Raw genomic sequence first — 220,832 nt, forward strand, 5'->3', positions numbered from 1 at the left:
GGTCGCGGCCACCCACATCATCACCAGGGCGAAGGACACGGCGATCAACACCCGGGGCCAGCGGCGGCCGTGGCCCGAGGCGCGCCGGTCCCAGCTGGCCGGCAGGGAGCGCAGGCCGAGCACGAGGGTGACGAGGACGATCGTCTCCACGAGCACCTGGGTGATGGCGAGGTCCGGGGCGCCGCGGAAGGCGAAGATGGCGGCGGCGCCGTAGCCGGTGATGGCCACCAGCAGCGCGGCCATGAAGCGCCGGTGCGCTTTCACCGCGGCCACGGTGCCGACCACGATGGCCAGGACGACGAAGGCCTGCGCCGCGTCCTCGGCCACGACGATCTCCGCCTGCCTCCAGAGGGTCGCCAGAGGCCTCTCATGGCCGCCCGCGGGGAAGACCATGAAGTACAGCGGCAGCCCCAGGGCCACGGTGAGGATGATGCCCAGGTAGGTGCTCAGCGAGCCGGTCTGCGTGCGGCCGGTGACCCACACGGCGAGCGCGTCCAGCTGGTAGATGATCCGCTGGTAGACCTTGGACGCGTCCCAGGGGAACTGGACATGCTCCTGGGCCTGCTCCACGCGGGTGCGCTGCCACGCCAGCAGCAGGCCGAGCCCGATGATCGCGGCGGACAGCGCGAGGATCGGCGTCAGTCCGTGCCAGAGGGCGAGGTGGGCCGGTTCCTCGGCGCCGTCGAGCGGGTCCAGGGCACCGGTGTGGGCGGTGATGACCTTCTCGATCGGCCCCGGAACGAACGCCATCGCCACGCAGAGTGCGGTGAGCACCATGGACGGGCTGATCTCCAGGGCGGTGACCGAGGTGCGGAACGCGGTGGCAGGCACGGGGCGGAGCGTGCCGGCGTCGTCCTTCTCGTGCTTGGTGGCGAAGGCACCCCAGAGGAAGCGGCAGGTGTAGGCCACGGTGAGCACGGAGCCGAGCGAGAGGACCACGAGGGACACCCAGGCCCACACGGTCCCGTGGTGCTCGGCGGTGTGCTGGGCCGCTTCCAGCACGGACTCCTTGGCCACGAAGCCGAACAGCGGGGGCAGACCGGCCATGGAGGCGGCGGCCACGGCGCTCATGCCGGCCAGCACCGGGTGGCCGCGGCCGATCCCGGAGAGCGTCCGGACGTCACGGGTGCCGGTCTCATGGTCGATGATGCCGACCACCATGAACAGCGGCGCCTTGAACAGGGCGTGGGCGATCAGCATCGCCAGGCCGGCCATGGCGGCGTCCCTGGTGCCGAAGCCGTTGGCGACCATCAGGAAGCCGAGCTGGGAGACGGTGCCGTAGGCCAGGACGAGCTTGATGTCCGTCTGACGCAGGGCCCGGTAGCCGCCGACCAGCAGGGTGGCCAGGCCGACGCCGGTCACGAGCACCTGCCAGCTCATCAGACCGGCGTACGCCGGCGCGAGGCGCGCGACGAGGAAGACGCCGGCCTTCACCATCGCCGCGGCGTGCAGGTAGGCGGAGACCGGGGTGGGCGCGGCCATCGCCGCCGGCAGCCAGAAGTGGAACGGGATCTGCGCGGACTTGGTCAGCGCGCCGATGAGCACGAGCGCCACCGCCCATTCGGCGTAGCCGCGCAGGGCCGGGTCCGCCAGAAGCTCCGGGGCCGCGGCGAGCACACCGGAGACCTTCCAGGAGCCGGCCTGGACGCCGAGCATCAGCAGGCCGACGAGCATGGCCAGGCCGCCGAAGGTGGTGACGATCAGCGCCTGGATGGCGGAGCGACGGGCGAAGATGCGCTGCCCTGCGTAGCCGATGAGCAGGAAGGACAGGACCGAGGTGATCTCCCAGAAGGTGTAGAGCACCATCAGGTCGTCCGTGGTGACCAGGCCGAACATCGCTCCGGCGAAGGCCAGCAGCTGGCCGCCGAACACGGCGTCCTTCGCCTCGTGCTCCCGGAAGTAGCGGGCGCAGTAGGCCAGTACGAGCGCGCCGACGCCCAGCACGATCAGGGACATGAAGGCGGAGAGCGCGTCCATGCGGAAGCTGAGGGAGATGTCCAGGAACGGAACCCAGGGAATCTCCCGGACGAGGCCGTCCGCCTGCGCCGGGACGTCCGCTCCCGCGTCGATCGCCGACTGGAGCGCGAAGACGTCCGGCATGCGCGTCAGCAGCCAGACGAAACCGGCGGCCGGGACGGCGGCGAGGACATAGAACCCCTCACGTCCGGTGAAGCGGAAGATCCAGGGCGCCACCATGGCGACCGCAAACAGGGCGATCAGGGTGACGAGCATGGGGTCCCTTCGGCATCAGCGGGCGAGGGTACCGTCCATACTACCGGCGCGGTTCCACCTCTTTGACCGGACGGCGGGGGGTGTTCACACTGAGCAACAAGACTCCGCCGGCCAGGATGACCAGCACGATGGTCGGGATGATCCAGCGCTGGTCGCCGGTGATCGCCAGGGCCACAGAGGACAGAGCCGGGGTGATGAAGCCGACCGCACGGCCGGTGGTGGCGTAGAGGCCGAACAGCTCGCCCGCGGTCTGCGGGGTGGTGAGCCGGCCGAGGAACGCGCGGGAGGCCGACTGCACCGGCCCCACGAACAGGCAGAGGATCAGACCTCCGATCCAGAACGCGCGCGGCCCCTCGGAGAAGAACAGGCCCACGGCCGTGGCGCACATGGCGACGATCGAGCCGAGGATCACTGCGCGCGGACCGAACCGGTCATCCAGCCAGCCGCCGGCGAAGGCGCCCGCGGCGGCCACCACGTTCGCCACGATCGCGAAGACGATCACGTCGCCGTCGGCGATCCCGAAGACCGTGGTGCCGAGGGCCCCGCCGTAGAGGAAGACCGCGCCGACGCCGTCGCGGAAGACGGCGGAGGCGATGAGGAACTTCAGGGTGTTGCGGTCTTCCCGCCACAGGCGGCACAGTCGCTCCCAGAGCGCCCGGTAGGAGCCCAGCACGGTCTCGGCGGGCGCGCCGGCGCCCTCCTGTTGGGCCGCCGTCGGGCTGGGCACGGCGAACAGGACCGGGAGGGAGAAGACCAGGAACCAGACGGCGGCCACCACGGCCACGGCGCGGATGTTGAGGGACTGCTCGTGCGGGATGCCGAACCAGGCGGCGTCGCCGGAGACGAAGCCGACGTAGACGATGAGCAGCAGCACGATGCCGCCCAGGTAGCCGGCTCCCCAGCCGATGCCGGAGATCCTTCCGACGGTCTGCCGGGTGGAGATCTGCACGAGGATCGCGTTGATCTGCACCTCGGCGAACTCGAAGAAGACGGTGCCGATGCTCAGCAGCACCACACCGAGCAGCAGATGCTGCTCGTGCGGGGCCACGAAGAAGCTCAGGCCCGTCACCGCGATCACCACCGCCGTGTTCAGTGCCAGCCACAGCTTGCGGCGCCCGCCCTGGTCCGCGCGGCGGCCCAGCACCGGCGCGGTGAGCGCCACGATGACGCCCGCCACCGCCATGCCGCGGGAGAGCCACTCGGTGCCGCGGGCGTCCGCCCCGAAGGCCTCGGAGGACAGGTAGGTGCCGAAGACGAAGGTGACCATCACCGCGTTGAACGAGGCCGAGCCCCAGTCCCACGCGGCCCAGGCGGCCACCTGGCGCTTGCTCACCGCGGCCACGGTCTCAGCCCTCGATGACCGTGCGGTGGAAGTTCAGGTGCGCGCGCGAGGCCGTCGGGCCGCGCTGGCCCTGGTAGCGGTTGAGGTACGGGCCGGAGCCGTACGGGTGCTCGGCCGCCGAGGAGAGCCGGAAGAAGCAGAGCTGGCCGACCTTCATGCCCGGCCACAGCTTGATCGGCAGCGTCGCGGTGTTGGACAGCTCCAGGGTGACGTGGCCGGAGAAGCCCGGGTCGATGAAGCCGGCGGTCGAATGCGTCAGCAGGCCGAGCCGGCCGAGGGAGGACTTGCCCTCCAGGCGTGCGGCGATGTCGTCCGGGAGGGTGACCTTCTCGTAGGTGGCGCCGAGGACGAACTCGCCTGGGTGCAGCACGAAGGCCTCCTCCGGGTCCACCTCCACGAGGCGGGTCAGCTCCGGCTGCTCCACCGAGGGGTCGATGTGTGCGTACCGGTGGTTGTCGAAGAGCCGGAAGAAGCGGTCCAGGCGCACGTCGATGGACGCAGGCTGGACGAACGCCGGGTCGTAGGGCTCGAGGGCCACGCGGCCGGCGTCGATCTCGGCACGGAAGTCACGGTCGGAGAGCAGCACGGGTTCACCGTAGCGCAGGAACAGCGCGGATGTGATCCCCATCATGAGACGTGCCCGGGCAGAGGCGCGCCGGCCGACCGGCCGCGCGGTGTACAGTGGGGTGGCGTCTGCGGGCGTAGCTCAATGGTAGAGCGCTTGCTTCCCAAGCAAGATACGCGGGTTCGATTCCCGTCGCCCGCTCTCCGAACCGTTCGGCCCCGGAACCCCACGTGGGTCCGGGGCCGAACGCATGTCTGCCCCTGACGTCGAGGAGGTCCCCATGGCCGAGGTGCTCTCCGGATTCACCGTCATCTGGGTGATCATCGGCGTCGGATTCCTCACCGGCCGCACCGGCGTGCTGGGCACCGAGGGACGGACGGTGCTGTCCCGCACCTCGTTCTTCATCGGCTCCCCCGCCCTGCTGTTCACGACCCTTTCCCAGGCGGACGTGACCGCGGTGCTGGGGCCGCAGCTGTGGGTGGCCGCCGCCTCGGCGCTGGTGTGTGCCGCGGTGTTCATGCTCGTGGCGCGGTTCGTGCTGCCGTCCCGGACGGGCTCGGAGCGGGTGATCGCCGGCCTGGGCTCGTCCATGGTGAACTCGGCGAACCTGGGCCTGCCGATCGCCGCCTACGTCCTGGGGGACGCCGCCCTGGCCGCCCCGGTGATCCTCTTCCAGCTGGCGATCTACACGCCGCTGTACATCACCGTCCTGGAGGCCGCGCTGGCCGCGGAGTCCCGCCGTTCAGCGCTTGCCGATGACGGCCGCTCACCGTCCGCACGCCGCTCCCCCTCCACCTACGGCCGGTTCCGCCGAGTGGTGAGCCAGCTGGGGCAGACCGCGCGCAACCCGATGATCATCGGCTCGGCCCTCGGCCTGCTCTTCTCCGCCACCGGCTGGTCCCTGCCGGCACCGCTGTGGGACTCGGTGGAACTGATCGGCGGGTTGTCCATCCCCGCGATGCTCATCGCGTTCGGCATGTCCCTGGCCGACTCCCGGCCGCTGCGGAAGGCGGACGGCCGCATCGGGGACGCCGTGCTGGCCTCGGCCATGAAGCTGGTGGCGCATCCGGTGATCGCGTGGCTGATCGGCGCGTTCGCGGTGGGCCTGGGCAGCCGGGAGCTGATGATCGCGGTGGTGCTGGCGTCCCTGCCCACCGCCCAGAACGTGTTCGTGGCGGCCGTGCGCTACGAGACCGGCGTGGTGGTCGCGAAGGACACCGTCCTGGTGACCACGGTGCTGGCGATCCCGGCCATGATGGTCGTCGCCCTGCTCTTCGCCTGAGGCCGGCCCCGGTGGGCATGCTGCACCGCGCCCCACACCGCGTGCTGAACCGCGGCTTGGGGGCAGGACACGGGGTTCAGATGCGATCTCAACACCGTGTCTGCCCCTCACTTTCCTGGGGCGGCCGCGTAGAACGCCCTCGGCGCCTCACGCGAGCCGGCTACGGTCAGCGGGCCCCGTGCTGGACCAGTGCGGAGGCGTGGGCCTCGATGGCGTTCCAGTCGCGGAAGTCGCCGTACTCGCCCTTGGCCAGCTTGATCTTCAGCTTGTCCAGGAAGCCGAGGCGCTCCTCGGTGACCGCGCCGCGGAAGTACTCCACCGACCGCGGGCGGTAGGCCTCCAGCTGGATACGCAGCGCGTCGTCCAGCTGGGGAGATCCGCCGGAGACGACGATGTTCAACGGCTTGTCGGCCAACTCCGCGCGGCGCGAGTCCAGGAAGCGCTTGGCGTCGGCGGCCAGCTTGCCGGCATACACCGGGGCGCAGACCACGACGGCGTATGCGGTGTCCAGCCACGCCGCGGCGCCGGCGACGTCCTCGACGACGGTCTCCACGGCCTGCTTGGTGCGCAGGACCTGAGCCATGCGCTCGGCGATCTCCCGGGTGGACCCGTGCGAGGACGAGGTGACGAAGAGAGTGGTCATGGGTTCAGGAAGCCTTCGGTGTCAGGGGGCGTTTCTCCGGCGGCCCTGCGCGCAGGACACGGCCTTCCCGCTCAGTGTATCCCGCGCAGGTCCAGGTCCAGGCGGGTTTCCGCCCCCTCCGGCGCGGCCTCGGCCGCATGGACGGTCACCGGAATGCCCCAGTCCTGCTGATACAGGTGGCAGGCGGCATGGTCCGGGATCGGCTGCCCCTTCTCCCCGTCGCAGGCGGCGGCGCGGGCCGTGATGTGCAGGACGCCCTCGGCCACGTCCGGGTTCAGGCGCAGCGTGCGGGTCAGACCGGTGGAGGTGCCGGCGCCGTCCAGCAGCAGCTCCTCCGGAGAGGAGGACACCTTCAGCTGAGTCGGATCGCCCCAGCGATCGTCGAGCTTCTGCCCGGACGGGGCCTCGAAGCCGACGGCCAGGCCGAACTCGCCGGCCACCACGGGGGTGCGCGGGCGCTGGGTCTGGCGGGCGCCCTCGTCCACGGTGAGGTACTCGTCCGGCACGGCGATCCGCTCCAGGCGGTGGGCGTTGGTCTCCACCACCACGATCGACGCCGCCTTGCCCTCGGCGTCCACCTCCACGAGCACATCGGAGGGCTCGGCCAGGCCGCGGGCCACGGTGGACAGCGCCGCCTGGGTCTCGCGCCCGGCGGCGTCCGTGCCGGCCGGGGTGAAGCGTCGGACGGCGCCGTTGTAGGTGTCCGCGACCAGCACGGAGCCGTCCGGCAGCGCGGTCACGCCGAGCGGGTGCTGCAGGCGCGCCTGCTCCGCCGGGCCGTCCACGTAGCCGAAGTCGAACAGGCCGGTGCCCACCGCCGTGGACACGGTCCGCTCCCCCGTCCCGCCGGTGACCGTGCGCAGCGCTGAGGTCTCGGAGTCGGCCGCCCAGAGGGTGCCGGCGGCGTCCACGGCCAGGCCGGAGGTCTGGGCGAACCAGGAGCGCTCGGCCGGGCCGTCGGTCAGTCCCTCCAGGCCGGTGCCGGCGAACAGGGACAGCTCGTCGGCCACCGGGTCGTAGGCGTGCAGCTGATGGGTGCCCGCCATCGCGATCACCACGTGGCCGGCCGCCTCGTCCCACACCACGTCCCACGGGGAGGAGAGGGACACCCCGGTCGGCTTGCCCTCCAGCGGGCCCAGCACGACGACGGCACCCTCCTCGTCCGCGGGCACCGCACCCTGCTGCTGGGCCGGGTCGGCCGCCTCGGCGGCCTTCGCCGCCGCGGCGACGCGCTCGCCGTCGATGAGGGCCTGCACGCCGTTGCCGGCGAGCGTCCGGACCTCGCCGGTGGCCAGGCTGAGGCCGCGGAGGCGGTGGTTCACGGTGTCGGCCACGACCACGTCGTAGCCGACCTGCGCGGCCACCTCGGCCGGCAGCAGGGCCAGGCCGTTGGGCTCGTTGAACAGTGCCTGCTCCGGGCCGCCGTCGGTGTGGCCGCGGGTGGCAGGGGTCGGGAAGGCCAGGTGCGCGGCCTCGTCGGGGGCGTCGGCGGGGTCGCCGCCGCCGATGGCGCGGATCGGGGTGCTGAGGTCCGCGTCCAGCTCGACGAGGCGGTGGTGGCCGGTGTCCGCCACGAGGAAGGTGCCGGGGCGGGAGCCGCGGTCGGCCAGGGAGATCGCCTTGCCCGGGAAGCGCAGGTCGCGGGCGACCGGCTCCGGGGCGACATAGGGGCCGTCCCCACGGTGCAGGGTGCCCTTGGCCTCGTGCTCGGCGACGAGCTCGGCCACCAGGGAGCGCAGGCCGGCCACGTGGCCCTCGCCGGAGAGGTGGGCGGCGATGTAGCCCTCCGGGTCGACCACCACGAGGGTCGGCCAGGCGCGGGCCGAGTAGGCCTGCCAGGTGGTCAGCTCCGGGTCGTCCAGCACCGGGTGGGCGATCTCGTAGCGCTCCACGGCGGCGGCCAGGGCGTCCGGGTCGGCCTCGTGCTCGAACTTCGGGGAGTGCACGCCGACCGTCACGAGGACGTCGTGGTAGTCCTCCTCCAGCGGGCGCAGCTCGTCCAGCACGTGCAGGCAGTTGATGCAGCAGAACGTCCAGAAGTCGAGGATCGTGATCTTGCCGCGCAGGTCCTCGAGCGTGAGCTCCTTGCCGCCGGTGTTCAGCCAGCCGCGGCCGACGAGCTCGGAGGCGCGGACGCGGGGGCCGGGACGAGAGATGCCAGTCATGCCCCCATTGTCCCGCGCGCTCGGGCCCGAGCCGCAAGTTCGCGGACACATTCGGACGGCCGGGCCCCCGCCACAGCACGGCGGGAGCCGACGGGACGCCGGTCCGCCCCTCGGTCCGCCGGCTCAGCCCGCGCGCTCGGCGGCGGCCACGATCTCCTCGGCCATGATGGTGAACTCCTTGTCTCCGGCGGCCTGCTGGCCCACGAAGGACACCATGACCACCGAGTCGGCGGTGGTGGCGGTGAGCACCTGCGCGGTGAGCGTGTTCTCCTCGTCGCTCGCGGGGTGACGGGTCCAGGTGATCGCGGACTGCGCCGGGGTGCCGTCGGACAGGTCGGGCTTCTCGGTGGTCAGCACGTAGTCCACGGTGCTGTCCCCCTCGGTGACCGTCATGGTCATCTCGGAGCAGTCGGTCAGCAGGGTGTTCACGGTCTGCAGGTGCTTCTCCACACGCTGGCGGGCGGGGCCGTCCAGCCTCGCCACCTCCACGGTGCCGGTGCCGGTGAACGAACCGGCGCCCACGTCCACGCGGGAGACCTCCTCCTGGTCCAGCAGGATCGGCGAGAAGTCCAGAGCGTTCAGCGGTGCCTTGCACTCGCTCGGCTCCACGGTGGTGCGGGAGGCGTCGCGCAGGCGCGCGGCGTTGTCCTCGCGGGTCGTGGAGATCTCCTCGTCCGTGGCGGCACGCTGGCGGACGAAGCCGAAGGATGCGGCGCGCTCGGCCGCCGCGGCGGCCATCCGCTGGTCCTGGCGGTCGCCCAGGTCCAGCTGGTCCACCACGTCCGCGGCCTCCTGCTCGGAGGCCGGCTCCGGCTTCGCGTCGTCTGCCGAGGCGTCCCCGTCCTGGCCGGCCGAGGCGGAGGCGCCGTCCGGGGCGGAGGTGCCGGCGCCGTCGTCGTCCCCTGCGGCGCAGCCGGTGAGGGCGAGCAGCGCCGCCAGGGCCAGGCCGGCGCAGCGGCGGGCGGGCAGGCGGTCGGCGGTGTCAGCGGCGGCCATGGCGGTCCTCCTGGTCGGCGAGGTTCGAGTACATCTGGTTCCAGGCGGCGAGCTCGGCGTCTCCGTCGCGTTCGGCCTTGCGGTCGTACCGCTCGGCGACCTTGCGGTCGTCGAGCGCCCACAGGACGGCCACGGTCACGGCCATCGCCACGGTCGGGAACTCGCCGATGCCCCACATCACCGCACCGCCGATCTGCTGGTCGGCCAGCGCGTCCGGACCCCAGGGACGGCCCATGTTGCCGAACCAGTCGGCCTGCATCAGTCCCGTGGAGGAGGTCATGGCCACGCCGATGAACGCGTGGAACACCATGGTGGCCAGCAGCACGACCAGGCGGATCGGATACGGCGGGCGGTTCGGCAGCGGATCCGCGCCCACCATCACCAGCGCGAACACGAAGCCCGTGAGCAGGAAGTGCACGTTCATGAACTCGTGGCCCACGTGGTATTCCAGCGCGAACCGGAAGAAGTCCGTGTAGTAGAAGACCAGGATCGAGCCGGCGAAGTTGGCGCCCGCCACGATCGGGTGGGTGATGAACGCCCCCCACCGGGAGTGCACGACCCACAGGATCCATTCGCGCGGGCCGCGCGTGTCGTCCGTGCGCACCGGCAACGAGCGCAGGGCCAGCGTGATCGGTGCGCCGAGAGCCAGGAACAGCGGCGCGATCATCGTCAACGTCATGTGCCCGACCATGTGGGCGGAGAACAGCACACGGCCGTAGACGGCCGGGGCGCCGGAGGTGGCCCAGGTCAGCACCACGAGCCCGAGGATCCAGCAGATCGTGCGCAGCACGGGCCAGGAGTCCCCGCGGCGGTGCAGCTGCACCGTGGACCGCACGTACCAGATCGCCAGGAACACGCACACGGCCACCCACAGCCAGTCCCAGCGCCACAGGTCGAACCAGCGGGCGCCGGTGAGCTCCGGGGGCAGCTCGTAGCCGGTGAGGATGCGGGCCGGGCTGGCGCCGTCCGGCAGCTCCTCCGGCTTCGGCGGCGCAGTGCGGCTGAGGACGGCGGAGACGCCCATGACGGCGGACATCACCACGGCCTCCACGGCGATCAGCTGCCACAGCAGACGGCGGGCCGGACGCGGGGCCTCGGCCGCGGCGTCCTCGCCGGCGCCGCCACGCAGCTGCGGAATGATCCAACGGCGGTGGGCCAGGCCGATCAGGCCCAGGAGCACCACCGCCAGGAACTTCACGGCCACCAGGCCTCCGTACGGGGTGAGAAGCTGGTGCAGGTGCTCCACCCGCAGGGCGGCGTTGACCACGCCGGACAGGGCCACGGTGAACAGGCCGAGTCCGGCGAGCACCGAGTAGCGGGACAGCACGGTGTGCACGAGCGGGGCGGATCCCTGACGGCGGTAGGTGGTGCGGCCGGTGCCGCCGTCCGGGCCGACCAGCGTGGGGGCGATCAGGGCGAGCACCAGCAGGCCGCCGACCCACACCACTACGCCGAGCAGGTGCAGACCGATGGAGTTCACGGCCGCCATGTGGTCGTCGCCGCCGGCGGCGTGGCCGATCAGTGCGAGCGGCACGAGGGCGATCATCGCGAGGATGCCCACCCAGAACAGGCCGCTGTGGGAGCGCACGGCCACCGCCAGTGAGGTCACCACGGCGGCGATGACGGCCACCCAGAACCAGGCCTGCCCCACCGAGATGGACACGAAGTAGGCGACGAGCCCGTCCGAGAAGGCAGCGCCGGCGCCGAGCGGGATGCCGGCCAGGTCCGAGTAGGACAGGATGCCCACGGCCAGCGCGCACAGGGTCCACACCCCGGCGGCCACGGAGGCCACCAGCATGGTCCGGGTGAACGCGGGGTGCTCCGGCAGGCGCTCGGCCGGCGGGTCGTCCTTGCGGCGGCGCGGGGCACGGCCGCCGGTGTGCGGCGGCAGGATGGCGGCGGCGAAGATCAGGGCGCCGATGGTCACGGACATCGCCATGTTGGAGCCGTACTCGACGATCGGCACGCCCCAGCGGGTCAGGGCACCGGGGTCGGACAGCTCGCGGGCGGCGGAGACGCCGGTGAACCAGGCGGCCAACACCAGGGCCAGGGCACCGGCGGCGGCCACCGCCGGCCAGGTCCAGACCGGGAGGGCGCGCTCGGCGCCGCCGGGGACGGTGGTGTTCCCGGCGGGCCGGGAGCCGTCGCGGGCGGCGCGGTCCCCGTGGCGGGGTGCGGTCTCGGTGGAGGGCATGGGTCCTGTCTTCTCGCGGTGGTGGTCGATCGGTGGCCGGGCCGGCGGCGCCGCACGGAGCGGCGGCCGACCCGGCGTGTGGGGCCGGCGGTCAGGAGAACAGCACGTCTCCCACGAATCCGCCCTCGGCGCAGCCGGGAGGCACGGCGAACACGGCGGAGCCCACGGGGGTGGTCCACATGTTCAGGTGGTCGGACTCGGCCAGGCTCTGCTGGACGGGGACGAACTGCCGTTCCAGGTCGGTCTGGAACGCCACGAAGATCAGCCCGGACTCGCCGTCCGCGCCGTCATAGTTGTAGCCGCGGCGGAGCATGCCGTGCTCGGGCCCGTCGCCGATCCGGGCGCGGCGCACATGGGCGGTGTCGGAGATGACGGGGAAGCCGGCGGGTCCGGTGGCCTCGAAGTCGATCGGGTCGTTCTCCTGCTCACCGGTGAGCGGGGCGCCGGTGCCGAGGCGACGGCCGATCACGTCCTCCTTGGCGGGGCGGTCCAGCTCGTCCCAGGTGTCCAGCTCCATGCGGATGCGGCGGATGACCATGGTGGTGCCGTGCTCGATCCACGGCTGCAGGTCGGCGCCGAGCCCGTCGTCCACACCCCACACGAGGCGCTCGATCGCCGGGGAGCCGGTCTGCGGGTTGGCCGTGCCGTCCACCTGGCCGAAGAGGTTGCGCATGGTGGTGCCGGTCGGATGGGAGCCGCGGGCCTCGCGGAAGCCGATCTGAGTCCAGCGCGGCGTGGCGAACGCCCGGGTCCCCTTGGTGAGCATGCGGCGGGCGTGGGCCACGGACATCTGGTCGTCGCCGCAGATCTGCAGCAGCAGGTCGCCGTCGGAATACTCCTCGGACAGCTCGCCGTCGATCTGCTCGAAGCGCGGCAGCGGGCCGAGCCACTCCGGGACCGCGTCCGGGTCGATCCGGTCCACGAGCCCGCGGCCGAAGCCGAAGGTCACCGTCAGGCGGGCCGGCGCCGCGGCCAGCTCGGGCTCGGTGTCCGCGAGGGTCGCCCTGCCCTGGGTGAGGCGGGCGGCGTCCTGGCTGAGGATGCGGAGCATACGGCGGACGCCGTCCCGGTCCAGGTCCTCGTCCAGGTCGAACGCGAGGAACACGGCGTGCGTCTGGCTGGGGGTGTCCACACCGGCCTGGCGGTCACCGTGGAAGGGCACGGCGTCCGTGCCGATCGGCGAGCTCACCGCCACCCGGGAGGCCTCGCCGCCGGGCTCGGCCCAGCCGGAGGTGCCGATCTCGCCGGAGGCGGACATCGCCCCGCTTCCCGACGACGGCCCCGCCCCCTGGCCTGCCCCCGCGCCGCCGGTGCCGGCAGACGGGGCGGCCGTGGCCGAGTGGCCTGCCGCGTAGCCGACGGCCGTGCCCAGCAGGCCGCCGCCGAGCACGCCGGCGCCCAGCAGGAGGCCACGGCGCGAGGCGGAGGGGCCGGCACCGGACCGGTGTGCCGGGCCGGTGTGGTCCTCGGGGCGAGGATCAGTGGTCATGGCCCTCGTGGTCCCCGTGGTCGTCGCCCTCGTGGTCCCCGTGGTCGTCGCCCTCGTGGTCCCCGTGGTCATGGCCGTCGTGGTCCATGTCCGCGTCCTCGGAGCCGGAGGCCTCGCCGCCGTGGTAGCTCTCGTTGGCGCCGGCGAAGTCGCGGACCTCGCCGGCGACGGGCACCTCGGTGCCGTCCTCGAGCTCCAGCACGTAGTCCACGGTGTCGCCCGGCAGGAGCGGCTCCTGCAGGTCCATGAACATCACGTGGTCACCGCCGGGGGCGAGCTCGTGGGTCTCGCCGGCCTTGACGGTGAAGCCGTCCGGGGCCTCCTGCATGACCATCTGACCGGAGCCGTCGTCCACCATCGTGTGCAGCTCCACCACGGCGCTCAGCTCCGAGTGCACACCGGTGATGTGCACGTCCTCGTCCGTGGTGTTCTCGAGGGTGGCGAAGGAGCCGGTCATGCCGGACTCGGTGGCCTTGGTCCAGGCGTCGACGACCGTCAGCGGGCCCTCGCCCGCGGACTCGTCCTCGCCCTGAGCATCGTCCTGGCCGTCTCCGGTCTCCTCGGCGTCCGTGCCCTGCTCCGTCTGGCCGGCCTCCTCGGAGGCGGCCGCCGGCGACGCCGAGTCGTCCTGCTCGGCCGGGGCGTCCTGGCCGCCGCCGCAGGCGGTGAGCAGCAGCAGGGCGGCGGAGAGGGCGCCCAGGGAGGCTGTGGTGCGGGTGGTCTTCTTCTTCATGTTCGTGTCCTTCTTCTCCGGTGTCCCCGCGGCATCGTCCTCGACGCCGCGGTCACCGGTCCTCAGGGGTGTCGGTGTGGCCGAGCGCGGAGGCCTTGCGGAACATCAGCACGGCGGCGAGGCCGATCACGGCCACGCCGCCGAGGCCGAGCCCCCAGACCCAGCCGGGCAGTCCCGGTTCCTGGGCCTGGTCGTCCTGCGCCTCGGTGGTGGCCGCGGGGTCGCCCGAGGCCTGGGCGGCCTGGCCGTTCTCCTCCGCGGCCTGGGACGCGTCGGTCGCCTCCTCCGCGGCGGACCCGCCGGCGGACTCTGCGGCCACGCCGCAGTCCTCCGGGACGGTGCCGGCCTCGGGGGCGCCCTCGGCGTCCAGGGTGAAGTCGAGTCGTCGCTCCTCGGAGTGTCCGTCGGAGTAGACCACGCGGTACGCCAGCTCGTAGTCGCCGTTCGGCAGGTCCGGGCAGACCGCGGCGGAGAAGGTGTCCCCCTCCACGGTGCCGGAGTCCGCCTGCCACTGGTTGCCGTCCGCGTCCCGGACCCGGATGAGGTTCTGGATCCCCTGGCCGTCGATCAGGTTTCCGGAGAAGGTCAGGGAGACCTCGTCAGGCGCCTCGGTCAGGGTCTGGCCGGCCTCCGGGGTGGAGGACAGCAGCTCGTCGTGGGCCTGGGCCGGTGCGGCCAGGGCGACCCCCGCCACGGGGGCCGCGGCCAGGGCCAGGGCCGCCGTCAGGGCAGCGGTGCGCCGGCGGCGCGGGATGACGTCCTCACGGACGCGCTCGGTGCAGGGGTGTATCGCGTTCAGGTGCATGGCACGGTGCCTTTCGCCTCCGATGCCTCATCTCCGGCCCGCCGGGTGTGGCAGCCGGGGCATCGGCTGGTCTGTCTCGTCAGGGAACGGTGGGCCCTGTGACGTCCTCGCCGACGACGGCGGTGAGAGCAGGGCCCGGGCCCGTCCGGCGCGCACGCGGACACGGTGCCGCGCGGTCTGCCGATCAGGCCGCGACGAGGGCGGCGGGCGGCCCGCGCAGACCGGTGGAGCCGACGAGCTCGCGGCCGGCGGGGACCAGGGGCGCGGAGGTGCCCCAGACCAGACGCACCCGGCCGACGGCCGGGCGCAGGGCGGGAACGCGGCGGCGCAGCACGGCGCCCACCACGAGTCCGGCGGCACGGACGAGCAGCCGCTCGCCGTGGCGGATGAGCAGGACGGTCAGCAGGGCCGCCACCACGTGGGCGGCCAGCATCCCGAGACCGAGGTGGTCATGGCCGCCGACTCCCCCATGCGCGGCAGTGTGCGCGGAGGAGTACGCCGCGGCGAAGGAGGCGAGCTCCCCGGAGGCCGGGACGGCGTGGCCGAGGTGACCGGCCGTCGTCGGGAAGGCGGCGGAGGCTCCGGGGGCCGGGGAGGCCAGGCTGTAGAGGCCGTGGAGGATGGCCTGGCTGCCGAGCACGGCCGCGAGCACGCGCGGCAGGGACAGGCGGCGGCCGGCGAGCACGGTGCAGACCGGGGCGGCCAGGGCGACCGCGAGCAGCAGCACCATCGGGTGCGGGGCGTGCGCGGCGCCGAGGACGGTGTGGGAGGCGGCGGCGAGGACGACGGCCAGCACGGCCCCGGCCCACCCGCGGGCCAGGCGGGCGCCGCCGTGTACCGGCAGCGCAGGGGCGGGCACAGGCGCGGCGGGGCGTGCGGGCATCAGGTACTGCATGCCGGTCCCCTTCGCGTCGTCGCCTCGGGCAGTGTGCTGGGCACACGCCCCGGACGCCCCATTCTACGCCCGGGCCGGGGACGATGCCCCTCGACTGCGTCACAGCTCAGGACCGGCGGCAGGACCCTCACGCACAGTCCTGACCTACGACAGGGCGCCCCACCGCGACGGTGGGGCGCCCTGTGTGCGCTGTGCAGATCATGCCCTCATCGGCAGATCCGCTCGGCGGCTCACTCGGAGGCGGCGGCCTTGAGCTTGGAGCCGGCGGTCACCTTCACGGAGTAGCCGGCCGGGATGGTGATCTCCTCGCCGGTGCGCGGGTTGCGACCGGTGCGCTCCTTGCGCTCGGTGCGCTCCACGGCCATCCAGCCCGGGATGGAGACCTTCTCGCCCTTCTTCACCTGAGCGGTGAAGACCTCGAAGACGGCGTCCAGCACATCGCTGACGGCGGCCTGGGTGTTGCCGGAGCGCTCGGCGACGGCGGCGACGAGCTCCTTGCGGTTCATAGCCATTGGGAAGTCCTCCTGAGTGTTGGGACATCGTAGGGGTGATCCCGGGACGTTCCCCGGGCTTCCACTGCCGAACGTACCATCGACGGCACCGCCGCGCCCGCCTCCAGCGGCCTGATTCTGCCATTTTCAGGCGATTCCAAGGCTCCCGGGGAGCCGTGCGGGCCCGCCAGGGCGCTGTCCCGGGGCCGTCTCCGCCCCTGGTCAGGTCCTGATCCGGCGGCGTCTGCGGCGCCGCTGCCCTGCCTTCGGGTGCCGTTCGTGCGGTTCCGCAGGAATCCGCTGCTCCGGGCCGGGGACGAGGACGGGGCGGCCCACCGTGGAGGTGGACCGCCCCGGACAGGTCGAGGACCTGCAGGTCGGTGGCCGTCGTCAGGGACGGCGCGTCCGGCCGGACCGCTCCGGTCAGGCCGTGGACGAGGTCACCAGGACGACTTGGTCACGCCCGGCAGCTCGCCGCGGTGCGCCATCTCGCGGAAGCGCACGCGGGAGATGCCGAAGCGCTGGAAGGTGCCGCGCGGGCGGCCGTCGATGGCGTCGCGGTTGCGCACGCGGACCGGGGAGGCGTCGCGCGGGAGCTTCTGCAGGCCCACGCGGGCGGCCTCGCGGGCCTCGTCCGAGGCGTTCGGGTCGACCAGGGTCTTGCGCAGCTCGAGGCGCTTCTCGGCATTGCGGGCCACGATGGCCTTGCGCTGCTCGTTCTTGGCGATCTTGGACTTCTTGGCCATGCCTCAGCGCTCCTCTCGGAAGTCGACGTGCTTGCGGACCACCGGGTCGTACTTCTTCAGGGTGATGCGGTCCGGGGTGTTGCGGCGGTTCTTGCGGGTCACGTAGGTGAACCCGGTGCCGGCGGTGCTCTTCAGCTTGATGATCGGACGGACGTCCTTCTCCTTCGCCATGTCAGAGCTTCACTCCCTTCGCGATCAGGTCGGCGACCACGGCGTCGATGCCGCGGACGTCGATGGTCTTGATGCCCTTGGCGGACAGCGTCAGGGTGACGTTGCGACGCAGGGACGGGACCCAGTAGGTCTTCTTCTGGATGTTCGGGTCGAACCGGCGCTTGGTGCGACGGTGCGAGTGGGAGATGCTGTGGCCGAAACCCGGCCCAGCCCCGGTTACCTGGCAGTGAGCTGCCATGATCACTCCTCGTGCAAGTTGTAGTAAAAGGACGGGCGGAACCCGCATGCCGGAGCCCTTCCGACGCACGAGGCGCCGTCAGACTCCTTGAGAGTCCCGCTCGGGTGTGGACACCGCACTCTTACTGCGACTCATCTGAAGGTGAACCAGGCTGGGTGAGAGCCAACCGAAGTCGCCTTGGATCGCTGGTGTGAACGGCGAGTCCCGGCCTGCCCCACAGGGGCGTTCCGGGAGTCCAGTCCGCGGGATCACGCTGCTTTTCCGACCCCTTCCGGGCATGCCCGGGAAGGAGAACAGCGCGGCTTGCGCCGTCCCATCTTACGGGAGCACCCGCGCCGGCTTCAACCGAGGGGCGGGAGAACCGACTCACACCCACCGCTTGCCTGATTGTTGAACAAGACTTAGGCTCCTTCCATCGAGTCGTTCTGTGACCACGGTCACGCGCCCCCTGTCCCGCACCCTCCGGAGGAGCCCATGGCCCACACCCCCACCGACCCGCACCGCCAGGACGCGGCCGCGCACGCCCAGCGGGCCGGCGCCACCGCCGCGCCCGCCCCGGACGCCGCCCGGCACCGCCGTACGGCCTTGCTTGGCGCGATGTTCCTGATGGCGACCAGTGCCATCGGACCGGGCTTCATCACCCAGACCTCCACCTTCACGGTGCAGATCGGCGCGGCCTTCGCGTTCGCCATCCTGGTCTCGATCGTCATCGACATCGCCGTGCAGATGAACGTGTGGCGCGTCATCGGTGTCTCCGGTCTGCGCGCCCAGGAGCTCGCCAACCGGGTCCTGCCCGGCCTCGGCTGGCTGCTCTCCGCCCTCGTGTTCATCGGTGGCATGGTCTTCAACATCGGCAACATCGCCGGCACCGGCCTCGGAGCCGACGCGATGCTCGGGGTGGACCCGCTGATCGGCGGCGGCATCTCCGCCGTGATCGCGATCTGCATCTTCCTGTCCAAGCGTGCCGGCCTGGCCCTGGACCGCATCGTGGTGGGCCTCGGCGTCGTCATGATCGCCCTGATGGCCTACGTCGCGATCGCCTCCGGCCCGCCCGTGGGCGATGCCCTGCGCCAGTCCGTCCTGCCGGACACCGTGGACATGCTGGTCGTCGTCACCCTGGTCGGCGGCACCGTGGGCGGCTACATCACCTACGCCGGCGCCCACCGCATGATCGACTCCGGCGTCTCCGGAGTGGGCGACGTCACGTCCATCACCCGCTCGTCGGTCCTCTCGATCATCGTCACCGGCGTGATGCGCGTGCTGCTGTTCCTGGCCATCCTCGGCGTGGTGGTCGGCGGCGCGACCCTGGATCCGGACAACCTGGCCGCCTCGGCCTTCCAGCATGCCGCCGGCGACGTCGGCATGCGCGTCTTCGGCGTGATCCTGTGGGCCGCCGCCATCACCTCGGTGATCGGCGCCTCCTACACCTCGGTCTCCTTCATCACGAAGTCCACCACCTCGGCACGCACCCGCAACCTGCTGACGGTCGCGTTCATCGTGGTCTGTGCCGCCCTCTACCTGACCCTGCGCCAGGCCCCGCAGACCCTGCTGGTCTTCGCCGGCGCCTTCAACGGCATGATCCTGCCGGTCGGCTTCGCCGTGTTGCTGTTCGTGGCCTGGCGTCGCCGAGACCTGATGCACGGCTACCGCTACCCGGCGTGGCTCTTGGTGGTCGGTGTGCTGGCCTGGCTGGTCTCCGTGTACATCGCGGTCAACGCCTTCACGCCGATGGTGGCCCTGTTCTCCGGAGCCTGATCCGATCCCCGGGTGCACGACGACGGCCGCCCACCCCGTGAGGCGGGCGTCCGTCGTCGTGGTGTCTGTGAAGCGCCCCTGAGGCCGATGCACGCCGTGCGGGAGGGCTCAGACGTCCTGCCGCTCGGAGAGATGGTCGAGGACGAACTGCTCGGCCTGGTCCAGGTAGGAGGCCATCGTCTCCTGCAGGTCCTCGGGGCGACGGTCCAGGAGCGTCTGCGCGATCTGCAGGTTGCGCTCGGCGAAGAGCGGGTGCAGGGCGGTCTCGCGGTCCATGGGCTGGAAGGCCAGGCGCACGCGGGCCATCGCCTCGCGGAGGGTGCGCTGCAGGTCCGAGGCTCCGGTCATGGCGGCGATGGCGCCGTGGAGGCGCTGGTTGGCGTCGCCCATCAGGCGTGGGTCCACGGCGCTCGGATCCGGGGAGAGCACGGCCACCACCTGGCGCAGCTCGACCTCGACCTCCGGGGTGACCTCGCCGAACCGCAGGGCGCCGAGCTCGATGATGCGGCGGGTGCGGTAGATCTCCCGGACCTGCGGCACGTCCGGGGACGCCACGACGACGCCGCGGTGGGGGCGGCGGACCAGCAGCCGCTCGGCGGCGAGCTCGGCGAACGCCTCGCGGAGGCTGTTGCGGCTCACGTCCAGCTCGGCGGCGAGCGCGACCTCGCCCAGACGGGTGCCGGGGGCCAGCTCGGCGTTCTCGATGCGGCGGCGCAGCTCCTCCGCGGCACCGCCGACGGCACCGCGGCGCTGGGCTTCCGACCGGCGGGGACGACGGCTCTGAACCATGTGGGGGCGTCTCCTTCTGCCGGTGGTCGTTCCGCGCCGCTGCCACGCGGGCGGGCGCACATCCCCTCTCCGGCGGGCGGGGTGCCGGTGTTCAGTCCGTGATCGTGGCGAGGACCTGGCCGCGCTGCACCGTGGCCCCCTCGTCGATCTGCTGTCGGGTGATCGTACCGGAGCGGTGCGCCCGCACCACGGTCTCCATCTTCATGGCCTCCAGGACGGCCACCGGCTCGCCCTTGCCGACGACGACGCCCTCCTCCGCCTTCCAGGCCACCAGGGTGCCGGCCACGGAGGCGGTGACGGCGTCCTCGCCCGGGCCCTCGGGCTCACCGGCCGCCGCGGCGCCCGCCGCCCCGCCGCCGTGCATCAGCGCAGCGTAGAGGGCGTCCGGCAGGCCGAGGCGGACGGCGCGGCCGTCCAGGTCCACGGTGATCTGGGTGCGGGAGCCGGCGGGGCCGGCCGCGGCCAGGTGCTCGGAGGCCTCGAACTCGGCGGCGAACTCGGACTCGATCCAGGTGGTGTACACCCCGAGGCCGTCCTCGGAGGTGAAGGCGTCCTGCTCGAGCACGGCCCGGTGGAAGGGCACCACGGTGGGCACGCCCTCGATGCGCAGCTCGGCCAGCGCGTCCTGGGCCCGGCGCAGGGCCTGCGGGCGGTCCTCGCCCCAGACGATGAGCTTGGCCATAAGCGAGTCGTACTCGCCGGGCACCACGGAGCCGGAGCGGACGCCGGCGTCCATGCGGAGGCCGGGGCCGGTGGGGGCTTCGAAGTGCTCCACCGGACCGGGCGAGGGCAGGAAGCCGACGGCCGGGTCCTCGGCGTTGAGCCGGAACTCAAAGGCATGGCCGTGCGGGGCCGGGTCCTCGGCGAGGCTCATCGGCTCACCGGCGGCGATGCGGAACTGCTCGCGCACCAGGTCCACACCGGTGGTCTCCTCGGTGACCGGGTGCTCCACCTGCAGGCGGGTGTTGACCTCGAGGAAGCTGATCAGCCCGTCCGGGGCCACCAGGTACTCCACCGTGCCGGCGCCGGTGTACCCGGCCTCCGCGCAGATGGCACGGGCGGAGTCGTGGATGCGGGTGCGCTGCTCGTCCGTGAGGAACGGGGCGGGGGCCTCCTCCACGAGCTTCTGGTTGCGGCGCTGCAGGGAGCAGTCGCGGGTGCCGACCACCACCACGGTGCCGTGTCCGTCCGCCAGGACCTGGGCCTCCACATGGCGGGGGCGGTCCAGGAAGCGCTCCACGAAGCACTCGCCGCGGCCGAAGGCGGCCACGGCCTCGCGGGTCGCGGAGGCGAAGGCGTCCTCGACCTCCTCGAGGTCCCGGACCACCTTGATGCCGCGCCCGCCGCCGCCGAACGCCGCCTTGACGGCGATCGGCAGACCGTGCTCCTCGGCGAAGGCGCGGGCCTCGGCCGGGGAGGCCACCGGGCCGTCCGAGCCGGGGACCAGCGGGGCGCCGGCGCGTTGGGCGATCGAGCGGGCGGTGATCTTGTCCCCGAGGTCCCGGATGACCTGCGGGGCGGGGCCGATCCAGGTCAGGCCGGCGTCGATGACCCGCTGCGCGAAGTCCGCGTTCTCGGAGAGGAAGCCGTAGCCGGGGTGCACGGCGTCCGCGCCGGAGCGCTCGGCCACGGACAGCAGGGCGTCCATGTCCAGATAGGTGTCGCCGGAGGCGGAGCCGGGCAGGTGGTAGGCCTCGTCCGCCACGGCCACGTGCATCGCATCCGCGTCCGGGTCCGCGTAGACGGCCACGGAGCCGATGCCGTGGTCACGGCAGGCGCGGGCCACACGGACGGCGATCTCGCCGCGGTTGGCGATCAGGACCTTGGTCAGGGGGCGTGCGGTCACGGGATCAGTCCTCGGTGGTCTGGGCGGCGGCAGCCGCGGGGGCGGGGTCGTGGCAGGCGGTTGCGGCCGGCGTCGTCGGCGCCACGAGGGGCAGGGCGGATGTGGTGGGTTCCGGGGCGTCCGCGTCCAGCGGCTCGAGTGTCTCCGGGTCCACGGGGATCAGGCGGAGCCGGGCGCCGGGCGGCAGCTGGGCGGCGGCGCCGAGGTCCTCGCGGACCACCACGGCGATCACCGGGTAGCCGCCGGTGACGGGGTGGTCGGCCAGGAAGAGCACGGGCAGCCCGGACGGCGGGACCTGCAGGGCCCCGGAGACCACGCCCTCGGAGGCCAGCTCTCCCTCGCGGACACGGGTGAGGGCCTTCCCCTCCTTCGGGGCGGCCAGGCGGACGCCGATGCGGTTGGACTCGGCGGTCACTTCCCACTCCTGGGAGGTGAGCAGGTCGACGCCGTCCCGGTCGAACCAGTCGTCCCTGGGGCCGAGGGTGATGCGCAGGACGGCGGTGTGCCCGGCACGCGGGGTGCGGCGCAGCGGTGGCTCGGCGTCCCCGACGAGCCGGTTCCCCGGATCCTCGCGGCGGACGAGCTCGTCCCCGGCGGCCAGCGGGGCCGGGCCGATCCCGGACATCACGTCCGTGGAGCGGCTGCCCAGGTCCGCTCGGGCGTGGATGCCGCCGCGCAGGGCGAGATACGTGCGCAGTCCGGCGGGCGGCTCCTCGACGGTCAGGGTCTCGCCGTCCCGCAGGGCGAACGGGGCGCGCGGCACGGGTCGGCGCAGCACCGTGCCGGCGGCGTCCGTGACCACGGCGCGGGCCTCGGCCCCGGTCAGGGCGAGCACCTGCAGGCCGTGGGCGGTGACGGACAGGCCTGACAGGAGCGTCTCCACCACGGCCTCGTCCGGCGCGTTGCCCACGAGCCGATTGGCCTGGCGGGCGGCGTCCTTGTCCGCGGCGCCGGAGAAGGCGACGCCGAGGTCGCCGTGACCGGCCCGGCCCAAATCCTGCAGCAGGGACTGCATCCCGGGGTCGACGACGGACAGCCCCGGCCGTGCCGTCGGCTCGCCTGCGGCGGTGGCCGGCTCGGAGGAGCCTGTGGTCGGCGCGGAGTGCTCGGAGCCCTCCCCCGGCGACGCCGCACCGGAGGAGGGCTGCGAGGCGGAGGCGCGGGCGTCGTCGTCGGGAAGGGGGCCTGCGGAGACGGAGGCGAGGGCGCGCACCGGGCGGTAGCGGACGCGGTCGCCGGGGCGGATGAGCGCGGGGCGCTCGCGGTCCAGGTCCCAGAGGACGGCGTCGGTGCGGCCGAGCAGCTGCCAGCCGCCGGGCGAGGTGCGCGGGTAGACGGCGGAGAAGGTGCCGGCCACGGCCACGGAGCCGGCCGGCACGGCGGTGCGCGGGCTCTCGCGGCGGGGCACGTCGAAGGGGGCGGCGGAGGCATCCGCGGCCGTGCAGTAGGTGAAGCCTGGGGCGAAGCCGCCGAAGGCGCCCACCCAGAGCGTGTCCGCGTGGGCGGCCACCACGGCCTCCTCGGACAGGCCGGTCAGCTCGGCGACGGCGGCGAGGTCCTCGCCGTCGTAGACGACGTCCACCTCCACCGTGCGGGCGTCCTGGCCCGCGTCCCCGGCGGCCACGAGGCTCGGGGCGAGTTCGGCGGCCGCCACCGCCTCGGCGCGGGTGCGGAAGGCGAGCATGAGGGTCTCGGCGGCGGCGAGCGCCTCGGTCTGGCCCGGCAGCGGCTCGGCGGTGAGGCGGGCGTGCAGGGCGACGACGTCCGCGAGACTCGGGCACTCGAGCAGGAAGGCGCGGGTGCCGGCCCAGCGCAGGGGGCGGGGCGTCGGCGAGCCGGCGGCGCAGCGGTCTGCGGCCGAGGCGCCGGGGACCGGCCCGGGGGCGTGCGATCCGCTCATGCGAAGGAGACGATCTCGACGCCCGCGTCCTCGAGGGCGGCACGGACGGAGGCGGCCATGGACACCGAACCCGGGGTGTCCCCGTGCACGCAGATGCTGGCGGCCTCGATGCGGATGTCCGAGCCGTCCACGGCGGTGAGCACACCCTCGGTGGCCAGGCGGACCATGCGGGCGGAGACCTCGGCCGGGTCGTGGAGGACGGCGCCCGGGTCCCGGCGGGAGACGAGCGTGCCCTCCGGGGTGTAGCCGCGATCCGCGAAGGCCTCGGCCACGCCGCGCAGGCCGGCCCTCTCCGCCTTCTCCAGGGCGATGGAGCCCGGCAGCAGCAGCAGCGGAAGATCGCCGCCGAAGGCCTTGACGGCGTCCACCACGGCCTGGGCGTGCTCCTCGTGGTGGACGATCGTGTTGTAGAGGGCGCCATGCGGCTTCACGTAGCGCACGTCCGTGCCGGCGGCGCGGGCCAGGGCCTGCAGGGCGCCGATCTGGTAGAGCACGTCGTCCGCCAGCTCGGTGGCCGTGCAGTTGAGGAAGCGGCGTCCGAAGCCGGCCAGGTCCCGGTAGCCCACGTGGGCGCCGACGGTCACCCCCGCGGCCACGGCGTCCCGGCAGGTCTGCGCGATGCCGGAGGGATCGCCGGCGTGGAACCCGCAGGCCACGTTGGCGGAGGAGACGGAGCGGAAGATCGCGGCGTCGTCGCCCATCGTCCAGCTGCCGAAGGACTCCCCGACGTCGCTGTTCATGTCGATGCGCATGGCTCTCCCCCTGGGTCGTTCGGTGTGCCGCACATCACGCGGCACATTCCATGATGGGCCATGGCGACCAATTGTTCAACAAGTGCCGGGGAATGTGACCTCACCTGGGGGTTCTGTGAACACAGAGGCGGGGAATCCGCCCCGGCGGCGGGCCGGAGGGCTCACCCCTGCAGCCAGGGCGCGCGCACCGAGTCCGGGGTGAGGTCCTTCGTGGTGGCGGCGCCCATGAGCGTCATCGCCACCGTCACCTCCTGGGCGAGCAGCTCGATCACGCGGGCCACGCCCTCCTGGCCGCCGGCCATGAGGCCGTAGAGGTACGCGCGGCCGATCAGGGTGAAGTCGGCGCCGAGGGCCAGGGCCGCCACGATGTCCTCGCCGGTGGTGATGCCGGAGTCCAGGATGATCGGCACGTCCGGGCCGGCCTCGGCGCGCACACCCGGCAGCGCCTGCAGGGACACCGGCGCGCGATCGAGCTGGCGGCCGCCGTGGTTGGAGACCACCAGTCCGTCCGCGCCGGTGTCCAGCGCGCGGCGGGTGTCCTCTGCGGTGAGGATGCCCTTGACGAACAGCTGCCCCTTCCACGCCAAGCGGATCCACTCCAGGTCCTTCAGGGACAGGGTGGGGTCGAACATGCCGTTGATGATGGACGGCAGGTCCCCGGCGGAGTCGGAGAGCGAGGCGAAGGTCAGCGGGTCCGTGGTGAGGAAGTTGAACCACCACTCCGGGCGCCAGGCGGCGTCCACCACGGTCTTCGGCGTCAGCTGCGGCGGGATGGTCATGCCGTTGCGCACGTCCCGCAGACGCTGGCCGGCCACCGGGGTGTCCACCGTGACCACGAGCGCCCCGTAGCCGGAGGCGGCCGCTCGCTCGATCAGGTCCCGGGCGCGGTCCCGGTCCCGCCACAGGTACAGCTGGAACCAGCGGTCGCCGTCCCCGGAGGACGCGGCAGTCTCCTCGATGGAGCGGGTGCCCATGGTGGACAGGGTGAACGGGATGCCCGCGGCCGCCGCGGCGGCGGCGCCGGCGTTCTCGCCCTCGGCGTGCATGAAGCGGGTGAAGCCGGTGGGCGCGATGCCGAAGGGCAGCGCCGAGTGGGCCCCGGCGATGTCCACGGACAGGTCCGGCTCCGCGATCCCGTGCAGGATCCGCGGCAGCAGCTCCACCGAGTCGAACACCTCGCGGGCCCGGGTGTGGGTGAGCTCGCGCTTGGCGGCGCCGTCCACGTAGTCGAACGCCGGGGTGGGCGTGCGGCGCTTCGCGATGCGGCGCAGGTCCGCCACGTCCGCGGCCTTGGACAGGCGGGCGGCACGGCGGTCCGCCCGCGGGGCACCGAAGCGCATCAGCGAGGCCAGCTCCTTCACGTCCGGGAGACGGCGGACCAGCGGGGTGAGTCGGGTCGGGAGCACTGCCATGCCCCGATCATGCTCCCGGCCCGCCGCGCGGGGCCAGCCGGGTCCGCAGTGTGACGCCGGCGGCAGACGGACGAGGAGCGGCACCGTCCGGGACGGCGCGGCCCCCCCATCCAGGCGAGCGGCCGTCGTCGGGACGCGGGCCCTGCAGCTCCGGAGGCGGCCCGGCTACGGCTCAGCGCAGCGGCGTGTGCGCCGGGTCCACCCTCTCGCCCTCGCGCACGGGCCCGGGCGGGGTGCCGTCCCCGAACGGCCGGCCGCCGAGCTCCTCCCGCCGGTGGGCGCTCATCCACCCGGACAGGTCCGGGCCCTGCGGGATGATGCCGGTGGGGTTGATGTCCTCGTGCACCACGTAGTAGTGCGCCTTGATCTGCGCGAAGTCCACGGTGTCCCCGAAGCCGGGGGTCTGGAACAGGTCCCGCGCATACGCCCACAGCGCAGGCATCTCGACGAGCCGGTTCCGGTTGCACTTGAAGTGGCCGTGGTAGACGGGGTCGAAGCGCACCAGCGTGGTGAACAGGCGCACGTCCGCCTCCGTGATGCGCTCCCCCATCAGGTAGCGACGGCCGCTCAGGCGTTCCTCCAGCCAGTCCATGGCGGTCCAGAGGCGGGCGTAGGCGGAGTCGTAGGCCTCCTGGCTGCCGGCGAACCCGCACCGGTAGACGCCGTTGTTGACCTCGGTGAAGATCCGTTCGATGACCTCGAACATCTCGTCCCGCTCCGGGCCGGCGTCCGGGATCAGCTCCGGGGCGCCCTCGCGGTGGAAGGCGGTCCACTCGGTGGAGAGGTCCAGGGTCAGCTGCGGGTAGTCGTTGGTGACCACGCCGCCGCTGGGCACGTCCACCATGGCCGGGACGGTGATGCCGCGCGGGTAGTCCGGGAACCGGGCGAGGTAGTTCTCCTGCAGCCGCTGCGTGCCGAGCACCGGGTCCCGGCCGTCCGGGTCCAGGTCGAAGGTCCAGGAGCGGGCGTCGTGCGTGGGCCCGGGCAGGCCGAGGGAGACGGCGTCCTCCAGGCCCAGCAGCCGGCGCACGATGATCGCCCGGTTCGCCCACGGGCACGCCCGCGCGGCCACCAGCCGGTAGCGTCCGGGCTCCACGGGCCAGGCCTGCGCGCCCTCCCGCAGCCCGGCGCCGATCTGCCCCACCTTCGTGGGCGGCAGCGCCGGGGCGCGGCGGGCGGCGTCCACGTCCGCCACGATCCTGTCCTCGATGTACTGCGTGTCCCGGGTGAACTCCCGGCCGCCGGTCACGTACGCGCCACGGGTGCTGTGTTCCATAGAATCCACCCTATGCCTGCACGCCACACCGTCCCCGGACCGAACCCGGCCCCCTTCGTCCAGTGCGTCACCGCGGACAACCCGTCGGACATGACCCTGTCCGGCACGAACACCTACCTGATCGGCGCCCCGTGCTCCGAGACGGTCGTGGTGGTGGACCCGGGCCCGGCCTTCACCGCCGAGGAGCACGTGCGCAACGTCCTCGAGGCCGCGGACGGCCGCCGGGTGGAGCTGATCCTCGCCACCCATCGGCACGAGGACCACACCGGCGCGATCGACGTGTTCCACGAGGTCACCGGAGCGCCGGTGCGCGCGCATCTGGAGGAGCACTGCCGCGGCGGCGGGCACCCGCTCGAGGACGGGGACCGGATCGTCAAGGCGGACACCGTGATCGAGGCGATGCACACGCCGGGCCACACCTCCGACTCCTTCTGCTTCATGGTCCCCTCCGCCGGCCCGGACGGTTCGGTCCTCACCGGGGACACCATCCTCGGCGTCGGCACCACCATGCTCGACTTCCCGGACGGCACCCTCGCCGACTATCTGGCCTCCCTGGAGCGCCTCCGCGAGCTCGGCGACACCTCCGTCCTGCCCGCCCACGGCCCGGTCCTGCCGTCCGTGGCGCAGATCGCCCAGGAGTACACGGACCACCGCATGGAGCGTGTGGCGCAGGTCCGCGAGGCCCTCGCACAGCTGCCCGAGGACCAGGCCGCGCAGGCCACCCCGGAGCAGCTCGCCGACCGCATCTACCCCGGCCTGGACGGGAAGGTGAAGCAGGTGGCCGCGCTGGTCACGGCCGCCACCCTGGACTACGTCCGCGCCACCGCCTGAGCGCACGGTCCCGGGCCTCCGGCTCGCCCTAGACTGGAGGCATGGCCTCCTCTTCCCCACGCCGTCGCCGTGCGCCGGGGCGCGCCGCGGACCTTCCCGACGGCGGCTCCCTCACCTCCTCCTCCCCCTCGCCCACGCCTGGTCTCGCCGAGGGCGGGGACCCCGGGGACGCCACGGACCTGACGCCTGAGGAGCAGGCGTCCAAGAAGGCCGCTGAGAAGCAGGCACGCCGCGAGTCCCGGGCCGCCCTGAAGCAGGACGCCAAGGACGCCCGCCTGGCCAAGCGCACCGCCAAGGCCGAACGCAGGCTGGCGCGCGCACAGAAGAAACAGGCCCAGCGCGTCGCCCGCCGCGTCCGACCGATCGGCGAGGTGCCGACGGAGGACTCCCCTGTGACGGACCTGCCCGGCGGCGTTCCGACCATGCGGTACCTCGTCACCGGAGCCACCTCCGGCATCGGTGAGGAGATCGCCCGCCAGCTGGCGGCGCAGGGTCACCGGCTCGTGGTGGTGGGCAGGGACGCAGACCGCCTGGAACGGACCGCCCGGTCCCTGCGCGCCGCCTACCGCGTGCCTGTGGAGGCCCTGCAGGCCGACCTGCTCACCGAGGCCGGCCTGGACGCCGTCGCCCAACGCCTGGAGTCCCCGGCCGAGCCCATCACCGGACTGGTGCACTCTGCCGGGACCGGCGTGGGCCCGGAGGTCCACGAGACCACCCGCCGTCAGGAGTTCGACCAGGCCTTCCTCCACGTCCAGGCCCCGCTGGCCCTGTCCCAGGCGGCGCTGCGCGCGTTCCTGGCGCGCGGCGGCGGACGCATCCTGCTGGTGGCCTCGGTGGCCGGCCTCATCCCGGACGGCACCTACGGGGCCGCGAAGTCCTGGGCCGTGGCCTTCGCCCGCTGGGCGAACATCCGCTACCGCTCCGAGGGTGTGCACGTCACCGCCCTCTGCCCCGGACCGGTGTACACCGGCTTCCACGAGCGCGCCGGCATCGACGCCGCCTCCTACCCGTCCTGGGCCTGGATGCCCGTGGACGAGGTCGCCCGCGAGGGTCTGGCCGCCCTGGCCCAGGGGCAGTCCACCTGCGTGCCGTCCCGCCGCTTCCGTTCCCTGATCCAGGCGGCGAAGATGGCCCCGGACACGCTGGTCGAGCGTTTCTCCCGCCACCGGGTGGCCGCGGAGGTCTCCGCAGTCACCGGCTCCACCCGCAACACCGACCCCGACCCCGACCCCGACTCCGACTCCGACTCCGAGAGGACCGAAGCATGACCATCCTGGTGGGCTATGCCCCGCGCGCGGAGTCCCGCGCCGCACTGAACAAGGCGATCGACATCGCCCGCACGACCGGCGAGCGCGTTGTGGTCGTCAACGCCGGCCCCGGCGGCGAGCATCGCTCGTCGAACCTGCTCAACGAGGCCCAGCAGCGTGATCTGCAGCAGGTCCTGGACGGCTGCGGCGTGGACGCCGAGTTCCGCCAGTACGCCCGCGGCCGCTCCACCGCTGCGGAGATGAAGGAGGTCGCCGCCGAGCTCGAGCCGTCGATCGTGGTGATCGGCCTGCGCCGCCGCGGCGCCGTGGGCCGGTTCATGATGGGCTCGGTCTCGGACGAGCTGCTCCGCGAGCTGGACCAGCCGGTGCTGTGCGTGAAGCAGTACGCGGACCACACGCCGGACGCCGTCTCCTCCAAGGCGGACACCGTCCCGGTCTCCGGCTCTCGCCGCGCCCGGGCCGTGGAGCAGCACCCTGTGGAGCGCGAGGACGCTGCCGGGCACCAGGACGCCGTCGGGCAGGACATGGCTGAGCCGCCTCACGCCCTCGGGTCCGAGCCGGTGGCCGAGCCCGAGCCGGTGGCCGAGGAGCTCCCCCGCCCCGAGGACCGCTGAGGCACACCTCCCCCTACCGTTTCGGGGATACAACACGGTGTTGAGATCGCGAAATGTGACCGTGTCTTATCCCCAAGACGCGTGGGGGCACGGGGCAGGGCGGGTGTTGGTCGGGGTGATGCGTCGGCGCGTCCGGCCTGCGCTCAGTCGTCGGCCTCGGGCTTGGCGCGCTGCACGCCCTCGTCGTCCGGTCCGGCCTCCTCACGCCCGGCACTGCGGCGCTCCTCCTTACGTCCGGCCTCCTCACGCCCGGCACTGCGGCGCTCCTCCTCACGCTCGGCGCGGACCTTGGCCTTGCGCTCGGCGTAGGCGTCCTCGCCGGGGCCGGCGAACTCGCGGTTGCGCTCCACCGCGGTGATGGAGCCGGTGTACATGGAGGTGTCCTCGCCCACGCGGGCCAGCGGTGCGGTCGGCTGCGCGCCGGTCTGCGGGCGCCTGTCCCCGTCCACGCGCGGCAGGCGCGCCGTCGGCGGGTGGGACCCCTCACGGTCGGCCGGTGCCGCCGCGTCGTCGCCTCCGGCGTCCTTCGCACCGGCCTTCCTCTGCCCGGCGCCCCTCTCAACCGCACCGGCCTCCTCTGCGCCGGTGCCAGCCCTGCCTGCACCGGCCCTGCCTGCGCCTCCCCGCCCCTCGGAAGCAGGCAAGCCGCCCTCCGGAGTCGCTCCGGACGAGGCCGGAGCCGACCCCGCACACGAGGGGAGGCCCGAGGCGGAGGCGGTGCCGCCGTCGTCGGGCAGACCGCCCGGGCGGAGCGGGGTCTCGAGCACACTGAGGCGCTGGGCGTGGATGGCCTCCGGGTGGTCGTGGCGGATGAAGTTCACCAGGTCCTCGCGGACCAGGCAGCGCAGGTCCCAGAGGTCGCCGGAGGTGCGGGCGGAGACCACGGCGCGGATGCGGACCATGCCGCCGAGGGCATCCGTGACCTGCATGGAGGCCTCGCGGCCGTCCCAGAGGTCGGTGGAGGCGAGCAGCTCCTTGAGGCGCTCGCGCAGGTCATCCATGGGCACCCGCCAGTCCACGTCCATCTCCACGGTGCCGGAGACGGCCGAGCCCACGCGGGTCCAGTTCTCGAACGGCTGGGTGGTGAACTGGCTGGAGGGATAGACCATGCGTCGGCCGTCCCAGAGCTTGAGGACCACGTTGGACAGGGTGATGTCCTCCACGGTGCCGAAGGTGGTGTCCATGGTGACCACGTCCCCCACGCGGACCGAGTCGGTGAAGGCCAGCTGCACGCCGGCGAACACGTTCGTCAGGGTGGACTGCACCGCCAGGGCTGCGATCACGGAGATGAGGCCGGCCGAGGCCAGCAGGCCGGCACCGAGCGAGCGGACCGCCGGGATGGTCAGCAGGACGACGGCCACGGCCACCACCACGATCACCGCCTGCAGGATGCGCCGGATCAGCACGGTCTGGGTGCGGACCTTGCGCTCGCGGCGGTCGTTGACGCCGGCCTCGCGGTAGCGGTCCAGGACCTGCTCCTCCACCACGTTCACCGCGCGGACGGCGGCCCAGGCCAGGCAGCCGACGAAGGCGGCGAGCAGCAGGAAGGACACGAAGGGGAACCACGCCGCCTCCCGTGCCGGGGCCTTCGCCATGGTCACCAGGGCCACGCGGGACATGCTGAAGCCGAGCGCCAGCCCCAGCGGGTGTCGCAGCCGGCGCAGACGCCCGGCCAGTGCCCGCCTCTTGAACAGCACGGCCTGGACCACCAGGAAGCCGAGGAAGACGAGCGCCCAGCCGAGCACGAAGGCCCCGCACACACCGAGCAGCGTGGCCAGCTCCAGCCCGAGGACGCGGACGGTGGCGTCGGCACCCTGCTGCACCTCCTCCGGCACGCCGTCCTGCTGTGTCGCGGAGAACAGGCCGGAGAGGAACAGGGGCATCGGCGCGGCGGCTACAGGCATGTCACCAGTCTGACACCTGGCCCCGGACGGTTCACGGGAGAGCGCAGAATGGAGGCTGGACACCGGTGGCCGGCACCGCGGGGAGCGAGGGCTTCCAGCCGATCGGCCGGCCGGACGAGACAGACCAGCCTGGAGGTTCACCGATGCTCTCCGTCACCGACCTGCGCGACGCCGCCGCAGACACTGATCTGGACGCCGTGGTGCCCCGCGCCGAGGTGGACGTGTCCTCGACCGTCTCCGCGGTCCTGCCGATCATCGAGCAGGTCCGCACCGGCGGAGCCTCGGCCGTGCTGGAGCTCGGCGAGCGCTTCGACGGCGTGCGTGCCCCAGCCCTGCGCGTGCCGGCCGAGGCGATCGAGCAGGCCCTCCAGACCCTGGCCCCGGAGGTCCGCGCCGCTCTGGAGGAGTCCATCCGCCGCGCCCGGAAGGTCCACGCCGCGCAGGTGCCCTCCGGCACGGAGGTCGAGCTGGCCGACGGCGCGATCGTGGAGAACCGCTGGGTGCCGGTGGACCGCGTGGGGCTCTACGTGCCCGGAGGCCGGGCCGTCTACCCGTCGTCGGTGGTGATGAACGTGGTGCCGGCCCAGGCCGCCGGTGTGCAGGGCCTGGCCGTGGCCTCCCCGCCGCAGCGCGAGCACGGCGGCATGCCGCACCCCACCGTCCTGGCCGCCTGCGCCCTGCTGGGCGTGGACGAGGTCTACGCCGCCGGCGGGGCCCAGGCCGTCGCGATGCTCGCCCTGGGTGTGAAGGACGACGACGGCACGCAGGTCTGCGCGCCCGTCGCCATGGTCACGGGGCCGGGCAACGTCTATGTGGCCGCGGCCAAGCGTGCGCTGCTGGGCAGGATCGGCGTGGATGCCGAGGCCGGCCCGTCCGAGATCGCGGTGATCGCCGACGGCACGGCGCAGGCCGCCTGGGTGGCCGCGGACCTGATCAGCCAGTCCGAGCATGACCCGCTGGCCGCCTCGGTGCTCATCACGGACTCCGAGGAGCTCGTCCGGGACGTGCTGGCGGAGGTGGAGCGTCAGGCCCCGCGGCTGCCGCTGGCCGAGCAGATCCGCACCGCCCTGACCGGCCCGCAGTCCGGCGTCCTGCTGGTGCGGGACATGGACCATGCGGTGCAGGTGGCGGACGCCTACGCCTCCGAGCACCTGGAGGTGCACACCCGCAACCCGGAGCAGGTGGCCCGCCGGGTCACCCATGCCGGCGCGATCTTCGTGGGCCCGCACGCCCCGGTGCCGCTGGGCGACTACTCCGCCGGGTCCAACCACGTGCTGCCGACCTCCGGCACCGCTCGTTTCTCCTCCGGCCTGAACACCGTGACGTTCCTGCGTCTGCAGCAGCTCATCCGCTACGACGCGCAGGGCCTAGAGGAGCTGATCGACGGTGTCAGCGCCCTGGCCCATGACGAGGGCCTGGAGGGCCACGGCGCCGCCATGCGGATCCGCCGGAGCTGACCGGTGAGCGCCGTCCGTCTGGACGCCTGGCTGTGGGCGGTCCGCATGTACAAGACCCGCTCGGCCGCCACCGCGGCGGTGCGGGGCGGACACGTGCGCGTCAACGGGGAGCCCGTCAAGGCGGCGCACACCCTGGCGGTCGGGGACACGGTGCGCCTGCGCAAGGACCACCGCGAGCGCATCCTGCAGGTCACCGGGCTGATCTCCAAGCGCGTGGGCGCTCCGGTGGCGCAGCGGCAGTACATCGACCACTCGCCACCGCCGATCCCCCGCGAGCTGCTCGCCGTGCCCGTGCGCGAGCGCGGCGCCGGGCGGCCCACCAAGAAGGAGCGCCGCGAGATCGACCGGCTGCGGGGCCGGCGCTGAGGGCGAGTCAGTCCTCACCGACCCGGACGGCCCGGTCCACCGTAGCGTGGACGAGCGGGTCGTGGCTGGCCACGAGGATCGCGGACCCAGCCTGCGCGTGCTCGCGCAGCAGGGCGATGACCTCGCGGGCCGTGGTGGCGTCGAGGTGCCCGGTGGGTTCATCGGCCACGACCAGGTGCGGGTGCTTGGCCAGTGCCCGAACGATCGCCACCCGCTGGGCTTCGCCGCCGGAGAGCCGGGAGGCGGGTGCGCCGAGCCGGTGCCCCAGGCCAAGGCGTTCCAGCTGGGTCCGGACCGTGTCCAGTGCGTCCCGGGGCGAGCCGGCGACAGGCCCGCCGTGGACCCAGATGGCCGCGTTGTCCAGCGCGGACAACTCCCCGATCAGCTCGCAGGACTGGTCCACGTACCCCAGGTGTTCACGCCGGTACCGTGCCAGGGCCTCCGCGGCGAACCCGCCGAGGTCCCCGTCCAGCCCGCCGTCGGGACTGCGGTAGCGGATCCGGCCCGCCAACGGGATCGTCAGCCCGGCAAGATGGCGGATGAGGGAGGACTTCCCGGTGCCCGAACGCCCCCACAGCCCCACGATCTCCCCGGGGTGGAGCGAGAGATCCAACCCCTCGATGAGCACGCGGGTGCCGCCGTCCGGACTGCGGTACCCGACCTGCACGCGGTCGAGGGTGAGAACGGGCGCGATCGCGGTCATGCGGGCTGCCCCTTCCAGGCACGGGCGAGCTGGGCTCGCCGGGTGAACAGGGTGATCAGGAGGGTGAGGAGCAGTCCGAGACCGGCCGCTCCCACCACCGGAGGCAGGTCCACCGCCGGGGTGAGCAGAACCAGCACGAGCCCTGCCACCAGGCCTGCCACGGCCGCCTCGACGGCCAGAGTGGGCAGGTGCCTGACCATCAGCTTGGCCCGGGACCAGCCCGCCAGCAGCAGCACGATAGCCTCAGCACGGACGGTGTCCCCCTCCACGCGATGCAGCTGCACCAGCAGGATCATCCCCACGACGGCGGCCAGCGCCCCCAACGCCAGCCGGAACGGCAGGTCCTGCGCCACGGCGGCCCCGGCCAGCAGGGAGGTGCCAGCCTCGCGGCGGGCCTGCAGGACGACGGCGACCAGCAGCCCCGCCCCCACCGCGACGGCCGCCCGGTAGGCGGCGCCGGTGAGCAGGCGCGGCCATGTGCGGGCTGTCCACCGGGTCAGCAGCGCGGCTGCCGTGCGGGCCGGCCGGGCCGGACCCGTCGACCGGGTGGCGTGCTCCCGGGTGTCGGCGGTCGTGGGACGGGCGGCGGTCACCGCCGTGGTCACGATGGCGGCGGCGAGCACCGCCGTCGCCCCGAGGCCCACGGCCACCAGCGGGGGTTCGACCCCGATGCGTGCGGTCGTGGCCCCGGCCGCGGTGAGCGCGGCGAGGGTGAGGGCGAGCACCATGAGCGTAGGAGCATCCTCCTTCAGGTGGCGTCTCACCGTGGCCCCGCGCGTCCAGCCCTGGAGAGCCAGCACACCGGCCCGACGGCGTCGCGGCCGGGCCGCCGCCAGGATGCACAGGCCTGCCAGGCCGGTCAGCAGCGCGGTCACCGTCATGGCCTGCGCGGTCCCCGCGGACCCGACCGCCGCCGAGACCCGCTGGGAGGCGGCCAGCTCCGGGCCGAGCTGGCGCACGGTGCCCAGCGGGCCGGTGTGGGCTTCGCCGTCGGTGGAGTCGAACCGGTAGGACACCACCTGGAATTGCCGGGGCGAGAGGCTGGAGGCGGCCACGGTGGTCACCGCGAATCCGGCGTCCTTCAGCTGCTGGGCCACTGCGTCGATCGTGGCGAGGTTCTCCGGTGTGAGGTCCTCCCCCACATCGGCCACCCGGACCCGCACGGTGCTGAAGGGCCGTTCCAGCCCGAGGGTGGCGGCCGAGGCCGCGTCGACATAGGCGGCGGGCATCTGGTTGGCCAGGCCGAAGCCGGTGGAGGCAGGCTGCAGACGCACCTCGCGCGGGGTGCCGTCCGGGTCCGCGACGAGGGTCGTGGGCAGCTCCACATCCGTGAGCAGCGGGGCGATCCCCGCCAGGTCCGTGTCCGGTTCGGGGACGAGGGTGCCCACGCTGACCAGCAGCGGGGCGTCGCCCGTGCCGAAGCGACGCCCGTCGTCGGTGGCCGCGTAGTAGGCGGACTCGCGGGACGTGGACGCCGGCAGGGCCCGAGCGACGGCGACCTCGGGCCGGCCGGGGAGCGTCCCAGAGGCGGTCTCCACGCCGGCGGCCTCGGCCAGGTTCCCGTCCGCCGTCGTCGGCCGGGTGAGGGTGCGCGTCTCCTGTACCAGAGACAGACGAGGTGAGTCATAGCTCAGGACCGGGTCCTGGCCCGTGGTCAGCCCGGGCACGGGGATGACGGTGACCCCGAGGCCGAGGCCGCCGAACCGCCCCGAGACGTCGGAGGTGGAGACGTCCTCCTGCGTCGCCAGACCGCCCGTGGGCAGCTCCCAGGTGGGCAGGCCGAGCATGCCGCGCGGACCGGTGGGGTCCCGTGGGTCCACCGGAGCCTGCTCGATGCGCAGGCGGGTGGCCGGTTCGCGGTAGGGCTTGGCGCGCACCTCCAGGGACAAGGGCGCCGAGCCGACGCTCGTGGCGAGCACGGGGACCGCGCTCAGGGACTCCGCGGAGCGACCGGTGGTGTCCGCGAGGATCTGCAGGTGGGCGGGGAGCCGGTCCTTCGCCTCGACGAGCGCACGTGCCTCCTCGGTTGCTGCGCCCGAGAGACGGTCGACCACTGCGGAGAGCGACCCGGCAGGCGAGGACTGGGCGAGCACACGGAACGCGTCCGCGGCGGCCGTGTTGCCGCCGAGGTCCAGCAACGTCGCCTCCGCCGCGGCGTCCACCACCACCATCCGGTTGCCCTGCGGGTCGGGTTCCGCCCACGGGGCGGCCCAGTAGGTGCCGGCGGGGACCTCACGCTGCGCAGGCTCGGGTGTGCGTCCGCGGGGTCCGAGGGCGAGCGTGGGGAGTTCGACGTCCGTGCAGGGGCCGGGCTCAGGAGGAGCTGGATCGCAGACAGCCTGGTCCTCCAGCAGCGGCCGGGCGTCCTCGATCGGGCCATCGTCGGAGAAATAACCGATGAGCGTGGTGTCCATACCGAGCACGGGACGGCGGCCGAGGCCGTCGTCGGTGTGGACACGGGCCTCCAGGTCGAACGCGCGGGGACCCTCCACGCTGCCGTCCGCCGGGTACCCGATCATCACGGCATCCTGGTTGGCCACGCTGCGCACGCCGAGGTCGCCGAGCGGGGCGGCGACCTCGACGCCGGACACCGCGCGGATGCGGTCGAGGTCGGCGGTGCTGAGGCGGTCGGCCGAGCTCGTCCACGCGGCCGTGTCCAGCGGAGCGGAGAGCGCTTCAGAGCTCGGGGCGGCACCGGGGGCGGAGACGACGAGGTCGTAGGTACCGCGCCAGCTGCGATCGACAAGGTCCCGGAGCCGCTGTGTGGCCTGCGCCTGGACGGTGAGGCCCACGACAAGTGTCAGGGCAAGGGCACCGGCCACCAGCCGGAGCATGCGAACGCTCGGCAGAGCCGGCCAGGCGGGAGCGGTGCGGCGAGACGCTTCTCCCGGGGATTCACGTCCCGCCGCGCCCCTTCTCCGAGGCTGCGTCATTCGGAGAGTGCAGTCAGGACGACCCGGAACGGGGAATCGTTGTCCACCGTGACCGTGAAGGTCATGGGTCCGGCCTCTGGCACGGGAGCCGTCGCCGCAGACCAGTCACCGCACGCACCCTCCGAGCCGGCCATCCACGTCTTCTCGTCCTCGCCTTCCCGAGAGGTGTGAATATCCGTCTTACCCGTCGCGTCCGAGGGGCAGAGCAGGATGACCCGCAGAACCGCACCCTTCTGTGCATCCACGGTGATCTCCTGCGAACCGGTCCCGACCGCTTCCTCGAGCACAGACTCCGTCGCCGGGTCGAGGTAGCCGGCATCCGGATGCTGGCGTGAGTACTCGACCAACGTCATCCCGTCCTTCTCGAAGAGAGCGGCCGGAAGCGCCTCCTCAGCGTCCGAGCCTGACGAGCCCGCGCCGGAAGCGGCCGTGGACTCCGCAGAAGATGCGGACGCGTGTGCCGGGTCACTCGATGACGCTGCAACACTGGATTCCCCCGAACTGGACGTCTTGTTGTCCGAGGCGGAGGAGCATCCTGTCATGGCTGTACCGAAGAGAATCGCCGCGACGATAACCGAGGCGCAACGAGTAGATCGCAGGAGGGGGAAGGAGGACATGATTGACCTTCTTGTCATGAGTGAACGAAACGGGAGTGCTCTGGCGCCGAACCTTTCGAGTTCGACGCCGGAGCACTTCCCCTGGGTCAGAGACGGTAGTGCTGAAAGTGGAACTGCTGCCATGGAGTGGTGAACGACCCGCTACGCACGGTCACTACCTTGCAGTTCCTGGTCAGCATCTGGCGCTTCCAAGTTCCCTTAGCCCGCTTGGCACCAATCACGAGCTTGCCACCGTTCTTATAGCTAGCCGGCACCTTCCACGCTCCACTGATCGTATTGGTGGAGGAATAGGTGACACCCACTCGGGTGCCTACCTTGGCCGAAACACCCGCGAGGATTGCACGAACATCACCTGACACCTCGCCCGTAATGTCCCCGCTGACGGCAAACGTTCGTCCAGTCGCGATGGAGAGGGTCACGCCGGGCGCCCCAGACACAGAGGAATAAGCCGAATGGGACTTCTTGAAGGTATTCGAGGTCACATTGACAGTCGTCCAACTCTCCTCTGCACAGTCGGCGTTCGGCGAGATGACACCCCCCTCCGGGGATGAGGTCACCGCCCCCGCTCCCGGGGCTGCCGTCAGCGCAGCTGCCACAACGACCCCTGCCGATACCGCCGACAGCTTCTTCTTGATGTCCATCCACATGATCCGACCCCTTTCAGGTGAACCGGCCGTGGGGCCGCGGGTTGCGGTCTCGAGCTCCCCCCTCTCTCGAGTAGCGTCATCCTGACCCAGCCGCCCTAGATGTGTCAAGCATCACATTCTGGCAGTGCTCCGCCGAGACTACGGCGCAGGAAAACCGTCGTTTCGCCGCTGCTCGGCACGGCGACGGCATCGGTGTGACCTCGCGTGTCGTTCACAGGGTCGACACCTTTGACGCCCCGGCGTGCCCGCTCCTACCGTGGAGCCCAGAATCACGAGTTCCCGCCATTCACGGCCCTGGCCGGCGGGACGGCAACCCTCTCAACGCTGCAGTGGGGTGCTCCAGGTGAGGATTCGGCCCTCCGGCACCCCGGTTGGGCAAGTACAGCGTCTCTGCGGACACGTCGGTCCGCCCGCCTGCACCGCAGGGCCGCGTCCGTTCCGAAGGGATCCGACGCATGACCACCACCGCACTGCTCTCCCCCGCCACCGCCGCGCATCCGCGCTGGGACGAGGACATCACACCCCTGAACCTGCGCCGAGGACTCGGCGCGTTCCCCACCGGCGCGGTGGCCGTCACCGGCCGGTCGGGCGGTGTGGACGAGGTGATGGTGTCCTCCTCCTTCGCCGTGGGGATCTCCTGGGAGCCGGCGCTGGTGTCCTTCTCCGTGCAGAAGTCCTCCCGCACGTGGGCCCGTCTGCGAAACGCGGACACCCTCGGCGTCTCCCTGCTCGCCGAGGAGCAGCACCACTTGTGCCGTCAGCTGGCCTCCCGCACCGGAGACCGCCTCGCCGGGCTGGAGCTGCACCGCACCGGCCGGGGCACCCCGTTGCTCGAGGGCTCCTCGCTGTGGTTGGAGACCCGCCTGCACGCCGAGGTGGACGCCGGCGACCACACGGTGTTCCTGCTGGAGGTCCTGGGCTTCGCCGACCACACGGACGTCCACGCCCCGGCAGCCCTGCACCACAACGCCTTCACCGGGTTGCGCCCGCTCGCCTGATCCGCCCGGATCGCCTCCGCCCGCCGGCGGCGGGAGGCACGACGACGGCCGCCCCGCGTCATCCGCCCGTCCCCCTCCCTGCGACAGGGCCGGGAGGACAGCGGCCGGTGTACCGCCGTCGTCGGGAAACGTGAGACGATGGGCAAGAAGCAGTTCTCCCTGTTTACCCGTCTTCTTGCAGTACCCGGGCCTGACGGCCAGGGGGCGTTGGTCTTCGCGGTGCAGTGTCACCGCTTCACCCGTGCCGCGAGCCCGCTGCACGGCACCGACGCCGACAGCCTGCGCACCGCAGGCGGGCACAGCGAAAGGACACCCCCATGACCGTGGGCACCGTCAAGTGGTTCAACACCGAGAAGGGCTTCGGCTTCATCGCTCCGGAGGACGGCTCCGCCGACGTCTTCGTGCACTACTCCGCCATCCAGGCACAGGGCTTCAAGGAGCTCCAGGAGAACGACCGCGTGGAGTTCGAGACCGTCCAGGGCGACAAGGGCCTGCAGGCCGCCAACGTCACCCGCCTCTGAGTCCGTGACACCCCGCCCGGCGGGGCGCTGACCTGGGCATGAGACCACGCCCAGGGCATGGACACAGGAGTGTCACAAGGGCCGGTGAGCCGCTAGAATCGTCTTTGCAGGCGTTCGACATGCGGCCGACCGGCCCTCGTGCATCCAGACCTGACTGCACCCGGCACCGGCCATTAGCCCGGAGGGGACCCACTGATGACCGCACGCAGCACCACCGGCTCCGCACACGCGCGCGCCCTCGGCGTGACCGGCGTGCTGCTCTCTGCCGCCGTGCTCGCCGGCCCGGCCCACGCTGTGGAGACCGCCGAGCCGAGCACCGCGCCGTCGTCGAGTGCGGAGACCACCACCCCGGAGCCGACCGAGGAGCCGACCGAGGAGCCGACCGCTTCCCCCACGGAGGACCCCACCAAGGAGCCGACGCCGTCCGAGGATCCGTCGCAGAGCCCGTCGGGTGACCCGGCCGAGCCCGCTGAGGACCCCACCGAGGATCCGTCGCCGAGCCCGTCCGACGACCCGTCCGAGGAACCCACGCCGTCACAGGAGCCGTATGCCTCGCCGTCGGGCACCCCGACCGAGCCCACTGAGGACCCCACCCCCTCCGAGGACCCGACGCCGTCCGAGGACCCCACCGAAGACCCCTCCCCGTCACGCGAGCCCTCCCCCTCGCCGTCTGACGACCCCACTGAGGACCCCTCCCCCTCCGAGGACCCCTCGCCGAGCCCGTCGGACGACCCCACCGAAGGCCCCTCCCCGTCACGCGAGCCGTCCCCCTCGCCCTCCGACGACCCGACTCCGAGCCCGTCGGACGACCCGACCGAGGACCCCACCCCGTCCGAGGAACCGACGCCGAGCCCGACCGAGGACCCGACGCCCAGCCCGTCCGACGACCCGACCAAGGACCCGACGCCCAGCCCGTCCGACACCCCGAGGTCGCCCAGCCCGTCCGACACCCCGCGGTCGCCGAGTCCGACCCCGCCGCTGTCCACCCCGTGGACCCCGCACGCCTCCTCGGCCCCTGACGGCCCCGGCAGCCCATCCTCGACCGCGCCCGGCACCCGGACGCCGGCCCCGTCCTCCGAGGTGCCCGGTTCTTGGACCCCGTCGCCGTCCGCCGACGGCCAGGACGACTCCTGGACTCCGGCCCCGAGCCCCGGCACGGACGACGCCCCGAGCCCCGAGGCCTCCGGGACCCCCGGAGACGGCGCGATGTCCCCGTCCGGCGAGCCGCTGGACCTGGACTTCTACCCTGCGCCGACCCCCGGTGGGGCCACCGAGGCCCAGGGCGCCGCGTCCCTCGGCTCGAACGACGGTTCCAGCCGCAACAGCACCCTGCGCGACGCCTCGGACAGCGCCCTGTCCGGCCTGCAGAACTCCGGCCGTCTCCTCGAGGACGACGCCCTCGCCGCCCTCGAGCACGCGCAGAAGGAGAAGCTGGTGAAGCCGCAGGCCTCCGGCGACCAGACCGAGGACCTGCGCAGCATCCTCTCCGAGGGCGAGACGGACGATTCCTCCATGGACTGGGCGGAGCGAGGTCCGCTCCTGGCCCGCGTCGGGCAGGCGCCCGGGTGGCTGATCGCCGTGCTGCTCGTCAGCGTCGCCACCCTCGGCGCGCTCGGCTACCGGTCCTTCGCCGCCTTCCAGCGCCGCCGCGAGGAGCGCCAGGGCGGCTGACGGTCCCACCCGCACACGGAAGAGCCGGCCCCGGCAGACCGTCTGGTCTGCCGGGGCCGGCTCGTGTCAGGACCGCGGCGGGTCCGCGGGGTCAGGCGCGGCCCTCGGGGTCACGCGCCGACCTCGGGGTCAGGCGCGGCCCTCGGGGCGGTCGCCGCCCTCCACGGTCTCGGTGGTGCCACGGCTCGTGTCCTCGTCGCCTTCCTCGATGCGGCGGTTGCCGTGATCGTCCTGGGACGGGCCGGCGGCGTACGGCTCCGTGTGCTCGTCGTCGTGCGGATGCTCGGCGGTCTCATCGCGGACGGGGGCCTGCTGTGCAGCAGTGGAGCCCCCGGCAGCCGAGGTGCTGCGGCTGTCCTCCACTGCGCGCTGGCCGGTGACTCCGTTGCCGTAGTAGTCGTACAGCGACTGGCCCTCGGCCAGCTGGGTCACGCGCGGCATCGGGGAGGTCGACGGATGCGCCTCCTCCGCGGCGGCCGACGCGCGGCGCTCGGCCGCATTCGCCTGGGCGCGCTGGGTCGGGGTGACGAGCAGCTCCGAACGCCACTCCGGGTTGTGGTCGTTCAGGTACTGGATCGGGGCATGTTCGCCGAAGTGGTCGGCGTCCGCCTCCTCCCAGTCGAGGTCCCAGCCGCCCGGAGGGGCGTTCAGGAGCTCGTTCTGGCGGATCCAGCGGTAGATGGACGCGTAGGAGCGGGTGCTCAGGTGGTCCACACGGCGGCGCAGCATGCGCGTGTTCAGCTGGGACGGGTCGGTGACGCCCATGGACGCCATGATCTGCACGGCCTCGCGCACGGTGAGGCGGTGGTAGTTGTACACGCGGGCGGACTTGTCCTCCACGTCCAGGGCGCGCATGAGGCGCGGGTCCTGGGTGGCCACGCCCACCGGGCACTCGTTGGTGTGGCACTTCTGGGCCTGGATGCAGCCGGTGGCCATCATCATGGCGCGGGCGGACATGGTGAAGTCCGCGCCCTGGATGAGGCGCTTGACGATGTCCGAGCCGGTGGCGATCTTGCCCGCGGCGCCGATCTTCACCATGTGGCGCAGGCCGGTGCCGACCAGCGCGTTGTGGACGAGCATGAGGCCCTCGGTGAGCGGGGTGCCGATGTGGTCGGAGTACTCGAGCGGGGCGGCGCCGGTGCCGCCCTCCGAGCCGTCCACGATGATGAAGTCCGGAGCGATGCGCTCCTCCCACATGGCCTTGCACATGGCCAGCACGTCCACGCGGGAGCCCACGCAGAACTTGATGCCGATCGGCTTGCCCTCGGAGAGCTCACGGAGCTGCCCGATGAACTGCACCATCTCACGCGGGGTGGAGAACGCCGAGTGCGAGGCCGGGGACAGGCAGTCCTTGTCCTCCGGGATCTCACGGGCCTCGGCGATCTCCGCGGTGATCTTGGAGGCCGGGAGCATGCCGCCCAGGCCGGGCTTGGCGCCCTGGGACATCTTGATGGTGATGCCCTTGACCTCGGGGAGGACGGCCTTCTCGCGGAACTTGTCCGCGTTGAAGGTGCCGTCCTCGTTGCGGCAGCCGAAGTAGCCGGAGCCGATCTCCCAGAACAGGTCGGCGCCGTTGCCGCGGTGGTACTTGGTCAGGCCGCCCTCGCCGGTCTCGTGGACGAAGCCGCCCATGCCGGCGCCCTTGTTCATGGCCAGCACCGCGTTGGCGGAGAGCGAGCCGAAGGACATCGAGGAGATGTTCATCAGGGACATGTCGTACGGCTGGCTGCAGTCCGGCCCGCCGATGCGGACCGTCGGCGGCTCGGCCGGCGGGTTCACCGGGGCGGACGAGTGCAGGAGGAACTCGTAGCCGATCTCACCGGTGTCGCGCTCGGTGCCGAACGCCTTGTGGTTGTCGAGGCCCTTGGAGCGCGCGTAGACCAGCGAACGGGTGTCGCGGTCGAACGGCTTGCCGTCGAAGTTGCGCTCGATGAAGTACTGCTGGATCTCCGGGCGGATGGACTCCAACAGGTACCGGAAGTGGCCGAGGATGGGGTAGTTGCGGAGGATCGCGTGCCGGCGCTGGGTGAAGTCCCAGATGCCCAGGACGGCCAGGGCGACCAGGATGACGGCCAGGAACCACCAGGCTTCGTTGCCCAGCGAGGCCACCAGAACCACGATCAGAGCCCCGAGCGACAGCGCGGCGATGACGAGAAATCTGTTGTTCACCCGAACATCGTGCCGTATCAGGATGTGGAATGACAGTACCGACGGACGTTCCCCTCACATTCCGTCTCCGCCGTGGACACTTCGTCCACGGGACGGGCGCGGAAAGGCCCCGCATAGCCGCATGCGGGGCCTCGCCGGTGGCGTTTCGTTCACGACGACGGCCGCCTCCTGGGCGTGTCGGGCATCACCGTGCCGGCGGGCCGGCCCCGACAGGCGGCGGGGCCGTCGTCGGGAAGGCTCACCAGGTGTGGGGCACGGGGGTGCGGGAGGAGGGCAGGGCGATGTTCCGACGCCATTCGTGGAGCCACTCCGGGATGCCGGGGCCGCCCTCCGGGTCGTGGCCGAGGGAGCGCACGGCGTCCGCGATCTCCTCATTGCTCACCGGGCGGCCGTCCTTGGCGCGCAGGCGGCCGCAGATGTAGCCGCGGACGTAGACCTCCCCGTCCACCACGATCCGCTGTTCGAGCCACATGGAGCGCTCGTCGAACCCGAGGAAACGGGTGTCCACGGAGAACTTCTGGCCGAACTCCACGGAACGGCGGAAGGCGATCTGTTCGGCCTGCACCACCGGCAGCCAGCCGCGCTTGCGGGACTCCTTCCACAGGCCGCAGCGGTCCATGAGGTCGAAGCGGCCGAGGTCGAACAGGCCGAAGTACTGCCCGTTGTTGATGTGCCAGGCGATGTCCACGTCCGTGAGCAGAGCACGCAGCGGGACCGACGTGGGCTCCCACAGGGAGACGCGGCTGCGACGGCGGGACTTCAGCAGGGTGGCGACGGTACGGAAGATCAGGTGCATGGACGCCACCCTACCGGGGAGTAACTCCCGGGTGGAGAGGGTGTCGGCGGCAGTCCCCCGGACGCGGCACGGGTAGCACCACAGGCGCCTCGAGCCGCGCGCTCACCCCGGCCCGCCGCAGGGCGGAGGCAGGCGGCACCGCAGGCGCACCGAGACACGCCGCGGGCCGCCTCCCGGGAGGGAGACGGCCCGCGGCCGGCCGGATCATCCGCGCGGATCAGAGGATCTCGTCCGTGAGGTGGTCCGGGGTGCCGAAGCGGTGGGCGGTGATGGAGATCGCCTGCTCGTGCACGAACGGCAGCAGCTCCACCTCGCCGGCGGAGACCACCGGGCCGGCGTAGACGGCCACGTCCGGGGTGCCGCCGAGCGCGTGCTGGAGGGCACGCTTGGCCGCCAGCGCGCCGGCACGGTCGCCGACCCAGTCCGAGATGAGGCGGATGCGGGCGTCGCCGCCGCCCTCGGCGGTCGGCGGGACCTCCGCGAGCTGCTGTGCCCGGCGGTGGAACTCGCCCGTGGGCTCCACGTGGATGTCCACCGGGGCCCCGAGCTCGGTGCCCTGGAACTCGCGGCGCAGCTGCTCCACCTGGCCGCGGACTCCCTCGGAGGAGATGTTCGAGGCGTCGCCCTCCTCGGTGGACGGGACCGGGTTGATGGAGACGGTCATGGGGGCGCCGGCGCGCAGGCCGGCGGAGACCACGCGCAGCAGGTGCTCGGCGGGGCCGTGCTCCCAGCGCACCAGCACCGGGGTCGGCACGTGGCGCAGCACGTTGCGCTCGGCACGCAGCGCGGAGATGTCCTGGTCCGGGCCGAAGACGGTGGTCCAGGTCTGCTCGTCCAGCTTCTGGGCGGTGTGCAGCCAGGACGGGTCCACGTTCGGCTCGCCGTCGGCGCCGGAGGAGGACTCCGGGTTGGTCAGCCAGGTCGGGGCGTCCTCCCAGTGCACGAGGCCGTGGAGGTAGTGCGGGCCGCCGGCCTTGGTGGTGGCGCCCACCACGGAGCGCTTCCAGCCGCCGAACGGCTGGCGGCGCACGATGGCGCCGGTGATGCCGCGGTTGACGTAGAGGTTGCCGGCGCGGACGTGCCGCAGCCAGTAGTCGATCTCGTCCGGGTCCAGCGAGTGCAGGCCCGAGGTGAGGCCGAAGTCCACGGCGTTGACGATCTCCACGGCCTCCTCCAGGTCCTTGGCCGTCATCACGGACAGGTGCGGGCCGAAGAACTCGGTGAGGTGGGAGTGGCTGCCCGGCTTCACGCCGTAGCGGATGCCCGGGCTCCACAGCCGACCGGACTCGTCCAGCTGCTTCGGCTGCAGGGCCCAGGACTCGCCGGGCTCGAGCTGGGTGAGGCCGCGGCGCAGCTTCTCCCCCGGCTCCTCGATGACCGGGCCCATCTGGGCGCGGGCGTCGTCCGGGTAGGCCACGTGCAGGGAGCGCGCCGCGTCCAGGAGCTGGCGGTGGAAGCGCTCGGAGGTGGCCACCGAGCCGACGAGCACCACCAGGGAGGCGGCGGAGCACTTCTGGCCGGCGTGGCCGAACGCGGAGTTCACCACGTCATCGGTGGCCAGGTCGAGGTCCGCGGACGGGGTGACGATCAGGGCGTTCTTGCCGGAGGTCTCGGCCAGCAGGTCCAGGTCCGGGCGCATGGACTTGAACAGCTGGGCGGTCTCGTAGCCGCCGGTGAGGATGAGGCGCTCCACGGACGGGTGGGTGACCAGCGCGGTGCCGACCTCCTTCTCGTCCTCGTCGGCCATGGTGACCAGGCGGACGAGGTCCTCGGGGTCGATGCCGGCCATGGGGCCGTCGGCCGCGAACGCCTCGGAGGCGCGCAGGCCCTCCATGATGTGCTCCCAGGCCACGGCGCCGGTGCGCTCGGACTGCGGAGCGGGCTTGAAGACCACCGGGGAGCCGGCGCCCAGGGCGGCCATGACGCCGCCGACCGGAATGGCCACCGGGAAGTTCCACGGCGGGATGACGAGCGTGAGCTTCACCGGGATCGCGCGGGCGCCCTCGACCTGGTCCAGGCCACGGGCGAGGCGGGCGTAGTAGTGGGCGAAGTCCACGGCCTCGGAGACCTCGGGGTCGCCCTGGTCCAGGGCCTTGCCGGTCTCGGAGCCGGCGACCTCGAGCAGGCGGGCGCGGGCGGCGTGCAGGGCACGGCCCACGGAGTCGAGGGCCTCGGCGCGCTGTTCGCCGGTCAGCTTCCGCCAGGCGTTGCCCGCCTTCTCCGCGCGGCCGATGGCGTCTTCGGCGCCGGAGGCGGTGGTGACGCGGTGGGCGTCCACGGTCTCGGTGCCGAGGGTGGAGTGCGGGATGGCCTCGAGGATCCGGCGAGCCCAGGCGCGGTTGCCCGGCAGGGACGGGTCCGTGTCCGGGGTGTTGGCGAAGCCGTCCACGGGGGCGGGGGTGTCCCCGTCGACGTGGCGGGAGCGGTCCTGGCCGCGGGAGGGCACCGGGACCTCGGTGTCCATCTGCTCGAGGGAGGCGAGGAAACGGTGCTTCTCCCGCTCGAACAGCTCCGGGTCCGAGTCCAGGTCGAACACGGCGGACATGAAGTTCTCGGAGGAGGCGCCCTCCTCCAGCCGGCGGACCAGGTAGGAGATGGCCACGTCGAACTCGCCGGGCTTCACCACCGGGGTGTAGAGCAGCAGAGAGCCGACGTCCTTCTTGACCGCCTCGGCCTGGCCGGTGGCCATGCCCAGGAGCATCTCGAACTCGACCTCCGGCGGGATGCCGCCGGCCTCCGCCACACCGCTGGGCTGTTCGGTGGACAGGCCGCGGCGCTTGACCAGCTGGTGGGCCAGGGCCACGTCGAAGAGGTTGTGCCCGGCCACACCGATGCGCACGTTCTCCACGTGCTCCTTGGTGAGGGCGTAGTTCAGGACGCGCTTGTAGTTGGTGTCCGCCTCCTGCTTGGAGGGCACCGTGGCGAGAGACCAGCCCATCAGGGACGCCTGCATCTGCTCCATCGGCAGGTTCGCACCCTTGACCACGCGGACCTTGACCGGGGCGCCGCCGTCGGCGACGCGGCGGGCGGACCACTCCTGCAGGCGGATCATCGCGGCGAGGGCGTCCGGCAGGTAGGCCTGCAGCACGATGCCGGCCGGGTAGTCCTTCAGCTCGGGCTGGGAGAGCAGCTCGGTGAAGACGTTCAGCGTGAGGTCGAGGTCGCGGTACTCCTCCATGTCCAGGTTGATGAAGGTCTTCTTCTCCTTCGCCAACAGGTACAGCGGGGTGAGCCGCTCGGTGATCTCCTGCACGGCCTCGTCGAACGCATAGGGGGCGTGCGGGGCGGTGGCGGCGGAGACCTTCACGGACACGTAGTCCACGTCGTCACGGCGGACGAGGTCGGCGATGCCCTCGAGGCGGCGGTCGGCCTCGCCCTTGCCGAGGATGGCCTCGCCGAGCAGGTTGATGTTCAGGTGGGTCTTCTCGTCCCGCAGGGAGGCGATGGCCTTGGTGAGCTGCTTGTCCCGGGCGTCCACGATCAGGTGGGACACCATCTGGCGCAGCACGCGGCGCGCGGTGGGCACCGCGACGTGCGGGACCATCGGGGCCACGCGTCCGCCGACGCCGAACACGGCCTTGAGGGCCGGCGGCAGGAACTGCGGAGACTCCTGGGCGAGCTCACGCAGGGCCCGGGCGGCGATGGCCGGGTCCTCCGGGCGGACCACGTGGTCCACGAAGCGCACGATGAAGTCCAGGCCGCCCGGCTCCTTGAGCGCGCCGGCGAGCTGGGTGGCCGCGAAGTCGGCCTTGTGGCCGCGGGCCTCGGTCAGCCAGGTGCGGACCTGCTCGATGGCGGCGTCCGCGGCGTCGTGCAGGTCGGCGGGGTCCGGGATGCCTCCGGTGGCGTCGAGGAGGCGGTCGAGGTCGTCGTGGTCCTGGGCGGAGAAGGTCTCGGTCATGCTCCCACTGTGTCCGGAACCGGCGGCACGGGGCAATTCGGTGGGCGCCGGGACCCGTGCCGCCGAGCCAGAGACTTCGGCTACTTGCGGGCGGACGGAAGGGGCCATTCCTTCTGGTTCGCCGAGCCAGAGACTTCGGCTACTTCACGGGGCGCTGAAGCGGCCATTCCTTCTGGCTCGCGGAGATAGGGGCGAACCCCGTGCGCCGAACCAGAGACTTCGGCTACTTGCGGGCCAGCTCAAGGGGCCACACTCTCTGGTTCGCCGAGCCAGAGACATTGGCTACTTGCGGGCCGGCTCAAGGGGCCACACTCTCTGGTTCGCCGAGCCAGAGACATTGGTCCAGGGCAATGAGGCACCGTCACAGGGCGCGGGGCCTGCCGTCACAGCGCGGCGAGCCATGCCGTCTCAGCGTTCGCAGCGCGCCACCGGCACACGCAGCACGCGCACGTCACCCTCGCCCTCATCACGGTCCACGACTCGCCCTCATCACGGTCCACGAACCGTTTCCTCTCCTCCACAGCGGACCGACCTACCGGTTCCCTCCACAGAATGTGCCTGCGACGCCCACAGGACAGCGGCCTCGAACCACGCTGGCCACATGCCGATGCTCTCCACCCCGTTGCCTGCCTCGCTGCCGTCCCTGTTCACCGTCGCCGAGGCCACCTCGCTCGACGTCCGCCGCAACCGGCTCCGCGCCGGCGACCTCGTCAGCCCCTACTGGGGTGTTCGCTCCCGCAAGCACTCCCCGCCGAGCTTTGCAGACCAGGTCCGGTTCCTGCAGCGGCTCTCCCCCGGGTCGATCGCCACCCACTGGACAGCGGCCGTCCTCTGGGGCATGTGGCTGCCAGGCACATTGGAGCCGCGCAATGACGACATCCATCTCTCGCGGCACCGCGACGACGGCGGGACCCCGCGCCGCATCGGGGTGAAGGGTCACGAGTTGAAGAGCACTGCCGGCATCACCGAGGTCGACGGCATACGGCTGACTTCGCCGGCGCACACCTGGGTCGACCTGGCAGGACAGACCCGGTTCCTCGACGACCTGGTGGCCTGCGGCGACAGCCTGCGCCAGCGCGCAGACGGCCCCGGCGCCGAGGAGTCCCGCTTCGACTTCCCACTCGCCGAACCCTCCGACGTCCTTCAGGCGATGACCGACCGCCGCGGCCGACGCGGCGTCCGTCTCGCGAGAGAAGCATGGGAGTCGGTGCGCTCCGGCGTCGACTCGATCCCCGAGACCCGCGTGCGTCTCATGACTGTGGACCACGGGTTCCCCGAACCCGCGGTGAACCCGGTGATCCGTCTCGCGGACGGACGCCTGGTGCGTCCTGACCTCGCCTGGGAAAAGCTCAAGATCTGCATCCAGTACGACGGTGACCACCACCGGAGCCAAGAGCAGTTCCGCAAGGACATCGACCGCGACCGCCGGATGCAGGCGGAGGGATGGATCGTCATCCGCGTCGCCGGCTCGGCACTGACCAAGGACGGACGTCTGACGCTCATGGCGGATCTGGCCGCGGCGTTCGCCAGTCGAGGCGCCTGAGCCTCGCCGCCCGGCGCCGTTCGCAGGCCGCTCCGATCATCGCCCCTGAGCGTGCTGGGGATGCCACGACGACCCAGAGAGTCCGGCACGGCGAACCAGAACAAACGGCCGCTTCAGGCCGCCGCCAACCAACCATTTCTTCTGGCTCGGCACACCAAACCTTGTCGTCCGGCACGGCGAACCAGAACAAACGGCCACTTCGACGGCTCGTGAAGTAGCCAGACCTTCTGGTTCGGCGAGTCGGGGTGCGCCGGGTGAGCGTTGACCGGATCAACGTTCACCGGATCGGCGTTCACCGGGTCAGCGTTCGGCCGGCAGCAGGCCCCGGACAGCGGTGACCGTCAAGGCGACCAGCAGAACAATGAGGGCACCGTCCGCTGCGACGTAGAACAGATGTGTCATGGAGCCACCTGCGGACTGACCGGCGAGGACGGCGTCGGTCCGCACGTTGAGGATCGGCCGGATGACGAGCACCTTCACGGCATAGACCGCCAGGATTCCGGCGGTCCACCCCCAGAGCGGGCGGCGCGCCGGGCGCCCTGCGGTCTTCAGCAGGGCCACCACCAGGAGCACGGCGAGCACGAACTCCACGATGTTCATGGCGAGGAACACGCGGCGGCCGATGCCCAGGCCCAGTGGGATGGTGATCCCCGGTGCGGTGAACTTCAGCGGCGCCTCGATCAGAGAGATGCCGGTGAGCAGGCCCAGCCACAGGCCCGGGACCAGCAGCAGAACCGCACGTCCGCCGCGCGGTCCGCCGGCCGTGTCCGCGAACAGGCGGCGGACACCGGACCGGGTGAGGGACTCTGCACTCATGCCCGGAATCCTACGCCTGCCACACAGGCCCCCGGGTCTCAGGCCCGGCCACTCACGCGGGCCCGCAGCACCAGCACCACGAGGATCCCGCACGCGTAGAGCCCGCCCATGACCCACCAGCCGACCGTGAAGTGCCCGGTGGCCCCGAGCACGGCGCCCATGACGATCGGCCCGAGCGAGAACCCGGCGAACATGCCCATGGAGTTCACGCCAGAGGCGGCGCCGATCTGCTCCCGCGGCACGAGGGTCAGCAGGAAGGCGTTGAGCACCACGTTCGTGCCGAGCGCGGAGATGCCGTGCATGGCCGCGGCCGCCCACACGAGGGCCGGCTGGTGCAGCGTGCCGGCCAGCACGAGCAGCACGGTGGAGCCGATCGCCCCGAGCCCGATGATCATCAGCAGCGTGGTCGGCCGGCCCCCGGCGTCCATGCGCCGTCCCCACATCACGCGGGACACCACCCCGACCACGCCCGCCACGGCCACCGCCATGCCTGCGGCGGTCACGCCGAAGCTGACCTCGCGCACCGCGAACAGCGCCAGGTACACGTTGGTGCTCTGCGTGCCGAGGCCGTTCAGGAACGCGATCGCCGCCGTCAGCCACACTTCGGCCGGCAGCCGCTCCGCGGCGCGCGTCGTTCCCCGGCCCGCCGACGACGTCGTCGCCTTCACCGCGTCTGGCGCCCTCGCCTTCTCCGCGGCGTCCGGGCGCCCTTGGCGACGGCGGCCCCTCACCTTCCTCCCGGAGGCCTCGCCTTCCGACGGGGCGGCGCCCGCGGCGCGGCCGAGGACGACCTCGGCGATGACCCACAGCAGCAGCGCCACGCAGGCCGCGCCAAGGGCGGCACCGGTCCAGCCGAAGGCCAGGGCCACGGCCGGGAAGAACAGTCCGGCGAACAGCTGGGAGGCCTGCACGCCGGACTGCTTCACACCGATCCAGCTGGTCTTCCGCCCCGGTGGGGCCTCGGCCAGGATGATGCGGTTGGTGGTCGGGTTGGCGATCGCCTGGGTCGGGCCCACGAGGGCGGCGGCCACGAGGAGCAGGGCGTACTGCTGGGCGAAGGCGGCCACCACGAGGGCCAGGGCGGAGCCGCCGTAGACGATCGCCACCTGGGCGCGGACGGACAGCCGGTCTGCCAGGCGGCCGAGCCAGAGCGAGGTGACGGCGGCCGAGACGAACACGACTGAGACGATGGTGCCGAGCAGGCCGTCGTCGATGCCCAGGCGCTCGAGCACCAGGGCCGAGGAGGCGGAGACGCCGTAGTTGAACAGCGGCCCGGCCGCCATGATGCTGACCAGGACGAACAGCAGTCCCCCACCGCGGCGCCGCCCGGCGGCACCGGCACCGGACTGCCGAGCATCCTCCCGGCCGGCACCCTTCCGCCGGGCGCCCTCCCGACGAGGCTCCGTTCGAGGGACCGCAGGCTTCTGGCTCTCCGCCCGGTTCCGTTCAGCGTGCACGGAGCGGTTCAGCCTTTGCGGGCACCGGGGTCGTCGTCCACGTCCCGGACGACGTGGTCCTCGAGCTCGGTGCCCCGGCGCAGATCGGCGTGGGTGGCGGCGTCGGTCTCGGCGGGAGCCACAGCCTCGGCGACCGGCTGCACGGGGGTGTCGGGCGAGGAGGCCACGGCCTCCTGCTCGGCGGCCATCCAGTCCTTCTGCGCGTCCATGCGGTGCTCCTCCGCCTGCGCGGCCATCCGCTCCTTCTCCGGGTGCGGCGCCTGCCCCTCGGCACCGCCGGTGGCGGCCACGCGCTCCTTCTCCGCGGCCTCCGCCACGGCCTTGTCCTTCGCCTTCTGCTCCTTCTGCCGCCGCTGCAGCAGCTTCGGCAGGTGGAACCGCTCCATGCCCTTCAGGTCCGCGGCGATGAACACGTTGAGCCACCTGGCGTGCGGGTCCGCGTCGATGAGGATCGCCTTGACCAGGAGGGTGGCGGGCAGGGCGAGGATCGCGCCGAGCGGGCCCAGGACCCAGGCCCAGAAGAGCAGGGAGATGAAGGAGACGGTGGGGATGACGCCCACGGCGTCTCCGGCGACCTTCGGCTGGATGATGGACTGCAGCACGAAGTTCAGCACGGAGTAGCTGATGACCACGGCGAAGAAGGCCGGCCAGCCGCCCTCCACCAGGCCGAGCAGGGCCGGCGGGATCAGGCCGATCACGAAGCCGATGTTCGGGATGTAGTTGGTGAGGAAGCTGAACACACCCCACACCAGGGCCAGCGGGACGCCGATGATCACGAGGGCCACCACGTCCAGGATGGCCACGATGAGGCCGAACACGGTGGTCACCAACCAGTAGCGGCGCACGCCCTGAGCGAAGGCGATCAGCGCGTCACCGAGTTCGTCCCGGGCGGTGTTGAGCAGGTGCACGCGGCGCTCGACGCCCATGGAGTCCATGGCCAGGAAGAACATGGACATCACCACGGTCAGCAGCAGGCCGAACACGGCCCACGTGTTCGTGGCGATGGCGGTCAGCGTGGACACCGCGGCGCCGGAGACGTCTTTCCAGTCGATCCCGTTCACCTGCTGCTGGACGGCCTCCGGAGACAGGCCCCACGCGATCAGCTGGTCGCTGACGTCCACGACCAGCGCCTGCACCTCGCCGGTGTACTGCGGCAGGGCGTCCACGAGCTCGAGGATGGACCAGAACAGCAGGCCCACGAACGCGCAGAACACCGCCGCCACCAGCAGCACGGACACGGTGGCCCCGAACACCGGGTGGAGGCCGCGGCGGGTCAGCCACGCCTGCACCGGGTAGACCACCACCACGAAGTTCAGGCCGAGGAAGACCGGGGCGATGATCTGGGACAGGCCCTGCACGAACTCCACCGTGATGACCAGGCCGGCGGCGATGAGCACCAGCACCAGCATCCGCGGCCAGAGCCGGTGGGGGCGGGAGGTGTTCCACTCGGACTCGATGGATCGGATCCTCTGCCGACGCGCACGGTCGCCCGCCGGGTGGGATGCGCCCGGCACGCGGTGGTCGTGCGCCGCGTCGTCGCGCGCGCTGAAAGTGGCCTCGTTCACGTCAGGCAGTGTACGGGGCGAGGCAGACGCGCCAGGCGAGGGAGCCGTCGTCGTGCCTCAGGATGACGGGCGCACCGCGCCCGGTCTCCTTCCCGACGACGGCCCGTGACCGGCATTTCCCGCCGCACCGCCGGTGCCGGTAGGGTGGGGCGCACATCGACAGGGGAGCGCCCGCACGGGGCGCTGAGAGTGCGCCCGATGCGCAGACCCTCGAACCTGCTCCGGCTCGCACCGGCGGAGGAAGTCGAGAACCTCTCAACCCGGATGCTCCGCGCCCCGTCCGGGTGTGGGCGTCCGGGCCCCTCCGCACCACAGGAGGCCGAGACAGACGATGTCCCACACCACTGCCCGTTCCCGCACGGCCGCCTTCGGCCTGTCCGCCCTGGCCGTCCTGGCCCTGTCCGCCTGCTCCGTGGCGGACCAGACCGGCGGGGGATCCTCCGAGGAGCAGGGCTCGGACGCCCCGAAGAAGACGGTCACCATCATGACCCACGACTCCTTCGAGCCCCCGAAGGAGCTGCTGGAGAAGTTCACCGAGGAGACCGGCTACGAGCTGAAGACCACCGCCCCCGGCGACGCCGGCACCGTGGTCAACCAGCTGCTGCTGGCGAAGGACTCCCCCACCGTGGACGGCGTCTACGGCGTGGAGGACCACTCCACCCACACCCTCGTGGACGGCGGCGTCCTGGCGGATGTGACGCCGGAGGGCCTGCCGGAGTCGGCGAAGGACCGCGTGGTGGAGGGCAAGATGATCCCGATCGACCAGGGCCAGGTCTGCGTCAACGTGGACCACGAGTGGTTCGAGGACAAGGGCATGGACGAGCCGCAGGGACTCGACGACCTCACGAAGCCGGAGTACGCCGAGCTGCTCGTGGTCACCGACCCGGTCACCTCCTCCCCCGGCCTGGCCTTCCTGGCCGCCACCGTGGAGGCCGAGGGCGAGGACGGCTGGCAGGACTGGTGGACGAAGGCCCTGGACGGCGGCACCAAGGTGGCCTCCTCCTGGTCCGACGCCTACTACACCGACTTCTCCGGCGGTGACGGCGAGGGCGACTTCCCGCTCGTGCTCTCCTACTCCTCCTCCCCCGCCTACGCGCCGACCACCGGCAACGTGGAGGGCACCTGCACCCCGCAGACCGAGTTCGCCGGTGTGGTCGAGGGCGCGCAGAACCCGGAGGGCGCCCAGGCGTTCATCGAGTTCATGCTGTCCGAGGAGTTCCAGGAGGCGTTCCCGGAGTCCATGTACATGTACCCGATCGACGAGTCCGTCGAGCTGCCCGAGGAGTGGGCGGAGAACGCGCAGATGGCGGAGGACCCCATCACCCCGGACCCGAAGGCCGTGGCCGAGCACCGCGAGCAGTGGCTGAAGGACTTCACCGCCCTGCGCGAGGACCGTTGAGCACGTGAGCCTGCCGTCCGTCCTTCAGCGGCGGCCGCGCGCCCGGCCGTCCGGCGACGGGCTGGGCGCCTGGTGGCTGCTGGCCGCCGTCCTGCCGCTGACCTTCCTCGCGGTCTTCTTCCTGTGGCCGGTCGGCGCGATGTTCCTGCGGGGCGTCACCGCGGACGGCGCCCTGGACCTCACCGCCTTCGGCGAGGTCCTCGGCCGCGAGCGCACCTGGCGGATCCTCGGCCACACCCTGGGCATGGCGGCGGCCGGTGCGGCCCTCTCCCTGGCCGTGGGCCTGCCGGCGGCCTTTGTGCTCTACCGGCGCACGTTCCCGGGCAGGGACGCGCTGCGTGCCGTGGTGACGGTGCCGTTCGTGCTGCCCACCGTGGTGGTGGGCGTGGCCTTCCGCGCCCTGCTGGCCCCGGGCGGGCCGCTCGGGTTCCTCGGCCTGGACCAGACCACCACGGCGGTGGTGCTGGCCATGGTGTTCTTCAACGTCTCCGTGGTGGTCCGCCAGGTCGGCGGGCTGTGGTCCGTGCTGGACCCGCGGCAGGCGGAGGCGGCGGCCTCGCTCGGGGCGTCCCCGTGGCGGGTGTTCCGCACGGTCACGCTGCCGCAGCTGGGCCCGGCGATCGCCTCGGCGGGCTCGCTGGTGTTCCTGTTCTGCTGCTCGGCGTTCGGGATCGTCCAGACGCTCGGCCGCCCCGGGGTGGGCACCCTGGAGACGGAGATCTGGGTGCAGACCTCGGTCTACCTGGACCTGCGGGTGGCCGCCGTGTTCTCCGTGCTGCAGCTGCTGGTGGTGCTGGCGGCCATCGGGCTGTCCTCCGCCGCCTCCGCCAGGACCGTGCGTGCGCTGCGCATCCGGGACGCGTACGCGGTGCCGCTGGGACGGCGTGACTGGGCGCCGGCGCTGGTCACCGCCCTGGCGGCCACGCTGATCCTGCTGCCGCTGGGTTCGCTGCTGGTCCGCTCGTTCCACTCGAGCGAGGGCTGGGGGCTGCGGAACTACCGGCTGCTCGCGGAGAGCTCGGGCGCCGGGTTCGCCGGCGGCACCACGGTGCTGCAGGCGCTGGAGCACTCGGTGAAGATCGCCGGGGACGCCACCGTGTTCACCCTGCTGGCCGGCATTCCGCTGGCCCTGCTACTGACCCGCCCGTTCCACTCCGCCGCGGCACGGCGGGCCCAGCGCTGGCTGGACGGCGCGGTGATGCTGCCGCTGGGCGTCTCCGCGGTGACGGTGGGCTTCGGATTCGTGGTGTCCCTGCAGCTGGAGTTCCGGGAGCTCGCCCAGTCCGGGGCGCTGGTGCCGCTGGCCCAGGCCGTGGTGGCGCTGCCGCTGGTGGTGCGCACGCTCGTGCCGGTGCTCGGCGCGGTGGACCATCGGCTGCGCGAGGCCGCCGGCACGCTCGGCGCCGGCCCCTGGCGAGTGCTGCTCACGGTGGACGGGCCGGTGCTGCTGCGGGCAGTGGGCCTGGCCGCGGGCTTCGCGTTCGCGGTGTCCCTGGGCGAGTTCGGGGCCACCAGCTTCCTGGCGAGCCCGGACTACCAGACACTGCCGATCGTGGTGGTGAAGCTGCTGGGCCGTCCGGGGGCGGAGAACTACGGGATGGCCCTGGCCGGTGCGGTGGTGCTGGCCCTGGTCACCGCCACCGTGATGGTGGTGTGCGAGAGGCTGCGCCCGCGCGGCGCCGCCGGGACGGGAGGAGCATGGTGAGCATGGGCGTGGGCATGGGCATGGGCATGGGCGTGGGCATGGGCATGGGCATGGAGCACGGTGCGGCCCTGACGCTGGAGGACGTGACGGTCTCCTACCCGGACGGCACCGCGCCGGTGTCCGGGGTGGACCTGACGCTGGCCCCGGGCGAGATCGTGGCGCTGCTGGGCGCCTCGGGCTCCGGCAAGTCCACTCTGCTGCGCGGCATCGCCGGCCTGGAGCGCGTCAGTGCCGGGCGGATCCTGCTGGACGGCCAGGACGTCACCGGCGTGCCCACCCACCGGCGCGGGGTGGGCATGGTCTTCCAGGACGGCCAGCTGTTCCCGCACCGCTCGGTGGCACGGAACGTGGCCTACGGCCTGGAGTCCGCGAAGGTGCCGCGGGCCGCACGCCAGGACCGGGTGGCGCAGATGCTGGAGCTGGTGGACCTCGCCGCCTTCGGCGACCGCCCCGTGCAGAACCTCTCCGGCGGTCAGGCCCAGCGGGTGGCCCTGGCCCGATCGCTGGCCCCGTCCCCGCGGGTGCTGCTGCTGGACGAGCCGCTCTCCGCCCTGGACCGTGACCTGCGCGAGCGCCTCGCCGCGGACATCCGGCAGATCCTCAAGGCCACCGGCACCACCGCCGTGCACGTCACCCATGACCGCGAGGAGGCCGCCGCCCTCGCGGACCGGGTGGTCCGCCTGCACGACGACGGCTCCCTCACCGTGGTCTGAGCCGTCGCCGGCTGCGGCGTCGGCGGGGGTGGCTGCGGTGCGGCGCCGGCGGGCTGCGGCGCCGCGGTGTCGCCTGCGTCCTGGCGGTGTCGCCTGCGTCCCGTTACGCATCCAGCGAAGGTTCAGCCGCCGAACCTCCCGGTCCTCGGGTGGCTCGGATATGTTCACAGGGTGACCTCTGCTGCTGATGCTCCTCGCCCCCGCGGTCGGCTGACCGTGGACGAGGTCGTGGACGCGGCCGTCACGATCCTGCAGGACTTCGGCATGGGGGACCTGTCCATGCGCCGCGTGGCCGGGGTGCTCGGGGTGCAGGCCTCGGCGCTGTACTGGCATGTCCCCAACAAGCAGACGCTGCTGGCCCGCGTGGCGGACAGGATCGTCGCGGACGTGGAGCGCACGGTCCGCGCCCATCGGCTCGAGGACCTCGAGGAACTGACCTCGGCGGCCGAGGCCGTCCTGCTGCGCCACCGGGACGGCGCGGACGTGGTGCTCTCCTCCCTGGCCCTGGGGCTGGGAGGCTCGGCCCTGCATCGGATGTTCGTGGAGACGGCCCCGGATCCGGGCTCCGGCGAGCGCGCGCTGGCCGGCATGCTCGGCGCCGCGGCCCTGCGGCAGCAGCGGGAGCAGGCCGCGGCCCTCGGTGTGGAGCTCGGTCCGGACTGTCAGGCGCACGCTCGGCGCGGCAGGTCAGATCAGGCGGAGAGAGCGGCTCCGGGCTAGCACCCCGCGAAGGGCCGCAGCGGACGCACAGCAGGTGTCTTCTTGTGGGGTCTCCGCTCCGGCGGCTCTAGGATTGACCATTTGTGCGGCACAGGGGGTTCCGCCGCACCGCACGGCGGGAACGGACGCGGAGAAGGACGCAGGACCGACGGGCAGGGAAAGGAACCATGGAGCAGCGCAGCACTCACCCCGCACGCGAGTCCGTGCGGGGTCTGCACAGCGAGGCGGACGCCGTCTCGCAGGGTGCGCTGCTCGACCCCGCACTCGCGTTCCTCGGCCCCGCCGCCCGGTCTGTCCCGCCGCGCCCCCGCCGGCTCGAGGTGGACCACCGAGGCCTGCCGGTGCGCCTGACCACCCCGGCGCCGGTCCGCCCCTCGGCCGTCCGTCCCCGGCCGCCGGTGTTGCGGACCCGCAGGGACGGCGTGAAGGTGATGCAGACGCCCGCCCTGCTCCAGGGCGTCCGGTTCGGCCCGTGCTGCAGGCTGGACCTGTTCTCGGTGCGCGGAGGCATCGTGTACATCACGCGGGCCCTGGTGCTGGACGAGCTCGGGGACGACGAGCGCGGCGAGGTGTACGTCGGCATGGTCCCGGTCGCCGAGCTGCACCGCTTCTGGGAGCACGCGCTGGCGGACCAGGATCCGCAGGATCCGGTGATCGTGCACAAGCGGTCGGACGAGGACGCCGAGACCCTCCGGCTGCTGGAGGCCGTCGGGCCGCCGGGGCTGAACGTGGTGGGCTACCGCCTGGACGAGTCCGCTGACGGCACCCAGCGCTCCTCCTATCTGCTGCCGGAGATCGTCCCGGACGCGGTGATGGAGCTCGGTTCCCCGCGCATCCGTCTCGACGACGCCCCGAGCACGGTGACCCCCACGGGCACTGCCGCGGACCGTGCCGAGTGGCGGCGGGTGCAGCGCTATCTGCAGCGCGTGGCTCCGGAGCTGCTGCACAACATGGACCGCCGCACCCCCGCGGAGGTGACGGACGTCTTCGTGGACGGCGCCACCCTGCGCGGGGCCCGCATCGGCGGTGCGGCGGCGACGGCCGATCCCGGAGTGTGGGCGGCCCGCACCGTGCCCGGCGCCACCCGGCCCGTGGAGTCCGAACTGGACGCGCTGCTGCTGGGCTATGTGGTGGCCGCATGGGCGGGGCGGCAGGACGGACCCGTGGTGATGCACTCTGATTCCCGGGCGGCACTGGCCCTGCTGCGGGACGCCGTGAACGAGCCGCTGACGCTGGGTGGTGCCCGCGGCGACCGGGTACGCAAGTCCCTTCGCCACCTGCTGGAGATCCGGGAGTACATCTGTTCGCTGGGCAAGTCCGTGAAGGTGCGCTGGATCAAGGGGCACGTGGGCCATCATGGCAACGAGCTGGCGGACGCCCTGGCCCGGTCGATCGCCCGCAACACTCTCGCCGGCACCGGCCACGACGAGCAGGTCCAGCGCCTGGACCGCATCGCCCGCGCATGGGAGGGCGGGCCGATCGGCCACGAGGGCTGCCACGAGGTCGACCTGCCCGACTGACCCCCTTGGCACTTTCGTTCGGGAAACCGTCGCGTCCCGGCGCACTTTCGTTCGGGAAAACGTCGCGTCCCGGAGCGCTTTCGTTCGGGAAACCGTCGCGTTCACTGCACCGGAGACGCTGCTCGAAGCCGGGATTGACCTTGCCGTCACGTCAATGTTTACGGTCGAGTGCATGACAGTCTCGATGATCGACAGCCTCGTCGGCATGCGGCGCCTGGCCCAGGCCCAGCCTGACGAGTGGAACGAGGCGGCCCGTGATCTGTGGGCGCCGATGGCAGGAATGTACTTCTTCATCCCGGGTGGGCCGGACCTGGCCCAGGTGCATGCCCAGAACTTCGGTTTCGGACCGGAAACCTCACATGACCAGGTCGTCGAAGGCCTGAGGGCCTTGGAAGAAGCCGATGCGTGGGGCCGGGTCGAGCGTGCTGTACGGGACGGGTTGGAGCGTCTGTCAGCAGCCAATCCGACCATGCGCATGCCTGACCTTCGGGTGCTGCTCGTCCTGGGCGACCCTGACAACAAGCACTTCATGGACGAGGTCCGCGGGTTGTCGGCCTCAGGCGGGATCAGCGGCTTCATCGCGATCACCGTCTGGCCGTCGTCGGAGGTGCTGGACCGCCTGGAGGCCATCGCCCTGCACGAGCTCCACCACAACGTGCGCTACTCGCCCGGTGGTGTGGTGTGGGATCCGAGGACCGTCACCGTCGGTGAGCACGTGGTGGCCGAGGGGCTGGCGGACCTGTTCGCCGCCGAGGCCTACGGCACGCGGGGACTCACTCACTTCGTCAGCGACCAGACCCGCACCAGCGACGCGGTCCTCGCGCGCGTCGTGGAGGGGCTGGAGGTGACCGGGATGCAGGACTTCGGCGCTTGGGTGCTGGGGGATGCCAGCGCACGTTTGTTCGGCGGAACCCCGGTCGGCCTGCCCACCGGAGCGGGCTATGCGGCGGGCGCCCGTATCGCCGAGGCCTACCTGTCCGCGACGGGTCGAAGTGCGGCCGAGTGCGTGACGGTCCCCGCAGCCGACGTCGTGGCCGTGGCCCTGCCACAGTTGGGGCTGACAACGAATGGACAGTGAGGGAAGGCGGGTCGTGGTGGAGTGGACCGTCCAGCAGCTGGCGCAGCGTGCCGGGATCAGCGGCCGAACCCTGCGGCATTACCATCAGATCGGCCTGCTGCACCCTGACCGGATCGGCGCCAACGGCTATCGCTACTACGGTCAGACTGCCGTGGCCCGCCTCCAACGCATCCTGCTGCTGCGCGATGCCGGGCTGCCGCTCAACGAGATCGCCGCCGTTCTCGACTCCGAACACGATCAGGCCGACGAGGTGGCAGCCCTGGAGACGCACCTCGTCCAGCTCCGCCGGGATCGTGAGGCGCTGGACCGGCGCATCGCATCGGTCGAGCACACCATCGCGATGCGTCGCCAGGGGCGCCGACCCCGCATGGATATGCTGCTCGAGGGTTTCAACGACCGTTATGAGGCTGAGGTGGTCTCCCGCTGGGGCCAGGAGGCTTTCGACGTCTCCCACCGGTGGTGGCACGCCAAGACGCTGACCCAGCAGCAGCAGTTCGAGGCCGATGCTGAGCAGCTGCTTGCTCGCTGGGGCGAGCTGCACGCAGCCGGCCTGGGGCCGTCGAGCCCCGAGGCGCAGGCCCACGCCGCCGCGCATGTCGCATGGTTCGCCCAGGTCCCCGGCACTCCCACCTGCGCCGACGACCCGACCAACGCGACTGCCATGGTGCTCGGCGTGGCGGACCTCTACGTCACCGATCCGGACTTCCATCCCGCCTTCGGAGGCCCCGAAGCCGCCGAGTTCGCGGCCCGAGCACTGCGGATCCACGTCAGCCCAGCCTGACGCTCGTCCAGGATCCGACGTCACGCCGCCCGGCCTGACACGGCCCGTTCGAACCGGCAGCCCCTCCGTGCTTCCTCCCGCCCGACGGCCGCCCACGGGTGGCCAGTCGGGACGGCCTGCCCGTAGCGTGGGCGACTCGAAGGCATTCTTCGAACGAAAGGACCCAAGCATGTTCCGCATCGGCAAGCGCATCGGCAAGAACACCACCGCCTCCGTCGGCCGTGGAGGCCCGCGCGTCGGCCGCCGCTTCGGCATCTTCAACGTCTCCAACCGCGGCGTCGGCATCAGCTGGCGCCGGCTGTTGGGTGGCCGCGGCCGCTGAACTCTCCGGGCGCGGCGGCGCAGCGTCTCCTGGCGCTGGCCTCCCCGCCGGTGATGCCCGACGACGGCACTCGCCCCCGTCGGTCCGCCCACCGTGGTGGGTGTGGCCGGCGGGGGCGTGTTGTGTCCGGAACCGCCGAGCGCGCACGGCTCGGGATCGGCTGACGGCCGGGCGCGGCGAAGTACGGACTCAGAACCCGGAGCGGCTCCACCGCCGGAACGCAGCGAGCGCGCACCACAGCCCCACGGCGATGGCCGCACCGCTGATCGCGTAGCTGCCGGCGTCCGAGGAGACGAGCCCCTTGCCGTTCAGGGTGTTGGAGATGGTGGCGGCGCCGAAGAGGATCACCACGATGCCGAGGATGCCGAGCCCCCAGCCGCAGATCCAGTCCCAGACGTCATGCAGGAGCGTCCGCGGCCTGGCGCCACTGCCGCGGTTCTTCCGCCAGCGGGCGTCCTTGCGGGCCTGCTCGGCCTTGAGCCGCTCCCACTCCTCGGCCGTGGTGTGGTGGTCGTCCTGGGTCATGGGTTCCCCTCCTGCGTTTCTCGACGACGGCGGCTCGCCGCCGCCGGTGAGGTCACCGGGTTCGACCGGCTTGGGTCAGGCGATGGGCTGGGTGACGGCGTGGCGCTGCTGTCCCTGCCCGAGGTGCCGTTCGGCGGCCGGCAGGAAGCACAGGACGCCTCCGGCGATCATGGCCAGGCCGAGCAGGCCGATGATGTACAGGCCGATGCCGGGGCTGACCCACGGGGTGTTGCTGAGGCGGTTGATGTTGGCGAAGCCGTCCAGGGTCGCCAAGATGCCGACGAGCACGGCGAGGCCGCCGGTGGTCATGCGCACCCAGGTGACGCGCTTGAACCAGAGCAGGGCCCCGGCGCCGATGAGCAGGAGGAAGGACACCAGCAGCAGGTATCCCTCTTCCTTCAAGCCGGTGGAGAACCAGTTGGCGCTCTCCCCCAGGGCGGTGAGGACGGGCAGGAACAGGCAGAGGACGGCGAGGCCGCCCAGGCCGGCCAGGATGATCGGAAGGTACTCGTAGACGGCCGGCATGCCTCGGAGGCGGTTCGGGAAAGCCGTGCCCGGTGCGGCCGTCGCTGCGGGCTCGCTGAACTCGCCGGCGGACTTCGCGGCCCGGTACTCGGCCAGGGTGGGCTCGCGGCCGTGGTCCGCGGTGAACTTGTCGGTCCACTGCTGTTCGGTCATCGGGTTCGTCATGGCAGGCCTCCTCGGGGCACACAGCGGGCATCCAGGGCTCGGACACCTCGATCCTAGAGGGTGGGCGGACAGGATAGGAGCGGCCCGCAGCACCGCCGGGAGGAGCCGGTCAGATACGCGGGCGAGGTGGACGTGGACCTAACGATCGAGCTGCGACCTGGGGCGGGCTGAGAGCCCCAAGTCACTCGAAGAAGTCCTCGTCGATCTGCAGTACGTGAAGGGTCTTCTTCACCTGCGCGCCGACCCGGTACTTGAGCATCAGTTGCGTGAGCTTCACGCCGTCGATCAGCACGATCCTGTTGGGGACGGCGTCCGCGTACGCCTGGGCATGCTTACTGAAGGAGCTAGTGGTGATGAAGACGCCCTTCGTCGCGCCGTGCAGGTGCAGCGCACCGACGAACGCCTGGATGGGCTCCCGGCCGACCGTGTTCGCGTCGGCGTAGCGTTTTGCCTGGACGTAGACACGGTCGAGGCCGAGGGCATCGCCGTCGATGACCCCATCGATGCCACCGTCGTGGGACTTGCCGGTCACGGCTGCCTTTCCCTGGGTCCCGCCGTAGCCCATGGCCATGAGCAACTGAACCACGGCTTCCTCGAAGAAGGCCGGCGTGGAGTTCTGCAGCCGCTCGAGCAGTTCCACACGGACGGTCTCGTTGAGACTGGTGACGGCGTCCTGGGCCTGTTCTTCAGGGTCCACGATCGGGTCAGACGCAACAGCGGGCTGCGCCTCAGTATGGGCATAGGCCTGACCAGGCTTCTTGGCGGTGTCCTTGGACCAGAACGGATCGAAGAATGCGCTGGCGCCGGCGAAGTCGTTGAAGCCTTCCGGATTGTCCTTCAGCCAGGCCCGCCCAGCCTCTGTCAGCACGTAGATGCCCCGCGCGGGCCGCTCGATCAGTCCAGCCTTGGCGGAGTGCGTCAGCGCCCAGCCGCCGCGCCCGCGGTACCGCACTTCTCCGGACTCGACCGTCTCTGCCCTGGCTTCTTCGCTGAGTCCAAGCCGGTCGGCTGCCGCCTCGATCACGTCGCGGCGCTTCATGCTCTCGTGCTCTGCGAGTACCTCCAGGGCAGGGCGCACGAAGCGAGGCCAGATGGGGACGGTATTCAGGCCCCGAGGGCCTTCCATGTCTCTCACAGAGATTGCCCCTCAGTCCACGGATTCATCACGAAGTGCGCAGCGTGTTCCACAAGGTACTCCCGCAACTCCGGCGTGGAGAATGCCAGCCTGCCATTCGGCAGGACGTCGATCATGCCGGCCCGCTCGAGCCGCCCCTTGTAGACGGACACGTAGTTGGTGTTCTTGCCGATGCGCTTGGCGATGTCGGTGCTGCGGCTCGGCCCGTCATCCTGCGCCATTGCAACGAGAATGGTCTTGTCCACGTCCGAGAGATCCTGGAGAGCCGGAGCGTGCACCAGCTGTCCGATCTTGCGCCGAGCGACTTCGATCCCCCGCTCAGCATGCTCGTAGGAGATCCGTTCGGCACCTGCCGCACGCCACGTGTGGTAGCCCACCAGTTGAATCATGAAGGGGTACCCTCGTGTTGCCTTCGCACACTGTGCGGCTACATCGGCAGACCATTCACGTTCAGCCCTTCTGGCCGTCTCGAGGAACGATTCGGCGACGTCTGCTTCATCGACTTTTCCGAGCACCATCATCTCGGCCCGGCGCAGGAAGGTACTTACGCGAGGGCGCTGTGCGTTGTCCGCGATCAGCTGGTCGACTGCCTGTGGGATACCCGCCATGACCAGGGCAATATTCCGCCCCTCTCGGATCAGGTGCTGTGTGATCGCGGCGAGCTGGTCCAGTTCGTCGGTGGCGATCGTGTGGATCTCGTCGACTGTGATCAGCAGGCCGCTGTCCGCCATGACCGGTGAGTCGAGAAGGCGGCCGATCTCGATGCGCAGGTCGTGCGGGTCGGCAGGAGGCAGGTCGAACTCCTTACTGACGCTCCCGAGCGAGGCGACACCCACGGAGAAACTGCGGGTCCTCGGCTTGTCTTCGACCCCGGTGTCATGACGCGCCGCACGCACCGAACGAGTCAGACGGTCAATCAGCCCCCGTGTCGCGGTCTCATCGACGACTTCCCACCCTTCACCCCTGGCAATATCACCGAGCGTGGTCAGCATGACCGTCTTGCCCACACCTCGTGCCCCAGTGACGAAGGCCAGACGCCCAGGCGCGCCGGGACCGTCACTGAGAGCGGCCGTAAAGTCATCGAGCACATCGTCACGCCCGACGAGAAGTGGAGGTGTCGAGCCAGCTGAGGGCTTAAACGGGTTGGCCATGGCGCTGTCCTGTTCCGTGGAGTAGTTGGGCCTCAACTCACGGGAGTAACGAGCCATGAGTTTGCCCGTTTTGCTAGTTTTGCGAGTTTTGCAGGTTTTGCCAACCCCCCTCACCGTCGGCGCTGGCCCCCCGTCGTCTCCGCCGGGGCAGATGGCGCCCGCTCCCCTTCGTACCTCACCACACCGCTGCCTTCGGCATAGTCGGCACCACCGGAGACGTCGCCGGCCCCTTCACCCCGCACCTTCCAGTACAAGTACTCCCCGATCGCCGCCACGATCATCTTGGACGGGTCTCCGCCCCTGCCCACGATGTCCGTCATCTTCGCGAAGGCGTCCTCGTTCGCATAGACGGCGCCCATCGCCGACCGTTCCAGGTTCGGGCTCGCCAGGAACTGTTCCAGCGAGTTCGCTCCGGCCTGCCCCAGCAGCTTCTCGTCCTCCATGAGCGGCGCCACGAGGGCACTGACCCACGCCTCCTGCTGGGACGGGGAGGCGTCCACGCCTTCACCGGCGAAGATCTCGTTGATCTTCTCGATCACTTCTTCCAACGGCCCGCGCTGCTTCTCGCGCACCTGCCCGCCTCCCACGGCGGTCGTCCCCCTCAGCGCGGCCCCTCCGGTCAGCCCAATATCGCCAGAGGACTTCTTCTTCTGCCGGATGCTCACCAACTGAACGTCCGAAAGATCGATCAGCTCCTCCCCGCCGGGCTGATCGCCCACCAGCTGCACCAGATGTCGCAGGAACAGCGCCCGCTTGTAGTGGTCGGTGTCCCCGAACTCGTAGATCTGGGAGAGGAAGTCGTAGAGGCTGACGAAGGAACGCATATCCTTGCGCACCAGCACGAGCTCGTTCACCCGCGTCTCGTCCTGGCTCATCCGCGCATCCGCCAGTTCCTTGCGGAACCGGTATGCCACGGGCTCCAGCGCAGCCTGCAGGCCTTCCTGCCCGCTGCCGGGCGTCCACGCCACCCACACGTCGGCGAAGGCGTCCACCTCGTCCCAGTCGTACACGCCCGCGGCGTCGAGCTTCGTCCCCAGGTCGTGGATCAGGTTCGGGTCCGTCACCGCCTCCAGCTTCGCACCGGTGTAGTACGGCTCGAAGGCGGCCTGGATGTCGTCTTCGGAGTTCACGAAGTCCAGCACGTAGGCGGTGTCCTTGCCGGGCGCCGCGCGGTTCAGCCGGGACAGCGTCTGCACGGCCAGCACGCCGGAGAGCTTCTTGTCCACGTAGAGGGCGCAGAGCTTCGGCTGGTCGAAGCCGGTCTGGTACTTGTTGGCCACGATCATCACCTGGTAGCCGTCGCCGTCGAACGCCCTCGCCAGGTCGCCGGTCACCTCGGGGTTCATGGACCGCTCGGTGACCTTCTCGAGTCCGAACTCGTCGTCGGTGATCTCGCCGGAGAAGGCCACCAGGGTGCCCACGTCCGTGTACCCCATGTCCTGGATGTACTGGTCCATCTGGCGCTTGTAGCGGACGGCGGCGGCGCGGGAGTCGGTGACCACCATGGCCTTGGCCTGCCCGTCGAGCAGCCCGGCCACGTTGGCGCGGAAGTGCTCCACGATGATCGTGACCTTCTGCGCGATGTTCGTCGGGTGCAGCTTGACCCACCGCATGAGCTTCTTGCTCGCCTCGGTCTGGTCCACCTCGGTCGTCGGCTTCCCGACGGCGGCCCGGTCGCCTTCCGGACGGAACTCGCCCTGCTGTCCGGCCAGGGCCAGCTTGAAGGCGGTGCCGTAGTTGGTGAAGTTCTTCAGCACGTCGAGGATGAACTCCTCCTCGATGGCCTGCTGCATGGTGTACCGATGGAAGGAGGCCGGGATCTGCCGGCCCTTCTCGTCGTACTCGCCGGAGGGGCGGCCGAACATCTGCAGGGTCTTGTCCTTCGGGGTGGCGGTGAAGGCGAAGAAGCTGATGTTCTCCGGGCGTCCGGTGGCGGCGACCTCGGCGGCGAGGATGGACTCGGTGTCCGCCTCTCCCCCGTCTTCGAGGTCGGCCTGCTCGTCCGGGGTGAGCACGCGCTTGAGCTTGGCTGCGGCGGAGCCGGTCTGGGAGGAGTGCGCCTCGTCCGCGATCACTGCGTAGGTGCGACCGGCGAGCGTCGAGTCACCTTTGAGGAGTTCGAGCACGGCGGGGAAGGTCTGCAGTGTCACCACGATGATCCGGTTGCCCTGCAGCAGGGTTTGCTTCACCAGGGCGGACTTGCTGGTGGCCTCACCGCCGAGGTTCTTGCGGTCCACAGCCACCACGGTGCCGGAGGTCCGCTCGATCTGCCGGACGGCTTCCTGGAGCTGGTCGTCCAGCACGGTGCGGTCGGTGACCACGATGACCGAGTCGAACACCCGCTGCTCGTCCGCCCCGTAGGTGGAGAGCAGGCGGTGGGCGGTCCAGGCGATGGTGTTGGTCTTGCCGGAGCCGGCGGAGTGCTCGATCAGGTAGGACTTGCCGGCGCCCTCCTCACGGACGGCGGCGAGCATCGTGGTGACGGCCTCCCACTGGTGGAAGCGCGGGAAGATCAGCGTGGGCTTGCGGCGCGAGCGGCCGTGCTCGTCCTCCACGGTCTCCTTCTTGAGGAAGACGAACTTCTGGAGGATCTCGAGCCAGGTGTCCCGCTGGAGAATCCGCTCCCACAGGTAGGCCGTGGAGGAACCGCCGTTCGGGTTGAGCGGGTTGCCGGCGTGGCCGTCGTCGCCCTGGTTGAAGGGCAGGAAGAAGGTGTCCTTCCCGGCCAGCTTGGTGGTCATCCAGACCTCGCGGTTGGAGACGGCGAAGTGGACCACGGCGCGGGTGCCGAACCCGAACAGTGGCGTGGCCTTCGGGTTCCGGTCCCGGTACTGCTTCTTCGCGTGGCCAATGGACTGGGTGGAGTCGGTCTTCAGCTCGATCGTGGCCACGGGCAGGCCGTTGACGAAGAGCACCAGGTCCACGGACTGGTTGGTGGCCGGGTTGACGTGCACCTGACGCATCACGCGCAACCGCATGCGCTCGTAGGAGGCGACGGCGGCCGGGTTCAGGTTCGTGGCCGGCCGCGGCTCGGCCATGCGCAGGGTGGCGGAGGTGCCGACCTTGAAGCCCTTGCGAAGCACGTTGAGCGTGCCGCCGACGCCGGTGTCCTGCGGCTTGTTCAGCACGTCGATCAGACGGGTGGTGATCTGGTCCCGCTGCGCCTGCTGGGCAGAGGCCGGGGCATCGGCCTTCACGATGCGCCCGTAGTCCTCCGGCTGGTTCTCGGCCAGCCAGGCGTGGACGTCCTCGGGGAAGATCGCGTTCTTGCGGTCGTAGCCGGCATCGTTGGGTGAGTAGAGCCAGCCGTGCTGCTCCAGGTACTCGCAGATGTAGGTCTCGAGTTCGCTCTCGTTGTGGATGGCCACGTGCTGTCAGTCCTTAAGTGGGGATCTCGATCTGGCCGGTGACGGCGGCGGTGATGAGCGCGGCACGACGCTCCTGGGCAAGTTCGATGAACCGCTCCGCCTTGGCGATGAGCGCGTCGATCTTGGCGGTCTCACGGTCGAGGTGGTCAACAATTGCCTGCTGCGTTTGCACTGGTGGCAGGGGGATTTGAAGGGCAGCCGCATCCGCCTGATAGATGGTCTTGTGGGTAGACCCGGCCTTAAGGGAGTCGAAGTCGGATTTCATCGCACGGAAGACGTTCCACAAGAACTCCGGACACAGTTGGGGCCCGCAGACCCAGTTCCAGTAGTCCTGACTCGTTGCCATCGCTCGGGGCATTATGCCGGTGAATCCCACAGATGCTGTGCGGGACAAAACGACGGTGCCTTTCGGAAGTAGTTCAGCTGCCGAGTTCTCCAGGCCCAGAGGGCTGATCCTCGACTTGGTCTCACCCAAGTACTTCCGAGTTCCCGGGCGAAGTTGCCACACGTCGGCAAGAGTGAACCAAGGGATACTGGCGTCTTCCCAATATTCGGGTTTGGAACGGCTCGGGGTGTGGCCCGTGTGCATGGTCGCGACATGACGAAGCTTGGCGCGGCGCCACCCCTCTGGCAGAGCCTCCAGCGGATCCGCGTTCAGACAAGCCTCGTTCGACCCGAACACTGCAGCACGGATCGCTTCCCTACGCCGTTCCAGCAGCACGACAAGAAGGCGTCGCTGTTTCTCGATCAGGGCGTCGATCGTGGCGGTCTCGCGGTCGAGGTAGTCCGCGATTCGTCGCTGCGTGTCAAAGTCAGGCGCCCAGACTTCGATGGTCTTAATGAAGTCCCAGTTTGCCCTCGGCATCTTGGTTCCATACGTGGACGCGTTCACCTGTTCCAGGAAGAAGGAACTCAGCAGTAGGTACCCGAGGTAGCGAGAACACATTTCATCGACCGGACGGTACACATGGATGTCCCCCAGGGCCTCGCCGTCACGATTAGCAACCCACGACTTCGCCAAGTACGGGCGCAGCTTGCTAAAGAGGAGATCACCGGCTCGGAACGAAGTGCCGCGCCCCTCCGAGTCGATTTCATGATCGGTCACGAGCCGACCGGTATGCCCGACCATTGATTCAGCTGCGACGCGGAACTCCGACTCCTCGGGCGCATTGTCTGAAACGAGGTCAACGCACCACCCGAATTTCCTGGATGAGGATCGAGCAATCACCGCTCGACCTCCTGCAACAGCTCGATGATCTCGGCGGTGAGCTGCTTGAGCTCGGCGTCGATCTCCTCGAGCGGGCGCGGCGGCACGTACGTGTAGAAGAGCCGGGTGAAGGGGATCTCGTAGCCGATCTTCGTCTTGGACTCGTCGATCCAGGCGCCGAGCACGTGCGGGGCCACCTCGGCTTCGACGTACTCGTGGATGTCTCGCCCGAAGGGCACGAGTTCGGTGTCCCGCAGCGAGGTGTCCGGCTCCGGCTCGCCCTTCTTGTCCTTCACCACCTCCGCATCGGGATCGTGCACGCCGATCGCCCCGGTCAGGGCCTTCACCAGTGGAGCGCCGGCGGTCACACCGTGTTCCTTCAGCGCCTTCTTCAGCTCCAGCACGAAGGTGGGCTGGTGGTCCCAGACCCGGCCACGCAGGGAGGCGAGGGCGGTCTCGAGAGCTGACCGGCCGTCGTCGGGAAGCTTGTCTACCGGCTTGGTGGCGAGCGCCGCCGCGGTGGTGGCGTCCTCCACCTCGAAGCGCAGCTGCAGCGGGCGCTCCACGGTGATCTCCCGGTAGCCGAAGTCCTGGGCCGTGAGGACCTTGGAGAACTCGGCGTTGTCCTCGGACTGGGCGTCGAAGTCACGGTAGATGTCCAGCACCCGCTGGCGGTCCGCCTTGGACAGCTCCTTGTTCTTCGAACCCACGTTGCGGCGCAGCTTGGTGAAGAACGTGCGGGCGTCGATCAGCTGCACTTTGCCGCGGCGGTCTGCCGGCTTGTTGTTGTCCAGCACCCACACGTAGGTGGCGATGCCGGTGTTGTAGAACATGTCCGTGGGCAGCGCGACGATCGCGTCCACCAGGTCCGACTCCAGCAGCCAGCGGCGGATCTCGGACGGGCCCGAGCCCGCCCCGCCCGTGAACAGCGGGGAGCCGTTGAGGACGATGCCGGCCCGGCCACCGCCCTCCGAGACCGGGCGGAGCTTCGAGGCGACGAGCTGGAGGAACAGCATCTGGCCGTCGCTGATGGCGGGGGTGCCACCCGGGAAGCGGTTCGTGGCGCCGCCGGCGGCGATCTCCTTCTCCACCGCGGTGCGGGAGGCCTTCCAGTCGCCGCCGTAGGGCGGGTTGGAGAGGACGTAGTCGAAGCGCTCGGTCAGGTGGGCGTCGTTCTTCAGGGTGTCCCCGCGGGCGATGCCGTCCGCGTCCTGGCCCTTGCCGAGCAGCTCGGACTTGCAGATGGCGTAGGACTGGTCATTGAGCTCCTGCCCGAACAGGCGGACCTCCGCGTTCGGGTTCATGCGGCGCAGGCGCTCGTCCAACAGGGAGAGCATGCCGCCGGTGCCGGCCGTGGGGTCATAGACGGTGCGGACCGGGTAGCCGGTGAGGACGTCATCATCCGGGGCGGTCAGCAGGTCCACCAGCAGCTTCACGGCGTCACGCGGGGTGAAGTGCTCACCCGCGGTCTCATTCGAGGCCGCGGCGAAGCGGCGGATCAGGTCCTCGAAGAGGGTGCCCATCTCCGCGTTGCTGACGATCTCCGGGGAGAGGTCGATGGAGGCGAACTGCTGCAGGACCAGGAAGAGGCGGTCGTGCTCGTCCAGCTTGGCGACCGTCTTGTCGAACTCGTAATAGGTGAACAGGTCCGCCACGTTCTGGGAGAACCCGTCCACGTAGGCCAGCAGGTTCGTGCGGAGCAGGTCCGGCTCCTGCAGGATGCGGTCCAGGGTGAAGGGGCTGAGGTTGTAGAACGTCAGGCCCGTGCGGGACTCCACCAGGTTCTCCAGGACGAAATCCGGATGGCCCTTGGCCGCCAGCTCCGCGAAGAACTGGCGGTTCGGGGCCATGACCGCCTCCATGCGGCGCAGGATCGTCATGGGAAGGACGAGGGTGCCGTACTGGTTCGGCTTGAACACGCCACGCAGCTGATCCGCGATCCCCCACACAAAGTTCGAGAGGTTCTGGGGAGAGGGCATGGTGGCGGGCCTTTCGGAGCACGGCGGTGTGGTCTGCTGGCCACATTCTCACACTGAGCCGGTTTGCGCGCGCTGCCTCAGACTGCGGCGCGCTTCTCTCACCTGCGATGTTCTTCGGCGCCGGAGAAGGAAGCGGGAGGCGGGCCAAGCAATCCGAGGAATTCTTCGGTTTGAAGGTCTTGTGACTCGACGATCGACCCCAAGAGTCCCCTGTCCGAACTTTTCTTCGGATTGCTCCGCCTGCACGTCGCTAAGGCAGTCGATCGCCGCCAGTTGCGAAGAATTCTTCGGAACTCGATAGCTTCTCTGCCACCATGGAGCCATGGCCACCACGCGCGCAGTCTCCTCCGCCGCGGCACTGACGAAGATCAGCGACCGCGTCCGCGCCATGCGCAAGGAGCTCCGGCTGACCCAGCAGCAGCTCGCAGACCTGGCGGGAGTCTCGGACGCAACCGTCCGCCAGATCGAGCGCGGCACCGGCAAGAGCACCCTGAAATCAGTGCTCTCCGTCATGGAAGTGCTCGGCCTCGAGCTCGAGGTGACCGGGTGACGACGCCTGCGCTCGAAGACCTGAAACGCATCACCGCTGCGGACGTCTACAAGGCCGGCGTCCCGGCGGGGACGCTCACCCGCGATGAGCGGGGAACCATCACCTTCCGCTACCTGGCGGGATACGACGGCGATCCCGTGGCCTCCACGCTGCCCATCTCTCAGGTCCCCGTCACCGCTGCCGGAGGCGGTCTCCCACCATTCTTCTCAGGGCTCCTGCCCGAAGGGCACCGCCTCACCGTCCTGCGCACGGCAGCCAAGACCTCGGCTGACGACGAGCTCACCCTGCTCCTGGCGGTCGGCACGGACGCGCCCGGCGATGTGCAGGTCATCCCTGCCGGCGACCGACTGCGCACAGAGGCTCCCCTCGCCACGGACGATCCACAGACGCTGGACTTCGCCGCCCTCGCGGGCATGCCGGACCGCAACGCCCTCCCCGGCATCCAGGCGAAGGCTTCGGCCTCCATGGTCAACGTGCCCGTACACCTTCAGGAGCACAGCGCCCTGCTGAAGCTGGATCCACCGAACCACCCCCACCTCGTGGTCAACGAGGCGCTCCATCTGCAGCATGCCGCGGCGCTCGGCATCCCTGTGTCCGAGCACACGGTGGTCTACGACAGGCACGGACTCCCAGGACTCCTTGTCCGCCGATTCGACCGCACTACGGCCCGCTCCGGTGAGACGAACCGGCTCGCGCTCGAAGACGCCGGACAAGCCCTCGGCATCTACCCGGCGCAGAAGTACAACGTCACCACGGAAGAGGTCATCTCTGCCCTGGCCGACCTCACTCCCCATCGGCCCGTGGCCGTGCGCAACCTGTACCTGCAGTTCCTCTACGCATGGCTGACGGGCAACGGCGACCTCCACGCGAAGAACGTCTCGGTGTTGCAGTCCTTGGACGGCCGATGGGGCATCGCCCCGATGTACGACGTGCCCTGCACAGCCCTCTACGAAGACATGACCATGGCCCTGTCCGTGGACGGGCGCACGAACAACCTGCGTCTGCGCCACTGGGACGGTCTCGCCGCGAGCATCGGCCTACCCCCGCGTGCCGCCCGTTCCGCCATGACGGTGGCGATGGCAGTAGCGGCGAAGGTAGACCTGTCAGTCCTGCCCTTCACTGGTTCGCCGTTGACAGGCGCCCAGCGGGAGCTGCGCCACCGCCGCTACGAGCTGGAAGGCTGACCGCTCTCCTCGACCGACCATGTCGCCAGGACTTCACTCGGCGCAGCCCGCCAGTGGCCCCACTACAGGGTGGGGACGGCCTGGAGGTCACTTGAACATCTTGAAAACGTCTCCGAGGCCGACCGTGGTGCGCCGGTAGACGGCGTTGTAGGCGGCGCGCTTGGGGTCGCGCAGCCAGCCCATCCCCTTGCGGCCGTAGCCGGGGATGACCTTGCGCTTGATCGCGCGCTTGGCGCGGCCCGTGGTGCGGGCGGAGAGGGACTTCTTCAGGCTGGGCTTGCGGAGACCGATCTTCATGGGGCGAGCGTACTGGGTGGAGCGGACCCGATGAAGGCTGGGGGTGGCTCTGCCGTTCGTCCCCCGCAGCCCTCGGACACGTCCTGTTCACCCACCCGGCTCAGCCCTCCGGGTTCAGGTCCGCCTCCCCCACCCAGGGCTCGGCGAAGCCGTCGTAGGTGCCGTCCTCGAGGGCCACCATGAGCCACTGGTCCACGTAGTGCTTGAAGACGTCATCGCCCTGGGGAAGCATGTAGCCCTGCACCGAGTAGTCGAAGGGCTCGTCCGGGTTCACGGCGCACAGCTCGTCGTACTCGTGGTCCGTGTAGAGGACCTCCGCGCGGTCGGTGGTCATCACGTCCGCTTCCCCGGCGGCGAGGGCATCGAAGATCGTCAGGTTGTCATGGGGGATCAGCTCGCCGTCCGGGTAGTGCTCCCGCGCGAACTCCTCATTCGTGCCGCCCTCCGGGAAGATCGAGCGGACGCCCGGCTGGTTGATGTCCTCGATGCTCCGGTACTTGTCCACGTCCTCGCAGCGGGCGATCGGTGTCTTCCCGTCCTCGAGGGTCTTCTCGGAGAAGTAGACCTTCTCGGTACGCTCCGGGTTCATGGAGATCCCGCCGACGGCCACGTCGCAGTCGGAGAGGAAGTCGTCCATGAGATCGCCCCAGGTGGTCTTCACCATCACCGGCTCCACCTCGAGGGTCGCCGCCAGGTCCTTGGCCATGTCCACGTCGATGCCCTTCCACTCCTCGTCCTCGGACATCTCGGTGAACGGCGGATAGTCGCCGGTCGAGCAGATGCGGAGCTCGCCGGCCTGCTTCACGGCGGTCAGCCGGGACTCCGGCACCTCGGGGGCGGTGACGGTCTGCGTCGGGGTGGGCGTGGAGACCTCGGCGGTGTGCACGCTGTCCGAGGTCTGCGGCACGCCCCCGGAATCCGTGCACGCGGCGACGAGCAGGGTGACGGAGGCGGCGAGGGCCGCGGCCGGGACGGCGCGGTGGGGGCGGGCGCGCATGAACAGCCCCTCTCGGTCAGGTGCAAAGTGAGTGACGTGAGTCACCCTACTCCTCCCGGCCACTCCCTGAACACCATGAGCCCGTAGGGCAAGACGCCGGCACGGCGGCGCAGGGTTCAGTCTCGCATCCAGCGCAGCGCCGTGGTGGCAAGCCAGATGCTGATGAGGGCGAACACGGCCGTCATGCCCACGCCGAGGGCCACGTCGCTGCTGTCCCCGGAAGTCAGGTCCTCGACCACCTGGCCGACTCCGGCGGCGGTCATCATCACACCGAACAGCGCGACGAGCATCATGACCGCCCCGCCGAACTTCTTCGCCACCCGTACCCCCTCGCTCGTACGGTCCTGGTGCTGCGGAGCCGGGGCATCGCCCCGCTGCTGAGGAGCCGCTCCGTTGCCGTGCGGTGCAGGAGTCCTGGCCTCCCGCGGCGGTGCGGGCTGCTCCCAGGGACGCGGGCCGTCGTCGTTGAAGCGGGAACGGCGCAGCGCCGACGGCGTGAAGGCCGAGTTCCCGCGGTCCTGCCCTGTGGGCGCTGCCGTCTCGGCCTGCGCCTCCGCCTCGACCGCCTGCCCGCCCTCGGCAGCCCCCGACCCGGCCGGCGCCTCCGCCTCAGCCACTTCCGCCTCGACTGCCGCACCGGCCGGCGTCTCCGCCTGCCCGCCCTGCGGCCACAGCTCGCCGAGCCGCTGCACACCCTGCTCCTTCGCGATCTCCACGAGCACCTCCGCGCACGCCCGGGCGTCCTGCTCGGCATCGTGGTGGTTCTCCAGCGTCACGCCGTAGGCCTCGGCGAGCACCGGCAGTGTGTGCTGGCGGGAGTCCGGGCGCAGGCGGCGGGCCAGCTCCAGCAGGTCCAGCCACTCTATGGGCTGGGCGGCGCGGCCGGTCTCGGCGCACGCGGCCTCGTAGGCACCGCGGTCGAAGGCCGCGTTGTGCGCCACCAGCGGCAGCTGGGAGCCGAGCGCCTCGAGCTGGCCGGCCACCTCGTCCCACGCCGGGGCGCCCTTCACGTCCTCGGCGCAGATGCCGTGGATGCCGCGGTTCAGGGCGGAGAACGAGTCCAGGCCGGTCGGGGGCTGCACCAGGATCTTCTCGGTGGCCACCACCTCGCCGGCACGGACCAACGCGACACCCACCGCACACACGGACGCCCGCTGCGCGTTGGCGGTCTCCATGTCCACGGCCACGAAGTCCAGGCTGCTGAAGCTGCTCACGTCTACTGTCTCCTCGCGATCCGGCGTCCTTGCCGGTCAGGCGTCTTCCCTTCCACCGATTCTAGGGAGCCGACCGGACATCCTTACGCCCAGCCGCCCCACCAGCCCTCGATGTCCGGCGCCTGGCCCACGGGCGCCCAGCCGAGCCGCTCCACCGGGAGCGTCAGCGTCCTCGCCGTCCCGCCCCGCGCTTCCCGACGACGGCCCCTCACCCCCGTCAGCCGCCCCACCTCGCGGACGGGGCCGGCGCCGTCCGGCCCACCGCCGGCGGTGAGCACCACGGTCTCCACCCCGGCCCGCTCGAGGCGCAGGAGCAGCTCGCTCGCCGCCGCCGGGTCCGGGCGCCGTCCGGGCTCCGCCGGGCGCAGGGGCTCGCGCACGAGTACATCCCAGTCGGGAGCCTCCTCCAGTGCCGGCTCGGCCGGTGCCTCGCCCTGGGACGACGTCACGGGCACCACCCGTGGATCCTCCAGGCAGCGGCGGGCCGCCGCGCCGAGACCGCTCACGTCCACGGCCGCCTGCGCCGCGGGAAACACCTGCAGGGCAGCGTCCACGCCGAGCACCACGGCGGCCTCGTCCACGGTCGTCGTCTCTCCTGCCGTCACCGCTCCCGCCGGCCTGCCACCGGCTCCGTCCGCCCCGGCACTGCCAGAGGCCATCCGGACCCCCACACGCCGCGGCCCGTTCAGACCCAGCGCCCACCCGCGGGCGGTCGGCGCGGCGATCTTCCCCGCCAGCGTCATGGCCTCGGCGTTCTTCACGCGCCGGGCCCGAACAGGGTCCTCCCTGCCGCCGAAGTCCTCGCCGAACTGCCAGGCGACCGCCTCACGCACGTGGCGCAGCCGCGCCCCGCAGCGCCACAGCCGTGACGCAAGCTCCCAGTCCTCACCGCCGTAACCCACGAAGGACGGGTCGAAGCCCCCGGCCTCCTCGTAGACCTGACGGGCCACCGTCAGCACGGCGGAGATGACGAACCGGTAGGAGGTCGCATCAGCCCGCCGCAGGTCCTTCGTCTGCGCGTAGCCGTCGATCAGCCAGGCCGGCTCCTCCAGCTCGGCTCCGGCCGGCAGATCCGCCCCGGGGGCCCAGCCGGACTCCACCGCCGACGGATCCACGTGCCGCCGCCGGCCGACCACCACCGCCTCCGGGTCCGCCAGCGGCAGCGCACAGGCGGCCTCGAGGTAGCCGGGTTCGGGAATCATGTCCCCGTCGAGGAAGGCCAGCACCCGCCCCGCAGCGGCCCGAGCACCCAGGGCCCGGGCCGCAGACGCCCGGAACCCGAGGTCGGCCTGCCGCACCACCTGCACGCCGAACGGCAGCCCGTCCGGGATCCGCGGCGGCCGCGAGGAGCCGTCGTCCGCGACGACCACCTCGAACCGCTGCGCCGGCATCGTCTGCCGCGCCAGCGCGGCCAGCAGCCGCTCCAGTCCGTCCTGATCCTCGTAGTACGGCACGACGACGGACACCTCAGTCATCCCGTCCGCCTCCCTCCACCGGGGCCGGCACGGGCCGGCGGCACTCGAGCGCCAGGGACCAGACCTCCGCGAGCGCCCGCACGGTGTCCTCGGGGGTCGGTGCCAAGCAGACCTCGGGCGCCAACCACGTCAGCGCCGGTTCGGCCACCGCGGCGGCGAGCGCCCGGGTCAGCGCGGCCGTCACGGCGTCGTCATCCTCCCCGGGCCGGGCCACATGCAGGGTGCCGGGCCGCAGGGCGTCCATCTCCTCCACATAGGTACCCTCCGGGACGATGCACCGGCGGCCGTGGCCTATCCACGCCGCCAGGGAGCCCGAAGCGGACACGTTCCGGTGCGCCGCGAACGGCACCGCGGCCGCCGCGAGCGCGGCGGATAGCTGTTCGTCCGGCACGAAGCCGGTCACCCGGAAGGCGACGCCCCTGTCCGCGGCGGCCTGCGCCAGCTGGGCGACGAGGTCGTCGTGCCCGGCGGCCACCGGGCCCAGCGCGGTCACACGATGCGGCAGTCCTTCCAGGGACTCGCCGCGCGCCACGGCCTCACCGCGCACGGCGGCCAGGGCGGCGATCGCCTCGGCGTGACCCTTGCCGGGGTACAGGTGGCCCAGCACCACCACGTCCCGGCCCAGCCCCTCGATCTGCGTCGGCACTCCGGCACGGCCTCGCTCGTCCGGCACCGGCAGCGGGACCACGGCGATCGGTGCCGGCTCCGCCGTGCCCCTCGTGTCCGTCCGGCCGGCCCCGTCCACCGTGTCGCGGGCTGCCCGAGCGGCCTCCTCGTCGGCCCCGCAGGCCCGACGCAGCAGGCCGGCCTCGTGTTCGCTGGCCACCACCACTGCGGCGAAGGACCGTGCCAGCTCGGCATAGGCCGCCACCCGGGCCGCATAGCGTGCGGCGCCCTCGGCAGGCTGGGGCACATCGTGCAGTGCGATCGTCGCAGACGCGGGCAGCACCTGCCGCAGCACGGCGGCCGCCTCGGCCGGACCGTCCCCGAACAGCGCGTCGGTGACGTCCACATGGACGGCCCCGCCCGCCGCCGCGGCCGCCCACAGCCGCTCCCCCGCCGCACGGAACCCGTCCGCATCCGGGCAGCGCACCAGCTCCACGTCCCAGGTGCCGGCCAGCGTCTGCTGGGCGCGTGCCGCGGTCTGCAGGGCGTGACGGGTCACCCCGTGCTCGGCCGGCCCGACCGCCACCAGGTGCACCCGGCGTGCTCGGCCGGTCACGGCAGCATCCTCAGCAGCCGGATGCGGGCGGCGAAGCGTTCCATGCCGGCGGCCACGCAGGCGGGGTTGGACAGGTACCAGTCCAGATGCGTCTGCCGCACCACCGCGTCCGGAACTGTCTCCCCGCCGATGGTCCACTCCGGCCGCGGTTCGCAGTCCAGCCCGAGAGCCTCGACCACCTGTTCCTCCACCGGCGTGCGGATCCCGCCCAACAGGGTGCGACCGTCCGCCGGAAGGCCCGCCTCCGGGCACAGTCCGGTCCTCCGCCCGATCTCCTCGGCCACCCGCTGCGCCGCCGCCAGCAGCAGCGGGTTGTCCGGGTGGTTCACGGAGTGGAAGCCCACGCCCCGCTCGGCGGCCACCAGGTCCGAGACCGGCAGCAGTCCTCTGACCTTCTCGCGGCGTGCGAGCAGGCCCACGGACTCCTCGGCCGCCTCCTGCAGTGAGGCGGGGTCCACCGGAAGGCGGACGCCAGCGCCGGGGGCGGCACGCACGGCGACCTCCGCACCGGTGAGGCGGCCGTATGCCTCGACCAGGGTGCGCAGGTCGTGATACGGCACCAGTGGCGGATCCTCGCCGGGACGCTCGGCGGCGCCGGGGGCGGCCTTCCAGTGCCGCAGCGTGGTCTGCCACGGGAAGCGGGAGGTGCAGTAGAGCACCGGCACGCACACCAGCTCGGCGCCCTCCGGCAACAGCGCGGCCAGCTGGCCCGTCCCCACCGGCATGCCCCGGTAGTCGTCCGGGATCGGCTGGGAGACCAGCGCCCGGGCCCGGACCATCAGACGGTGCAGCAGCGGGACCTCGTCCGCGGTCAGCTCGAACGCCGGCGGGACGCGGACGGAGGCCAGCTCGCCGTCGGCCAGCGCGGTGCCCGGCTCGTCCCCGAGCAGCAGCCGGAAGGACTCCCCCTGGCAGTTGCCCCACACCAGCAGCAGCGGCTGCTCGGGCAGGGGCGTGAGCCCATAGAAGTGCCCATAGTGGCGGCGGCGTCCCTCCACCTCAGGGTCGGGTGAAGGCGACTGGGCTGTGGTCACGGCACCTCCCGGGGTGGTGGAATGGCGGGCGCGCTCCGGCCGGGGGCGCCCGCCCACACTAGGGGCGGCCCGCTCGCAGGAGAAGCGCTGGGCGTCGCCGCCGTCAGGAGTATGCATGCCGCTCATCGTCCAGCCCGTTCCCGCGGACCACCCGTATGTACGGCACCTGCTCCCCCTCCCGGAGTCCTCTCCCGACGGCGACCGTGCACCCGACCCCCACGGTGCCGGGTCCGGGGGTGATGCCACGGACGTGTCCGTGGTGCATTTGCCCGATCCGAAAGTCCCCGGAGCGGAACCGGGCGTGTGGTGGCCGCCGCCCGCCCTGACCCCGGAGTGGATCCGCGAGCACCGCCCGGACGTGTTGCACGTGCACTTCGGCTTCGAGCACTTCACGCCGGCTCAGCTGCAGGCGGCCATGGACGCCGCCGATGACGTCGGCACGGCCGTGCTGGTCACCGTCCATGACGTGGAGAACCCACACCTGCCGGAGGCCGAGCAGCCCGCGCATCGGGTTCGGCTGGCCGTGCTGCTGGCCGCCGCGGACGAGGTGGTGACGCTCTCCACCGGGGCCGCGGAAGCCGTGCGGAAGGACTACGGGCGTGAAGCCACCGTGATCCCGCATCCGCACGTGCTGCCGCTGGACCGGGAGGACGAGGACGCCGCGCACGAGGGACCCGGCCCCGGTGAGGAGCTCCTGGTGCTGGTGCACGCCAAGGACCTGCGCGCCTCCGTGGACCCGGAGCCGCTGCTGCCGGCCGTCGCCGAGGGGGTGCGCCGGCTGCGGGAACAGGGCCGTCCGGCACAGGCGGTGTTGGAGATGCAGGACACCACCCAGGACCCGGAGCGTGCCGAGCGGCTGCGCGCCGCGGCGGCCGGGCTCGGGATCCGGGCGTGGGAGCACCCGCGACTCGACGACGCCGCCCTCCACGCCCTGCTGCGGCGGGCCGCCGTGTCCGTGCTGCCCTACGTGCGGGGCACGCACTCGGGCTGGGTGGAGATGTGCCGGGACCTGGGGACGCCGGTGGTGGTGACAGACGTCGGTGCGATCGCCTCCCAGGTCGCGGACACGCCCCTGCCGGGCGAACAGGCGTCGGAGGCGGGCCGCCCCGGGACGGGGGTAGCCGTCGTCGGGAAACAGGACCCGGAGGCCGCGGCGGAGGCGATCCTGCGCATGGCCCAGCGGCGGCTCGAGCCGGCGCCGCCGGCGTGGCGCCGGGAGCAGCGGGCCCGGGTGGCCGCCGCCCACGCCGCCGCCTGTACGCGGGCGGTGGAGAACGCGAGGCGGGAGCGCGAGGAGCGCGTGGCCGTCCTGGTGATCACCGGGAACCGGGACGCCCACCTGGCCCGGGTGCTGCAGGGGCTGGAGCGGCAGACGCGGCGGCCGGACGAGGTCGTGGTGGTGTTCATGGACCAGCCCGATGGGCGGGTGCAGGAGACGGACCTGCCGGTGACCGTGGGGCACGTGGCCGCCGACGGCCACCTGCCGCTGGCCGCCGCACGCAACCGTGCCGCCGCGCTCGCATCGGCAGAGATCCTCGTGTTCCTGGACGTGGACTGCATCCCGGCCGACGACGCCGTGGAGCGCCTGGCCGCGGACGTGGCCGTGCACCCGCACGCCATGGTGATGGGCACCCCGCGCTACCTGCTGCCGGACTGGCGCGAGCGGACCGGCCTCGCCGCGGCGGCCGAGAGTCGAGGGAGGGGTGTCGGCGCGGCGAAGGCCCCGACGGCCCTGCCGGAGGAGGCCGCCCTGCGGGCGGCGTCCGTGCCGCACGAGGCCCGGACGGATCTATCGGCCGGGGATTCCGCGGACTGGCACATGGTGTGGACGCTCGTGTTGGCGATGCGGCGCAGCGTCCTGCAGGCGATCGGCGGCCTGGACGAGGGCTACGTCGGCTATGGCGCCGAGGACACGGACCTGGCCTTCCGGGCCCGTGACGCCGGGATGGGCCTGCGCTTCCACCCGGCCGAGGTGTTCCACCAGCACCACGGCGTGCATCGTCCGCCGCTGAACCACCTCGAGGACATCCTGGTCAACGCCCGGCGTTTCCGTGCCGTGCACGGTCTGTGGCCCATGGAGGGCTGGCTGCGCGAATTCGCCGCGGCCGGGTTCGTCGACTGGGACGAGGACGGCGAGAGGCTCGAGCTGCGGCGACGTCCGACCGAACAGGAGCTCGCCGATGCGAGGGTGGTGGACGCCGCCTATTGACACCGAGCCCGGAGGTCAGCGCGGCTGCCGCCCGGCGATCGTGCGCTCCACGGCCTGTTCCCACAGGTCGGCGTACTCGTCCGGCGGGGTGAGCAGAGCGGCGGCCAGACGGTCCGCGGAGCCCGGGTCCTCGGCCGCGGCCCGCACAGCACCGGCCCAGTCGGTCACCGGGCCGTCCCAGAGGACCCAGGGCACCCCGGCACAGCGGCGGGCGGCCTCGGCGAATCGGTGCTGTTCCGCAAAGGGGCGTGGTTCCGGGGCCATCACCACGGGTCGTCCGGAGGCGACCGCCTCCACGGTGCCGCCATGGCCTGCGGAGACCACCACGAGGTCGGCGGCGGCGAGGACACCGGGGACGTCCTCGGCCCACCCGTGGAGCACGAGGTTCGCGGGTAGTCCGCCCTCCCCCGCACGCGCCGGGGCGGTCCCGCCGGCGGCCTTGTGGGCGGCCGCATCCCGCTCCGGTATCCCGGCGGAGAGGAAGGCGGAGGCGTCCTGCTGTCCGCGCACCGGCCCGTGCACGTGCCAGACCGCCTGCGGGACCGCCTCCGCTGCACGCCGGAGCGAGTCCACGGCCACGCCTCCGCCTCCGGTGGCGGTGAGCACGGCGATGTGCGCTCCCCGGAGGCCGGCCGGGGGCGTCGAGGCCTTCCGCTCGAGCCGCCCCGTCAGATCCGCCGAGCCGAGGAAGGTCGTCCGGTCCCCGTGCTCGGCCCGCCACCGCGGGTCCTCGAGTCCGGCACGGTAGTGGGTGAACAGGTGGTCGGCCTCGGCGTAGACGATCCGGTGGGCCGCGTCCGTCCGGTCCCCGTGCATGCGGCGGTGTGCCACGGGGTAGCCGGCCAGGCGCAGGAACAGCGCGGCCTCCACGGACACGTCCACCACGGCGGCCTCGGCGCCGGTCCTGCGGGCGGCGTCGAAGAGCGCGGCGAACCGGTCTCGGATCGCCGGGCCGGTGGGTGTGTGGTGCAGCGGCGACCCGGTGGGCTGGACGTGACCGTCCACGAGGTCCGAGGGCAGGGGCAGCACGGCCGGGCGGGGCACCCGCGCGCTGGCAGCGGCCCGGCCGACCACCTCCGCCGCGCGCGCGTGCGCCGAGACCACGGTGAGGTCGAACCGTCCCGTGCCGGCTGCCGCGGCCGCATGCTGCAGGTGTCCGGAACCGTGCTGATGCGCGTAGTAGAGGACGCGCCTCACACCGTGCCCCACGGACGCTCTGAACGGTAGCGGTGCGCCTGCCCTGACCGGTTCGGCGTCGGGCCGTTCGGCCCCAGCCCCCGCCCCGGCCCACGGTCCACCCTCATCTCCGCCGCAGACGTGCTGCGCTGGATCGCCTGACGGAGCAGGGCGTCGTAGGACTCGGCCATGGCGGCGGCACTGAAGGTCTGCCCCCATGCCCGGGTGGCGGTGCGGCTGCGTGTCCGGGCGGTGTGCACGGCGGCGGTGAGGGCGGCGGCGGTGTGGTGCTCGGCCAGCGCCCCGGCCTGCGGTGCCACCACCTCGGCCATGGCACCGGTCAGCACGGCCGCCACCGGGGTGCCGACGGCCATGGCTTCCACGGCGGTCAGCCCGAACGGCTCGGCCCACAGCGGGGTGACGAGGCAGACCTCGCCCTCCCCCATCAGCGCGGCGACCTCCGCGTGGTCCAGGTGCCCGCGGTGCACCGTGTCCTCCCCGAGCAGCGGCATGACCATGCGCTCCACGTAGTCGTGGTCTGCGATCGGCCCGGCGAAGTGCAGCTCCATCCCGGCTCCGCGCGCGGCCTCGATGGCCATGTGCAGGCCCTTCTCCTCGGTGATGCGGCCGACCCACACGGCGCGGCCGGGGACCGGTTCGGAGGCGGACTGCCACAGCTCGGTCTCGATGCCGTTGTGGACCACGTCGATCCCCGGGATCCGGTGGGACCAGGTGGCGGCGTTCGCCGCGGAGACCGAGGCCCAGCGGTGGAGCGGAGACGGCCGCCAGCCCGGGCGGTCCAGGACTGCCAGCACCCGGGGCAGAGTCGCCGGGGTGTGGAGGACCGTCAACATCGGCAGTCCCTCCAGGAGTAGCAGCGGCACCGGGGAGAGCGAGTTGTTCAGCACGGCGTCGAAGCCGCCGCCGAGGACCTGCCGGCAGGCGGCGGTCAGCGCGGCGTCCATGACGTCGTCCGACGGCGGCGTCCACGGCTCGGCAGACCACCAGCACGTGCCGTTCACCGGGGTCTGGCACTGCTCCTGCACGCCGTCCGCCTCAGGTGCCGGCCGCGGACCGGGCAGGACAGGCAACGTCGGTACCACGGTCACCGACCCTGCCCGAGGCCCGACGTCCCGGGCCTCCAGGTCGCTGCCCTCCCGTGCGAAGACCGTGACATCGTGGCCGAGCCGCGCCAGGTGGCGGACCGTGAGCGCGGTATGTGCCTCCAGCCCACCGTCGAACGGGGGACGCAGGGGATGGCGCGGATGCGCGAGCAGTGCAAGACGCACGGTGCCTCCTCAGGAAGGGCGAGTCGCCGCACGCCGGGTGGGCCTGCATGACGCAGCGGGCCCAGGGGTGCTCCTGGACTGCCCCCGACGGGAACGGCGGAGCGCGGACAGAACCTGACTGTATGCCATGGGGCGCCTTCGACCGTGAGAATCCCTCTGCCACGCCTGTGAGCAGTCCTGCGCACAGCCCGTCACCCTGCACCGATGAGCCCTGCGCACAGACGAAAAGGGCCGGAATCTCAACGATTCCGGCCCTCTTCTGGCTGTGGAGCTAAGGGGAATTGAACCCCTGACCTCGTCATTGCGAACGACGCGCTCTACCAACTGAGCTATAGCCCCGTGCTCACTTACCTTGCGAGAGGCACCCGAGAAGCATACTCCCGTTCGCGCCCGGCCACCAATCCGCGCTGCAGCCGGTGTCCGACGGCCACGGCGAGCACCACGCCCACCACATCCGGGACGATGTCCCAGAGGTCTCCCGAGCGCTGCCGGACGAACGTCGCCTGCGCACACTCGCTGACCGGGGCGTGCACCAGGAACGGCACGGACCACCAGGCGCTGTGTCCCAGCACGACGGCCGCCAGCGTCGGCGCCGCGAACACCGCCACGTGGATGAGCTTGTCCAGGAAGGGGATCTCGAACCCTTCCGCGGGCACGTCCTCCCCCGGCAGATAGAGGACCACCAGGTGCGCCGCCACGGCGAGCACGAGCAGCACGGCCCACCCCCAGGCCGGCAGCAGAGGGCGCCGTCCGTGCGGCCCGCCGCCGTCTGCCACCGTCAGGCCACGACGGCGGCCACCTCCTGATCGTTCCGGGTGCGCTCCAGGCATGCAGACCAGCTTACGAAGCCCCGTGCCTCACCACCGCCAGGTGAACGCTCCCTGACTTCCTGGTGGAAACTCACAGCCGATCCATGACATGGTCATCTGCCGACCCGGCACGTGCGTGCGCCCCCGCCGCACGCTGTCCCGGGTCCGTTGTCCTGTGTCCACACTGACGAAAGGAACCTGCATGCCGCCCGCTTCGGACGGAGCAACACTGACCACCCTCGGCGTCGTCGGCGTCGTCGTCCTCCTGCTCGTCTTCTACGGCAGCACCATGTGGATGTCGGTCGCGATCTCCCGTCGCAAGGAGAACGCGGACTCCTACATGACCGCCGGCAACAAGATCGGCTTCGGCATCTCCGCCGCTTCCATGACCGCCACCTGGATCTGGGCGTCTTCCATGTACGCCTCCGCCTCCGCCGGCTACACCTACGGCATCTCCGGCCCCATCCACTACGGCCTGTGGGGCGCGCTGATGATCCTGTTCATCTACCCGTTCGGCAAGCGCATCCGCTCCGTCGCACCGCGCGCCCACACCCTGGCCGAGGTCATGTACGCCCGCCACGGGCGCTCCTCCCAGCTGATGCTCGCCGGCTCCAACGTGCTCGGCTCGGTCATCTCCCTGACCTCGAACTTCATCGCCGGCGGTGCGCTGATCGCCATCCTGTCCCCGCTGCCGTTCGGCGCGGGCATCCTGATCGTGGCGGCCGGCGTCCTGCTCTACACCCTGTGGTCCGGCTTCCGCGCCTCCGTGCTGACGGACTTCGCACAGGTCATGGCGATGCTCGGCGCCTGCGTGGTCATCATCCCGGCCGTGTTCTTCGCCGCCGGCGGACCGGCCATGTTCGAGGCCGGCGTCGCTGCAGGCAACGTGACCGCCGAGCAGCAGGACTTCTTCTCCTCCGAGGCGTTCATGAAGCAGGGCGCGCCGTACATCGCCGCCGTGCTCGCCTACGCGATCGGCAACCAGACCATCGCCCAACGCCTCTTCGCCGTGCGCGAGGACCTGATCAAGCCGACCTTCATCACCGCCACCATCGGCTACGGCGGCTCGGTGATCGGCATCGGCATGCTCGGCGTCATGGCGCTCTACCTGGGCATCACCCCCATGGACGGGGACGTGAACAACCTCATCCCGCAGATCGTCGCCGAGTACCTGCCGGTGGCCGTCGTCGCCCTGGCATTCCTGATGATCATCGGCTCGTTGTCCTCCACCGCGGACTCGGACCTGTCCGCCCTGTCCTCGATCGTCATGGCGGACATCTACGGGCAGTCCAAGGGACGTGGCAACGCGGACCCGAAGACCATGCTGCTGATCGGCCGCATCACCATGATCGTGGCCACCGCGGCCGCCCTGTACTTCGCCACCGCGAAGTTCAACATCCTGGACCTGCTGGTGTTCGTCGGCGCCCTCTGGGGCTGCCTGGTGTTCCCGGTGATCGCCTCCTTCTACTGGAAGAAGGTCACCAACGCCGCGTTCACCGTCTCCGTGCTGGCGGCCCTCGCCGTGTTCCTGCCGGTCCGCTTCGGCTGGTTCCCGGTGGACGGGCTGTGGGGCATCGTGGTGGAGGCGCTCTGCGTGATCGGCGTGGGCGTGGTCCTGGGCATCATGGCGTTCGGCTTCTTCGGCCCGACCGCCGGCAAGGTCGTGGGCATCGCCGCTTCCGTGGCCATGTGCTTCGTGGCCTTCGGGTTCCTGCGTGACTACCTCGAGCTCTCCGGCGCCCTGGTGGCGTACGCGGTGTCCTTCCTGGTCTGCTACCTGATGTCCTTCCGCTCCACGCAGGAGTTCGACTTCGACCGCATCAAGCAGGTCACCGGCGACTTCGACGACCGCGACCTTGCGGCCAGCGCCGACGAGAAGCAGACCGCCGCCGCCCGCTGAGCACACCGACCGACAACAGAGAGGCAGCTGACATGACCGTCGCCCTGACCGTGTACGTCCTGATGTGGCCCGTGATCGTCTTCGGCGTACTCGCCGTGATCGCCGGCAACTTCTTCAAGGAGATGCGCGAGGCCCGCAGGCAGGGCCGCCCGATGATCTGACCGGTTCCGGACGGACCGTCATCCGCGCACCCTGCGCACACAGCACGGCGGGGACGAGGCACATCCGCCTCGTCCCCGCCGTCGTGTCTGCCTCCGTGCCTCAGCCGAGCAGGATCACATCCAGCCGGCGCGGCCCGTGCACGCCCTCCACACGCTCCAGCTCGATGTCACTGGTGGCGGAGGGGCCGGAGATCATCGTGATCGGTGCGGTCGGCTCGAGCCGCTCCAACGCCTCCGGGATCAGCTCCACCACGGAGTCCAGCGGCACCACGCAGATGTGGTGGTCCGGCACCAGGGAGATCGCCCGGCGGCCCTCGTCGGGGCGGCCGGAGAGGAAGATCGTGCCGGTCTCGGAGCAGGAGACGGTCGAGCTCGTCACCACGGCGGAGACCTCGTTGAGCTCCCGCGTGCTCAGCACGCGCCGCTCGTCCCCGGCGTCTGCGGACCCGGCCTCCGGCTCGGTGAGCCGGCGGGCCTCGGGTGCGCCGCCGTCGTCGGGAAGCCAGGAGGCCTCCAGCCCGGAGGGGACCACGTAGGAGGAGGCGCCGGTCAGCAGCTCGCCCACGCGGGCGGCGACGGTCTCGGCGGTCTCCCGGTAGACGTCGGCCCGGTAGTCCTCGAGGCGGTCCACGAGCTGCTCGACCACCTGCTCACGGCTCGCCTCGGAGACGCGGCGGTAGTCGCGCTCCACCGTATCCGGCTGCGGACGGTCCGCCAGTGCGGTGCGGATGCGGCCGAGGATCTCGTCCTTCGCGGTGCTCATGCCTGCTCCTCCTCGGAGGTCGTGGTCTGCTCGGCGTCCTGCTGACCGCTCCCGCCACGGTTCCTCTTCCACCAGTGGCGGAAGGACTCCTGGGGCGGGGCGGGCACGTCGCGCTGGTCCGTCCAGCCGCCGGCGATGCCCGGCAGCCAGCCGAGCTTCGCGTCCTTGCCGGCCAGCAGGCGCCCCACCGGCAGGCCCCGCTCGGCCAGGCCCATCAGGGAGCCGGAGGACATGACCGTGGAGGCGCCCTTCATCATCAGGTCCATCTGGGACGGCACCGGGACCTTCTTCTCCGCCTTCTTCCGGGCGTGGGTGGCCTGGACGTCCTGGTCGCGCAGGTGCACCAGGATGGAGGGGATGTCGATGGCCACCGGGCAGACGTCGTAGCAGGCGCCGCAGAGGCTGGACGCGTAGGGCAGGGTGCCGTTGGCCCCGTCCTCCACGCCGGTGAGCTGCGGGGAGAGGATCGCGCCGATCGGGCCCGGATACACGGAGCCGTAGGCGTGGCCGCCGGTCTGCTCGTACACCGGGCACACGTTCATGCAGGCCGAGCAGCGGATGCAGTGCAGGGCCGAGCGGCCGGCCGGGTCGGAGAGCACCGCAGAACGGCCGTTGTCCAGCAGCACCAGGTGGAACTCCTGCGGGCCGTCGCCGGGCGTGACGCCCGTCCACATGGAGGTGTACGGGTTCATGCGCTCGCCCGTGGAGGAGCGCGGCAGCAGCTGCAGGAAGACCTCGAGGTCCTGGAAGGTCGGCACCAGCTTCTCGATGCCCATCACCGTGATCAGCGTCTCCGGCAGGGTCAGGCACATGCGGCCGTTGCCCTCGGACTCCACCACGGACAGCGTGCCGGTCTCGGCCACGCCGAAGTTCGCGCCGGAGATCGCCACGGATGAGCGCAGGAACCGCTCGCGCAGATGCCGCCGGGCGGCCTCGGCCAGATCCTTCGGCTCGGAGGTCAGGGACTCGTCCGTCTCCTCCATCTCCCGCACGAAGATGTCCCGGATCTCGTTCCTGTTCTTGTGGATGGCCGGGACGAGGATGTGCGAGGGCTTGTCATGCCCCAGCTGCACGATCAGCTCCGCGAGGTCCGTCTCGGTGGCGGCGATGCCCTCGGCGTTCAGCGCCTCCTCGAGCCCGATCTCCTGGGTGGCCATGGACTTGACCTTGATGACCTCGTCCACGCCCTTGGCCTTGACCAGCTCGGTGACGATCCGGTTGGCCTCCTCGGCGTCCCGGGCCCAGTGGACCACGCCGCCGCGGGCGGTGACATTGGCCTCCAGCTGCTCGAGCAGCGCGGGCAGGTCCGCCATCACCTGCTGCTTCAGCGCGGAGCCGGCGGCGCGCAGCCGCTGCCAGTCCGGCAGCTCGTCCACCACTCTGGCCCGCTTGGCGCGGATGGAGTGGGTGGCGTGGCGGATGTTCTTGCGCATCTGGGTGTTGCCCAGCTGCGTGCGGGCCGAGTCCGGGAAGGGCTCGTCCAGGGTGATGTGGCCGTGGCCGTATGCGGGACGGACGGTCGGCATGCCCAGGTCGGTGCGGCTCATCGGGAGACCTCCTCGGTGGTCGGCTGGGAGGCGGGCTGAGTGGCGGAGGCCGGTGCCGTCGTCGCGGTGTCAGCGGATTCCCGACGACGGACGGTCGCCTTCCCGCCCGGAATGGACAGTTCCAGCGGGCCGGAGACGTCCAGGGGCTCCTCACGGGTGGAGGCGAGGATCTCGGCCAGGTGGACGGTGCGCAGCGGGGTGCCGTCCGCACCGGTGGAGCCCCGGCGGGACATGGCCCCGCCCAGGTGCATGAGGCAGGAGGCGTCCCCGCCGGAGCAGAGCGAGGCCCCGGAGGCGGTGACGTTGGCGATCTTCGCCTCCGCCATGGCGCCGGAGACGTCCGCGTTCTTCAGGGCGAAGGTGCCGCCGAAGCCGCAGCACTCCTCCGCGTCCGGCAGCTCGTGGAAGTCGATGCCCCCGACGCTGCGCAGCAGGTCCTTCTGCCGGTCGCCGAGGCGCAGCAGGCGCATGCCGTGGCAGGAGGGGTGGTAGGTGACGGCGTGCGGGAACCAGGAGCCGAGCTGGGCGGCGGAGTCGGTCACGCCGAGCACGTCCGTGAGCAGCTGGGCGAGCTCGTAGGTGCGGGAGGCGACGGCCTCGGCGTCCTTGGCCAGGCCCTCGTCCCCGCCGCGGCGGGCGACCATCGGCTGCTGGTGGCCGAGCGAGGCGACGCAGGAGCCGGAGGGGGCCACGGCGAGGTCGTAGTCCGCCTCGGTGAAGGTCTTCACGTGGTTGCGGACCACCGGCAGGGCGTCGGCCATGTAGCCGGAGTTCACGTGCATCTGGGCGCAGCACCCCTGGCCTGCAGGGAAGACGACCTCGTGGCCGAGGCGCTCCAGGATCTGCACGGTGGCGTGCGCGACCCGCGGGTACATCGCATCCACGATGCACGTGGCGAACAGGGCGATCTTCATGACGCTCCTCCATGGAGGCTGATGTGCGGGTTCGGTTCTCACGCGGAGGCCGGGCACGGCGGCGTGGCCGTTCCCCGGACCGTCCGGGCGCCCGGGGCGGCCCGCGGGCCAGGGACCGACGACACCACCCCGATGTGGTCAGACCATAGCGCGCGGTGACACGGGGCACAACACCTGAGGGGCAGGGCGGCGGAATCCCCCGCCCGGGACGAAGTAACGTCCGGACGGATCGTCCCGTGTGACGTCCGGCCGGATCGTTCCGCGTGACATCCGGCCGCCTGGTCCCGCGTGACCTCCGGCCGAATCATCCCGCGCTTGCCAACTGTGACCCGGGCCATATACATTCTGCGGTCAGACCACAGTGGTCAGTCCACAGCTGTCCCGCCTGCCCGCACACCACCAGGAGTCACCGTGTCCACGTTCACCGCCACCACCGACGCCGTCGGCGGAAGCCTCGGGCTCTCGGCGCTGCTCGGCGCCGTCCCGCTGCTGACGTTCTTCCTGCTGCTGATCATCGTGAAGGCCAAGGCCTGGCAGGCCGGCATCGCCGCCCTCGTGGCCGCGCTCGCCGTCGCGATCCTCGGCTACGGCATGCCGGCGCCCCTGGCGCTGCTCTCCGCAAGCCAGGGCGCCGTGTTCGGCCTGTTCCCGATCGTCTGGATCGTGGTCATGGCGCTGTGGTTCTACCAGGTGACGGTGCTCTCCGGCCGCTTCGAGGACATGCGCGCGATCTTCGACTCGATCGGCGGCGGGGACATCCGCATCCAGGCCGTGCTGATCGCCTTCTGCTTCGGCGGCATGCTCGAGGCCCTCGCCGGCTTCGGCGCCCCCGTGGCCATCACCGCCACCATGATCCTGGCGCTCGGCCTGCCTCCGCTGAAGGCCGCCACCGTGGTGCTGATCGCCAACACCGCGCCCGTGGCTTTCGGCGCCGTCGGCACCCCCATCACCACCGCCGGCCAGCTCACCGGCATCGACGCCGCGCACATCGGCGCGATCGTCGGCCACCAGGCCCCGTTCGTGGCGATCTTCGTGCCCTTCCTGCTGGTCGCGCTGATCGACGGCCTGCGGGGCGTGAAGGACACCTGGCCCGCCCTGCTGGTGATCGGCGGCGTGTTCGCGGCGGGCATCTGGTGGTCCTCCGCGCACTTCTCCTACGAGCTCACCGACGTGGTCGCCTCCCTGGCCGCCATGGCCGCCGCCGTGGTGCTGCTGCGCTTCTGGCGTCCGAAGGGCGCGGCCGAGGCCTCCGCCCGCCTCGGCATCGAGCCGAGCAAGACCTCCGCCCAGGAGCTCACCGGCCGCCGCATCTGGATGGCCGTGTTCCCGTACCTCGCTGTGGTGACCGTGTTCGGCATCGCCAAGCTCTGGACGCTGGGCGTGGACGTCCCCGCGTTCCTCAAGTCCACCGACGCGACCATCCCGTGGCCCGGCCTGGACGGGCACCTGCTGGACGCGGCCGGCGAGCCGATCGGCGGCACCGTCTACTCCCTGCAGTGGCTGTCCTCCCCGGGCACCCTGCTGCTGATCACCGGGCTGATCGTGGCCGTGGTCTACACCGTGTGGAACGACGGCGGCTCCCGCCCTCTGTCCTTCGGCGACGCCCTCGCCGAGATCGGACGCTGCTTCTGGCGCATGCGCTTCTCCGCCCTGACGATCATGCTCGTGCTGTCCCTGGCCTACGTCATGAACTTCTCCGGCCAGACCCTGGCCATGGGCACCGCGATCGCCGGCGTCGGCGCCGCCTTCGCCTTCCTCTCCCCCGTGCTCGGCTGGCTCGGCACGGCGGTCACCGGCTCTGACACCTCCGCGAACGCCCTGTTCGCCACCCTGCAGCAGACCGCCGCCCACAATGCCGGCCTGGACCCGGCGCTCATGGTGGCCGCGAACACCTCCGGCGGCGTGGTCGGCAAAATGATCTCTCCGCAGTCCCTGGCGATCGCGGCCACCGCCGTGGGCATGGAGGGCCAGGAGTCCGCCGTGTTCCGCAAGGTGGTCGGCTGGTCGCTGCTGCTGCTACTGGCCGTCTGCACCCTGGTGTTCCTGCAGTCGAACGTCCTGCACTGGCTGGTGCCGGCTCCGTGACCGACTCTCCCACTGCCCGCACCTCCGCCGTCGTCCTGGAGTGGCTGGAACAGGAGCTGCGCGCCGGCTCGATCAAGGTCGGGGACAAGCTCCCCGGCGAGCGCGTCCTGGCCGAGCAGTTCGGCATCTCACGGCCCTCCGTCCGCGAGGCCGTGCGCGTCCTGGACGCCATGGGCCTGGTCCGCACCGCCGCCGGGTCCGGGCCGAGAGCCGGCGCGATCGTGATCTCCGAGCCCTCCGCGGCGCTGACGTGGGCGCTGCGCATGCACGTGGCCACCCAGGCGCTGCCCGTGGCGGACATCGTGTCCGCCCGCCTGTTGCTGGAGACCGGCGCCGCCCGCCGCGCCCGCGGCCCGCACGGCATGACCGGCGAGGAGGCTCAACAGATCCTGCACCGGGCCGGCGAGCTGCTGGACCGCATGGACTCCCCGGACCTGCCGGCCGAGGACTTCCACCATCTCGACGCCGAGTTCCACGTGCTGCTGTCCACGCTCGGCGGCAACGTGGTGGTGGAGACGATGATGAAGTCCCTGCGCGAGGCCACGGTCGGCTACGTGCAGGAGACCGTGGCGGGCCGACGGGACTGGGAGGACGTCCGGGCCCGACTGCAGCAGCAGCACCGACAGATCCTGGCCTCCTACACCGCCGCGGACACCGAGGCGACCGTGGCCGCCCTGCGTGAGCACATCCTGTGGTTCTCCTCCCTGGCGCTGGAGGACGAGGAGCAGGACGCGATCGTGGAATGACCCCCGGCACGGCCTCAAGGTCGATCCCAGTGTCCGGGGACTGCGCGACAACGACCCTGTCACGTCCTTCCACGCCCATGGCACGAAAGGGGACGCACTCGGGGTTCGCCCATGGCACGGTCCGTGTGAGCTCGTCCGCGAAGTCCGCTGCCGCCTGCTGAAGGTCGTCAGTTCCCGGGTCAGGCGCCAAGGAGGTACTCCAGCGTCGAGAGGCGGTCGGAGAGAGCCTGCTCGTTCTCATCGAGCCGGTAGGCCTCCGCCTCACGGCGAAAGGCCTCGACACTGCCGTAGCGGCGTTCAAGCTTTGCCTTCGGCGTGGCCAACTGCTGGGTTGCCTCCTCGACAGAGAGCATTTCCGGCATGACTGCACCCATCGTGCTGTTCACCTCCTGCGCGGACCTCGGATCGGCTCCGACTCCACACCCACTCGACATGCTGGGCGTGAGGCTACGGACTGGTTCGGACAGGATAAGGCGCCTCATACGTCCGAGGCGAGCGGCCGTCGTCGGGAAACGGGCGCGGAGGCGGCCGCTCAGGCGAAGAAGTGGACGAGCGCGCCGAGGGTGACCATGGACGCGGCCAGGCAGGCGCAGGCGAACTCGATGAGCATGCCCAGGCCCATGGCCTTGAGGGCGCCCAGCGAACTGGACAGCGCGGCACGGACGTCCCTGCGGCGGGCCCACTCAGCGCCGAACAGGCCCGCGGCGAAGCCGACGAACAGGCCGACCACCGGGATCACGACCATGCCGATGACGCCGGCGACGATGCCGACGAGGATCGGGCCGCGCGGCACCCGCTCGCGGTACAGACGGCGCCCGGTGAGGACCGCCGAGGCGGAGGCGCCGGCGATCGCCAAGCCTGCGGCGATCAGGCCGAACGTCCACGAGGCGGTCGAACCGACGACCCAGGCCCAGGCCACCGCAGTGACCGCGGTCAGCACCGAGCCGGGCAGGATCGGGTAGACGGTGCCGAACGCCCCCACGGCGAGCAGCACGAGGGCGACGACGGTGGCGACGACGGCGAGCTCCATGGGGATCAGTATGCGCCAGCCACGGCGGATCCGGTGACCGGGGCGACAGGGGCCTGCTGCTCCGGCGGCTGAGGCGGCAGGGGCCTGCTGCTCCGGCCGCTGCGCGTCACTCCGACGGCCAGCGCCCCTCCTGGGTCTGCAGGAACTCGAACACCTGGACCTCCTCCACCCCCGGGAACGCGCCGCTGGGCATCGCCGCGAGCAGGTGTGCGTTGGCCCGGGCGGCCGGCCAGGCCTGTCCTCCCCACGCCGCCTCCAGCTCCGGCGAGGGCATCCGGCAGCATTCGGGGTCCGGGCACCGGCTCGTGGTGCGCGCGGAGGTATCATGTCCGCGCATCCACTTGGCCCCGTCGAACGGGACGCCGACGGACAACGAGTAGAAGCCCGTGGACGTCGGCTCCACCACCGCAGCGCTCCAGAACGTGCCGGCCGGGGTGTCCGTGTACTGCGGGAACGCGCCGATGTGGTCGGCCACGTCGAAGACCTTCCGGCTCACCCAGTGGCGGCACGCCGTCTGCCCCTCGATCGCCCCGATGTGGTCCGTGGGAAACGGGATGCCGTCGTTCTCATAGGCCTTGTGGAACACCCCGGACTCGTGGACCTTCGCAAAGTGGCAGGTCAGTCCCAGATGCTCGGTGGCGAGGTTCGTGAAGCGGTGGGCCGCGGACTCCCATGAGACGCCGAAGCGGTCACGGAGGTCGTCCACGGACATGTCCCGGCGCTCCTTCGCCTCCAGCAGCAGGCGCACCGCGGCGCGCTCCGGCATCATCATCGCCGCGGCCAGGTAGTTCGTGTAGACGCGCTGCCGCAGGAAGTCCGCATAGTCCTCCGGCTCCCCCAGGCCGAGCACGGAGGAGCACACGGCCTGCAGCAGGACCGCGCGGGGATCGTGATCAGGGCGCCGAGACCGGGCCAGGTAGATCCTGTGGTTCTTCAGGTCCGTGACCGATCGCGTGGAGTGCGGCAGATCCGGCACGAAGCGCACGGCGAAGCCCAGGTGTGCGGCCAGGGCGGAGACCTGGTGGTGGGTCAGCGGACCGTCCGCCGCGTCCACCACCTCACGCAGCTGCTGAGCCGTGCGCTCCAGGTCCGGGTAGTGGTTCCCGCACGCACGCATCTCCTCCCGGAGCGCACTGTTCGCCCGGCGCGCCTCCTCCGGTGTGGAGACCCGCTCTGCCATCTGCCGGTCCAGTTCCGCCTGGAGTCCGGCGATCACCTCGAGGACCTCGTCCGGCGTGCGCGGGCCGATCTTCAAGGCCGGCAGGCCCAGCCGCTGGAACAGCGGGCCGCGCTGGGCCCGCTCCACGGCCACCTCCAGGGCTGCACGCCGGCTCGGAGCCTCCGGGCGCAGCAGATCCTCCACAGCCACGCCGTACACCTCGGCGAGCTCGGACAGCAGGCTCAGCCGCGGCTCACGATGCCCGTTCTCGACGAGTGAGAGGTGAGAGGCGGTCACCCCCACCCGGTCCGCGACGTCCGAGAGCGTCCTGCCCGCGCCGCGGCGCAGATGGCGCAGGCGGCGCCCCAGCACGAGCGAGTCGGCACGCGGGGCGGTGTCCGTGGGTTCCGGGGCGGAAGTCATGGCGAAGAGCGTAACCGCGGTCACACGCCGACGCGAGGGCAATCTGTCACATTTCACGGGGCTTTCTCCGATGGGGAGTCGGATGCCTGCAACTCTCGCATTCGTCCGTGAACTCTGTCATTTCTTGACAGGTCGGGAATCGGGGCGGAAGTTTCCTGCTCCGATCGCCGTCAGGCGCCTCCGTCCGGGTCCAGGGTGGTGTCCACACCCCGGGAGGCGACGCCGCAGATTGCAGCCGAGCAGCCCGCCCTTGACCCAGAAAGGACCAGGACGATGACCGACCTGAACACCACCGCCCCCACCGCCGAGCAGCTGCAGCAGAGCTGGGACACCGACTCCCGCTGGGCCACCGTCGAGCGCACCTACACCGCCGAGGACGTGGTCCGCCTCCGGGGCCGCGTCCAGGAGGAGCACACCCTCGCCCGCCGCGGCTCCGAGAAGCTCTGGGAGCAGCTCACCGCCGAGCACGCCGAGGGCAGGTTCACCAACGCCCTCGGCGCCCTCACCGGCAACCAGGCCGTGCAGCAGGTCAAGGCCGGCCTGCGCGCCGTCTACCTCTCCGGCTGGCAGGTGGCGGCCGACGCCAACCTCTCCGGTCACACCTACCCGGACCAGTCCCTGTACCCGGCCAACTCCGTGCCGCAGGTGGTGCGCCGCATCAACAACGCCCTGCTGCGGGCGGACCAGATCGAGCACTCCGAGGGCATCCAGTCCGTCGAGGACTGGCTCGTGCCGATCGTCGCCGACGCCGAGGCCGGCTTCGGCGGCCCGCTCAACGCCTACGAGCTGATGAAGTCCATGATCGTGGCCGGCGCCTCCGGCGTGCACTGGGAGGACCAGCTGGCCTCGGAGAAGAAGTGCGGCCACCTCGGCGGCAAGGTGCTCATCCCCACCGGCCAGCACATCCGCACGCTCAACGCCGCCCGCCTGGCCGCGGACGTCGCCGGCGTCCCCTCGGTGATCGTGGCCCGCACGGACGCCGAGGCCGCCACCCTGATCACCTCGGACGTGGACGAGCGCGACGCCGAGTTCATCACCGGCGAGCGCACCGCCGAGGGCTTCTACAAGGTGCGCAACGGGATCGAGCCCTGCATCGCCCGTGCCAAGGCCTACGCCCCCTACTCGGACCTGATCTGGATGGAGACCGGCACCCCGGACCTCGAGCTGGCGAAGTCCTTCGCCGAGGCCGTCAAGGCCGAGTTCCCGGACCAGATGCTGGCCTACAACTGCTCGCCCTCGTTCAACTGGAAGAAGAACCTGGACGACGACACCATCGCGAAGTTCCAGCGCGAGCTCGGAGCCATGGGCTTCACCTTCCAGTTCATCACCCTGGCCGGCTTCCATGCCCTGAACCACTCCATGTTCGACCTCGCCAAGGGCTACAACGAGCGCCAGATGTCCGCCTACGTGGAGCTGCAGGAGCGCGAGTTCGCCGACGAGGCCCGCGGCTACACCGCCACCAAGCACCAGCGCGAGGTCGGCACCGGCTACTTCGACGCCATCTCCACCGCCGTCAACCCCGAGTCCTCCACCGTGGCCCTGAAGGAGTCCACCGAGGCCGGTCAGTTCCACTGAGCCGCAGGCCCACCGGCTGAGCCGCAGGCCCAGCCGGACCTGCAGAGATCGAAAGGGATCCCCTCATGATGACCTTGCAGACCACCCACTCCGACACCACCGTCAACGGCGTGCGCGTGCTCGGCGCCCCCGTGCCCGGCCAGGACCGCGTCCTGACCCGTGACGCGCTGGAGTTCCTCGCCACCCTCCACCGCGCCATGGAGCCGCGGCGCCAGGAGCTCATGGAGCTGCGCACGGAGCGCCGGCGCGCCATCGCCGAGGGCGAGCCCCTCGACTTCCGTCCCGCCACCCGGACCGTGCGTGAGGACGCCTCTTGGAGAGTCGCACCCCTGGCCCCCGGCCTGCGGGACCGCCGGGTGGAAATCACCGGTCCGGTGGACCGCAAGATGACCATCAACGCGATGAACTCCGGCGCGAAGTGCTGGCTCGCCGACTTCGAGGACTCCTCCACCCCCTCCTGGGAGAACGTGATCGCCGGACAGGTCAACCTGCACGACGCCATCCGCCGGACCATCTCCCTGACCACGGCCGAGGGCAAGGAGTACAAGCTGGGCGGCGTCCAGCTCGTGGACCGCCCCACCATCATCGTCCGGCCCCGCGGCCTGCACCTGATGGAGGACCGCATCCTGGTGGACGGCGCCCCCGTCTCCGGAGCCCTGGCGGACTTCGCGCTGTACTTCTTCCACAATGCGCGGGAGCTGCTGCGCCGCGGCCGCGGCCCCTACTTCTACCTGCCGAAGACGGAGTCGCACCTGGAGGCGCGGTGGTGGAACTGCGTGTTCGTCCGGGCCCAGGACCTCCTGGAGATCCCGCAGGGCACCATCCGCGCGACGGTGCTGATCGAGACGATCACCGCGGCGTTCGAGATGGACGAGATCCTCTACCAGCTGCGCAACCACGCCGCCGGGCTCAACGCCGGCCGCTGGGACTACATCTTCAGCATCATCAAGACCTTCCGCGAACGGGGCGAGGACTTCGTCCTCCCGGACCGGTCCGAGGTCACCATGACCCAGCCGATGATGCGCGCCTACACCGAGCTGCTGGTGCGCACCTGCCACCGGCGCGGCGCCTCCGCCATCGGCGGCATGGCCGCCCAGATCCCCAACCGCAGGGACCCGGAGGCCAACGCCGCCGCGCTGGACAAGGTGCGCGCGGACAAGACCCGGGAGGCCGAAGACGGCTTTGACGGCTCGTGGGTGGCCCACCCGGACCTGGTGCCCGTGGCCATGGAGGTGTTCGACGACGTCCTGAAGGACGCCCAGAACCAGATCCGCTCCCGCAAGCGGGACGACGTGGTGCCGGACGCCGCCGCACTGGTGGACGTCAAGGCCACCACCGGGTCCATCACGGAGCAGGGGCTGCGCATGAACATCGAGGTCGGCATCCGCTACGTGGAGTCCTGGCTGCGGGGCAACGGCGCCGCTGCCATCCACAACCTGATGGAGGACGCGGCCACCGCGGAGATCTCCCGCTCCCAGATCTGGCAGTGGATCCATGCCGGGTCCTCCGCACGGCTGGCCGACGGCGGCGAGCGCACGGTGACCCGGGAGTGGGTGGAGCAGCTCACCGAGGAGGAGTTCGGCCGGATCGAGCGCTCCGAGGGCGATCGGTTCGACGACGCACGGGAGATCTTCACCGAGGTCGCGCTGGCCGAGGAGTTCCCGGACTTCCTCACCCTCCCGGCCTACGAGCGGTTCCTCTCTGCCGAGGCCCGCCGGCGCGAGGGCTCCTGCGCCCAGGCTGCCTGAGCCGACCGGCCCCGAGGGTGCGTGCGCGCGGAGGGCGCGCGTCCGCGGCGAGGGCGCCGCGCCGTCGTCGTCAGCCTCCTGCGCCGCCCTGCCACGGCCGCTCCCCCTGCTCGTGCCGGAACACGAGGGAGGTGCGCGTGGCGGCCACGGCCGGGTCCGCCGAGAGGTTCTTGAGCACGAACCGGGAGACAGCCTCCGAGTCCGCGACCGCCACGTGCAGCAAGAAGTCCTCCTCCCCGCCCGGGAAGAACACCTGCAGCACACCGGGCAGGCCACGGAAGCGGTCGAACAGCTCCTCCATGCGGTGCCGGGCACGGGGGCGGATGCGGCCCGGGTCCGTGCTCGTGGACATCGCGATCGACCAGGGCGGCTGCTTCGAGAACTCCCGGCCCACCACGCGCCAGGACCCGACCTACCGGGTGGGCGAGGGCGTCTACTACTGCGTGGCCGAGACCCCCGCCGAGCCGCTCGGGATCGACCCCGAGACCGACGTGCGGGAGACCGCGCGGGTCCTGGCCGAGGGCTGACGCGGCCGGGTCGGGGTGGGGGCGGGGCAACCCTCCACCCCGCCGGCCCGCCCGACGCCGGCCCCATCACGTTGACGTGTCCACTGCTCGGGGCAGGATGGGACCATGACCGACACCCGCACCCCGTCACACCGCGAGCTCTGCCAGCGACTGCACACGCTGCTCGAGGCCGTCGCCGTGCTCCACGAGCAGGGCTTCGAGACCATCCGCGTCCTGCCGTACTGGGCTGCCAGCGGAATGGCCTGGCGTTTCGAAGCCCGCGCGCTCGAGGACGCGGACAGCACCGACCGGGTCTCCGCCGAGGGCCCCGTCTTCAGGTTCACGACCGCAGGACCCCACATCCTCCAGGCCCCGTTGTTCGACCTGCTCATGGGGGGCGACCTGAAGCCGACCGTCCTCGCGGGGGCGATCCTCAACCATCTCCCCGCGGCACGCCGGAGGCCCGGGTCAGATCCGGACTACGTGGCATGGTTCCGGCGGCTGCTGCAGGCATGTCATGAGAACGACGGCGTCCCGGTCGCGTTCTCCGACAGCAGTCAGTGGGACCCGAACACGGTGTGGGCCGTCCAGGGCGAGGGGCGCGAAGCGTTCGTCCCGGCACCGCCGAGGCCGCCGGCGCATCTTGCGGGGACAGCACTGCGGGCCCCTGACGAGGACGGGAGTGCAGACTCCGCGCCGCACGAGCCCGACGACCAGGAAACGGTCACCGCATCGACGGCGAGCCCGGCCAAGGACGAGCACTACGTCATGGACCTGCTCGACGAGATCCTGGGGGCAGGGAGGAGGCAGGCGACGTTCGACTGGCTCCTCGGGGACCGCTCCCCGACGACCGGCACACGCCGCCGCCTGCCGGTCGACGGGTACTGGGCCGAGCACGGACTCGTCGTCGAGTTCGACGAGCGTCAGCACACTGAGTCGGTGCCGCTGTGGGACCAGAAGCCCACGCTCAGCGGGATCTCCCGCGGGGAGCAGCGGCGCCGCTACGACCGGCGCAAGTCCGACGTGATCCCCGCCTACGGCCTGCGCCTCGTGCGCGTCGCCCAGTCGTCCTTCCCCCAGCTCAAGAAGGGCGGGAAGAAGATCGATCGCGAGCGCACCCGGGACCTGGACCACCTGCGGAGCATCCTGGCGCACGAGGGGGTGCTCCCGGCGGGCTGACGGGAGGCCCGCCGCAGCGGGGCGCCGGTCTTCCCGCCGTCACGCGGCGCGGCTCAGAGCCCCGCGAGGAACGCCCGGTGGAAGGACCAGTCCCCGGTGACCTCCGGGTGGAAGCTCGTGGCCATCACGTGGCCGGCACGCACGGCGACGGGAAGGACGGAGGCGACCGGGCCGCCGTCGGGACGGGGGGACGGCGAGGCATCCCGGAAGCGGGGGTCCAGGCGGTCGGCGGCCACGGAGGCGAGGACCTCCACCCCCTCCCCGGCACGCAGCACGGCGGGGGCGCGGATGAAGACGGCGTGCACCGGGTCAGCGGAGACGGCCGGCACAGACAGGTCCTCCTCGAAGGAGTCCACCTGCGCGCCGAACGCGTTGCGGCGCACCGTCACGTCCAGCACCCCCAGGCTCCCCTGCCCCGGGGCCGGGTTCTCGATCTGGCGGGCCAGCAGGATCATCCCCGCGCAGGTCCCGTAGGCGGGCAGTCCGCCACGGATCGCCTCCGCCAGCGGCTCCTTCAGCCCCATGATCCGGGCGAGCCGGTCCATCACGGAGGACTCCCCGCCCGGGAACACGATCCCGTCCAGGCCCTGCAGGTCCGCCGGGCGCCGGACGGGACGGGTGCGCGCGCCCAGGGCCTCGAGCACGTGGACGTGCTCACGGACGTCCCCCTGCAGGGCGAAGACGCCGACTGCCAGTGATGCCACGGTCATAGCGATGAGCCTAGGCGAGCAGCCCGGGAAGACGGCCCAGGTATCCGTGAGTCCTCGACGATCGTCGGAGGAGCCGAGACCCCTGAGACGAGGGTGCAGTTGTTGTCGCTTCAGACGTGCTGAAGGAACAACAACTGCACCCTCGTCGGCGGAGGGAGGGACGCAGCGGGACGAATACCGGTTCAGATCCGCACACCACGGCGTCGGAACGCGCCCGTGAGGTCATCCACAAGCGCCTGCATGCCCGATTCCGTCCACACGTCTGCCGACACACGCACACAGATCCATCCGGTCGTCTCCAGCCGGCGGACACGTCGGATGTCCGCCCGAAACTGCGCCGCATCCGTCCGGTGGTGGTCGCCCTCGTATTCGAGGCAGATCCTCGGCCCCTCCCACACCAGATCCGGCATGATCCACGAGCCGTCCGCCATGGTCAGCACGACGTTCATAGCGGGTTCCGGGAATCCCGCCGCCACGAGCCGCAGCCGGATCCGAGACTCAGCCGGAGACCCGCTTGCGGGCCGCAGCAGCGGGAGCGCCTTCCGCAGCAGACGCACCCCACGCACGTTCCGACGCCGCGCGGCCGCGGCGGCGAGATCTTCCAGCGTGCACCGCGGATGCTCACCCGGTTCTCTGCGCCCCGCGGACCCGTGCGGCGTCTGCATCAGGGACTCCCCCGCCACCACGAGGTCTTCGAGCGCCCTCTCCTCCACTGCCGCCGGGACCTTTTCCGGACGTCCCCAGGGCACCAGCAGAGTCGACACATCCGTCCACGTCCAGGCCGGGGAGGTCACGGGAAGTCCACCGCATCGGGTGGTCTCGGCCGCCGCCGACAGCCGATGCCCCCGGACGCCGCGACGACGCGGCCGTGCCGGAGAGCCCTCGGGCATGGAGAGGTGGACCGTGAGGTCGTCACCGAGCCGGCGAGGGACCCACATCCCCCAGATCCAGGCGGCTGTCGCATGGCTGAACACCATGCCGTCCGCCGTGGTCTCCTGCAGGGCCCGCAGCATCTCCAGGCGGGCTGGAGGACCGGCACCGACAGCACGGAGCCCACGCCCGGGTGAGGCCAGGTCGCCGCGCCGCAGCCGGCCGGGACTCATCCCCGCGGCACGCAGGACCCCGGTGGTCAGGACCCGCGCGTCGCCGAGACCGGGGGCCAGCCGAGGCGGCACCCTCTCGGCGGTTGACGGTGGAGTTGACGGTGGCGCGGTGAGGACGGTCGGGAGCGGTCGTGCAGGACGGGGCATGCCCCCAGCGTTGCCGCGGGCGACCTGTGGAAGGCGGGTGCCGTCGTCGTGCTGTGGATGACACGCCGGGCCCGGACCGCTGTGCAGGACAGGAGACGGCGCTTCCCACGCAACGAGGGTGCAGTTGTTGTCGCTTCAGCGCTCCGGAACCGACAACAACTGCACCCTGGTCGAAAAGAGAAGGCCCCCCGCTCAGCTCACCAGCCGCGCTCGGCCAGACGGTGCGGGGCCGGCAGGTCCGCCACGTTGATGCCGACCATGGCCTCGCCCAGGCCACGGGAGACCTCGGCGATGGCATGCGGGTCGTCGAACTGGGCGGTGGCCTTCACGATCGCCGCGGCACGCTCGGCCGGGTTGCCGGACTTGAAGATGCCCGAGCCCACGAACACGCCGTCCGCGCCCATCTGCATCATCAGGGCGGCGTCCGCCGGGGTGGCCACGCCGCCGGCGGTGAACATGACCACCGGCAGGGTGCCGGTCTCGGCCACCTCGCGCACCAGCTCATAGGGGGCCTGCAGCTCTTTCGCCGCCACGTACAGCTCGTCCTCCGCCAGCCCCTTCAGCTGGGCGATCTCCTTGCGGATCGTGCGGATGTGCTTGACGGCCTCGGAGACGTCGCCGGTGCCCGCCTCGCCCTTGGAGCGGATCATGGCCGCGCCCTCGGTGATGCGGCGCAGCGCCTCGCCCAGGTTCGTGGCGCCGCAGACGAACGGGACCTCGAAGTCCCACTTGTCGATGTGGTTCACGTAGTCCGCCGGGGAGAGCACCTCGGACTCGTCGATGAAGTCCACCTTGAGCGCCTCCAGCACCTGGGCCTCCACGAAGTGGCCGATCCGCGCCTTCGCCATGACGGGGATGGACACGGCGTCCACGATCCCGTCGATGAGGTCCGGATCGGACATGCGAGCCACCCCGCCCTGCGCGCGGATGTCCGCCGGGACGCGCTCGAGCGCCATGACGGCCACGGCGCCGGCGTCCTCGGCGATCCGCGCCTGCTCCGGGGTGACCACGTCCATGATCACGCCGCCCTTGAGCGTGTCCGCCAGACCGCGCTTGACCCGGGTGGTGCCGGTGCCGCGGGCGCCGTCGTCGGCAGAGCCGGCGGTGGAGGGCGAGAAGGAGGTGGTGTTCTGGCTCATGCGGATGCTTCTCCGATCTGCTCGGGCGGGAGGGCGTCTTCGCCCTGCTGCCGCCGATGTCTCACGGGCCTCGCGTCGGGCCCGCGCCAAGAGACCATCGTGCCACCGCGTGACGGCGCGCGCCGCCACCGCCGGGCGGGCTCCGGCCGGCGGGCACGTCCGCGCGTCATACAGGACCGTCCGACCGTCCCCGCGCACACGGCGCGCCGATCCGTGGATGCTGTCCTTTCCGGCCCGCTCCGCCCTACTCTGTCCGCATGCTGATCGGAGTGCCTGCAGAGATCAAGGACAACGAGCGCCGCGTTGCGCTCACCGCCGCCGGAGTGACCGAGCTGGTCCGGGACGGCCACACGGTGGTCGTGGAGGCCGGGGCCGGCGTCGGCTCATCCGTCACGGACGACGCCTATGCGGACGCCGGCGCGGAGCTCGTGGAGACCGCGGACGAGGTGTGGGAGCGCGCGGACCTGGTGCTGAAGGTGAAGGAGCCGGTGGGCCCGGAGCTCAAGCGCATGCGCCGGGAGCAGGTGGTGTTCACTTACCTCCACCTGGCCGCCTGCCCGGACACCGCCAAGGCCCTGCTGGAGGCGGGCACCACGTCCATCGCCTATGAGATGGTCACCCGCCGCGGTGCCGCCGGCACCACCCTGCCCCTGCTGGCCCCGATGTCCCAGGTCGCCGGCCGTCTGGCGCCCATCGAGGGCGCCCACCACCTGCTGCAGGCCCAGGGCGGCTCCGGCGTGCTCCTGCCCGGCGTCCCCGGCACCCGCCGTGCGAAGGTCGTGGTGGTCGGCGGCGGCGTGGCCGGCGAGAACGCGGCCATGGTGGCCGCCGGCATGGGTGCGGACGTCACCGTGCTGGACGTGAACCTCGAGCGCCTCGCCCAGCTCGAGCTGGTGCACCAGGGCCGCTTCCACACCCTCGCCTCGAACCACCACACCCTCGCCGAGCAGATCACCGATGCAGACCTGGTGGTGGGCTCCGTGCTCATCCCGGGCGCCGCCGCCCCGAAGCTGGTCACCGAGCAGATGATCGAGTCCATGCGCCCCGGCTCGGTGCTCGTGGACATCGCGATCGACCAGGGCGGCTGCTTCGCCGGTTCGAGGCCCACCACCCACACCGACCCGACGTTCCTCCAGGGGGACAAGGTCATGTACTGCGTGGCCAACATGCCCGGCGCGGTGCCGCAGACCTCCACCGCGGCCCTGACCAATGCCACGCTCCCCTACGTGAAGAAGCTCGCCGCGAAGGGCTGGCAGGCAGCGCTCGCCTCGGACCCGGGCTTCGCCGCGGGCCTGTCCACCGTCGACGGCACCCTGCAGCACCAGTCCGTGTTCGATGCCCTCGCCGAGCCCCTCGGCCTGTCCCAGGACACGCTCCGCCCGGTCCACGACGTCTTGCGCGTCACCGACTGAGCAGAGGCCGGCCCACGACGGCGGCCGCCCACCTCGCGGAGGTGGGCGGCCGCCGTCGTGGGTGAAAGGGGTGCGGGCGCCGAAACTCGACGGTCTCCCGAACGAAAACGCCCGGGAACTCGACGGTCTCCCGAACGAAAGCGTCCGGGGACTCGACCGTTTCCCGAACGAAAGCGCCTGGGGTCAGGCGTTCCAGAGGCCGTAGGAGTCGGCCAGGTCGGCGATCTTCCGGGCGCGCAGCAGGCGCGGCAGGTAGGAGCCGTCGCCCACGGCCGCGCCGGCGGCGTGCTGGTCCAGCAGGTCGTGGGCCCACTTGACCTCGTCCTCGGACGGGGAGAGCGCCTTGTTGACCCAGTCCACCTGGTCGCGGGAGAGCACCAGGCGGCCGGTCATGCCCATCGTGTTGGTCAGGCCTGAGGTCTCGGCCACGGCGTCCTCGCCGTCGGTGTTGCCGGGCGGCCCGTCGATCGCGCCGGGCAGGCCGCCCACGCGCGAGGCGATGACCAGGCGGGAGCGGGCGTAGGCCATGGCGATCGGGTCGTCGCCGACGCCCACGTCCTTGCGGAAGTCGTTGGTGCCGAAGGCCAGGCGGAAGGTGCCCGGCGCCCTCGCCACGGCCGTGGCGTTCTCCACGCCGAGGGCGGACTCGAGCAGGGCGATCACCGGGGTGCCCGCGCGCAGGCGCATGGCGGTGAAGGTGACCTGCTCCGGCTCCTCCGTCTCGGCCAGGATCACCCCGCGCACACCTTCCAGGTCCTTGAGGGCCTCGAGGTCCTCCGCCCAGTGGTCCGTGGTCGTCGCGGAGATGCGCACCCACGCGGTCATGCCGCTGGAGAGGGCGTCCACCACGTTCGCGCGGGCCTGCTCCTTGTGCTCCTCCGGCACGGCGGCCTCGAGGTCGAAGATCACGGAGTCGGCCTCGGAGGCCAGTCCCGGAGCGAAGTCCTCCGGTTTGGCGGCGTTGACCAGCAGCCAGGAGCGGCTGAGCTTGGCGGGCAAGGCGGCGGCACGTCGATTGCGCAGAGGCATGCCCGTCAGCCTACTGGCTCGGGCCCGCGCCGGACACGGCCCCGAGGTCCGTGCTCGCCTGCCGGACGGCGGTGGCGGCGGTAGCATGGGCCCACGACGACGGCCCCGCACCTCCGCCACGCACGCGCCCGCCTTCGTCCCCCTTCCGTCCCGCACGTCCGCCGTCACATCCCGCCAGGAGTAAGCGCCCATGCACCGCACCGGCCGCCGCCCCGCCGCCCGCGCGCTCGCTTGGGCCGGCTCCCTGGCCCTCGGCACGGCGGCCCTGGCCGGATGCACCCCCGCGGACGAGGAACCGACCGGAGATGGCAGCGGCTCTCCGAGCGCCGGAGAGCAGACCGGCATCCCCCAGGTGGACCGGGACGGCTACCAGCCGCTGACCGTCCACCTCGTGGCGCCCGTGTGGTCCGCCCCGCCGGGCACCTCCGGTGTGCGCGTCGGCTGCCAGGACCAGGACCTGCTGGTGGCCGTGCAGACCGCGCCGACCAAGGCCGAGGACCCTGCGGACATGGCCATGGACTTCCTGCTGGAGGACACCACCGGCACCCACGGGGACCCGGCGCTGACCAACGCCGTGGCCGCCTCCGCGAAGACCCTCACCTACACCGGCCACCACCGCGACGGCGACACCGAGGTGTTCGAGTTCGCCGGCACCGTGACCGTGGAGGACGCCTGCGACGCCGAGCGCGTCCGCGCCCAGCTGGAGGCCACCGCCGCCGCGAACACGGTCGCGGACGAGGTCCGCGTGACCGTGGACGGCGAGGACATCGCCGACGCGCTCGGCCTGCTCCCCTACGAGCCGGGCGACGAGTACACCGCTGCTCCGGAACCGGAGGAGCCGTCCGAGACGCCCGCCCCCGGCGATGGTGCTTCCAGCGAGAGTGCCCCCGGCGAAGGCGCCCCCGGTGAGGGGACGCCCAGCGAGAGTGCCCCCGGCGAGGGCGAGCCGAGCCTGCCGGGCGCCTCCCCCTCGTACGGTGTTCAGACCCATCCGGTCGTCCCGCCCAACGGCCCCTGAGCATCGCGCGCGCATGCGCCGGCTGTTAGCCTTCTGTGCCGTGTCCCAGAGTCGTGACTTCCTCTCCCAGCGCGCCCTCGGCGTGAAGCAGTCCGCGGTCCGTGATGTCTTCGACATCGCCATGGACCCCAACCTCGTCTCCCTCGCCGGCGGCAACCCGTGGCTTTCGGGTCTGCCCCTGGACGAGCTCGGCAAGACGGCCGGCGAGCTCGTCTCGCAGCACGGCACCGAGTCGCTCCAGTACGGCCCCGGCCAGGGCCTGGAGCCGATGCGCCAGGCGGCGTGCACCGTGATGGCCGGCGACGGCATCCCGGACGCCGATCCCGAGCTCGTCGTCATCACCCCCGGCTCCCAGGCCGCCATCGACACCGCCTGCCGCGCCTTCGCCAACCCGGGCGACGTCGTCGTGGTGGAGGACCCCACCTTCGTGGGCGCCCTGACCAGCTTCAACACGTGGGAGCTGGACGCCGTGGCCGCCGGCACGGACGAACACGGCCTCATCCCGGCCGAGCTCGACGCCACCCTCGAGCTGATGGAGGCCGAGGGCCGCCGCGTGGCCTTCCTCTACACCATCCCGTCCTTCGCCAACCCGTCCGGCGCCCTGCTGCCGGAGGACCGCCGCGACGAGATCGCCCGGATCTGCGCCAAGCACGGGGTGCTCATCGTGGAGGACAACCCGTACGGCCAGATCGCCTTCGACGGCCGGCCACTGGCCCCGATCGCCGCGAAGCACCGCGACCAGGTGGTCTACCTGGGCACCATGTCCAAGATCTTCTCCCCCGGTGTGCGCATCGGCTGGGCCCTCGTTCCCGCCGCCCTGAAGCGCGAGTTCTACCTGTCCGCGGAGTCCGCGTTCATCCACGCCTCCACCCACGGCCAGATGCTGTCCACCGCGTTCGTGGACCACTTCGACTGGCAGGGCCACGTCCGCGAGGTCTCCGGCCTCTACAAGGAGCGCGCCGAGGCGCTGTGGGACGCGGTGAAGGAGCACTGGGACCCCGCAGTGGAGTTCATCCGTCCGCAGGGCGGCTTCTTCCTCTGGGGCTCGCTGCCGGAGGGCGCGGACACCCTCGAGCTGATGACCGAGGGCATCAAGGCCGGCGCCGTCTTCGTGCCGGGTGCCGCGTTCACCCCGGTCGAGGGCACCCACTCCACCCTGCGCCTGGCGTTCTCCTTCGTGGAGGCCGAGAAGCTGGTGGAGGGCGTGAAGCGCCTGGCGCCCGTGGTCAACGAGGCGGTCGCGCGCACCCGCTGACCCCTTCGGCAGGCCCCTTCGGGCGGCCACCGGCCGACGGCTGCCTCCCTGCGTGGGGAGGCGGCCGGCCCTTCCCCGGCCCGGGCGGATCGTATATGATCCGCGCCATGACGCAGAGCACAGGCCAGAACACCGCCACGCCGACTGTCACGGAGCACGACTTCACCCGCCGCGAGAACCGCCCGGGCAAGGTCCTCGCGCTGCACCTGAACTACCCCTCGCGCATCGCCCAGCGCGGCCGCTCCCCCCAGTTCCCCGGCTACTTCATCAAGGCCGGCACCTCGATCGCCCGCTCGGGCGACACCATCGAGCGCCCCGCTGACACCGAGCTGCTCGCCTACGAGGGCGAGATCGCGCTGATCATCGGCACCCCGGCCCGCCGCGTCTCACCGGAGGACGGCTGGAGCCACGTCGCCGGCATCACCGCGGCCAACGACTGGGGCCTGTACGACCTGCGCCACGCGGACAAGGGCTCCAACGTGAAGAACAAGTCCGGCGACGGCTACACGCCGCTCGGCCCGGCCGTGATCTCCGCCGAGGGCCTGGACCCGCAGGCGCTGCGCGTGCGCACCTGGGTCAACGGCGAGATCGTCCAGGACGACACCACCGAGGACCTCGTCTTCCCGTTCGGCCAGCTCGTGGCCGACCTGTCCCAGCTGATGACCCTCGAGGAGGGCGACGTCATCCTCACCGGCACCCCGGCCGGCTCGTCCGTGGCCCAGCCGGGCGACGTCGTCGAGGTCGAGGTGGACGCTCCCACCGCCCCGGGCGCCCCGACCACCGGCCGCCTGGTGACCGAGGTCGTGGCCTCCGACCGCCCGATGGCACCCTTCGGCCACGGCCCGAAGGTGGACGACACCCAGCGCGAGGAGGCCTGGGGGTCCCGCCAGGCCGCAGGGCTGCCGCCGGTGGACACAGAGGCCGCCGGCCTGGCGCCCGCCGGCGCGGAGAAGCCCGACGACGGCGCTGCCGCCGGTTCCGCCTCGTCGGCCGCCTCGTCCGCGGTGGACGAGAACGGCCACTGGGTCCCGAACGCCCCGCAGCCGGACCGCTCCCTGCTGACCCCTCAGCTGCGCGCCACGATCAACGCCACCGCGGTCGCCACCATCACGGCCCAGCTGCAGAAGCGCGGCATCCAGAACGCGACCATCGACGGCCCGCGCCCCGTCCACCGGGGCCGGCGCGTCCTCGGCTACGCGAAGACCCTGCGCTACGTCCCCAAGCGCGAGGACCTGGCCAAGGAGTTCGGCGGCGGCTTCAACGCCCAGAAGCGGGCCATCGACTCGGTGCAGCCGGACGATGTGGTGGTCATGGAGGCCCGCGGCGAGCACGGCACCGGCACCCTCGGGGACGTCCTGGCCCTGCGCGCCCAGGTCAACGGCGCCAACGCGGTGATCACCGACGGCGGCGTGCGCGACTCCGCCGCCGTGGCCGAGGTCGGCATCCAGGTGTACGCCGGCGCGACGCACCCGGCCGTGCTGGGCCGCCGTCACATCCCGTGGGAGGTCGGCGGCACCATCGCGTGCGGCGGCACCACCGTGCAGCCCGGCGACATCATCATCGGCGACGACGACGGTGTGGTGGTCGTCCCGCCGGCGCTGCTCGAGGAGGTCGTCCACGACGCCTACGAGCAGGAGCTGCAGGACGCCTGGGTCTTCGAGCAGGTCAAGGACGGCCACCCGGTGGACGGCCTGTTCCCGCCGAACGCCCAGTGGAAGGCCGCGTTCGCCGAGTACCGCAAGACGCTGCCGGACGCCCCGGCTCCGGAGGGCGACGCCTGAGCATGGGCGGCACGGACATGCCCCGCGGCGAGGCCGCGCCGAGGCGAGGGTCGGACGGGACGGGACAGGCCGTCGTCGGGACCGGCGCCTCGAAGGCGGACCGCGCCTACCAGGCGATCCTCGAGGGGATCCGGGACCAGCGCCACGAGCCGGGCGACCGGCTGGTGCTGTCCCAGATCGCCGCGGAGCTTCAGATGTCCGTGGTGCCCGTGCGGGAGGCGATCCGCCGCCTGCAGTCCGAGAACCTGGTGGCCTACGAGCGCAACGTGGGCGCCACCGTGGTGGGCATCGACCCGGTGGAGTACCGCCACACCATGGAGACGCTGGCGCTGGTGGAGGGCTTCTCCACCGCCCAGTGCGCCCCGCACGTGACCGCCGAGGACATCGCGTCAGCCCGTGAGGTGAACGCGGCCATGCGCGCGATGACCGCCTCGGAGCAGGCATGGGACCCGGTGGCGTTCACCGAGCTCAACCGCCGCTTCCACTCGATCCTGTTCGAGCACCGCCAGAACGAGCACGTGCACGACCTGGTGCACCGCGGCTGGAACCGCCTGGCCGCGCTGCGCTCCTCCACGTTCGCGTACGTCCCCGGCCGGGCGGACGCCTCCGTGGACGAGCACGAGCAGCTGCTGCGCCTGATCGAGGACGGCGCGCCCTTCGAGCAGATCGAGGCCGCCGCCCGTGCCCACCGCCTGAACACCCTGCACGCCTACCTGGAGCACAGCGCCGCGCAGTCCACGTGACCGCCCGGCGGCAGACGGCGCCGAGGCCGGCTCCAGGAGCCGAGAAGACCATCCGCCCCATCCGACCCTTCCGACCCACCCGAAGCACCGAAGCGAAGGAGACACCATGACCGAGAAGACCAGCATCGAGGCCCGCAAGCCCGAGGGCCTGCCGGACGTCCTGCGCCACTACATCGACGGCGAGTTCGTGGACTCGCTCGACGGCGACACCTTCGACGTGCTCGACCCGGTGACCAACGAGCCGTACCTGAAGGCCGCCTCCGGCAAGGCCGCGGACATCGACCGTGCCGTGGCCGCCGCGAAGGCCGCCTTCGAGTCCGGCGAGTGGTCCCAGGCCCTGCCGCGCCAGCGCTCGCGCGTGCTGCACCGGATCGCGGACATCATGGAGACCCGTGGCGAGCAGCTGGCCGCCATGGAGTGCTTCGACACCGGCCTGCCGATCAAGCAGGCGAAGGGCCAGGCCGCCCGCGCCGCCGAGAACTTCCGCTTCTTCGCGGACCTGATCGTGGCCCAGCACGACGACGCCTTCAAGGTGCCCGGCCGCCAGGCGAACTACGTCAACCGCAAGCCGATCGGCGTGGCCGGCCTGATCACCCCGTGGAACACCCCGTTCATGCTGGAGTCCTGGAAGCTGGCCCCGGCCATCGCCACCGGCAACTCCGTGGTGCTCAAGCCGGCCGAGTTCACCCCGCTCTCGGCCTCCCTGTGGGCGGGCATCTTCGAGGAGGCGGGCCTGCCGAAGGGCGTGTTCAACATGGTGAACGGCTTCGGCGAGGAGGGCTACGCCGGCGACCCGCTGGTCAAGCACCCGGACGTGCCGCTGATCTCCTTCACCGGCGAGTCCCGCACCGGCCAGATCATCTTCGCCAACGCCGCCCCGCACCTGAAGGGCCTGTCCATGGAGCTCGGCGGCAAGTCCCCGGCCGTGGTCTTCGAGGACGCGGACCTGGAGACCGCGATCGACGCGACCATCTTCGGCGTGTTCTCCCTGAACGGCGAGCGCTGCACCGCCGGCTCGCGCATCCTGGTCCAGCGCTCCATCTACGACGAGTTCGTGGAGCGCTACGCCGCCCAGGCGAAGAACGTGAAGGTCGGCCTGCCGAACGACGAGACCACCGAGGTCGGCGCGATCGTGCACCCGGAGCACTTCGAGAAGGTCATGTCCTACGTGGAGATCGGCAAGTCCGAGGCCCGCCTGGTGGCCGGCGGCGGACGCCCGGAGGGCTTCGACGAGGGCAACTTCGTGCAGCCGACCGTGTTCGTGGACGTGGCCCCGGACGCCCGGATCTTCCAGGAGGAGATCTTCGGCCCGGTGGTGGCCATCACCCCCTTCGACACGGAGGAGGAGGCCCTGCAGCTGGCCAACAACACCAAGTACGGCCTGGCCGCGTACATCTGGACCAACGACCTCAAGCGCGCCCACAACTTCGCGCAGAGCGTGGAGGCCGGCATGGTGTGGCTGAACTCCAACAACGTGCGCGACCTGCGCACCCCGTTCGGCGGCGTGAAGGCCTCCGGCCTCGGCCACGAGGGCGGCTACCGCTCGATCGACTTCTACACCGATCAGCAGGCCGTGCACATCAACCTCGGCGAGGTCCACAACCCGGTGTTCGGCAAGCAGGGCAAGTGACCGGCTGACCCGGGCCTCTCTTTCTGGCGCCGAGCCAGAGGCTTCTCTTCAGCGCCGAACCAGAGACTTCGGCTGCTTCAGGCCTGTCTGAAGTGACCAGTCCTTCTGGTTCGGCGAGGAGGGGACGGCGAGGGGGCGGGAACCGCGGACACGGTGATCCCCCGACGACGGCACTCACCTCACGGAGGTGAGTGCCGTCGTCGTCATCCCGCCCCGCAGCGCTTTCGTTCGGGAAAGAGTCGAGTCCCGGCGCGCTTTCGTTCGGGAAAGGGTCGAGTCCCGGCGCGCTTTCGTTCGGGAAAGGGTCGAGTCCAGGCCTTGTCCTTCCGCGGCCACGCTGGGGATGATGCGGCACATGCACCACCACCCACCCGGCCGGGTGCGCTTCACGTACCTCCATGGCGCCGAGAACTTCATCGATCTGCAGGACACGGTCGACGACGCCCCGACCCCCGCGGCGCTGATGTCCGCCGCCGTCCCCGCCGAGCTGCAGGCGAGGATCGAGGCCTGGGACGACCACATGGGGGATGCGTTCGACTACACGCATGGCGGCGAAGGACGGCCACCGGAGTCCTGGCCGAGCACCCTGCGCGATTCGCTGACCCGGGAGTACGACGCCCTGCTTGCCGACCTGCACGCCGCGGGGCTGCCGGCGGTGCGCGACGCGTGGTGGGCACCCGACTCCACGTGACTGCGTCCCCTGCCTCCACGTGACCCCTGCCCCTGCCCTTGCCCTCCATGGCCTCGCCCCGCAGGATGGGCCCAGACAGGACTGACGGGGAGGGGAGCATGGCTGTTCCGACGCGCAATCCGGAGTTCGCCCCACCGGGAGAGTTCTCCTGGGTGCGGGCGGCGGCGAAGAGCACGCTGCTGTGGGCGCTGAACTACGGGGCCGTGGCGGTCGTGATGCTGCTGTGCGGCCTCAGCGCCGTCACCAACCGCAGCGGCAGCCCCGTCGAGCCGGCCTACGCCCTCTACGCGTGGACGATGATGCAGGGCTTCTACCCGCTCTACCACCGGGCCACCGGCGCCTCGGACGACTACATCCCGCAGAGCCCCCGCTTCCTTCGCCTGCTCCTGCTGACCCAGACGATCGGGCTCGTCTCCCTGGCGCTGGTGGTGGGGCCGCTCTCCCGGATCGGAGCGGAGCTGCACGAGCCCGGGTCGACGGTCGCCCTGCTGGACACGGACCCGACCGCGTGGAGCGTGTTCATGCTCCACGCCCTCGGCATGCTCGGCTGGCCCACCGCCAGCGCCCTGTTCATGCTCCGCATGACCGCTCAGCCCGGCAGGCTCCTGCCAGGGCTGCTGGTGGGGGTGCCGCTGTTCCTCGTCACGTTCCTGGGCGGGCTGATCGGCGGGTGGTTCCTCCTGGGCACCGCAGACGTCCCGCAGGACACCGTGCTTGTGATCTGCGGGCTGTTCGGCGGCACCGCACTGCCGGTCATGGCCGGGACGATGCTGTGGTTCCGCGCCTCCACCGCGCGAGAACCGTTGGGCCCACCACCGGCGAAGGCCGGGATGTTCACCGGTGCCGTGCAGCCACCCTCCTCCCGTCCTCCCCGGAGTTAAGGGCGAAGATCCCCGGAATCCGGTCGCGTTGGCGGGGAACTGTGCCCTCCTCGCCCTCGGCAACGCCCCTCCCCTCACCCCTTCCTCCGCGGCGCAGGATCATATACGATCTTGATCAGAAGGAACGTGCCCCAGCGCACACCCTCCGCACCGACATCGCCGTCGGCACCACACCCCAGAGTCAGGAGTGAGCATGAGCAACCTCGAGGGCCGCACCAAGACCTCGTCCGGCTTCTACGTGGGCCAGGAGGGCCCGGTGAAGACCGAGAATCCGATCCCCACCCCGACGTCCCCGGCTCCGGACGTGCTGCGCTGCGCCTACATGGAGCTCGTGGTGACCGACCTGGCCGCCTCCCGCCAGTTCTACGTGGACGTCCTGGACCTGGTGGTGACCGAGGAGGACGAGAACACCGTCTACCTGCGCTCCATGGAGGAGTTCATCCACCACAACCTGGTGCTCCGCAAGGGCGAGACGGCCGCCGTGGCCGCGTTCTCCTACCGCGTGCGCACCCCGGAGGACCTGGACAGGGCCGTCGCCTTCTACGAGGAGCTCGGCTGTCGCGTCGAGCGCAGGAAGGACGGCTTCGTCAAGGGCATCGGCGACTCGGTGCGCGTCGAGGATCCGCTGGGCTTCCCGTACGAGTTCTTCTACGAGGTGGAGCACGTGGAGCGCCTGGCCTGGCGCTACGACCTCTACTCCCCCGGCGCCCTGGTCCGCCTGGACCACTTCAACCAGGTCACCCCGGACGTGCCCCGCGCCGCCCGCTACATGCAGGACCTGGGCTTCCGCGTCACCGAGGACATCCAGGACGACAAGGGCACCGTCTACGCCGCGTGGATGCGCCGCAAGCCCACCGTGCACGACACCGCCATGACCGGCGGCGACGGCCCGCGCATGCACCACGTCGCCTTCGCCACGCACGAGAAGCACAACATCCTGGCGATCTGCGACAAGCTCGGCTCGCTGCGCATGTCCGACGCGATCGAGCGTGGCCCGGGCCGCCACGGCGTGTCCAATGCCTTCTACCTCTACCTGCGCGACCCGGACGGCCACCGAGTCGAGATCTACACCCAGGACTACTACACCGGCGACCCGGACAACCCCGTGGTCACCTGGGACGTGCACGACAACCAGCGCCGCGACTGGTGGGGCACCCCGGTGGTGCCGTCCTGGTACACCGACGCCTCTCTGGTGCTGGACCTCGACGGCAACGTCAAGGAGGTCGTGGCCCGCACTGACGACTCCGAGATGGCCGTGACCATCGGCGCCGACGGGTTCTCCTACACCCGCGCCGAGGACGAGAAGGAGATGCCGGACTGGAAGAAGGGCGAGTACAAGCTGGGCAACCAGCTCTGACCCTCCCCCTTCGAGGCCCCGGCCTCTGAGCTGAACCACGACGGCGGTCGCCCACCTCAGGCGGCCGCCGTCGCCGTCTGTCCGTGCCCGCCTCCCGGCGCCCCGCCCCTGCGCCGAACCAGAAGAAACGCACACTTCACCACCCCGCGAACCAGCCACACCCTCTGGCTCGGCGAACCAGAAGAAACGCACACTTCACCGCCCCGCGAACCAGCCGAACCCTCTGGCTCGGCGAACCACAAACCCTCTGGTTCGGCGCGGGGGCCTGAACTCACGTCACCGGTACGATCGGGAGGTCATGCTCCTTGGCGAAGGCCACCCAGTGCTCTGCCGGCTGCTCGGCGAACACCGCGGCCAGCTCCTCAGCGCTCGTACCCAGCAGCGCCTCCATACGCTCGCGGAAGTGCGGCTCGAGCGCGGCCAGGGCCACGTACCCGTCGGCGCAGCGGTAGATCCCGTACTCGGGCAGGGTCCCGCCGAGGATCGCCTCGGCGTGCGTCAGGTCGGTGGTGACGGCGGCGTCCCGCACGGCCTGTTCGAGGGAGACCTTCACGCGGACGGCGCCGCCGTGCCCTCCGGCCACGTTGGCCCTCCGCTGCAGCAGTGCGGCCAGCGCCTGGCCGGCGGCCCGCTCGCCGCCCATGACGTCCGCCAGCAGCACGGCCGGCAGCCGCGGCGCCTCCGGACCGCCCGCCGCGATCGTCCCGTTCGCGGCCTGGTAGGTCAGGTCATGTCCCGGATCCTCCGGGTCCTCCTCCGAGCCGACGACCTCCACCCAGGCCAGTGACATGCGGTCCGCAAGCTCGGGCAGGCCGAGCCGCTCGGCCGCCGAGGGGCGCATGGAGGTCACGAGGATCTCGGCCTGGTCGGCCAGTTTCGCCAGCTGTGCCCGCCCCGTCTTGTTCTTCAGGTTGACCTCGACGATCTCCATTTCTGCAGAGAAGCGCTCGTAGATCAGCGTGGACATGCGGGACATCATGTCCCCGCCCGGGCTCTCCACCTTGATCACGTGTGCGCCCCACTGCCGCAGCCGCCAGGCCGCCCACGGGCCGGGCAGGTTCGGGGCCAGGGACAGGACGGTGACGCCCTCCAGCGGGCGCAGCGGCGCCGGGGCCGCCGCCCGCTCCTTCGCGGCGCCTTCCTCGGTCGCGGTCGTCTCGGCAGCGGTCACGGCGGGCCTCCTGGGGGCTCGGGCGACGGCCTGTTCCACCGGAGCTGCGAAGGGCCCGGCGAGGCGGCCGTCGTCGTGGGTCTTGCCCACAGCATGCCAGCGGATGTGAAGCACGTCACGAACGTGACGCCGGTGAACATATACGATTCTGTCCAGAGCCCCTGTACCCTCGCCGACGCAAGGAGCGCCATGCTGAACCACGAGACGCACGTGAAGATCGCCGACGAGCTGCACCAGGCCGGCATCGACCGCACACCGGTCCCCCTGCTGACCGCCCGCTACCCGGAGATGGAGATCGAGGACTCCTACGCCGTCCAGCGCATCTGGGCCGAGCGCCAGGTTCAGGCCGGCCGCCGCAAGGTGGGCCACAAGATCGGCCTGACCTCCAAGGCCATGCAGGACGCCACAGGCATCGACGAGCCGGACTACGGCGTGATCTTCGACGACCAGGTCTTCGAGTCCGGCCACGTCTACGAGTGGAAGAAGTACACCCACCCGCGCATCGAGATGGAACTGGCCTTCGTGCTCAAGGATGAGCTGCGCGGCCCGGGCCTGAACCTGATCGACGTGCTGCGCGCCACCGAGTACGTGGTCCCGGCGCTGGAGGTGCTGGACTCGCGCATCGAGATGGCCGGCCGCACCATCACGGACACCATCTCGGACAACGCCGCCCTGGGCTCCATGGTGCTCGGCGGCCGCCCGGTGACGGTGGACGAGGTGGACCTGCGCTGGGTCGCCGGCGTCCTGTCCCGCAACCAGGAGATCATCGAGACCGGCGTGGCCGCGGGCGTGCTGAACCACCCGGCCAACGGCGTGCACTGGCTCGCCAACCGCATCGCCGGGCACGGCGACGCACTCGAGGCCGGCGAGATCGTCCTGGCGGGCTCCTTCACGCGCCCGATGTGGGTCTACGAGGGCGACACCGTGTACGCCGACTACGGCCCGCTGGGCACCATCACCTGCCGCTTCGCCTGAGCCCCGCGCTTCCCGACGACGGCCCCTCGCCTCGGGCACGGCCCGTCGCCCCGGGAACGGCCCGCCTCCTCCCGCCCCACCGCACGCTGACACCCCAGGAGCCTGTGAGATGCCCGTGATCGACAACGCCCAGCCCCTGTTCCGCGACCTGTTCACCGCCGAGGCCGTGGCCGCGCGCGGAGGCCGCTTGGCCGCCGGCATGTTCCTGTGCTCCGGCGACGCCACCACCGCGGAGATCTGCGCCGGCGCCGGCATGGACTACCTGCTGATCGACGCCGAGCACGCCCCGCTGACGCTGGCGGACATCCTCGCCCAGCTGCGCACGATCGCCGGCTACCGCGTGCCCACCATGGTGCGTGTGCCCGCCCTGGACCCGGTGGCGATCAAGCAGTTCCTGGACCTGGGCGCGCAGACGCTGATCGTGCCGATGGTGGACGACGCCGAGATGGCCGCCGCCGCCGTGGCCGCGGCCCGCTACCCGGGTGCCGCCGGCGAGCGCCCCGGCATCCGCGGCGTGGGCTCCGCCCTGGCCCGTTCGGGCCGCTGGAACCGGATCGGCGGCTACCTCAAGGACGGGGACTGCCATGTGGGCGTCATGGTCCAGATCGAGACCGCCAAGGGCGTGGAGAACGCCGCCGAGATCGCCGCGACCGACGGTGTGGACGGCGTCTTCATCGGCCCCTCGGACCTCTCGGCCTCCATGGGCCTGCTGGGCCAGCAGTCCCACCCGGACGTCGTGGCCGCCGTGGAGCAGACCATCGGGGCGGTGAAGGCCGCCGGCAAGATCGTGGGCGTCAACGCCTTCGTGAAGGCCCAGGCGGAGGCCTACGCGGCCGCCGGCGCCGACTACGTGAACGTGGGCGCGGACGTGGCGATCCTGGCCCGCGGCGCCGAGGCCCTCGCAGACACCTGGTGCCCGGCCGTCGAGGGCGGGACCGGCGACGGCGGGTCCGGCGAGGGTGGCGCGGACGGCGAGCGCGCCTCCTACTGAGCCGGCGGCCCGCGCCTCCTCGTGGGCCGGGGCGGACCGCGAACGCGCCTCCTACTGAGCCCGGCGCGGACGGCGAGCGCGCCTCCTACTGTGCCGGCGCGGCCTGCTCCGTACGCTGGGACGATGGACTCCTCCGTACGCTCCGCCGCCCTTCCCGATGACGGCCTCCCCTCCTGCGCCCCGCACCTCGCCTCGGTGTTCGCCGACGCCTTCCCGGAGCTCGCCGTGCCCTGGCAGGCGGCGGAGCCGATCTGCCCGAGCGTCGTGGTCGTGGACGAGGAGCTGGCCGCCGAGCTCGGCCTGGACCCGGCGTGGCTGCGCAGTCAGGAGGGGCTGCGTCTGCTGACCGGCGAGCGCCCGGCGCTCGGCCCGGGCCAGGACCCCGCCGCCGCCCGGCCGGTGGCCCAGGCGTATGCGGGACACCAGTTCGGGCACTACTCCCCCGTGCTCGGCGACGGCCGCGCCCTGCTGCTCGGCGAGATCCCCGCCACCCCCAGCACCCCCGCCACCCCCAGCGCTTTCGTTCGGGAAACGGTCGAATCCCCGGACGCTTTCGTTCGGGAAACCGTCGAGTCCCCGGACGCTTCCGTTCGGGAAACCGTCGAGTCCCCGGACGCCCTCCCGTCCCTGACGGACCTGCACCTGAAGGGCTCGGGCCGCACCCCGTTCTCCCGCCCCGGCTCGGACGGCCTGGCCGCCCTCGGCCCGATGCTCCGCGAGGTGCTCGTCTCGGCCTGCCTGCACGCACTCGGTGTGCCCACCTCGCGGGCCCTCGCCGTGGTGGCCACGGGCGGTCAGGTGCAGCGGGACCGTTCCCTGCCCGGCGCGGTGCTGGCCCGCACGGCCGCCTCCCACCTGCGCGTGGGCACCGTCCAGTACGCGGCGGCCCTGGCCGCCCAGCACGAGGCCGCCGGCTCCCCGGAACGTGCGGACGGCCTCCACCCGGAGACCCTCCTGACGCGCCTGGTGCAGCACGCCCTGGACCGCCACCACCCTCACGCCCCGCGCACGGATGTGCCGGCCCTGGACCTGCTGCGCGCCGTCGCCCGTGCCCAGGCCGAGCTGGTGGCGCAGTGGATGCTGCTGGGCTTCGTGCACGGCGTGATGAACACGGACAACATGACGCTGTCCGGCGAGGCGATCGACTTCGGCCCCTGCGCCTTCATGGAGGCCTTCGACCCGGACACGGTCTTCTCCTCGATCGACCATGCCGGCCGCTACGCCTACGGGAACCAGCCGGCGATCGCCCGCTGGAACCTCGCCCGCCTGGCCGAGGCACTGCTGCCGCTGATCGACCCGGACCAGCAGCGTGCCGTGGCCGCCGCCGAGCGTGTGCTGGACGAGTTCCGCGTGCACCACACCGCCGCCTGGCGGCGCGGCCTGGCCGCCAAGCTCGGCCTCCCCGCAGAGCCTGTTCCCGACGACGGCCCCGCACCTGCCGAGGACACCTCGCCGAACGCCTCCGCCTCCACCGGGACGGCCGCCACCGCGCCCGACGTCACCACGCTCACCGATCCGCTGTTCGCGCTGCTGGCCGAGCACCGCGTGGACTGGACGTCCTTCTGGGCATCGCTGGCGGACGTCGCCGAGTCAGCAGATGCCACGCTGCTCCCAGACCCGCTTCAGGACTGGGGTGCGGACTGGCTCGCCCACGGTCCGGACGCTGCACTGCTGCGTCGCACGAACCCGGTGGTCATCGCCCGCAACCATCTCGTCGAGGAGGCCCTGGACGCCGCGGAGGCCGGCGACCTGACGCCCTTCGAGAATCTGCTGTCCCAGGTGCGCAGGCCCTTCTCGCCCCCGGACGGACGGGAGCGATACGCGGAGCCGGCCGCGCCGTCGTCGGGAAGGTATGTGACGTACTGCGGGACCTGAGCCGAGAGCCGGAGGCGACCGCCCCGCGCCGGTGCGTCCTCCTCCGCCCCGAGCACACCGAAGGGCCCGCCCGCTCCGGATGGAGCAGGCGGGCCCTTCGGTGCGGCGGGTCAGTTCGCGAAGGTGTCCAGCAGACGACCCGTGGGGGTGAACAGGCCGACGGAGTCGCCGCCGTTGTTCAGCACGTTCGAGGTGCCCTGGTTGTAGTAGGCGTCCTCGGAGTCGGTGCCGGGGCCGGTGTACACCCGCAGGGTCTGGCCCGGCTCCAGGATGTAGCCCTCGCCGACGGTCAGCACGTTGTAGGCGGCGTCTCGAAGGAGGTAGCCGGAGACGTCCACCGGCGCCGGGCCGTCGTTGACCAGCACCACGTGCTCGCCGGTCTCCGGCTGCAGGTCCGGCCCGGGGACGTCGTTGACGGAGTTGAGGATCCGCACGCCCTGCGCCTGCGGGAACGGCTTGATCCCCTTCGCATGGCGGACGAGCTCGCGCGGGAAGTCGCCGGTCACCCGGTCCACGCCGAGCGCCGCGACCTGGTCGTAGGCCTCCACGGAGTTCACGGTGTAGACGGCCGCCTCGAGGCCGGCGTCATGGATGCGCCGCACCCCGTCCGCGTCCAGGCTGCGGTAGTTCGTGCTGAAGCCGTCCGCATACTCGGCCACCGCGTCCAGGGCGGCGGCGTCCGGGACGGTGCCGGCGAGCTGCTGCAGCGGGATCTGCGGTGCCAGGGCTGCGAAGCGACGATTGGATTCGGCGTCGAAGCCGATGACCTCCACCTTGCCCCGGGCCACGAGGCGCTGCCACTCGGGCACGGAGGCGAGCGACTCGGCGACGACGGCCTCGACACCGGGCGAGTCCTGCGGGCTCTTGATCTCGATGAACACACCGGTGCGCGGGGTGGCGGCTCGGGCGGCGTCGTCCAGGTGCGGGATCCGCTCGCCCCGGTAGCGCTCGGCGTAGGCGGAGCCGACCTCGAGCTGCTGGAGCTCGTCCCAGGTGAAGCTGGTGATCGGGTCGTCTTCGCGGCCGGGGAACACCTCGGCGACGTTCGTCGTGCGCGCGGGCGTGGAGTCGTGGAAGAGGAACGGGACGCCGTCGGCAGAGAGCTGCACGTCGATCTCGAAGAAGCCGGCCCCGGAGCGGACCGCCTCACGGAAGGCCGCCACCGTGTTCTCCGGTGCCACGCCCGCGGCGCCGCGGTGGCCGATCACCTCGGGCGCGGAGGAGCCGACGGTCTGTGCCGAGACGGCGCCGGCGCGCCCATGAGGCTCCGGTGCGCCGGGGACGTGCTCTACCGCGGCCTGCGCGGCCGGGGACAGCAGCGTTCCGGTGATGGCGGCGGCGGCCAGCGTTCCGGTGGCGCGGCGGCGGGTGCGGGACGTGGGCTCGCGGTGCGCGGGCATGCTCGGCTCCTTGCCTCGGGACAGGGTGAGCCTGGACGGATCCGCACTCACCCGGCACGGGGCGGCCCCGTGCCGCCGCCCACGCTCGCACCGGCCGGTGACCGGCATCTGCCGCCACGGTGGACAGACGCTTCACCGCGGGTGACCTGCGCGTGAAGAGCGGGAGACGCCGAGGGGCCCGCCCGCTCCCATGGAGCAGGCGGGCCCCTTCGGCCCGCCCGGCGCATCATCCGGCGCAGCACCCGGTCGCCGGAACATCGACGGTCCGCCACCGGCGGCCGTCCGCCGGCCCTCCGGCCTCAGCCCTGCTTGCGGTCGACGATCGTCAGGTAGACCTCGCCGTCGCGGACCTCCACCCGGTGCACCCCGACCGGTTCGGTGGCGGGCAGGCACTGCGGCTTGCCGTCGGTGAGGCAGAACCGGGAGCCGTGGAGCCAGCATTCGATCTCGAGGCCCTCGAGCTCGCCCTCGGCCAGGGAGATGTCCCCGTGGGTGCAGGAGTCGTCGATGGCGTGGAAGCCGCCGTCCTCGGTGTGGAACACGGCGATGTCGTCCCAGTGGCCGGTCGCGCCCATGGGCAGGACCGTGGCCTCGCCGACGGCGATGTCCGCGGCGGCGCCGACGTGGATCTCGTTCCCTGCCATGGCTCAGCCCTTCCGGTAGTCGCGGGCGAGGGCGATGAACCGGTCGTTCGCCTCGACCTCGCCGATGGACACGCGCACACCCTCGCCGGCGAAGGCGCGGACGGACAGCGCCTGCTCGCCCGCCCGGGCGGCGAAGTCCACGGCCTGCTCTCCGAGCGGCAGCCAGACGAAGTTGGCGTGGGTCTCCGGGATGTCCCAGCCGGCCTCGGTGAGGGCGGCGACCACACGCTCGCGCTCGTCCACCACCTTCTGGACGCGTTCGGTGACCTCGTCCAGGGCGTCCAGGGAGGCGATGGCGGCCTGCTCGGCCACGGTGGACACCGCGAACGGGGTGGCGACGACCCGCAGGTGGCGGGTGATCTCCGGGTGGGCGATCGAGTAGCCCACGCGGAGGTTGGCCAGGCCGTGGGCCTTGGAGAAGGTGCGCAGCACGGCCACGTTCCGGTGCTTGCGGTACATCTCGATGCCCTGCACGGCGTCGTCGTGGCGGACGAACTCCACGTAGGCCTCGTCGATGACCACGAGGATGTGCTCGGGCACCTTGGCCAGGAAGTCCTCGACCTCGGCGGTGGTGAGCACCGGCCCGGTCGGGTTGTTCGGGGTGCAGAGGATGATCACACGGGTGTTCTCGGTGATCGCGTCCAGCATGGCCGGCAGGTCGTGGCGGTGGTCCGCGGTGAGCGGGACCTGCACGTCCTTCGCCCCGGCGGAGCGCACCACGATCGGATACGCCTCGAAGGAGCGCCAGGCGAAGAGGACCTCGTCGCGGTGGCCGTCGTCGTGCGGGCCCGCGTAGGCGGTGATGATCTGGGTCAGGGCTCCCAGGGAGCCGCCGCCGGTGACGATGTCGTCGGCCGGGACGCCGTGGTGCTCGGCCAGGCGGGTGCGCAGCGCGGTGGACAGCGGGTCCGGGTAGCGGCACAGTGCGCTGGCCTCGCCCTCGGCGCCGGCCACCAGCGCGGTGACGGTGTCCAGCACGGACGGGACCGGGGCGTACGGGTTCTCATTGGAGGACAGCTTGTACGGCGTCAGGCCCTCGACGGCGGCCGGGGGCTTGCCGGCGGCGTAGGGCGGAAGCAGGTCGATCACCGGGTTGGGGTGGACGACGGTCGTGCTCGGCTTCGGGGTCTCAGTCATGGTCAGAAGACTACGACGACGGCACTGGCCTGTCTTGCCGGAGTTGCCGATGGCGCGCATTCCGTCAGCGCGGGCGGGTCTGCGGTGTCAGTTCGTCTCCGCGCGGCGGCGTCGCGGCGAGCTCCCCACGCCGCATCGGCTCCGGCACCTCAGTGCGGTGGGCTCCGCGTCAGTGTGCGGGCGCGGCGCCCAGCGCCGCGGCGATGGTCTCGGCGCCGGCGCTCAGGCGCCGCCCGATGGCTTCGGTGTCCTCGGCGCGGTCCGCATAGACGACCGCCACGGCCGCGGGCAGCTGCCCGGGCACGCGCAGCGGGACCGCCACGGAGAAGACGCCGGGGATGACCTCGCCGCGGCTCGTGGCATGGCCGCGCTCGCGCGCGGCGGCGACCTCGGGACGCTCCGGGTCCTCGATGATGCCGGCGTCCGCGGCGGCGGCGAGCTGCTCGGATTCCAGGGAGGCGGCGATCGCCAGGCCGGGGCCGCCGCGGCCGAGCGGGTGCCGAGTGCCGGGGCGCTGGGTGACGAGGTTGCCCTGGGCAGGCTCGACGGTGACGAGGGTCGTGCAGTCCTGGCCGTCCCACACCACCACGAAGGCGCTCATGCCCAGGTCCTGGGAGATCGCGGTCAGCTCCGGCAGGGCGGCGGCCTGCAGGTCCTGCTCCACGCCGCGGGCGAGCACGGCCAGGCCGGGAGCGCCGTAGACGCGCCCGGCGGCGTCGCGGCGGACCAGACGGCGGTCCTCGAGGGTCCGGAGGATCCGGTAGACGATCGAGCGGTGCACACCGAGCGCGGCGGCGACCTCCGCGATGGTCGGCGGCTGCGCCGAGCCCGTGACCACCTCGAGCACGCGGATGCCGCGGTCCAGCGTCTGCGAGGAGGCGGACGAGGAGGCGCCGCGGGCGCCGGAGGGGGCGGCCGTCGTCGTGGTGCTGCGCGGCGGTGTCATGGACGGCTCCTTTCCGGAGAAACCCTTGTGAAGTGGCTCACGCCTGGCGTACAGTCTGACACAGTTCGTTCTCTATGAGAACAGCGTGTTCCATATGCGAACACAGCAGCCGCGACCACCTCCCGAGGCGCCCCGCTCCCCCGGGCCCGCGCGAAAGGACCAAGGATGCTCTTCCACCACAACGGCTATGTCTCCACGAACCCCCGCCAGTACGCGGCCGCCGGCGTCGGCCTCGACCGCCCGGCCGAGCTGCCGGACGAGATGGACGTGCTGATCGTGGGCGCAGGCCCGGCCGGCATGATCGCCGCCGCCCAGCTGGCGATGTTCCCGGACGTCACCACCCGCATCATCGACCGCCGCCCCCACCGCCTGAAGATCGGGCAGGCCGACGGCATCCAGGCCCGCTCCGTGGAGACCTTCCAGGCGTTCGGCTTCGCCAACGAGATCATCGACGAGGCCTTCGACCTGACGTCCATGGCCTTCTGGAACCCGGATCCGGAGAACCCGGAGAACATCGTCCGCACCTCCCTGGCCGAGGACGACCCGGAGGGCGTGTCCGAGTTCCCGCACCTGATCGTGAACCAGGCCCGCATCCTGGACTACTACGCCGAGTACATGAAGAACGCCCCCACCCGCATGGAGCCGGACTTCGGCTGGGCCTTCGAGGCCCTGGACGACTCCGGCGAGGGCGACTACCCGGTGACAGTGACCCTGCGCCGCACCGGCGACGGCGAGGGCAACGAGGTCGCCGACGGCCCGACCCGCCAGGTCCGCTGCAAGTACGTGGTCGGCGCGGACGGGGCCCGCTCGGGCGTGCGCAAGGCGATCGGCCACTCCCTCTCCGGCGACGCCGCGAACCACGCCTGGGGCGTCATGGACACCCTGGCCGTCACCGACTTCCCGGACATCCGCACCAAGTGCGCCATCCACTCCAAGAACGGCTCCATCCTGCTGATCCCCCGCGAGGGAGGCCACCTGTTCCGCCTCTACGTGGACCTCGGCGTGGTGCCGGAGGGGGACAACGGCACCATCCGCAAGACCCCGCTCGAGGAGGTCATCAAGCGCGCCCAGGCGATCCTGCACCCCTACACCCTGGAGGTGAAGGACGTGGCCTGGAACTCGATCTACGAGGTCGGCCACCGCCTGACCTCCGGCTTCGACAACCGCGAGCGGGTGGGCGAGCCGACCGTGTTCCTGCTCGGCGACGCCTGCCACACCCACTCCGCGAAGGCCGGCCAGGGCATGAACGTGTCCATGCAGGACGGCTGGAACCTCGCCTGGAAGCTCGGCCAGGTCCTCTCCGGCCAGGCCCCGAAGGAGCTCGTGGGCACCTACTCGGACGAGCGCAAGGACATCGCCAAGAACCTGATCGACTTCGACAAGGAGTGGTCCACCCTCATGGCGAAGCCGATCGACGAGCTCGGCGACCCGAACGAGGTGGCGGAGTTCTACACCAAGACCGCCGAGTTCCCGGCCGGCTTCATGACCGAGTACCAGCCGTCCATGCTGACCCGCAGCGGGAACCAGGAGCTGGCCACCGGCTACCCGATCGGCAAGCGCTTCCGCTCCGAGCTGGTCGAGCGCTCCTGCGACACCAACACCAAGCACCTGGGTCACCTGCACAAGGCCGACGGCCGCTGGCGCGTGTACGTCTTCGCCGACGCCGCCATGCCGAACGCCGAGGACTCGAAGGCCGCCGCCTGGGCCACGGCGATCGAGCAGGACCCGGCGTCCTTCCGCAACCGCTGCACCCCGGCCGGCGCCCCGCAGGACACCGTGTTCGATATCAAGGTGGTCTACCAGCAGAAGCAGACCGAGTTCGCCCATCCGGACGTGCCGGCCCTGTTCAAGCCGACCTCGGGCTGTCTGGGCCTGTATGACCTGAACAACATCTTCGCCACCTGCCTGCCCTCGCACGGCCCGGACATCTACGACGTCCGCGGCATCTCCCGCGACGGCGCCGTGGTGATCGTCCGCCCGGACCACTACGTGGCCGCGGTCCTGCCGCTGGACGCTCCGGAGCAGGCCAACGAGTTCTTCGAGGGCGTGCTCCTGGACCAGAACTGATCCGGTGCATCGGGGCCCTGACGGCCCCGTCCCGACGGCGGCGCCGTCACCTGCTGCAGGTGGCGGCGCCGCCGGCTGTTCTCACCCCGGGTCCAGCCGGACCTGCGAGAGTGGACCCATGACCCGATTCCTCCTCAGCCTCGCCGTCAACGCCATCGCGCTCTGGTCCGCCGTCTGGCTGCTGCCCGGCATGGACGTGACCCTGTCCTCCTCCCTGCACCTGTTCGACGACCAGACGGCGAACACCGTGGTCGCCTACGCCCTGCTCGGCCTGCTGTTCGGCGCCGTGAACGCGGTGATCCGCCCGATCGTGGCGTTCCTCTCCCTGCCCATCACCTGCCTGACGCTCGGTCTGTTCACGGTGATCATCAACGCCGCCATGCTCGCGCTCACCTCCTGGCTGTCTTCCTTCCTGCCGATGCAGCTGCACATCGACCGCTTCTTCTTCACCGCCGTGTTCGCCGCGGTGATCGTGTCCCTGGTCTCCCTGGTGATGTCCTCCATCACGAACCGCATCGCGCCCGAGCGGCGCTGAGTCCCGGCCGTCACCGGCCGCCGAGCCGGCCCAGCCGGGCCCGTGGATGCGCCGGCTGCGGCTGCCGCTCCCACGGCTCCGGCCGCCGCCGCCCCAGCGGCACCGTCTTCTGGGAGAGCACTCTCCCGCCGGTGAGCAGTCCCAGCGCGGCCACCGTGGGGGCCGCCTCGCCCCACGCCTCGGCTCCCCGCGCCTCCTGGGCCTCGACCAGCGCGCGGTACGAGTCGATGCCGTGGTGCTCCATCAATCGCTCGGGGACGTCCGCCAGGTGCGCGGGCAGGCGCTTCATCGCCTCGTAGTTCTCCGGGACCTCGGAGAGGTCGTAGTCCTCGTCGAGGACACGCAGGTACTCGATGTACTCCTGGAACTCCTCCGTGGTCACCGACGGCGTCGAGGCCAAGGTCACCGTCGCCCGGTCCACGGTGGCAGGGTTCGGTCCGCCGTCCAGGGCCGCGGTGAGGTCATGCTCGTCCTCCAGGTGCAGCACGGGCGCCCCCTCCGGTGTCGGCAGGTTCGCCGTCGGAGACCCGTACGTGTAGGCGCCGGCCATCTCGTACCGGGACGCGAGCGCTTCGTGGGACAGCAGGTTCACCGCGTGCAGTCCCCCCTGGGAGTGGCCGGCGGGCAGCACTCGGGCGCCGTCCGGCACGCCGGCGGCCGCCAGTGCCGCGGCCACGGCGTCCCCGGTCCGCTGCGAGTTCCTGCCCACGGCGTCGGCGATGCCGCCCAGCCCGGTGAAGTTGTCATAGCGGGTCCCGTCCTCGCCGAGCCCGTGCTCGGCCTCGAGGTCCTGGCTCTGGGTCCCCGGCAGCGTGACGACGTAGGTGTCTCGGCCGTCCGCAGCCCGGATCCGGGTGACCATGACCCGTCCCGGACCGGCGCCGGACACCTGCTCCTGCAGCCCCATGACGGCCGAGACTCCGCCGTCCAATGCTTCGGGACCGTCCTCGACGGCCTCGACGGCTCCGACGACCTCCACCGGCTGCTGCGCCAGATGCCGGAGGCTGGCCTCCGAGAAGTTCTCCCAGTTGACCACCTCGTCGTAGACGTCCCCCACAGGGCCGTCCATGATCCAGCCGGCCAGCGTCCCGGCGGGGTCGGCCAGCGTGGACCTGGCCCCCAGCGTGCGGCCCTTCGCCGTCACCCTCTGTGTGGCCGAGCGCGGGTCCGTCCCCGTCACGCTTCCCGCCTTCGCCGTGCGGGCGGCGGCGCGGGAGTCGAGGACATCGCGGTGTCGGGCGATGCCGGGGACCCTCATCGCCCCGGCGAACATGCCCGCCGTGATCCCCTTGGCCAGGGCGCCCTGGGTCACGGAGTTCAGAGCGTTGCGCACCAGCAGCTCCGCTTCGTCCACCGTGAACCCGTTCTGCCCCTCGGACCAGACGTGGCCCACGGCCTCCCCCGCGGAGAGCTGGACACGCTCCACCGCATGCCGCGCCCCGCGTTCGGCGGCCCGGTAGCGGTCCACGGACATCCGCACCGAGGTGGCCGCCGTCCGTGCGATCTCCTGCACCTGGACCGCGTTGACCTCCAGGTCCTGCAGGCGCACGGTCACGTCCAGGACCGCCGGGGCCGCCTCGGCGTGCGCCGGGAGCTCCTCCGCCCACTGGCGCACCGGTATGCGCAGGGCCGTCAGGGCCGGCTCCAGTCGTTCCAGCCCGAGACAGGCATGCTCGAGGTCGTCCAGGTCCGCCATGATCGAGGTCGGTCCGCCGGAGACCCGCCGGATGCCGGTCCGATCCGTCTGCCTGCTCATCCGCACGCCACCGCCTTCCCCGCCCACTGAAGAGCCTGTTGTTCGGCGATCGCCTCCGCCTCGGCGGCACGGGCCTGCTCCACGGCTGCCGACAGAGAGGCCTCCGCCTCCGCGACCAGGTCCAGCACCCTGCTCCCGCGTGCCTTCATGTCCGCGACCTGGCGCAGATAGCCGCGTGCGGCGTCCGAGACCCAGCGGACCTCCTCGGCCCAGGACAGGTGCCGCAGGCAGTCCTCCCAGTCCGACCGCTGCGCACGGAGCCGCCCGAGGACCCATTCGAGCTGCTCGACCGCCGCCGCCGCGTCCCGCCGGCGCGCGTTCACCCCGCCGGTCTCCCCCGCCAGCCAGCCGAGCACACCGGCCTGCGCCGCCGCGCATGTCATCACGTTCGTCACCATGCCCCGGACGCTAGGCGAGGCGGGCACCCGGGTGCGCGGCCGTCGTCGGGAACTGTGGACAGGGCCCGGGGACCGGGCGCCTGTGGAGGAGGGGACGGCCCGCAGTCCGTGTGCGGCAGATGCCGGAACCGGGCGGCGCGGACATATTGACCACCCCCGCACCCTGACCTATCCTGAACGAACGGTCAGTAATTGTCCGCGCCCGCTTCCGCGCAGGCGACGCAGACCGACGCCGCCCGCGAGAACACGCCGCAAGCAATGAGGTGACACCCCATGGCAGAGAACACCACCACTCTGGCCGCCGTCGCGTCCGAGGAAGACGCCGCCGGTCAGGAGAACTTCGATCGTCTGATCGCCGAGGACTCCCGCATCGAGCCCCGCGACTGGATGCCGCCGGCCTACCGCAAGTCCCTGACCCGCCAGGTCTCCCAGCACGCGCACTCCGAGATCATCGGCATGCAGCCGGAGGCCAACTGGATCACCCGCGCCCCGTCCCTGAAGCGCAAGGCCATCCTCATGGCCAAGGTGCAGGACGAGGCCGGCCACGGCCTGTACCTGTACTCGGCCGCCGAGACCCTCGGCACCCCGCGAGACGTGCTGAACGACCAGCTCCTGCAGGGCAAGGCGAAGTACTCCTCGATCTTCAACTACCCGGCCCGCACCTGGGCGGACATGGGCGCCATCGGCTGGCTCGTGGACGGCGCCGCCATCTGCAACCAGGTGCCGCTCTGCCGCGCCTCCTACGGCCCGTACGGCCGCGCGATGGTCCGGATCTGCAAGGAGGAGTCCTTCCACCAGCGCCAGGGCTGGGAGATCCTCTACTCCCTCTCCCACGGCACCCCGGAGCAGAAGCAGATGGCCCAGGACGCCGTGAACCGCTTCTACGGCCCGGCCCTGCAGATGTTCGGCCCGCCGGACGAGGACTCCCCGAACTCCAAGCAGTCCATGGCCTGGAAGGTCAAGCGCTTCTCCAACGACGAGCTGCGCCAGCGCTTCGTGGACATGATCGTCCCCCAGGCCGAGGCCCTCGGCCTGACCCTGCCGGACCCGGACCTGAAGTGGAACGAGGAGCGCGGCCACTACGACTTCGGCGAGCTCGACTGGGACGAGTTCATGTCCGTCATCAAGGGCGGAGGCCCCATGAACGTCCAGCGCATGGCCCGCCGTGTCCAGGCCCATGAGGACGGCGCCTGGGTCCGTGAGGCCGCCGCCGCCTACGCCCGCCGCCAGGCCGAGCAGAACCAGCCGGCCAAGACCCAGCTGATCGGAGCCTGACCCATGACCGAGAACACGTCCACCTCGAACGCCTGGCCGCTCTGGGAGGTCTTCGTCCGGGCCTCGCGCGGCCTGTCCCACGTGCACGCGGGCTCCCTGCACGCCCCGGACGCCACCATGGCGCTGCGCAACGCGCGCGACCTGTACACCCGCCGCAACGAGGGCACCTCCGTGTGGGTCGTCCCGGCCGAGGCCATCGCCGCCTCCGACCCGGACTCCAAGGGCGGCTTCTTCGAGTCGGCGCAGGGCAAGTCCTACCGCCACGCCACCTACTACCAGCAGTCCGAGGGGGTGCCGCACCTGTGAGCTTCGCGACCAACGACTCGGCCACCAAGCAGTCCGCCGGTGTGGCCATCACCGCCGAGGAGATCGCCGAGTCCGGCTCCACGGCCTCGGAGGCCGTGGCGAACTACGCCGTGCAGCTGGGCGACGACGCCCTGATGCTCGGCCAGCGCCTGTCCTGGTGGATCTCCCGCGCCCCGGAGCTCGAAGAGGACATCGCCCTGGGCAACATCGCCCTGGACCTGGTGGGCCACGCCCGCTTCTTCCTGACCTACGCGGGCACCGCGTGGGGCAAGACGGAGGACCAGCTCGCCTATCTGCGCGACGAGGAGGAGTTCCGCTCCGCCCGCCTCGTGGAGGCCGAGAACGGCGACTTCGCCAAGACGATCGCCCGCCAGCTGTACTACTCGTTCTACTCGTACGAGCTGTACACCCGCCTCGTGGACTCGAAGGACGAGACCCTCTCGGCCATCGCGAACAAGGCCCTCAAGGAGGTCCTGTACCACCAGGACCATGCCGCCGTGTGGCTGAACCGCCTGGGCCTGGGCACCGAGGAGTCCGCCCGCCGCATGCAGGCCGGCCTGGACGAGCTGTGGCCGTACGTCGGCGAGCTGTTCTACGACGACGAGAACACCGCCGAGCTGGCCGGCCAGGGCATCGCCGTGCTGCCGTCCTCGCTGGAGGAGCCGACCCTGGAGCGCATCACGCGCGCCATCACCGAGGCCGGCCTCGAGGTCCCGACCTCCCCGACCGCCCGCGGCCTCGACCGCTCCGGCGCCACCTCCGAGTGGCGCGGCTACATCCTGGCCGAGATGCAGGTGCTCGCGCGCCGGTACCCGGAGGCGCAGTGGTGAAAGCCGCCGAGCTCCGTCCCGCCGACCCCGCCGACGCGCAGGTCTGGGACGCCGCCGCCACCGTGCACGACCCGGAGATCCCTGTGCTGTCCATCGCGGACCTGGGGATCCTCCGTCAGGCACGGGCAGAGGACGGCCGCGCCGTCGTGGTCATCACCCCGACCTACTCCGGCTGCCCCGCCATGGAGACCATCACCACGGACGTGAAGCTCGCCCTGTCCCGGGCCGGCTTCGAGGACGCAGAGGTGCGCCTGGTGCTGCAGCCTGCGTGGACCACGGACTGGATGACCGACGAGGGCAAGGCCAAGCTCAGCGAGTACGGGATCGCCCCGCCTGCGGCCCGGACCACCGACGGTCCGGTGCGCATCGGCTTGGCCGTCAAGTGCCCGCGCTGCCACTCGCTGAACACGCGAGAGATCACCCGCTTCGGGTCCACCTCCTGCAAGGCGCTCCACACCTGCAACGACTGCCTCGAACCCTTCGACTACTTCAAGGTGCACTGATGACCGAGACCACCGACGCCCCCATCGGCCGCAAGCGCCGCGCCACGTTCAACACCCTCGAGGTGACCGGGCTGCGCAAGCTGACCTCGGACTCCGTGGAGGTCACCTTCACCGTCCCCGAGGAGCTCGCGGACGACTACGACTACCTCCCGGGCCAGTACGTCGCGCTCCGCAAGGAGATCGACGGCGCCGAGATCCGCCGCTCCTACTCGATCTGCGCCGTGCCCCGCCGCGGTGAGATCCGCGTGGCCGTCAAGAAGGACCTGGGCGGCAGGTTCTCCACGTGGGCCAACGAGGTCCTCGAGGTCGGCGAGAAGATCGATGTGATGAACCCGCAGGGCGCCTTCACGTCCCGGACCCACATCACCTCGATGAACAACGCCGAGGAGCTCGCCGCCGAGAAGGTGTCCGAGAAGAAGAACACCCACCTGGTGGCCTTCGCCGCCGGCTCCGGCATCACGCCGATCATGTCCATCGCCAAGGCCGTGCTGGCCGCCTCGGACACCTCGCGCTTCGACCTGGTGTTCGCCAACCGCTCCGCCATGGACGTGATGTTCGCGGAGGAGATCGGCGACCTGAAGGACAAGTACCCGGCCCGCTTCACCGTGAGCCACGTGCTCTCCCGCGAGCAGCGCGTCTCCCCGCTGCTGTCCGGCCGCATCGACGCCGAGAAGCTCGAGACCCTCCTCGACCGCGTGATCGACGTGAACGGCACCGACGAGTGGTTCCTCTGCGGCCCGTTCGAGCTGGTCCAGCTGGTCCGCGACTCCCTCGCCCAGCGCGGCGTGGCCGAGGACAAGGTCCGCTTCGAGCTGTTCACCACCGGCCGCCCGGAGAACCCGGAGGGCCAGTCCGGCCGCGTGGTGGAGACCGACCCGGCCGGAGACAACTACACCATCGAGTTCAACCTCGACGGCCTGTCCGGCAAGGTCGAGTCCCCGAAGTCGGCGCACGAGACCCTGCTCAACGCCGCCCTGCGCGTGCGCTCGGACGTCCCGTTCGCCTGCGCCGGCGGCGTGTGCGGCACCTGCCGCGCCAAGGTCACCGACGGCACCTACGAGATGGACGAGAACTACGCCCTCGAGAAGGACGAGGTCGAGGCCGGCTACGTGCTGACCTGCCAGACCCGTCCGACCTCGGACACCATCACGGTCGACTTCGACTCCTGAGGAGGGTTCCCATGATCGACCTGACCATCGCCGACGGCATCGCCGAGATCGTCCTGAACGCCCCGCAGAAGATGAACTCCCTGGACGAGGCCGCCCTCGCGGACCTCGGCAAGGCCTATGCGGACGTGGCCGCCGCGGCCGAGCGCGGCGAGGTCCGCGCCCTGCTGCTGCGCGGGGAGGGCCGCGGCTTCTGCGCCGGACGTGACATCTCGAACGTCGTCCCGGCGGACGACGACGCCACCGCCTACCTGCGGGACAAGGTCACCCCGGTGCTGCGCGCCATGGCCGACCTGCCGGTGCCGACCTTCGCCGCCGTGCAGGGCGCGTGCCTGGGCGTGGGCCTGGGCCTGGCGATCGCCACGGACGTGGTCTACGTGGCCGAGAACGCCAAGATCGGCTCCCCGTTCGCCAACCTCGGCGCCACCCTGGACTCCGGCGGACACTGGCTGTTCACCGAGCGCCTGGGCGCCCACCGCACCCTGGACCTCATCTACACCGCGGAGCTGATTTCCGGCGCCGAGGCTGTGCAGGCCGGCCTGTTCTCCCGTTCCGTGCCGGCGGACGAGCTGCTGGAGTTCACCCGCGCCAAGGTCGCGCAGGTCGCCTCCGGCGCCACCCTGGCGTTCAAGGCCTCCAAGGAGCTCGTCGCTCAGATCCGCGATCGGCGCGTGGGCCTGTGGGAGTCCCTGGACGCCGAGAACGTCGCCCAGGGCGACCTCTGCAACACCGCGGACTACGCGGAGGGCTTCAAGGCCTTCCAGCAGAAGCGCACGCCGGAGTTCACCGGCCGCAGCTGACCGGCTCCTGCAGGAGCCGCTTCCCGACGACGGCGCCGTCACCTCACGAGGTGACGGCGCCGTCGTCGTGTCATCACCGCTGGACGAGCCTGTGCACCCTGAGCCACGCGACAACGCGGCACATCTCACATCATGGGCGGATTCTCACGACACGGTGTGACACGGCTCACCGACTCGGATAGAGTGGCGCCACCGAGTTCCCGACCGAACGGTCGGTTCCCCTCACTCGACTCGGCTGTCCAGCCGCTCCGGCGGACCGGACACTCTCGCACCGTCTTCCCACTGGAGTTTTCATGAGCACCACCTACACCGACACGCTCGGGCAGGGTTCCGCCGCGAAGAAGCGCGAAGAGCGCAAGGTCCTCGCGGGCACCCTCGTGGGCACCACGATCGAGTGGTACGACTTCTTCATCTACGCCCAGGCCGCCGGCCTCGTGCTCGCGCCGCTGTTCTTCGAGCCGATGGGTGAATCCGGCTCACAGATCGCCGCGTGGGCCTCCCTCGGCATCTCCTTCCTGGTCCGCCCGCTCGGCGCGATCGTCGCAGGCCACGTCGGCGACAAGTTCGGCCGCAAGGTCGTCCTGGTCTTCACCCTGATCGGCATGGGCGCCGCCACGGTGCTCATCGGCCTGCTGCCGACCTACGCGACCATCGGCATCTGGGCTCCGATCCTCCTGATCCTCTTCCGCCTGCTGCAGGGCTTCTCCGCCGGCGGCGAGTGGGGCGGCGCGGCCCTGATGTCCGTGGAGCACGCCCCGCGCGGCAAGCGCGGGCTCTTCGGCGCCTACCCACAGATCGGCGTGCCGCTGGGCATGATCCTGGCGACCATCATGATCTTCGGCATCTCCACCTTCATGGACGAAGAGCAGTTCATGTCCTGGGGCTGGCGCATCCCGTTCCTGTTCTCCTTCATCCTGATCATCGTCGGCCACCTCATCCGCAAGGCCGTGGAGGAGTCCCCGGTCTTCCAGGAGATGCAGCGGCTGAAGAAGGAGGAGTCGGCCCCGCTCGGCGACCTCTTCCGCGGCCACTCCACGTGGGTCGTGCTCGCCGCCCTGATCTTCGCCGCCAACAACGCGGCCGGCTACCTCGTCATCGCCTACTTCAACGGCTACGGCGTGAAGGCCCTCGGCATGGAGCGCACCGAGACCCTCGCCGCGTCCCTCATCGGCGGCTTCGGCTGGCTGGTCTTCACCCTGTTCGGCGGCTGGATCTCGGACAAGATCGGCCGCAAGCTGACCTTCCTCATCGGCTACGGCATCGTGATCGCCTGGGCCATTCCGATGTGGTCCCTGCTGAACACCGCCTCCCTGCCGCTGTTCGCCCTGGCCGTCTTCATCCTGACCATCGGACTCGGCCCGTCCTACGGCCCCCAGTCCGCGATGTATGCGGAGATGTTCCCGGCAAACGTGCGCTTCTCCGGCATCTCCATCGGCTACGCCCTGGGGTCCATCATCGGCGGCGCCTTCGCTCCGATGATCTCGGACCTCATCCTGCAGCGCACCGGCAACCCCTACCTGATCGGCGTGTACATCGCCGCCCTGGGCGTGGTCTCCTTCATCGCGGTCTGCTTCGTGCCGAACGGCATCCAGGACCGCGACCTGCACGACCACCGCGACGAGATCTCCGACGACCCGGTCGCCGAGATCCGCGAGGCCGAGAAGCAGGCCTGATCCTCCTGCCCGTCACCGCCCGGTGACGTCACGACGGCGGTCCCCTCACCTTTCGCAGGTGAGGGGACCGTCGTCGTTGTCCTCCGTTCAGCGGGACTCGGCCAGGAAGCGCTCAGCGCGACGGCGGACGTCCCCATCCTGGCGGGCGAGCTCCTGCACCCGCTGCTCGAGGGACTCGGCGCGGTCCAGGAGCCGGTCCGCCAGGCGGGAGGACCACGGCTGCCCCTCAAGCTCCTCGAGCTCGTCCCAGGCCGCCAGCAGCGCCGAGGAGTAGAGGCGGTGGGCCGCCTCCTCCGGGCTGCCGGCAGGCCCGGTCCCGAGGACGGCGACGGCGTCCAGCGCGCTCCGGTCCTCCTCGAGCAGCAGTCGTTCCAGGGTGCTGCGGCTGCGGCGCAGCGAGTCGGCGGTGCGGCCCCGGCCGCGGCGGCCGGCGGAGACCCCCGCGAGGGTCTCCGTGATCGCCCCGAGGCCGACGAGCAGCACGGTGCCAGCCACGGTCACGACCGTGCGGGTGGTCGATGCCTCGGCCGGGTCGACGGCGTCCTCCGCCCGTGCGTGGGTCTGCGTGCCGGCGGCGCGCACCTCGGCGCCGACCACGGTGGCGAACTGCGCCGGGTCGGTCAGGTCCCGCAGCGGCACGGACGTGCTGTCCGCGGCGTCGGCGGCGGGGTCGGTCTGCGGAGTCGTCCCCGTGGCCACCGGTCCGGTCATCGGCTCCAGCGCGCCGCCGCGGCCGTCCGGGTAGACGACCACCGGCACCACCGCGACGCCCGGGAGGACGTCGCCGGTGGCCGGGTCCACCACGTCCTCCGACAGGTCCGCCTTGATGTCCTCCAGCAGCTGCAGGACGCTCTCCTGCGTCACGGGGACGGCCTCGTCCGTGGCCTGGCGCTCCGGGTCCCGCCGCAGGACGGTCTCGGCGTCCCGGACCGCCACGACGACGTCCAGCCCCTCCGCCAGCTCGGCCCCGGCCAGCCGGGAGACGTGGTCCCGGTCCAGCTCCAGCTCGGAGTGACCGTCCAGGGGGAGCCCGTGGACGGAGACGTCGCCGGGGTCCTGCCGTCCGGGCAGGAGCCCGGCGGGGTCCCGCTCGAGCTGGTCCGCGGCCGCGGTGCCGAGCCCGAAGGAGACCAGGAGCGCGAGGAGGACCCCGCCGACGCGCGCGGGTGCGGTCAGCCGGAAGCGACCGTGCCGGTCCTCGGTGAACGCCCAGGCGAGCGGGCCGCCGCGGCCGGTGCCGGAGGCCGACGGTGAGGCGGACGTGGAGACGGACGTGGACGGGGCCTGCTCGCCGACGGTGGGGGCGGCGGGGCTGGCGAGGCTGGTGGGGTGTGCCGGGGCGGTGGGGTCGGCGGAATCCACGCCGCGGTCCCGGGCGACCGACGCCAGGACGTCCTCGGGGTGTTCGCCGGCCGAGACCCGAGCCGCCGCCACCGCGCGGTCCACGGCGTCGAGGGCGCCGCCGGCGGGCAGGGCATCGAGGCCCAGCCCCTCGCGAGTCGCGCGCAGGTCCGCAGGCTGCGCCGGTGCGGGCAGGCCCGGCCAGCCGTCGAGCAGGCCGCGGACCGACGCGGCACGCTCGACCGCCTGCAGGTAGGGCACCGCGACCGATCCCACGCGGCCTTCGTCCGCGTTCGCCGCGGCCGCGGTGAGCGCGTCGGCGCAGGCCCCGATCCGCTGCTCGGCGGCCGTCCACGCCTGGGCGTCGAGGGCCTCCGGTTCCTGCCGGAAGGCCTGCAGCCGCGCCAGGAGGTCGTCTACGGCGTCCTGGAGGTCAGCGGCGGCCTCGAGCGTCTCGGGCGGACGCCCCTGGGCGCCCCGCACGGCGGCGACGGCCCGGCGGGCCGGCTCCACGAGGGCGGCCGCGACCTCGTCCAGGACCTCTCCGCCGCCGGCCACGGCCCCCTGGACCAGGGACGCCGCCTCCAGCGCCTCGGCCTCCGCCCGCACCCGCGCGGCGTCTCGGGCGTAGGCCCGCACCCGCTCCTCCGTGTCGGCGCCGGGCCGTGCCGTCTCCTCGGCGATCAGGCCCTCCCGCCGGGCCAGGGCGACGGCGCCGGCGCGGACCTCGTCCCACTGGGCGCGCATCCGCTGCGTCCGGTGCTCCTCCGGCACGGACAGCGCCGAGACCTCCAGCGCCTCGAGCTCGAGGACCACGTGGGACATGTCCGTCCGTGCCGTCCGGTGCATCCGGCGGAGCTCGGCACGGGCACGCAGCGCCCGGGCCGTCATCACGCCGCCGAGCACCGTCAGGACCCCGGGGACGGCCACGCGGCCCACCCAGGTCCCGAGGTCGGGCTCGGCACCGGGGTCCGCGAGCGCGGCGGCCGTCCGGGCGGTCACCGCCACGGCGCTCGGCCCGTTGCCGGCGTCCCGGTTCGTCTCGTAGGCGATGCTCAGCACCTCCGCCGGGCTCGGCTCCCTGCCGAAGGGGGCGTGCCCGCGGGGGAGGTCTCCCCCGTCCGGGAAGGCCGCCGGGTCCACGGTGACGCCCACCTCCCGGCGGCGATCCTGCACGTCCCCCACGGAGCGGCTCAGCTGCGTCGAGATCAGCACGTCCGCCTCCGGGCCGCTCCGGCCGTAGTCCGCGGGCGGCAGCAGGTGCTCGTCCGTCACCGCCACCGTCAGCGGGGACCAGGCGCGCACGTCGAGCCGCTCGGCCGCGGCCTCCACCCGCTCCTGGGTGATGCCGTGGGGCAGCCCCTCCGGGATCCGGAACTGGACCCGGTGCTCCGGCTCCGCGGTGACCGCGGCGACCCCGGCGGCGCCGAGGCCCACGGTCGCCGCCGCGGCGAGGGCCGTGGCCCCGGCCCAGCGCGCCGGCCTGACGCTCCAGTCCCCGAGCAGCCGCGCGGCCAGCGGCCGGTCCGGTCGGTCGTGCGGTCGGGGGTCTCGCTCAACGTGAGTCACGCAGGAACCTCTCTGCCCGGCGGTGCACGTCCTCGTCCTGGCGTGCCAGGTCTTCCACACGGTCGCGCAGCGCCTCGGCCCGGCGCACGGTGTCCGGCCGCCGCTGGGCGCCGAGCGGCAACGAGCCGAGGGCCTCGGCCTCCCGCCAGGCGGTGACGAGCGCGGACTCGTAGAGCCGCTGCCCGGCCTCCTGGGCGGAGCCGGCCGGACCGGCTCCGAGGATCGCCACGGCGGACAGCTCACGTTCGTCCCGGCCGAGCATGAGCTGCTCGAGGCCGCCACGGGCCGCCCTCAGGGCACGGCCCGTGCGCCCGTGGCCGCGCAGGCCCAGGGCCGTGCCGGCAAGGGCCTCGAGGATGCCGCCGAGGGCGAGGAACATGACCGAGCCGGAGGCGGTGAGCACGGCCCAGAGCGGCAGGAACTCCAGGTCCGCCTCATAGGTGCGGTTGGACTGGATACCGCGGGCGACGTCCTCGATCTCATGGGCCACAGCGCTCGCCATCAGACCGGGGTCGTCCGCGTCCCACAGCGGGGCGGAGGTGCGCTCGAAGCTGTAGCCGCCGAGCCAGGACTCGGTGCCCTCGTAGACGTGGCCGGTGAGCGCGGGCATCACGCCCCCGCGGCCGCCCTGCCACACCATCAGCGGGATGATCACGGCGTTCGGCTCCAGCTCCCCGGTGGCCTCGTCCGCGAGCTCCGGGAACTCTCCGATGAGCTTCTCACTGCCCTCCAGCGCGCTGTCCAGAGTGACGCGGCGGCTGTACTCGGAGGCGGTGTCCTCCGGTGACCGGTCCAGGTAGTCCTCTGCCCGGCGCACGGCCACCGTCACGTCGAAGGACTCCGTCAACTCCGGGTCCACGCGGCGGCGGATCTCCTCGGCCGTGAGCTCCACGTCCGAGGCCGGGAGCAGCTCAGCCCCGTCCACGGAGACCTCACCGACCTCCTGGTCCCCCTCCAGGTACCAGTCCGGCTCGGCGGTGGCCTGGGCCGCCAGGGGCGCCGCCGCCGCGCCGGCCAGGAGGACGGCGGCGAGGGCACCGGCCATGCGGGTGCCTTTGCGGAAGCGGAAGCGGCCGGCCTTGGGGATCCCGGCCGAGCCGGGCACCGCCCCCGGGACAGCCGCAGCCGTGGGTCGGGTCTGCGCCGAGACGGACGGCGAGACCTGGTCCCCACGGGCCGTCCCGGCCTCCGCCACCAGCGCGTGCAGCGGCTCCCCCGCGGCGGCCCGGGCCAGCAGCAGGACCTCCTGCACGCGCAGCAGCGACGCCTCCGCCGGGGTCGGCGGCAGCCCGATGCCCTCGCGCACACGGGCCGTGCCGGCCACGCCGCGGTCCGGGAGCAGGGCACGGCGCAGCTCGTTGCGCCCCTCGGCGTCCGGCCCGGCGTCCAGGGCGCGGGTGAGCTCGAGCGCGCACTGGCCGATGCGGGCCTCGGCGGAGATCCACCGGCCCACCCAGGAGGACGTGTCCTCTCCGGGGGTGCCGCGGACCTCCTCGAGCAGCGAGAGAAGACGGTCCACGGCGTCCCGCAGGTCGGCCGCGGCCGCGTCCACACGCTGGTGTCCCGGCTGTCCCGGGCGATCCTGGCGTGGTGCCTGCCCGAGACGGGCCAGCGTCCGCTCCGCCGGCGCCACCAGGGCTGAGGCGACGCGGTCCAGCACGTCCCCGGCTCCGGCGAAGCCACCGCGGACCTCGGCCGTGCCGGCAAGGGCGGCTGCGTCCTCGGCAAGGCGGTCCGCGGCGTCGGCGTACCGGTCCACAGCCGAGACGGTCCGCGGCGTCGGACGGCGCAGCCCGGACTCGAGTTCCTCCTCGCGCTGGAGGAGGAAGAGGGCCCGGCCGGAGAAGTGGTTCCATTCCTGGGCGGAGCCGGACGGACGGCGGTCCTCCGGGAGGGCGAGCACGGAGACTTCGAGCGCCTCCAGGTCCAGGACCACGCGGGCGACGCGTGCCCGGGCCAGGCGGAAGCGGCGGCGCAGCTCGGAGACCGCGCGGACGGCGCGGGCCCAGAGCAGGCCGGCTCCGAGGGTCAGGGCGCCCATGGCGCCGGTGAGGCCGATCCACAGCAGCGGTTCACGCGGCAGGCCGGAGTAGGAGAGTTCGCCGGCGGTGCGGGCCATGGCCACCACGGAGGCGGCGGAGTGCCCCATGTCCCGGTTCCGCTCGAACGCCTGGAGCAGCTGGATCGAGGGGCGGTCCCTGGGGGAACCGGTGTCCTCGTCCTCGTCGGGGAAGACCTCCGGGTCCACGACCACGCCGTTGTGCCGCTCCGCCGGGAGCGTCGAGGGATCGTAGCCCGGGACGGTCATGTCCACGGGCATCCGCTCCAGCTGCGTGGAGAGCTGCACGTCCGCCGGGTAGTCGGCATCCTCCTCGAGCGGCCGGGCGATCCATTCGTCCGTCACCCGCACGGTGATCGGCTCCCAGGAGCGGATCGGGTCCTGCTCGGTGAGAGCTTCCACCCGCTCCTTGGTGATGCCGTACGGCAGCGGTTCCTCCAGCTGCAGGCGCACCGGCTCCCCCGGCTCGGCCGCCATCGTGCCGATGCCGGTCAGGCCCACGGCCACCGTGCCGGCCGCCAGCAGCGCGGTGACGGTGCCCCACAGGCCCCTGCGCATGGATGCCATCGCTTCCCCTCCGCCCCGGGCGCTCGCCGGAGCCTGCTCTCCAGCCTAGATGTACTCGGTCATCAGGGTGGGGACAGTCGGCGGCGTGGGCGCAGTCTGCTCAGTGCGGTGTGGCGAGCGCCGCGGGGGCCTGAGGCGAGGTGAGGCGGGCGGCCGTCCGCGGCCTGTGGCTGCGGGCCCAGCGGCTGCGGGACGTCAGAGCGGCCACACCTCCAGGGAGTCGCTGAGCCGGATGCTCACCCCGGAGACGCGCCCGCGCGGGCCGAGCAGCACGTGGACGACCGGATCCGCCTGCTCCCCCTCCGCCACGCCCCGCACCACCACGGCGCGCCGGCTCCCGGCAGCACCCGGGTCCGCCGGCAGCGGGGCACCGTTCAGCTCATGCACGGTCAGGTCCGCCGGGGGTGCGCAGCGACCGGCCAGGTCCTGGACCTCCTGCAAGGTCTGCCGCAGCACGGTCTGCGGCAGGGCGGCGCGAGCCGTGCTGGTCATCAGGGCGTGCACCGCAGTGAGGTCTCCGGAGAACCAGGCTCGGACCGCACGGTCGGCGCTCTGGAACGCCGTTTCCAGCCAGCTCCCCTGCCGTGCCGCCCCGGTGGTCGGTGCCGCACCCGCAACTGCGGCAGTCTGGAAGCGACGGTGCGCCGCCTGCCGGCTGACCCCGAGGGTCTGGGCGATCTCCTCCCACGTCCACCCAGCCTCGCGGGCACGGTGGACGGCGTGATGCAGCCGCCGCTCGGCCGCCGCCTGGGCGGCCAGCGCGGCGGTCAGTTCCTCACCGGGATCGCGGGGCATCCTCCGAGTCTGCCGCATCGGCGGACGCCGGAAGGAAAGCGCCGACGCCGACGGCCGCCATGATGCCGAGGATCACGGCGGTCGTGCCGCCGAGGATGATCAGCGCGGCCGCGACGACGGCCCCGGCCAGGACCTGCAGTGCCTTCGAACGGTCCCAGGCGGGCTGCCAGCGGCTGAACAGCGAGCCTGCGAGGGCGCCGCCGCGGGCCCGCATGAGGGGAGCGCACCAGGCACCCACGGTGTAAGCGAGGCCGGCGAGGGCACCGGTCAGCAGTGCCGGCCCCAGGTCGGCGTCGGAGCTGAGGCCGTGAGTGACGAGGATCAGGATGAAGGAGACGACGGTGGCAATGAGCGTGAGAGCCATGTGACCGAGGTTATGGCCGTCCTGGGGAAGCGTCAATACATAGTTGACAGGTGCGCTGGGGCGCCGGCGGAACCGCGACGGGGGCGGCCGGGGTGCGTTCCCGAGCGATGGTGCGCGGGTGTCGAGATGCAACGAAGGTTTCAGAAACGCGCCAAGCCGATTCATACGCTGATCAGGACCTGAAGGGCTGATACCGGCTTCTCCTGCCCCTCACTTGACCGGCGCACGGGATCACGGTCGTTACCCTCGATCCATGCCTCTCCGTCTTCGCCCTTCCGTCCTCGACGACGCCGCCCGGGAAGGACTTCTCACCAGCCGGGCCGCCTATGGCGCCCGCGCGGCCGAGTACACCAAGCAGCTCGGCACCATGGACGCCGTGACCGAGGACGACAGGCTGCTGGTCGAAGCCTGGGCCGACCGGGTGGATGGGGTTCTGGCCGACGTCGGCTGCGGGCCGGCCCACTGGACCGCGCACCTGGCCTCGCTGGGCCATGAGGTGACGGGCATCGAGCCGGTCGAGGAGTTCGTCACCCATGCGCGCCGAGCCCACCCGGAGGTGCGCGTGGAGCCGGGTTCGTTCCAGACCCTGCACGCAGCCGCCTTCAACGGGATCCTGGGCTGGTACTCGATCATCCACACGCCACCGGTGGAGATGCCTCTCCTCCTGGAGCGCGCGCACCAGGCGCTGCGCCCGGGCGGGTCACTGCTGCTGGGCTTCTTCGCGTCAGACCAGGTGGAGGCCTTCGACCACGCCGTCACCACGGCGTGGTATTGGCCGGTCGATGAGCTCTCCCGCCTGTTGATCGCGGCAGGATTCACCGTGCTCGACTGTGGCACACGGCAGGACGCCGGCGTACGCCGCCACGGATGGATCGAGTCCAACCGGAGCTGAGGCGTCCGGCGCTCTCCGCCCCAAGCCGTCCAAGGAACCGTCCTGCGCGATTCGCGTGCGATCTTCACGGCGTCTCGACAGTCAGCGAGCGCTCCCCGTGGGCGCCGCGAACCGTCGTTTGCGGCAAACCTGATCCTCGCCACAACCCTCGCCATGGGGAAGCCGCGACGCACCATCGCTCGTCGCCTCCTCTTCCCCCTACGTGCCCAGACCGAGATACTCACACCATGCCAGCCACCCCCACAAGTTCCAGCGATTGGGCCTCCTACAATGCCGCGCGGGCAGGCACCTCGGCCGTGCGCCCTCTCACCGACCGCGCACTCACAACACTGCGGGCCACCCACCAGAACCTCGCAGGTCTGCGCGCTGTCGAGCTGGGAAGCGGCGCCGGCATCGAAACCCGACGCCTTCTCCAGGAGGGCCTGAACGTCCACACCATCGACATCGACCCAAGCGTCGAAAAGCACATGAATGAACTCACCACGCTCGGCATCCTCGAACACCGGACGGGCCTCATCGAGGAGTGGGATCCCCTCCCCCACGCCGATCTGATCCTGGCCAACGCCTCTCTGCCATTCGTCCCTCGCGCACGCTTCACCTCGGTGTGGGAGCGCGTCAAGCACGCCCTGCTTCCAGACGGGATCCTGGCGGTCGATCTCTTCGGCTCCGATGACACCTGGGCCTCGGACCTGGGCACCTACCTCACCCGGAAAGAGGTGGACGAACTCCTCGACACTTTGGAGGTGATCGAACTGACCGAGCGCAACGAAGAAGGGCATGCGTTCGACGGCATCAAGCACTGGCACACCTTCACCGTTATCGCCCGCCACCCAGCCTGACCCCTTCGCGCCCGGCCCCTGGCGAGCGAAACCGCACAAACGGTCGTTCATGACGACGCCCCCCGCCATGCGCCGTGTGCGCCACCTCCGGCCCTGTCCGCCCGCCGCACGGCTCGAGCACGGCTCGAGCACGGCTCGGCGGGTGCCTCTGCGCCCACCCCTTTCTTCAGAATGCAGTCACCGCATGCCTGACATCATCGAACTCCCCCTGCCCGCTGACGGTCCGCGACCCGCGGCGCCGCCTCACCTCCGCTCGAGCGTCCGCTGGGCCGCCTCCCGCACCGCTCGCGTGAGCCGCACCAGGCGCGTCACGGGCAATGTGGCCGCCTGCCAGTACAGGGGCACGAGGACGTCGTCGAGCCCGGGCACGCGGACCAGCCGGCCGGCGCGCACGTCCTCGACGGCCTGGGCGTCCACGAGCATCCCCCACCCCAGGCCGGCCCGGACGGACCGGTGGAACCCGTCGAACGACGGCGCCAGGTGCGTGGGCGGGGCGACGTCCAGCCCGGCGCCGCTCAGCGCGAGGCGCTGCAGGTCGTCCTTCGCGTTGTAGCGCATCATGGGCATCGCGCCGAGGTCGACGACGTCGCCCGCCGCGTGCCGCGCGAGCAGGGCGGGCGAGGCGAGCGGGACGTAGCGCATGCTCCCCAGCGGCTCCGCCGCGCACCCCTGGACCGGCTGCGGCTCCGTGGTGACGGCGGCCAGCACCTCGCCGCGGCGCAGCAGCCGGGCGCTGTGGTCCTGGTCCTCGACGTGCAGGTCGAGGACCGTGTTATCCCAGTCGGCGGCCTCCGCCAGGACGGGCCCGAACCATGTGCCCAGCACGTCGGCGGGCACGGCCAGGGAGGTGACGCTGCGCCCGGCCGCCGTGCGGCCCAGCCCGGCCCACGCCTCCTGTTCGAGCACCCGCATGTGCCGGGCCACGCGCACCAGGCCGACGCCGGCCTCGGTCGGCTCGCAGGGTGTGCCGCGCCGGAGCAGCACCTGGCCCACCTCCCGCTCCAGGGCGCGGATGCGCTGGCTGACCGCGGAAGCGCTGACGCCGAGCTCGTACGCGGCCGCCTCGAACGAGCCCTAGCGTCCTCACCCATGTGGACCCTCGCCGGCACCGGCCTGCTCACCGGACTCGCCCTCATCGTCGCCATCGGCGCCCAGAACGCCTTCGTGCTCCGCCAGGGCGTGCGCCGGGAGCATGTGGGCGCCGTCGTGCTGGTGTGCATGGCCTCGGACGCCGTGCTGATCCTGGCCGGGACCGCCGGGGTGGGCGCGCTCGTGCAGGCCGAGCCGTGGCTGCTCGAGGTGCTGCGTTGGGGCGGCGCCCTGTACCTGCTCTGGTTCGCGGTCTCCTCCCTGCGTGCCGCGCTGCGCCCGCAGGGGCTCGTGGCCGAACAGGCGCCGCGCACCGCGGGTTCGGTCGTCGCCACCACGCTCGCGCTGACCTGGCTCAACCCGCACGTCTACCTGGACACCGTGGTGCTGCTGGGCAGCCTCGCCAACCAGCACGGTCCCGACGCGCGGTGGGTCTTCGCCGCCGGCGCCGTCGCCGCCTCCGGCCTGTGGTTCACCGCGCTCGGCTACGGCGCGCGCCTGCTGGCCCGGGTGCTCGCCGACCCGAAGGCGTGGCGCGTGGTGGACGTGATGATCGCGGTGGTCATGGCGGCGCTCGCGGTCCGGCTCATCGCCGGCTCCGGCGTGTGGGGGTGAGTCGACGACGGCGGCTCTGGCGTCGGGTTGAATCAAGGTCGCTCAACGTCGACCCGCCAGAGCTGGGCTCGTGCGGCCTCCGCGAACAGGGGTGCACCGCACCGCACCAGCCGCTCCAGGACGTCACTGACGGTCAACGGAGGATTCCGTGTCGCGCCCGCTTGGGCTGCGAGAGCCGTCATCACTCGAGCCGGGTCCAGGTCGAGCTGGTTCATGAAAAACTCGTCCGGACTCTGCACCTCGATGTCGAAGGACTCAACGACCTCACGCGGGAAATCCTTCAGATTCGCCGTGACGATCAGGTCAGCACGCCCCTGGATCGCGGCGGCGACCACATGCCGATCATCGGGGTCCGGAAGATCAATCCCGGGCACGAGCTGCTCCCACCCCTCGACCCGCGCGTCGTCGAAGGCGGCGTCCATGACCTCCGCACGGTGACGCGCCGCCCCCGACGCACGCATGTCTGGATGCATCGCTTCCAGTGCGCGCACCGTCTCGTCGAGGATCCGCCCACTCCATACCGGCCGATAGAGGCCCGCCTCGGCCAGATGCAGCAAGGTGTCCGCTTGGGCGATGGGCACGAGGACGCACGCGTCGAGCACCGCGCTGAAGCGAGCCACTACCCGCGCTCACCCCGGAGGTCGGCGCGAGCCTGACGCAACGCCTCGCGGTAGGACTCCGCATCCTGGTCATAGAGCCCCGCAGACGAGGCCTCCCCTACGAGGTCGCTCAGCGAGGCACGCCGCTCCCCGCGCTTCCGCTGCTGATAGGACACGACGTCTTGGAGCCGGATGCGTCGGTGCCGACCACCGGTCGTCCTCTCGTACGGCAACGCGCCCTCCTCGAGCAGCCTCACCAGCGTGGGACGACTGATGCCGAGGAAGTTCGCCGCCTCCTGTGTCGTGAGCAGCTGGTCGACGGGTGCCACCGTGATGGCCTTGCCCACCCGCATCGCCTCGACGACGTCCCGCAGGACGTTGAAAGCCTCTGGCGGCAGGGGAACCTTCTGGCCGTCAGGGCCGACCAGGGCGGCCGGCTGCGTCAGGCCGTCGAGGAACCTGCCGACGTCGAGCATCTCCTCGAGGTCCGTCGGCGGCAGCACCGTGTGCTTGTCATTCACCGTCGCAGTCATGGAACAAGACTACCCGCGAAAACGAAAAATCCGCAGCTCCCTCTCGCGTCCGCTTCCCCGCCCCGGGACGTTGCGTCAGCCGCGCGCGTAGGCGAGCGACTCCTCGATGACGGGCCCTGCAGGTGTGGGTGAATCACGACAACCACCATCGGCCGCATACCCCCTGCGGACAGGCCTCGCCGGGAAGACAGACCGAGGCGAGCGTCCGTCGTCGGGAAGGAGCGGGACGGGCCCGGCCCCCGCCGATCACACGAAAGAGCCCGGAGGGCGTCCGCAACGGACGCACCCCGGGCCCTCGCCTCAGCGGGGGAATCCCCCGCAGACCTGCCTCAGGCGGAGATCACCTTCGGGACGGCCATGTGCTTCAGCCCCTCCACGCCGAACTCCAGGCCGAAGCCGGACTGCTTCACGCCGCCGAAGGGCACGCGCGGGTCGATCGCGCCGTGCTTGTTGATCCACGTAGTGCCGGCCTGCAGGCGGGCGGCGACCTCCTTGGCGCGCTCCACGTCCGAGGACCAGACGGAGGAGCCGAGGCCCACGTCCAGGCCGTTGGCCCACTCGATGGCCTGCTCCAGGTCCGAGTAGCGGATGATCGGCAGCGCCGGGCCGAACTGCTCCTCGGCCACCAGCGGGTTGTCGTTGCTGATGTCCGCCACGAGGGTCGTCGGGTAGAAGTGGCCGGGCGCGGACTCGTCCGGATCGCCGCCGACGAGCACACGGGCGCCCGAGTCCTTCGCCGCCTGCACCAGCTTCGCCACGATCTCGTACTGGGCCCGGTTCTGCAGCGGGCCGAGCACGTTCTGCTCCTGAAGCCCGTTGCCCATCGGCATCGCCTGGGCCAGGGCGGTGAGCTCCTCGCAGACGGCGTCGTACAGGGAGTCCGGCACGTAGAGGCGCTTCAGGGCGGCGCAGGTCTGGCCGGTGTTGATGAACGCACCCCAGAACAGGTCCTCGGCGATCGCCTTCGGGTCCGCGTCGTCCAGGACGATCCCGGCGTCGTTGCCGCCGAGCTCGAGGGTGATGCGCTTCAGGTCCTCCGCGGCCGAGCGCATGATCGCCTTGCCGGTCTCGATCGAGCCGGTGAAGGTGATCTTGTCGATGCCCTCGTACGCGGTGAAGGCCTTGCCGAGCTCACCGTCGCCGGCGAGGACCTGCAGCACGCCGTCCGGCAGCACCTGGTTCATCACGTGCGCCAGCGCCAGCACGGACAGCGGGGTGTACTCCGACGGCTTGAGCACCACAGTGTTGCCCATGCGCAGGGCCGGGGCGATCTGCCAGATCGAGATCATCATCGGCCAGTTCCACGGGCCGATGCCGCCGACCACGCCGATCGGCTCCCAGCGCAGCTCGGCGGTGCCGGACTCGTCATCCACGAGCGTTTCCGGCTCGATCGGGAACGCGGCGGTGGCACGGGTCCAGGCCACGCAGCCGCCGACCTCGAACGCGGCGTTCGGACCGTTTTTCACCGGCTTGCCCTGCTCACGGGAGAGCAGCTCGGCCAGGCCGGTGGCGGAGGCCTCGATGGCATCCGCGGCCTTGTTCAGGTGTGCCGAGCGCTCGGCGTGGGAGAGGACGGCCCAGTCCTTCTGCGCCGCACGGGCCGTGGCCACGGCCTCGTCCAGGTCGGCGGGGGTGGACTGCGGCGCGTAGCCGACGACCTCGCCGGTGGCGGGGTCCTTCAGTTCGGCGCCCTGGCCTTCGGTGGCGGAGACGGCGGCGAGCAGGTCGGCGCAGCTGAGGGCAGGGTTCTCGGTCATGGTGTGTCCCTTTCGGTGTGGGTCCGGCACGGGGCCGGGAGGAGGTCTGAGTCCAGTCTTGCAGGTTCGGTGTGGGGTGGGTCACGGACGGGGCGCCCGGAGGTGGGCGGGCGCCTCGGGGTGCGCGCCCGGGGTGCGCCGCGGGGTGCGCGCCCCGCATAATCGACGAAAAGTCACCAGGTCGCAGAGAATCTCCTCGGTCCTGTGACGAACCGTCGATCCCGCCACTTCCCGACGACGGCCGCTCGCCGTCCGGGCGTCGCGCCCTGCGGTCGGCGGGCGGCGGTCGGCGGACGCCTCAGGCCAGTTCACCTCCGGTGGCGATACCGGCGTAGGTCTGTGGTCGGTTGGCCTTGAGCCAGAGTGCCCAGGCGGTGCCGAGGGCGCCGGGGGCCACCACGATCAGTGGCAGCAGCCAGCTCAGGACGCTCGGCCCCTCGGCACCGATGAGCACCGGGAAGTTCACCACCACGAGGGCGAACAGGACGATCAGTCCGAGACCGGCCAGGCCCGGGGCCACGATTCGGGTCCAGGCGCCGTACTCGTGGGCGTAGCCGCGGAGGAACCCGATCACGGCCAAGGAGGTCATGGCCATCAGCAGGATCAGACCGAAGGCGCCCATGTTGGTCAGCCAGGTGAAGAGGGTGACCACCGGGTACAACGGGTCGTCAGACCCGGCACCGGCGAACCCGAACAGTCCGATCACCACGAGGGACAGCACGGACTGGGCCAGCGAGCCGGCCACGGGCGCGCCGGTGCGGCGAGAGGTGTGGGCCAGGAACTGCGGGAGGATGCGCTCGCGGCCGAGGGAGAAGAAGTAGCGGGCCACGATGTTGTGGAACGCCAGCAGCGCGGCGATGAGGCTGGTGAGGAACAGGATGTTCGCCAGGTCCACCCACCATGCCGGCGCGTTCTCCGCGAAGAACGCGAACATGAGGTCCGGGCCGAACTCCTGGGCGCGGGGCACCACGCCGCTCGGCCCCTCGGAGACCACCACGGCCCAGGCGGAGAACGCGTAGAACAGAGCGATCACGGTGATGGCGATGACCGTGGCCCGGCCGGCGGTGGTCTTGGGATCCTTGACCTCCTCGTTGTAGATCGCGCCGGACTCGAAGCCCATGAACGCGGCGATCGAGAACACGAGGGCGGCGCCGACCCCGGCGGTGAAGAGCTGCTCAGGAAGCAGGCCTTCCGGGGTGATGCCCTCGGGGGCGGCACGCAGGCCCATGACGTCGAAGACGATCACCACGGCGAACTCGAGCAGCACGATCACACCGATGACCTTGGCGCTGAAGTCGATCCGGTTCACGCCGAGCAGGCCCACCAGGACCCAGGCGGCGAGAGCGCACGCCCACCAGGGCACAGACAGCCCGAACATGCCGTCCAGCAGGGAGGACAGCACGAAGCCGAACATGCCGGCGATGCCGATCTGCATGCAGTTGTAGGCCACCAGCGCCACCAGCGAGGCACCGACGCCGGTCGGCTTGCCCAGGCCCTTGGCGATGTACGCGAAGAACGCGCCGGCGTTGTGCACGTGCCGGGACATGGCCGCGTAGCCGATCGCGAAGAGCAGCAGCACGGCGCCGAGCACCACGAAGGACAGTGGAATGCCGAGCAGCCCGGTGACGGCGAAGTTCGAGGGGACGCCGCCAGCCACCACGGTGAGCGGTGCCGATGCGGCGATGATCATGAAGACCAGGGAGGGGACACCGAGGCGGCGGGCGCCGAGGCGCTCGTCCGCAGGGACGTCGGCGGCGACGTGGGCGCCGGCACTGGAGCCGGCAGGACGTGCCTCGCGCGTGGTTCTTGCTGCGGTGCTCATGGGCACCTCCTGTGGGGCAGGTGAAGTGATGTTTCTCACTCCAGGATGCCCGTGCACGCCCTGCACGGATTGACCGTCCGGGAAGAGCGGTTGTCTCTGCGCGCAGAGCGGTCCGGCTCAGGCCGCGGCGCGGCGGGACTGCCCAGGCGTCATGCCGAAGCGGGCCCGGAAGGCCCGTGAGAAGTGCGCCGGATCGGTGAACCCCCAGCGCGCGCCCACTACGGCCACCGGCCGGGTGGCGCAGGCCGGGTCCGCGAGTTCTTCGCGGCAGCGCTCGAGGCGGCGCGAGCGGATCAGCGCGGCGACGGTGGTGTCCGTGTCCTCGAACAGCAGGTGCAGGCTGCGCACAGATATGAAGTGGGCGGCGGCGATCGTGGCCGGTGCCAGGTCCGGGTCCGCCAGGTGCGCCTCGATGTAGGCGACCACCTGGTCCCGCTGGCGGTCCCGCTCCCCCCGCCCGTCGCGCCGGGTGAGCAGGCAGGCGGAGGAGGCGCCGTCGTCGTGGATCCGATTCCCGACGGCGGCCGCCGCACCCTCCGCTGTGTTGCAGCCCAGAATGCCCGTCACCAGAGTGCCGACCAGGTCCACCACGTTGCGTGCCAGGCGCGCGCCGACCGTGGGGCCGAGCTCCGGAACGACGCCGGCGGCCTGGCGGAGGAAGTCGCCGACCGCGTCCCCGAGGTGATGGTCCGCGTCGAGGGCGGTGGCCGTGAGCTGCCCCGTCTGGGCCGGGTCCATGCGGAGGGCAGCGTGCGGGAACATCATCACGTGCGAGGAGAAGTCGCGGTCGAAGGTCAGCTCGTAGGGCTGGGAGGTGTCGTAGAGGGCCAGCCGGCCCGGCTCGAGAACCACCTCGCGGCCGTCCTGGACGAGCAGGCCGCGGCCGGACAGCTGCAGGGAGAGCTTGAACAGGCCCCCGCCGCCGGCGCCCGTGAGGCGTTCGGTACGGCGCACGGTGTGCGGCGAGGCGTACAGCGTGGACAGGCCGATGCCGCCGACGCTGGAGAGCTCGATGCGGCCTCGGAAGGCGTCCCCAGCATGGCCGGGGGAGGACTCGGCCTCCAGTGGGACGAAGGAATCCGAGATGATGCCTCGCCAGGTCTCGTAGTCCATGGCAGTGGCGCAGGTCCGCATGCAGTGCCTCTTCCCCAGGGCGGTCGCAGGCTCCGGTGACGGTCCGCACGGAGGGCACGGAGCCTGCCGGAGTGTGACCGGGTTCACGATTTCTCCGAGTGTAGAGCTTCTCCGGCGCCGTGGACAGGGGCGCATCGGAGAACCGGGGCGGACTGCCAGGCGGGGCGGGGGCCGTCGTCGTCAGGCAGAGAGCAGGGCGAGAAAAGCCTCGAGCTGGGCGTCGAGCGACTCCGGTCCATGGCGCTCCGGGTCCATCACTGCTGTGACCTGGGTACCGAACAGCCAGGCCAACAGGGCCTCGACCACCGGGCCGGCCGGAATGTCAGGGCGCAGCATCCCGTCCGCGGCGGCCTCCGCCAGCATCCCGTGCAGACGGTCTCGCCAGGCGGCCATCGCGGCAGCCGCCGCGAGGGCTTCCGCCTCCTGCCGCGCCGCCTGGTCCCAGAAGGACAGGACGAGGCGGGCCTCCTGGATGAGCTCGTCGTCCCGCGGGACCACTTCTCGGCACAGCCGCCGCATCGCCTCCAACCCCCGGGCGTCTGCGAGCGCGGCGTCGATCCGGGCCTCAGTGCGATCGAAGACGTGGGTGTAGGTCGCCTCGATCAGTGCACTTTTTGTGGGGAAGTACGGCTTCAGGGCGCCGTTGGCGTAGCCGGCCTCCTCTGCAATCTGCCGCAGGGTGGCGCCGGACAGACCCCGATCCGCCACGACCTTCCAGGTGGTCTCCACCAGCTCGCGGCGGCGGGCGTCATGGTCGATGAGGCGGGGCACGGCAGGCTCCCTTCGGTCGGGCGGGTCGGGCGGGTCAGACGAACAAACGAACGAGGTGACGGTATCGCCGTCGCGATTGATCGTGCGCGCACCGACACCTGCGTGACGGGCAGGACTGCACGCAAGTCCTATGACGCGGATCACAGGCGAGCTTAGCCTCTCCATACGGAGAAGAACCCGACCACCGACGGCCCGCACTGGGCCGGGAGACGAGGAGCACATGAGCACCGAGACCGCCACCACCGCGGGTGACTTCAGGCAGCAGACCCCCGAGGAGATCGAGGCCGTGATGGCCGTGCTCCGCCGGGAGGGCCTGTTCACGGACACCCACCGCATCGCCTACCTGGGCCTGCTGGACCCACCGCGCGGGGCACAGCGCGCCGAGGTCTCACACGACCGCCGTTTCCGCGTGTTCATCCTGGACTCCACCGGCGGCACCCCGCGGGACGCGGTGGTCTCCGCCGCCCGCGGCGAGGTCCTCTCGAACCGCGAGCTCGACTCGTCCGTGGACGGCGAGTTCCCGGTGATGGAGGAGGAATTCGAGGTCGTCGAGGCGATCCTCGCCGAGGACCCGCAGTGGCTCGAGGCGATCGCCAAGCGGGACATCCCGATCGACCAGGTCCGTGTGGCCCCGCTGTCCGCCGGCGTGTTCGAGTACGACGACGAGGTGGGCCACCGCATCCTCCGCGGGCTGGCCTTCCACCAGCAGCATGAGACGGACTCGGCCTGGGCGCATCCCATCGACGGGCTGGTGGCCTACGTGGACGTCACCGCGAAGAAGGTCACCCAGGTCCTGGACTTCGGCCCGGTCCCGGTGCCGGCCGAGCACGGCAACTACACGGACCCGGAGATGGTCGGCGAGGTCCGCACCTCCCAGAAGCCAATCGAGATCACCCAGCCCGAGGGCCCGTCCTTCACCGTGGCCGACGGCAACCACGTGGAGTGGGAGCGCTGGAGCCTGGACGTCGGCTTCGACATGCGTGAGGGCCTGGTGCTGCAGAACATCGCGTTCGACGACCCTCACACCGGCCGCCGCCGCACCATCCTGGACCGCGCCGCGATCGCCGAGATGGTGGTCCCCTACGGCGACCCCTCCCCGGTGCGGTCATGGCAGAACTACTTCGACACCGGCGAGTACCTGGTGGGCCAGTGGGCCAACTCGTTGGAGCTGGGCTGCGACTGCCTCGGCGACATCACCTACCTGTCCCCCTGGGTGGTCAACAACGCCGGCGAGCCACGTCAGATCAAGAACGGCATCTGCATGCACGAGGAGGACTGGTCCATCCTGTCCAAGCACACGGACCTGTGGTCCGGGGTGGCCTACACGCGCCGCAACCGCCGCCTGGTGATCTCCTTCTTCACCACGGTGGGCAACTACGACTACGGGTTCTACTGGTACCTCTACCTGGACGGCAACATCGAGTTCGAGGCCAAGGCCACCGGCGTGGTCTTCACCTCGGCGGTCCCGGACGGGCCCACGGACTACGCCTCCGAGATGGCCCCGGGCCTCGGCGCCCCCTTCCACCAGCACCTGTTCGGCGCCCGCCTGGACTTCGCCCTCGACGGCGGCGCCTGCCGCGTGGTGGAGGAGGACGGCGTCCGCCTGCCGATCTCCGAGGAGAACCCGCGCGGCAACGCCTTCACCCGCAAGCACACCGTGCTGGCGACCGAGCAACAGGCCATCCGCGAGACCGACCAGTCCGTGGGCCGCACCTGGATCGTGGAGTCCACCGAGTCCACCAACCGGCTCGGACGCCCGGTGGGCTACAAGCTGCACCCGGAGGGCCTGCCCACCCTGCTGGCCGCCGAGGGCTCCTCCATCCACAAGCGCGCGACCTTCGCATCCAAGGCGCTGTGGGTCTCCCAGTACCACGAGGACGAGCGCTACCCCACCGGCGACTTCCCGAACCAGCACGCCGGCGGTGCCGGCCTGCCGGAGTGGACCGCCGCGGACCGCAGCGTGGACGGGGAAGACCTGGTGGTCTGGCACTCCTTCGGCCTCACGCACTTCCCGCGCGTGGAGGACTGGCCGATCATGCCCGTGGACGTCACCGGCTTCAAGCTCCGCCCCGAGGGCTTCTTCGACCGCTCCCCTGTGCTGGATGTGCCCGCCCCCAGGAAGGGCCACTGCTCCACCGACGCCGGCGGTGGCGTCGACACGGCGAAGGACGGCGACGAGGGATGCTGCAGCGCCTGAGCCTGTGGGACAGGGCCGCCGGGGCACTGGCCCTGGCGGCCCTGCCGTTGCACGTCTGGATGCTCGTGGCGCACGCGCACGGACTGCTGCTGGGCGCCGCGATCGGCGCGATGGTGCTCGCCTGCACCGTCTGCGGCGTGCATGTGCTGCGCGGGACCTCCGGATGCCGGGCCCTCCAGCAGCTGCAGGCCATGGCCGTGCTGATGGTCCTGGCACACGCGGTCATGACCGCCGGCCTGCCCGGGGTGGGCCTTGGGGGAGGCGGGCATGACCACGCAGGGCGAGGGGACGTCGTCGGGAATGCACTGGCTGCGGACGGGGCGATGCTGATGATCATGGGGGTGGAGCTGGCCGTGGCGATGTGTGCGGGGCTGGCGCTGTCGCGGAGGCGGCGGCTCGGGCTCGGCTGAGGCGGGCCTGCGGAGCCCGACCGCATAATCGACGAAAAGTCACCAGATCGCGGAGAATCTCCTCGATCCCGTGACGAACCGTCGATCCCGCCGCTCCCGACGACGGCCGCTTCCCGACGACGGCCGCCCACCTTCGTCTGTCCGCTCCCCTCCGACGGCCACTCACCTGCGTCCGCCCACCCGCCCACACGTGGGCTCGGAGGGCCCTCCCGACCCGCTGCGGCTTCTCTCTGCCCGGACACATGTTGACCGCCCTCACATGCCCCGCGGATACTGGATATGAACCTGAACGCCCGGTCGGTAATTCCAGATTCACCGGGTGCTGTGCCGCGCACCGGGACCGCGCCCGCCCCCTCTGCCAAGGAGACCCACGCATGACCACTCTCGCCACTTTGTCCCAGGCCCTGCTCGTCGGCGGCCGCCGCACCCCGGTCGGCCGCTATGGCGGCGTCCTGTCCTCCGTCCGCCCGGACGACCTGGCGGCGCTGACCATCAAGGCCGTCGTCGAGGACGCGGGCATCGACCCGGCGGACGTGGACGATGTCATCTTCGGCAACGCCAACGGCGCCGGCGAGGAGAACCGCAACGTGGCCCGCATGGCGTGGCTGCTGGCCGGCTTCCCGGACACCGTCCCGGGCATCACCGTGAACCGCCTCTGCGCCTCGGGCATGTCGGCGATCGCCATGGCCACCGCCATGGTGCGCTCCGGCATGGCGGACGTGGTCGTGGCCGGCGGCACCGAGTCCATGTCCCGCGCCCCGTGGGTGCAGGCCAAGCCGACCACCGCGTTCGCCAAGCCGGGTGACCAGTTCGACACCTCCATCGGCTGGCGCTTCGTGAACCCGCGCTTCGCCTCGGGCGAGTTCGGTGACAAGTTCATCTTCTCCATGCCGCAGACCGCGGAGGAGGTCGCCGAGACCGAGGGCATCTCCCGCGAGGACGCGGACGCCTTCGCGGTCTGCTCCCACGAGCGGGCGATCGCCGCGATCGAGGCCGGCCGCTTCAAGGACGAGATCGTCCCGGTCACCGTGAAGGGCCGCAAGGGCGCCGAGACCGTGGTGGACACGGACGAGGGTCCGCGCGCGGGCACCTCCATGGAGGTCCTGTCGAAGCTGCGCCCGATCATCAAGGAGAACGGCGTCGTGACCGCCGGCAACTCCTCCTCGCTCAACGACGGCGCCTCCGCGATCCTCGTGGTCTCCGAGCGCGCCGCGGAGAAGTACGGCCTGACGCCGCGGGCCCGCGTGGTGGACTCCACCGCCGCCGGCCTGGCCCCGCACATCATGGGCCTCGGCCCGGTGCCGGCCACGAAGAAGGCCCTGGAGCGCTCCGGCTGGTCCATCGACGACATCGGCGCAGTCGAGCTGAACGAGGCCTTCGCCTCGCAGTCCCTGGGCTGCGTGCGCGGCCTCGGCCTGGACGAGTCGATCGTCAACAACGACGGCGGCGCGATCGCCCTCGGCCACCCGCTGGGCTCCTCCGGCTCCCGCATCATCGTGACCCTGCTGAACCGCATGGAGCGCGAGGGCGTGGACAAGGGCCTGGCCACCATGTGCGTGGGCGTCGGCCAGGGCACCGCCACCCTGATCGAGAAGGTCTGAGGCCGCTGACGTGACCGAGCAGAACCAGAAGATCGACGACGGCGCCTTCCCCGGGCTCTCGGACGTCGCCTCCGGCTTCTCCGCCCTCCGCCTGGAGGCCTCCGAGGACCGCCCGGACCGGATCGTCGCCGCGATGGACCGTCCGGACGTGCTGAACGCGATCGACCAGACGATGATCGACGAGTTCCACGCCCTCTGCGGCTGGCTGGAGCGCAACCCGCGCATCCTGATCATCACCGGCACGCAGGTGGAGGACCGCAAGCGCGGCGGCATGAAGGGCATCTTCGCCTCCGGCGCGGACATCGCGCAGCTGCGCGAGCGCCGCCGGGACGACGCCCTGCGCGGCGTGAACTCCCAGCTCTTCGACCGCCTGCACGACCTGCCGCTGCCGGTGATCGCCGCGATCGACGGCTTCTGCCTCGGCGGCGGCGCCGAGCTCGCGTGGGCGGCTGACTTCCGCATCGCCACCGAGCACGTGAAGATCGGCCAGCCGGAGGCGGGCCTGGGCATCACCGCCGCCGCCGGCGCGCAGTGGCGCCTGAAGGAGCTCGTGGGCGAGCCGGTCGCCCTGGAGATCCTGTGGGCCGGCCGCATCCTGAACGCCCAGGAGGCGCTGGACCTCCACCTGGTCACGGAGCTGCACGCCCCGGACGCCCTGATGGACGGCGCCCACGCGCTGGCGGACCGGATCGGCAAGAACGACCCGCTGGCGGTGCGCGTCTCCAAGCGCGTGTTCCACATGCCGCGCTCCGCGCACCCGCACGTGGACGAGCTCGCGCAGGCCATCCTGTTCGAGTCCGAGGCCAAGTTCGACCGCATGCAGGCCTTCCTGGACCGCAAGAAGAAGTGAGGACTTCACATGACTGAGAACACCACCCAGGGCTCCGTCCCCTCCGTCGTCGGCGTGCTCGGCGGCGGCCGCATGGGCGCGGGCATCGCGCACGCCTTCCTGACCTCCGGCGCCGAGGAGGTCATCGTCGTCGAGCGTGACCCGCAGGCCGCGGAGGGTGCGAAGGAGCGCATCGAGTCGGACCTCGCGAAGTCCCTCGAGCGCGGCAAGATCGACGGCAACCTGGACGTCTGGGCCGAGCGCCTGACCGTCTCCCTGGACAAGGCCGACTTCGCCCGCTGCGGCCTGGTCGTGGAGGCCGTCCCGGAGATCATGGACCTGAAGATCGCGTCCCTGACCGAGGTGGAGCAGCACCTGGCCGAGGACGCCTGGCTGGCCACGAACACCTCGTCCCTGTCCGTGGACGAGCTGGCGGGCCACCTGCAGCGTCCGGAGCGCTTCTGCGGCCTGCACTACTTCAACCCGGTCCCGGCCTCGAAGCTGGTGGAGGTCGTCATCGGCGCCCGGACCGGCGACGAGCTGAAGTCCCTGTCCACCGAGTGGGTCAAGGGCCTGGGCAAGACCCCGGTCGTGGTGAAGGACGCCCCGGGCTTCGCTTCCTCCCGCCTGGGTGTCGCGATCGCCCTCGAGGCCATCCGCATGGTCGAGGAGGGCGTGGCCTCCCCGGAGGACATCGACAACGCCATGGTGCTGGGCTACAAGTTCCCGGTGGGCCCGCTGGCCCTCACGGACATCGTGGGCCTGGACGTGCGCCTGGGCATCGCGGAGTACCTCGAGTCCCAGCTGGGCGAGCGCTTCGCTCCCCCGCAGCTGATGCGGGACATGGTCGAGCGCGGCGAGCTGGGCCGCAAGTCCGGCAAGGGCTTCTACGACTACTCCTGAGCGTCGCCCGACGAGGGTGCAGCAGATGTCGCTGCAGACCCCCTGAAGGGACATCTGCTGCACCCTCGTCGCCGCAGGTCGAACGACGACGGCCCCCCACCTTCGCGGTGAGGGGCCGTCTCGCGTCGTGGGGACGCTGATGGGGACACGACGTCGGACGCCGAGCGGGTGCGCCGGCGGGACTGCGCCGCCGGGACGCCCCCGGAGCTGCCCCGTGGGGACGTCGCCGGAGCCGCCGGGGCCTGCGTCAGGCGGCGTGCCCGCAGGACTCGCAGGTGCAGTCCTCGCAGTCGCAGGTCGCGCAGCTGCACTCGCCGGGGGCGCAGCAGGTGCAGTCGCAGGTGTCGCACTCGTCCACGTGGTCGCCGTGGGCGTGGTGCAGGTGGCCGTCGTGCCTGTAGTCCACGTGGTCGTCGTGCTGGACGGCCTCGTGGCCGCAGTCCGGGCCGTGGGTGTGGTCGTCGTGGTCCGGGTGGACGGCGTGCCGGGTGTGGTCAGTTGCCATGGGGATCCTCCTCGGTGGCGTGCTGGACGGCGTCGCGCACGATGTGGGCCACGTGCTCGTCCGTCAGGTGGTAGGTGCGGGTCTTCCCGTGCAGGTCGGACCGCACCAGACCGCTCATGCGGAGCACCCGCAGGTGCTGGGACATGAGCGTGTGCGTGACCCCGACGTGCTCCGCGAGCTCACCGACGCTGCTCGGCCGCTCGTCCATGCGCAGCAGCGCTGCCACGCGCACGGGCGAGGCGAGCACCTTGAACAGGTCTGCGGCTCGCTGGATGTCCTGGGTCATGGCTTCATGATACCTGCACAGGTGTTCATATGACAGGGTGAGGTGCCGGTGCCGAAGATCGCCGGGCGCCACGTTCCCGTCGCCGTCGATCCCGCGCGAGGCCTACGGCCGGCGCTGACCATGCGCAGGCGGCCGATGCGGTGGGCGCGCGGGAGCGACCCGCAGCTCAGCGCGCGGAGGCCGCGCGGGCGGCGATCTCCTCGCCCTGGGCGCGCACGAAGTCGGCGTCCACGGGCACCCCGTGGCCGGGGATGTAGAGCGCGTCCTCGCCGCCGAACTCCAGCAGCCGATCCAGCGCGGACGCCCACCCGGGCAGGTCCGAGTCCGGCCCGTCCTGGGGCCTGCCGGACTCCTCCACCAGGTCACCGGTGAAGACGACCGGCCGGTGGCCGGCGTGCCCACCCGGCTCACTGTCGGCGCCGCGCTCGCCACCGCCGCCGGCCTGCGCGCCGCCGGCCACAGCCCGCGACGTCACGGGGTGGGCCCCGGCGTCGACCTCCACCTTGAGCACGAGGTCGCTCTGGGTGTGTGCGTGGCCGAACCAGGCGACCTCCACCGTCACGCCGCCGAGGTCGAGGGTCCACGGGTCCTCCGCCCGGCACCGCGAGGCGTCGATGCGCACGTCCGGCACCGGCACCTCGTCCAGGCCGAGTTCGCGCTGAACGCGGGTGTTCCCGTTCTCGTCGAAGCCGTGGCCGCGCCCGAACGCCGCGTGGGCGGCGGCCAGCAGCCGCTCCCCCGCCGCGGCACGGACGCCGAGGAGACCGAACCAGTGGTCGTAGTGGTCATGGGTGAGCACGGCCCAGCGCAGCGGCACCGGGTGCCGGGCCGCCTCCTCGGCCTCGCGCACGGCCTGCCGATAGAGGGCCTCACCCTGGTCCGGGTGGGTGCCGACGTCCACCAGCAGCGCCGCGGCGTCGCCCACCACGAGTCCGACGTTCACGTCGCAGGGCTCGCAGCGGGCCACGAGCACCCGGTCTGCGACGGCCTCGAACGGCCCGTTGGACCACTGCACGGTCACCGCCTCACTTCACCAGCGAGGCCATCTTCTTGGCGATGAAGTCCGTCGCCTTCTGCGGGGCGATGCGGACCATCCGGTCCAGCATGGCGGCGTCCTTGCCGACCGTCACGCGGTAGCGCCCCTTCTCCACGGCCTGGTCCACGATGATCTTGGCGGCCTCCGGGGCGGGCAGCGGCTGGAGCTTCGAGGACTCCGCCTTCGCGGCGGCCTCCTCCGGCGAGTCGGCGCCGCCCGGGGCGGCCACGCCCGAGTTCCCGGAGATGTTCGTGGCGATCGCGCCCGGGAAGACGATGCTGGCCTTCACGGAGGTGCCGCGCAGCTCGGAGTAGAGGCCCTCGGTCAGCAGCTTCACGGCGGCCTTGGAGGCGCCGTAGACGGTCTGGCCCGGGACGGGCAGGAAGCCGCCCATCGAGGACACGTTCACCAGCGACGCCTCCGGGCGGGCGATCAGGTGCGGGAGGAACGACTTGTTCAGGTAGACGGTGCCCCAGAAGTTCACGTCCATGACCTTGCGCATCTCGTCCAGCTCGAGCTCCTTGAAGTGCACGAACTTCTGGATGATGCCGGCGACGTTGAGCAGGCCGTCCACATGGCCGTGCTGGGCCGTGACCTGCATCGGCAGCAGGTCCACTGCCTCCTGGTCCGTGATGTCCAGGGCGTGCTGGGAGAAGCGGTCCCCGGCGCCGGCGAGCGCGGCGGTCTCGGCCAGGCCGTCCTCACGCAGGTCCACACCGGCCACGGAGGCGCCGCGGCGGAGCAGCTCGAGGGCCACCTCGCGTCCGATGCCGTTGCCTGCTCCGGTGACGACGAAGACCTTGTCCGTGATCTGCACAGTTGCTCCTTCAAGGGGCTGGGCGGCCGGCGCGGGCTGGGCCGCAGGGCGGGATGGGCCGGACGGGCGTCCTCGCCCTTCCGGCACCTCCAGCGTAGGCCTGCAGGGGCCCGGAGGGCACGGGTCCAGGGACCGCCGATGAGAGGTCCACCGAAACCTCCCGGCGCTGGTCACGGCCGCGCAGGCGGACCCGCACTCAGAGGATCCGCCTCGGCCTCCCCGCCCTGGTCATGGCCGCGTCTGCCGCCGCCGGTCAGAGCTCGGCCTGGGCCTCTCCGAACAGCCGGGACTGCGGCGGACGGGAGACGCCGTCCACGAGCGCCTCGGCCGGGTCATGGCCGAGCTCGACGATCCGGTTGTCCGCGTCCACGTGCACGACGGTCGGGGTGAAGGTGCGGGCCTCCTCGTCCTCCATCTGGCCGTAGGCGATGAGGATGACGGTGTCCCCCGGCTGGATCAGACGCGCGGCGGCGCCGTTGATGCCGAGCACGCCGGAACCGCGCTCGCCCGGGATCGTGTAGGTCTCCAGGCGGGCGCCGTTGGTGACGTCCACGATCGAGACGAGCTCGCCGGGCAGGATGCCCGCCGCGTCCAGCAGGTCCTGGTCCACGGTCACCGAGCCGACGTAGTGCAGGTCGGCCTGGGTCACCGTGGCCCGGTGGATCTTGGCGTGGAACATGGTGCGCAGCATGGGTGAGGCCTCGCAAGGGTGGGCGGCAGGGAGAAGGTGAGGGGCCGTCGTCGGGAAGGACGCCATGCTACAGCATAGGCGGACCTTCGGGCGGACCCCAGGGGTTCGGCCGCAGGCGGGCCGGGAGCGCGGGCAGGGTCAGGACTGCTCGCCCTGGCGCAGCTTGTAGCGCTGCACCTTGCCGGACGGGGTCTTCGGCAGGTCCTCGACGATGTGCACGCGGCGCGGGTAGGCGTGCTTGGAGTACTCGTCGCGGACCTTGGCCTTCAGCTCGGCCTCCACCACGTCCGGGTTCTCCACCTCCTGCGTGAGCACCACGATCGCCTCCACCACCTCGCCGCGGATGCCCTCCGGGTCCGGGCGGCCGACCACCGCGACCTCCTGCACGAGCGGGTGCGTGATGAGCACGGACTCCACGTCGAAGGGGCCGATCCGGTAGCCGGCGGCGAGGATCACGTCGTCGTCCCGGGCGGAGAAGAAGAAGTAGCCGTCCTCGTCCTGCTGCCCGGTGTCCCCGGTGAGGTACCAGCGGCGGTCCTCCGAGAAGCGGGTGGCGGTCTTGTCCGGGGAGTCCAGGTAGCCCGGGAACCAGAACATCGGCGAGGCCGCGGTGTCCAGGGCGATCTGGCCGTGCTCGATCCCGCCGGTGATGCCCGGCATCGGCAGGCCCATGGAGCCCGGCTTCACCGGCTGCGCCACGTCCGGGTGCGCGTTGTTGCAGATGACCATGCCCAGCTCGGTCTGGCCGTACTGGTCGCAGATCTCGCAGCCCAGGGCCTCGTGGCCCCACGCCACCATGGACGGCGGCAGCGGCTCGCCGGCCGAGGCGGCACGGCGCAGCCTCAGGGCGTTCTCCGGGCCCTCGACGAAGCCGGACTTGGCCAGCGCACGGTACATGGTGGGGGCTCCGGCGAAGTTGGTGACGCCCTGCTCACGGATCACCTGCGCCATGGACTCCGGGGAGAAGCCGGCACGGTACTGGAGCGAGGTTCGGCCCAGCGCGAGAGGACCCATGATCCCGTAGTACAGGCCGTAGGCCCATCCGTGGTCCGCGGCGTTCCAGAAGACGTCGTCCTCGCGCACGTCCACCGAGTAGTGGAGGTAGTCCGAGAACGCGGCCATCGCCCGCAGCGGCACCGGCACCCCCTTCGGCTTCCCCGTGGTGCCGGAGGTGAACAGCAGGGCCAGGGTGCCGTGGCCGCCGACGGCCACCGGCTCGGCGAGCGGCTCATGCTGCTCGAGCGCGTCCCACTCCTCGCCGGTGCGGAGGATCTCGATGCCCTCGATGGAGGTCAGCTTCTCCGCCTGGTCCGGCTCGGCCACCACGAGCCGCGCGCCGGAGCCCTCGATGCGCATCTGCGCGGCACCGGTGGCGAACGCGGTGAACAGCGGGACGTGGACGGCGCCGAGCCGCCACACGGCCATCATGGTGATGACCAGCTCCTCGCGCTTGGCCATCATCAGCGGGACGCAGTCGCCCTGCCTCACGCCGCGGGCGGCCAGGCCGGCGGCCACGCGGGCCGAGCGGTCGGACAGCTCGCCGAAGGTCAGGTCCACGGTGGACATGTCCGTGGCGATGAAGCGGAAGGCCACGCGGTCCCGGTCGTAGCGGTCGCAGAGCAGCTCCGCGGCGCAGGCGCCGTCATGGTCGAAGGTGTCCAGCCACTCCTGCACCTGGACGGCGACGGCCGGCGGCAGGGCGGCGGTGGAAGCGTTGTCGTGTGCGGCGTCGGACACGGTGTCTCTCCTGGAGGTGGGGGGCTCCTCCCCGGGCGCGGCCGGGGGCAGATGGTGCCTCGCACTGTAGCGGCGGTCGCGGACACCCTGAGAAGCGGGTCACATGGTGACGGGCCGAACCAGACCCCACCCCTCCCTCTGGGCCGAGTTCTGGGGTAGCGTGAGACCAAATACCGACCGATCGGTCGGGCATGCGGCGGCCGGCGCCGGACTCTCCGGTGTCCGACGCACCCGCCGCGCACGATCACCGCCGCCCCTGAAGGAGTCAGTGTGACCACCACCGCCGAGAAGGCCCCCGCCGTCCTCCCCAGCTACGTCCGCGGAGAGTGGTGGGCCCCGGAGAGCCCGTCGAAGAAGACCGCCGTGATGGACGCCAACACCGGCGAACACCTGGTGGACGTGTCCACCGAGGGCCTGGACACCGCCGCGGCCATCGAGTACGCCCGCACCGTGGGCCAGAAGAACCTCGGTGAGCTGACCATCCACGAGCGCGCGCTCAAGCTCAAGGAGCTCGCGATCTACCTGAACTCCCGCATCCAGGAGCTCTACGACGTCTCCTTCGCCACCGGCGCCACCCAGCGTGACCACGCGTTCGACGTGGACGGCGGCGTGGGCACCCTGTTCACCTTCTCCGGCAAGGGCCGCCGCGAGCTGCCGAACTCCAACGTGATCGTGGACGGCGCCGTGGAGCCGCTCTCCCGCGACGGCTCGTTCATCGGCGAGCACATCTACCAGCGCATCCCGGGCGTGGCCGTGCAGATCAACGCCTTCAACTTCCCGGTGTGGGGCATGCTCGAGAAGTTCGCCCCGTCCTTCGTGGCCGGCGTGCCGACCGTGGTGAAGCCGGCGACCCCCACCGCCTACGTCACCGAGGCCTGCGTCCGCATGATGGTCGAGTCCGGCGTGCTGCCGGAGGGCTCCATCCAGCTGATCTCCGGCTCCGCCCGTGACCTGCTGGACCACCTGGACTACCGCGACCACGTGGCCTTCACCGGCTCCGCGGGCACCGCCCAGACCCTGCGCACCCATGAGAACGTCATCAACGGCGGCGTGCGCTTCACCGGTGAGACCGACTCGCTGAACGCCGCGATCCTCGGCCCGGACGCCACCCCGGACACCCCGGAGTTCGAGGCGTTCGTGAAGATCGTCTTCCAGGAGATGACCGTCAAGGCCGGCCAGAAGTGCACCGCCATCCGCCGCGTGATCGCCCCGCAGGCGCACGTGGACGCCGTGGTCGAGGCCCTCTCCGAGCGCCTGTCCTCCAAGGTGGTCCTGGGCGATCCGCGCACCGAGGGCACCACCATGGGCGCCCTGGCCTCCAAGGAGCAGCAGTCGGAGGTCCGCAAGGCCGTGCAGCGCCTCGTGGACGCCGGCGCGCAGGTCCGCCTCGGCGGCCCGGACGGGGACACCGGCTCGGCCGACGCCGAGGCCGGCGCGTTCTTCGCCCCCACCGTCCTGTCCTTCGACGACGCCCGCACCCCCGAGGTCCACTCGGTGGAGGCCTTCGGCCCGGTCACCTCGGTGATCGGCTACACGGACGTCGCCGACGCCGTGGAGCTGGCCGCCCTGGGCTCCGGCTCGCTGGTCGCCACCGTGGCCACCAACGAGGGCGAGACCGCCCGCGAGTTCGCCGCCGGCATCGGCGCGCACCACGGCCGCGTGCACTTCCTGAACCGCCAGACCGCGAAGACCACCACCGGCCACGGCGCCCCCGTCCCGGTGCTGATCCACGGCGGCCCCGGCCGCGCCGGCGGCGGCGAGGAGCTCGGCGGCGTCCGCGCCGTGAAGCACTACATGCAGCGCACCGCCATCCAGGGCTCCCCGGACCTGCTGACCGCCATCACCGGCGTCTGGCACCAGGGCGCCGCCGCGAACACCGCCACCCGCGAAGACGTGGAGTCCGGTGCCAAGAAGCACCCGTTCTACAAGTCCCTCGAGGAGCTGCGGGTCGGCGACCAGTTCGCCTCCGGCCTGCGCAAGGTCACCCTGGAGGACATCACCGAGTTCGCCGAGAAGACCGGGGACAAGTTCTACGCGCACACGGACGAGGAGGCCGCCATGGCCAACCCGTTCTTCCCGCGCCGGGTGGCGCACGGCTACCTGCTGGTCTCCTGGGCCGCCGGCCTGTTCGTGGCCCCGGACCCGGGTCCGGTGCTCGCCAACTACGGCCTGGAGAACCTGCGCTTCATCACGCCGGTCACCTATGACGACTCGATCCGCGTCACCCTGACCGCCAAGCGGATCACCCCGCGCGTCACCGACGAGTACGGCGAGGTCGCCTGGGACTGCCAGCTCCACAACCAGGACGACGAGCTCTGCGCCCAGTACGACGTGCTCACCCTCGTCACCAAGACCTGGCCCATGAAGGAGCAGCCGGAGGCCTGATCCCCTCCGCCGGGCCGGACTGACGTCCGCCCCCCTTCCCGACGACGGCCCCTCACCTCATGCAGGTGAGAGGCCGTCGTCTGTTTCCCCCGGGGCCTCGGCTGTGGCAACCTCCCGACCCATGGAAAGGAACTCCATGGGCATGAGCACGCGCATCCGCACCGCCCGGACCCTGGCCGGCACCGCCCTGGTGCTGACCGCGGCCCTGTCCCTGACCGCCTGCGGCGCAGACCCGGCGGATCCGGAGGCGACGCCCACCTCCTCGGCGACGGAGACGACGGAGGATCCGAGCGCCTCCGAGGGCGGGACCGAAGACGAGTCCGAGGACGCCTCGGCCACCGCCTCCCCCACGGAGTCTGCGACCCCGACCGACGCGGCCGGGGTCTTCCCGCCGGATGAGGAGGCCTTGGCGGGCATGGTCGCCGCGATCGAGGAGCACCTCGGCCCCCACTCGGACACCGTCACCCGCACCGCGTCGGAGATGAAGACCACCGCCGAGGAGGCCATCACGGCCGAAGAGGCCCGCCTCGGCGACGACTTCTCCGCCGCATGCGTGGCCGACCTCGCCGCCCGCGACGCCGTCCACCGCACCGCGGACATCGCCTACACGCAGGTCAACGGGACACCGCAGGACATGGACACCGTCGACCCCTGGTTCGTGAACCGGTGGGACACCGCCTCCCCGGTCGGCGCCGCCGCCGTCCGCGATGCGACGGTCGCCCAGACGACCCTCCCCCACTGCACGGACGAACCCGGGCTCGACGTCCCGGAGGTCGAGCGGTCGGAGGAGGCCGCGGGCGAGGTCACGGTGGAGCACCTGGTCCACGGGAACCTCGAGGACGGCGGGATGCGCACGGTGCAGACCCTGGCCGTGGACGGCGCCCGCGTCTACGAGGTCAACCACCCGGCCATGGGCGCCGAACAGGCAGAGGAGCTGAAGGCTCGCCATGTCGCCCTGCTGGAGGACCTCCGCGCCGGCGACCAGGACGGCTGACACCGGGCACGGACGACGGCGCCGGGGGCACCGCGCACTGTGACGGAACCGTTGCCGAACCGGCACCGTTCCGCCACCGCACGGCCGGTGTGATCTGCCACACTCACACCTATGCGCACACACCGTCGTCACCGCTCCGCTGCACCCCTGGCCGGCTCTGCCCTGATGCTGACCGCCGCGCTCTCCCTCACCGCCTGCCAGCCGGCGGAGACGGACGGGGCCGGCGCGGAGTCGGAGAAGACGACCACCGCCTCGGCGAGCCCGTCCGGCTCGGGCGGGGCACCGTCATCGGGAGGCGGCGAACCGGGAGACGGCGGGTCAGAGGGCTCCGGCTCCGGCTCGGAGGGCTCCGGCTCCGAGGGCGCCGAGCCGTCCGACGCCCAGATCTCCGCCTCGGCTGTGCCGGACCACCTGCTGCCCCCGGACAACGAGGAGACCCAGGCCATGATGAAGGCCCTGGAGAAGACCATGGGCCGGCCGGTCGCGAGCGTGAAGAGCGGGACGGTCGCGGACCACGAGCGCGATGCCCAGGAGGCCCTGGAGCGGTTCAAGGATCCGCACTTCAACCCCATGGAGTCCGAACAGTGCCGCGCGGACCTGGTCACCCGGGCCGAGGCGTTCGCCGCCGCCACGGCCCAGAGTACGAGCTTCTCCGGACAGACGGACAGCCCCGGCGGGGACGGAGACACGGTGGCCGCCCCGTACCAGGTGGCGGTCGTGACGTTCGGGGACGCCGCGAGCGCCGAGGAGTACGTCGAGGCCGCGCTCACGGTCACGGACAACGAGGAGTGTGCGGACGAGCCCGTCGCCGGACCGGCCGGGTCTGGCCACGAGGAGCACGAGTGGGGCGAGGGCGCCCGCTACACCATCACCACCGACCAGGAGGACGGTGCGGGCGGGGTCGTCGTCGGCACGATCGCAGCAGACGGCAACCACGTCATCTCGATCACGGACAGCACGGCCCCGGACGAGGAGCCTGCCGACGCCCTCGACCGGCACGCGAAGGCCGTGGACGCCCTGGCCGAGGTGCTCGGCGAGCCGCTGCGGGACTGAGCCGCCGACCCGCATCGCCGGCCTGCACCACCGCACAGCACCTCCCCGGCCCGGTCGGCGCTCGGAGTTCTCACAGCGATGTGACATGAAACACTGGGGCCATGTCTACGCACCGCACCCGCCGCTGGATCCCGCTCTCCGCTCGGCCCTGCTGCTGGCCGCCGCGCTGACGCTCACCGCCTGCCAGACGGCGGACAGCGACGGGGCCGGCACCGAAGCGGAGAACAAGGCCGCCGCGTCTGCGAGCCTGTCCGGCTCGGCTGAGGGGCCGTCGTCGGGAAGCAGAGAGCCCGGAGACGGTGGACCAGAGGGATCTGGCTCCGAGGGAGCCGGCCCGTCCGACGCCCAGATCTCGGCGTCCGCCGTGCCGGACCACCTGCTGCCGCCGGACAGCGAGAGGACCCAGGCCATGATGAACGCCGTCGAGGACTCCCTGGGCAGGCCGGTCGCCGACGTGAAGAGCGGGACGATCTCCGATCACCGGCTGCGTGCCGAGCAGGCCGTGGACATGTACGCGGATCCGTCCATGGCGCCCATGGAGTCCGAGACGTGCCGTGAGGCCGTCATCGCCCGCGTGGAGGCCTTCGCCGCCGTCGACGCGCAGACGTCGTCGTTCGCCGGCGAGATGCCGGACCCCGGCCAGGACCCCGCGGCGGTGCTCGCCCCGTACAGGGTGCAGGTCATCACCTTCGCGGACGCAGACGCCGCGAAGTCGTGGATGGAGGCGCACCTGGCGGTGCAGGAGACGGCCGAGTGCGCGGACGAGCAACTGCTGGATGTCGGCGGAGGACCCCTGGGGAGCAGTTCCGCCGCCGAGGAGCATCCCTGGGGAGAGGGGACGCGCTACACGGTGGAGACCGGGAAGATGGACGGCTTCGGCGGAGTCCACATCACGTCGATGGCCGTGGACGGCAACCGCGTCGTCTCCATCACGGACAGCATCGAGCCGGAGGCCGACCCGGCCGACGCCTTCACGAGCCACCTGAAGGCCATGGACGCCCTGGCGGAGGTGCTCGGCAAGCCGCTGCGGGACTGAGCCCCGCAGCAGAGCGCGCGGGAGGCGGCGCGGCCCGGCCGCGCGGTTCAGCCGCGCAGGCCCTCCAGCACCACGCCGGCGACCGACCGGACCATGTCCTCCACGGTGTGCGGGCCGTCCGGGCGGAACCAGTCGACGATCGAGTTGATCATGCCCAGCGTGAGGCGGGCGAGGTTGCGCGGCGTGATGTCGTCCCGCACGGTGCCCTCGGCCTGGCCGGCCTCGAGCAGGGCTCCCAGGCGCCGGGTGACGGCGCGGCGGCGCTCCATGGCGCGCAGCTCCACGTCCGAGTTGCCGCGCAGGCGCAGCAGGAGGGTCACCTGGGGCATGTGGTCCGCCAGGGCCTGCAGGGTGGCGCGGACGGCGGCCTCGACCCGTTCGCCCGTGCCGCCCTCGCCGGCCTCGACCTCGTCGAACGCGGCCTCGAGGGCGCCCAGGGCGTCGTCGAGGGCCTGCTCGAGGATGGCCTCCTTCGAGTCCACGTGGTGGTAGATCGCGGACTTCGAGATGCCCAGATGCTTGGCCAGCATGCCCATGGAGGTGGCGTCGTAGCCGTGGCGGTTGAACACGTCCACGCACACGGCCATCAGGGTCGCCCGGTCGTAGCCGGGGCGGCCGCGGCGCACGGGGCCGCCCGATCCGGAGGCGCCTGCCCGAGGCCCGCCGGGCTCGCCCGGCAGGGGCCGGGAGACCACCGGGAACACCCCGGTGAGGGGCTCGCCGAGGTGGGTGCCGTCGTCGTGCGATGCGGCGGTCTGCGGGCTCACGGTGTCCTCCTGTGGGGGCTGGAAGACCCACTCTAGGCGGAAGTCGGCCGGTGGGCGGGCCGTCGGAGACGGCGGCACCGGGGGTCTGCCGGGGCAGGCGTCAGTCGTTGCGGCGGTCGTACACGCGGCGCAGCTTGCCGGAGGAGCGGACGAGGGTGTCCGGCTCCACCACGTTGATGGTGCAGGAGGAGCCGATCTTGGTCTTGATCTCCTTCTGCAGCTGACGGGCGCCGTTCTCCGCGTCCTCCATGGAGCACTCCGGGCGGCGCTCGATGTTCACGGCCATCTGGTCCATGCGGTTCGGACGCGTGATCTCGAGGGTGAAGTGCGGGGACAGGGTCGGGATCTGGAGGGCGAGCTCCTCGATCTGGGACGGGAACAGGTTCACGCCGCGCAGGATGATCATGTCGTCCGAACGGCCGGTGATGCGGCCCATGCGGCGGTGGCCCGGCAGGGCGGAGCCCGGCAGCAGGCGGGTGAGGTCGTGGGTGCGGTACCGGATGATCGGCAGCGCCTCCTTGGTCAGGGAGGTGAACACGAGCTCGCCGGGGTGGCCGGTCTCCATGACCTCGTCCGTGAACGGGTCGATGATCTCCGGGCGGAAGTGGTCCTCGAAGATGTGGGAGCCGTCCTTGGTCTCCGCGGACTCGCCGGCCACACCGGGGCCCATGACCTCGGACAGGCCGTAGATGTCCAGGGCGTCGATGCCGAAGGTCTGCTCGATCTCGCGGCGCATCTCCTCGGTCCACGGCTCGGCGCCGAGGACGGCGTTCTTGAGGGAGGTCTCGCGCGGGTCCAGGCCCATCTTGCGGAAGCCGTCGGCGATGGTCAGCAGGTAGGTGGGGGTGGAGAGGATCGTGGACGGCTCGAAGTCCCGGATCAGCTGCACCTGCTTCTCGGTCTGGCCGCCGGACATGGGGATGACGGCGGCGCCGCAGCGCTCCGCGCCGTAGTGGGCGCCGAGGCCGCCGGTGAACAGGCCGTAGCCGTAGGCGTTGTGCACGCGGTCGCCCGGCTTCACGCCGGCGTTGCGCAGCACGCGGGCCACGAGGGAGGCCCAGGTGGCGATGTCGTTGTCCGTGTAGCCGACGACGGTGGGCTGGCCGGTGGTGCCGGAGGAGGCGTGGATGCGGCGCAGCTCGGGGCCGGTCGCGGCGAACGCCTTGAACGGGTAGCTCTTCCGCAGGAACTCCTTGTCCGTGTACGGGAACTTGGAGAGGTCGGAGAGCTCCTTGAAGTCGGACGGGTGCACGCCGTGGGCGTCGAAGTGCTCGGTGTAGGCCGGCACGTTCTCGTAGGCGTGGTGCAGGGTCCAGCGGAGGCGCCCGAACTGGAGCGACTCGATCTGGTCCCGGCTCATCGTCTCCTCGGGGTCGCGCTGGCCGCGCTCTGCCGGGTCGGCGGGGACCGGCGCCGGGGTGTACGGATTGGGGATGGATGCCTCGATCATGGGTCTCTCCTCAGCGGGCGGCGGGGTTCGGGATGGTGCGGGAGCGGCCGCGGAAGGCGGCGACGATGGCGCCGTCCTCCGTGGTCACGCTGATGTCGTAGACGGCGGAGCGGCCGGCGCGGGACACGAGCTTCCCCTCGGCGATGAGGGTCTGACCGGCCTTCGTGGAGGCCATGAAGTTCACGTCCACGCCGGAGGCCACGGTGATGGTGGAGCCGTCCCCGTCCGGGTCGTTGCAGGTCAGGGCGAAGCAGGAGTCTGCGAACGCGAAGATCATGCCGCCGTGGGTGATGCCGAAGCCGTTGACCATCTCCTCGCGCACGGTCATGCGGACCACGGCGTGGTCCTTCTCGGCGAGCTCCACGTGGAGCCCCATCCAGGCGCTCGTGGCGTCGCCCTCGAGGATGGGATGGGCGTGCAGGTCGGTCACGGTGGGCCTCGCAGTGCAGGTCAGGGACGTGGGGCTCGCGCGGCGGGCGCGCGAGGGGTGCGGTCAGAATTACTGAACGATCATTAGGTAACTCCCTCGGGGTGAGTCCCGTCAAGCCCTGAAGTGACATCGGCCACTGAATGTGACGGTGTGACGTGGCGGGTCGAGACTGTGCCACACCCCCTCCCGACGACGGCCGGCCGGCTCCGGCGGCCGGCTCGCCCTATCGTGTCCGGACGGATTCCTAGGATGTGGAGCAACAGGGTCCCGCTTCGGCCGCGGGCCCTCGGCCGCGGCAAGGGCGCCGGCGCCGATCCCCCACGAGATGAGGTGCCGCCCCATGGTGAAGCTCCACGACGGTCAGTTCCTGCTCAGCCCCTCGGACATCACCGCAGCCTCGGGCTGCGAGTACGGCTGGCTGGCGATGAAGGTGGACCCCGCCCTGGGCCGGCGCCCGAAGCCACAGGACGAGGACGACTTCCTGGAGCGGGTCTCCCGGCTCGGAGACGCGCATGAGGAGCGGGTGCTGCGGGACTTCACGGCCGAGCTCGGCGCGGACCGCGTCGTGGAGCTGGAACGCGCCCGAGGGTGGAATCCTGCGTCCATCTCGGACGGTGTCCGGCAGGCGGTGGAGGCGCTGCGCGGCGATGCGGACGTCGTGTTCCAGGCCCTGCTGCACGATGGTGCGCTCGGCGGCTACGCCGACTTCCTGCTTCGCCAGGAGGACGGCCGCTGGCAGGTCGTGGACACCAAGCTGGCCCGGCACGCGCGCGTGACGGCACTGCTGCAGATCGCCGCCTACGCGGACCTGCTGGACGGACTCGGTGTCCCGCGCTCGAGCGAGGGCATGCTGTGGCTCGGGGACGACACCCAGGTGACCGCGGACCTGGACGAGATCATCCCGGTGTACCGGCGCCGCCGGGCACGCCTCGAGGCGCTGCTGGCCGAGCATCAGGCGGCGGAGTCCCCGGTGGCGTGGGGCCGGGATGGCCTGAGCATCTGCGGCCAGTGCGAGGCCTGCACAGAGGCGATCGCCGAGACCGTGGACGTCCTGCAGATCGCCGGCGCCACCCGCCTGCAGCGCGGCCGGGCCCGCGCCGCCGGCATCACCACGGTGGCCGGGTTCGCCGCCTCTGAGGAGCCGCCGGCGGGCATGGCCCGACGCACCTGGGAGGGCCTGCGCGCCCAGGCCCGGATGCAGCTGGAGCCGGCGCGCGAGGACGGCCGGCCGCCGTTCGAGATCGTGGACCGCACCGCCGTGGACCTGCTGCCGGCCCCGGACGCCGGGGACATCTTCTTTGACTTCGAGGGCGATCCCCTGTGGTCCGCCCCGAACGGTCGGATGGAGGGCCTGGAGTACCTGTTCGGCTGGGTCGCACCGGTGCCGGGGAGGGCGACGGCCGAGACCGGGTTCGACGAGTTCGAGTTCATCCCGCTGTGGGCGCACTCTCGTGCCGAGGAGAAGGCGGCGCTCGAGCAGTTCGCGGCGTATGTGGAGGCCCGCCGTGCCGAGCATCCAGGCATGCGGATCTACCACTACGCCCCCTATGAGGTCACCGCACTCAAGCGCCTCACCGTGCGTCACGGCGTGCACGAGGGCACCCTGGACGGCTGGCTGCGCGCCGGCCTGTTCGTGGACCTCTACTCCACCGTGCGATCTGCTCTGCGGGCCGGCGTGCCGAGCTACTCCATCAAGAAGCTCGAGCCGCTCTACATGGGCCAGGACCACCGGTCCGAGGACGGCGTGACCACCGCCGCCGACTCGGTGAACGAGTACCACCGCTGGAGCCTCCTGCATGAGGACGGTCTGGCCGGGGACGCGGCGAAGGCCGCTGAGGCCGAGCAGGTCCTGGCGGGCATCGGCGACTACAACCGCTACGACTGCGTCTCCACCGTGCGCCTGCGCGACTGGCTGCTGGCGGAGGTCGCGGAGCTGGACGAGCGGGGCCGTGGTGCGGAGGTGGGGTCGGGTGCTGAGGTGCCGGAGGAATCGCAGGCGGACGCCCTGCCCACCGCGGAGCCGGAGCAGGCTCCGGACGCCCCGACCGCCCCGGACGAGAGTGTGGCGCTCGAGCACGACCTCCTGGACCTGCTGCCCACCGAGGTGGACCCGGCCACCGGCGTCCGCGTGCCTGTGGCGCAGCTCTCGGACGAGGACCGGGGCATCGCCCTGCTCGCCGCCGCACTGGGCTTCTACCAGCGCGAGGAGAAGCCGATGTGGTGGGCGTTCTTCGACCGCCTCCAGTCCCCGCCGGACGAGTGGCAGAATCCGAGGGCGAACTGCGTCGCGGACGTCGTGGAGCTCGTCGAGGACTGGCACCGTCCGCCGAGGGCCCGCACGGAGCAGCGCGTGCTGCAGCTCCGCGGCACGTTGGAGCCCGGCACGGAGCTGAGTGAAGGCGCCATGGCGAAGCCCGTCTACGAGGATCTCCCGCCGGGCGCCGAGCTGCAGCCGAACGCCGAGCGCTGGATCGGGACGAACGCGGAGGTCGAGCAGATCGAGGACCTCCCGGACGGCACATCGCTCATCACCCTGCGGGAACGCTTCTCCGCCAGGCCGTCCCCGCAGAACCCGCAGCCTGCGCCGCCCCACGAGCTGCCGATGGCGATCTTCGCCCACGATGTCGTCCAGACGGGCGCGCTGCAGGTCCGCATCCTCGAGCACGCCGAGGCCACCCGGAGCCTGGGGCGCCTGCCCGGCCCCGGCAGCAGCCCGGTCTTCGACGTGCTGGCCCGCCGCTCCCCTGCGACGTCCGGACGGACGATCGGGGAGATCTCCGCGGAGGCTCGGTGCACCACGAACAAGTGGCCTCTGCTGGTGGAGGCGATCGAGTCCGCTCGAGGCTCCTACGTGGCCGTCCAAGGACCTCCCGGCACCGGCAAGACCCACGTCGGCTCCCACGCCGTGAAGGCACTCGCAGAGCGCGGCTGGCGGATCGGCGTGACCGCCCAGTCCCATGCCGTCGTGGAGAACTTCCTGCAGAAGCTGGCTGACATCGGCCTCCCCAAGGAGAGCATCGGCAAGGTCCCCACCCGTCTCCGCTCCGTCCTGCCCGATGACCCGTGGGTGGCAGTGGGGGTGGACGACGCGGACCAGCACCTCGCAGAGGGAGGCGTCATCGGCGGCACCGCCTGGGCCTTCGCGAAGGACGGACACCCGCCGCTGGACCTGCTGGTGATCGACGAGGCCGGCCAGTTCTCCCTCGCCCACACCCTGGCCGTCTCCGCGGTGGCCGACACCCTGCTGCTGCTCGGTGACCCGCAGCAGCTGCCCCAGGTCACCAAGGGGACACACCCGCAGCCCATCGGCGACGCCGCCCTGGACTGGCTCATGGAGGGAAGTCCCGTCCTGCCTGAGGACCGCGGGTTCTTCCTGGACACCTCCTGGCGGATGCACTCCGCACTCTCCGCACCCGTGTCCACGCTGTCCTACGGCGGTGAGCTCGGCTCGCAGATTGACGTCACCGACTCCCGGCACCTCGCCGGCGTCGAGCCCGGCCTGCACGTGGTCCCCGTGGAGCATCACGGGAACGCGGTCTCCTCGCCCGAGGAGGCGGCGAGGGTGGTCGAGCTGGTGAGGGACGTCGTCGGGAAGCAGTGGACGCCGAAGGACGGGGCCGACCCCCGTCCGCTGGAGGACACGGACGTGATCGTGGTGGCGCCGTACAACGCGCAGGTGGCCACGGTCCGCGCAGCGTTGGACGAGGCCGGGTTCCATGACACCACGGTCGGGACGGTGGACAAGTTCCAGGGCCGGGAGGCCGCCGTCGCGATCCTGACGATGGCCGCCTCCAGCGCCGAGAACGTCCCGCGCGGGCTCGACTTCCTGCTGAACCGCAACCGCCTGAACGTGTCGATCTCCCGCGGTCAGTGGGCCGCCTACCTGGTGCACTCCCCCGCCCTGGGGGACGCCCTGCCCACGAATCCGGTGGACCTGCCGCTCATCGGCGCATTCCTGCGGCTGGTGGACGGAACCGATGTGCACACCCACGCGCGCGTGGTGGGAGAATGAGCCGCATGAGCACCCAGCCCTCTGCCTCCCTGACCGCTGACCGCCGCCCGCTGGGGCCCTCCGGCATCGCCCTCGGTGCCCTGGACGGCCGCTACCGTTCCGCGGTGGAGCCCCTCGTCGAGCACCTGTCCGAGGCGGCGCTGAACCGCAACCGCATCCACGTGGAGGTGGAGTGGTTCATCCACCTGTCCGAGAAGTCGGTCCTGCCGGGCCTGTCCCCGCTCACCGAGGAGCAGAAGGCCGGCCTGCGGGCGATCGTCACGGACTTCGGCCCGGAGGAGGTGACCGAGCTCGCGGAGATCGAGAAGGTCACCGTGCATGACGTGAAGGCCGTGGAGTACTTCATCGGCCGCCGCCTCGAGGCCCTCGACCTGGCGGACAAGACCGCGCTGGTCCACTTCGCCTGCACCTCCGAAGACATCAACAACCTCGCCTACGCCGTAGGCGTGCGCGACGCCGTGGAGCAGGTCTGGCTGCCCGCCGCCCGCACGGCCGTCGAGGCGATCTCGACCATGGCCGCCACCGCCGCGGACACCTCCATGCTGTCCCGCACCCACGGCCAGCCCGCCACCCCGACCACCCTGGGCAAGGAGATGGCGGTCTTCGTGCACCGCCTCGGCCGCCAGGTCGCGCGTGTGGCCGGCCAGGAGTACCTGGGCAAGATCAACGGCGCCACCGGCACCTACGCCGCGCACCTGGCCGCCGCCCCGGACGCGGACTGGCAGGAGGTCGCCCGCACCTTCGTGGAGCACCTGGGCCTGACGTGGAACCCGCTGACCACCCAGATCGAGTCCCACGACTGGCAGGCCGAGCTGTACGCGGACGTCGCCCGCTTCAACCGCATCCTCCACGGCTTCTGCGTGGACGTGTGGTCCTACATCTCGATCGGCTACTTCGCGCAGATCCCGGTGGCCGGCGCCACCGGCTCCTCGACCATGCCGCACAAGGTGAACCCGATCCGCTTCGAGAACGCCGAGGCCAACCTCGAGCTCTCCTGCGCCCTGCTCGACTCCCTGGGCGCCACCCTGGTGGAGTCCCGCTGGCAGCGCGACCTCACCGACTCCACCTCGCAGCGCAACATCGGCGTGGCCCTGGGCCACTCGGTGCTCGCCCTGTCCAACGTCACCAAGGGCATGGGCCAGCTGAAGGTCGCCGAGCCGGTGCTTGCCGAGGACCTGGACACCAACTGGGAGGTGCTCGGCGAGGCCGTCCAGACCGTGATGCGCGCCGAGGCCCTGAACGGCACGGAGGGCATGGACAACCCGTACGAGCGCCTGAAGGAGCTGACCCGCGGCCACCGCGTGGACGGCGAGCGCATGCGCGAGTTCGTGCAGGGCCTGGGCCTACCGGAGGCCGCCGAGCAGCGCCTCATGGACCTCAGCCCGGCCACCTACGTGGGCATCGCCGCGGACCTGGCGAAGGAATACGGCCCGGCGAAGGCCTGATCCCCTCAACGCTTCCCGACGACGGCCGGTCACCTCCCCGCGAGGCGACCGGCCGTCGTCGTGGGCGGGGTGGGGTGCCCGTTCCCTCCCGCCCCGGCACCCCGCCCTCCGCAGGATCGACGATTCTTCGGTGGATCGGACCAGACAGAGGCGATCCGCCGAAGTTTCGTCGATCCTCCGCGCACCGGCGGCAACACAGGCGCCAGCACCGGCGCATGCACCGGCGCCGCGACCCATGAAATACCGACCGATCGGTCAGCACGGGAGACTACCCTGGTGCCATGAACGCCGAGCAGCCCACCGCCTCCGCCGCGCAGCCCACCTCGCCCGAGCCCTCCTCCCCCGCGCACACGTCCGCCCTGGCCGACGAGGACATCATCTTCCGCACCCGCAAGTGGGTGAAGCCGGAGGACCTCAACGCGAACGGCACACTGTTCGGCGGCTCCCTCCTGCGCTGGATCGACGAGGAGTCGGCCATCTACGCGATCATCCAGATGGGCAACCCGCGCTCTGTGACGAAGCTGATCTCGGAGATCAACTTCGTGTCCTCGGCCCGGCAGGGCGACATGATCGAGATGGGCCTGCGCGCCGTGAAGTTCGGCCGCACGTCGCTGACCATGCACGCGAAGGTCCGCAACATCATCACCGGCGAGGTCATCCTCACCATCGACAAGATCGTGTTCGTCTCCCTGGACGAGGACGGCAACCCGCAGCCCCATGGGTACACGGACATCACCTTCCAGCGCGACCGCATCCCCACCTCCATGGGGGTCACCCCGCCGCGCGCCTGACGGCCTGCCCGACGACGGCGCCTCGCCTTCCGCACTCGCCCTCACCACCTTCCCCCGCAGGACCGACGATTCTGCTCGAAACCGCTCCCGATGGGGGCGGTCGAGAGCTTTTTCGTCGGTCCTGCCGGTTCACCCCCTCCCCGCACCCCGCCGTGACGGATCACACCACGGCCGCCCGGCGGTGAGGCCCTCCCGGAGGCGGAGCCGAAGGCGTACGGTGAGTGGCCGTCGTCGTGGCCCGGCTCAACGGCACTGCCGCCGTCCCCCATCCCCTGCCGGCCGAGGCGACGCCCCCTCCCCCACCGTCTCGAGGAAGCTCCGCATGACCCTGGCTCCCCCTGTCCTGCCCACCTGGCTGCTGACCGCGCCCCCGGAGCGCGACCCGGCCGAGCTGGAGCGGGACGCCCCGTCCGCGGTGGACTCCTCCGGCGAAGTGGCGGAGGTGGTGGAGATGGCCATCACCGCGGTGGACCTGGTCGGCGTGTTCTTCTTCGCGGTCTCCGGCGCGGTGCTGGCGGTCCGCAAGGGCTACGACCTGGTGGGCTCGCTGCTGCTGGCGCTGCTGGTGGGCATCGGCGGCGGCGTGGTGCGGGACCTGATCGTGAATGCGGACGTCCCCTCGGCGTTCACCAACCCGATCTACCTGCTGATGCCCCTGCTGGCGGCGGCGCTGGTGTTCTTCCGGCTCGTGGGGAACACGCGGGACGAGAACGCGGTGATGGTCTTCGACGCGATCGGCCTGTCCGTCTACTGCGTGCTCGGCACGCGCATCGCCCTGCTCGGCGGCCTGGACCCGATGCCGGCGGCCCTGCTCGGCCTCGCCACGTCGATCGGCGGCGGCATGATGCGTGACGTCGCCGCCGGGGAGCCGCCCGCGGTCTTCGGCGGGCCCGGCTGGTACGCGATCCCCGCGCTGACCGGTGCGGCCGCCACCGCCACCCTCGGCGCGCTGGAGTGGCTGACGATGCTGTCCTCCCTGCCGATCATGGCCGTGGTGCTGACGCTGCGCCTGGTGTCGCTGAAGCGGCAGTGGATCGCCCCGGGCGCGGAGATCACGGGCCGCTACCAGCGCCAGCGCCTCACCCCGGGCCAGACCCCGCCGATCGAGGACGTCCGTGACCGCGAGGGCACCGGCAGCCTCCCGGCCGTCCCCGGCGACCAGTCCGAGGACCCGGAGGGAGACCCTCCCGCAGACGAGGAGCACCCCTGGTCGGAGAACCCCGACGACGGCCCCCGCGCCTCCGGCTCCCGGCCCGCCTGAGCCGGCCGTCGCCGTCCTGGGAGACCGGGGCGCCGGGACCGTGCGGCCCGTGAGGCTGCCGACGGCTCGCCCGGCCCGGAGGGCGCGGACGGCGCGGGTGTGCGCAGTGAGCCGTGCCACCCGGGCCCCGCACCGGCTGTGTCCGCCCCGTACCCTGGCTTCTCGAGGGTGCCGTGCCGTCTTCTCGGGGCGCCTGACCGAGTCGAGACCGCGCCGGAAGGGGATGTGAGTGGAGCAGCTGCAGCATGCGTTGGACCAGGTGCCGTGGCTGCTGACGGCCCTGGACCTGATCGGCGTGTTCTTCTTCGCCACCTCCGGTGCGCTGCTCGCCTCCCGCAAGGGGTTCGACTTCGTGGGCTCCGTGTTCCTGTCCCTGCTGGCCGGCCTGGGCGGCGGCGTCACCCGTGACGTGCTGCTGGACCGCGGACTGCCCGCCTCCCTGGACAACCCGATCTACCTGGCGCCTCCGCTGCTGGTGTCCCTGCTGGTGTACGTGAAGGCGATCGCCCCGCACCGGCTGAACCTGACGATCACCGCGTTCGACGCCGGCGGGCTGGCCCTGTTCACGGTGACCGGCGCGATGATCGCCCTCGAGCACGGCGCCAATCCGGTGGCGTGCGTGGTGATCGCGACCGTCACGGCGCTCGGCGGCGGCATGCTCCGGGACATCGTGGCGAACGAGGTCCCCTCCCTGTTCGACCCGCGCGGCGTCTACGCGATGCCGACGGTCGTGGGCGCGATCGTGTCCGTGCTCGTGGGCCTGCAGGGGCTGCTGAACGTGGTGACGGGCTTCCTGATCGCCGTGCTGATCTTCACCATCCGCATGCTCGGCTACCGCTACCAGTGGCGTCTGCCCGGTGCGGACATCTCCATGGACCGCGACTCCATCGACCGCCTGCGCGCCGCCGCTGTGCAGGCCCAGGAGGCGGCCCGCCGCCGCACCCGCCTGGGCCGCCGCGCCTACGGCCCGCTGGCGAAGGAGGACGCCGAGGAGCTGGCCGCGCGTGAGGCGTCCGCCCCGGAGGGCTTCCACTACGACGCGGACGGGGACGTCTACACCCGTGACATCCCGGTGGTCCCGCCGGCCGGCCAGGACCCGCGCCCGCGCACCGGTCCCCTGCCGGCTGTGGGGCCCCACTCCGGGTCCGTCCCGAGCGTCGGCCCGCGCACCGGCTCGGTCCCGATGGTGGGCGGCGCCGCTGCCGCCGGCACCCCGGCCTCCGGCGACCGGGACGGCCAGGCCGACCGCCGTGAGGTCCACGCGGACTCGCACCTGGTGGGCGAGGACGGCTGGGACGGCTGGGACTCGGACATGGACCTCTCGGTCACCTCGGACGCCTATGCCTCCCGCGTGCAGGTGGAGGACTACGACCCGCAGACCGAGACCATCACGGTGATCGACCGTGCCTCCGGCCAGGTCGCCCGCCTGGACCCCGCGACGGGCATCATGGACGTCACCGATCCGCGGACCGGCTGGACCCGCTCCTACGACGCCCCGGAGGACGACTGGGTGAAGCGGGACGAGGACTCGGACCAGGATCGCTGATCGCCGCGGTCCCCCGCCGTTGCACTGCGGTGGCGACGCGGCCAGGCTGACAGGGCAGGGCACACCGACCATGCCGAGCACACCGGAAGAGGAGTGAGGACCATGTCCAACGTGGAGAGGGATCCGGACGAGAAGGTCTGCACGCCGGGCCGGCATGCGCCTGCGCGGTTCACCGAGGGCCTGAGCGACGGCGTCGAGCCGGCACCGGGCGAGGACGGCTGCGTGGTGGAGATCCTGGAGCCGCGCGACGTGCCCCTGGGAGGCCCGCGCGCCATGAACGTGCAGCGCACGCTGCCCCAGCGGGCCCGCAGCCTCGTGGGTGCCTGGTGCTTCCTGGACTTCTACGGCCCGGACGACGTCTCCCGGACCGGCGGCATGGACGTCCCCCGCCACCCGCATACGGGCCTGGCCACCGTGTCCTGGCTGTTCGAGGGGCAGATCGACCATGTGGACTCCGCCGGGCACCAGGCGCTGGTGCGCCCGGGCGAGGTCAACCTGATGAACGCCGGCACCGGCATCACGCACACGGAGTACTCGACCGCCGGCACCTCCGTGCTGCACGGCGCGCAGCTCTGGTACGCCCTGCCGGACGCCCACCGCTTCTCGACGCCGGACCTGCACTCGCACCGTCCGGAGCCGGTGTCCGACGACGGGTGGACCGCCCGCGTGTTCCTCGGCGAGCTGCTGGGGCAGCGCTCCCCGGTGCCCACCTACATCCCGCTCACCGGCGCCGAGTTCCGCATGGAGCCGGGCGCCGAGGTGGTGCTGGACGTGCCCGCCGGCCATGAGCACGGCGTGCTGGCCGCGGGCGGCACGGTGCACCTGCAGGGTGTGGAGGTCCGCCCGGGACACCTGGGTGTGGTGGAGACCGGGTCCACCCGGTTGACGCTGCGGGCCGGGGACGAGCCGGTGATCGCGCTGCTGATCGGCGGGGAGCCGCTGGGTGAGCAGATCATCATGTGGTGGAACTTCGTGGGCCGCAGCCATGACGAGATCGTCACGTGGCGGGCCGCCTACCAGCAGGAGATGGGCTTCGAGGCCCCGGACGGGGAGTCGCCGCTGGACACCGCCGGGGACGGCGAGCCGCTCGGTCGAGAGGTGGTCGAGGCGGACGTCGAGGCCTTGGACGAGCCGGGCTATGCGGACGGCCGCCGGTTCCCGCAGTTCGGCCTGTTCCCGCCGGACCCGAAGGCTCCGCTCCCGGCCCCGGCCCTGCCGAACACCCGGATGCGCCCCCGCGGCTGAGTCCGCGCCGGGTCCGCAGCGGGCCAGACCGCACCGCGTTCGCGGAGCACACCCCCGACGACGGCACTCACCCCCGTCTTCCGCCTCACCCTGACAGTCCCCGCCACCCGCACCCCCACGAACGAAGGAGCACGACATGACCGAGACCACCCCGACCGTCGACCAGCCGCAGGTGCGGGAGGCGCAGGACCGCTACGCGATCCATGCGGACGGCTCCGGTGACGCGGCCGGCTTCACCGAGTTCGTGGAGCACACCGCCGAGGACGGCACTCGCCAGCGGATCTTCCCGCACACCGAGGTCGGCCAGGAGTGGGGCGGCCACGGCCTCGCCTCCATCCTCGTCCGCGAGGCCCTGACGGACAGTGTCCGCCAGGGGTTCCGGATCGTCCCGGTCTGCCCGTACGTGCGGAAGTGGCTCGCCTCCCATGAGGACGTGGCCGGGCACGTGGACGAGGCGACGGACGCCCACCTGGCGCTTCTGGACTCCCGCTGATCGCACGCCCCGCGCAGACGTCCCGCTTCCGCTGATCGCGTGCCCCACACGCACGCCCCGCGCGGACGCCCCACCCGGCCCCGCACAGCCCCGCCGTGTCCGGACCGTGGACTAGCCTGATGTCCCATGACCGGCTCGTCTGATCACCTCGCCTCCGCCCCCGCCGCCCCGCAGGCCGCGCCCACGCCCCCGGCGTACCGGCGCGTCGGCTTCGACCGCGAGAAGTACATCGAGCTGCAGTCCAGGCACATCCAGGCCCGCCGCGAGCAGATCGGCGGCAAGCTGTACCTGGAGATGGGCGGCAAGCTGTTCGACGACCTGCACGCCTCCCGCGTCCTGCCCGGCTTCACGCCGGACAACAAGATCGCGATGCTCGAGCAGCTGAAGGACGAGACGGAGATCCTGGTCTGCTTCAACGCGAAGGACCTGCAGCGGAACAAGGTCCGCGCGGATCTCGGCATCACCTATGAGGACGACGTGCTGCGCCTCGTGGACGTCTTCCGTGAGCGCGGCTTCCTGGTGGAGCACGTGGTGGTGACGCAGCTGGAGGACTCGAACCACCGGGCGGTCGCCTTCCTGGAGCGGCTGGAGCGGCTGGGCATGAAGGTCGCCCGTCACCGCATCATCCCGGGCTATCCGCAGAACACGGCGCGGATCGTCTCGGAGGAGGGCTTCGGCCGGAACGAGTACTCGGAGACCTCGCGTGACCTCGTGGTGGTCACGGCTCCCGGCCCGGGCTCGGGCAAGCTCGCCACCTGCCTGTCCCAGGTGTTCCATGACCACGCCCGGGGCATCCACTCGGGCTACGCGAAGTTCGAGACGTTCCCCATCTGGGACCTGCCGCTGGAGCACCCGGTGAACGTGGCCTATGAGGCCGCCACGGCGGACCTGGACGACATCAATCTCCTGGACCCGTTCCACCTGGCCGCCTACGGCGAGCAGGTCACCTCGTACAACCGTGACGTGGAGGTCTTCCCGCTGCTGGCGGCGCTGCTGGAGAAGCTCACCGGCTCCTGCCCGTACAAGTCCCCCACGGACATGGGCGTGAACATGGCCGGCCGCGCGATCGTGGACGACGAGGCCTGCCGCGCCGCCTCCGAGCAGGAGGTCATCCGCCGCTACTACAGGGCTGTGGTGGCCGAGGCGATCGCCGGGGACGACGACGAGGTCTCCGAGCGCATCGCCCTGGTGATGTCCCGTCTGGGCCTGTCCTCCGCGGACCGCCCCGTGGTGGACGCCGCCCTGGCCGTCCAGGCCCGCACCGGCGAGCCCGGCTCGGCCCTGCAGCTCGCGGACGGCACGCTCGTCACCGGCAAGACCTCCCCGCTGCTCGGCTGCTCGGCCGCCATGCTGCTGAACGCGCTGAAGCACCTGGCGGGCATCGCGGACGACGTCTCGCTGCTCGCCGCCGCGGCCATCGAACCGATCACGGAGGTGAAGGTCCGCCACCTGGGCTCGTCGAACCCCCGCCTGCACACGGATGAGGTCCTCATCGCGCTGTCCGTCTCGGCGGCCACGGACGAGCGTGCCCGCCGCGCCCTGGACAAGCTGGGCGAGCTGGACGGCTGCGACGTCCACACCACCACCATCCTGGGCAGCGTGGACGAGGGCATCTTCCGCTCGCTCGGCATGCTGGTCACGTCCGAGCCGGTGTTCCACAAGAAGGGCCTGTACCGGAAGCGCTGAGGCTCACCGCCTCATTCCCGACGACGGCACTCGCCTCCGCCGCGCCCCTCACGGGGCATTCTGGGCCGCCCCCTTCATTCGGTCCGGTCGCTCTGTGAGTCGTCGGTTTCGATTTGATGGGTGCACTGCCGAGCGTACTCGGCCGGGGGTAGGTAGCCGAGCGATGAGTGCCGACGCAGATGGTTGTACTCGGTCTTCCAGTCGCCGATCACGACCTGGGCGTGCAGCAGTGAGTAGAAGCTGTTGATGTTGAGGCACTCGTCGCGGAGGCGGCTGTTGAACGATTCGACGTATCCGTTGTGCCAGGGCGAGCCGGGCGGAATGTAGAACAGGCCGGTGCGGGTACCCGCCCAGTCGGCCATCGCGTCGCTGATGAACTCGGGCCCGTTGTCGCTGCGGAGCACACCCGGTGCACCGCGGACGGCGACGAGCTCTTCGAGGTGGGCGGTGAGCCGGTCGGCGGTGATCGACCGCTCCACGAGCCCGCCGATGCATTCGCGGGTGTGCTCGTCGACGATGGAGCAGATCTTGATCGGGCAGCCCCGCTCGTCGGCGTCGAACTGGAAGTCCACCGCCCATACGAGGTTCGGTGCGACTGCCGCCGGGGCGTCGACGGTCGAGGATCCGACACGCTTGCGGCGTCGCCGCTGCGGGACGCGGAGGCCTTCGGCTCGCCAGAGGCGTTGGATCTTCTTGTGGTTGACCGCCCGGCCCTCACCCCGGGCGTCGTGATACGCCCGCCGGTACCCGTAGCGGGGATGCTTCTTCGCCCACGCGCGCAGCCAGTCTCGCAACGCGCGATCAGGGTCGGCGACCGTGTCGCCCTTGAGCGGGCGACGGTACGCGGACCTGCTCAGCCCGGCCAGACGGCACGCCATCCGCTCGCTCACCTGCAGTGTCCTGATCAGGTGCGAGACGGCGGCGCGGCGCCTGCCCGGGCCTAGAAGTTTCCCTCGGCCAGCTCCTTGAGCGCAGCCTTCTCCAGCTCCGCTTCGGCCAGCAACCGCTTGAGCGTGGCGTTCTGCTTCTCCAGCTCCCTGAGGCGCTTCGCGTCGTCGGCCTTCAGTCCGCCGTACTGATTACGCCACCGGTAATACGTCTGCTCGGATATCCCAAGCTCCCGACACACCGCGGCGATGTCGCTGCCGTCGGCGAGCATCCTGTCGGCCTGCCCGAGCTTGCGGACGACCTGCTCCGGGGTGTGACGCTTCCTGCTGTTCGACATGATCTGACCAGTCTCCCTGCCCTCAACCACGGGCGACAGGACGACTCCCAGAACCACCGGACCTAAAAAACGGGGTCAGCCCACATCCAATCGCAGGGCGACCCGATCGCCGACCACCAGCTCTCAGCATGTTCCAGCACGCGCAGCCAGGCTCTCGCAGATCTGCTCGCACGTGTGCCATGACCCCCGACGTGCAACAGCCCCGTGCGGACCCCAAGACACCAATTACTTGCTTTTCCGAATGGTCCTTCGTATTGTGGAGTCGTGAGCAAAGACTACGGGCAGTTCTGCGGACTCGCCAAGGCGGCGTCCGTTCTAGGAGAGCGGTGGGCCCTCCTCGTGCTGCGCGACCTCTCGCTCGGGCCGCGCCGGTTCGGGGACTTGCAGAAAGGGCTCCCCGGTATCCCCACGACGGTCCTGACCACCCGACTACGCGAGTTGGAGGAGCACGGCATCATCGAGCGTCAAGCCCCTCCGTTGGGGCGACGTGGGCTGGTATACGCGATGACCGACCATGGACGCGACCTCACCCCGATCCTCGACGCGCTCGGGCGCTGGGGCGCACGCCGCATGGCCGACCCCGGCACGCATGACGTCATGACGTCATCATCGCTGGCCGGCGCCCTGCGGTCGGCCTACCGGCCGGGCGTAATCCCCGACGAGGTGACCATCCGGGTCGCCGCCGGGCCGGTACTGGCGTGGGCCCGCACCACCCCCGACGGGGTCGCCGTCGGCGCAGGCATCCCCGATGGCCCCATCGACCTGACCATCACCACCGGCCCCGCCATGCGCCACATCCTGGCAGGCACACTTTCCCCGTCTGAGGCGCTGGCCACCGGCGCCCTGGCCTTCGACGGCTCCCGCGAGCTGTTCGACCTGTTCCCGCGGGCCTTCCACGTCCCGCTCGACCCGACCATCATCCAAGGAGAATCGACATGAAGCTCAGCATCAACCTGTTCCGCACCTTCGACGGCGTATCACAGGGGCCCGGCTCGGCCCACGAGGACCCACGCGACGGGTTCACCAACGGCGGCTGGCTCATGCCGGTCTTCGACGAGGGTGTCGGCGAGGCCGTGAACGGCTGGTTCGAGCACTGCGGCGCACTGCTGCTCGGACGCCGCACGTACGACACCTTCGCCGCGCACTGGCCGCAGGTCACCGACCCGAGCGACCCGGTCGCCGCGGTGATCAACCGCGCTCCCAAGTATGTGGTCACCTCCTCCGAGCTGGCGACGGACGCCTGGGCCGACTCCACCACGGTGCTGGGCGAGGACTTCCTTGAGCGAATCCGCGAGCTGAAGGCTTCCGACGCCGAGAGTGAGTTGCAGGTGCACGGCTCGGTGAAGCTCGCCCGCACCCTGCACGACGCCGGCCTGGTCGACCTCTACCGCTTCGTGGTGGCCCCTGTGGTCGTCGGCAGCGGCTCGGGGGTGTTCTCGGACGCCGGCCCCGCCACGACGATGTCGGTCACCCACAGCACCGTGACACCGAACGGCTGCCTGGCGATCGAGATGGTTCCGGGCGAGTTCGTCAACGACCTCACGGCGGCCGTGGAGGACGGTCAGGACGTTATCCGTCCCGCCGAGTGAAGCACCCTGGGTTTCGCGCTCCACTTTCCATGTGACTGCCGGTCTACACGCTCGCGTTCGATGGTAGTTCTGCCAACCTCGATCGAGTGCGTGTACACCCGCCGCACACGCAAGAGGGACTGATGCACCCTGGCCGACGGATGGGCCTACGCCCGGTTCTACACCAGTGAGACCGAACGCCGAGATGCCCTTCCCGGCTGGATCGGGCCTTGCCCCTTGATCGTGGACACGGTGTCGGTTCGGTTATGCCGCTTCCGTGAGGGTAGCTGACCTCGCGGTGTCGTAGGCGTTCTCGTAGCTATTTGGGCTCACCTGGCCGATCGTGGAGTGGCGTCGGCGGGTGTTGTAGCGGTTCGCCCATCGGAACACGGCCCGGTAGGCCGTGGCCTGATCTGGAAATGCGGCCCGGCCCTCGAGAAGCTCCCGCTTGAGCGCGGCGTTGAAACTCTCCGCGAGTGAGTTGTCGGCACTCGTGCCCACCGCACCCATGGACTGGACGACGGTGAGCTGCTCGCAGAGGGCCGCGTAGGCCTTCGAGGCGTAGACGCTGCCGTGGTCGCTGTGAAACACGGCGCCGGCGAGACTGCCGCGGTCGCGGGCCGCGGCGCGGAGTGCGTCCTCGACGAGTTCGGTGCGCATGTGGTCGGCGACCTGCCAGCCCGCGAGCTTGCGGGAGCCGAGGTCGATGCACGTCGCGAGATACAGGTTCGACCCGTCTGCGATCGGGAGGTAGGTGATATCGCCGACGTACCGGCGGTTCGGCTCCCCGATCGAGAAGTCCCGGCCGATCAGGTCGGGGAACTTCCTCCCGGACTGGTCCGGGATCGTGGTCTTCACCCGGCGTCGCAGCCGGATCCCCACCAGCTGGTGCTCACGCATCACGCGGGCGACGCGCTTGTGATTCACCCGCTCGGCGGCGGTGGTGACGCCGTCGTTGAGGTCGGCGGTGATCCGGGGTGCCCCGTAGGCGCGGTCGCCGCCCTGGGCGGGGTCCTGCAGCACCCTGATCCGTGCGGCGAGGGCTGTATCTTCGGCCGCTCTCGCCGCCCGTCCCGGAGCCGCCGCGAGCCAGGCGTAGAACGACGACCTCGCGATCTCGACGATCTCGCACAACCGCTTCACGCCGTAGGCGTCCTTGTGGTCCTCGACGAACTGGAAGCGGTTCACCAGTTCGTCTCCCCGGCGAAATACTTCGCCGCCTGACGGAGGATGTCCCGCTCCGTCTCGAGCTTCAGCTTCTCCGCCTTCGACGCCGCCAGTTCCGCCTCCAGCCGCACGATCCTCGCCGCCTGCGACTCCGACCGCCCCGACGTGGGCGGCGACATGGTGCCGGCGGTCGTCGTGCCCGAGCCGTGCTTTTCGACCCACTCCCGCAGCGCACCGCGGGAGATCCCGAGGTCCGCCGCGATGCCATTCAACGTCGCACCGGGCGTCGACTCGTACAAGTCCACCGCCCGCTGCCGGAACCCGTCCGTGTAGTTCTTCCTAGCCATCCCTTGGATTCTCGCTTCCCCATCATCGTGCTGGAATCAGCGTGTCCAAGATCAGGGGTCAAGCGCCCCCCGAGCCGCGACGGCGACAGATGGGCATCCTGTGCGAGTTCGGCCAAGGTCCACCGGTGAGCGAGATCAGCTCGCATCCGAATGACCGTGTCACGGATCTCTGTCCTGGTAGGGCCGAGGCCAGAGTGCTCTGTGGCCGTCATCGGGGCAACTCGCTTCGCTGTCCACAGCACGGGCATTTCAGGCTTGCTCGTTGGGTCGCGGTACGTCGATACGCGGATGGGCTGACCCCGACGATGGCGGTGAACTGTCGTGCGGCGTGGCCGCGGCTGCGCCACCCGACCTGTGTCATGGCGACACCGATCGGAAGATCAGTCTCTATCAGGAGCTCGGCCAGTATGTGGGCGCGAAGGTGAGCCAGGTACTGGATGGGAGGCATCCCGAAACGTTGGCTGAAGGCCCTGCCCAATTGTGACGTAGACAGGTGCACGAGGTCGGCAAGGTCACGAAGTCGCCAATCCCGTCCGGGGTCTTGAGCGAGGAGCCGTGCTGCATGGTGTACGGCTGTCTCAGTCGGGCAAGCATGGCTGGGGGTGGTCTCGTCCGGGCAGACTCGCCACGAGGGGTCGATGCTCATCGCCGCCGCCTTCCTGAGGACGACTGCGTGCGGCGGGACGGTGGCGAGGAGCCCGTGGTCTTGAACAAGTCCACCCATGCCTCGACGGGCAGGTCCTTCGGCAGTCCGGCAGCGTTCACGCCCTGGCGTGTCAGCCACGCCTGTGCCGCCTGTGGCGAGCCGAGCGAGGTGTTGCGCGCGAGGATCTGGGCCAGCCCACGTCCGGGACCGGTGTAGACGCGGTGGACCAGGGCATGGAACTGGCGTCGCCCTGCCGGCGACAGCAGCGGATGTTCGCGACGGTGAATGGTGAGGATTCCGCCGTCGACTCCCGGACGCGGGGTGAACGCGCGAGCGGGAACACGACTGTGCAACGTGAAGGTGAACCAGGGCGCCCATTGCGCGGTCATCATCGTGGCACCGCCAACGCCCGCTCTGCGCCGCGCAACTTCCCATTGCACGAGCACAATGGCATCGGTCCATGCCGGGGCGTGCAGGATGCGTCGCAGCATTGCCGTGGTCTGGTGAAACGGCAGGTTGCCGACGAGCACATGCGCAGACGTGGGAAGCCGGTAGGTCAAGAAGTCATCGGCGACGACCTCCACGTGCGACGGGAGCCGTTGGGCCAAGCGTCGGGCGAGCCGGGTGTCGATCTCGACGGCTGTGACCGGTCGCCCGAGCTGGGCCAACGGCGAGGTGAGTGCTCCGTCACCGGGGCCGATCTCGATGATCGGGCCCTCGGTGGCGGACACGAGCCGGGTGATCGTGGTGACGGTGGATGGGTCAGTCAGGAAGTTCTGGCCGTGCTCATGACGGCCACCTTGATAGGTAGGCACTGTTTGCTCCGTGGTTGTTGCGGAGCCGGGCACGCTGAAAGAGCCGCCCGGCCGTGATCACCGGGGGCGGGAGCAACAACGCGTGGGAGTGTGCTCGCCGCCGTTAGCGGCTGCGGGGCCTTGCCCCTTGATCGTGGACACGGTGTCGGTTCGGTTATGCCGCTTCCGTGAGGGTAGCTGACCTCGCGGTGTCGTAGGCGTTCTCGTAGCTATTTGGGCTCACCTGGCCGATCGTGGAGTGGCGTCGGCGGGTGTTGTAGCGGTTCGCCCATCGGAACACGGCCCGGTAGGCCGTGGCCTGATCTGGAAATGCGGCCCGGCCCTCGAGAAGCTCCCGCTTGAGCGCGGCGTTGAAACTCTCCGCGAGTGAGTTGTCGGCACTCGTGCCCACCGCACCCATGGACTGGACGACGGTGAGCTGCTCGCAGAGGGCCGCGTAGGCCTTCGAGGCGTAGACGCTGCCGTGGTCGCTGTGAAACACGGCGCCGGCGAGACTGCCGCGGTCGCGGGCCGCGGCGCGGAGTGCGTCCTCGACGAGTTCGGTGCGCATGTGGTCGGCGACCTGCCAGCCCGCGAGCTTGCGGGAGCCGAGGTCGATGCACGTCGCGAGATACAGGTTCGACCCGTCTGCGATCGGGAGGTAGGTGATATCGCCGACGTACCGGCGGTTCGGCTCCCCGATCGAGAAGTCCCGGCCGATCAGGTCGGGGAACTTCCTCCCGGACTGGTCCGGGATCGTGGTCTTCACCCGGCGTCGCAGCCGGATCCCCACCAGCTGGTGCTCACGCATCACGCGGGCGACGCGCTTGTGATTCACCCGCTCGGCGGCGGTGGTGACGCCGTCGTTGAGGTCGGCGGTGATCCGGGGTGCCCCGTAGGCGCGGTCGCCGCCCTGGGCGGGGTCCTGCAGCACCCTGATCCGTGCGGCGAGGGCTGTATCTTCGGCCGCTCTCGCCGCCCGTCCCGGAGCCGCCGCGAGCCAGGCGTAGAACGACGACCTCGCGATCTCGACGATCTCGCACAACCGCTTCACGCCGTAGGCGTCCTTGTGGTCCTCGACGAACTGGAAGCGGTTCACCAGTTCGTCTCCCCGGCGAAATACTTCGCCGCCTGACGGAGGATGTCCCGCTCCGTCTCGAGCTTCAGCTTCTCCGCCTTCGACGCCGCCAGTTCCGCCTCCAGCCGCACGATCCTCGCCGCCTGCGACTCCGACCGCCCCGACGTGGGCGGCGACATGGTGCCGGCGGTCGTCGTGCCCGAGCCGTGCTTTTCGACCCACTCCCGCAGCGCACCGCGGGAGATCCCGAGGTCCGCCGCGATGCCATTCAACGTCGCACCGGGCGTCGACTCGTACAAGTCCACCGCCCGCTGCCGGAACCCGTCCGTGTAGTTCTTCCTAGCCATCCCTTGGATTCTCGCTTCCCCATCATCGTGCTGGAATCAGCGTGTCCAAGATCAGGGGTCAAGCGCCGCGCAGACGCAGCGAAGCAGTGCCGTAAACCAACATGCCAACCAGCGTAGGCGACCCCATCGCCACTCGGCGACCCAATAGCCCGTCCATGCGTCAAAGACGCGCAGATCCGTATCACCACCGGCCAGAACCAGCTCACAGTCTGTCCGTGCCCGACGAGGGGACTGATGCACCCATAGGTGACAGTCGTCTTCACGCCGCGTCTGCGGGCGTGTGGTCCATGATCAACTCGTACTCGACCGGCGTCAATCGGCCCAGGCGCACCTGCCGGCGGCGGCGGTGGTAGGCCCGCTCGATCCAGGTGATGATCCCGGCCCGCAGCTCGTCCCGGGTGTCCCAGTCGCGTCGGTCCAGCACGTTCTTCTGCAGCAACGCGAAGAAGGATTCCATGGCCGCGTTGTCCCCGGCAGCACCGACCTGGCCCATGGACCCGATCAGCCCGTGGGTGGTGAGGGCGTCCTGGAATAGGGCCGAGCGGAACTGCGAGCCGCGGTCCGAGTGCACGATGCACCCGGCGACCACGTCGGTGCCTCCGCGGCGGGCCACGGCCTGCTCGAGCGCGTTCACGGCCAACGAGGCCTGCATACGGCCGGCCATGGAGTACCCCACGATCCTGCCGGCGTAGAGATCCTTGATCGCGCAGAGGTAGAGCTTGCCCTCACCGGTGGGGTGCTCCGTGATGTCGGTCAACCACAGCCGGTTGGGCTCCTCGGCAGAGAAGTCCCGGCGGACGCGGTCATCGTGCACGGGCGGGCCTGGGCGGGTCCCGTTCTTGCCGCGCTTGGCCCCGAACGCGCAGTGCCACTGGTTCTCGTGGCAGAGCCGCCAGGCGGTACGGGCCGCCATCGGAGCGCCAGCATTCTCGGCCTCGTCGCGCAGCAGCCGGTACCCGAACTCGGGATCGTTCTGGTGGGCGTCGTGGAGGGCGTTGGCCCGGTGAGCGGCCTCCACCTCCGCGGTGGTGACAGGGTTCTGGAGCCAGCGGTAGTAGGGCTGGCGGGCGAGCTTGAGGACCCGCAAGGACACCACGACCGGGATCTGGTCGGCAGCGAGCTCGGACACGAGCGGGTACATCATTTTTTCGGCAGGTTCGCCTGGGAGAGGTAGGCCGCGGCGCGGCGTAGGACTTCGTTCTCCTGCTCGAGCAGCCGGATCCTGCGGCGGGCTGCGCGGAGTTCTTCGGCCTCGGCCTTGGTGGGGCCGGGTTTGTTCCCAGCTTCGATCTCGGCCTGGCGCATCCAGTTCGTCAGACAAGAGAAGCTGATCCCGAAGTCCTTCGCGATCTGCTTCAAGTGGGTGCCGGGCTCACGGTTCTGGGCGACGCGGACGACGTCATCGCAGAACTCTTGGGGGTAGGGGGCGGGCAAAGTGCACATCCTTCCCTGCGGTGTGGGAACACCACAGATCGTATGTCACCTATACGTGCATCAGTCCCGTCAAGCGTGGAGGCTGCCCCTACGCCCCTGTCCTTCATGCTCGCCGAAGTGTCGGTGGTATGAGGCAGGCTCAGAGAAGTTCAAGACATTCACAACGAGATCGGAGGGCCCGATGGCTCACCTCAAGCAGCAGTTCAAGGATGCGCTGAGCTCCATCGAGCCCGGCGATGACAAGGCCAACGCGCCGGAGGCGCACCGGCTGGTGCGCGCTGCGCTCGAAGCCGACGCGAAGCTCGCAGAGTACGGGGTGGACCCGGTGCTGATCGGCTCGTACAAGAGGAACGTGTCGATCAAGCGAGTCAAAGACGTTGACGTGTTCGTGCGGCTCCCGGACCTACCGAGCGACGTCACGTCGAAAGACATCCTCGACCGATTCTTCACCGTCCTGCATGCGGAGTTCGGTAGTGATGGCGATGGTCACCGGCGAACGAAGCGTCAGGATCGCAGTTTGCAGGTGTCGTTCCCCGAGTACGACCTGTATGTCGACGCGGTGCCTGCTCGTCCTTACTGGGACGGTGAGACGTGGGAGATCCCTCAGAAGGGCGATGAGGACGAGTGGGTGCGTACCAATCCGGAGAAGCTCACGTCGTTGTCGAGCGAAATGAACTCGGCGCATGACGGCTATTACGTTCCCACGGTGAAGCTGCTCCGTCAGACCCGACGATCGATACTCGGCTCCGGCAAGAAGCCTGGTGGGTTCTTCATCGAGGTCGCGACGTATCAAGCCTTCGCCTCCGGCCTGGTCTCGGGCAACGATCATGCAGAGTATTACGTCTCTGCTCTCGAAGAGGTCAGCAAGATCATCGACGGCTACGTCACCCTCGGCATTGGAGTGAACGACCCCACCATGGCGGGGCACACCATCAGCATTCGTGCGACAGATGATGAGCTGGATGCAGCCAAGACTCGTTTCGCTGAGGCTGCGGAAACCGCGCGCGACGCGCTCGACGAGGAGGACGAGGGCAAAGCCGCACTGGCGTTCCAGGGACTGCTGGGCAAGAACGGGGACGACGATACAGTGTTTCCGATGCCGCCGGGATTCAACGAGGATGGGTCGAAGCGCGCGTCCGCCATCTCGGCTGGCGCACGGACCGTTCCGGCGGGCACGAGGACCTTCGGGTGACCGTCACCGAGTACGACGACTACGTCGCATACTCACGACAGCACTTCGAGGAAGGGCTGATCCGAGCCGGCTTCACGGAGGAAGACCACGGCTGGCGAGGGACAATCGTTCACCCTGGCGGTGCAACCGAGGTTCTCATAACGCTGCGTTCCCGCTACCCCTTTCACCCTCCTCGCGTGGTTCCGCTCGACTCAGATGCGGTCGCGTGGTCCTGGCACAGGGAGTTGGACGGGGCGCTGTGCTTGGTCGCCGAAGACGATCACGACGGACTGTGGTGGACGGAAGCGCCAGCGTTCCTCGAACACGTCACTGCCTGGTTCGAACAGGCGGCAGCAGGCTGGCCAGACGATCGACCCGACCTAGACCTCGACCGTTACTTCAAGCCCTCCGAGGATGAGCGGCTTTATCTCTACGATGACCTGACCCGATATCCCAGCGGATTCGTTCGGTTCCGCCCGGCAGCGAACAACCTGATGCGGATCGCCGGCGGCGCCAAGCCAGCGAAATCCTCGAAGCACAGCAAGGATCGCTTCGGATACGTTGCCAACCTCGGCGATGTAGACGTGCCCCCCAGATCATGGGACGACATCTCCGCTCGCATCGACCCCAGCGTCGACCTGGACCGCAGAATCCGCAACCACACGATCGAGATCGTGGTGCTGATCTACAGCCGGGGCTCTCACAAGGGCGCAATCACACTCGAAGCGTGGCCCACGATAGGTGGCGGCGTCGCAGTCAGAAGCCTGAGCTCGGGTGCCGACACCGATGCCGCCAAGTCCGCACGCTCAGGTCTGCTTGCTCCTGAACTCCGTGGACGTCGGGTAGCGATTGTGGGCGTCGGAGCCCTCGGCTCGTTCGTCGCGGACATGCTCGTGCGCTCCGGTGTTCACAATCTCACCCTGCTCGATGGCGACGTCGTTATGCCCGGAAATCTTGTCCGTCACCTTGTCGGCCCTGAGGCCGTGGGGCGGTCAAAGGTTGAGGCGGTCAAGCAGCATCTGGTTGACCGCAGTGGGATTGCAGCCGCCGACATTGCGGTGATCGATCACTCACTCACCTCGGGCGACGAGGCTGTCAAGCTTCTCGGAGACCACGATCTCGTGGTAAACGCGACCGCCGATTTCGCCACCACTGCACTTCTCCACGTCACCGCACGGGCGTTGTCCAGGCGAATCGTCTCAGCGGCGATCCAGAACGGCGGCACGAGCTACCGAATCGATGTGCTGCCACCGCTCGACGGAGCCGAACCACTGCCACCCTCGTCCAACGTTGTCGATCAGCCTGAGTCTGAACTGTTCGAAGCCGGCTGTGGCAGTCCAGTCTCTCCGACGCCCCCTTACGCGGTGATCGAGGCGGCCGCAGCGACCGTGCGCCACGCCGTCGGCCTGCTCGTCGATCGCCCTCTCCACCCAGCGGGGGAAACGCGAGACCTGTCGATCGGCGCAGTAAGGAGTCACGAATGATTCGACCACCAACGCGCATCGACCTGCTCGTCGACGCCTACGAGACCATCGCCTTCGAGGCAGCGAACCACCTCCCTCGGGAGACCGGTGGCATCCTCCTCGGCTACCAGGACAACGGCACCATCGTGGCAACTCACGCCCTGGTCGTTGAGGGGCAAGGGGCAACGACGAACAGGTACGTTCGCGACGACATTCGCGCGGACGAGCTCTTGCAGGAGTTTCTGCAGCAACGAGCTGACGACGATCCGATCGGCTACGTCGGTGAGTGGCACAGCCACCCCTCCCCATCTGGACCGAGCACCGTCGATCACGCAGCGATGCGTGCGACCGCCAAGATCAGTTCAAACCCGATCGCGCTGCTCGTCTTCGCGCCTGGCGCAACCGGTGCGATCTTCGGGCTCATCGCCCGGCGCCAACGGTTCGGGAAGACCACAACGAAGGCAGCAGTCGTCTCTGTCCCTCCTTCGAGATTCCCTCCCTCGGTCCTTTACCGGACGGTGCCGTCCGCGGCGACGGCCCAGTATTCATCTCCTACCGCCAATCAGACGGCACCGCGCAAGCCGACGCCCTCGAAGATCTACTCCGGGCCGCCGGGCTTGTCGTGTGGAGAGACCACACTGACCTGCGACCCGGCACGACCACCGACCGCCTCGAACAGGCACTCACCCGAGGTCTCTCGGCGGGCGTGCTCGTCGTCACCCCCGACATCGCATACAGCGACATCGTCCGCGAGCGCGAACTGCCACGTCTGCTCCAGCTCGACGCCGATCCCAACTTCAGCCTGTGCATCGCGAACACGGTCTCACGGGCGGGCGAAGAGTTGAAGTGTGACTACGACGCCCCGGATCGGCTCTTGCGACTCGCGCCAGCACGAACTCTGGCTGACAAGAAGCAGGCGAACATGCGTCAGCCGTCTGGCGAAGTCGAGATCGTGCGTGACCTTCTGATGCACCGCATCGAGCAACGAAAGCCCATCATTCGCGCGGAAGGACGCGATCTCACGATTCGTGTGCAAAGCCGCCCCGCCTCGTCTGCCCTCGACGCAGACGAGGAAGACCTTCACATGCGACTCAAACCGTCGGACGACGGGCGGCTTCCTTCCCGAGACGGGCTGGAACTGCTCCGGAAGACTCTCCCGCTGACCAGCGACGCCGTTTACACGGCAGGCGCAAGGAGTGTCCGAGTGTCGGGCGGAGCCCACTTGTCAGTCGGACTCGCAGTTGGCGCGGCGCTGCCTGAAACGAAGATCGGCAGGGTGATAGTGACCGATCCAGAGGGCAATGCCTGGACATCCGCCGCGCCCAATGACGACCCGCAGACCACCGAGCTGACCATCGAGCCCGCCCAAGTCGAACAGGACCGAGCGGGGGAACTCCACCATCGCGTGGCGATCTTCGTGACCTTGACGCCACATGCAGATCGGACCGCTTTCGAACAGCTTGTGAACGACTCGGCCGATGGATTCGACGCGGCCGAGATCATCTCGCTTGGGAGTACAGAACGAATCGACCCACGAGAAGCAGCTCGTCTCAGCGCGGCCATCGCACAGCAAATCAAGAAACTCTCCGCCAGCCAAGGACGCGCCGAGGTACACCTCGCCTTCCATGGTCCTTACACGATGGCCGTACTCATCGGGCGCTACCTCAATACGCTGCGAACCGTCGTCTATGAATGGGATGGCAACAGGAAGGATGAGCCCCGCTACAAGCCCGTGCTCGTCCTCGAACCTGGTGTGACGGGCGGACCGATCACTGAGGTCTTCCCGTAAGGATTGGCACGACGAGCATGGAGGATGCCTACACGTGATCCCTCCGCAAGCATCGTCTTCCCGTCATCCAGCCTTACCAAAGGCCCGCTCGAGATGCTCCGCGGTGGCGGGGTTCACGGTCTCGCTGCGCTGGATGTAGTGCTGCATCGTGATCCTCGGGTCCGTGTGCCCGAGGAGCTCGGAGGCGAGGAGCGCGCCTGGGTCGACGTCACCGGAACGGAGGAGACGGGAGCGGATCGCTTGAAGGGCGAATGACGGCAGTGCGACGCGGCGAACCGAGCGATCCGTCTTCGGATGGTCTTGCCGGTGGGTGGGCTCGCCTTTGCGGCTGATGATCGTCCCGGCTATTCGTGCCGTCGGGATCGGACCGTCCAGGTCGAGGTCCTGGAGGCGTATGGCGAGGACTTCGCCGATGCGGGCGGAGGTGCCGAGCATGACCTCGACGATCTGCCCGAGTTGCCGATCCGGTCTCGGTCCCGCCAGTATCCGCCGGGACTCCCATGCCTTGATCGCGGCTCGGATCTCCTGCACCTCGTCGATCGTGAACGCGTCCGGGATCGTCTTCTTCCGGTGGAGCCGGGAGACGTGGTCCATCGGGTTGCGGGCAGGATCTCGTGTCGGACCGCGAGCGCGAGTGCAAGGCGGAGGACGACGCGGGCGTGCTTGGCCCGGCTGTAGCTGCGCTTGGCGAGTCGTTTGAGGAAGTAGTCGCAGCGGGCGACGCCGATCTCCCGGAGGGTGAGGTCTTTGAATGCGGGGAGGACGAGGGCGCGCATGTCGCGCTCGTAGAGGTTCCTCGTGGTTCGGGAGAGGCGGTCTTCAATTTCCATGTCTTCCAGCCAGTACGCGACGAGCTCTGGGAACGAGCTGTCGGCGCTCATGCCGTTGAATCCTGGCTGGTAGAGGGAGCGTTCGGCGAGCTTCTGCTTGAGCTTGCGCTCCGCGGCGGCCCGTGAGGAGCCGGTGGCCTGGACGAGTCGGTTGCTGCCGTCCCAGTCCCGGTACCGGGCGCGGGCCACATGGTTGCCGTTCGGCTGGGCGCGGGTGGCGATGATCCCGAAGGTTCCAATCGGCGTGCGGGGCCTACCCACGCGTGCCCTCCCCCGCTCCGGGAAAGGTGGCAGCGCCAGTAGGAGAGGCGGGCTCGCGCATGGTGTCCATCCAGGCGCGGATGTCGGTGATGCCGAACATGATGCGCTTGCCGAAGCGGTAGGCGCGCGGGCCTTTGCCGTTGGTGCGCCAGTCATAGATGGTGGACACGGGGACGCCGAGGTAGTCGGCGAGTTCGTCGATGTTCAGGAGCGGTTCCAGGCCGTGCGGGCTGGACTGGTGTTGATTCATCCCTCCAGTTTCGAAGGACAGGCGAGCGGGTCTGTTCTTCCGCCCTGCTCCCCCGTGGAGTTGACCGTCGCCGGGCACGCGGATCGCCGCGTGCCGCGACGACTTCGCCGCTCAAGGGCGCGGCCGAGGTCGCGATGCCATTCCTACGGCATGCGCGCCGTTGTCGGTTCAGCAGGCTCGATCGGCGGACACGCACGGCGGTCGCGGCGCCGGACCGCCCACTCCTCCATACGAGCGCGGATGAGGAGCACGACGCTGACCGGGCCCATGATGAGGAACTTGAGCGCATTCCAGCAGAGCAGGAGCAGGAGGAGGTTCAGCCAGCCGGGGCCACCGTCCTCGATCAGCGTCAGGCAGTAGTTCGCTGCGAGGAAGTACGGCACCGCGAGGAGCATCGCGGGGATGCCCCATTTCAGACCCGACGTGGGCGAGCGGGCCGGTATCGCTCCGCAGTACCTCTCGGAACTCGAGCGCGGCCTCAAGGACCCCTCCTCCGAGGTGCTTCACGCGGTGTCTGACGCCCTCGAAACTCCCTTCTACGAGATTGTCCGCCGCGCAGCGTCCGTCCTGGACGGGACGGCCCGTTTCGGACCCGTGGTCCTGGCCATAGCAGCCTGACGCCGCTCACAGCAGATTCGCCCCACATCGACGCGTCCGCCCGACACACTGGGGGCATGCACATCCTCCTCCTCGGCGGCACCGGCTTCCTCGGCCGGGCACTCGCCCACGCGGCGCTCGATGCCGGCCACGCCGTCACGTGCCTCGCCCGCGGATCGGCCCCCGCCGCATCCGGTGCCACCTTCGTCCGCGCCGACCGGGACGACCCCGACGCCCTCGCCCCGGTCGCCTCCCGGACGTGGGACGCCGTCGTCGACCTGACATCCCATCCGGCCCACGCCCACGACGCCGTGCACCAGCTCACCGCCCGCCATCGCCTTCTCGTGTCCACCACCAGCGTGTACGCCGCGTTCGACACCCCCAACCAGTCGGAGAACGCCCCCCTGGCACCGCCCGCAGGCATCGACCGGATGACCGAGATGAACCAGTACCCCGGAGCCAAGCGCCGCTGCGAAGACATCTACCGAGGCGCGGATGGGCAGGTCACCGTGATCCGCCCCGGGCTGATCGGCGGAGCCGGCGACGACACCGGACGCTCCGGCTACTACCCCTGGCGATTCGCACACCCGACGGGGACCGACGTGCTGGTGCCCGATGCGACGTTCCCCGTCTCCGTCATCGACGTGGCAGACCTGGCCGCGTGGATTCTGCATTGCATGGAACACACGGTCACCGGCACGTTCAACGCCGCCGGTCAGACCCACACCTTGGCAGACCTCTACCGGGCGAGCATCGAGGTCACCGGGTCGGCCGCTCAGCCACACGTGATCCCCGACGACGTCCTACTGTCCCAGGGCATCGCCCCGTGGGCGGGGCCGAACTCGCTGCCCCTCTGGATTCCGCTGCCCGGGTTCCGTCACGTCGGCAGCGTCGACTCCTCGGCGGCCCTGGCCCACGGGCTGGTCCGCCGCCCGCTGCGCGAAACCCTCGCGGCCGCCCTGGCCACCGAGGAGGCGCGCACGACGGAGCGCCCCGTGGGGCTGACGGATGCGGAGGAGAGCGCCCTGCGCGCCGCGTGCAGTCCTCGTTGCATCGAGACGTCTGGACCGGATCGGAGTCAGTAGTTCCCTGCGATGGCAGGATGGTGCCATGCCGGACGCCGTCTTCGACCACCCCCGATTGGCCGCCGTCTACGACGTCCTCGGATCACTGGATCGCCCCGACCTGGACGAGTACACGGACATCGTGCGGGACGAGTTCCCTGCCTCGAGGGTCCTCGACATCGGATGCGGCACCGGCGCCTTCGCCCTGCGGCTGGCGAAGCACGGCATCGACGTCGTCGGGGTCGACCCCGCGGCGGCTTCCATCGACGTGGCGCGGGCGAAGTCGGGCGCGGAGGCTGTGACGTGGGTCGTGGGAGTGGCCGAGGACGCGCCACCGTCGCAGGTGGATGCAGTCACGATGACGGCGAATGTCGCTCAGGTGTTCCTCGACGACTCCGCGTGGGACGCCACGCTCCAGGCCGCCCATATCCGGCTCCGGCCCGGCGGGGTGCTGGTCTTCGAGGCCCGTCGACCCGAGGACAGGGCCTGGGAGCGCTGGACGAAGGCGGCCACCCACCGCCTCGTCACGGTGCCGGGCGCAGGCGAGGTCGAGACATGGACGCAGACGACCCGCATCGACGGGGAGCTGGTGACGTTCGACTCTCCGACCGTGTTCCGCGCCGACGGCCAGCGGCTGGAGTCGACCTCCACACTGCGCTTCCGAACCCGCCGTGCGATCGAGGCTGCGCTGGTCGCCGCCGGATTCGATCTGGTCGACGTGCGCGACCTGGCGTATGCACCCGGGCGGGCTTGGCTTTACATCGCCCGCCGGCCCGATGACTCCCCCCGGCCATGATGGCCGCACGCGACGGCACGCCATCGGATCATTCGTCGGCCGCGCACTGGCTGCTCACGCACACCCCTGTGCTGGTCGTGCCAGAGCTCTCCCGCCGAGGAGTGCCCCGGCTTGTGGGGTGGTCCGGGGCGACGATGACCTCGCTGCGCCCCCGAGGTCCCGAGCAGTGGCTCACAGCTGGCTTGACGGTGCTCCCCGAGATCCGCCGAGCCGGTATCGGCCGACGCCTCCTGCAGGCCGTGATCGAGGCCGTCGAGACACTCGACGTCCGCTCCATTGACAGCGTGGTGAACGCCCGCATACATGAAGGGGCGCTCCTGTGAGAACCCAGCCGGAAGCTGACGGCCCAGCAGCCCAGACGACGACTCCTCCCTGGCACTGGCCAGCCCCCACCACGGGCAGCCCCGCCTGGACACGCCTGGCCCAATGGACCGCGGACGGACACCATCTGCTCCACGGCTCCGGGACCGCCGGCCTGGGTCGCCTTGAGCCCCGCGCCCCGCTGGACCACAGCCCGGACGAGTACTCCAAGCGCACCGCGGTGTTCGCCACCGAGGACCTAACCTGGGCCATCGCCTACGCCGTACGCGCGTCTGACTGCCCGCAGTTTCTCAACGCCTGCTTCTACCCTGGCGACCGGCCGGGCACGCCCGCGCAAAGACGACTGTTCTTCTCCTATGGCCGCCGGACCGACGGGACCGTGCCGGTGTCTCCCGGGGTGGTCTACGTCGTGAAGGCGAGGTTCTTCGAGCGCCAGCCGCCGGCGTGGGATGTCGACCTGGGACAGGTGATCACCGAGTGCCAGTGGACGAGCCGGGACACAGTAGACGTCGTCGCGGCGGTCCGCGTCACTCCGGCTGATCTGCACGGGCCCATTCCAACCCACGATTCGGCCGAGGTCAGTGCACGGATGACCCAGTACGCGTCGGGGTTCCCCTGGGGTGCACCCGATGCCTGGACACCCGCTCCGTTCGTCGGCTCGACGGAGGGCACATGCGGTGCGTGTTGATCGGCCCGCCCGGCACCGGGAAGTCGACCGTGGGGGCCATGCTGGCCGCGTCCCTCGAGGTGCCGTGGGTCGATCTAGATGTGATGTCCAGGGACGTTGTTGCGGGACTCGCTGATAGGTGAAGGCCTCCTGTTGCGAGAGTGGAGCTGTCTAGGTGAGCCGCCCCCTTCATTCGGTCCGGACGTTCTGTGAGTCGTCGGTTTCGATTTGATGGGTGCACTGCCGAGCGTACTCGGCTGGGGGTAGGTAGCCGAGCGAGGAGTGCCGGCGGTGGTGGTTGTACTCGTCCTTCCAGTCGCCGACGATGACCTGTGCGTGCAGCAGTGAGTAGAAGCTGTTGATGTTGAGGCACTCGTCGCGGATCCGGCTGTTGAACGACTCGACGTACCCGTTGCGCCACGGCGAGCCCGGAGGGATGTAGGACAGGCCGGTCCGGGTGCCGGCCCAGTCGGCCATCGTCTCGCTGATGAACTCGGGCCCGTTGTCCGACCTGAGCACCGCCGGGGCGCCCCGGGCGGCGACGAGGTCCTCGAGGTGGGCGGTGAGTCGGTCGGCGGTAATCGAGCATTCCACGAGGCCGCCGATGCACTCCCGGGTGTGTTCGTCGACGATCGAGCAGATCTTGATCGCCCGGCCGTGCTCGTCGGCGTCGAACTGGAAGTCCACCGCCCACACCACGTTCGGCGCGTCCGCCGTCGGCGCGTCGACGCTCGAGGACCCGACGCGCTTGCGTCGACGCCGCTGCGGGACCCGGAGCCCTTCGTCACGCCTCAGGCGTTGGATCTTCTTGTGGTTCACCACCCACCCTTCGGCGCGGGCGTCGTGGTACGCCCGCCGATACCCGTAGCGGGGATGGTCCTTCGCCCAGGCGCGCAGCCACTCCCGTAGCGCCCGATCCGGGTCCGCGACCGTGTCGCCCTTGAGCGGTCGCCGGTACGCGGAGCGGCTCAGCCCGACCAGACGGCACGCCATCCGTTCGCTCACCCGCAACTTGCGCTTGAGGTGATCGACGGCGGCGCGGCGCCTGTCCGGGCTTAGAAGTTTCCCTCAGCCAGCTCCTTGAGCGCGGCCTTCTCCAGCTCCGCTTCCGCGAGCAGACGCTTCAGGGTCGCGTTCTGCTTCTCCAACTCCTTCAGGCGCTTTGCGTCGTCGGCCTTGAGGCCGCCGTACTGGTTCCGCCACCGGTAGTACGTCTGCTCGGACACCCCGAGCTCCCGACACACCGCCGCGACGTCCTGACCATCGGCGAGCATCCTGTCGGCCTGCCCGAGCTTGCGGACGACCTGCTCCGGGGTGTGACGCTTCCTGCTGTTCGTCATGATCTGACCAGTCTCCCTGCCCTCAACCACGGGCGACAGGACGACTCCCAGAACCACCGGACCTAAAAAACGGGGTCAGCCCAATTCGGCTCTCCTCGGCCCAGCACCCGGGCGGAACGCCCGCCAGGCCCTCACAGACCCGCGGCTCGTCTCAGCCCAGCAGCCCGGCGAACTTCTGCGCCTCGGCGGCGCCGGCCTCGGCGTCCATGCCGGGGTGGCGCAGCAGTCGGGCGAGGGTGGCGGCGTCGAGCTGGGCACCGAGGGCGCAGGCCGCGGCGACCTCGTCCCGCTGGGGCGGCAGGGCGTCGTCGTCGAAGCCCGCCGGCTCGTCCGCCTCGTAGGCCTCGACGAGGTCGGCGAGGGAGGCGGTCATCGCGGCGAGGGACCACATGGGCATCACGTGGTCGAGCGAGCTCGCGGACAGTCCGGCGTGCCCGGCCGACCGCCAGCTGCCGTCCTCCCACACGGCCAGCAGGTGCGTGGGCGTGCGGTCGCCCTCGCCCGGCAGGTGCGGGTGCGTCCAGGCCGGGTACTCGTCGGCGAGCTGTGGCCCGGAGGGCACCTCGGGCGCCCGGAGCTCGTCCCGGTCCCAGGCCCGCAGGACGGCGTGGTCGGCGTCGACCACGTCGAGTGCGGCCCAGCTGCCGCCGCCGTCGTCGACGCTCAGCCGGCGTCCCTCGATCATGGGACGGCCGGGGTAGGAGGCCTGGGTCCGGGCGGCGTGGACCGCCCAGCGGTCCACGAGGTCGGTCAGCGGGGGCAGGTCCAGTTCGATCGCACGCATGGCCCTCACGCTAGGTGTTGTGGGTCATGAGGTTCTTGGCACGAGGGCCGGGCTGAGATGAGACGAGTGGGCCTCTCCCGCAGGATGGAAGTTCCTACACCACCCATCCGCGCAAAGAGACCCACTCATGACTCACGCTAATGCACCCCTGACTCCCACCGGCCGTCTCAGGATGGTCCAACGCCACCTGAACGACGGCATCCCCCAAGCGCACGTGGCAGCCGAGTTCCGCGTCAGCCGCCCCACGGTGGCCACCTGGGTGGCCCGCTACCGCGCCGAGGGCGAGGCAGGACTGCAGGACCGCTCGAGCCGGCCCCACCACTGCCCCGCCCAGCTCGACACCGCGATCCTGGCCGAAATCGAGGCCCTGCGCCGGGACCAGAAGTGGTCCGCCCGACGCATCCATCACCACCTCGTCTCCGAAGGCCACCAGCTGTGCCTGCGCACCGTGGGGAGGTGGATGCACCGGCTGGGCATCTCCCGGTTGCGAGACCTCGCGCCCACGGGTGAGGGCCTGCGCCAACGACCACGGAAGATCACCGCCCGCGGCCCGGGGCACATGGTGCACATGGACGTGAAGAAGATCGGGCGCATCCCCGAAGGGGGAGGCTGGCGTGCTCACGGCCGGGACTCCGCGAACGCGCGAGCGGCCAAACGCGGGCCTGGCCGACGGGTCGGGTACACGTACCTGCACTCGGCGATCGACGGGTACACCCGCCTGGCGTACACCGAGGCGTTGGAGGACGAGAAGGCGGTGACCACGATCGGGTTCTTCTGCCGGGCGAGGGCGTTCTTCGCCGCCCACGGCATCACCGTGGACCGGGTGGTCACGGACAACGGGAACAACTACCGGGCCGTGGACTTCACGGCCAAGGTGGTCTCGCTCGGGGGCCGGCACCACCGGATCCGCCCCTACACCCCGCGTCACAACGGGAAGGTCGAGCGGTACAACCGGCTGATGGTGGACGAGGTCCTCTACGCCCGCCCGTACTCCTCAGAGACGGCCCGGCGTGAGGCCCTGCAGGTGTGGGTGAACCACTACAACTACCATCGGCCTCATACCTCCTGCGGGAACATCCCGCCGGCCTCGTTGGCCCCGGCGCGAGTCAACAACGTCAGGCCCTCCTACAGCTAGGGCGGGCTCCGCACGCCGGTCCAGGGCCTCGAGGCAGCCGACTCACACCGGGGCGTGGCGCAGGGAGCGCTCGAGCACGTCCTCCACGCGCTCGGACACGTCCTCGTCGCGGGCCTCCAGCACGGCCACGGTCCGCTCCAGCCGCGCGACCCGCGCCCCGAAGTCACCGGCCCGGGCGCGCTCCACCAGTGAGGTCTCGGCGAGCACCTGGGCCTCGCGCCAGGCGGCCACCAGCTCACGCTCGTAGAGCCGCTGGCCGGCCTCGGCGGGGGTTCCGGCGGGGCCGGCGCCGAGCACGGCCACCGCGTCGATCCGAGACCGGTCCAGCCCGAGCATGAGCGTCTCGAGCCGCCGCATGACGCCGCGCAGCCGGCGCGCACCGCGCCCCAGGGAGCCCAGGCCCCGCACGCCGGCGGCCTGCCCGGTCAGCGCGTCCAGGACCATCAGCAGGGCCACCAGTCCACCGAGGATGGAGGCGGTCAGCAGGACGTGGGTGGTCGTGGAGGAGACGTCGCCGAACCGGGTGTGGGCGCGCTCGGAGACGTTCCGCAGCTCATCGGCCGCCAGGCGCACCTCGGTGGCGACCATCCGGGTGATCTCGTCGTGGTCCTCCACGATCTCCACCCGCTGGAACGACGCGGTCCCGTTGTCCATGCGGGGGCCGTCCATGGTCACGAGTGCGGAGCCGACCTGCCGGGTGCCGTCCTCCCACACGTACACGGGCACCACCATCACGCCGGGTGCGGGCTCCCCGGTCTCCGGGGCGGCGGCGCCGGTCTCCCGGAGGATGCGGTGGACGCCCTCCTGGGTGACGGCGGGGTCCAGCCGGCCGTCGGCCGCCGCGTCGTCGGGCACGGGCAGCGGGGCGAGGTAGTCCTCGGCGCGCCGCACGGCCACGACCACCTCGTACTCACCGGGCATGCGCTCGTTCACCATCTGCGGGAGCCGTTCGGACTGCACGCCGTAGGCGGGCCCGTCCAGGCGCACCGCGGCCACCTCGCCGAGCTGCTGCTCCTGGACCGCCGCACCGGCGCTGTCCTCCGTGAGGCGGTCTCGCAGCTCTCCGGCCAGGGTGAATGCCGGCAGGCAGACGAGCATCAGCACGAACGCCCAGCCGCGGGGCCCCAGCCCGATCGAGGCGATCGCGCGGGTGCCGGCGAGGAACCGCTTCGGCACGAGCGCCTCCCGCCCGACGGCGGCGCTCGCCCGTTCGTGTCGTCGCGCCTCGTCCTCGGGGTCGGGCTGGACGTCCAGGCCCTCCGGCTGGGCGCCCAGCAGGGTCCGGGCGGCGTGGTCGGCGTCGGCGAGGGCGTCCCGCAGCCCGGCGTCGGAGGGCAGGCCCAGGGACCGGCGCAGGTCCTGGCGGGCGGTGTCGTCCTCGTCCGGTCCGTCCGCGCGCGGCGTCATGGGGATCGGGTAGCGGCCCAGCTGGTCGGAGACGTCGCGGAGCACGGTGGTGAGCCGGTCTTCGGCGGAGGTCCACCGCCGTGTCCCCGCCTGGTCGAACTCCTCGTCCTGGGCCAGGGCGAGCAGGGCCTCGTGGGCGTCGTCGAGGGTCTCGAGGGTCGCCTCGGCCACGGTGCCGCTGGGGGCATCGCGGAGGCGGGCCTTCAGCCGGATCAGTGCTGTGGCGGTCGGTCCGAGCACCCGGTCCAGCACGCGCGTGGACCGTGCCGTTCCGACGAGCACGTCCGAGGAGTCGATGAGCGCCTCGGTGCGTCCGGACAGCCGCTCGGTGTCGGCGACGAGCTCCTCCACCTCCACGGCGAGCTCCCGCCAGGAGCGGGTGTGCAGGTGGTCCCGGTTGTCCTGCACCCGCCCCTCGGCGGTGAACCGCGGGGTGCCGAGCGGCTCCCCCAGCCGGTCCATGCGCCGCTGGGTGGTGCGTGCCCGGCGGGCCACGGCCTCCAGGCTCTTGTGCAGGGCGCGGCGTCCGTCCTTGATGCGGCGGCGTTCCTCCGACCCCGCCACGCTGACGTCGGCCAGCGCGAGTGCCTCGTCCTCGAGCATGGTGCGGGCCAGGCTGGCCTGTGCGCGCTTCATGCCGCGCCGAACTCCCCGTTCCCGGGTGCTCAGGCGCAGGCCTGCGGCGCCGCACACCAGCAGTCCGATCAGGGCCGGCAGGCCCCAGGCGAAGTAGGTGAACACTCCGCGCGGCTGCCCGTCGTAGGTGCGGTCGCCGATGTCCCGGACGGTGTTGACCACGGCGGTCGGTCCCATGCCGCGGGCGAGGTCGGCGTGGTAGCGGCCCTCGAGCCGCAGCTCGACGCGGTAGCGGCGCTTGTCCTCGTGGTTCATGGCGGCGCGGACGTCGGCGGCGACGCGGATCCCGGCGTACTCGCGCTCGTAGCCGAGGTGGTGGGGGCGGTCGTCGGGCCGGGTGGAGATGACCACGTCGTACTCGTCGGTCTCGGGCTCGGCGCTCAGGCTGGCGAAGTAGTCGTCGGTCACGAGGACCTGCAGCGGTCGCCAGCTGGGGATCGGCCGGTCCCCGATCACCTGGTCGACGCTCTCCTGGCTGATGCCGGAGACGGTGTCCTCGCCCTGCACGGTGATCTCGGCGGTGTGCTTCGGCTCGGCGGTGTTGGCGGTCCAGCCGACCCACCCGACGACGCCCAGCAACAGCGCGCAGAGCAGCGCTCCGATCAGTGCGCCGCGTCCGGTGAACACGTAGAGGTCGGCCCAGTGCCGCAGGACGCCGTACTTCTTCATGTCCGCGCGGCGGCGGCCGGCGGAGTAGGCGGTCTCGGAGCCGATGTTCCTGCGGCCGTGCGCGCGGCGGCGTCGGCGGTCGTTGCTGCTCATCGGCTCCTCCGGGACATGTGGCGCAGCCAGCCGCGTCGGCCGTCGGAGGCGGATCTGCCGTGCCCGGCGTACTGCCGGCCGGCGTCCTCCACGGTGGAGTCGAAGCGGACGGGCGGGTGGGCGCCGTGGCCCTCGCGGACGAGGTCCCCGATCAGCCGGGCGGTCTCCTCGGCACGGGCGGCGAGGTCCTCGGCCCGCGACTTCTCGCGTGCCGCACGTCCGGGGCGCAGGCTCTCGCGGAGGCCGCCGGCGCGCTCCTCGACGGCCTGGGTGTGGTGGACGAGCGCGGTGACGGCCTTCCGTCCGGAGGGCAGCTCGTGGGCGCCCTCGGCGGACAGGGCGAGGCCGAGCAGGGAGAGGCGGTGGCGCAGGCTGAGGCTGGGGTCGCCGGCGTGGGCCGCGTACCAGCCCGGGTCCATCTCCTTCCCGACGACGGCCGCTCCCCTGCCTGCCCCGCCTCGCCGGGATCGTGTGGACCCCTGGGAGGAGTCACGGCCGTCCTTGCCGGTGGCAGCCGAGCGGTCTCCGCCGCGGCCACGGGCGGCGCCGGCGACCTTCCTGCGGCGGCTCAGGATGTTCGCGCCGATGCCGAGGACGAGCAGCAGGGGGACGGCCACCAGCAGCAGGGCTCCGAGGGCCGGGACCTGCGAGTCATCGTCACCGAAGAGGCCCGGGTCGAACTGACCGGGACTCTTGACTCCGGGGTCCACCTCGGTGAGCTGGGGCAGGGCCCGGACGAGCTGGTCAAGCGCGTCGTTGAGCCCGTCCTCGTTGCGGTGCCCGGCGAGGATCTCCTCCAGCCTCTGGCGGGCGTCGTCGGTGGCGGTGACGCCGCCTCCCACGGCGAGGTCGACGACGGGCTCGAGGGGGCCGCCGTCGGGAAGGCCGGAGGAGGAGGCGGGCGGGAGCATGACGGTGGCCATGACCCAGCCGGGCTTGAGGCGGGGCTGGCCGGTGTCCACGGTGGCGGCGGCCATGCCGGGGCGCTGTTCCTGGACCATGGCGCGGCCGGTGGCCTCGGCGTCCTCGCGCATGTCCTGCTCGGTGGCGCCCTCGTCCGCGATGTCCACGGTGAGCATGATCTTGCGGTTGCCGAGGGGGATGGAGCGGGCGGTGTCGAGGAGGGCGTCGAGGTCGGCGTGGGGTGTGACCGGGTAGAGGACGGCAAAGTCGATGGACTCGGTGACGCGGGTGACGTGCGGGATGACGCGGCCGTCGGCGACGATCTTGTCCCCCGGCTGCCACTCGGTGGCGTCGATGGGCTGCGGCGAGGGGAAGGAGCGCTCGGAGGGGTCGTTGCCGGGCGCCGTGGGGTAGACGGGGGTCGGCCGGGCGGGCTGTGTTGAGGCCGGGGTGGCCGAGGGTGAGGCGGTGGCGGTGGGCGCGGCCGAGGCCGGTGTTGCCGCGGCGGGAGTCGCCGTGGCGGAGGTGGCGGAGGCGGTCGCGGGGAGGCCGAGCGCGACGGCGGAGACGACGGTGAGGGCCGTCAGGCGCGCGGCGCGGCTGCGCATGGCCCACCTCCCTCCCCTGCTCGCGGGCGTCACAGTCGGGGATCAGTCTACGAAGGCCCTGGCACGCCGGGTGGAGACCAATGTCCACAACCGGGCAGCATCACCCTGCTGCGCTGGCCTCGGCAAACGTCGCAGCCGGCATTTCCCGGTCGAGTTCCCAGGTGATCTGCATGGGCCGTTCGGTTCCCGACCACTCATGGAACTGCAGCGTTCCCAGGCAGAGGAAGGCAGCGCCCTCCCCGATGTCATCCGATCCGGTATTGCGCACAAACATCAACGTGTTCGACTCCCCGCGCTGCTTCGCGAGGTACCGCTGGCCCTGTGGCGACTGGGCACGCGTACGGCTCTGGCTTTCCCAATGGAACTGGGACGGGCTGACCGCGAAGTCCCGATACATCGTCGTCGGCGAGAACCGCGATTCATCCTTCTTCAGCGTGACCAGGAAGGCGTCAGTCTCATAGCGAGAGGACCAGGCGACGCCTTCGCGATGCCCACTCTGCTTGCTGTCCCACGTGGCGATATCGAGTCCAGCAAGAATTTCCTCGCGCCTGTAGTGAGCATGACTCAGCAACGCGGATTCCCGAGGAAGGTCCAAGGGCTCTGGCATGGTGCGTGCAGCGTCGAGAGAACACTCCAGCAACTGTGTCGCTTCCTCGACGAACGCAGCCTGCTGACGAGCCCAGCGAAGCCCCTCGTCGAAGGACGTAAAGCGTTCCCGCTTCTTGTCATGGATCGCTGTGAAGTAGAGCATGCGAGCGAACTGCTGCTCGCGCGCAGTCAGAGCGTCGTAAGGGACGTCCTCGGTCAACAGCCGCGTGTAGGCCTCTGCCCGTTCCGCATCATCGACGTGCCGCAAGGTGATGGCGCGCAAGGACTGCCGACGCTCCTCGTCCGTCATCGGACCCCATGGCGGGGCACCGGCGGCTTGCTCGCGAAGGGTGGTCCAGTTTCGTCCGTTAGCGCCCGGACGCATGACGTCGGCCAGCGACCGATCTGCTTCATCGAGGTACTCCCGCAGGCGGTACTCCCACGGTGAACGACGGCCGGCATGGACGCGAATGTCCTGGGCCAACTGTTTGGCGTTCATGTTGATCTGCTGCCGAATATTGCTCAGGACATGATCACGTGCCACCTCGTCCAAGACGATCTGGCTACCTGCAGGCAGGTACGGGAAGTCGTGATGGAGGTCGTCCACCAGCCGCTTCCGCCCCGACCCCGTCAGGGCTCGCAGCTTAAGGTCGAACCGGAACTCAGCACGCTGGTGGCCGACGAAGTCCAGCGCGGTCAGGACCGCTTTGCCTGGCGCACGGCGCAGGCCGCGGCCCAGCTGCTGCAAGAAAATCGTGGCGCTCTGCGTGGGGCGCAAGAACAGGACCGTGTTGACGGTCGGGATATCAACACCCTCATTGAAGACGTCTACACCACACACGATCTTGAGCTCACCCGTCGCCAGCCGGCTGAGAACAGATGCTCGTTCGTCTGAATGCGTCTCGCCAATGACGACAGCCGCGGGATGCCCGCCTCGTTGAACTTGTCTGCCATGTATTTGGCATGCTCCACCGTGACACAGAAGGCGAGCGCCCTCATGTCATCGAGATCGGAGACCTTGTCCTCGATTGCCTTGATGATCTTCCCAGCCCGCGCATCATTGCCGGTGTAAACGTTGCTCAATGACTGATGGTCGTACTGACCATGCCGCCACTCGACATGCGTCAGATCGACGTCATCAGAGATACCGAAATAGTGGAACGGGACTAAGAGGTCGTCGGCCAGCGCATCCCACAGACGCAGCTCTGACGCGATCCTTCCCCGAACAGGTCCTTCACGTTCGTGCCGTCCGTCCGCTCAGGCGTCGCAGTCAGACCCAATACCTCGTGAGGCTGGAGATGCACCAACAGCGCTGAGTACGACGGAGCGGCTGCGTGATGGAACTCGTCAATGACCACCACGGAGAATGCCGCCGGGGCCAAGGACTGGACTCGCTCAGGTTTGAGCGACTGAACGGAGGCAAACACATGTTTCCACTGCGTCGGTTTGTGGCCATCAACATAGAGCTCACCGAAGGCCCCGTCCTTCAAGACTTCTCGGTACGTGTGCAGCGCTTGATCGAGAATCTCCTTACGGTGCGCGACGAACAGCAACCGGGGCCTCCGGCCACCCGCCGCGACCGTCAGGTCGCGGTAGTCGAGGGCAGCCATGACGGTCTTGCCTGTTCCGGTCGCGGCGACAAGCAGGTTGCGATGGTGGCCTCGGCGGCGTTCTGCATTGAGGTCGTCGAGCATGATCTGCTGGTGCAGGCGCGGCGTAACGTCCAGACCAGATAGTTGGATCTTCTCGTCCCTTCGCGCGCCCGAAATGTCATCGCTGCGAAGTGCATCGTCGAGACGCTCGGCATCCGTGTCCGGGTTGTAGAGCTCGAACGCCTTGTCGCCCCAGTAGGACTCGAAGGTGGCCTGGAACTTGCGAATGAGAGCAGGCGTCGCGATTTGGGACAGCCGAACGTTCCACTCGAGACCATCGAGCATTGCAGCCTTAGAAAGGTTGGAGGACCCCACGTAGGCCGTTGACAGTCCAGAATCACGGTGGAATAGCCAGGCCTTGGCGTGCAAACGTGTGGATGCCGTTGTGTAGTTCACCCGCACTTCACCACCGAAGTCGCGGACGATGCGGTCCAAAGCGCGGCGCTCTGTTGCACCGACGTACGTGGTGGTGATGACGCGGAAGGGAATCCCCCGGTCCCGCAGCTCCGTCAGTTCCTTCTCCAGCGTGCGCAATCCATGCCACTTGACGAAGGCACACAGCAGATCCACTCGGTCAGAGGACGCCAGTTCGAATCGAATCTCCGAGCCAATGCTGGGTTCACCTTGGCCGTTTGTCAGAAGAGCGACATCGGAGAACGGAGTTTGGGGACGTTCAAAGGGCGTGGGCTTCGGTTCACGCTTCGGTTGAAGCTCATGCAGGACACGGACCTTGCCGTTGTCGGCCTCCTCCACCTCGTCCGGCCCGTAGTCCGGTCCCAGCGCATCGACAACTCGTGCTGCAAGCGCGAGCTGCTCTTCCCGAGTGCGGGCGGATGCCCCGCTGAAGGCATGTTCAATGAGCCCCGCGAGATGCACGGCAAGGTGCCGCGGCAGCGCATCGTCCGCAACGTTCTCCAGAACCGGCGACAGATCGGTGATCTCTTTAAGGTTCTTCGCGACCTGGCGAGTCTCCAAGCGTTCGTAGACACCAGGCACCAGGTCGTTCTGGCGCTTCTGCGAAGACGAGGGACTCGAGCTCATACTCCGATTCTGACAGGCGCGACCGACGCGATAGTGTCCTGGCTCTCCTCCAGGCACCTGCTTTTGCCTACTCTTGCCCCCATGACCACACCCCAAAACCCGGTGCCCTCCGCTGCGGAGGCGAGTGCCGTCGTCGAGAATCAGGAGCAGGGCTCCTCTCAGCAGCCCGCTCCCCTGGTGCCGGGGGCGCCGCACGGCGCGTTCGAGCGCTTCGACGAGTTCGGCCGCCCGGAGCCTGCCTTCGCCGCCGGGGAGGCCGGCACCCTCCTCGGCTTCCTCGAGTTCCAGCGGGCCACGTTCCGGTGGCGGACCTCCGGGCTCACGGAGGAGCAGCTGCGTCGCCGCGTGGACGGGCACGCCTCCGGGATGACGCTCGGCGGGATGCTCAAGCACCTGGCCTTCGTGGAGTTCTTCTGGTTCGAGGTCACGGCGCTGGGCACGCCGACGTCGCAGCCGTGGGTGGACGTGGACTGGGATGCGGACCCGGACTGGGACTGGCACTCCGCGGACCAGGACGGCGCCGAGGACCTGCGGCGGCTGTGGGAGGAGTCGGTGGCGAGGTCCCAGGGCATCGTGACCGAGCTGCTCGGCGAGGATCCCGCAGCAGGGCTGGCCGGAACGCACCCGGCCTGGGGTGGTGCTGCCGACGTCTCGCTGCGCTGGATCATCGTCCACATGATCGAGGAGTACGCCCGCCACAACGGGCACGCTGACCTGCTGCGCGAGCAGATCGACGGTCAGACCGGGGAGTGATCGGCCGCCTCAGCCGCGCGCAGCGGTGAGCTGGCCCAGGCGGAGGAGGCCGCGGGCCGAGGGCTATGGTGTCCGCTGCGCCTGGCAGAATCGGCGTGATCGCCGCCGACGCCGACCGAGGGGAGACACGTGGAGTCCGTGCTCTGGATCCTGCTGATCGTGCTCCTATCCCCAGTCCTGATCGGTCTCGGCCTGGTCTGGCACGAGCACCGCTTCTACGGGAAGCTGCCGTTCCAGCAGAAGCCGGAGCTGGAGACCGCGAACCACATGGGAGTCCCCGGCCAGGACCACTTCCGTCAGGCCCTGCGTGAACTGCGGATGTCCATGGGCCATGATCGGCCCGCAGACGCAACCGCCTGGGTCCGCGCCGCACGCCGCCGCGGCTGGTGGCTCGCCGAGACCGCCGCCGCCTCGGAGGAGTCGAAGGAGCTCGGGCAGGCATTCCGCAAGGTCGCCGCCACCCGCGCAAACGTGGAGGACAACGCCATCACCATCGAGGACACCAGTCTGGCCGGCAGCCTCGAGACCCACCAGCGGGCCGGTCGGAAGTTCGACACAGCCCGCACCATCGGCAGGCAGGCGTGGTCCGTGCTCACCGCTGACCAGCGCGAAGCCATCCGTGCCCGCGCCGAACACCACCATGCATGGGCGGTCTCCGAAATCGTCGCCGTCATCGGCGGACACTGCCAGGACCCAGGACTCTCCCGCGAGCTCACCGCCGCCGCCCAGGCGCCCGTCACGGACAAGGACCTCGAATCCTGGACCGACTGGGAGGCCTGCCTCCACCACTGGGCCCTGGAGAAGGTCCCCCACTCCGCGCGCGTCCACCCCAAGCGCCCGCCCCTGCCGGCCTACGCCGGCGCCGCGGCGAGGAAGAAGCACCTCGAAGCCGCCGAACACCAGAGACGCCCCTCTAACGCCTCCTTCCCGACGACGGCACCCCGCCTTCCAGCGGAGCCTTCCGCTGGAAGGGGTGCGGCCGTCGTCGAGGACCGACCCACACGCGGCTGGGACGGACGCGGCACCCTGGCACGGCGGCGCGAGCAGGCGCGTGGGCTGCACCTGGAGATGATCCGGAAGGTCGCCTCCTATGACCTGGACTTCGACCTGCAGCTGAAGTACCCGCAGTTCCACAACCGGGACATCCCGAGGTGCGCGCCATGGACGGTGCCGCCGGCGCGCCTCGGACGAGTGGGACCTGATCGAGTCCGTGCCGCAGCGGGGGCTGACCGCGGCGGACGTGGCGGCCTACCGGGACGCCGTGGACGCCTTCAAGCAGGCCGTGCTCGCCTGCGATGCGCGGGTGCGGCTCATCGGGGACGCCGGCATCTCCGACGCCGAGCTGCGCGACCTCCAGACCGCTCGCGGCCTGTTCACGCACATCTCCGACCCGGCCAACCCGGAGCCGCTGCGGAACCAGTACCGGGCGCGGCTCGTCCAGGTGCTCCGGCGCATCGACTCACGGCCCGGCAGTCGCGTGAGCTTCACCCCGCAGGGGCTGCTGGCGCTGGAGTCCGGCAAGGGTGAGACCGCGGGCGAGGAACGCGAGGACTGACGGCCGCTGGGTCGGCCACAGTCTCGCCCGAAGGGCTCAGGGACGCTGCACGCGGATGCCGCCCCAGATGAGCAGCAGGGACACCAGGATGGCCATGAGGCCGCCGCCGAGCCAGGCGAAGATCTCCGTGTAGTCCTCGGCGAGCGCGGCCTCGCGCAGGGGGTCGCCGATGTCCTTGAGGATCCAGACCGCTCCGACGGCGATCGCCAGGCCCAGCAGCACGGCGATGATCCCGATCAGACGGCGCAGGAAGCCGGGGCGGCGGCGGCCGCTGCCGGGGCGGGCTCGGAAGGTGCGTCGCTGTGACGGTTCCATGGCGTGAGCCTAGCGGTCGGGCCTGTGCCGCCCCCAGGGCCAGTCACAGTCCGTCCTGCCGTCGCCGCCTCAGCCCTCCGTGCGGGGCCGCAGCGCCAGGCGCCACTGCCAGCCGGCGAGCACGGGGAACAGCACCGCACCGAAGATGCGCCACCACTCCACGCTCTCCTGCGGGGCGAGCCACTTGAAGCCGAGCATGCCCACCCAGTACGCGGCCACCAGCGTCAGCAGCACGGCGTACAGCCGGTCCCTGCGGCGGGTGTCCGGCTGGAAGCGGGCGGCGTACTCCTGCGGGGTGCCGAATTCCTCGGACAGCGAGCTGCCGGAGGCCGCCGCATGCGCCGGGCCTCCTCCACCACCTGGCGGGCACGCTCGTCCGAATAGCCCAGCCGGCCACGCAGGGTGCCGCCGAGCACGAGGGCCCAGGTGCCGTCGTCGGGATCTGCTGCTCGAACTCCTTCGCGGTCTCGTCCGTGGGCAGCAGCAGGAAGCCGAGCACGCCCAGGGCGAGGTAGCCGGCCACGATCGCCAGATGCCACGCGACGCTGCCGGTGAACAGGTGCAAGTCCGCCAGCGTCGGCAGCAGGAAGCCGGCGCCCGTGGCCAGAACCAGGACGGCCCCGACCACGATAGCCACGGAGACCCTGAAGGTGCGGCGCACGATGGTCCGCGACCACAGGGTCACCACCACCGCCATCAGCGACCCGAGCACCAGCGGGACCAACAGGTGGGCCAGGAGAAGTCCACGGTCAGGCCGTCGCGGATGGCGAAGACCAGCGCGAACGGGATGGAGAACAGCGCCGAGATGATCAGCGCGTTGGACGGCACAGACCTCCACGTCAGCGGAGCTCCGTCTCCAGGACCACCTGGCCCTCGCCGGCCAGCTCGTCGCGGCGGGAGCGGGCCCAGTCCGCGGCCGGGCCGAACAGCTTGTCCGGGCGCGTGCCCGACCCTCGACGACGGCCACCGCCTCCGCGAGCTCCCTCGCCACCACGTCCTCCGGACGTCGTCCATCAGGAAGCGGGCGAGCGCCTCCTCTGCCCAGCGCCGGTCCGACTCCAGGCCGCGGCCGCGACGAAGCGGTCCAGCAGGGCCGGGATGCGGTCATCGGCTCCGTGGGTGTGCGTGCTCATCGGGGCCCCCTTCGGTGGTGCGGGTGGATGTGGTGTCGGAGGTACGGGTGGAGGTGGTCTCCGCGGTGTGCGAAGACGGCGTCTCGGCGGCGTGGGAGGCGCTGCGGACACCGGCCCAGGCGAGCCCGGCGGCGGCCACGGCACCGGCGACGATCACCCAGTGCACCCAGGACGCCTCCCGGCCGGGATGAGCACGCCGAACAGCATGGCCACCGTGATGGCCATGGCGATCGTCATCACCACGGCACGGTTGCGGGCGAGGTGGACGCGGTCGCGGGGGACACGGGCGGCGTAGGAGGCCGGCGAGCCGAACTCCTCGGCCAGGGTGGTGCCGGCGTCCGCCGCATGGGCCCGGGCCTCGGCGACCGTCTCCGTGACACGGTGCTCCGGCACGTCCGCACGGGAGCGCAGGAGGTAGGCGAGGCGGGCGGCCCACTCCTCGTCGGTCCGCGGGGTGGCGCCCTGGTCCGCCGCCGCGTCCGGGAGCACCCGGGCGGAGATCGCGGCCAGGCCGCCGTAGACCGCTGCCCGGCCAGCCACAGGAACGTGCTGGTGCCGGCGACAACGACCTCGCCGAGGGCCAGCATCACCAGGACGACGGCGCAGAGGACCACCCGGCCAGGGCCAGCCCGACGCCGAGCGCGACCGCCATGGCCAGCCGGCGCTGCAGCCGGTCCCAGGCCCAGAACACCCCACACCGCCCACGCCGATCACCCTGGCATCAGGAGCAGGCCCGGGAGAGGTCGGTGGTGAGTCCGTCCACGGCGAGGGTCAGCACGAACGCGAGGAGGCTCGCGGCCGCCGCGAGCACGAAGCCCACCGAGAAGACGTCCGCCACGGAGGTGGCCGAGGAGTCCGTCAGCGAGGTGCCTCGGCTGCGGCCTCCGCCTGGACCTCGGCGGCCCAGTCTCCGGAGGCCGAACAGCTCGTCCGGGGACTCCTGGGCCTCGGCGACCACGGAGCGGGCCCGCGCGAGCAGGCGATGCCGGTGGGCCGGGGTCACCTGGTCATGGCGAGGTGCCCGGCCGCCTCACGGGCCCAGTCCGCGTCTCCTCCCGGCCGCGGACGTCCGCGAAGGAGTCCACGAGGTCCCGGAGCGCACGAGAGGCAGAAGCGCCCCTGCCCAGGGTGCGGGCGACGGGGCCCTGGCGGTCTCGGTGGTCGGTACGGTGCTGCGGCGTGCTCATGAGGTCCCTCCTCGGTGGTCTGCAGAGTGTCGGCCTCGGATCCCACGGCTGCTCCCGCGGCGCCGAGGCCGGCGAGCGCGACGGCGAGGGCCTGGAAGGACGCCACGGCCTCCGCGTACTCGGCGCGGCCGGCGTCCGTGAGCTCGTAGTCCTTGCGGCCCGGGCCGCCCTGACCCTCCACCAGCGGGTGTCCACGTGGCCGGCCTCCTCGAGGCGGGCGAGCACCGGGTACAGCGAGCCGCCGCGGAGCTTTCCGAAGCCGCGCTCCGCGAGCGTCTGCGCGATCCCGTACCCGTGCAGCGGCCCTGCAGGAGCGCACCAGGATGGCGGGCTCCAGGGCAGCCCGCACCCAGCCGGAGGGCCAAGGGCGGTGGTCTGCGGAGGCGCGGGAGCCGTCGTCGGGAAGGCGGGTCATGTATCTAAGTACACCTTGTACCTAGGTCCGGGCGCAACCCACCCTCACGCCATGGACACCTCGGCGAACGGCGCCGGCCTCACGCCACAGCGCACGATGTACTCCGCGTACTCCGCCACACGCTCCGGCATGACCGTCCAGCACTGCAGCCTGTTCGCCGCGCCCAGCGTCATCGCCAGGTCCAGCGCCCGCTGCTGCACCTGCTGGGGCGGCGCCTCACCGCCGGCGAAGAACTCCTCCAGGTAGGCGCCCGGATCGCCGTCACCGCGTCTTCCCGAACACGTTCGCGCCGGGAACAGCAGCGCCCGCAGCGAGGCGAACGGATGCCGAGCACCGCATCGCCCCAGTCGCTGATCGCACGCGCCCGTCCACCAGGAACGCATTGCCGCGTGCAGGTCGTTGTGCTCCACGCTCAGCAGGTCCAGCTCCGGGTGCTCCCCCACCAGCTCCTCCACGCCCGACGACGGCACGCATCTGATCCGCGGCCCTCGCCTTCTCCTCGGGCCGACAGTGGACCGGATGACCGACGGGCAGGGCGGCAAAGACCTCGAGCCGCTCGGCATGGTGCGGACGGCGTCGGCGGTCGGAATCGGGCATGCCAGTCGGCGAGGTCGGCGGCCGAGACGCCGCGCTGGACGCGGCCAAGGCCGGCGAGGGCGACGTACCCGGGGGCGGGGCCGTCGTCGGGAAGGGAAGGAGGAAGGCGATGTCTCGGTGCGGGAGAGGGCGGCGAGGGTGGGGCCGGCGTCGGCGCTGAGCTGCAGCGCGGCTGGCGTCCGCGGCGACGAGCGGGAGGATCTCATCCGGCAGCGGGCATCCAGGACGCGGCGCAGTCCGACCTCGCGGGCCAGGGACGGGTGCGGGGCCTTGAACCAGTGCAGGAGGCCGGCGGCGGGGCCGGTGCGCGGGGTGGCCTGCCAGATGTCGCCCCAGCGCGCTCGCGCACGACCGACACGTCCAGGTCCGCGGCTCCACGGCGAGCGCCTCGGCGATCCAGGCGTGGGCGGCGGTGCGGTCGGCGTCGCTGAGCATGCCGGTCAGCCTACGGGGCGGTCGGGGCACCGCGCGGGCCGCCGTGCGCTACCCGGGGCTCACTCACGCCGCGGGCGGCGAGGGCATCCCCACGTCGTCGGCGTGCTTGAGCGAGAGCACCAGCAGCGGCAGGATCACGCACGGGCGCATGCGCACGCCCGGGACGCCTGTGCGGCGCGCACCTGGTCGGCGAGGCCGCGCAGGTACCCATCGCGCTGAGCACCAGGCCCATCGCAGCCGACCCGTCCGGCCGGAAACCGGCCGCGCCAGGGCGACCCACCACCGGATACGAGTCGCCGCCCCACGAGCGCCTCGGCCACCGCGGTCATGGCGGCGATGCGCGTGGTCCGTGTCATCACCTGGGCGCGAGCACCACACCGAGCACCCGCCCGACGTCGCCACCGGCGCGGTGAGGTCTGCGAAGAGCCACTGGGCGGCAGCAGCATCGCGTAGAACAGCCACAGGGACCGCAGGTCCGCGGCCAGCATCCGCACGCCGCGCGCGGCACCGAAGCCCACCAGGTAGCAGGCCAGCGCCCCGGCCACGGCCGCCGCGGCGGTCCACAGGGTGGCCGGCACGATCGCCAGCACCAGTGCCCACACCGCGAACACGGCCATCTTCAGCCCGGCCGGCCGCGGTGCAGCAGCGAGTCCCGGCCACGTACAGCGAGATCATCGGGGCGGCACCGCCTCACCCGCGCCCTCGGCCGGCGCCACGTCGAGCGCCCCACCGAACTCCTCGGCCACGGCCTCGTCCAGGAACGCCTCGTACTCGGACACCACGTCCTCGGCAGGGCCGTGCGCGCGGAGGCGACCGTCATGGATCCACACGGCCTCGTCGCAGGCGCGGGCCAGATCGAGGTCGTGGGTGACCAGCAGCAGCTGGAACCCGTCCGCGGCCAGCAGCCGGTCCGCGACGATCCGGCGGTGCCGTCCGTCCAGCAGCGAGGTCGGCTCGTCCGCGATCACCAGGGACGGCTCCGCGGACATCACCGCGCACATGGCCAGCCGCTGCGCCTGACCGCTGGACAGGGCCAGGCACGGACGGTCCGCCAGCTCGGTCAGCCGATGTTCGGCCAGGGCGGCCTCCACTCGCG

Annotated in this window: 197 protein-coding genes, 2 tRNA genes, 4 pseudogenes and 2 riboswitches (1 of these 205 cut by a window edge); of the genes and pseudogenes, 88 read left to right on the top strand and 115 right to left on the bottom strand. The window is 71.2% G+C overall.

The features are described from left to right. The 3 genes in view from CEQ11_RS11675 to dcd are tightly spaced (at most 40 nt apart) and all read right to left on the bottom strand, a layout consistent with a single transcriptional unit that may run on beyond the window. Positions 1–2,232, bottom strand: partial view of a Na+/H+ antiporter subunit A gene (locus tag CEQ11_RS11675; RefSeq protein WP_088478707.1) — the 5' portion only. 948 nt of this gene lie to the left of the window's left edge; 2,232 of the gene's 3,180 nt are visible here — the first part of the coding sequence; it begins with the start codon at positions 2,230–2,232; its stop codon lies beyond the left edge, outside the window. A 40-nt stretch (positions 2,233–2,272) separates the two neighbouring features. Further along, positions 2,273–3,574, bottom strand: a complete 1,302-nt coding sequence (locus CEQ11_RS11680) for an MFS transporter (RefSeq protein ID WP_227718864.1) — start codon at positions 3,572–3,574, stop codon at positions 2,273–2,275. Positions 3,575–3,578: 4 nt separating this feature from the next. Next, entirely contained in the window at positions 3,579–4,160 is a 582-nt protein-coding gene (gene dcd / locus CEQ11_RS11685; RefSeq protein ID WP_067189675.1) for a dCTP deaminase, read from the bottom strand. A gap of 109 nt (positions 4,161–4,269) precedes the next feature. On the opposite strand from dcd, the gene CEQ11_RS11690 reads away from it, so the two are divergent. Further along, a tRNA-Gly gene (locus CEQ11_RS11690) sits at positions 4,270–4,340 on the top strand. A gap of 79 nt (positions 4,341–4,419) precedes the next feature. Further along, positions 4,420–5,421, top strand: a complete 1,002-nt coding sequence (locus CEQ11_RS11695) for an AEC family transporter (protein WP_088478708.1) — start codon at positions 4,420–4,422, stop codon at positions 5,419–5,421. Positions 5,422–5,587: 166 nt separating this feature from the next. Here CEQ11_RS11695 and CEQ11_RS11700 read toward each other — a convergent pair whose 3' ends face one another. From CEQ11_RS11700 to rpmB, 12 genes are all read right to left on the bottom strand, one after another. Continuing rightward, positions 5,588–6,064, bottom strand: coding sequence for a flavodoxin domain-containing protein (locus CEQ11_RS11700; RefSeq protein ID WP_088478709.1), 477 nt, complete (start codon positions 6,062–6,064; stop codon positions 5,588–5,590). Positions 6,065–6,135: 71 nt separating this feature from the next. Continuing rightward, entirely contained in the window at positions 6,136–8,229 is a 2,094-nt protein-coding gene (locus tag CEQ11_RS11705; protein WP_070640110.1) for an NHL domain-containing thioredoxin family protein, read from the bottom strand. Between the two features lie 123 nt (positions 8,230–8,352). Further along, entirely contained in the window at positions 8,353–9,225 is an 873-nt protein-coding gene (locus CEQ11_RS11710; protein ID WP_088478710.1) for a hypothetical protein, read from the bottom strand. Continuing rightward, entirely contained in the window at positions 9,212–11,419 is a 2,208-nt protein-coding gene (locus tag CEQ11_RS11715) for a cytochrome c oxidase assembly protein (RefSeq protein ID WP_088478711.1), read from the bottom strand. Before CEQ11_RS11715 ends, CEQ11_RS11710 begins: the two co-directional genes overlap by 14 nt. Before the next feature lie 91 nt (positions 11,420–11,510). After that, on the bottom strand, positions 11,511–12,908 hold the full coding sequence (locus CEQ11_RS11720) for a Dyp-type peroxidase (RefSeq protein ID WP_070640105.1): 1,398 nt from the start codon (positions 12,906–12,908) through the stop codon (positions 11,511–11,513). Next, positions 12,898–13,641: a copper chaperone PCu(A)C gene (locus CEQ11_RS11725; RefSeq protein ID WP_088478712.1), complete on the bottom strand. Its 744-nt coding sequence runs from the start codon at positions 13,639–13,641 to the stop codon at positions 12,898–12,900. The genes CEQ11_RS11720 and CEQ11_RS11725 overlap by 11 nt, the downstream gene beginning before the upstream one ends. A gap of 52 nt (positions 13,642–13,693) precedes the next feature. Continuing rightward, on the bottom strand, positions 13,694–14,446 hold the full coding sequence (locus CEQ11_RS11730) for a copper resistance CopC family protein (RefSeq protein WP_088478713.1): 753 nt from the start codon (positions 14,444–14,446) through the stop codon (positions 13,694–13,696). Positions 14,447–14,630: 184 nt separating this feature from the next. Then, entirely contained in the window at positions 14,631–15,341 is a 711-nt protein-coding gene (locus CEQ11_RS11735) for a hypothetical protein (protein ID WP_088478714.1), read from the bottom strand. A gap of 230 nt (positions 15,342–15,571) precedes the next feature. Continuing rightward, on the bottom strand, positions 15,572–15,853 hold the full coding sequence (locus CEQ11_RS11740) for an HU family DNA-binding protein (RefSeq protein WP_067189733.1): 282 nt from the start codon (positions 15,851–15,853) through the stop codon (positions 15,572–15,574). Between the two features lie 419 nt (positions 15,854–16,272). Next, the gene (gene rpsN, locus CEQ11_RS11745; RefSeq protein ID WP_067189732.1) at positions 16,273–16,578 is read right to left on the bottom strand and encodes a 30S ribosomal protein S14; all 306 of its coding nucleotides are present in this window, start codon (positions 16,576–16,578) and stop codon (positions 16,273–16,275) included. 3 nt (positions 16,579–16,581) lie between these two features. After that, positions 16,582–16,749 carry a 50S ribosomal protein L33 gene (rpmG, locus tag CEQ11_RS11750; RefSeq protein WP_067189730.1) on the bottom strand — a complete coding sequence of 56 codons (168 nt, stop codon included), beginning with the start codon at positions 16,747–16,749 and terminating at the stop codon, positions 16,582–16,584. Between the two features lies 1 nt (position 16,750). Next, positions 16,751–16,987 carry a 50S ribosomal protein L28 gene (gene rpmB / locus CEQ11_RS11755; protein ID WP_002858335.1) on the bottom strand — a complete coding sequence of 79 codons (237 nt, stop codon included), beginning with the start codon at positions 16,985–16,987 and terminating at the stop codon, positions 16,751–16,753. A 474-nt stretch (positions 16,988–17,461) separates the two neighbouring features. Between rpmB and CEQ11_RS11760 the strand changes: the two genes are divergently transcribed. Beyond that, positions 17,462–18,742: an NRAMP family divalent metal transporter gene (locus CEQ11_RS11760; protein ID WP_088478715.1), complete on the top strand. Its 1,281-nt coding sequence runs from the start codon at positions 17,462–17,464 to the stop codon at positions 18,740–18,742. A 108-nt stretch (positions 18,743–18,850) separates the two neighbouring features. Here the strand turns inward: CEQ11_RS11760 and CEQ11_RS11765 are convergent, their stop codons facing one another. The 6 genes from CEQ11_RS11765 to CEQ11_RS11790 form a co-directional block, all read right to left on the bottom strand. After that, positions 18,851–19,531 (bottom strand): GntR family transcriptional regulator, encoded by a 681-nt coding sequence (locus CEQ11_RS11765; RefSeq protein WP_088478716.1) that lies wholly within the window; start codon positions 19,529–19,531, stop codon positions 18,851–18,853. A 91-nt stretch (positions 19,532–19,622) separates the two neighbouring features. After that, positions 19,623–21,362 (bottom strand): biotin carboxylase N-terminal domain-containing protein, encoded by a 1,740-nt coding sequence (locus CEQ11_RS11770; RefSeq protein ID WP_088479035.1) that lies wholly within the window; start codon positions 21,360–21,362, stop codon positions 19,623–19,625. Between the two features lie 19 nt (positions 21,363–21,381). Beyond that, positions 21,382–23,277, bottom strand: coding sequence for a 5-oxoprolinase/urea amidolyase family protein (locus CEQ11_RS11775; RefSeq protein ID WP_088478717.1), 1,896 nt, complete (start codon positions 23,275–23,277; stop codon positions 21,382–21,384). Beyond that, complete coding sequence (locus tag CEQ11_RS11780; RefSeq protein WP_070640093.1) at positions 23,274–24,029, bottom strand: LamB/YcsF family protein; 756 nt, start codon at positions 24,027–24,029, stop codon at positions 23,274–23,276. The genes CEQ11_RS11775 and CEQ11_RS11780 overlap by 4 nt, the downstream gene beginning before the upstream one ends. A 161-nt stretch (positions 24,030–24,190) precedes the next feature. After that, the gene (locus tag CEQ11_RS11785; RefSeq protein ID WP_070640090.1) at positions 24,191–25,441 is read right to left on the bottom strand and encodes an alpha-hydroxy acid oxidase; all 1,251 of its coding nucleotides are present in this window, start codon (positions 25,439–25,441) and stop codon (positions 24,191–24,193) included. 172 nt (positions 25,442–25,613) lie between these two features. Continuing rightward, positions 25,614–26,717, bottom strand: a complete 1,104-nt coding sequence (locus CEQ11_RS11790; protein ID WP_070640087.1) for a glutathione S-transferase family protein — start codon at positions 26,715–26,717, stop codon at positions 25,614–25,616. 12 nt (positions 26,718–26,729) lie between these two features. Here CEQ11_RS11790 and CEQ11_RS11795 point away from each other — a divergent pair, with 12 nt between their 5' ends. Genes CEQ11_RS11795 through CEQ11_RS11805 form a run of 3 tightly spaced genes read left to right on the top strand, consistent with a single transcriptional unit; the run spans position 26,730 to position 29,430 of the window. Next, complete coding sequence (locus CEQ11_RS11795; RefSeq protein ID WP_067189719.1) at positions 26,730–27,548, top strand: MBL fold metallo-hydrolase; 819 nt, start codon at positions 26,730–26,732, stop codon at positions 27,546–27,548. Between the two features lie 41 nt (positions 27,549–27,589). Then, a complete protein-coding gene (locus tag CEQ11_RS11800) occupies positions 27,590–28,816 on the top strand; it encodes an SDR family oxidoreductase (protein ID WP_088478718.1) in 1,227 nt (408 codons plus the stop codon). Continuing rightward, positions 28,813–29,430 (top strand): universal stress protein, encoded by a 618-nt coding sequence (locus CEQ11_RS11805; RefSeq protein ID WP_088478719.1) that lies wholly within the window; start codon positions 28,813–28,815, stop codon positions 29,428–29,430. The genes CEQ11_RS11800 and CEQ11_RS11805 overlap by 4 nt, the downstream gene beginning before the upstream one ends. Positions 29,431–29,573: 143 nt before the next feature. Here CEQ11_RS11805 and CEQ11_RS11810 read toward each other — a convergent pair whose 3' ends face one another. Beyond that, positions 29,574–31,334, bottom strand: coding sequence for a mechanosensitive ion channel family protein (locus CEQ11_RS11810; protein ID WP_088478720.1), 1,761 nt, complete (start codon positions 31,332–31,334; stop codon positions 29,574–29,576). Positions 31,335–31,477: 143 nt separating this feature from the next. On the opposite strand from CEQ11_RS11810, the gene hisD reads away from it, so the two are divergent. After that, positions 31,478–32,791, top strand: a complete 1,314-nt coding sequence (gene hisD / locus CEQ11_RS11815) for a histidinol dehydrogenase (RefSeq protein WP_088478721.1) — start codon at positions 31,478–31,480, stop codon at positions 32,789–32,791. Positions 32,792–32,794: 3 nt separating this feature from the next. After that, positions 32,795–33,157 (top strand): RNA-binding S4 domain-containing protein, encoded by a 363-nt coding sequence (locus CEQ11_RS11820; RefSeq protein ID WP_067189711.1) that lies wholly within the window; start codon positions 32,795–32,797, stop codon positions 33,155–33,157. A gap of 7 nt (positions 33,158–33,164) precedes the next feature. On the opposite strand, the gene CEQ11_RS11825 is transcribed toward CEQ11_RS11820, so the two are convergent. The 4 genes from CEQ11_RS11825 to CEQ11_RS11840 form a co-directional block, all read right to left on the bottom strand. Next, entirely contained in the window at positions 33,165–33,860 is a 696-nt protein-coding gene (locus CEQ11_RS11825; protein WP_067189709.1) for an ABC transporter ATP-binding protein, read from the bottom strand. Then, on the bottom strand, positions 33,857–36,694 hold the full coding sequence (locus CEQ11_RS11830; RefSeq protein WP_087134699.1) for a hypothetical protein: 2,838 nt from the start codon (positions 36,692–36,694) through the stop codon (positions 33,857–33,859). Before CEQ11_RS11830 ends, CEQ11_RS11825 begins: the two co-directional genes overlap by 4 nt. 95 nt (positions 36,695–36,789) lie before the next feature. Beyond that, a complete protein-coding gene (locus tag CEQ11_RS13205; RefSeq protein WP_227718865.1) occupies positions 36,790–37,410 on the bottom strand; it encodes a hypothetical protein in 621 nt (206 codons plus the stop codon). A gap of 86 nt (positions 37,411–37,496) precedes the next feature. Then, entirely contained in the window at positions 37,497–38,051 is a 555-nt protein-coding gene (locus tag CEQ11_RS11840; RefSeq protein WP_227718866.1) for a hypothetical protein, read from the bottom strand. 273 nt (positions 38,052–38,324) lie between these two features. Next, positions 38,325–38,445: riboswitch (SAM riboswitch) on the top strand. A gap of 67 nt (positions 38,446–38,512) precedes the next feature. Here CEQ11_RS11840 and CEQ11_RS11845 point away from each other — a divergent pair. The 4 genes from CEQ11_RS11845 to CEQ11_RS11855 all read left to right on the top strand — a co-directional run bounded on the left by CEQ11_RS11845 (position 38,513) and on the right by CEQ11_RS11855 (position 41,247). Beyond that, positions 38,513–39,055: a flavin reductase family protein gene (locus tag CEQ11_RS11845; protein ID WP_088478722.1), complete on the top strand. Its 543-nt coding sequence runs from the start codon at positions 38,513–38,515 to the stop codon at positions 39,053–39,055. 138 nt (positions 39,056–39,193) lie between these two features. Continuing rightward, positions 39,194–39,376, top strand: a complete 183-nt coding sequence (locus CEQ11_RS12790; RefSeq protein ID WP_127913495.1) for a hypothetical protein — start codon at positions 39,194–39,196, stop codon at positions 39,374–39,376. Further along, the gene (locus tag CEQ11_RS11850) at positions 39,373–39,576 is read left to right on the top strand and encodes a cold-shock protein (protein ID WP_067189701.1); all 204 of its coding nucleotides are present in this window, start codon (positions 39,373–39,375) and stop codon (positions 39,574–39,576) included. Before CEQ11_RS12790 ends, CEQ11_RS11850 begins: the two co-directional genes overlap by 4 nt. A 195-nt stretch (positions 39,577–39,771) precedes the next feature. Beyond that, positions 39,772–41,247, top strand: a complete 1,476-nt coding sequence (locus CEQ11_RS11855; protein WP_102957533.1) for a hypothetical protein — start codon at positions 39,772–39,774, stop codon at positions 41,245–41,247. A gap of 129 nt (positions 41,248–41,376) precedes the next feature. Here CEQ11_RS11855 and CEQ11_RS11860 read toward each other — a convergent pair whose 3' ends face one another. From CEQ11_RS11860 to CEQ11_RS11870, 3 genes are all read right to left on the bottom strand, one after another. Beyond that, positions 41,377–43,416 (bottom strand): FMN-binding glutamate synthase family protein, encoded by a 2,040-nt coding sequence (locus CEQ11_RS11860; protein WP_088478723.1) that lies wholly within the window; start codon positions 43,414–43,416, stop codon positions 41,377–41,379. Positions 43,417–43,654: 238 nt separating this feature from the next. Then, positions 43,655–44,212, bottom strand: coding sequence for a thioesterase family protein (locus CEQ11_RS11865; protein ID WP_067189694.1), 558 nt, complete (start codon positions 44,210–44,212; stop codon positions 43,655–43,657). A gap of 217 nt (positions 44,213–44,429) precedes the next feature. Beyond that, a complete protein-coding gene (locus CEQ11_RS11870; RefSeq protein ID WP_088478724.1) occupies positions 44,430–48,113 on the bottom strand; it encodes a bifunctional proline dehydrogenase/L-glutamate gamma-semialdehyde dehydrogenase in 3,684 nt (1,227 codons plus the stop codon). A gap of 601 nt (positions 48,114–48,714) precedes the next feature. Here CEQ11_RS11870 and CEQ11_RS11875 point away from each other — a divergent pair. After that, positions 48,715–49,656, top strand: coding sequence for an endonuclease domain-containing protein (locus CEQ11_RS11875; RefSeq protein WP_088478725.1), 942 nt, complete (start codon positions 48,715–48,717; stop codon positions 49,654–49,656). Positions 49,657–49,956: 300 nt separating this feature from the next. Here CEQ11_RS11875 and CEQ11_RS11880 read toward each other — a convergent pair whose 3' ends face one another. The 3 genes from CEQ11_RS11880 to CEQ11_RS11890 form a co-directional block, all read right to left on the bottom strand. Then, positions 49,957–50,472 carry a hypothetical protein gene (locus tag CEQ11_RS11880; protein ID WP_227718867.1) on the bottom strand — a complete coding sequence of 172 codons (516 nt, stop codon included), beginning with the start codon at positions 50,470–50,472 and terminating at the stop codon, positions 49,957–49,959. A 38-nt stretch (positions 50,473–50,510) separates the two neighbouring features. Beyond that, on the bottom strand, positions 50,511–51,755 hold the full coding sequence (locus tag CEQ11_RS11885; RefSeq protein ID WP_088478726.1) for an MFS transporter: 1,245 nt from the start codon (positions 51,753–51,755) through the stop codon (positions 50,511–50,513). A 182-nt stretch (positions 51,756–51,937) separates the two neighbouring features. After that, positions 51,938–53,494 (bottom strand): AI-2E family transporter, encoded by a 1,557-nt coding sequence (locus tag CEQ11_RS11890; RefSeq protein ID WP_227718868.1) that lies wholly within the window; start codon positions 53,492–53,494, stop codon positions 51,938–51,940. 151 nt (positions 53,495–53,645) lie between these two features. Then, a riboswitch (TPP riboswitch) is annotated at positions 53,646–53,754 on the top strand. 71 nt (positions 53,755–53,825) lie between these two features. Here CEQ11_RS11890 and CEQ11_RS11895 point away from each other — a divergent pair. The 8 genes from CEQ11_RS11895 to CEQ11_RS12965 all read left to right on the top strand — a co-directional run bounded on the left by CEQ11_RS11895 (position 53,826) and on the right by CEQ11_RS12965 (position 61,732). Beyond that, a complete protein-coding gene (locus CEQ11_RS11895; RefSeq protein ID WP_067189688.1) occupies positions 53,826–54,893 on the top strand; it encodes a thiamine ABC transporter substrate binding subunit in 1,068 nt (355 codons plus the stop codon). A 10-nt stretch (positions 54,894–54,903) separates the two neighbouring features. Beyond that, positions 54,904–56,598, top strand: a complete 1,695-nt coding sequence (locus tag CEQ11_RS11900) for an iron ABC transporter permease (RefSeq protein WP_067189748.1) — start codon at positions 54,904–54,906, stop codon at positions 56,596–56,598. 2 nt (positions 56,599–56,600) lie between these two features. Next, on the top strand, positions 56,601–57,311 hold the full coding sequence (locus CEQ11_RS11905; protein ID WP_227718923.1) for an ABC transporter ATP-binding protein: 711 nt from the start codon (positions 56,601–56,603) through the stop codon (positions 57,309–57,311). A 171-nt stretch (positions 57,312–57,482) separates the two neighbouring features. Beyond that, complete coding sequence (locus CEQ11_RS11910; protein WP_070640053.1) at positions 57,483–58,031, top strand: TetR family transcriptional regulator; 549 nt, start codon at positions 57,483–57,485, stop codon at positions 58,029–58,031. Positions 58,032–58,198: 167 nt separating this feature from the next. After that, positions 58,199–59,551 (top strand): RNase H family protein, encoded by a 1,353-nt coding sequence (locus CEQ11_RS11915; RefSeq protein ID WP_088478727.1) that lies wholly within the window; start codon positions 58,199–58,201, stop codon positions 59,549–59,551. Between the two features lie 172 nt (positions 59,552–59,723). Continuing rightward, complete coding sequence (locus CEQ11_RS11920; protein WP_193763029.1) at positions 59,724–60,629, top strand: DUF2268 domain-containing protein; 906 nt, start codon at positions 59,724–59,726, stop codon at positions 60,627–60,629. A gap of 16 nt (positions 60,630–60,645) precedes the next feature. Beyond that, positions 60,646–61,410, top strand: coding sequence for a MerR family transcriptional regulator (locus CEQ11_RS11925; protein ID WP_209279945.1), 765 nt, complete (start codon positions 60,646–60,648; stop codon positions 61,408–61,410). A gap of 169 nt (positions 61,411–61,579) precedes the next feature. Beyond that, a complete protein-coding gene (locus CEQ11_RS12965; protein WP_157531272.1) occupies positions 61,580–61,732 on the top strand; it encodes a hypothetical protein in 153 nt (50 codons plus the stop codon). A gap of 189 nt (positions 61,733–61,921) precedes the next feature. On the opposite strand, the gene CEQ11_RS11930 is transcribed toward CEQ11_RS12965, so the two are convergent. From CEQ11_RS11930 to CEQ11_RS11960, 7 genes are all read right to left on the bottom strand, one after another. Continuing rightward, the gene (locus CEQ11_RS11930; protein WP_088478729.1) at positions 61,922–62,257 is read right to left on the bottom strand and encodes a hypothetical protein; all 336 of its coding nucleotides are present in this window, start codon (positions 62,255–62,257) and stop codon (positions 61,922–61,924) included. Between the two features lie 75 nt (positions 62,258–62,332). Next, entirely contained in the window at positions 62,333–62,947 is a 615-nt protein-coding gene (locus CEQ11_RS11935) for a hypothetical protein (protein ID WP_088478730.1), read from the bottom strand. Between the two features lie 181 nt (positions 62,948–63,128). Next, on the bottom strand, positions 63,129–64,073 hold the full coding sequence (locus CEQ11_RS11940) for a restriction endonuclease (protein WP_088478731.1): 945 nt from the start codon (positions 64,071–64,073) through the stop codon (positions 63,129–63,131). Between the two features lie 5 nt (positions 64,074–64,078). Continuing rightward, positions 64,079–65,233, bottom strand: a complete 1,155-nt coding sequence (locus CEQ11_RS11945; protein ID WP_088478732.1) for an ATP-binding protein — start codon at positions 65,231–65,233, stop codon at positions 64,079–64,081. Positions 65,234–65,343: 110 nt separating this feature from the next. Beyond that, entirely contained in the window at positions 65,344–68,601 is a 3,258-nt protein-coding gene (locus CEQ11_RS11950) for a type I restriction endonuclease subunit R (protein ID WP_227718869.1), read from the bottom strand. 13 nt (positions 68,602–68,614) lie between these two features. Continuing rightward, the gene (locus tag CEQ11_RS11955; protein WP_193763030.1) at positions 68,615–69,706 is read right to left on the bottom strand and encodes a restriction endonuclease subunit S; all 1,092 of its coding nucleotides are present in this window, start codon (positions 69,704–69,706) and stop codon (positions 68,615–68,617) included. A gap of 119 nt (positions 69,707–69,825) precedes the next feature. After that, positions 69,826–71,787, bottom strand: a complete 1,962-nt coding sequence (locus CEQ11_RS11960; protein ID WP_088478734.1) for a class I SAM-dependent DNA methyltransferase — start codon at positions 71,785–71,787, stop codon at positions 69,826–69,828. A gap of 322 nt (positions 71,788–72,109) precedes the next feature. On the opposite strand from CEQ11_RS11960, the gene CEQ11_RS11965 reads away from it, so the two are divergent. Together CEQ11_RS11965 and CEQ11_RS11970 are read left to right on the top strand one after the other, a co-directional pair. Further along, positions 72,110–72,337 carry a helix-turn-helix domain-containing protein gene (locus CEQ11_RS11965; protein ID WP_067189518.1) on the top strand — a complete coding sequence of 76 codons (228 nt, stop codon included), beginning with the start codon at positions 72,110–72,112 and terminating at the stop codon, positions 72,335–72,337. Further along, complete coding sequence (locus CEQ11_RS11970; RefSeq protein ID WP_088478735.1) at positions 72,334–73,521, top strand: type II toxin-antitoxin system HipA family toxin; 1,188 nt, start codon at positions 72,334–72,336, stop codon at positions 73,519–73,521. Before CEQ11_RS11965 ends, CEQ11_RS11970 begins: the two co-directional genes overlap by 4 nt. Before the next feature lie 87 nt (positions 73,522–73,608). Here CEQ11_RS11970 and CEQ11_RS11975 read toward each other — a convergent pair whose 3' ends face one another. From CEQ11_RS11975 to CEQ11_RS12000, 6 genes are all read right to left on the bottom strand, one after another. Then, positions 73,609–73,818 (bottom strand): hypothetical protein, encoded by a 210-nt coding sequence (locus CEQ11_RS11975; protein WP_088478736.1) that lies wholly within the window; start codon positions 73,816–73,818, stop codon positions 73,609–73,611. A gap of 100 nt (positions 73,819–73,918) precedes the next feature. Next, entirely contained in the window at positions 73,919–74,815 is an 897-nt protein-coding gene (locus tag CEQ11_RS11980) for a transporter substrate-binding domain-containing protein (protein WP_088478737.1), read from the bottom strand. 116 nt (positions 74,816–74,931) lie between these two features. Then, entirely contained in the window at positions 74,932–76,029 is a 1,098-nt protein-coding gene (locus CEQ11_RS11985; RefSeq protein ID WP_088478738.1) for an exonuclease domain-containing protein, read from the bottom strand. Between the two features lie 83 nt (positions 76,030–76,112). Then, a complete protein-coding gene (locus CEQ11_RS11990; RefSeq protein ID WP_088478739.1) occupies positions 76,113–77,504 on the bottom strand; it encodes a glycosyltransferase in 1,392 nt (463 codons plus the stop codon). Then, a complete protein-coding gene (locus CEQ11_RS11995; protein ID WP_193763031.1) occupies positions 77,497–78,726 on the bottom strand; it encodes a hypothetical protein in 1,230 nt (409 codons plus the stop codon). Before CEQ11_RS11995 ends, CEQ11_RS11990 begins: the two co-directional genes overlap by 8 nt. Then, on the bottom strand, positions 78,723–79,877 hold the full coding sequence (locus tag CEQ11_RS12000; RefSeq protein WP_193763032.1) for a WcbI family polysaccharide biosynthesis putative acetyltransferase: 1,155 nt from the start codon (positions 79,875–79,877) through the stop codon (positions 78,723–78,725). The genes CEQ11_RS11995 and CEQ11_RS12000 overlap by 4 nt, the downstream gene beginning before the upstream one ends. Here CEQ11_RS12000 and CEQ11_RS12005 point away from each other — a divergent pair. After that, positions 79,876–81,969, top strand: a complete 2,094-nt coding sequence (locus tag CEQ11_RS12005) for a glycosyltransferase (RefSeq protein ID WP_088478741.1) — start codon at positions 79,876–79,878, stop codon at positions 81,967–81,969. The two genes, CEQ11_RS12000 and CEQ11_RS12005, sit on opposite strands and share 2 nt — an antisense overlap. Positions 81,970–81,984: 15 nt before the next feature. Here the strand turns inward: CEQ11_RS12005 and CEQ11_RS12010 are convergent, their stop codons facing one another. The 4 genes from CEQ11_RS12010 to CEQ11_RS12025 form a co-directional block, all read right to left on the bottom strand. Beyond that, entirely contained in the window at positions 81,985–83,166 is a 1,182-nt protein-coding gene (locus CEQ11_RS12010; RefSeq protein ID WP_227718870.1) for a glycosyl transferase, read from the bottom strand. Then, positions 83,163–84,434, bottom strand: coding sequence for a glycosyltransferase (locus CEQ11_RS12015; protein WP_088478743.1), 1,272 nt, complete (start codon positions 84,432–84,434; stop codon positions 83,163–83,165). The genes CEQ11_RS12010 and CEQ11_RS12015 overlap by 4 nt, the downstream gene beginning before the upstream one ends. Before the next feature lie 266 nt (positions 84,435–84,700). Next, positions 84,701–84,773, bottom strand: a tRNA-Ala gene (locus CEQ11_RS12020). An 8-nt stretch (positions 84,774–84,781) separates the two neighbouring features. Then, a complete protein-coding gene (locus CEQ11_RS12025; protein WP_127913498.1) occupies positions 84,782–85,264 on the bottom strand; it encodes a hypothetical protein in 483 nt (160 codons plus the stop codon). A gap of 181 nt (positions 85,265–85,445) precedes the next feature. Here CEQ11_RS12025 and CEQ11_RS12030 point away from each other — a divergent pair, with 181 nt between their 5' ends. Next, complete coding sequence (locus tag CEQ11_RS12030; protein ID WP_153052701.1) at positions 85,446–87,143, top strand: sodium:solute symporter family protein; 1,698 nt, start codon at positions 85,446–85,448, stop codon at positions 87,141–87,143. Positions 87,144–87,175: 32 nt separating this feature from the next. Further along, entirely contained in the window at positions 87,176–87,304 is a 129-nt protein-coding gene (locus CEQ11_RS13210) for a putative transporter small subunit (RefSeq protein WP_209279948.1), read from the top strand. A gap of 100 nt (positions 87,305–87,404) precedes the next feature. Here CEQ11_RS13210 and CEQ11_RS12035 read toward each other — a convergent pair whose 3' ends face one another. The 3 genes from CEQ11_RS12035 to CEQ11_RS12045 are packed head-to-tail and all read right to left on the bottom strand — an operon-like array spanning position 87,405 to position 90,528. Further along, entirely contained in the window at positions 87,405–88,067 is a 663-nt protein-coding gene (locus tag CEQ11_RS12035; protein ID WP_088478746.1) for an LUD domain-containing protein, read from the bottom strand. Further along, positions 88,064–89,614 carry a LutB/LldF family L-lactate oxidation iron-sulfur protein gene (locus CEQ11_RS12040; protein ID WP_088478747.1) on the bottom strand — a complete coding sequence of 517 codons (1,551 nt, stop codon included), beginning with the start codon at positions 89,612–89,614 and terminating at the stop codon, positions 88,064–88,066. The genes CEQ11_RS12035 and CEQ11_RS12040 overlap by 4 nt, the downstream gene beginning before the upstream one ends. Continuing rightward, positions 89,611–90,528: a (Fe-S)-binding protein gene (locus CEQ11_RS12045; RefSeq protein ID WP_087134464.1), complete on the bottom strand. Its 918-nt coding sequence runs from the start codon at positions 90,526–90,528 to the stop codon at positions 89,611–89,613. The genes CEQ11_RS12040 and CEQ11_RS12045 overlap by 4 nt, the downstream gene beginning before the upstream one ends. Before the next feature lie 411 nt (positions 90,529–90,939). Here CEQ11_RS12045 and CEQ11_RS12050 point away from each other — a divergent pair, with 411 nt between their 5' ends. Beyond that, on the top strand, positions 90,940–92,613 hold the full coding sequence (locus CEQ11_RS12050) for an L-lactate permease (protein WP_088478748.1): 1,674 nt from the start codon (positions 90,940–90,942) through the stop codon (positions 92,611–92,613). After that, positions 92,610–93,359: a FadR/GntR family transcriptional regulator gene (locus CEQ11_RS12055; RefSeq protein ID WP_193763033.1), complete on the top strand. Its 750-nt coding sequence runs from the start codon at positions 92,610–92,612 to the stop codon at positions 93,357–93,359. Before CEQ11_RS12050 ends, CEQ11_RS12055 begins: the two co-directional genes overlap by 4 nt. Positions 93,360–93,538: 179 nt before the next feature. Here CEQ11_RS12055 and CEQ11_RS12060 read toward each other — a convergent pair whose 3' ends face one another. From CEQ11_RS12060 to CEQ11_RS12070, 3 genes are all read right to left on the bottom strand, one after another. Continuing rightward, the gene (locus CEQ11_RS12060; protein ID WP_127913499.1) at positions 93,539–93,745 is read right to left on the bottom strand and encodes a hypothetical protein; all 207 of its coding nucleotides are present in this window, start codon (positions 93,743–93,745) and stop codon (positions 93,539–93,541) included. 146 nt (positions 93,746–93,891) lie between these two features. Then, positions 93,892–94,389 (bottom strand): DUF456 domain-containing protein, encoded by a 498-nt coding sequence (locus CEQ11_RS12065; protein WP_088478751.1) that lies wholly within the window; start codon positions 94,387–94,389, stop codon positions 93,892–93,894. Positions 94,390–94,495: 106 nt separating this feature from the next. Next, the gene (locus CEQ11_RS12070; protein ID WP_088479038.1) at positions 94,496–95,971 is read right to left on the bottom strand and encodes a helix-turn-helix transcriptional regulator; all 1,476 of its coding nucleotides are present in this window, start codon (positions 95,969–95,971) and stop codon (positions 94,496–94,498) included. Positions 95,972–96,244: 273 nt separating this feature from the next. Between CEQ11_RS12070 and aceA the strand changes: the two genes are divergently transcribed. Together aceA and aceB are read left to right on the top strand one after the other, a co-directional pair. Beyond that, a complete protein-coding gene (gene aceA / locus CEQ11_RS12075) occupies positions 96,245–97,546 on the top strand; it encodes an isocitrate lyase (RefSeq protein WP_088478752.1) in 1,302 nt (433 codons plus the stop codon). Positions 97,547–97,614: 68 nt separating this feature from the next. Beyond that, positions 97,615–99,294 carry a malate synthase A gene (aceB, locus tag CEQ11_RS12080; RefSeq protein WP_088479039.1) on the top strand — a complete coding sequence of 560 codons (1,680 nt, stop codon included), beginning with the start codon at positions 97,615–97,617 and terminating at the stop codon, positions 99,292–99,294. Between the two features lie 70 nt (positions 99,295–99,364). Here aceB and CEQ11_RS12085 read toward each other — a convergent pair whose 3' ends face one another. Further along, entirely contained in the window at positions 99,365–99,646 is a 282-nt protein-coding gene (locus CEQ11_RS12085) for an Lrp/AsnC ligand binding domain-containing protein (protein WP_369804928.1), read from the bottom strand. On the opposite strand from CEQ11_RS12085, the pseudogene CEQ11_RS12090 reads away from it, so the two are divergent. Both CEQ11_RS12090 and CEQ11_RS13215 read left to right on the top strand, forming a co-directional pair. Further along, positions 99,618–99,782: pseudogene (locus CEQ11_RS12090) on the top strand (alanine dehydrogenase); the annotation flags it as partial. The gene CEQ11_RS12085 and the pseudogene CEQ11_RS12090 sit on opposite strands and share 29 nt — an antisense overlap. Before the next feature lie 144 nt (positions 99,783–99,926). Further along, a complete protein-coding gene (locus CEQ11_RS13215; protein ID WP_227718871.1) occupies positions 99,927–100,979 on the top strand; it encodes a hypothetical protein in 1,053 nt (350 codons plus the stop codon). A gap of 53 nt (positions 100,980–101,032) precedes the next feature. On the opposite strand, the gene pdxT is transcribed toward CEQ11_RS13215, so the two are convergent. The 3 genes from pdxT to pdxS form a co-directional block, all read right to left on the bottom strand. After that, positions 101,033–101,689 carry a pyridoxal 5'-phosphate synthase glutaminase subunit PdxT gene (gene pdxT / locus CEQ11_RS12100; protein ID WP_088478753.1) on the bottom strand — a complete coding sequence of 219 codons (657 nt, stop codon included), beginning with the start codon at positions 101,687–101,689 and terminating at the stop codon, positions 101,033–101,035. A 182-nt stretch (positions 101,690–101,871) separates the two neighbouring features. Next, complete coding sequence (locus CEQ11_RS12105; protein ID WP_127913500.1) at positions 101,872–102,483, bottom strand: hypothetical protein; 612 nt, start codon at positions 102,481–102,483, stop codon at positions 101,872–101,874. A 653-nt stretch (positions 102,484–103,136) separates the two neighbouring features. Next, on the bottom strand, positions 103,137–104,078 hold the full coding sequence (gene pdxS, locus CEQ11_RS12110; protein ID WP_070639942.1) for a pyridoxal 5'-phosphate synthase lyase subunit PdxS: 942 nt from the start codon (positions 104,076–104,078) through the stop codon (positions 103,137–103,139). 257 nt (positions 104,079–104,335) lie between these two features. Between pdxS and ald the strand changes: the two genes are divergently transcribed. Further along, positions 104,336–105,490, top strand: coding sequence for an alanine dehydrogenase (gene ald, locus CEQ11_RS12115; RefSeq protein ID WP_088478755.1), 1,155 nt, complete (start codon positions 104,336–104,338; stop codon positions 105,488–105,490). A 183-nt stretch (positions 105,491–105,673) separates the two neighbouring features. On the opposite strand, the gene CEQ11_RS12120 is transcribed toward ald, so the two are convergent. Next, the gene (locus CEQ11_RS12120) at positions 105,674–106,519 is read right to left on the bottom strand and encodes a CoA ester lyase (protein ID WP_067189565.1); all 846 of its coding nucleotides are present in this window, start codon (positions 106,517–106,519) and stop codon (positions 105,674–105,676) included. Between the two features lie 190 nt (positions 106,520–106,709). On the opposite strand from CEQ11_RS12120, the gene CEQ11_RS12125 reads away from it, so the two are divergent. From CEQ11_RS12125 to hpaD, 8 genes are all read left to right on the top strand, one after another. Next, a complete protein-coding gene (locus tag CEQ11_RS12125; RefSeq protein WP_088478756.1) occupies positions 106,710–107,537 on the top strand; it encodes a MoaD/ThiS family protein in 828 nt (275 codons plus the stop codon). 40 nt (positions 107,538–107,577) lie between these two features. Continuing rightward, positions 107,578–108,792, top strand: a complete 1,215-nt coding sequence (locus tag CEQ11_RS12130) for a PLP-dependent aminotransferase family protein (protein ID WP_088479041.1) — start codon at positions 107,578–107,580, stop codon at positions 108,790–108,792. 107 nt (positions 108,793–108,899) lie between these two features. Beyond that, on the top strand, positions 108,900–110,573 hold the full coding sequence (locus tag CEQ11_RS12135) for a fumarylacetoacetate hydrolase family protein (RefSeq protein WP_088479042.1): 1,674 nt from the start codon (positions 108,900–108,902) through the stop codon (positions 110,571–110,573). A 2-nt stretch (positions 110,574–110,575) separates the two neighbouring features. Next, the gene (locus tag CEQ11_RS12140; RefSeq protein WP_227718872.1) at positions 110,576–111,316 is read left to right on the top strand and encodes a GntR family transcriptional regulator; all 741 of its coding nucleotides are present in this window, start codon (positions 110,576–110,578) and stop codon (positions 111,314–111,316) included. 106 nt (positions 111,317–111,422) lie between these two features. Next, positions 111,423–112,946 (top strand): 5-carboxymethyl-2-hydroxymuconate semialdehyde dehydrogenase, encoded by a 1,524-nt coding sequence (hpaE, locus tag CEQ11_RS12145; RefSeq protein ID WP_088478757.1) that lies wholly within the window; start codon positions 111,423–111,425, stop codon positions 112,944–112,946. Positions 112,947–113,301: 355 nt separating this feature from the next. Then, the gene (locus CEQ11_RS12150; protein ID WP_088478758.1) at positions 113,302–113,637 is read left to right on the top strand and encodes a hypothetical protein; all 336 of its coding nucleotides are present in this window, start codon (positions 113,302–113,304) and stop codon (positions 113,635–113,637) included. A gap of 98 nt (positions 113,638–113,735) precedes the next feature. Next, positions 113,736–114,518, top strand: coding sequence for a hypothetical protein (locus CEQ11_RS12155; RefSeq protein ID WP_088478759.1), 783 nt, complete (start codon positions 113,736–113,738; stop codon positions 114,516–114,518). Between the two features lie 193 nt (positions 114,519–114,711). Beyond that, positions 114,712–115,875 (top strand): 3,4-dihydroxyphenylacetate 2,3-dioxygenase, encoded by a 1,164-nt coding sequence (gene hpaD, locus CEQ11_RS12160; RefSeq protein ID WP_088478760.1) that lies wholly within the window; start codon positions 114,712–114,714, stop codon positions 115,873–115,875. A gap of 271 nt (positions 115,876–116,146) precedes the next feature. Here hpaD and CEQ11_RS12165 read toward each other — a convergent pair whose 3' ends face one another. Next, complete coding sequence (locus CEQ11_RS12165; protein ID WP_167635509.1) at positions 116,147–117,046, bottom strand: CoA transferase; 900 nt, start codon at positions 117,044–117,046, stop codon at positions 116,147–116,149. 189 nt (positions 117,047–117,235) lie between these two features. Between CEQ11_RS12165 and CEQ11_RS12170 the strand changes: the two genes are divergently transcribed. From CEQ11_RS12170 to CEQ11_RS12180, 3 genes are all read left to right on the top strand, one after another. Further along, the gene (locus CEQ11_RS12170; RefSeq protein WP_067189580.1) at positions 117,236–118,021 is read left to right on the top strand and encodes a fumarylacetoacetate hydrolase family protein; all 786 of its coding nucleotides are present in this window, start codon (positions 117,236–117,238) and stop codon (positions 118,019–118,021) included. Between the two features lie 109 nt (positions 118,022–118,130). Then, positions 118,131–119,012: an HpcH/HpaI aldolase/citrate lyase family protein gene (locus CEQ11_RS12175; RefSeq protein WP_088478761.1), complete on the top strand. Its 882-nt coding sequence runs from the start codon at positions 118,131–118,133 to the stop codon at positions 119,010–119,012. A 123-nt stretch (positions 119,013–119,135) separates the two neighbouring features. Further along, complete coding sequence (locus tag CEQ11_RS12180; RefSeq protein WP_070637211.1) at positions 119,136–120,887, top strand: YdiU family protein; 1,752 nt, start codon at positions 119,136–119,138, stop codon at positions 120,885–120,887. Between the two features lie 110 nt (positions 120,888–120,997). Here the strand turns inward: CEQ11_RS12180 and CEQ11_RS12185 are convergent, their stop codons facing one another. The 4 genes from CEQ11_RS12185 to CEQ11_RS12200 form a co-directional block, all read right to left on the bottom strand. After that, positions 120,998–122,287, bottom strand: coding sequence for a glycerophosphodiester phosphodiesterase family protein (locus CEQ11_RS12185; protein ID WP_088478762.1), 1,290 nt, complete (start codon positions 122,285–122,287; stop codon positions 120,998–121,000). 299 nt (positions 122,288–122,586) lie between these two features. Next, on the bottom strand, positions 122,587–122,931 hold the full coding sequence (locus tag CEQ11_RS12190) for a Rieske 2Fe-2S domain-containing protein (RefSeq protein ID WP_067192300.1): 345 nt from the start codon (positions 122,929–122,931) through the stop codon (positions 122,587–122,589). Positions 122,932–122,934: 3 nt separating this feature from the next. Then, positions 122,935–124,068 carry a histidinol-phosphate transaminase gene (locus CEQ11_RS12195; protein WP_088478763.1) on the bottom strand — a complete coding sequence of 378 codons (1,134 nt, stop codon included), beginning with the start codon at positions 124,066–124,068 and terminating at the stop codon, positions 122,935–122,937. A gap of 169 nt (positions 124,069–124,237) precedes the next feature. After that, positions 124,238–125,014, bottom strand: coding sequence for an IclR family transcriptional regulator (locus CEQ11_RS12200; RefSeq protein WP_088478764.1), 777 nt, complete (start codon positions 125,012–125,014; stop codon positions 124,238–124,240). Between the two features lie 165 nt (positions 125,015–125,179). Here CEQ11_RS12200 and CEQ11_RS12205 point away from each other — a divergent pair, with 165 nt between their 5' ends. Both CEQ11_RS12205 and CEQ11_RS12210 read left to right on the top strand, forming a co-directional pair. Then, positions 125,180–127,081 carry an FAD-binding monooxygenase gene (locus CEQ11_RS12205; protein WP_088478765.1) on the top strand — a complete coding sequence of 634 codons (1,902 nt, stop codon included), beginning with the start codon at positions 125,180–125,182 and terminating at the stop codon, positions 127,079–127,081. A gap of 118 nt (positions 127,082–127,199) precedes the next feature. Further along, positions 127,200–127,616, top strand: a complete 417-nt coding sequence (locus tag CEQ11_RS12210) for a phage holin family protein (protein ID WP_067190984.1) — start codon at positions 127,200–127,202, stop codon at positions 127,614–127,616. 10 nt (positions 127,617–127,626) lie between these two features. Here CEQ11_RS12210 and CEQ11_RS12215 read toward each other — a convergent pair whose 3' ends face one another. Together CEQ11_RS12215 and CEQ11_RS12220 are read right to left on the bottom strand one after the other, a co-directional pair. Beyond that, the gene (locus tag CEQ11_RS12215; protein ID WP_088478766.1) at positions 127,627–129,372 is read right to left on the bottom strand and encodes a hypothetical protein; all 1,746 of its coding nucleotides are present in this window, start codon (positions 129,370–129,372) and stop codon (positions 127,627–127,629) included. Next, positions 129,369–129,770, bottom strand: coding sequence for a hypothetical protein (locus CEQ11_RS12220; RefSeq protein ID WP_127913502.1), 402 nt, complete (start codon positions 129,768–129,770; stop codon positions 129,369–129,371). Before CEQ11_RS12220 ends, CEQ11_RS12215 begins: the two co-directional genes overlap by 4 nt. Positions 129,771–130,043: 273 nt before the next feature. On the opposite strand from CEQ11_RS12220, the gene paaA reads away from it, so the two are divergent. The 7 genes from paaA to CEQ11_RS12255 all read left to right on the top strand — a co-directional run bounded on the left by paaA (position 130,044) and on the right by CEQ11_RS12255 (position 136,323). Beyond that, positions 130,044–131,045, top strand: coding sequence for a 1,2-phenylacetyl-CoA epoxidase subunit PaaA (gene paaA, locus CEQ11_RS12225; protein ID WP_067190977.1), 1,002 nt, complete (start codon positions 130,044–130,046; stop codon positions 131,043–131,045). A gap of 3 nt (positions 131,046–131,048) precedes the next feature. Then, the gene (gene paaB / locus CEQ11_RS12230; RefSeq protein WP_067190975.1) at positions 131,049–131,351 is read left to right on the top strand and encodes a 1,2-phenylacetyl-CoA epoxidase subunit PaaB; all 303 of its coding nucleotides are present in this window, start codon (positions 131,049–131,051) and stop codon (positions 131,349–131,351) included. After that, entirely contained in the window at positions 131,348–132,181 is an 834-nt protein-coding gene (gene paaC / locus CEQ11_RS12235) for a 1,2-phenylacetyl-CoA epoxidase subunit PaaC (RefSeq protein WP_067190974.1), read from the top strand. Before paaB ends, paaC begins: the two co-directional genes overlap by 4 nt. Beyond that, complete coding sequence (gene paaD, locus CEQ11_RS12240) at positions 132,175–132,684, top strand: 1,2-phenylacetyl-CoA epoxidase subunit PaaD (protein WP_067190973.1); 510 nt, start codon at positions 132,175–132,177, stop codon at positions 132,682–132,684. The genes paaC and paaD overlap by 7 nt, the downstream gene beginning before the upstream one ends. Beyond that, on the top strand, positions 132,684–133,853 hold the full coding sequence (gene paaE / locus CEQ11_RS12245) for a 1,2-phenylacetyl-CoA epoxidase subunit PaaE (protein ID WP_067190972.1): 1,170 nt from the start codon (positions 132,684–132,686) through the stop codon (positions 133,851–133,853). Before paaD ends, paaE begins: the two co-directional genes overlap by 1 nt. A gap of 11 nt (positions 133,854–133,864) precedes the next feature. Further along, positions 133,865–134,650 carry an enoyl-CoA hydratase/isomerase family protein gene (locus CEQ11_RS12250; RefSeq protein ID WP_067190970.1) on the top strand — a complete coding sequence of 262 codons (786 nt, stop codon included), beginning with the start codon at positions 133,865–133,867 and terminating at the stop codon, positions 134,648–134,650. Positions 134,651–134,943: 293 nt separating this feature from the next. Then, complete coding sequence (locus tag CEQ11_RS12255; RefSeq protein WP_067190968.1) at positions 134,944–136,323, top strand: MFS transporter; 1,380 nt, start codon at positions 134,944–134,946, stop codon at positions 136,321–136,323. 87 nt (positions 136,324–136,410) lie between these two features. Here CEQ11_RS12255 and CEQ11_RS12260 read toward each other — a convergent pair whose 3' ends face one another. The 4 genes from CEQ11_RS12260 to CEQ11_RS12275 form a co-directional block, all read right to left on the bottom strand. Then, positions 136,411–139,233 (bottom strand): hypothetical protein, encoded by a 2,823-nt coding sequence (locus CEQ11_RS12260; protein ID WP_067190967.1) that lies wholly within the window; start codon positions 139,231–139,233, stop codon positions 136,411–136,413. Beyond that, positions 139,220–141,859, bottom strand: coding sequence for a hypothetical protein (locus tag CEQ11_RS12265; RefSeq protein ID WP_088478767.1), 2,640 nt, complete (start codon positions 141,857–141,859; stop codon positions 139,220–139,222). Before CEQ11_RS12265 ends, CEQ11_RS12260 begins: the two co-directional genes overlap by 14 nt. Before the next feature lie 195 nt (positions 141,860–142,054). Next, positions 142,055–142,654 carry a helix-turn-helix domain-containing protein gene (locus tag CEQ11_RS12270; RefSeq protein WP_088478768.1) on the bottom strand — a complete coding sequence of 200 codons (600 nt, stop codon included), beginning with the start codon at positions 142,652–142,654 and terminating at the stop codon, positions 142,055–142,057. Then, entirely contained in the window at positions 142,635–143,018 is a 384-nt protein-coding gene (locus CEQ11_RS12275; RefSeq protein WP_088478769.1) for a hypothetical protein, read from the bottom strand. Before CEQ11_RS12275 ends, CEQ11_RS12270 begins: the two co-directional genes overlap by 20 nt. Positions 143,019–143,271: 253 nt before the next feature. On the opposite strand from CEQ11_RS12275, the gene CEQ11_RS12280 reads away from it, so the two are divergent. Both CEQ11_RS12280 and CEQ11_RS12285 read left to right on the top strand, forming a co-directional pair. Next, positions 143,272–143,910, top strand: coding sequence for a bifunctional 2-polyprenyl-6-hydroxyphenol methylase/3-demethylubiquinol 3-O-methyltransferase UbiG (locus CEQ11_RS12280; protein WP_088478770.1), 639 nt, complete (start codon positions 143,272–143,274; stop codon positions 143,908–143,910). A 227-nt stretch (positions 143,911–144,137) separates the two neighbouring features. Further along, a complete protein-coding gene (locus CEQ11_RS12285; RefSeq protein ID WP_088478771.1) occupies positions 144,138–144,749 on the top strand; it encodes a trans-aconitate 2-methyltransferase in 612 nt (203 codons plus the stop codon). A gap of 243 nt (positions 144,750–144,992) precedes the next feature. On the opposite strand, the pseudogene CEQ11_RS12290 reads toward CEQ11_RS12285, so the two are convergent. Next, positions 144,993–145,823: pseudogene (locus CEQ11_RS12290) on the bottom strand (ArgP/LysG family DNA-binding transcriptional regulator); the annotation flags it as partial. Positions 145,824–145,838: 15 nt separating this feature from the next. Between CEQ11_RS12290 and lysE the strand changes: the two are divergent. After that, on the top strand, positions 145,839–146,453 hold the full coding sequence (gene lysE / locus CEQ11_RS12295; protein WP_087133943.1) for an L-lysine exporter: 615 nt from the start codon (positions 145,839–145,841) through the stop codon (positions 146,451–146,453). A gap of 32 nt (positions 146,454–146,485) precedes the next feature. Here the strand turns inward: lysE and CEQ11_RS12300 are convergent, their stop codons facing one another. From CEQ11_RS12300 to CEQ11_RS12325, 6 genes are all read right to left on the bottom strand, one after another. Further along, entirely contained in the window at positions 146,486–147,073 is a 588-nt protein-coding gene (locus CEQ11_RS12300) for a PIN domain-containing protein (protein ID WP_088478772.1), read from the bottom strand. Further along, positions 147,073–147,585 (bottom strand): helix-turn-helix domain-containing protein, encoded by a 513-nt coding sequence (locus CEQ11_RS12305; protein WP_087133945.1) that lies wholly within the window; start codon positions 147,583–147,585, stop codon positions 147,073–147,075. Before CEQ11_RS12305 ends, CEQ11_RS12300 begins: the two co-directional genes overlap by 1 nt. Positions 147,586–147,914: 329 nt before the next feature. Beyond that, on the bottom strand, positions 147,915–149,342 hold the full coding sequence (locus CEQ11_RS12310; protein WP_088478773.1) for an aldehyde dehydrogenase family protein: 1,428 nt from the start codon (positions 149,340–149,342) through the stop codon (positions 147,915–147,917). A 298-nt stretch (positions 149,343–149,640) separates the two neighbouring features. Beyond that, positions 149,641–151,164 (bottom strand): APC family permease, encoded by a 1,524-nt coding sequence (locus CEQ11_RS12315; protein WP_088478774.1) that lies wholly within the window; start codon positions 151,162–151,164, stop codon positions 149,641–149,643. A gap of 117 nt (positions 151,165–151,281) precedes the next feature. Beyond that, positions 151,282–152,298, bottom strand: a complete 1,017-nt coding sequence (locus CEQ11_RS12320; RefSeq protein WP_088478775.1) for a helix-turn-helix domain-containing protein — start codon at positions 152,296–152,298, stop codon at positions 151,282–151,284. 180 nt (positions 152,299–152,478) lie between these two features. Next, complete coding sequence (locus CEQ11_RS12325; RefSeq protein ID WP_088478776.1) at positions 152,479–153,069, bottom strand: TetR/AcrR family transcriptional regulator; 591 nt, start codon at positions 153,067–153,069, stop codon at positions 152,479–152,481. 220 nt (positions 153,070–153,289) lie between these two features. Here CEQ11_RS12325 and CEQ11_RS12330 point away from each other — a divergent pair, with 220 nt between their 5' ends. The 5 genes from CEQ11_RS12330 to CEQ11_RS12350 all read left to right on the top strand — a co-directional run bounded on the left by CEQ11_RS12330 (position 153,290) and on the right by CEQ11_RS12350 (position 159,009). Then, on the top strand, positions 153,290–155,266 hold the full coding sequence (locus tag CEQ11_RS12330; protein WP_102957535.1) for a primary-amine oxidase: 1,977 nt from the start codon (positions 153,290–153,292) through the stop codon (positions 155,264–155,266). Then, complete coding sequence (locus tag CEQ11_RS12335) at positions 155,251–155,676, top strand: hypothetical protein (RefSeq protein ID WP_087133950.1); 426 nt, start codon at positions 155,251–155,253, stop codon at positions 155,674–155,676. The genes CEQ11_RS12330 and CEQ11_RS12335 overlap by 16 nt, the downstream gene beginning before the upstream one ends. Positions 155,677–156,050: 374 nt before the next feature. Next, the gene (locus tag CEQ11_RS12340; protein ID WP_088478778.1) at positions 156,051–157,277 is read left to right on the top strand and encodes a thiolase family protein; all 1,227 of its coding nucleotides are present in this window, start codon (positions 156,051–156,053) and stop codon (positions 157,275–157,277) included. Positions 157,278–157,368: 91 nt separating this feature from the next. Then, positions 157,369–158,127 (top strand): enoyl-CoA hydratase/isomerase family protein, encoded by a 759-nt coding sequence (locus CEQ11_RS12345; protein WP_227718927.1) that lies wholly within the window; start codon positions 157,369–157,371, stop codon positions 158,125–158,127. A 9-nt stretch (positions 158,128–158,136) separates the two neighbouring features. Next, positions 158,137–159,009, top strand: coding sequence for a 3-hydroxyacyl-CoA dehydrogenase family protein (locus tag CEQ11_RS12350; RefSeq protein WP_088478779.1), 873 nt, complete (start codon positions 158,137–158,139; stop codon positions 159,007–159,009). 247 nt (positions 159,010–159,256) lie between these two features. Here the strand turns inward: CEQ11_RS12350 and CEQ11_RS12355 are convergent, their stop codons facing one another. The 6 genes from CEQ11_RS12355 to CEQ11_RS12380 all read right to left on the bottom strand — a co-directional run bounded on the left by CEQ11_RS12355 (position 159,257) and on the right by CEQ11_RS12380 (position 164,018). Next, complete coding sequence (locus CEQ11_RS12355; RefSeq protein WP_088478780.1) at positions 159,257–159,514, bottom strand: hypothetical protein; 258 nt, start codon at positions 159,512–159,514, stop codon at positions 159,257–159,259. Beyond that, the gene (locus tag CEQ11_RS12360) at positions 159,504–159,800 is read right to left on the bottom strand and encodes a helix-turn-helix transcriptional regulator (RefSeq protein ID WP_088478781.1); all 297 of its coding nucleotides are present in this window, start codon (positions 159,798–159,800) and stop codon (positions 159,504–159,506) included. Before CEQ11_RS12360 ends, CEQ11_RS12355 begins: the two co-directional genes overlap by 11 nt. Positions 159,801–159,966: 166 nt before the next feature. Then, positions 159,967–160,815: an MBL fold metallo-hydrolase gene (locus CEQ11_RS12365; protein ID WP_193763034.1), complete on the bottom strand. Its 849-nt coding sequence runs from the start codon at positions 160,813–160,815 to the stop codon at positions 159,967–159,969. Between the two features lie 10 nt (positions 160,816–160,825). Beyond that, positions 160,826–161,653, bottom strand: a complete 828-nt coding sequence (locus tag CEQ11_RS12370; protein ID WP_088478782.1) for an SDR family oxidoreductase — start codon at positions 161,651–161,653, stop codon at positions 160,826–160,828. 253 nt (positions 161,654–161,906) lie between these two features. Beyond that, on the bottom strand, positions 161,907–162,344 hold the full coding sequence (gene panD / locus CEQ11_RS12375; RefSeq protein ID WP_088478783.1) for an aspartate 1-decarboxylase: 438 nt from the start codon (positions 162,342–162,344) through the stop codon (positions 161,907–161,909). 138 nt (positions 162,345–162,482) lie between these two features. Beyond that, entirely contained in the window at positions 162,483–164,018 is a 1,536-nt protein-coding gene (locus CEQ11_RS12380; RefSeq protein WP_227718928.1) for an AMP-binding protein, read from the bottom strand. A 333-nt stretch (positions 164,019–164,351) separates the two neighbouring features. Between CEQ11_RS12380 and paaZ the strand changes: the two genes are divergently transcribed. The 4 genes from paaZ to CEQ11_RS12400 all read left to right on the top strand — a co-directional run bounded on the left by paaZ (position 164,352) and on the right by CEQ11_RS12400 (position 169,549). Next, positions 164,352–166,466 carry a phenylacetic acid degradation bifunctional protein PaaZ gene (paaZ, locus tag CEQ11_RS12385; RefSeq protein ID WP_088478785.1) on the top strand — a complete coding sequence of 705 codons (2,115 nt, stop codon included), beginning with the start codon at positions 164,352–164,354 and terminating at the stop codon, positions 166,464–166,466. 142 nt (positions 166,467–166,608) lie between these two features. Then, entirely contained in the window at positions 166,609–167,460 is an 852-nt protein-coding gene (locus tag CEQ11_RS12390) for a hypothetical protein (protein WP_127913504.1), read from the top strand. Between the two features lie 111 nt (positions 167,461–167,571). After that, positions 167,572–168,513, top strand: a complete 942-nt coding sequence (locus CEQ11_RS12395; protein WP_088478787.1) for a hypothetical protein — start codon at positions 167,572–167,574, stop codon at positions 168,511–168,513. Positions 168,514–168,598: 85 nt separating this feature from the next. Next, positions 168,599–169,549 carry a hypothetical protein gene (locus CEQ11_RS12400; protein ID WP_088478788.1) on the top strand — a complete coding sequence of 317 codons (951 nt, stop codon included), beginning with the start codon at positions 168,599–168,601 and terminating at the stop codon, positions 169,547–169,549. A 47-nt stretch (positions 169,550–169,596) separates the two neighbouring features. On the opposite strand, the gene CEQ11_RS12405 is transcribed toward CEQ11_RS12400, so the two are convergent. The 3 genes from CEQ11_RS12405 to CEQ11_RS12415 all read right to left on the bottom strand — a co-directional run bounded on the left by CEQ11_RS12405 (position 169,597) and on the right by CEQ11_RS12415 (position 172,196). After that, on the bottom strand, positions 169,597–170,136 hold the full coding sequence (locus tag CEQ11_RS12405) for a TetR/AcrR family transcriptional regulator (RefSeq protein WP_088479046.1): 540 nt from the start codon (positions 170,134–170,136) through the stop codon (positions 169,597–169,599). A 280-nt stretch (positions 170,137–170,416) separates the two neighbouring features. Further along, entirely contained in the window at positions 170,417–171,766 is a 1,350-nt protein-coding gene (locus tag CEQ11_RS12410) for a phenylacetate--CoA ligase family protein (RefSeq protein ID WP_088478789.1), read from the bottom strand. Between the two features lie 10 nt (positions 171,767–171,776). Further along, complete coding sequence (locus CEQ11_RS12415; RefSeq protein WP_227718873.1) at positions 171,777–172,196, bottom strand: hotdog fold thioesterase; 420 nt, start codon at positions 172,194–172,196, stop codon at positions 171,777–171,779. Positions 172,197–172,536: 340 nt separating this feature from the next. On the opposite strand from CEQ11_RS12415, the gene CEQ11_RS12420 reads away from it, so the two are divergent. The 8 genes from CEQ11_RS12420 to CEQ11_RS12455 all read left to right on the top strand — a co-directional run bounded on the left by CEQ11_RS12420 (position 172,537) and on the right by CEQ11_RS12455 (position 184,675). Beyond that, positions 172,537–176,208 (top strand): TM0106 family RecB-like putative nuclease, encoded by a 3,672-nt coding sequence (locus CEQ11_RS12420; RefSeq protein WP_088478790.1) that lies wholly within the window; start codon positions 172,537–172,539, stop codon positions 176,206–176,208. A 5-nt stretch (positions 176,209–176,213) separates the two neighbouring features. Then, complete coding sequence (purB, locus tag CEQ11_RS12425) at positions 176,214–177,653, top strand: adenylosuccinate lyase (RefSeq protein WP_088478791.1); 1,440 nt, start codon at positions 176,214–176,216, stop codon at positions 177,651–177,653. A 281-nt stretch (positions 177,654–177,934) separates the two neighbouring features. Beyond that, entirely contained in the window at positions 177,935–178,444 is a 510-nt protein-coding gene (locus tag CEQ11_RS12430) for an acyl-CoA thioesterase (RefSeq protein ID WP_369804929.1), read from the top strand. Positions 178,445–178,766: 322 nt separating this feature from the next. Then, positions 178,767–179,705 carry a trimeric intracellular cation channel family protein gene (locus tag CEQ11_RS12435; protein WP_088478792.1) on the top strand — a complete coding sequence of 313 codons (939 nt, stop codon included), beginning with the start codon at positions 178,767–178,769 and terminating at the stop codon, positions 179,703–179,705. Positions 179,706–179,934: 229 nt separating this feature from the next. After that, positions 179,935–181,251, top strand: coding sequence for a trimeric intracellular cation channel family protein (locus tag CEQ11_RS13220; RefSeq protein WP_088478793.1), 1,317 nt, complete (start codon positions 179,935–179,937; stop codon positions 181,249–181,251). Positions 181,252–181,353: 102 nt separating this feature from the next. Continuing rightward, positions 181,354–182,496, top strand: coding sequence for a pirin family protein (locus tag CEQ11_RS12445; RefSeq protein WP_088478794.1), 1,143 nt, complete (start codon positions 181,354–181,356; stop codon positions 182,494–182,496). A 136-nt stretch (positions 182,497–182,632) separates the two neighbouring features. After that, on the top strand, positions 182,633–182,989 hold the full coding sequence (locus tag CEQ11_RS12450; RefSeq protein ID WP_088477298.1) for a GNAT family N-acetyltransferase: 357 nt from the start codon (positions 182,633–182,635) through the stop codon (positions 182,987–182,989). Between the two features lie 126 nt (positions 182,990–183,115). Beyond that, positions 183,116–184,675 (top strand): DUF1846 domain-containing protein, encoded by a 1,560-nt coding sequence (locus tag CEQ11_RS12455; protein ID WP_088478795.1) that lies wholly within the window; start codon positions 183,116–183,118, stop codon positions 184,673–184,675. Positions 184,676–184,749: 74 nt separating this feature from the next. Here the strand turns inward: CEQ11_RS12455 and CEQ11_RS12460 are convergent. Next, a protein-coding gene (locus CEQ11_RS12460; RefSeq protein WP_088479049.1) for an IS3-like element ISPfr10 family transposase occupies positions 184,750–185,900 on the bottom strand; the annotation gives its coding sequence in 2 pieces (ribosomal slippage) (positions 184,750–185,630 and positions 185,630–185,900; 1,152 coding nt in all). 264 nt (positions 185,901–186,164) lie between these two features. Between CEQ11_RS12460 and CEQ11_RS12465 the strand changes: the two genes are divergently transcribed. Together CEQ11_RS12465 and CEQ11_RS12470 are read left to right on the top strand one after the other, a co-directional pair. Continuing rightward, on the top strand, positions 186,165–186,839 hold the full coding sequence (locus tag CEQ11_RS12465) for a helix-turn-helix domain-containing protein (RefSeq protein ID WP_193763035.1): 675 nt from the start codon (positions 186,165–186,167) through the stop codon (positions 186,837–186,839). Continuing rightward, positions 186,836–187,489 carry a dihydrofolate reductase family protein gene (locus tag CEQ11_RS12470; RefSeq protein ID WP_088477299.1) on the top strand — a complete coding sequence of 218 codons (654 nt, stop codon included), beginning with the start codon at positions 186,836–186,838 and terminating at the stop codon, positions 187,487–187,489. The genes CEQ11_RS12465 and CEQ11_RS12470 overlap by 4 nt, the downstream gene beginning before the upstream one ends. 243 nt (positions 187,490–187,732) lie before the next feature. On the opposite strand, the gene CEQ11_RS12475 is transcribed toward CEQ11_RS12470, so the two are convergent. The 5 genes from CEQ11_RS12475 to CEQ11_RS12495 all read right to left on the bottom strand — a co-directional run bounded on the left by CEQ11_RS12475 (position 187,733) and on the right by CEQ11_RS12495 (position 193,281). Next, a protein-coding gene (locus CEQ11_RS12475; RefSeq protein WP_369804930.1) for an IS3 family transposase occupies positions 187,733–188,982 on the bottom strand; the annotation gives its coding sequence in 2 pieces (ribosomal slippage) (positions 187,733–188,673 and positions 188,673–188,982; 1,251 coding nt in all). A 208-nt stretch (positions 188,983–189,190) separates the two neighbouring features. Beyond that, on the bottom strand, positions 189,191–189,706 hold the full coding sequence (locus tag CEQ11_RS13505; RefSeq protein WP_080695892.1) for a helix-turn-helix transcriptional regulator: 516 nt from the start codon (positions 189,704–189,706) through the stop codon (positions 189,191–189,193). Next, entirely contained in the window at positions 189,625–190,443 is an 819-nt protein-coding gene (erm, locus tag CEQ11_RS12485; RefSeq protein WP_031943903.1) for a 23S ribosomal RNA methyltransferase Erm, read from the bottom strand. The genes CEQ11_RS13505 and erm overlap by 82 nt, the downstream gene beginning before the upstream one ends. Before the next feature lie 154 nt (positions 190,444–190,597). Then, positions 190,598–191,847, bottom strand: a protein-coding gene (locus tag CEQ11_RS12490; RefSeq protein WP_369804930.1) for an IS3 family transposase whose coding sequence is annotated in 2 segments (ribosomal slippage) — positions 190,598–191,538 and positions 191,538–191,847 — 1,251 coding nt in all. Because the reading frame shifts where the segments join, the coding sequence is not laid out codon by codon here. 259 nt (positions 191,848–192,106) lie between these two features. Continuing rightward, positions 192,107–193,281 (bottom strand): IS3 family transposase gene (locus tag CEQ11_RS12495; RefSeq protein ID WP_369804931.1). Its coding sequence is split into 2 segments (ribosomal slippage): positions 192,107–192,994 and positions 192,997–193,281, totalling 1,173 coding nucleotides; the frame shifts between segments, so codons are not numbered across the junction. A gap of 181 nt (positions 193,282–193,462) precedes the next feature. Between CEQ11_RS12495 and CEQ11_RS12500 the strand changes: the two genes are divergently transcribed. The 4 genes and pseudogenes from CEQ11_RS12500 to CEQ11_RS12510 all read left to right on the top strand — a co-directional run bounded on the left by CEQ11_RS12500 (position 193,463) and on the right by CEQ11_RS12510 (position 197,704). Then, entirely contained in the window at positions 193,463–194,473 is a 1,011-nt protein-coding gene (locus CEQ11_RS12500; protein WP_088477300.1) for a nucleotidyltransferase, read from the top strand. Further along, complete coding sequence (locus CEQ11_RS12505; protein WP_088478799.1) at positions 194,470–195,936, top strand: ThiF family adenylyltransferase; 1,467 nt, start codon at positions 194,470–194,472, stop codon at positions 195,934–195,936. Before CEQ11_RS12500 ends, CEQ11_RS12505 begins: the two co-directional genes overlap by 4 nt. Continuing rightward, a pseudogene (locus tag CEQ11_RS13510) lies at positions 195,933–196,223 on the top strand (Mov34/MPN/PAD-1 family protein); the annotation flags it as partial. The gene CEQ11_RS12505 and the pseudogene CEQ11_RS13510, both read left to right, overlap by 4 nt. After that, positions 196,202–197,704, top strand: coding sequence for an SAVED domain-containing protein (locus CEQ11_RS12510; protein WP_227718874.1), 1,503 nt, complete (start codon positions 196,202–196,204; stop codon positions 197,702–197,704). The pseudogene CEQ11_RS13510 and the gene CEQ11_RS12510, both read left to right, overlap by 22 nt. 63 nt (positions 197,705–197,767) lie before the next feature. On the opposite strand, the gene CEQ11_RS13230 is transcribed toward CEQ11_RS12510, so the two are convergent. The 4 genes and pseudogenes from CEQ11_RS13230 to CEQ11_RS12970 form a co-directional block, all read right to left on the bottom strand. Then, positions 197,768–198,298, bottom strand: a complete 531-nt coding sequence (locus tag CEQ11_RS13230; protein ID WP_227718931.1) for a hypothetical protein — start codon at positions 198,296–198,298, stop codon at positions 197,768–197,770. Positions 198,299–198,453: 155 nt separating this feature from the next. Next, positions 198,454–198,585: pseudogene (locus CEQ11_RS13515) on the bottom strand (site-specific integrase); the annotation flags it as partial. A 202-nt stretch (positions 198,586–198,787) separates the two neighbouring features. Next, complete coding sequence (locus CEQ11_RS12520) at positions 198,788–199,045, bottom strand: AlpA family transcriptional regulator (protein WP_088477302.1); 258 nt, start codon at positions 199,043–199,045, stop codon at positions 198,788–198,790. A 143-nt stretch (positions 199,046–199,188) separates the two neighbouring features. After that, positions 199,189–199,440, bottom strand: a complete 252-nt coding sequence (locus tag CEQ11_RS12970; protein ID WP_193762947.1) for a hypothetical protein — start codon at positions 199,438–199,440, stop codon at positions 199,189–199,191. A 7-nt stretch (positions 199,441–199,447) separates the two neighbouring features. Between CEQ11_RS12970 and CEQ11_RS13520 the strand changes: the two genes are divergently transcribed. From CEQ11_RS13520 to CEQ11_RS12800, 6 genes are all read left to right on the top strand, one after another. Further along, positions 199,448–199,663 (top strand): helix-turn-helix domain-containing protein, encoded by a 216-nt coding sequence (locus tag CEQ11_RS13520; protein ID WP_088477303.1) that lies wholly within the window; start codon positions 199,448–199,450, stop codon positions 199,661–199,663. A gap of 56 nt (positions 199,664–199,719) precedes the next feature. Next, a complete protein-coding gene (locus CEQ11_RS12535; RefSeq protein WP_088477304.1) occupies positions 199,720–200,727 on the top strand; it encodes an NAD-dependent epimerase/dehydratase family protein in 1,008 nt (335 codons plus the stop codon). 25 nt (positions 200,728–200,752) lie between these two features. Next, positions 200,753–201,502 carry a bifunctional 2-polyprenyl-6-hydroxyphenol methylase/3-demethylubiquinol 3-O-methyltransferase UbiG gene (locus CEQ11_RS12540; RefSeq protein ID WP_088478800.1) on the top strand — a complete coding sequence of 250 codons (750 nt, stop codon included), beginning with the start codon at positions 200,753–200,755 and terminating at the stop codon, positions 201,500–201,502. Continuing rightward, the gene (locus tag CEQ11_RS12545) at positions 201,502–201,825 is read left to right on the top strand and encodes a GNAT family N-acetyltransferase (protein WP_227718878.1); all 324 of its coding nucleotides are present in this window, start codon (positions 201,502–201,504) and stop codon (positions 201,823–201,825) included. Before CEQ11_RS12540 ends, CEQ11_RS12545 begins: the two co-directional genes overlap by 1 nt. Positions 201,826–202,043: 218 nt before the next feature. Beyond that, the gene (locus CEQ11_RS12550) at positions 202,044–202,511 is read left to right on the top strand and encodes a hypothetical protein (RefSeq protein ID WP_088477305.1); all 468 of its coding nucleotides are present in this window, start codon (positions 202,044–202,046) and stop codon (positions 202,509–202,511) included. Next, positions 202,496–202,633 (top strand): AAA family ATPase, encoded by a 138-nt coding sequence (locus tag CEQ11_RS12800; RefSeq protein ID WP_127913423.1) that lies wholly within the window; start codon positions 202,496–202,498, stop codon positions 202,631–202,633. The genes CEQ11_RS12550 and CEQ11_RS12800 overlap by 16 nt, the downstream gene beginning before the upstream one ends. Positions 202,634–202,679: 46 nt before the next feature. Here CEQ11_RS12800 and CEQ11_RS12555 read toward each other — a convergent pair. Then, a protein-coding gene (locus tag CEQ11_RS12555; protein WP_088478810.1) for an IS3 family transposase occupies positions 202,680–203,830 on the bottom strand; the annotation gives its coding sequence in 2 pieces (ribosomal slippage) (positions 202,680–203,560 and positions 203,560–203,830; 1,152 coding nt in all). A 151-nt stretch (positions 203,831–203,981) separates the two neighbouring features. Beyond that, on the bottom strand, positions 203,982–204,614 hold the full coding sequence (locus CEQ11_RS12560) for a hypothetical protein (protein WP_088477306.1): 633 nt from the start codon (positions 204,612–204,614) through the stop codon (positions 203,982–203,984). Between the two features lie 127 nt (positions 204,615–204,741). Between CEQ11_RS12560 and CEQ11_RS12565 the strand changes: the two genes are divergently transcribed. Beyond that, entirely contained in the window at positions 204,742–205,749 is a 1,008-nt protein-coding gene (locus CEQ11_RS12565) for an IS481 family transposase (RefSeq protein WP_088477307.1), read from the top strand. A 42-nt stretch (positions 205,750–205,791) separates the two neighbouring features. On the opposite strand, the gene CEQ11_RS12570 is transcribed toward CEQ11_RS12565, so the two are convergent. The 5 genes from CEQ11_RS12570 to CEQ11_RS13250 all read right to left on the bottom strand — a co-directional run bounded on the left by CEQ11_RS12570 (position 205,792) and on the right by CEQ11_RS13250 (position 213,346). Further along, on the bottom strand, positions 205,792–208,554 hold the full coding sequence (locus tag CEQ11_RS12570; RefSeq protein ID WP_088477308.1) for a hypothetical protein: 2,763 nt from the start codon (positions 208,552–208,554) through the stop codon (positions 205,792–205,794). Next, complete coding sequence (locus tag CEQ11_RS12575) at positions 208,551–210,065, bottom strand: hypothetical protein (protein ID WP_088477309.1); 1,515 nt, start codon at positions 210,063–210,065, stop codon at positions 208,551–208,553. Before CEQ11_RS12575 ends, CEQ11_RS12570 begins: the two co-directional genes overlap by 4 nt. Before the next feature lie 100 nt (positions 210,066–210,165). Further along, entirely contained in the window at positions 210,166–211,563 is a 1,398-nt protein-coding gene (locus tag CEQ11_RS13240) for a DUF3427 domain-containing protein (protein WP_227718929.1), read from the bottom strand. Then, positions 211,482–211,736 (bottom strand): hypothetical protein, encoded by a 255-nt coding sequence (locus CEQ11_RS13245; RefSeq protein WP_227718875.1) that lies wholly within the window; start codon positions 211,734–211,736, stop codon positions 211,482–211,484. The genes CEQ11_RS13240 and CEQ11_RS13245 overlap by 82 nt, the downstream gene beginning before the upstream one ends. Before the next feature lie 83 nt (positions 211,737–211,819). Beyond that, the gene (locus CEQ11_RS13250; RefSeq protein WP_227718876.1) at positions 211,820–213,346 is read right to left on the bottom strand and encodes a DEAD/DEAH box helicase family protein; all 1,527 of its coding nucleotides are present in this window, start codon (positions 213,344–213,346) and stop codon (positions 211,820–211,822) included. An 81-nt stretch (positions 213,347–213,427) separates the two neighbouring features. On the opposite strand from CEQ11_RS13250, the gene CEQ11_RS12585 reads away from it, so the two are divergent. Further along, complete coding sequence (locus CEQ11_RS12585; protein WP_088477311.1) at positions 213,428–214,099, top strand: DinB family protein; 672 nt, start codon at positions 213,428–213,430, stop codon at positions 214,097–214,099. Between the two features lie 165 nt (positions 214,100–214,264). On the opposite strand, the gene CEQ11_RS12590 is transcribed toward CEQ11_RS12585, so the two are convergent. Continuing rightward, positions 214,265–214,783: a hypothetical protein gene (locus tag CEQ11_RS12590; protein WP_127913505.1), complete on the bottom strand. Its 519-nt coding sequence runs from the start codon at positions 214,781–214,783 to the stop codon at positions 214,265–214,267. Between the two features lie 526 nt (positions 214,784–215,309). Between CEQ11_RS12590 and CEQ11_RS12595 the strand changes: the two genes are divergently transcribed. Further along, positions 215,310–215,654, top strand: coding sequence for a hypothetical protein (locus CEQ11_RS12595; protein WP_088478804.1), 345 nt, complete (start codon positions 215,310–215,312; stop codon positions 215,652–215,654). A gap of 36 nt (positions 215,655–215,690) precedes the next feature. Here the strand turns inward: CEQ11_RS12595 and CEQ11_RS12600 are convergent, their stop codons facing one another. The 10 genes from CEQ11_RS12600 to CEQ11_RS12635 form a co-directional block, all read right to left on the bottom strand. Continuing rightward, positions 215,691–215,969 carry a hypothetical protein gene (locus CEQ11_RS12600; protein WP_088477313.1) on the bottom strand — a complete coding sequence of 93 codons (279 nt, stop codon included), beginning with the start codon at positions 215,967–215,969 and terminating at the stop codon, positions 215,691–215,693. A 69-nt stretch (positions 215,970–216,038) separates the two neighbouring features. Continuing rightward, positions 216,039–216,203, bottom strand: a complete 165-nt coding sequence (locus CEQ11_RS12975) for a hypothetical protein (protein ID WP_193763036.1) — start codon at positions 216,201–216,203, stop codon at positions 216,039–216,041. A gap of 462 nt (positions 216,204–216,665) precedes the next feature. Further along, positions 216,666–216,797, bottom strand: coding sequence for a hypothetical protein (locus CEQ11_RS13320; RefSeq protein WP_255397929.1), 132 nt, complete (start codon positions 216,795–216,797; stop codon positions 216,666–216,668). A gap of 276 nt (positions 216,798–217,073) precedes the next feature. After that, positions 217,074–217,268 (bottom strand): hypothetical protein, encoded by a 195-nt coding sequence (locus CEQ11_RS12605; RefSeq protein ID WP_088478805.1) that lies wholly within the window; start codon positions 217,266–217,268, stop codon positions 217,074–217,076. Continuing rightward, positions 217,256–217,642 carry a hypothetical protein gene (locus CEQ11_RS12610; RefSeq protein ID WP_088478806.1) on the bottom strand — a complete coding sequence of 129 codons (387 nt, stop codon included), beginning with the start codon at positions 217,640–217,642 and terminating at the stop codon, positions 217,256–217,258. Before CEQ11_RS12610 ends, CEQ11_RS12605 begins: the two co-directional genes overlap by 13 nt. Before the next feature lie 181 nt (positions 217,643–217,823). Beyond that, on the bottom strand, positions 217,824–218,105 hold the full coding sequence (locus CEQ11_RS12615; protein ID WP_088478807.1) for a hypothetical protein: 282 nt from the start codon (positions 218,103–218,105) through the stop codon (positions 217,824–217,826). A 4-nt stretch (positions 218,106–218,109) separates the two neighbouring features. Next, a complete protein-coding gene (locus CEQ11_RS12620; RefSeq protein ID WP_227718930.1) occupies positions 218,110–218,631 on the bottom strand; it encodes a PadR family transcriptional regulator in 522 nt (173 codons plus the stop codon). A 117-nt stretch (positions 218,632–218,748) separates the two neighbouring features. Beyond that, a complete protein-coding gene (locus tag CEQ11_RS12805; RefSeq protein ID WP_127913506.1) occupies positions 218,749–219,147 on the bottom strand; it encodes a hypothetical protein in 399 nt (132 codons plus the stop codon). Between the two features lie 723 nt (positions 219,148–219,870). Next, a complete protein-coding gene (locus tag CEQ11_RS12630; protein ID WP_227718877.1) occupies positions 219,871–220,353 on the bottom strand; it encodes an energy-coupling factor transporter transmembrane protein EcfT in 483 nt (160 codons plus the stop codon). Positions 220,354–220,407: 54 nt separating this feature from the next. Beyond that, positions 220,408–220,832: ATP-binding cassette domain-containing protein (locus CEQ11_RS12635; RefSeq protein ID WP_127913507.1), on the bottom strand; the 425-nt coding region annotated here is incomplete at its 5' end.

The organism is Micrococcus sp. FDAARGOS_333 (assembly GCF_002206575.2).
In the GTDB taxonomy this organism is placed as follows: Bacteria; Actinomycetota; Actinomycetes; order Actinomycetales; family Micrococcaceae; genus Micrococcus; species Micrococcus lylae.

Coding starts and splice junctions, on each gene's coding strand:
- CEQ11_RS11695 (WP_088478708.1), top strand. CDS start 4,420: ATGGCCGAGGTGCTCTCCGGATTCACCGTCATCTGGGTGATCATCGGC.
- CEQ11_RS11700 (WP_088478709.1), bottom strand. CDS start 6,064: ATGACCACTCTCTTCGTCACCTCGTCCTCGCACGGGTCCACCCGGGAG.
- CEQ11_RS11705 (WP_070640110.1), bottom strand. CDS start 8,229: ATGACTGGCATCTCTCGTCCCGGCCCCCGCGTCCGCGCCTCCGAGCTC.
- CEQ11_RS11710 (WP_088478710.1), bottom strand. CDS start 9,225: ATGGCCGCCGCTGACACCGCCGACCGCCTGCCCGCCCGCCGCTGCGCC.
- CEQ11_RS11715 (WP_088478711.1), bottom strand. CDS start 11,419: ATGCCCTCCACCGAGACCGCACCCCGCCACGGGGACCGCGCCGCCCGC.
- CEQ11_RS11720 (WP_070640105.1), bottom strand. CDS start 12,908: ATGACCACTGATCCTCGCCCCGAGGACCACACCGGCCCGGCACACCGG.
- CEQ11_RS11725 (WP_088478712.1), bottom strand. CDS start 13,641: ATGAAGAAGAAGACCACCCGCACCACAGCCTCCCTGGGCGCCCTCTCC.
- CEQ11_RS11730 (WP_088478713.1), bottom strand. CDS start 14,446: ATGCACCTGAACGCGATACACCCCTGCACCGAGCGCGTCCGTGAGGAC.
- CEQ11_RS11735 (WP_088478714.1), bottom strand. CDS start 15,341: ATGCAGTACCTGATGCCCGCACGCCCCGCCGCGCCTGTGCCCGCCCCT.
- CEQ11_RS11740 (WP_067189733.1), bottom strand. CDS start 15,853: ATGGCTATGAACCGCAAGGAGCTCGTCGCCGCCGTCGCCGAGCGCTCC.
- rpsN (WP_067189732.1), bottom strand. CDS start 16,578: ATGGCCAAGAAGTCCAAGATCGCCAAGAACGAGCAGCGCAAGGCCATC.
- rpmG (WP_067189730.1), bottom strand. CDS start 16,749: ATGGCGAAGGAGAAGGACGTCCGTCCGATCATCAAGCTGAAGAGCACC.
- rpmB (WP_002858335.1), bottom strand. CDS start 16,987: ATGGCAGCTCACTGCCAGGTAACCGGGGCTGGGCCGGGTTTCGGCCAC.
- CEQ11_RS11760 (WP_088478715.1), top strand. CDS start 17,462: ATGGCCCACACCCCCACCGACCCGCACCGCCAGGACGCGGCCGCGCAC.
- CEQ11_RS11765 (WP_088478716.1), bottom strand. CDS start 19,531: ATGGTTCAGAGCCGTCGTCCCCGCCGGTCGGAAGCCCAGCGCCGCGGT.
- CEQ11_RS11775 (WP_088478717.1), bottom strand. CDS start 23,277: ATGAGCGGATCGCACGCCCCCGGGCCGGTCCCCGGCGCCTCGGCCGCA.
- CEQ11_RS11780 (WP_070640093.1), bottom strand. CDS start 24,029: ATGCGCATCGACATGAACAGCGACGTCGGGGAGTCCTTCGGCAGCTGG.
- CEQ11_RS11785 (WP_070640090.1), bottom strand. CDS start 25,441: ATGGCAGTGCTCCCGACCCGACTCACCCCGCTGGTCCGCCGTCTCCCG.
- CEQ11_RS11790 (WP_070640087.1), bottom strand. CDS start 26,717: ATGGAACACAGCACCCGTGGCGCGTACGTGACCGGCGGCCGGGAGTTC.
- CEQ11_RS11795 (WP_067189719.1), top strand. CDS start 26,730: ATGCCTGCACGCCACACCGTCCCCGGACCGAACCCGGCCCCCTTCGTC.
- CEQ11_RS11800 (WP_088478718.1), top strand. CDS start 27,590: ATGGCCTCCTCTTCCCCACGCCGTCGCCGTGCGCCGGGGCGCGCCGCG.
- CEQ11_RS11805 (WP_088478719.1), top strand. CDS start 28,813: ATGACCATCCTGGTGGGCTATGCCCCGCGCGCGGAGTCCCGCGCCGCA.
- CEQ11_RS11810 (WP_088478720.1), bottom strand. CDS start 31,334: ATGCCTGTAGCCGCCGCGCCGATGCCCCTGTTCCTCTCCGGCCTGTTC.
- hisD (WP_088478721.1), top strand. CDS start 31,478: ATGCTCTCCGTCACCGACCTGCGCGACGCCGCCGCAGACACTGATCTG.
- CEQ11_RS11825 (WP_067189709.1), bottom strand. CDS start 33,860: ATGACCGCGATCGCGCCCGTTCTCACCCTCGACCGCGTGCAGGTCGGG.
- CEQ11_RS11830 (WP_087134699.1), bottom strand. CDS start 36,694: ATGCTCCGGCTGGTGGCCGGTGCCCTTGCCCTGACACTTGTCGTGGGC.
- CEQ11_RS13205 (WP_227718865.1), bottom strand. CDS start 37,410: ATGTCCTCCTTCCCCCTCCTGCGATCTACTCGTTGCGCCTCGGTTATC.
- CEQ11_RS11840 (WP_227718866.1), bottom strand. CDS start 38,051: ATGGACATCAAGAAGAAGCTGTCGGCGGTATCGGCAGGGGTCGTTGTG.
- CEQ11_RS11845 (WP_088478722.1), top strand. CDS start 38,513: ATGACCACCACCGCACTGCTCTCCCCCGCCACCGCCGCGCATCCGCGC.
- CEQ11_RS12790 (WP_127913495.1), top strand. CDS start 39,194: ATGGGCAAGAAGCAGTTCTCCCTGTTTACCCGTCTTCTTGCAGTACCC.
- CEQ11_RS11850 (WP_067189701.1), top strand. CDS start 39,373: ATGACCGTGGGCACCGTCAAGTGGTTCAACACCGAGAAGGGCTTCGGC.
- CEQ11_RS11855 (WP_102957533.1), top strand. CDS start 39,772: ATGACCGCACGCAGCACCACCGGCTCCGCACACGCGCGCGCCCTCGGC.
- CEQ11_RS11865 (WP_067189694.1), bottom strand. CDS start 44,212: ATGCACCTGATCTTCCGTACCGTCGCCACCCTGCTGAAGTCCCGCCGT.
- CEQ11_RS11870 (WP_088478724.1), bottom strand. CDS start 48,113: ATGACCGAGACCTTCTCCGCCCAGGACCACGACGACCTCGACCGCCTC.
- CEQ11_RS11875 (WP_088478725.1), top strand. CDS start 48,715: ATGCCGATGCTCTCCACCCCGTTGCCTGCCTCGCTGCCGTCCCTGTTC.
- CEQ11_RS11880 (WP_227718867.1), bottom strand. CDS start 50,472: ATGAGTGCAGAGTCCCTCACCCGGTCCGGTGTCCGCCGCCTGTTCGCG.
- CEQ11_RS11885 (WP_088478726.1), bottom strand. CDS start 51,755: ATGGCGGCCGGGCCGCTGTTCAACTACGGCGTCTCCGCCTCCTCGGCC.
- CEQ11_RS11895 (WP_067189688.1), top strand. CDS start 53,826: ATGTCCCACACCACTGCCCGTTCCCGCACGGCCGCCTTCGGCCTGTCC.
- CEQ11_RS11905 (WP_227718923.1), top strand. CDS start 56,601: ATGGGCGTGGGCATGGGCATGGGCATGGGCGTGGGCATGGGCATGGGC.
- CEQ11_RS11915 (WP_088478727.1), top strand. CDS start 58,199: ATGGAGCAGCGCAGCACTCACCCCGCACGCGAGTCCGTGCGGGGTCTG.
- CEQ11_RS11920 (WP_193763029.1), top strand. CDS start 59,724: ATGACAGTCTCGATGATCGACAGCCTCGTCGGCATGCGGCGCCTGGCC.
- CEQ11_RS12965 (WP_157531272.1), top strand. CDS start 61,580: ATGTTCCGCATCGGCAAGCGCATCGGCAAGAACACCACCGCCTCCGTC.
- CEQ11_RS11930 (WP_088478729.1), bottom strand. CDS start 62,257: ATGACCCAGGACGACCACCACACCACGGCCGAGGAGTGGGAGCGGCTC.
- CEQ11_RS11935 (WP_088478730.1), bottom strand. CDS start 62,947: ATGACGAACCCGATGACCGAACAGCAGTGGACCGACAAGTTCACCGCG.
- CEQ11_RS11940 (WP_088478731.1), bottom strand. CDS start 64,073: ATGGAAGGCCCTCGGGGCCTGAATACCGTCCCCATCTGGCCTCGCTTC.
- CEQ11_RS11945 (WP_088478732.1), bottom strand. CDS start 65,233: ATGGCCAACCCGTTTAAGCCCTCAGCTGGCTCGACACCTCCACTTCTC.
- CEQ11_RS11960 (WP_088478734.1), bottom strand. CDS start 71,787: ATGCCCTCTCCCCAGAACCTCTCGAACTTTGTGTGGGGGATCGCGGAT.
- CEQ11_RS11965 (WP_067189518.1), top strand. CDS start 72,110: ATGGCCACCACGCGCGCAGTCTCCTCCGCCGCGGCACTGACGAAGATC.
- CEQ11_RS11975 (WP_088478736.1), bottom strand. CDS start 73,818: ATGAAGATCGGTCTCCGCAAGCCCAGCCTGAAGAAGTCCCTCTCCGCC.
- CEQ11_RS11980 (WP_088478737.1), bottom strand. CDS start 74,815: ATGCGCGCCCGCCCCCACCGCGCCGTCCCGGCCGCGGCCCTCGCCGCC.
- CEQ11_RS11990 (WP_088478739.1), bottom strand. CDS start 77,504: ATGACTGAGGTGTCCGTCGTCGTGCCGTACTACGAGGATCAGGACGGA.
- CEQ11_RS12005 (WP_088478741.1), top strand. CDS start 79,876: ATGCCGCTCATCGTCCAGCCCGTTCCCGCGGACCACCCGTATGTACGG.
- CEQ11_RS12000 (WP_193763032.1), bottom strand. CDS start 79,877: ATGCATACTCCTGACGGCGGCGACGCCCAGCGCTTCTCCTGCGAGCGG.
- CEQ11_RS12025 (WP_127913498.1), bottom strand. CDS start 85,264: ATGCCTGGAGCGCACCCGGAACGATCAGGAGGTGGCCGCCGTCGTGGC.
- CEQ11_RS12030 (WP_153052701.1), top strand. CDS start 85,446: ATGCCGCCCGCTTCGGACGGAGCAACACTGACCACCCTCGGCGTCGTC.
- CEQ11_RS13210 (WP_209279948.1), top strand. CDS start 87,176: ATGACCGTCGCCCTGACCGTGTACGTCCTGATGTGGCCCGTGATCGTC.
- CEQ11_RS12035 (WP_088478746.1), bottom strand. CDS start 88,067: ATGAGCACCGCGAAGGACGAGATCCTCGGCCGCATCCGCACCGCACTG.
- CEQ11_RS12040 (WP_088478747.1), bottom strand. CDS start 89,614: ATGAGCCGCACCGACCTGGGCATGCCGACCGTCCGTCCCGCATACGGC.
- CEQ11_RS12045 (WP_087134464.1), bottom strand. CDS start 90,528: ATGAAGATCGCCCTGTTCGCCACGTGCATCGTGGATGCGATGTACCCG.
- CEQ11_RS12065 (WP_088478751.1), bottom strand. CDS start 94,389: ATGGAGCTCGCCGTCGTCGCCACCGTCGTCGCCCTCGTGCTGCTCGCC.
- CEQ11_RS12070 (WP_088479038.1), bottom strand. CDS start 95,971: ATGACTTCCGCCCCGGAACCCACGGACACCGCCCCGCGTGCCGACTCG.
- aceA (WP_088478752.1), top strand. CDS start 96,245: ATGACCGACCTGAACACCACCGCCCCCACCGCCGAGCAGCTGCAGCAG.
- aceB (WP_088479039.1), top strand. CDS start 97,615: ATGACCTTGCAGACCACCCACTCCGACACCACCGTCAACGGCGTGCGC.
- CEQ11_RS12085 (WP_369804928.1), bottom strand. CDS start 99,646: ATGTCCACGAGCACGGACCCGGGCCGCATCCGCCCCCGTGCCCGGCAC.
- CEQ11_RS13215 (WP_227718871.1), top strand. CDS start 99,927: ATGACCGACACCCGCACCCCGTCACACCGCGAGCTCTGCCAGCGACTG.
- pdxT (WP_088478753.1), bottom strand. CDS start 101,689: ATGACCGTGGCATCACTGGCAGTCGGCGTCTTCGCCCTGCAGGGGGAC.
- pdxS (WP_070639942.1), bottom strand. CDS start 104,078: ATGAGCCAGAACACCACCTCCTTCTCGCCCTCCACCGCCGGCTCTGCC.
- ald (WP_088478755.1), top strand. CDS start 104,336: ATGCTGATCGGAGTGCCTGCAGAGATCAAGGACAACGAGCGCCGCGTT.
- CEQ11_RS12120 (WP_067189565.1), bottom strand. CDS start 106,519: ATGCCTCTGCGCAATCGACGTGCCGCCGCCTTGCCCGCCAAGCTCAGC.
- CEQ11_RS12125 (WP_088478756.1), top strand. CDS start 106,710: ATGCACCGCACCGGCCGCCGCCCCGCCGCCCGCGCGCTCGCTTGGGCC.
- CEQ11_RS12135 (WP_088479042.1), top strand. CDS start 108,900: ATGACGCAGAGCACAGGCCAGAACACCGCCACGCCGACTGTCACGGAG.
- CEQ11_RS12140 (WP_227718872.1), top strand. CDS start 110,576: ATGGGCGGCACGGACATGCCCCGCGGCGAGGCCGCGCCGAGGCGAGGG.
- hpaE (WP_088478757.1), top strand. CDS start 111,423: ATGACCGAGAAGACCAGCATCGAGGCCCGCAAGCCCGAGGGCCTGCCG.
- CEQ11_RS12150 (WP_088478758.1), top strand. CDS start 113,302: ATGCACCACCACCCACCCGGCCGGGTGCGCTTCACGTACCTCCATGGC.
- CEQ11_RS12155 (WP_088478759.1), top strand. CDS start 113,736: ATGGCTGTTCCGACGCGCAATCCGGAGTTCGCCCCACCGGGAGAGTTC.
- hpaD (WP_088478760.1), top strand. CDS start 114,712: ATGAGCAACCTCGAGGGCCGCACCAAGACCTCGTCCGGCTTCTACGTG.
- CEQ11_RS12170 (WP_067189580.1), top strand. CDS start 117,236: ATGCTGAACCACGAGACGCACGTGAAGATCGCCGACGAGCTGCACCAG.
- CEQ11_RS12175 (WP_088478761.1), top strand. CDS start 118,131: ATGCCCGTGATCGACAACGCCCAGCCCCTGTTCCGCGACCTGTTCACC.
- CEQ11_RS12180 (WP_070637211.1), top strand. CDS start 119,136: ATGGACTCCTCCGTACGCTCCGCCGCCCTTCCCGATGACGGCCTCCCC.
- CEQ11_RS12185 (WP_088478762.1), bottom strand. CDS start 122,287: ATGCCCGCGCACCGCGAGCCCACGTCCCGCACCCGCCGCCGCGCCACC.
- CEQ11_RS12190 (WP_067192300.1), bottom strand. CDS start 122,931: ATGGCAGGGAACGAGATCCACGTCGGCGCCGCCGCGGACATCGCCGTC.
- CEQ11_RS12195 (WP_088478763.1), bottom strand. CDS start 124,068: ATGACTGAGACCCCGAAGCCGAGCACGACCGTCGTCCACCCCAACCCG.
- CEQ11_RS12200 (WP_088478764.1), bottom strand. CDS start 125,014: ATGACACCGCCGCGCAGCACCACGACGACGGCCGCCCCCTCCGGCGCC.
- CEQ11_RS12205 (WP_088478765.1), top strand. CDS start 125,180: ATGCTCTTCCACCACAACGGCTATGTCTCCACGAACCCCCGCCAGTAC.
- CEQ11_RS12210 (WP_067190984.1), top strand. CDS start 127,200: ATGACCCGATTCCTCCTCAGCCTCGCCGTCAACGCCATCGCGCTCTGG.
- CEQ11_RS12215 (WP_088478766.1), bottom strand. CDS start 129,372: ATGAGCAGGCAGACGGATCGGACCGGCATCCGGCGGGTCTCCGGCGGA.
- CEQ11_RS12220 (WP_127913502.1), bottom strand. CDS start 129,770: ATGGTGACGAACGTGATGACATGCGCGGCGGCGCAGGCCGGTGTGCTC.
- paaA (WP_067190977.1), top strand. CDS start 130,044: ATGGCAGAGAACACCACCACTCTGGCCGCCGTCGCGTCCGAGGAAGAC.
- paaB (WP_067190975.1), top strand. CDS start 131,049: ATGACCGAGAACACGTCCACCTCGAACGCCTGGCCGCTCTGGGAGGTC.
- paaE (WP_067190972.1), top strand. CDS start 132,684: ATGACCGAGACCACCGACGCCCCCATCGGCCGCAAGCGCCGCGCCACG.
- CEQ11_RS12250 (WP_067190970.1), top strand. CDS start 133,865: ATGATCGACCTGACCATCGCCGACGGCATCGCCGAGATCGTCCTGAAC.
- CEQ11_RS12255 (WP_067190968.1), top strand. CDS start 134,944: ATGAGCACCACCTACACCGACACGCTCGGGCAGGGTTCCGCCGCGAAG.
- CEQ11_RS12265 (WP_088478767.1), bottom strand. CDS start 141,859: ATGGCATCCATGCGCAGGGGCCTGTGGGGCACCGTCACCGCGCTGCTG.
- CEQ11_RS12270 (WP_088478768.1), bottom strand. CDS start 142,654: ATGCCCCGCGATCCCGGTGAGGAACTGACCGCCGCGCTGGCCGCCCAG.
- CEQ11_RS12275 (WP_088478769.1), bottom strand. CDS start 143,018: ATGGCTCTCACGCTCATTGCCACCGTCGTCTCCTTCATCCTGATCCTC.
- CEQ11_RS12280 (WP_088478770.1), top strand. CDS start 143,272: ATGCCTCTCCGTCTTCGCCCTTCCGTCCTCGACGACGCCGCCCGGGAA.
- CEQ11_RS12285 (WP_088478771.1), top strand. CDS start 144,138: ATGCCAGCCACCCCCACAAGTTCCAGCGATTGGGCCTCCTACAATGCC.
- lysE (WP_087133943.1), top strand. CDS start 145,839: ATGTGGACCCTCGCCGGCACCGGCCTGCTCACCGGACTCGCCCTCATC.
- CEQ11_RS12305 (WP_087133945.1), bottom strand. CDS start 147,585: ATGACTGCGACGGTGAATGACAAGCACACGGTGCTGCCGCCGACGGAC.
- CEQ11_RS12310 (WP_088478773.1), bottom strand. CDS start 149,342: ATGACCGAGAACCCTGCCCTCAGCTGCGCCGACCTGCTCGCCGCCGTC.
- CEQ11_RS12315 (WP_088478774.1), bottom strand. CDS start 151,164: ATGAGCACCGCAGCAAGAACCACGCGCGAGGCACGTCCTGCCGGCTCC.
- CEQ11_RS12320 (WP_088478775.1), bottom strand. CDS start 152,298: ATGCGGACCTGCGCCACTGCCATGGACTACGAGACCTGGCGAGGCATC.
- CEQ11_RS12330 (WP_102957535.1), top strand. CDS start 153,290: ATGAGCACCGAGACCGCCACCACCGCGGGTGACTTCAGGCAGCAGACC.
- CEQ11_RS12335 (WP_087133950.1), top strand. CDS start 155,251: ATGCTGCAGCGCCTGAGCCTGTGGGACAGGGCCGCCGGGGCACTGGCC.
- CEQ11_RS12340 (WP_088478778.1), top strand. CDS start 156,051: ATGACCACTCTCGCCACTTTGTCCCAGGCCCTGCTCGTCGGCGGCCGC.
- CEQ11_RS12350 (WP_088478779.1), top strand. CDS start 158,137: ATGACTGAGAACACCACCCAGGGCTCCGTCCCCTCCGTCGTCGGCGTG.
- CEQ11_RS12355 (WP_088478780.1), bottom strand. CDS start 159,514: ATGGCAACTGACCACACCCGGCACGCCGTCCACCCGGACCACGACGAC.
- CEQ11_RS12360 (WP_088478781.1), bottom strand. CDS start 159,800: ATGACCCAGGACATCCAGCGAGCCGCAGACCTGTTCAAGGTGCTCGCC.
- panD (WP_088478783.1), bottom strand. CDS start 162,344: ATGCTGCGCACCATGTTCCACGCCAAGATCCACCGGGCCACGGTGACC.
- CEQ11_RS12390 (WP_127913504.1), top strand. CDS start 166,609: ATGAGCACGCGCATCCGCACCGCCCGGACCCTGGCCGGCACCGCCCTG.
- CEQ11_RS12395 (WP_088478787.1), top strand. CDS start 167,572: ATGCGCACACACCGTCGTCACCGCTCCGCTGCACCCCTGGCCGGCTCT.
- CEQ11_RS12400 (WP_088478788.1), top strand. CDS start 168,599: ATGAAACACTGGGGCCATGTCTACGCACCGCACCCGCCGCTGGATCCC.
- CEQ11_RS12405 (WP_088479046.1), bottom strand. CDS start 170,136: ATGGCCGTGTGCGTGGACGTGTTCAACCGCCACGGCTACGACGCCACC.
- CEQ11_RS12410 (WP_088478789.1), bottom strand. CDS start 171,766: ATGATCGAGGCATCCATCCCCAATCCGTACACCCCGGCGCCGGTCCCC.
- CEQ11_RS12420 (WP_088478790.1), top strand. CDS start 172,537: ATGGTGAAGCTCCACGACGGTCAGTTCCTGCTCAGCCCCTCGGACATC.
- purB (WP_088478791.1), top strand. CDS start 176,214: ATGAGCACCCAGCCCTCTGCCTCCCTGACCGCTGACCGCCGCCCGCTG.
- CEQ11_RS12430 (WP_369804929.1), top strand. CDS start 177,935: ATGAACGCCGAGCAGCCCACCGCCTCCGCCGCGCAGCCCACCTCGCCC.
- CEQ11_RS12435 (WP_088478792.1), top strand. CDS start 178,767: ATGACCCTGGCTCCCCCTGTCCTGCCCACCTGGCTGCTGACCGCGCCC.
- CEQ11_RS12445 (WP_088478794.1), top strand. CDS start 181,354: ATGTCCAACGTGGAGAGGGATCCGGACGAGAAGGTCTGCACGCCGGGC.
- CEQ11_RS12450 (WP_088477298.1), top strand. CDS start 182,633: ATGACCGAGACCACCCCGACCGTCGACCAGCCGCAGGTGCGGGAGGCG.
- CEQ11_RS12455 (WP_088478795.1), top strand. CDS start 183,116: ATGACCGGCTCGTCTGATCACCTCGCCTCCGCCCCCGCCGCCCCGCAG.
- CEQ11_RS12470 (WP_088477299.1), top strand. CDS start 186,836: ATGAAGCTCAGCATCAACCTGTTCCGCACCTTCGACGGCGTATCACAG.
- CEQ11_RS13505 (WP_080695892.1), bottom strand. CDS start 189,706: ATGGGTGGACTTGTTCAAGACCACGGGCTCCTCGCCACCGTCCCGCCG.
- CEQ11_RS12500 (WP_088477300.1), top strand. CDS start 193,463: ATGGCTCACCTCAAGCAGCAGTTCAAGGATGCGCTGAGCTCCATCGAG.
- CEQ11_RS13230 (WP_227718931.1), bottom strand. CDS start 198,298: ATGGACCACGTCTCCCGGCTCCACCGGAAGAAGACGATCCCGGACGCG.
- CEQ11_RS12520 (WP_088477302.1), bottom strand. CDS start 199,045: ATGAATCAACACCAGTCCAGCCCGCACGGCCTGGAACCGCTCCTGAAC.
- CEQ11_RS12970 (WP_193762947.1), bottom strand. CDS start 199,440: ATGCTCCTCGCGGTGCCGTACTTCCTCGCAGCGAACTACTGCCTGACG.
- CEQ11_RS13520 (WP_088477303.1), top strand. CDS start 199,448: ATGCCCCATTTCAGACCCGACGTGGGCGAGCGGGCCGGTATCGCTCCG.
- CEQ11_RS12535 (WP_088477304.1), top strand. CDS start 199,720: ATGCACATCCTCCTCCTCGGCGGCACCGGCTTCCTCGGCCGGGCACTC.
- CEQ11_RS12540 (WP_088478800.1), top strand. CDS start 200,753: ATGCCGGACGCCGTCTTCGACCACCCCCGATTGGCCGCCGTCTACGAC.
- CEQ11_RS12545 (WP_227718878.1), top strand. CDS start 201,502: ATGGCCGCACGCGACGGCACGCCATCGGATCATTCGTCGGCCGCGCAC.
- CEQ11_RS12800 (WP_127913423.1), top strand. CDS start 202,496: ATGCGGTGCGTGTTGATCGGCCCGCCCGGCACCGGGAAGTCGACCGTG.
- CEQ11_RS12560 (WP_088477306.1), bottom strand. CDS start 204,614: ATGCGTGCGATCGAACTGGACCTGCCCCCGCTGACCGACCTCGTGGAC.
- CEQ11_RS12565 (WP_088477307.1), top strand. CDS start 204,742: ATGACTCACGCTAATGCACCCCTGACTCCCACCGGCCGTCTCAGGATG.
- CEQ11_RS12570 (WP_088477308.1), bottom strand. CDS start 208,554: ATGAGCAGCAACGACCGCCGACGCCGCCGCGCGCACGGCCGCAGGAAC.
- CEQ11_RS12575 (WP_088477309.1), bottom strand. CDS start 210,065: ATGCGCAGCCGCGCCGCGCGCCTGACGGCCCTCACCGTCGTCTCCGCC.
- CEQ11_RS13250 (WP_227718876.1), bottom strand. CDS start 213,346: ATGAGCTCGAGTCCCTCGTCTTCGCAGAAGCGCCAGAACGACCTGGTG.
- CEQ11_RS12585 (WP_088477311.1), top strand. CDS start 213,428: ATGACCACACCCCAAAACCCGGTGCCCTCCGCTGCGGAGGCGAGTGCC.
- CEQ11_RS12600 (WP_088477313.1), bottom strand. CDS start 215,969: ATGGAACCGTCACAGCGACGCACCTTCCGAGCCCGCCCCGGCAGCGGC.
- CEQ11_RS12630 (WP_227718877.1), bottom strand. CDS start 220,353: ATGGCCGTGTTCGCGGTGTGGGCACTGGTGCTGGCGATCGTGCCGGCC.